Here is a 228729-nt window from a genome sequence, read left to right on the forward strand (position 1 = left end):
GGCCGTTGTATAACTGTATTGCTGTGAGAGAAGTCCGGCTTTGTAAATATACGTATCGAGAATTTCACCCGATTCCAGATTGAGCGGATTCAGGAATACAAACACACGCTCAAAGCCCAGATCGAGGAACTTCCCAATGTGCAGCAGCAGCAGGATCATAATCGTCGGCAGCAAGGATGGCAGGGTAATCGACCATATTTGCTTCAAACGTCCGGCTCCATCCACCTCTGCCGCCTCATACAGATCGGGATTGATGCCGGCAATGGCAGCCAGGAAAATAATCGTCCCGTACCCGGAGTCACGCCAGATCCCGGAACCAATCAGAATGGAACGAATGTACGAGTCTTCTCCAAGAAAGTAGATTGGTTGCATCCCCAGAAACCCAAGTGCCTTGTTCACCACCCCGGCATCCATCGAGAAAATGCCCATGAAGATTCCGCTAATAACGACCCAGGATAGAAAGTGAGGCATGTATACAATCGTTTGCAGCAATCGCTTAAATACAATCATCCGTACTTCATTTAGCAGAATGGCCAGTAAGATCGGTACCGGGAATGCAATCACCAGATCATATAGTCCAAGCAGAAGTGTATTATTGAGAATTCGCAAAAAGTCATAATGGCTGAACATCTTCTGGAAATGCTCCAACCCTACCCAATCACTGCCGGTGATGCCTTTGAAAATGTTGTAATTCTGAAAGGCAATCACTGAACCGAATAAAGGTACATATTTGAAGAGGAAAAAATACAGGATGCCCGGTACGGAGAGCAGATATAGGATCCGATATCGCCACAGATAACGTCCTGTATCTCCGAGCCGGGTGCCCAGACCAGACGAGTGAAGTCTGGTTGTCCCTCGGCTTGGTGGCACGATATCCGCCGGCTTCACGTCTTCTCCCCTCCCTGCTTCTGTGATTGCATGGCTCTCAAATTATCAGGAACGTTCTCGTCCCATGGGATTTCATTGAATTCAACGGAAATATAATCCGGCTCACGGTCGATAATACGCGAGAGCTCGCGTGTGAACACCTCCACTATCTCCTGCTTTTGCTCATCCGTCCTGCCTTCATACAGCCTGATCGTAATTTCTGGCATCCGAGTTAAGCTCCCTTCAATTCATAATGTAAACGCTTTAACAACTTTATCTTAGCGCTCCTGCATAAGGGCAACAATGGACTGTCTTTTCGTTCTCTTGTGTTTTCTTTAGGTCATGGCAAACAAGCCCAAAAGGTCCCCTTCATGAATGGGGAGTCCCGTTTATTTGAAATTAATCATCAATCCAACGTCTTGTTATATCATGTTTTAGTCCTCCTGACCTTGCATTAACAAACGTAATAATAAAGATCGAAAACGAAAAACACGCCCACAGAACCAGTACCTTAGAACCATTTTCGCACGAAAAGCTAATATTAACATGACTTTATAACGATATATTCTACGAAGTAACTTACCTGGGGGTCCTATAAGTGAAGTAGAACTTGTAACAATGCAAGAAGCACACTGCATCATAAGAGAATGTCACGTAACCACAGTAAAACTAGAATTATAGAAGTTGCACGATAACAATTTCCCACTAAATATTCGTTAGATTACATAGCGTATAGCGTCCCATCCAGGTACAGTGCATTTTCATATTTGTAGAAGGAGTGAACCATCTTGTTTAATAAGCTTCGCTGGAGTACCATGCCTTTCTTTATCAAAAATTTGGTAATTTCATTCGGCAGTATCACGTTGATTGGTGTGATCCTGATTACTGCCGCATATCAATTGCAGAAAAACATCCTGGTTGAACAGTTGCACGACCAGGCTACCGTTATCACCCAGAAATGGTATGACGATCTCGACACTGCCAAAGTGGCAGAAGCGGCTAAGGAAAAAAGCTACTCCGGTCCTGTACAGCAGGAAATGAAAGCTTACCTTGATTCCATCCATGTGTTCTATCCAAACATCGCACAGGCGTACATTTTCGGTTCAGAACTTGAAGAAGGAAACGGAACGTCCATCATCGCCATTCCAACGAACCTGTTGGAACCATTCGAGGAAGGTAATCTGCCCGCAGGTGCCATGTATCCGCTACCTCAAAATAACGTCGTGGTGTTGGAACAGATGAAAAAGGACGGGAAGCCTGCTTTCAGTGATTTCTACACGGACGAGTACGGAACTTGGACCACTCTGATCTACCCTATTAATAACGCAGATGGCTCCATGTACGCTGCTCTTTATTTCGATGTTGATGCAAGTGCCGTTCCAAAAGGACTTAAGGAATTGCTTACGTACGGATTGATGTTCCTTGTCGGATTCCTAATCCTGTTCATGGTGTTGCAATTCATATTGCTGAAAAGAACGTTGCTTCCAATCCGCAACCTGATGAAAGGTATCGAAGAAGTCAGCACGGGTAATTTGGACGTAACCATCGACACGGGGCGAGATGATCTGGGTATTATCAACGAGAAGTTTAATGCGATGATCCATCGATTCAATACAACGATCTATAAAGTACAGAATACTTCGCATCACCTCTCGGAATCTTCCAAACAACTACTGGGCATTTCCGAGAAAAATAATGTTAATATTCAATCCATTAGCCACAACATCCGGGAAATATCCACTGGGCTGGTGTCACAGGACAAAGCCACTGTGGAGAATGCACGCGCCATGACAGAGATGTCAACGGTAGTGCAGACCATTGCCAGCAGTTCAGCCGATGTGGCAGATGAAGCACTCAGCATGGAGCAGCGCTCCAGCACGGGTAATGTGGTGATGCAACAAGTCATTGAGCAGATGCGCCTGATTTCTGGTGCAGTGCAAAATACGTCAAACTCCATCCAATCGTTGGAAAACAATTCGAACCAGATTAGCAACATTGTTAATCTGATCACGGAGATTGCCGGACAAACCAACTTGCTGGCGCTTAACGCTTCGATCGAGGCGGCCCGCGCAGGCGAAGAAGGACGAGGTTTTGCCGTGGTTGCAGGCGAGGTGCGTAACCTGGCAGAACAATCCCAGGAATCAGCGAAGCAAATTCGGCAGTTAATTGAAGAAATTCAGAGGGATATCATGCAGTCTTCCGAGGCGATGCAGTTGGGTTCCAAGGAAGTCACCAAAGGCTTGGAAGTTACCCAAGAGACAGGTGTATTCTTCGAAAATATTCTGACTGCTACGAACAAAGTTGCAAACCAGATCCAGGATATCTCCAGTTCTACCGAAGAAATCTCGGCAAGCACACAAGAAATGTCTGCCACGGCCGATGAACTGTCTGCCAATGTCAGCAAGGCAGCAAGCAGCAGTAAACAAATTGAGCAGTCCATTGAAGAGCAGGAAGCCTCCATGGCAGCCATTGTGAGTGCCTCCGATGAGCTCTCGGTTGTATCCGAGCAACTTCAAGAACTGATCTCATTCTTTAAAGTACGCGCAGAATAGAATTAATAGGATACAGAGAACAAGAATACGACACAGTAAAAAACCAAGGCTCATGAGTGACTACACTCAAAGCCTTGGTTTTTTTGTTGTTACCAGGGTAGGCTCTATACCTTCCCGGTATCATTTAACAGACAGTGGTGTCATCAACTGATTGTTGAACCTCCAATCCACTATAATCCTGCAGCTGCTTTAATTTCTTTTCTTTGAGAAACGATTAATGATTGTATCTTTTCTGTTCCAAATGCACCTGCTGAGAAAGCATTCGCTTTCGGATAATAAACCATTCGAAAAGATGTTCCATCTTGAAGGTGCACACGTAAAAAAATCCCTGTCTCATGCTTGGATTTCTTATAAACCTCTTCAAAGCCAACATATCGCAACGGCAAAAGCTCGTTCATGAATTCGGATGCGGCTTCTTGGGGAAAGTCACCGATTGGGCTGCCATCGTTCCCGCTTTCAAGGCTGACTTTTTCCACTTTGTCTTCAATGTCCATCAGGTCTCCCATTGTCTTAGCATTGGGATTTTCTTTTGCTTCGTAAACCTTATTATTCGCTACTATTCGATAATGGGACTTATAACCTTTTAGTTCATGTATAACGGTTCCAATTGGAAGATATGCCGCATCACCATTCTCGGTCACGTGATCCGCACACGCATGCTCGTTCAGCATGTAGCTCACTTCCCCTATCCTATCCCCAATTTGCTCTGCAGGTACCTCTTTGGTCCCTTCGTTGTTTTGAAAGTATGTAACATCATTGAACATCAGAAAATCAATCCATTCAATGGTTCCCGGGCATCTCTTCGTTGATTCCTTTGAAACTTCTTTCGTATCCGTTTCCTGGGGTTTGGATGTTATTTCGCCCTTATTTGGTGTTCCACAGCCAACAATAATGACTAGAATCAAAAGTATACTCAAACGCTGGCTCCAATATTTAAATGGTTTCATTCTCAATCACCTCAACCTATTAGACGGATTCAACGAAGACATAGTTACAAGCTTTTTTTCGCTCAGCTATTCTACTCGTTAAACGCTCCGTCATTGCTTTTTCATATGAGCATCACATTCGCACCTATGGAACCTATCCCAGCACTTTTATGACAAAGATCACATCCACCTTCCCTGTTCAAGTGCTACATTTGTTAACGACCAGTTGACCAAAATAGTAAATCGGTCATTAAATACTTACCTTACCCATTATCATTTCAACCTATAAGGAGGTGTATATGTGATGAAAACGATAGATCGAAGGCAACAGGTGATGGATTCTGCCGAGAAATCCTTTGCCCTGTTTGGCTACAAAGCCACAACGATGGAGCAGGTTGCGAGACTTGCCAATGTGGGCAAGGGAACGATCTATACTTTTTTCGATAATAAAGAAGAACTGTTCAGCGAGATTCTGCGCTCGATTATTGCGGATATGAGACAGATTACAGAGCAGACGGTGAAGGAAGAGAATTCCTTTCTGGATAACGTGCATATGAGCATGGATTCTCTGCTGGAGTACCGGGAGGAACATGAGTTGTTGATCAAGCTCTTTCAGGAGGTTAACGAGTTCGGTACACCGCAAGCCAAGGAAGGTTTGCAGAAAGTGGAGACAGCCATTCTCGAATATCTGGAGCGTCAGGTCAGCCGTGCCATGGAGTTGGAACAGATTCGCAGGGACAATCCCAAGCTGGTTTCTTTTGTCCTGCTGAAGCTGTATGTCACCTTAACCTCGGATTGGAACAAAGCGCACCCTACGCTGCATAAGGATCAGATCAAGGATTTTGTGGGCCTCTTTCTCAAGAATGGCTTATCCCCCACCTAGAGAAAGGCATGCCAATAGTTTCAAAACATAATAGAGATAGAACAAACGGATTAGCGTAAGGATGGGGAGAGAACATGATGAAATCATTCCACGTATTTGGGCAGGATCTGAAGTCCGCCTTCAAGAAACCAAAAGTATTTATTCCAATTCTCGTTGTACTGTTCATTCCGGTGCTGTATAGTGGCCTGTTCCTGAACGCATTCTGGGACCCCTATGGCAAAATGAATGAGTTACCTGTGGCCGTGGTCAACAAGGATCAGGGCGCAGTCTACAATGACAAATCACTCGAGGTCGGTCAGAATCTGGTCGATGAATTGAAAAAAAGTGATGATTTCAACTGGCAATTCGTGACTCGTGAACAAGCAGAACAAGGTATGCAAAACAACACGTATTATATGACGATTGTGATTCCGGAGGACTTTTCCACCAAAGCAACAACCCTGATGGATGAGCACCCCGAGCCGGCAGACCTGATCTACGAACCCAATGAAGGATACAACTTCCTCGCAGGTCAGATTGGCGGCACGGCGGTCAAACAAATTCGCTCCAAAGTCGCCGCCAAAGTCACAGAATCGTATACGGAAACGTTATTGGATCAGGTCGAAAAAATCTCAGGCGGTTTGGCGGATGCCGGGGATGGCGCAGGTCAGATTCATGATGGTGCGACTAAGCTGGATGATGGTGCTGCTACATTAAAAGAGAATCTGTCCAAACTGGCCGCTGGCACCGACAAACTCGAAACGGGCGTAGTTTCGTTAAAAGAAGGTGCGTCCACTCTCGCCCAAGGCACAGGTGATCTTCATACTGGCGCGAGTGCCCTATCCAGTGGGCTGTTCCAACTCGCAGCAGCAGGCACGAAGCTGAGTGATGGAGCAACCCAGGCTCAAACCGGCGGCAAACAGCTACAGGCTGGTATTCAATCTGCTCAGGAAGGCGCAGCTAAGCTGAATGCAGGTCTAGCGGCTTCCGAGGAAGGCAGTGCAAAGCTGACCGCTGGGCTGCAAAGTTCTGTTGAGGGCAGTGGCAAAGTTAGCGAGGGTGCCAAAGCGGTTGCACAAGGGCTCGCCCAATTAGCTGAAGCCAGTCCGGAACTGGCCGCAAGTCCTGCTGTTCAGCAGCTCCTGGCAGCTAGTCAGGCCGTAGCCGCTGGCAGTGAACAAGTGTATCAGGGCGGACAGCAGTTGGTCGCAGGCAGCCAAAACCTGTACGCTGCACAGCAGCAACTGCATCAAGGCAGCAGCCAGTTGGTACAGGGTGAACAACAACTCGTACAAGGTGCCACGCAATTATCCGCCGGACACGAAAAGCTTGCGACGGGACTACAGCAATTCAATTCCAAATTATCCGAAGCAGCGTCTGGAGGAGCCAAACTTGCGGACGGTTCAGGTCAATTGAATGCGGGTGCAGGCAAGTTGGTTGCGGGTGTAAGCCAGCTCACAGACGGCATCTCAACCCTTGCAGATGGCTCACATAAGCTCGATGACGGTGCTGTTCAGTTAAAAGAAGGTACGCTGAAGTTAACGGACGGCTCTGGCGAACTTGCCACCAAGCTGAATGAAGCGGCTGAGCAGACGGGGAGTGTGAAAAAGACCGATGAACTGGTAACGATGTATGCAGAGCCTGTTCAGGTCGATGAGCATAAATATAATGAGGTGCCCAATTATGGTACAGGATTCTCGCCATACTTCCTGTCACTGGGGCTGTTTGTCGGGGCATTGATTGCCACTTTGGTTGTACCAACTCGCGGCAGCACGGTTAGCGAGGCAAGTGGCTGGAATCGTTTTGTGAGCAAAACGCTGGCTTTCACGCTCATGAGTGCTGTGCAATCCCTGCTTGCTTCATGGCTCGTATTGTACGGCTTGGGTCTGGAAGTTCAGAGCGTTCCGTTGTTCCTCTTGTTCAGCTTTGTGACCAGTCTAAGCTTCATGTACATCATTCAGGCACTGGTGACTTGGCTGGAGAACCCGGGACGATTCCTCGCAATTCTGATGCTGATTTTCCAGCTTACGACCAGCGCGGGCACCTTCCCGCTCGAACTGATTCCAAGTTGGTTGAAGGTGTTTAACCCATGGCTGCCTATGACGTATTCCGTAACAGGTTATAAAGCAGTTATCTCAAGTGGACAGTTCCGCGTGGCTTGGGATCAGATCGGTATTCTGTGCATCTTTGCGGTGATTGGTCTAGGAGGAACCTTAACTTACTTCCTGATGCACCGCACCATAGAGAACGAAAACGTCAACAGTGAAGTCGCAATTCACGCGTAGTACGAAAAAATAGGCAAAGGCATATCCCCCTGTCCTGACTCGCTGGATGATCGCAAGTCTGGGCTAAAAGGATATGCCTTTGTCTTTTTGTTAGTTTCGATATTCAGTTTAGCCAAGATCCTTCACAATGTGTTGGTTCAGAGAACTCAAAAAATCACCTTGCATGGAGCCAAGGGTAAGCATTTTCTTGATAATGCTAAATCGCCAATGGGTACCATTGAGCTGGAATGACCATATAGCGGAGAGTCCCATTCCAGATTTTAATTTTTGATTTTTCAGATCATTCAGAGCAAAATCGAGCGTTTCTACAACTTTGGAGGAAAATACATTGAGAAAGAGAACTCTTAATCGGTCTCTATTGATTAGTAAAATCGCTTTGCTCGTCGGTGATGAAATCGTCTGTGAAATGGCATAACAGGCCAGCATATCAGGTCCTCTGTACGGTTCAGCTAAACGGTCTATAGATTTTCTAGTGATCAATAGCATTTATATTCTTCCTATTCCTTTTCCTAGTATGTAGAGTACATATCAGAACTCGAGACAGCGAAAGTAAATAACAGCACGATCGTAATCAGTAATACATATAACGCTACACTGATGATTCCACAGACAAGGCCAGCAATGGCTAATCCTCTGCCCTGTTCCATGCGGTTCTTCATTTCTTTGAGCGATATGGAGGCAATGATGATGGCAACAATACCAATCAGTAATCCCACATATGGAATCACGATGGACAATATGCCCAAGACAAGAGCTGCAATCGATTTGCTATTGGTTTTTGGTATTACATAAGGTGGTGGTGGAAGTGTGTCGTTATAATAACGATTCACATCATTTTCGCGATCGCGATGTTCCAAGGTAGAACCCTCCCTGTTTAATAAGTATGTTCATTATAATGTTTTAGAGGGAATGAGTGTACCACATTTTGTAAATAGCGAGTTGGTATTAATTTTATTTTATCCCTCTGATGATCCAAACCAATCATTCCTCTAACATACAGATATTATTATGATAGTACTTTTCTGGATTACATTGGGGGATTAACTCAGATGAAAATCGATAAGATCATGAATATACTTATGATTTTGATGCTTGTGATCATTGCTCTTTATCGGAATAATTTGGCTGTATTATGTTTTAGCATTGTTTTGTTTGGAATCATGAGTTATACGACATTTAGAATTCGAACTCCTTGGAATGTAGCAACTTATATCTTGTTGACCCTTGTACTGATTATCTGGAATATATACCTGTGGACATAAGCTATTATTTTCAAAAAAAGAACGCAATCCCTTATTACTCATAGGATTGCGTTCTTTAGTTATTTCTTAGATTTGGAATGCCTTCTATCCTTCCACTTCCACCCGCTGCAAAAACGTCCGGGTACGTGCAAGCTTTGGATTGCCAAAGATCTGTTCTGGCGGCCCCGCCTCTGCGATCTCCCCGTTATCCATGAAGAACACACGATCCGCAACATCACGGGCGAAGCCCATCTCATGCGTGACAATCATCATCGTCATATTTTCCTGGGCAAGCTGTTTGATTACGCGAAGCACTTCCCCGGTCAGCTCCGGATCGAGTGCCGATGTCGGCTCATCGAACAGGAGAATGTCGGGCTGCATCATGAGTGCGCGGGCAATAGCTACCCGCTGTTTCTGTCCACCAGACAGATTGGCCGGATAGGCGTCGGCCTTGTCCGACAGTCCGACTTTGCCGAGTAATTCCAGACTGCGATGCCTAATGACGCTTGAGCTTTCTTTTTTCAAAGTCTTCGGTGCGAGTTCCAGATTAGCCTCTACGGTCAGATGTGGAAACAAGTTGAAATGCTGGAATACCATACCCATGCGATCCGTTATCTTGCGAATATCTGAGGCACCCGCATAACGACCATTATCAACCAATGTCTGATCCTGAATGCGAATTGTTCCACCCGAAATATCCTCCAGATGAATCAGGCTGCGCAGCATCGTACTTTTCCCCGAACCCGAAGGCCCAATCACGGCAATTACTTCGCCTGGTTCCACGTTGAAGGATACCTGCCTCAGTACATCAAGTGTACCGAATGATTTTCTCAACTGATTTACTTCTATTATATGTGTCATATGCAGACAGTCCTTTGATTAATCAGATTTAATTTATTCAAATGAAAACCGCTTCTCGAGTGCCTTGAACAATACTGTGAGCACTAGTGTCATGAGTAGATACATAACCGCTGCCACGAAGAAAGGGATTAACTGCAAGTCGCGATTCACCGCCGCTTGGGCGTAATATAACAGCTCAGGTACAGCTACGGCGTAGAGCAGTGCCGTATCCTTGATGAGCGTAATGGACTCATTGGCTGTTGCAGGCAACACTACACGAATCATCTGAGGAATGATGACTTTGGTCATTGTCTGCCATTTCGTTAATCCAAGTACCTTTGCTGCTTCATGTTGCCCTTTATCAATGGACAGCAGTCCGCCCCTGAAGATTTCAGCGAAATACGCCGCATAGTTCAGGATGAACGCAATCCCTGCTGCAACAAAGCGATCAAACACCAGATACTCCCCAATCACCGGAAGCAACGGTAAACCGAAGCAAAAGAATAAAATTTGAAGCAGTAGCGGTGTTCCCCGCATCACATATACATACGTATGAGCAATCCATGCCAGTGGTTTAATCTGGCTTCTCATGGCGAGCGTGACCGCAAATCCCAGCGGTACAGATAATACGATCGCGAGCAAGAACATGAAAATGGTGGTCTGCGCGCCCTCTAGCATCGGTTTTAAAATGGTCGATAGATAATCCCAACTCATTATTTTGTCTCCTCTAATCTGTTAACCCCGCATTCCTCCGAAGCATAAATCGCTCCAGCGTGGAATACGGGGTCCGTTTTGTTTCGAACTATATATCAGGTGTGTAACCTGCCTATTTCAGAACCTTGTCTTCACCCAACCATTGGGTGGAGATTTTAGCTGCTGTTCCATCTGCATTGAGCTCATCCAGTGCTTTTTGCAGCTGATTCAGAAGCTCTTCATTGCCTTTTTTGATACCTATTCCGTATTGTTCCGGTGCAAGAGATTCATCCAGCAGTTTGAATGTTCCCTCTTCCTTGGACATGTAGTATCTCGCGACCACTTCATCAATGATGACCGCATCCAGACGTTTTGTCTTCAAATCCGTCAGTGCAAGCACGTTATCCTTGAACTCGGAAGCTTTCACTTTATCCTTCAGGGGACTTGCTGCAAGTGCATCTGCCGCGGAGGACAGTGCCTGCAATCCCACATTTTTACCATCGAGTTCATCCAGCTTCGTAATTGGTGAGTCTGCCAAGGTAATGGCTACCTGACTATTTTCCAAATACGGCTTCGTGAAAAGCACTTTCTCTTTGCGCTCATCCGTAATGGTGTACCCGTTCCAGATCATGTCGATCCGGCCACTGTTCAGCTCTGACTCTTTGGAAGACCAGTCGATCGGCTGGAATGTGATTTCTTTACCCATTTTCTCCGCTGCAGCTCTTGCGTAATCAATATCGAAACCAACAATTTCATTCTGCTCGTCCCGGAAGCCCATTGGAGCAAACTTATCGTCAATTCCTACAACAATCGTGTTATCGTCTTTGCTTGCGGAACTGGAACAACCAGCCACAATCAATACACATATACTAATGAATAATAGTAGAATCGCTTTTTTTCTCATCTCTCGAACCCCTCCATGTCTATAACCAAAACCCAAACGCTTTAGTTCGTTACCACGTTATCAGAGATTTATAATAACATAGCATGGAAGAAGAGTCGAGTCTCTTACCTATTTCCTTCTATTTCATGCAGCTTAATTGTCAACAATCTGTGAAAAAGCCTCTTTCACTTGTACCGGTTCTACCAGCTTCTCGCGTACAGTCGAATTCCATAGCTCCGGGTTCTGAAGCTCCTTTAATTCCGTACCTGTCCATTGTTGGGCAGATTCACGACGTAAGGTATGGCTGGTATTCTCAAACTGGTAGACGATCTGCTCCAGATTATCGATCATAACAAAGTTCGCAACCGCATTATATACGAGTATCCGCTCAAGTTCCTCTGCATCCATCTCACGCGTATCCAAGCTATAATTCACTTGAGCCGTGAACGTCTCCGGGTACAGTTGGTAACCATTCAATCTTTCTCGTAAAGGTAAAGCCTGATTCAGATGACTAAGGTTTGAATTATCACCCATGTAGGGACTGCGATATTTGGCTAAAGCGGCAAAATCATGTGTCAGCGGATTTTGCTGCTCTGCTTCATATCGATTCTGTTTTGCCTCGTTCCTCGGATTAACGAAACCCTCAACGAACACAAGGCCAACCACACCGAGAACAACGAGTGCAATAATCCATATATTTTTCCCTCTCATGACACATCACTCACTTCATATTTGCTAATGATCCGATACGCACGATGTACTACCAAAGGAATAATAACGCTCAGTAACGGGATAGCAAAGGCAATGACGATCACAGCAAACTGATAGGGTCCATCCACCTGAATGGGTCGATTAAACCAGATGTTGCTTCCGAATCGCAACGCTGCCTGCGTTCCCCATAGTACGAGTATTAATGCCGCCCACAACCACCATATTCTGCGATTCCACTGCACTAAGGCAGGGATTCGAATAACCGTTGTTTTCACGGAAGTTGCAGGATCGTTCGACTTGTTGATCAACAGATATAATACATATGTGCCACCAACAATGAGGCTCACGATCATAAGCACATTGTTTATGGCGGAGCCTTGCATCAGCACTCTCATTGGAATGGTAATGATCCAGGCTATGAGGCTATAAATCAGAGCAGACTGCAACAACGCTGTCCAGTAAGGAACACGTTGTACCCTTCGATGGTCACTCATCACTTCATCCATACCAGCGATATACTGAATGGCGGTCTGGAACGCCTTCTCTTCACTCATCCCCTGCGAGATATAATCGTCAATCCGCGCAACGAGATTGCTGTGAATCTCTTCTTTTAATTCTCGATTGTCTAATGTATCTTGTGCGTGAGCGAACAAACGATTCACATGACGGGTGATGCGAGCATCCAATCTCATAGGTCTTCATCTCCTTTTTCTCCAGTGACAATCATGCAATCAATCAGTCCCTTGGCTGCTTGCCAAGCATGAACCTGATCTCTGTAGGCTTCGAGGCCTTGCGTTGTAATCCGGTAATATTTGCGTCGTCCTCCCTGCGTCTCTTCCCCCCAGTAGGACTCCACATATCCACTCTTCTCCAGCCTCTTCAAACTGGAATAAAGCGTAGGTTCCTTCAATTCAAACTGCTCTCCGCTCTTACGATAGATCTCCTTAATAATGCTGTAACCATAGTTATCAGAAGGTATAAGTACACTCAGAATGATGGGGTCAATATTGCCCCGAATCAGATCACTGTTAATCACTTGCACATCCATCTACGAGTTTCACCGACTTTCTTCAATCCTGTGTCTACTATAAGACACATTACTATGTCTGTAAAGGTAATATGTATCACATGGTAAATATGTATCGCAAGAGCAACACTAGCAACAATCCTCACTTGCTTTTCGTCTGGAAGATATCAGGGAGGTGGATAAAATAAAATTCTTCAATACGATAAGAACATTGACCACATTGGTATTTCTTTCAACTATGCTTATATTATCCGGCTGTAACCCTACTCCAAGTAACCCTAGAAATATTACCGCAACACCACCAGAAACTAATGTAAAGGAAGCCAAAATGGGATTACAACAGGTTCAGGAACCGGAGCCAACCTTACCTCAGAAGCTACCTACGCCAGCTATTCAGAGCGAAAGCGGCATCTCTATTCCTGCTATACAGGGCAGTTATTGCTGGGGAATGTGTGCTGACTATGCAGGGGATATGGAACTGCTGGAAGGTAAAGTACCTGTCTCCGTGTTGGTAGGTGAGAATATATCTATTCATCTGGATACGAATGTACCCCCTGACGAGTTCACTCTGGTTGAATATGTGAATGGGAAGGCACGTCCCATCTCTTTGCGAGAAGGTTCATTCCAGTTGTCACAGGAAAAAGGAACTCATTATTATGGAGCCTTTGCCCGGTGGACATCCCCTCAAAATTCGCAGGTTTCCTTGGGTGATACCTCTTTTGCCTTTGTGATCCGTGGTGTCGAAAAAAAATAAAAACAAACAGGGCCCCTCCAATTTCGGAGAGGCCCTTACGCCTTTTTATCTATTGCTGCACTTTCTCTCTATCTTTCCCTTTATCGGATTCACCCGCGTTTTTGTTGGCAGCATCGCGATCCTGTTTCATTTCTTCCACCGTTTTCACCTTAAGACGTGCTGCACCTTCATATTCCTTCGTTGGAATCAAGTCACCAGCAGCGAGTCTCGCTTCTGCGGCAGTGATAGCATCACCATACTGTGGCAACCACTTGGCCTGTGCAACCAGCATCTCGTCGACCATCTGCCAGATCTCCTTCGGATTACATACGGCACCCACGAGCGGGTCCATCATGAACGCCTGACGAAGTAATTTGTCGTCTCCGTTCACCGCGGCTTCAACCGCAAGACGTTGCACGGAAATACTCACATTACATACCGCCGCCGGGCCAAGGGGCAGATCCCCTACATGCGGCATGGAGATACCGTTGCGATCCACATATCCCGGTGCCTCAATAATCGCATCATCTGGCAGGTTCGAGATTACTCCATTATTAACGGTATTGAAATGTCCGCGATAGACACGTCCCGTCTCCAGCCCTTCAATAATGTACGAACCGTGCTCCTCACCCCGTTTTTCCGGAATGAATTGCATCGGTTCATCCTTCATCCAGTTAGGAAAATCAGTCTCGAACCAGTTGCGTCCCTCGGTACATACCCGCAGATAGCCACCTGTCTCTCCATTGATCCAGTTGCCCAGGTCGATCCATTCATTGATCTCTTCCGGACGTTTGCGGTACCACGGCACATATTCACTCAGGTGACCATTCGATTCCGTACTGTAGTATCCGAAGCGGCGCAGCATATCGATCCGTACTTTTTCGGTACGGCTGTACTCTGGATGTTTCTCAAAAGCTTCGAGCAGATCACCTGTAAGATCTTTACCTTCATGAGAAGCCTGAATATACCAAGTCTGATGGTTGATGCCGGCACAGACAATATCCACTTCACTCTTTTTCAAACCAAAAGCTTCCGCAATCTGATGATGACCATGCTGTACCCCATGACACAGTCCGATCGTCCGCACACCGCCATACTTATTGCAGGCCCATGTGAGCATCGCCATCGGATTGGAATAGTTCAAGAGCAGCACGTCAGGTGCGCTATGTGCACGAATATCTTTACAGATATCCAACATCTCAGCGATTCCGCGTTGTCCATACATAATGCCACCTGCACACAGCGTGTCGCCGACACATTGATCAACCCCATATTTCAGTGGAATATCCACATCGGTTGCAAATGCTTCCAGTCCCCCGACACGAATCGTACACAGTACATACTTCGCATCTTTCAACGCTTCTTTCCGATCCGTTGTCGGCTGAATCTGAATATTCAATCCATTCTCACGGATATCCCGCTGACACAGCTCAGTCACCATGTCCAGATTGTGTTGGTTAATATCGCAGAACGCAATTTCGATGTTGTTAAACTCCGGTACCGTCAGCAAATCCCGCAGCAATCCCCGTGTGAATCCGATACTTCCTGCCCCGATAAACGCCACTTTAAACGACATGTTTATATCCTCCCCTAATCCAAATCTTTTGCTTCGGTTAATGACTTCTTCATGAAATCATTGTACCAACGGCAAATAGGGAAGCGTTATCAAAATCATGACCTGTTCAAGATCTTGTTGTCAAAAATCCTAACTTATTCATTCGGCGGGTACTGACTGACATGTCGTTCCATAGAGGAGCGAAATTCAACTGGCGTACAGCCTGTATATTTTTTGAACAACATATGAAAATACTGACGACTGCCTACCCCGACATAATCGGATATCTCTGAAATCGGGATATTGGTCTGCTGAAGCAGCATCTTGGCCTTCTCCATGCGAAGCATCGTCAGGTAGTCGGTTGGTGTACGCTGCGTGTGCTGACGGAAAATGCGATGCAAATAACCCGGATGCAGATTGACGGCTGCGGCAATGTCCTTCATCTGAATATTGCGATCCATATTATGATGCATGAATTCAATCGTTCGTTTGACATACAACTCCGCCTGATCTGGCGCACTCCGGTTCATTTCCCCACGCAGACGTGCCACACGGACGATCAACTGGATGAACAACGTACGCACCAACATTCCCTGTTCCGGGGACGAGAGATTCCGGGCTTCGCGGTGATGTGACCTTTCCTCTGGTGGAATGATCTTCATCGGCACAGTTGATCTTCCTTGCTCCAGTAGACCACGCTGATCGAGTTCCAACACTAGACTTTTCATAATGTGGTACACCTCTTCCGGATCAGGTAATACCAGATATGGCGAAGCATTAGTCAGTAAAGCTTGGACTTCTTCCTCTTCCAGCGCAAGCTGGCGGATGGATAGCTGTCCAGGAGACGAGGTGGAGAAACCAAACTCCACATTGAGCATCCGGCAAGGCACGCCATCTTCCACCAGCAAACGGTGCGGGACACCTGCGTCGAGCATAATGAACTGTCCTTTTTTCAAAACGGCCTGCTCCGAGCCCCCATCCGGCATCTGAACATCCACCCGGCACATTCCCGAAATAATATACATGATCTCCGTGGAATCATGATTGTGATAGGACATACGGTAGTTGTCCCATTGCTTGTAATAATACGCGTAAAAACGCGGCCCGCAGTCCTCTGTTCGCAATGCCTCCTGATATAGGCTTCCTGTCCAGCGTTTTGTGATACTCACATCCACACCTCCATTCATACAACGATCAATCCTCACTTTTCTCCATTGTAACAATTCTGTCGGGTGGATATAAACTGTATGTAAAAGAAAGACGTAACACGGATGGCTGAGAAACCGCCAAGCTTTATCCGCAGATCCTTATGTGAAAAAAGCTCTGAAACCTCCATGTGCGGGACACATTGGGATTCCAGAGCTTCCAAGCTTCGATGCCAACTCTTAAAACTAACGACGCTGCGTTACGTTACAGGCTGATCATGAACACATGTTATGTTGCTATTGCTAGCTATTATTACTCCGGCCTGCTTACTTTCCGCCCTTACCTGGCGTGTAGAACTTGGGCAGCGTTACTTTGGACCAGTCTATATCCGATGCCATGTAGAAGGACGGATAGGAAGGCTGGTTGTATCCACTGTTCTGTCCGGCAATGCCCACGCGATACATCGCATCATGCATCAGCGTGTACAGCTTGCGGTCTGTCTTCTCGGTACTCAGATAGATACGGATCGCCGAGCTGTCGGTGGTTCTCACCAGCATCTCTTCCCGCCAATCTCCGAAAATATCAGCTACAAGAGAAGGTGTACCTTTGGTATGATTGTTAGTCAATGTACCTGTTGCCGTCAGCAACGTGCCACGATTCCAGTCTTTGATGGTTGGTGTAACATCAATCGCACCATCAACGATCTGTGTCGTCATATCACCAGACCAACGGATATTCATATTCGTTCCCGGTGCTTGATCACTGATTTTCTGCCCCTGTGCTGTCCACATGCCTACAGCCCAGGTCTCCAACCCACGACGAGTCGGATCAACATCACCCACCATGCCGCGTCCGGTATCTTTCCCTGTGTATCCGCCATAGATCACTTCTCCGGTCTTCGCATCACGCAGGGAATAGCCGTACGGAGCCCAAGGACCACCCTCGTGAACCATGAAAATCTCAAGTCCCGGACGATCAGGGTCAATATCTGCCACATGAAGTGCGTCCCCATGACCCAGACGGGCAATGGTTCCCGGTGCAGCACTTTCAGCAGGCATCAGATCTGTGGAGCTGTACAGCACGCTGCCGTCATGATCAATTGTAGCGGAGCCATAGATAATCTCCTGTTTGCCATCTCCATCCACATCCGCCACGCTGAAATAGTGCGCTCCCTGGGTTGTTATGGAGCCGTACTCTGGATCTGTACCATCTACGCCGTGTGGCCCGTCATTGAATGGGTTCTTCATCGGTGTCCAGCCGCTGTCCACTTTCCATTCCTTTTTCAACTTCTTGCCATCCCAGTTGTAAGCAACCATCGTCGAACGTGTGTAGTATCCGCGTGCAAAGATTGCAGATGGTTTCTTGCCATCCAGATACGCCACGCCCGCCAGGAAACGGTCCACCCGATTGCCAGGTTCAATCCGTGCCATGGCATAATCGCCCCACATCAGACCATCATCATGACGCTCGGGTTCATATGGAATGGTCTCCAGCTCTTTACCTGATTTGCCTTCAAATACCGTAACATACTCAGGCCCATCCACGATGAAACCTTCGAACTTGCGCAGCTCATTGCGGTTGCTGCGTTCTACTGCATACACATCAATGAAGTAGTCGGCCAGACTCTCGGCATCCTGTTGTGATAATGGATAGTTATATTTTTTCTCTATTCCAAAAGCCTCTTCCAACGTTGCAGGCCAATTCCCCTTCACAACTTCATCGTGTTTATGCCAATTCCTGAACATATCCACCACGTGATCGTAGTACCCATCAGCACTTAAACGATAATCATCCTCGTTCGAGTACCCTGCCTTGCGATCCTGCTTCGGAAGCGTAATGTACTTCTCGGAGGTCACTTTTCCTTTTTTATTATATTTGATAATCTTCGTGCCCGGAGCAGTCTTAAACATCATCTCGGCTTTGCCATCCCCGTCAAAATCATAAACGAGCATCTGTGTATAGTGAGCACCTGCACGGATGTTGACCCCAAGATCGATTCGGTACAGCAACTGTCCGTCCAGGGTATAAGCATCAATGTAGGTTTTACCAGTGTACCCTTTTTGCGATACGTCCTTGGCGTTGGAAGGGTCCCATTTGACGAAAAACTCATATTGGCCATCCCCGTCCACATCACCTAAGCTCATGTCATTGGCAGAATACGTATAAGCTTCTCCCGCAGGTGTCACACCATCGGCCGGTTTTTGTAATGGAATATCCACGTAACCGTTCGCCCAAGGTTTGACGGAGGCGCTGCGTTTGCTTTCCTTGCCCTTCTTGTTCACCGCTGCCACTTCATAACGGGAAGACGATTTGCCCGCGGCATCTACATAGTTGGTGCTGTCGGTGACAGTAGCGATCTTTTTGCCATCACGATAGACGTTAAAGTCCGTACCTGTCAGCCCTTTGTCGCTATACCCTGTTGCTTCGTCACCAAGCAATCTCCAACTAAGAAAAACACCTTCAGATGTCGAAGCAGCCACCAGACCCCGATCCAGATATTCCAGTTGAATCTCTTTCACGTGACTGCCCCCCTTATGTGATTGCAGGCTGGCCTCCGTCGCCCCATTACCGTTGGAAGCTTCCGCTCCCGTAACGCCAGCTGTTCCTCCAATGAGCAAAGCTACGCTAAGTGCCGAAGAGAGCACCTTGGCTGCAAGTGGCATACGAGCCTTCCTGCGACCGGATTGCCGACCTGACACCGATCCCTTATGTACCGGCGCTGTTGTTTCTAAGTTCATCCACCTTCACGCTCCTTGAGACAGAATGGGTAACGCATATACACATCGATGATAATTATACGTTGGATAATCCATACAGGCCTTCTTCAACGAAAGATCCCAATCCATAATGATTACGCTTACAAATATAAAAAAGAGAAATCAGCTTGCCCGACTACCAGAGTGCGGTCCCCCTTCCATTCTCTTTCCAATCCGAGCGAGGCGATCTCGCCCATCGGGTCTATTATAGACATCCTGCCTGCCAGACCCTAGGCAAATATCCGTCCAAAACGATCAATAATCAGTGTTTTTAGGAGTCTCATTTAGGAAATAAGTACTTGCAACTCTGAGGGTTATCCGTTCCGGTTACGAATCGTTCTTATGATCAAGAACTTCAATCTAGAATGACTCTTGTAATGAATAGCAAAAAACCGCGATCCTCTAACACACTGAGGATCACGGTTAAGACAGTTACAAATAAAGTTTAAGGCTCAATGCCCCATACCAGGTTTCCACCTTGATAGAGTGTTACCTTGTTCCAATCCTGGTAGGATGTTTTGGTTGGATCGAAAGAGTAGTCATTCGTCTCGTCAAAGTTGGACCAGTCTGTTTTGTACATGCGAAGCTGGATGTCTCCAGTCTGTCCACCAGCCTGAATGTTGCCAGCGCCAGATGTGAAGCTCAGTTCCACATACGAGTCTGTGAAGGTCCGCTGGATATTGGCTCCACCAACTTGAGCGTAATCGATGGCAGAATCCATCGCAGCCGAGCCTTCTTTGGAAAAGTAGTATCTGATCTTCAGATCACTCAGATTCACAGCAGTACTACCCAGATTTTTGATGTTGAAATACGGTTTGATCTGGCTATCTTGAGCATTGGTATCTCCAGCACGATATTGCACGACAAGATCACTCGTTGGAACAACGACACTTTGAGGTGTCGCGGAAGCTACAGCGGAATTGGCACTTTGCCCTGCTGCATTCACTGCACTTACCACATAATGATACGTTGTGCCGTTCGTCAGGGAAGTGTTGGTGTAGGACGTACCACTCACATTCGCCGCGATTGTTGTGAATGGACCTGTTGCACTCAGTGCGCGTTTCACATCATAACTTGTTGCACCTGTAGAAGCGGTCCACGTCAGGCTCACCTGCGCATTGCCTGCAGTTGCTGTGAGAGCAGTCGGTGCAGCTGGCGCCGTTACACCTGCAACCGGTGTAGCTGTTGCTGTTGCAGAGTTAACACTTTCACCTACTGCATTTGTTGCCGTTACCACATAATAATAGGTTGTACCATTGATCAGGCCGGTGTTGCTGTAAGATGTTCCACTTACATTAGCTGCAATCGTTGTGAATGGACCTGAAGCACTCAGTGCCCGCTTCACGCTATAACTTGTAGCCCCTGTAGAAGCAGTCCACGTCAAGGAGACTTGAGCGTTACCGGCAGAAGCCGTCAATGCTGCTGGTGCTGCCGGAGCTGTTGTTCCCCCCGGAGGATTGCCTCCACCGTTACTTGCAGGAAGTACAGGGAATGCGTTTTTCACCAGTGCCACGAATTGATCATGGAACCAGTGACCCGATACCGGAGCATTAGGCAACGCACCTGTTAATACACCATCCCGAGTTGTGAAGGTTGGATCACACATCCGGTCGAAACCTTTGCCTTCGTTATTCGGAATTTCGGAGCTGGAGCCATCGGATTCACCCGGAGGTTTCACCCATACATAAGCATCCAGATGCGCTGGTCCTGGTGCAGCCTTAGGTGCTTCACCAATACCTGCACCACTAGCATTACACCAGTTCCCCCGATGCTCCCGGCGATCTACACGTCCGGAATTCACATAGTCATTGATGTTGCTGCCCGTAGCAGATACTGGACGGTCTACCCCGCCCCACCCATTACGGCTAGTATCAATTAGGAAACCTGTGCTGCTTGGCCAGCCAGCTTGTACGAAATCGGCATACAGCGCAGCGGTGAAATCGGTTTCGTCAAAATAAGGATTCCACTCATAAAACTTGGCAGATTTAATCGGTTGTCCACCGATATTGAGATCAGGGTTAGACAGGTTCGGCTCCCCCAGCGGTGTAGTGTTTGCTGTATTTGTAATGAAGCCATCTGCACTGCTCAGACCTGCGGCTGTCCCTTGCACAACACTTGTATACAGCGCGACTGCTGCAGAACGGTTGTTATCCCATCCAAGCCAGCCGGAGTGGCCGATATCCAGATAGTTGTACACATTCGGAATGGCATGCAGCTTGTCCAATGCATACTTCACACCCGCCTCATAGATACCTGTTGAGCTGGCTTGACCACAAGCTGGTGTACTCAGGTTGGTCACAAGGTTAGGCAGACTGTCCGGTTCAATGACAGCAATAATGCGAATGTCCTGATACTTCGGATCTGCGAAGATATCTGCGAGCACATCAATATAATCCGTTTTATAGGTCTGCAGTGCCGCCTGTGTTAGTGGAAGTTCACCATTCGATGCGAGTGCATGACAATCCCGTCCGGGCAGATTGTAAATAACAAATGAAGCGGTGATCGGTGTACCCGGTTTCTTTTGAGCGAGAACGGCATCAAGATGCTGCTCTACACTTTTGCGACCAGCGTTGTCCGTGCCGCCATAGATTGCAGCAATCCGGTCAACCCATACTGCGGTTGGATACGATTTGACGGTCTCCATCTTGGCCTTCAACGACGCATCGTTGGTCAGTGCAATGGACGTATCCACGAGAGCTGAATAGTCCTGATTCAGATAGGCCGTTGCCCCTACAAATGGATTATCCACATGTGCTTCAGCCGCCTGAGTCAAGCCTGGAGACAATCCAGGGAAAATCCCCGCAGCGAGCAGCGTTGCTGCCAGCATTTGTTTTACACCTTTGCGCAGGATCTTCTTACCTCTCGATTTGGTTTTCAATTTAGTCTTCATAGTTCCACCTTTCCTTTAGTTAGATTGGGTTGTACTCATGTCTGATCCTCTGTGTCATTATGATGCTTAGCACGAAGAGAACGTTCGGATGAGTTGGTTGTATCACCTCCAAAAGAAATGGTTGTATCACTGGAATCTTGAGCAAACAAATGGTGTGTGAGGGCGAATCATGTGAATGAGTATAATATGGTGGGTGTGGTTGAACGTGTGTTAGACATGAAGAAGTGTGAAAAATGACTTACGGGATGTCTGAATCCTAAATTTGGTAAGCGCTTTCTTTAAACTGTTAAAAAAAGGTCTTCGCCTATCCATCTACAAACATGATGTTCGGTTTCACCTCCTTATGTTCTGATTATACGACATGTAAATATTACTGTAAATTGAATTATATAAATTTAATTATATTTTTTTCCATAATTCAGGCAGGAATCTGGACATTCCTTGCTCCAAACGACACAAAAGGTTCATCCTGGCAATCTGCCACAATGAACCTCGTGTTTTACAATGCCGAATTTACCCGCTCGTCTAGCTAGTCATTACATATAATGCCTTATTCTTAAATTCCTACATCTAAGGCAAAACGACAATGTCTCCCGGTTTCAAGCCACTAACCACTTCCGTCTTGTCCCCCGATTCCATTCCAGCCTGGATCGTCAGCGGCTCTGTCTGTCCATTGCCCTTGTCTAACAGTACGTAAGGCTCGGTCTGATCCCGCATGATCGCCAGGCTGGACACAACCGTCACTTTATCCTTCCGCATCGTCTCGATATCGCCTTCCAGACTCACGCCTCCATACATTCTGGCGTCAGACTTCAGATCAATGACCACGTCAAACTGGGATGCTTGCTTGAGGTCCGTATCCGTACTCTTGCGGGCGAATTTGGATACCTTGCTCACCTTCCCGGTGAATTGCAGGTCTTTCTGTGCTGTCATTCGCACCTTAACTGGCATTCCCACCTTGAGCCTGAACATTTCCTCCTCACCAACAATCGTCATAAATTTCAGTTTGCTGATATTGGTAATGGACCCGATCAGCTGCCCTTCCGTCACCGCACGTGTCTTGCTGTCCTCTTCATTCATCTGAAATATACCGGAAGCGGAAGCATACACAACAGACTTACTTATTACTGCCTGCTTTTTCTGTATCTCCTTCTCCTTGAGGACCAGCGCTTTTTGATTCAATTCATTCGTCAGGCGTTTACCTTCCCGATCTGCAAATGCCTTCTTGCGCTCCTCTTCCGTCACGCCAAGCGTCTCACTCATATTCGCCTGATCCAGGCTAACCTGATTCATCTTATTTTCCAGTTGGGCTTTCTCCAGATCACTCTGCAACTGTTCTACTTCCGTTTGTAACGTGGAAGTATCGAGGGTAAAAAGGATATCGCCTTTGCTCACCTGCTCACCACTTTTCACGTGCCACTGCTTGATGTTGGAAGCATACGGAGCGAAAATATCCGTCTGATCGGTGTATACGGATTTCCCCTTCACCTGTATCGTTTGCGTCATCGTTTCCTGTGTAACATCAAACGTAATTGGCGGCGGGATCTCAACAGGTGCCTCCGGTTTTGGTTTGTACTTTTCATACAGCCAGTACCCCACACCTGCCAAAAGTACAACCGTGATGATGATTTTAATCCATTTCTTCATGTGCCCAATTTCCCTTTCGCTGATAAAATTACATCGATTTGATCACAGTTAATGCATTGGTTCGGGATGCGCTGATTGCCGGATATATACCAGATACAATGCCAACCAGAACAGCAAAAACGATGCCCAGTGGCAGAGCTGACTGCTGAATAACGACGGTCATCGGACCATTCATCTGATCTGCCATCTGACTCGCCAGCAGACTATTCACCCCGCCGAGGGCAGCAAAGGCAATCCCCACACCAGCCACGCCGCCCATTAATCCAAGCATCGCTGCTTCCGTAATAAACATCTGTCGGATCTGCCACAGATTTGCGCCCAGTACCTTCATGACACCAATCTGTTTACGACGCTGATGCGTAGACATAATCATTGCTACAATAATGGATAATGAGGCCAGCAGCATGATAAAACCACCGATCCCCAATGCCGCTTTTTGGTACATCGCCAATTGGCCTGCCATCGCTTCCTCCTGGAAAAGATTACTCTGTGTGTTTAACGTCAGCTTTTTAATCTGTTCTTCCACCTGGGATACATAACGTTTGTCCTCAACCTTGACCAGAGCCGAGTTAAGATGCTTGGCTGCACTGCTGTCGGCCTGCTGTAATCCAAGCTCATCCTGCAATGCACGAGCTGTATCGAGCGGCAGATATACTTTTTTATCGTTTTGAGCGCTCATCTCATCCATGTTGGAAGGCTTCGTCAACTCTCCAGACACGCGTATAGAGCCACTCATTTTGGTTTTGCTCGCATTCGCATAATCTTCATATCGAAACTGAACCAGCTGCTGAACCAGCTGATCCTGCTTCGCTGACATTTCCGTAAACTGCTCCAAAAGCTCATTGTTATATGGATCAGCATTCAACTGCTCAAATAACTTCTGAGTTACTTTGGGGTCCACGAGTCCGAAAGCAGCCCCATAACTGGTTACCGCCATACGACCATCCTCTGCCCCACGTCCCTCAGCATACTTGTATCCAAACCCGCCCAGGGTCTCCAGCTGGGTACCAATGACCTCAACATACGTACTGCGACCATCCGGAAGCACCATTTCCAGCGAATCCAGCTTTAACATGGGAGCCACAGCAACAACATGGGGAAGTCTTTGGATAATCTGAATCTTTTCCAACGTCAAAGCTCCCCGTTCAAACTTCGATGTCTGACCATCCCCCTTGCCGTTCCCCGTACGTATGCCTTCATTGGGTGTAATCGTGATTTCATCCATCTTGTAATTGTCGTTCAATGTTTTCTCGCTATAGGTCTGTACGGACTGCCCTACGCTAAGTGCAATAATCATGGCGGCAGAGCCGATGGACAGCCCCATCATGCACAGCAGTGTGACCATTTTTCTGCGAATGATCTGTCCCCAGGCCATACGTGCTACATCCCGTATTCTCACATTTCCTCTCCTTTTGCCTCAAACTTCCCTTACAGCCTCTTCGACCAGTATTCCATGTTGCAGGGTAAGCACAACTTGCATCTGCTCCGCGACCTCTGCTTCATGTGTCACAATGACAAAGGTTGTATTCATATCCCGGTTAAGCTGCTGCAAAATCGCAATAATCTCTTCCTCCGTCTCGGTATCCAGATTCCCGGTAGGCTCATCTGCAAAGATCACCGAGGGTTCGGTAATGAGCGAACGTGCAATACTGACACGTTGTTGTTGACCGCCCGACAACTGGGACGGGAACAAGCTTGCTTTTTCACCCAGTCCAACCTGTTCCAACAGCTTCAATGCTTTTGCTTTGCGTTTCGATGGGCTTATCCCCATGAACACCAAGGGTAATTCTACATTTTCCCGGATCGTAAGATTGGACAGCAGTTCATAGGATTGAAAAATAAACCCGATATGACTGCGCCTGAACTCAGCCAGGCGATTTTCACTGAAACGTACAATATCTTGTCCCGCAATGAGAATCTTTCCCTGATCCGGTTTCATCAGCCCAGCCATCAGATTCAGCAGTGTGGATTTACCCGAACCAGAACTGCCCAGCAGGGCTACCATCTTGCCTTCTCCAATCGTCAGGTTGATATCCTGAAGCACCGGCACGGTTCCCTGGCCATTGCGAAACGAGTGGGATAATTGTTCAACTTGAAGCATTACTGCATTTCTTCCTTTCTACTTGCTAAATATGTACAGAGGTTGTTACGTAAAGATTCGCGTAGCACATTCCCTTTTATTATAGGGTGGAGATGTATCCTGGCTGGCCGGAGTTGTATCCAACTTGTAAAATATCACAACAAAAAGACCTTGTCCGCATAGGAGCTGTCGCCAGCCTCATCCAGACCAAGGTCCTATCTTCATATATCTTCCATAGCTTACCAGGCTCTGAAACTAAAGCGGTACACTTCACTTTTATCCATGGTGCTCCCTACTGCAAATAGTTCATCATCATTCCATTTGAGTTTGATGAAGCTATCAATATTACGGTAGATCACCGTATCTGACGAAAGCTTGCTGTCATTCAGATAGGCAATATGCAATTCATTCTTCTGATTCTGATTATCCATTGGCAAAAAATAAGCAATTCGCGATTGATCTGCATCCAGTTCGAAGCTCCAGATGGACCCTTTCAAGACCAGATCATATTGCTTCTGTTCTGCGCGATACCGATATAACCCCTGCACCTTATTCCTCGTTCCCTGGATGAGCATGTCACCGTTCTTCAGTAACTTGTACTGTTGAATCTCTTCCATTGCCGCATATGCCTTCACTTCATGCGCGTCCTCAAGCGACACACGATAAATGGCATAGTTTTCTTTCAGCATCACCAGTATATAAAGCTGCTTCAGATCTTCACTGACCTCAAAGACATCCATAACGATAAACGTATCACTCGAACCTTTTCCTTGTCTGGATCCTGTGAACATGCCCATCAGATCTTCATACGTGTAGATGGTCTTACTCTTTCCCTGGCTCAGATCAACTTGTTTGAATAAGAGATCATCCTGACCGATGTAGGATTCATTCCCTGCAAATACTCTGTAATACGAGTTATCGTTCGGAAGTTTACGACGTTCCCCGCTCTGAATCATATACTCATGCGTTATCTTCTGCGCTTGACCCGCCCGATACTGGGAGTATATCAACTTTTTGTGATCCGGGCTGATGACTACACCGTATTCCGTATTTGTTGCAATATTCTTCACTTCATTATCATCCAGATGCAGGAGAGATAGTCGCAGTCCTGAATAGGAAGGTTCCGGTTGATTTAATATAATTGTATTCCGGTCTACCACTTCAAAATCATAGATTGCGAAGTCATTCGGAATCTTGGTTGCCGACTCGACTTGAATCGTACTGCTGGGCGGTGGTGCCAGACTACTGTTGAATTGCTCACTTGGCAAAATCACCATTCTTGGTTTGAGATTCCCTATACTGAACAGGCTGCCGATTCCAAAAATTCCACTGACAAATACGATTAACAGCCCCGACAGCATCAATATGTCACGGTGTTTTCGCCAAAATCCGGGATGTCTCATGCATTCATTTCCCCCGGAAGACTGATATTTACTTGTGTCCCTTGCCGCATGATGCTCTTCATCTCCACTGTTCCTCCATGACGCTCCACGATGTTTTTCACAATAGACAAGCCCAGTCCGGCGCTGCCCTTCTCGGCCCTGTTGATTCCTTTATCCTGGTAAAAGGGCTCAAATACATGCTGGAGTGCTTCAGCACCAATCCCCTCTCCCTGATCACGGATCACAATAGCGATGGTGTCACCTAACCGGAAGGAATGTACTTCAATGATTGAATTGACATCACTGTATTTGACCGAATTATCCAGAACGTTGAGGAATACCTCCTTCAGCTTGTCCCGATCTCCCTGTAGATACTGATGTTCCTCCAGCTCATAGTGAATGCCTATGTTGTACTTGCCCGCCTTAATCGACATGTCTTCACAAGCTTCACGAATAATATCCGATACATCGATACGTTCGAATCGGTACGCCTGAATGACCGCAGAGGAGACTGAGACTTCCAGAATATCCGCAACAATCGTGTTGAGACGCTGGCTTTCCTTGATAATATAATTCATGCCTTTGTCAAAAAAATCCTGATCGGTAAATCCGTTATCCCGCAAAATTTGGGCGTATCCCAGGATGGTCGTTAGTGGTGTCTTCAATTCATGTGTCACATTGTCAAAAAAGACTTTGCTTCGCGCCTGTACTTGATTCACTTCGTCCCGCTCTCGCTCGATCACATCAATCTGCTCCCGCACACGATTAATCATGATGGTGAAGCTTGAAGCCAGTTCACCAATCTCATCCTTGGTGGTTATCTGAATGTCTGCATTCAGACTCCCCTGAGCCACTTCCGCAGAACGTTTCGTGAGTACACGGATAGGTTGGGTGATTTTCCGGGAAATAAAGATGGATGCGATAAATACAAACACGAAAATCACCGCTGCGAACAGTTTGATCGTACTTTGAAAACGCAGGTTGCGTTTAAACAAATCCGTGTAATCCTTCTCCATCTGCACAATCCCAATCAATTGTTGATTCATCTGAAGCGGAAAGGACAGACTGGAGGTGACCCGACCTTTATCCACAACTGTGGTATACGCGATCTTGGATTGTAAGGCCGCCTTCACATCAGGATGGTCAGACCGCTTAGCGACATTAACTTCGCTGCCAGCAGATCCGTATGGCGAAGCATCGGGGCGATATACGGTAATCTTCCCGCCAACGGCTGAACCAATCTGCTCCGCAAGCTCGCGGCTTCCTGCTTCGAGCGAGTCTCTGCTCATGCGTTTGTTATAAATCAGGAAGTACTGATTCAGCGCGATATCCAGATTTTTCTTCGATTGCACCATGTCCTCATGCACTTCCCGGTACATATTCTCCTGTGCCACCTTATTGGACAGAATCAGCAGAACGGAGAATCCGATAAAGACGATGACCGAGAAGAGCACCACCATTTTGAACTGGATTGTCCACTTCATGTCTGCACCTGAATATTCAGCTTATACCCTACACCAAATACAGTCTCGATCATCGAAATGCCCTGCACACCACTATCCAATTTCTTGCGAATCCGTTGTATATGAATATCCACCGTTCGGGTATCTCCTGCAAAATCAAATCCCCATACCTTGTCCAGCAGTTCAGAACGTGTATGAACCTTACGATGATGGGTCACGAGAAATAACAACAGATCATATTCTTTATTCGTGAGCCCTGCCCGTTCCCCGTCTTTCCACACTTCCCGTTCATCCTTGCGGATCTCAATATGCTTGCCTAGCCTTACCACCTCATAGGACTGATTCTCCAGTGTCTCGCTGATCAGATCAATCCGGCGAAAAATCGCCCGAATGCGCGCAACCACCTCACGGATATCAAAAGGCTTCGTGATATAATCATCCGCCCCAAGCTCCATGCCAAGTACCTTGTCCAGCATGTCCGACTTTGCAGTGATCATGATGACGGGGATCTTGGAGTTTACAGATAGTTGCCTGCACACATCAAAACCGCTCATATCCGGCAGCATCAGATCCAGCAGGATCAGATCCGGCTTCGAATCCCGAAGCAGATCCAGGCCCTCTTTTCCCGTAGCTGCTTCCTTGATCTCAAATCCTTCCTTGCGTAACGAATAGGACAAAATATCGCGAATGGACTCCTCGTCCTCAATAATTAAAATCTCTTTTTGTCTCATGATACTTTCGTAATCTCCCTGCTCTATGAATTTCCTTCATCTGCCTATATTTTGTATCCCAAGCCGTATGCTTGAATAGAGGGAAGCACGAAATGTTACAACTCCGATACAACTCTGAACCTTTTGGAAACAACCTCCCGATATACTTGGATCATAAGAGACTCATACCAGACCGGACCCAAGCCTGATCTGTATCCAAGGGGGATTCACATCATATGAACACTACACAAATCAACGATGCTTATGTCAACTATAAATCAGAAATCACACGGTATCTATCCCATATCGTCAAACAGCCGCAAGACGCAGAAGATCTGGCTCAGGATTGTTTCATTCGACTGATGAATGTGACCGTAGATATCCCTGAAGATCGACTACTCTATTATCTCAAACGGATTGCTCGAAACCTTGCCATGGACAGTTTCCGCAGGCGAACCCGTACACTTAAACGTGACAGCCGTCTGGAAGCACCTACCCATCACCTCGATACACCCCAACTTGAAATTAATGAAGGCGTTCATGATCTTGTCTCCCATATCAACAACACGGAACACCGTAAAATATTAGAACTTCGCCTCATCCACGGCTACTCCATTAAGGAAACGGCAGAGCTGGTGAATCGCAGTGAAGGCATGATTAAATCCTCTGTCTTCCATGCCGTCAATCGAATTCGGGCCAAAGTCATCTCATAGAGATGGCTTTTTATTTATGCAAAGTCAACAGTGACGGCGGATGGAAGTGTTAAGACAGGATCGAAATACCTATCGATATGTCAAAAGACCCAATTTTACAAATATCGAGTTAATTTTTACAAATTGTTATGACTATGTGAGATTTTCATGTGGTAGAATATGGACGAACTCATGAATCAACTAATATTTGGGGGGGATTTGGTTGGGTAAATTAACAGGTATGCGAGGAGTATTTCTAAAATCACTCCTGGCATTGTCCATGGCTTTGCCGCTTCAGATCGGATTATGGAACGGAGATTCATCGGTTCATGCGGAAGGACCGACAGACCCGGCACCAATCATCCAAGCGAAGGTTGTGAACCAAAATGCAGGTAAGAAAGTATTATTCGACAACTCTCACGGCCAAACGGCTGGAGCTGCAGACTGGGTCATTGATGGAGGTTTCTCCGACTTCGGGAATGCACTCGCGAATGATGGTTATTATGTCAAAGAACTTCGCAAGACAACTCCATTTACCTATGATGATCTGAAAGAGTATAACGTATTCGTTATTGCAGAGCCTCAAATTCCTTTCAAAACATCCGAACAAGCAGCACTGAAACAATATGTTGAAACGGGTGGCAGCATCTTCTTTGTTGGAGATCACTATAATGCAGACCGTAACAAAAACCGCTGGGATGGCTCTGAAGTCATCAACGGCTATCGTCGGGGAGCATTCGAAGATCCGGCCAAAGGCATGAGCACAGATGAGCGTAATTCTGAAGCAATGCAAAATATAACCAGTTCGGACTGGTTGTCCGATAACTTCGGCGTACGATTCCGCTATAACGCACTTGGCGATATCAATGCCAATATCGTTGTACCGGCAGATCAAGCCTTCGGCATCACAGAAGGGGTGTCGGGTGTAGCCATGCACGCAGGTTCAACACTTGCAATCACTGATCCGGAAAAGGCAAAAGGTATTGTGTACTTGCCAAAAACCAACGCAAAATGGAATAACGCGGTAGACCAAGGTGTCTACAACGGTGGCGGGATCGAAGAAGGTCCTTATGTGGCTGTATCCAAGCTGGGCGCAGGTAAAGCTGCCTTCATCGGTGACTCCTCTCCAGTAGAAGATGCATCACCAAAATACTTGCGTGAAGAGACAGGCACACGCAAAACGACTTATGATGGTTTTAAAGAAGCCGATGATGCCGTGTTGCTCGTGAACACCGTGAACTGGCTTGCTACACAAGAGAACTACACAAATCTAACTCAAGTAAACGGACTTGAACTGGACACAGCTACAGCGCTGTTGCCATTCGAAGAGCCGGCTGCTTCCACTGAACCACAGGCTGAACCTTGGTCTGCACCAGCTGCCGGATACAAGTGGTACGATCGTTCCACCTTCAAGGCTGGTTCTTACGGCGGTCCAGCATCCAGTGCGAATGCTGCCTACAGCTTCGTGAAACAGGATACACTTCCGAATGCAGAAGACTTCCAGATTCGTGTAGTTGTGGAGAACATGCCACCAAACACAACCGTATCCGGTTATAGTGCAGGTATCTATCTGACTGGTGGAACACAAGTTGCCATGATCCAGAATGATAGTGGTACTTGGCCAACTTCGTACGGTTACAGTTCCACATTCAGTGTAACTTCGGACAGCCAAGGTCGCGGGACCAAAGATCTGAACGTCCGTATCAAACCGGGTACAACTGGCGCTGCGAGCTTGCGTCTGCGTCTGAACGGCAGTAACCTGATCACCAATGCCGTGACTGTTGGCAATGTGCCAGCAGAACAGCTTCCGGAAGAAGAAGGACCGATTCCAGCAGCTATCACAGTTGCTGAAGCACGTACCAAAGCCGTTGGTACGACCGTAACTATCGAAGGTGTTGTGACGACAGAACCGGGTGCATTTGGTGGACAAGCCTTCTATCTTCAAGATGAAACTGCCGGAATCTACGTATTCCAGCATACTAGCGGCTTCCATGCAGGTGACAAGGTGAAAGTAACGGCAGCAACAACCATCTATAACAGCGAGTTCGAGCTTACCGATATCGTTGCGATTGAGAAAACAGGTACGGCTTCCGTGCCTGCTCCAATCGAGGTTACTGCAATTACAGATGCGAACCAAGGTCAACTGGTTCAATTGAAAAATGTAACGATCGAGAATATCATCAGTGCTACACCAGTTGGATCTTTTGAATTCGACGCCGTAGCAGCAGATGGAACAAGCACACATATCCGTGTAGACACCCGTACAGGTGTGACGGAGACTTCCTTTCCTTATGCTGCTGGTGACAAAATCGATATCACAGGCGTTTCCGCTATTTTCAAAGATGTATATCAATTGAAACCTAGAAGCTTGAATGATTTTGTACCTGCTGAAGAGCAAGGTGGCGGCGAAGTGCCTTCCACTCCAGCTGCAGGAGCACCGGGTAAACCGGTGCTTTCTTCTGATAATGGATATACCACTGGCCTGTTCGAAGGATCGTACAACGTAAGCATGAACCTCTGGTGGGGCGAAAACGGTTCTGAGTACAAACTGTATGAGAACGGCGTTCTGATCGATACACAGAAGTTGACTGCAGCTTCACCATCGGCTCAGTCCTCCAAAACGGCTATTACAGGTAAAGCCAACGGCACGTATACCTACGTAGCCGAGTTGACCAATGACAAAGGCACAACACGCAGTGACGTGCTGACGGTACAAGTAACCAATGCTGCTCCAGGCAAAGCTACGTTGTCCCAAAACAACTGGGATGGTGATGGCAACTATAACGTATCCATGAACCTCTGGTGGGGTACAAACGCAACCGAATACCGTCTCTATGAGAATGATGTGTTGATTGATACACAAGCGTTGAACGCAGCAACACCAGCTTCTCAAAGTGCTACAACTGAATTGTCCGGTCGCGCTAACGGAACGTATGCGTACCGTGCTGAGCTGATCAACGCCGCAGGCGTAACAAGCACCGAGACGATTACAGTCCAAGTTACCAAAGCATTGCCTTTGGCTAGCTAAGTCTCAATAAAGAAGCCTGACGTTTAACCAAGCAACTAAAAAACCGAAACCAACATTGCCTGATTCACAGGGCAAATCGGTTTCGGTTTTTTGGTAATAGTATAAGCTCATTTCAATCGTTCCGGCTCATATCCATTTCTAACAAATAGAATGCTGTTCCATACAGCACAATAAGCGGCCACGGCGATGACACTAATGACAAGAATTAAGTTCATGTGTGTAAAAGTATAACTGCTTCCTGTGAAAATAATCAGAATTGCACTGAGCCCAATATTTTCTCTGTTATGTTTTTTAAACTTCTGAAAGATCATTCTGTACAGTAATAGGAGTACCATAAACCCAATCCATATAAAATAAAATGTTTCCATAGGTCACTTTCCTTTAAAAAACTCATTTTTTGTATGGGTATCTAAGAGGAGTATTAATTAATATCCTTAATTCCCTTTATATAGAAACCTATTAATATTACATGGATTTGGAAAACAATTCAATCATTGTAATGCATATTAATTTGAATACTCTTATTCCTCGACGGTTAGCTGAGCAACAAGAATGCACCGTTGTTTTTTTGCAGACACAAAAAAAGACTATCCCTGCCAATATTCTGGCACCGAATAGCCCTCTCTTCTTCCTCTATCAACTTATCTTAATTTATCATCTAATATATTCGTAGCTCGACATTAACCCTTACACCAGCTTCTTACGAATATACCCCGAGATCAAGTCAATAATCGTGATCATCACGATTATACCAAGCAGGATTATACCTACTCGCGGCCAGTTCCGGGTGCTGAGTGCAAAGATCAGTGGTGTACCAATCCCCCCTGCACCGATTACACCCAGTATGGTCGCGGAACGTACATTAATCTCGAACCGATACAACGTATAGTTCAAGAATCCAGGCATGACCTGCGGCAGGATCGCGAACCACAACTGCTGCATACGATTGGCTCCGGAGGCAAGCAGCGCCTCAGATGGGCCATAGTCGATATTCTCAACTTCATCCGCGTACAATTTGCCCAACATGCCGATGGAGTGTAATCCAAGGGCGAGTACGCCTGCGAACGATCCGGGACCTACTGCCTTAATGAACAACAAGGCCATGATAATCTCAGGGAACGTGCGGATAAAGCTCAGTACCATTTTACCTGCGCCCGAGATGGAACGATGTCCACTCATGTTACGGGCAGACCAGAAGGCAAATGGAATACAGAGCACAGCCGAGATTACGGTACCCAGCACGGAAATCGCCAGCGTATCCAACAATCCCCGTAGCAGGTCTTCTCCCTCAGGCAAATATACAAACTCCCAGTCCGGTGAGAAAATCCCGGCTACAATGGCCTTCATAATCTGAGCAGCGGTTTCCTTGAAACCAGTAAAAGGTACACCAGCAAGGGCCCAGACATACACAAGGATCAGCAGTAACACAATGACCCAGCGAAGCGGGTTCTTCCGTGGTTTAGGCCGGATGCGGCTTGTTTCATTTTTCATCATAGCAATTTCTCCCGCAGCTTAGTACTTACATAATCAATGATCAGGACAATAACGAGGGTAAACAGAATAATTACGCTAGTCTTGTCATACTCCAGGAATCCAAGTGTGGCCTCATAGTAGAGTCCAATTCCGCCGGCTCCGACCAGTCCCAAAATGGCAGCAGCACGTATATTAATTTCGAAGGCATACAGCACATAGGATGTGAACTGGGCAGCCAGTTGCGGCACCACGCCATATACAATGAGCTGAATCCGATTCATACCAACAGCCGTCATCGCTTCCAGTGGCCCCTGATCAATGGTTTCCAGCGTCTCATAGGTCAACTTTGCAATCAGACCTATCGAGAACACAGCCAGTGCCAAGATTCCGGGGATTGGCCCCAAACCAAACACAGCAACGAACAAAGCAGCAAGCAACAGATCTGGCACGGTCCGAATCAGGTTCAGCAGAAAACGTGCCGGATAGTAGATCCAGCGACTTGGCATCAGGTTACCGGCACAGATGATCGAGACCGGAATCGCAATAATCGCACCAATGGTTGTCCCAATCAGGGCCATTCGGATCGTTTCCAGCATGCCTTGCACGATATTATCAAAGTAACTCCACCGGGGTGGGAACATCTCCTTCAGCAGATCCAACATGTTGGGAAAACCTTCAAACAACTCCGTAAAACTGGCATCCGTCTGTTTCGCACTTGCCCACAATAAGAGCAGAATGATAACTAAGGTGAGCAGATGTTTCGTACGCCCAGGCGGTTTTGGGCGATTTACAACCTGAGCCGGGCTGGAACCAGGTTCCTTCCCCACTCCGCCTGAATTCTGAAATGGAACGTTGGACTGCCCCTTCATACCACAACTTCTCCCTGCTCATGCACAGCCTGCTTGTCCAACAATTCGTCAGCCAGAATCGGTCTGCCGTATATTTCTGCAAAGCGCTCATCCGTTGCCTCTTCCACCGGACCGTCGAATACGACCTCGCCTGCTCTCAATCCAACAATACGGGTCGCATACTCTCTCGCCAGATCAATAAAGTGAAGGTTGACGATGGTCGTGATCCCAAGGTCTTGATTGATGCGTTTCAGGTCATCCATGACCTGTTTTGTTGTAAGCGGGTCAAGTGAAGCAACCGGTTCGTCGGCCAAAATGATTTTTGCTTCCTGTGCCAGTACACGGGCAATAGCCACACGCTGTTGTTGTCCACCAGACAACTGATCTGCACGGGAGTAAGCTTTCTCGGAGATATTCACACGATCCAGCGCAGTGAAAGCCAGTTCAATATCCTCTTTTGGAAAACGACCCAGAATGGTTCGCATGGTGGAATGATATCCAACCCGCCCAGCGAGTACGTTACGTAGTACACTGGACCGTTTCACCAGATTGAAACTCTGGAAGATCATGCCGATGTCACGTCTGATCATGCGTAGCCGTTTGCCTTGCGCCTTCGTGATGGAACTTCCATTAATCAGAATCTCGCCCTCACTAATGTCGTGCAGCCGATTAATGGATCGCAGGAGAGTTGATTTACCCGCACCCGACAGACCCACTACAGCAATGAATTCCCCCTGCTCAAATTTCAGATTAATATTATCCAGGCCTTTGGTGCCGTTAGCGTAAGTTTTGGTAACGTTATGAAGCTCAATCATGGCAATAATCCTTCTTTCATTCATAATGATCAACCATACCTAAGTGCTTGCTACAATGGCACAAGCCAGCGCAGCGTAGATCACGCTGAACTGGCCTGTCCATTGCTACGATTAAGCTGTTCCCATCCAAGAAAGCTACTACAAAGTGAACAGATCCCGAACTACTTTTGGATCAGAATTATTCACCTTTCACTTTTTCGCCATACTGACGAACGATCTCAAACTTGCTATCATCGGACTCTACATAACCTTCATGCGTATAGATTTCTTTGATGATCTGGTGACCTTCCGTATCTTTACCGATATCGATGAAGGCTTGTTTGATCTTCGCAGTCCAATCTGCATTCATGTCTGTACGAACGGCAATGGTATCGTTAGGAATAGGCTCAGTGAACGCCAGTACACGTGTATCTTCAAATACAGTCGGATAGTCTTTGGCTACCGTGTTGCGGGCATCTTGGAAAATGGCTGCTGCATCAACGTCACCGTTCAATACAGCGATAACACCTTGGTCATGACCTTTCAACGTTACAGGTGTTACATCTTTTAATGGATCAATCCCTCTGTCCAGCAACAGACCTGCTGGCCATACATAACCTGCGGAAGACGTTACGTTTTGGTAAGCGACTTTTTTACCTTTAAGGTCCTCGATGGATTGAATCGGCGAATCTTTTTTCACAATGAACATGGATTTATATGAATCTGCCAGTTGCTCTGTTGGAGCTCCAGTCTCATCATTTACACCAAAACGTTGTGCTTGCAAAATAACCTGCGCAGCGCCTTTTTCTTTAGCCAGTACATAAGCTGTCGGAGGCAAGAAACCTACGTCTACTTTGTTGGAAGCCATTGCTTCAATAATTGTGTTGTAGTCGGTGGATACGCTGACTTTTACCGGAATGCCCAGTTTGTCACCAAGCAGCTTCTCCAGCGGTTTCGCTTTGGCTTCAAGCGTATCTGCATTCTGGGAAGGAACAAATTGAACCGTCAATTCAGTTGGCACATAACCTTCGACAGCTTTCTCTGTCTCTGCCGTAGACGTACCGGATGCATTCGGACTCGCATTATCCCCGTTAGCCGAACCTGTTGTACTACTGCTAGACCCACAAGCACTCAGAAACAGAACCAAAATCAACAATGGTAAAAATAAAGCAGACTTCTTCAAACGAACACCCTCCAAAGAGTTTCTATTTTTCAGTACTTGTCTACTATAATTGCCAAATATTTGCGCGATGTGAAACGAAATTTGGAGTTTTGTAAAGTTTCCTGTCAGGCTGTCAGCGGGACTTGTATCTGTTAGAATAGGCTCATTATGGTTGAAGATATAGGAAGAACATCGGAGATAACGGCATATACTTCGGTTCTTCAGCCTATTCTGTCTTCTCCGTTTTATGGTAATTCCATATATCTGAACTTATATATTAGAGGAGATTGTAAAATGACATCCATACACCATACGGCAAGCTTCGACATTCTGTTCACCAGTGATCTGCACGGGGCCATCCGTCCCATTCATTACAATACCAATGCGTACCGCCCGGCTGGGCTTGCCCTGCTGGCTTCCCTGATTCGTAAGGAACGCGAACGTTCACCTGAACTGATGCTGGTGGATAACGGGGATCTGCTGCAAGGATCACCCTTGGCCTCTTATGCAGCTTCGAAAGGAACTGCTGAGGGCCCCCATCCTTTTATTACTGTACTGAATGAACTCGGTTATGATGCTGCGGTAATGGGTAACCACGAGTTTAACTATGGTCAGAATCTCTTGCACGGAGCGGTTGGCGCTTCCAATTTCCCATGGCTGTCTGCCAATATTGTTCATGGTGAGCACGACAGAGCCAACGGATCAGAATCTCGGACAGATCTTCCACCAGGTGCAGGTCTACCTGCCTTCGGTCCTCCCTATCTAATCAAAACTTTGACTACGGGTGTCAAAATTGCCCTGTTGGGCGCAACTACGCACTACATCCCAAACTGGGAGCATCCGAAAAATATTGAGGGGTTACAGTTCCTTGATGCCTTGGAGACGATTCGTGCATGGGTTAGCTATATCCATGAGTATGAACAACCAGATGTAATGGTTGTCAGCTATCACGGCGGATTTGAGAGTGATCTGGAGACAGGCGAGCCCGCCGAACGGTTAACTGGAGAAAATCAAGGTTATGCCATCTGCCGGGAAATCGAAGGGATCGATGTGCTGCTTACCGGACACCAGCATCGTCAGCTTACCGCTAATATTCATGGTGTAACCGTCATTCAGCCGGGCTTCAGCGGAAATGGTGCGGGGCATGTATCCGTTCAGTTGGAACAATCATCGGGCGGGAAATGGCAGATTACAGATAAGAAGGCTCGATTGTTACTTCTGGAGGAACATAATGAGATTGAACCTGATGCAACCGTCATGAAACTGACAGATGATCTGGAAACTGAGGCACAAGCATGGCTTGATCAACCCATTGGCCAGGTGGCTGGGGATTTATCCATCACCAATGCTACGGCCCTGCGACTCAAGGCACATCCATTCATTGCTTTTGTACATCAAGTGCAGATGGAAGCGACTGGGGCTGAGCTATCCAATACCGCCATGCTGAGTGAAGAAGCTCGCGGTTTCGGGAGTCACATCACCGTTCGGGACGTGTTATCCAACTTCATCTATCCTAATACTCTGACGGTGCTGGAGCTGAGTGGTCAGGATATCCGGGAGGCACTGGAACAAACGGCTCGTTACTTTGAAGTGAATGCTTCTGGTGAGGTGGCAGTCAATCCGGCTTATATGGAACCCAAACCCCAACATTATAATTACGATATGTGGGCTGGCATGGAATACGAGCTGGATATCTCCCAACCTGTAGGCAGTCGAGTTATGAAGTTGGAACGTGAAGGCAAGCCAATGGACATGAATGGCACGTACTCTGTGGTGATGAACAGCTACCGCGCTGCTGGCGGCGGGGATTATGCAATGTATCCGGGCAAAAAGGTACTGCACGAAGGTGCTACGGATATGGCTGCATTAGTGGAGGATTACATCCGCAGACACCAGCCGTTAACGGTGGAGCAGGCGAAAAACTGGAAAGTTATTGGAAGTTAAATGAGAAAGAGCAGGTCCTGTGATCAGGATCTGCTCTTTTGTTTTCAACCTATTGCTTACTTGTTCTTATTGAACTATTCTGTCCCATCCCGTTATCCGATATATTGAAGAATTAACTGATATAAGGCTATGGAAAACCCTAGAATACTCGCTTTCATTTTAGATGGATGATTTCTTTCACTGCGAATCAAATATAAGAAAACCACAATAAATCCTGCAGGGATCCATAGCTCAAAGACACCTTTTGTTGTACTTTGAGAATAAATTGGAGTAATGAACGTACTAATCAAAAAGTAAAAGAAAACCGTAAAACGCCTTGTTTCTAATTGCTTGCTCCACCTTACCAGAAAGAAAAGAATAATGATTGCGATAATCGTAATGTGTAAAGGGGGAAGAAGAAGAGCAGCATTCCCAAATTTGAATTCCATTCCGCATTGCCCTCCTCTCTTTTAAGGCATCACTTCATTAGTATGAAGCATATCTTTCCCCTAAGAATCATTTTACTTTATTGCTACTTCACTACCCTGTCCACTGAACAAAAAGAAAGCCATAATATAGTCAGAAATAAGGATAACGATTAGAAAAGCAACTAACCAGACCAGAAATAAATTGGCAGTTGCCACAGCCCATTTGTATTTGCCGGAATGATAGAACGCCCAACAAATAAACGAGACTAACACACCAATTGGATACGTAGCCATGAGGCCTGATGTTATAATGTCCAACAATGGGTAATTACTCGACTGACTGTAGACATATGTGTATAGACCCATTATCAATATAAAAGGATACGGCAAAAGCGTAATAGCATAGATGATATTGAAGAAAATAAGCCTGTGCGCGACTTTTTCATTTTTCAATTCACTATTGACCTCCCTTAAAAACGAACTTATTCCATTATATCCATCTGCTTACATATCGTCATGGCTCCATTATCCATTTATGCTTCAAACCAATATGCAAAAAAGAGCAGGTAAGGAGCTTCGTGCCCCCAGCCCTGCTCTTTTTTTGTAAAATGAAACCTTCTCACATATTATCCAAAATGACTATTGCGCCTTTTTACGCAACTGACTGTAATACAACTCGCTGTAGAAACCGCCTTGTTCCAGCAGCGCATCATGCGAGCCTTGCTCCAGTAGATGCCCATCCTTCAGCACCAGAATCCGATCTGCCTGACGGATCGTGTTCAGCCTGTGAGCAATGACAAAGCTGGTGCGGCCTTGCATCAGACGTTGCAGCCCTTCCTGAATTTTGATCTCTGTGACGGTATCAATACTGCTCGTCGCTTCGTCCAGTACGAGTATGGATGGATCGGCCAGAATTGCCCGGGCAATGGCGAGTAATTGCTTTTGTCCCTGACTAATGCCGCTTCCGTCGGCATGGAGCACTTTGTCGTACCCGTCTTTCATTCGCACTATGAAAGAATGGGCATTCGCCAGCCGGGAGGCTGCTTCCACCTCTTCATCCGTCGCATCGAGACGGCCAAACCGAATATTTTCTCGAATCGTACCCTGAAACAGAAATGAATCTTGTAGTACAAATGCCATATGTGACCGTAGATTCTCACGCCGAATGGTGGTCATATCGCGACCATCTACCGTTAATGTGCCACCTGTCGGATCATAGAAACGGGATAACAGCTGAATCAATGTTGTTTTCCCCGCTCCGGTCGGACCTACAAGGGCAATCATCTCACCCGGTTTGGCTTCAAAGCTGATGTCATGCAAAATGTTACGTCCTTCATCGTATCCAAAGGATACTTTGTCGAAACGAACCGCTCCCTCTACCTTGTCCAGAGATACCGCTGCCCCTTCATCCTTCGCTTCCTCATCTTCGTCCAGCACCTCGAATACACGCTCAGCCCCCGCAATCGCGGACAATAACGTATTCCACTGGTTCGCCAGATCATTCAACGGACGGGTGAATTGACGAGCATATTCCACAAAGATAATAATCACCCCGACTGTAACCGAACCTTGAATCGCCAGAATACCACCGATGCCCGCCACAATCGCAAAGCTCAGGTTATTCAATCCATTCATCAGTTTCGGGATAAAACCGGAGATCGTCTGTGCCCAGAAACCGGAAATCCGGATGCGGGTATTTCGTTCCTCAAAACCGCGAATCACACGCTCCTCTTGGGAGAATGCCTTAATGATTCGCTGCCCGGATAAAGTCTCTTCGATATAACCGTTGAGTTCACCCAGATTACGTTGCCGTTCCTTGAAGAGCGGTCCCGTTCTGCGCGTAATCCAACGCATGCCGATGGCCATCAAAGGCACAACGATAAAGGTAAGCAGGGTCAGCAGCGGACTGAGCCAGAGCATAACCCCAAACGTTCCGAGCAGCGTTAATACACTCGAGAAAATCTGGATCGCTGAGCTGTTCAACGTACCGCTGACATTCTCGATATCATTGGTCACCCGGCTCATAATCTCCCCCTGCTGGCGTTTACCGAAGAATGGAATCGGCAGCTTGTGCAGATGGGAGAACAGATCATACCGCATGCGGAACACGGTTTCCTGTGCAATTTCGATCATCCATATATTTTGTAACCAGGATGTAAGAGAGAACAAGACATACACTGCGGTTAATCCAATCAGAAACCGAGTCCAGCTTGAGCCGGCTTCACCCGCGATGAAATCATCCACGGCCACTCCTACCATGTAGGGGCCTAGCAAAGCGAGTGCGGAACTGGCAAACACCATCAACAGTACCATGGACAGCTTAACCTTGCGACGTGCCAGATAGGTCCAGATACGACCTAGCGTACCTGACCAGTTCTTCGCCCGTGCCTTGGGTTTGCGACTACCGCCTGATCGTAACGTCTCCGGATCAATCGGCGGTGGCGGCTGACGGAAAGGCTCAATGAATGCTTTGAACATGCTGTGCACCCTCCCCGTATTGTGATTCATGGATTCGACGATACAGCTCTGACGACTCCATCAGGTCTTCATGTTTTCCTTGCCCAATGAGTTGTCCATCATCAAGCAGCAGAATCAGGTCCGCCGAAGTGGTTGAACTGATCTTCTGGGTGATGATAAATGTGGTACACGACAATTCCTCCAGCGCATCGAGCAGTCTGCCTTCTGTAGCTACATCCAGCGCACTTGTGCTGTCGTCCAGAATCAGAATTCTTGGTCTACGTACCAGTGCTCGTGCAATGGAAAGTCGCTGCTTCTGTCCACCGGAGAGATTAACTCCCCGTTGACCCAGCAATGTATCATAACCGTTTGGTAACTTCTCAATCGTTTCATGGATCTGCGCGCGCTTTGCGGCTTCCACGATCTCCTTCAAGGTAGCATCTTCCTGGCCCCAGGCAATATTCTCCCGTATGGAACCGGTAAACAGGACAACCTCCTGAGGCACATAACCAATCGCACCACGCAGCATGGACAGATCCAGCTCTGATGCATCAGCACCATCAATCCGTACCTTTCCTTGATCCTCTGTGTATAACCGCGGAATGAGCTGTACGAGCGAAGATTTGCCTGAGCCAGTTGCTCCCATAATGGCAATACGCTCCCCCGCTTTTGCCGTGAATGTGATGTTATCCAGCACTGTAATTTCACTATTCGGATAACTGAAGCCCACACTGCGGAATTCAACCGCTCCCTGCACAGCCCGCTGTTTCTTCGCTGGGTATACAGATTGCGGAAGATGCGAAGATGTCATAGATCCAGCAGATGGTGCACACGTTGATAACGACTTCGTCTGTTCAGTCTCCGATGTATCCTCCGTATTAAACACTTCATTCAGTCGTTGCGCCGAAGCGCTTGCTCTCGAGAAGGTTACCAGAATCCATGACAACGCAGACATGGCACCAATTGTGCGAAGCAGGTAGTTAATGACGGCGACCACTTCACCCACGGTTGCATTACCAGAGGCAATGTCAACTCGTCCAAACCATAACACGGCGATGATACAAACGTTCATCATCAGCAGCATGAACGGCATCGTGGTCTCCGTCAGGCGCAGCGCGGAGATTGTGCCTTTCATCAGCTTGTCGCTGAATCCGGCAAAGCGTTCAATCTCATGGCCCATCCGTACGAAAACACGGATCAGCCGGATGCCTGTCAGATTCTCCTGGATGACTCCATTGACGGCATCCAGTCTGCGCTGCACATTGCGGAACAGCAGCGCTGCCTTTTTGATCATCCACACCACAACAATGAGCAGTACAGGCACCATGACAACCAGCAGCAGACCCAACCTCGGGTTCACGATCACTGCCATAATCATGCTACCAATCACCACCAGCGGTACACGCGTCATGAAGCGCAGACTCATGAAGACGGTGTCCTGTACCTGGGTCACATCCCCCGTTAATCGCGTAATCAGAGACGACGTTGCAAAACGATTGAATACGGCATAAGAGAACGTTTGCACTTTCTCATATAACTTCTCGCGCAGATCGTATCCGAACCCCAAACTCGCATGGGATGCAAAGAACGAACTTGCAATTCCGGCAGCAAAAGCCACAACAGCACTGCCCACGAGCACGCCGCCCCACAACCAGACGACTGACAGGTCTCCCTGCTGAATCCCGTTATCAATGATCTTGGAGATCAAGTAAGGCTGAGCCAACTCAACCGTCAGCTCAATTAACATCATGACCAGGGCTGCAATTGCGGCAACTCGGTACTTCTTCAGGTGGTACAACAGCTTGATCATAAGCATTCCTCCGGCTCGGAGGGCTTGTTACCGTGACTCATTTTTTGGTGTCCACGCAGCCAGCTCCGTTAATCTCTTTTGGTTAAATTTATGTAAAACTTCACGCACCCAATACGATTATTATATCGCATTTTGCACCACCAAATCGTTAATATCTTCTACCTTCTCATTATTAACCTGAAATGGGCTACCAGGGAACATCGATCTGCAACAAACATACGGAGCCGGATGCCCAGGCTTCGAATGGCTCACATGAAAATCCGCAAAGTTGCGCGACAGTCCATACATTATTTAGATATCTCTGGTAATGATATAAACAAAATGGTTGTTTTGGAAATGGAGGCCTCAATATGTGGAAATTCATTCTGAACCACATACCCGAATGGAGTACGATCGCTGAAGCCCTTTTTCTCACTGTTACACCTTTACTCATTTTGCTTGTCATACGACGAATTAAGCTATTTGACGGGCGGTACAGTCAAAGAAGGCAAAAATTAGAGGAGATGGTAGCCGAAGAAGAACTCGGATTAAACCTGGGTCAGACCCGGCAGCAATCGGATGAAGGGGGGCTGCATTATACCAGCGACTATGAGCTGAATCTCGACAAATTCAAAAGAGTGGCTCTGGATATGGATGATATCAAAGAAAGGTCCATTTATCTCGAAAACGTGAAGGCCCGAGCCGTGCTTTTTTTTGTGGACGGCCTGACCGACAAACCTGGACTGGATCAGAATGTATTAAAGCCCCTATTGGACTGGGCGAACGAACCCTTAAAGGATGAGCATTGGAAGAATAAAAAGGTGCAGGATTACCTCGTGAAGCAGGTCTTGCTGATCTCGGAAACCGATTGGGTCGTCGATGTCCATCAAGCGTTACGCAAAGTCTTATTCGGCTCCATCATGCTGTTGATGGAGGGCATGCCAGGCGCCCTGCTGTTGGGAAGCCCTCGTGGACAAACTCGCTCTGTAGAAGAACCTGTCTCGGAAGCCGTTCTTCGCGGACCCAGGATCGGCTTTACGGAAACCTTAAGCGACAATACGGCCATGCTGCGCAGACACGGGGAAAGCCATCGGCTTGCCATGGTGTCTTACCAAGTCGGTAAACGGGTTCAGAAACAGCTGATGGTCACGTATTTTAAGGATATTGCCAATGAAGACCTTGTGGCAGAGGTGAAACGCCGCGTAAAAACGATTGAGGTAGATGAAGTACTGGAGAACGGGTATGTGGAACAGCTGATCGAGGATAATTTTTTGAGTCCATTTGCACAGATTCAAAATACTGAACGCCCTGACCGGGTTATGGGTGCCTTGCTGGAAGGCCGAGTAGCCATTTTGCTGGACGGATCTTCCTATGCGCTGTTAATGCCGGTGACCTATGCCATGATGTTACAGTCCCCAGAGGATTATTATGAACGATGGCTCCCCAGCTCCCTGATTCGTATCCTACGTTTTGTAGCCACGTTAATTTCCCTTTTTGCCCCAGCAGTGTACATTTCGTTTATATCGTTTCATCCTGGCCTAATCCCAACCAAGCTGGTTGTATCCATTATCGGGACAAGGCAAGGCGTCCCCTTCTCGACATTAATCGAGGCGTTCATCATGGAAGGCGCCATCGAAGTATTGCGTGAAGCGGGACTTCGTCTTCCTAAACCTATTGGTCCTGCCATGGGAATTGTGGGCGGACTTATCATTGGACAGGCCGCGGTGGATGCGGGTATTGTCAGCCCCATTCTGGTCATCGTCGTTTCCGTGACGGCCATTTGTTCGTTTGCGGTGCCGATGTACAGCGCAGGGCTATCCATGCGTCTGCTGCGCTTTCCGATCATGTTCAGCGCTGCCATGTTCGGATTGTACGGCGTAATCATGTCTTTTTTATTTTTGGTCGTTCATATGCTCAAGCTGAAAAGCTTCGGTATCTCTTATGTGAATCTGGCTGTACCCCAATCCTTGAGAGACTGGAAAGACTACATGATTCGTGTGCCTTTGCAATTTATGAAATATCGTCCCGGGGTGCTTAAGCCCAAGGACCCCAAGCGCAGCAATTAATGGAGAGGAGCATCTCATTATGACAGCCGGAATGCCCGAATCGAATCAGCTAACCACATTACAGACGCTGGGGCTAATTCTTTGTTTTATGATCGGTGCGGAGTTGTTTACTCTTCCAAGGGAAGTTGTTAATAAAGTCGGCACTGTTGATGCCTGGGCATCGGTCGTTCTGGGAGGAGTATTCAACTTCGGTACAGCTTGCATTATGATCCTGCTCAGCCAGCGATTCCAAAACCTCAACTTCTACGAATATGTGCAGCAGATTACAGGCACAATCATCGGAAAATGCATTGGGCTTGTTGTCGTGCTGTATTACATTCATCTGGCCAGCTATGAGATGAGGTCCATGGAAGAAGTAGCCTCCTTCTTTCTGCTGGAGGGTACGCCAGGCTGGGCCATTTTGGCTTGGTTTGTGTGGATATCCCTGTATCTGTGCATGGAAGGCATCAGCACAATCGGAAAACTGTGCCAGATTATTATCCCTATATCAGTGACTGTGCTTATTCTTATCTATTTCCTAGGATTTTCTGTTTTCGACTTGAACAACCTCCGTCCCGTTGGTGCAAAAGGATGGATGCCGATCATGAAAGGTATGCCATCCACCACACTCGCCTTCAGTGGGAGCGAATGTTTCCTGTTTATATTGTGCCGAATGCAAGCACCCAAGAAAGCTTATCAAACCATGGCATGGGGAATCGGACTTGCCATCATCTTCTATACGGCTGCAGTGATAATCTGTATTGGCGTTTTCTCTCTGGAAGGCGTGCCTACACGTACCTGGCCTTTCTTTGATCTCGCCCGCAGCGTGGAAGTCGAAGACCTCCTGCTGGAACGTTTCGAATCCCTGCTGCTCGCGATTTGGATCATACAGATTTTTTCCATTTTTACGATTGTCTTTTATTGCGCTGCGTTAGGCATATCCCACATTTTCAAAGTTCCCTATAAGAAAAGTTTGTTTCTTATTCTTCCCGTTATCTGCATCCTGTCCCAATTGCCCAAGAACATAAATGAAGTTTTCGCTCTGGGGCAATTCATTGGGAGGGCCAATATGATCCTGTTCTCGTCCATGCCTCTTCTTCTGCTCCTCATTGCCCGTTGGCGGGTGAACTCGCCATGAAGACGTGGAGCCATCGCCTGTTGTCCACTTTCATGATCGTTGGCTGCGTACTGCTTGCAGGCTGCTGGAGCAGTTCACCCATTGAAGAACGGAATCTGGAAGCCGGTATTGCATTGGATGCGGTATCGCAGCAAACGGAGACATCGGCCGAGGAAACAGACCAGCCGCCTCCGAAAAAACAGATCCGGAGAACTGTTCAGTTCATCCTTCCGGAAGCGGAAAGCAGTTTGGGCTCTTCTTCACAGGGAAACAAGTTTTATAATGAAGAAGAGCTGGGCGTTTCAATCATGGAAATGACAAGGAAATCCTATCTCAGCAATCAGTCTCCTGCGGGCTTTCACCTTAAAACCATTGTCATTAGCTCGGAATTGCTTCAGGAGGTTCCCATGCAAGAACTGCTGGATTTTTATTTAGCCGATAACGACATTCGGCTGAGCATTCTGCTCGTTATAAGTACCGGTACAGCAAGCGATGTGTTCAAGGAAATGGTATCGGGAAAAACTCCTGCCTTCATGCTGAAAGATCTTTTTGACAACCGCAGTCACAACAGCAGCATTGTTAAGCCGGTTTCTCTGGCCAAAGTGATTGGCCCGCTGAAATCGAAGTCCAGCTTCGTATTGCCTAATGTCATCACAATCAAACAAGGCATCAAACTTTCCGGTGCGGGTGTAATCAGAGGGAAGACGCAAAAATACGCGGGATACTTGAATGAAACCGATGTTGAGGGATTGCAATGGATTAAGGGAGATTTGACAGGCGGTGTTGTAAAAGGTACAGACTCCCGCTCCCATCGTGATTTCGTTTATGAGATCAAATCGGCAAAAAGCGATATCAAGGCTCGCGTTCATAACAACGAGGTTTCGTTTCACGTCACTATATCGTCGGTCGGTCGTCTTTCCGAAAGCTTCGGATTGGATAAAAAGAAAATGGACCGTCAGGTACTGGTCGGAGAAGCAGCTATTATCGAAGACAGAATAAAGGATCTGGCACAGCACACGATATCTAAAATGAAGAAAATGCAAGTAGAGGTGGCCAATTTTGGCCAGGCGTTGCGAATTCAGCATCCCGGTCTGTGGGAACAGTTGAAAGACAATTGGGATCAGGCTTTTACTTCCGTGCCTGTAACCTTTGAGGTCAAGGTACACATTGAAGATTCCGGGGCCTCTACGATGACCGTAAATTAGTGAAGACCACTGCAAGGTATACTACAAAGAAAAAGCTCTGATCTCAGGATCAGAGCTTGGATGTTCAGCATCTTCCGGTCCAAGTCCCTCCATAAACGCCAACATGACATGAAAATCTTTGTTACGGAGCAGCTCTGATACAATCAGACTGCACATTTCACGGTTTTGGATCAGTATGCCGTCAAATGGATGCAGCGTCCAATCCCCTCAGATTTCACCTTCATTTTATCAAATAAATGAAACAAAGAGACGCACTCGGCGTCCCTCGTAGAAAGATATACATCTAGCAATCTCCTGGCTTATGCAGCGAGTCTCGCCCTATTACCCTAATCCAGGAAAGATCCTAATGCACTGGAATCCGGTTTATTTTTCTCCGGAAGGGCAGCAGCTTTCGGCCCTTCCAGACCCAGTCGATCACTCATTTTGGCGTTAAGTGTTGTCATCTTGTTGGTATAGTCATTACAGCTCTCGATGATCCGGCGATTAGACTGCTCGGACAGATCCAGTGCAGACATCAGATCACCCATCGCCTGATTGACCGCTTCAAGGGACATGGCCGGTTTGGACAACAGTTCATTCGTTTTCTCAGTAGTTGTCTTCAACAATCTGGCGTTCTCCTTGAACTGATCCTCAATCGTCTTATTCGTAGCTTCCACAGCGGAAATAACCTTCTCCTGATCATTAAGAGCCATTGCAATCATGGCCGAAACGGTGATCAGATTCGCTGTTTTATCAATGGCGTTATTCACTGAATCAATCAGCTTGTCATTGTTATCATTAATGATGTCGGTAGCTGCGATCGCCTGATTGTACAGCATGATCATCTCTGTCATGGATTGGGTACGTGTTACCACTTTGCGCAACCCACGCTCCAGATGTGCTTTACGATTCTCGTTTTCCGGCTTGGCGATCTCGGTTTCAAACAATGCTTTCAATTGATTACCAAAAGAGATTTTGGTCTGCAGATTGTAGATCTCCTGAATCGAAGAACGTTTCAATTGACGCATGTTCACGATGCTTTCTTCCAGGTTGTCCTTGCCATCCCGCAACCCGTTAATGATGGCATCAATGTTCGTGCGAACGGATTGATAACGGTATACATAGTTTTTCAGCGGGCTTTTACGTAACAACTTCCCGACAAAACTCACATTTTTACTCTGCTGCAAACTCTCACATTCATCACGGAGCTTCAGGATCATGTTGGATACCTCTGCCCGATTCCCGGACATCAGTTCATTGACTGGACGATCAAGCAGCTTGAGAGTCTGTCCTGCTCTCTCTTGTGTTTTCACGCCCAACTTGCCGATATCATCCATTAAGGTATCCAGATGAGCCGGATCACTTTGGGACACTTTCTGAATAAGCTGCGTTGCTTCCTGGTTAATCCGTTGCTCATCTTCCTGCTTCAACTGAGCCCATTCCGTTGCCATGCCAATCCCTCCTATAATTCAGAGCTGTTATACCGTTGATGTATTAGTTCCGCTTTGTTCTGGAGCTCCATTAAGTCTTTATGTTCAATCGTTGATACAATATCCGATATCTTGGAATCTACGTCTCGAAGACCATTCAGAAGCATACGCCGATTATTGCGTTTGGCTTCTCCACTTAAACGTAGAAATGGATTAATAAACCCGTTCAGGTCTTTCAAAATCAGTCTGCGCACCGTATGGTTGATATCCCCGTTGTTCAGCTCCTGAAGGGAAGGAATCACACGCTGCAAACGGGCAAACAAAGCCAGTGATTTCTCCACGATCTCATTATCCAGCTCGTTCTTCTGACCTTCGGAGATGATCATGTCCTCCAGAACCTCAAGGTATTCAATCACCGGATCAAATACAGGATCTGGTTCGGTGCGGGAAGGCTTCGCTTGTTCTGAGCCCGCATGTTGAGCGGGAGTGGAGCTCGAATGGGGCTGTGCCTGAGAAGCTTCTCTTGCCCCTGTTGGCACTGCGCTTGGCGCTTGTCCACCATTCAAGCGGGATGGTTCATTTCCGATATCTGTAATGGGTACAGGGGCTGATGACGAACCCTGAACCTGTGTACGTGACGTGGATCGTGAAGGAATCAGTCCCCCGACCACAGTTGCCAGTGCCGGAATTGCCCACGTGATGACATCCGGTAGAAAGGGACTCGAGATGGCCGCGAGACCATAACCGACCAATGCGCCTATACCTATCTTCGTTTTCCGTAACATTACTTGTCCTCCTGCCCTAACAACACATAAAGTGCATATTCAAAAAGTCTTGTTTTCAGTACCGAGAAGATGGAATGAAGATAGAAATGGAGTAGCGGAGCGTAGGAAAACTACGTGAGCAACCACAATGTTTCCAAAGGAAACATACTTCGTAAGCCTCCCGCTTATTTCGGCTGAATCTCATATTCGATGCTGATGATGCCGTAAGGCATTATTCGTAATCAAAAGTGGACTTTTTGAATAACCTCTCATCCGTATTGTAAAAAAACCATCCAGAAGGTGTCAATGTTGAGGGAAATTCTCAGCTAGACGTGGTGTACTCCGCTTACCTTCTGAACGTCGATTATAAATGGCTGTTCGATATGACTTCCCAGTATGCCAAACTTCGGATGAAGTGGTCCAATATCATGGCCAAGTGCAGACTTGACCGCCAGATAAGGGAAGTTCACGCCCGACAGGCAAGACATATGCAACCCACCCGACATACGCGGATTGATCTCCAGCAGCTTCGGTGTATCCTTGCGATATTTCATCTGTATATTAAAATTATAAGGAATCCGATATACCTCTGCCACATTGCGGGCAATCGCCAGCAATTCCTCGTTTTCTTCGAGCAAACGCAAACGTCCTCTTTCTTTTCTACGCGGAATAGCCGTTAATAGTTTCCCATTGCGATCCGAAAGACAATCAATGCTGTATTCATATCCTTCCAGTACCTCCATCACCATGACATTGGGAAAGGACGGAGCAGAAGAGAACGCACGCAGGGCATCTTCATATGAAATCGAGTTAAGCGCATACCCGAACAACTCCTGCAACGGATCACGTTCATTGTTAATCACTCGGAATCCCATACCACCCTCACCATTACATGGTTTGAAGCATACATCATGTCCACGTGCACGCAGCGCCTCATAGGCTTGCTGGAATTGTGCAGCATTACTGACCGTGAAATAATCCGGAATCTCCATGATGCCTTTCTCACGCACCGATTCATAGAACCGGTCTTTCTCCATCAATTGTTCCAGCAATTCCGTGTCCGAGCATACGATAACCCGTGTACCGATCTCTTCGAACAGGGAGATATGTCTGCTGATGTCCAGCATGTTCCAGCGTGGAATAAATACATCAATCTGATGACGGCGGCAAAAGTCGAGGCAAAAATCAACATATTCCCGGCCCGTTACACGCGGTTCAACTTCTGCAACATCACAGCCCTGTAATGCCATGTGTCCCGGATCAGGATGAGTACCGTAGATCTCAAATTCCATGCCGTCCTCATTGTCCCGAATCGCATTCATATAATGATACGTTACAGAGAACCAACGGTTGAAGTAAATCTTCATTTTTTTCATTTATACGGTCTCCCTTATCTCGGCATGGTCTATCTGGGTCTGTTGATCGATATAAATACGGTGAACGTAATCGAGAATCTCATCTGCTGCAAAAGCACCGAATTGTTTCGTAAATTGATACGGTACCTGCTCAGGTACACGCTGTCTCTCCACATGTAACTCTCCGTGAGACGGAGCAATGGCATGGTGCGCAAAGTCCAGCAAACAGCGATCCAGCAAGGAATCACCCGAAGCAATCACAGGCACATCGCCAATGCGCTGCCTAATATGCTCCACTGCAGCTCGTTTGTTCACGGCCGAAGGCACCAGATAGAGCTTCCGCCCCTGAATCGAACTCTCCCATCCAAGCGTCTCTAACACCCGAATCTTGTCGGCAATGCGCTCCATAGGAAGCTTGTCACGTTCGATCAGCAATGCGTAGAACAACTCATCACATAATCGCTGATTAATCACCCATTCCGGGCTCAGTACATCGTCAAATAAATCCAGAATTTCTTCAGGAGTCGCTGCCTGCTGACGAAGCAATGAACGAATATGCAGATTCCATTCATCGTCTACCTGACCGTCAACAATAATGTTGCCACCATTGCTCGTCACCGCATATTTTGGAATACATTCCGTCTGAAAAATATGAATGCGTCGGTACTGCTCCACAGTACGTGTCGTCACGGGCATAAATACAATGTCTTGAGGCAAAGACTGCAACCGCTCCAGTGCATATGCTGACATAAAAGCAGACAACTTGCCGTTGATCCACTCTGCGGGAACAAGTCCCGGTGTATCTTCGGGAATACGGAGCGCACGACGGGAGTACACCAGCGTCTGGTCCAGATCACTTGCGTAGATCATCATTCTCCTCCACCTCCCAGGGATTGAATAATGCCGCAACAGGAATAGGTTAGTCCCGGATATACCTCAACCGGAACCTCTCTGTCCTTGGCGAGCATCATAATATGTTGTAAATCCGGATTGTCCAGTCGATCAACGAGAATTTTCCAGGGGACCCGGCGTAATAACACTCGGGTTGTTTCTCCGATTCCAGGTTTGATCAGATTAATGTTCGTAATGCCAAAGGATTGCTGGATGGACTCAATATCCTGCCAGCCTTTCCAGGTAATTTCCGAAGTACCAGTAGCATTGTCCTCCGTTTGAATTTCCGCCAGGTCCATCACCATTGGAAAATGCTGAGCGATGGTATCCACGTATTGGGTCGACACATCCGCAGAGGACCATTCACGATACCATTTGGCCCCGTGAAAATCTTCCGGCCCAATCAGATCATCGCGAAGTACTGTACGGCTCACCAGTCCAGAGACAGTGGAATTCAGACAAGCACTAGGAATGAGATAATCTTCCCTCGTCCCAAAGGTGCCTGAGCATTGCCCCGGATCGGCCAACACGGCAAGATCATCATCGAGACTTATGCCATAAGTCCGTTCCATTTGGTCACAGGACTCTTTCAGCACTTTACGAATAGCCCCTTTGCCTGTCCAACCGTCTACAAATTGAATGGCTGTTTCCAGACCATGCTGCTGTAAAATATATAAAATTGCGTTCTCGTCCATACCCTTGCCACGAATAATCGAAATGCTATAATGCGGAATCGTCACTTTGTATTTCAATTCAATATAACGCTTGATCAGTATGCCTACAGGCGTTCCGGCTCGAGCCAGAGATACCAGCACGAGATTCAGTCCCTTGCGCTCTACAATCTTCTCAGCCACAATAGCGGTATGACGTGCGATTCTTGCAGCGGATTGTTCCAGCGTCTGATGAAACAGCTCGATGTATTCTGCTGTGGGCTGATATTCCACGGGCAACATCTCCGAATAATGAACCCCGGATTGGATCGCCTGCTCCCGTTCACCCGTTCCCTTTTCCAGATCCACATGGCTGATATCCTTCAGTAGGAAAACAACATCCGATGCAGCATAACTACCCATTGGCTGGGGAGACGGAATCTCACGTTGTCTGATTAGCTCCAGTGTAGTTAAGTTCATTGCTCGTTGTCTCCTGTCTTCTCTGGCAAGCCGCAGTATACGATATGAATGTGTCCACATCCCAACTGCCCCAGTACCTTCAACATCGGTTCCATTCGTTCTTCGGACATCTGTCTCTCCAGCAGCACAAAAATCTCGTCATATTGTCCTGGAGCGATGTTATAGATAAAGTTACGAACGGATGCGTCTTCCGGTGAGGCATATCCGGCACCACTAACAACAGCATATCCTGGAGCCGGATGTGTATGGATTGGACTGCGGGTAGTGGATTGATACAACACGCCATCTCCCATCTCGGCAGCAATACGCATCGGAATGTACATGAACTCCCCTGTTCCCATCACCAAAGTCCGTTCTCCTGTACGCTGCGACCGAAGTCGTTCTGCAATCCCGCTAATCTCCTGACGTAATACGCCATTATGACGGGATTGCATACCAAACCTGCCCGTATGCTGGACGTAGCTCGCTGTGCTACGTTTACCTTCACCATCCTCCGAAGTAGCATGAAGCTGATCGAAGGCATCTGCAACGGTAGAGGTATGAAGCGTTACGGCAGGATGAGATAGCTGCTCATCTTGCTGTGTTGGTTCCAACTGTGGAGTACCCACCACTTCAATGCGGCCCTTCAACAGGCTTAACGGTGTAATGGTAATCCCCAATTCAGCTTCCAGCTCGGCAAACCGAAGTTCGTCCGCTTCCGTACGCCAGTCCAACAGCGAAGCAATCACATATTGCTTCCGGGGGTATCTGGCCTGAATATCCCGAATGATATTCAATGTTGTTTTGCCCGTCGTAATCTCGTCGTCCACCAGAACAATCGGGCCCTCTCCTGCAAAAGCTTCATGATCCAGCGCATAACAACGATGAGCCATCGCGTGGGAGTGTTCTTCTTCAAATTGAATATCTGGATGCATCGCTGGAACATATTCACGAGTGGTGTGAATGTAGGAAGCTTGATCAGCAAACATCTCGTACATGCTGTGACCCAACGCTGTAGCTGTCTCGGCAAAACCAACAAAACGAATCGTTTCCGGCAAACTCAAGCTTTCTTGCAACAGCATGTTGTACACTTGCCGGGCTTGCTGGGGATCAATCAATCCTTTGACCATTTCCCGTTTCCACTCGGTGATTTGAACTTTCGTTTCTTCCGTCTTTTCAGTCAGGTGCTCATATAACAGAACAGCCAATGCTGCGCCGCTCAGAAGCGAGGTATACGGGTTAACCGGGATGTGCTTGCCCAGCAGTCTGCTTACAAACAGAAATGAACGTTTCTTATTGATGCGCGCAGCCATGGAAAATAGAGATTCTAGTGGAAGTTGCAGCGGGTTATGTGTAACCTGAACGTTCAGACTGAATTGATCAAGAATTGGGAACGTAGTTATGTTGTTGTTCGTGCTTGGGCAAGAGCCCGACAAAATGCTGCTGTTCATGTAACACCCCATATATTTGTGATCGGATTAGAATTCGATTCGCCCAGCTCAAGTGTGGTTTAATCTCATTCATTTTGTTATAGTAATTACTTTTGAACACACCCAGGCTACCGTCATTACGGGCGATGATGTCTTGGGCATCAGAATATTCCTCATGTGTAACAACGTACATGGCTTGTACGGGCTTAATATGAGAAGGATGAATGATCGTTTTGCCTACAATTCCATTTTCCTTGTCCATCATGACTTCACGCATCAATCCATCCATTGTGTTCGTAATATATTTCATTCTCAGATGCAGCCCTGATTTGCCCAGGGTCTCTTCGAATGGAGTCTGTCGTAATTGAGGTTTGAACACACGCTCCCGCTGACTGAAATATTCCCAGACAGGACCTGAGATCACATACGGCTTGTCCATCCGTCCGAACAGATTGATAATATCCGAGATACAGTCACGGATCGTGGCGATATCGTATATGGTCAGTTCCGGGCTGCGGCGTAGTCCAAACAGGCTGGAGAAATCGGTCGCACCAATGCGTACATTGAGCACATATTCAACATTTTCATCGAGGATGTTCCGAAGGCCCAGTAAGGTCTCCCAACGTGTCTCGCGATATATAATTGAAGCCGTTTCCAATATAGGCATTCCATAGAGAACGGGATAATGATCCGGTTTCTGTTGATTATACTTGCGGATCTGGTCAAAATAGGCTCTTCCATTGCCCACACAAAACTTGGGCAATGCCACGCCTGTCAGCATGCACACCAATTCTCCCAACGTATCAATGAGACGTTCCAACTGTTGTGGTGAACGTACACGTGCAAACAGAAGAGGCATTTGATCCTGACTCAGCATGCCTGTCTCCATATAAGTCATCAGTTGAGTTAGATGCTGTACCAGACACTGCTCGGCAAACTCCACTTGGTCGTCACCCACAGCATCCTCCAGATCAATAATAATGGTCGTCAGACCTTCATGTTTACCATTCATAATGTCGTCCGCGATATGTGTGCGCGTCGCGGGCATATATAAAGCAGCCCCAACAGCATATGCCAGTAGATCTTTGGAAGTCCGGTGATTGAACGAGACGGGTGAAGAGAAAAATAAAGTATCTTCTTCTTCCAGACTCAAAAAGTTAAAATATTTCAGGATTGTCTCCTCCTCGCACCTTTGGCAAAAGCCAATCTGCAATAGTTGATTCCAGCTGTCGGGGCATAAAAACCAATCCCTCCTTAGTCTGGAGGGATTGATGGTCTATTATCGAGGATAACGTTGGTCAACAGTATCCTTGCAATGGTGCTGACCGATACAGCGTTTATATATTGAATAAATACAAATGATTACTTTCTTCCCGCAACCCACTGCATTCCCCAATCATGAGCCTCGTCCAACGCCTGATGCCCATTATAGAACTGCACAATTCGTTCAATACTGAATGTCTCATTGTTCACATTGCGTAACATCGCGATGCCACACATGCCAAGTGGGCTCCCGTATTCATTCATTCGAACAATGATATCGGGACCGTCCTTCTGCTGAATGGTTACCACACCGTCTACTTGAGACCAGTTGGCCACACCACCATAAATATAGGTAAATACCAAGATGCGCTCAATTTCCGAGATACGGGCACCATTAATCCGCAGATTCTCTCCGGTCTTAACCGATCCCGTCCGGTCATCCCCATCCAGTGCAATATAAGGGAAACGGTTGAGTGAACCAAACGTCTGTCCCAATGCCTGAATCACATCTCGTGTACCATCCTTCATCTCGAACAGGCAGCCCAAGTCCAGATCCACACTCTTGCTGCGACCAAATAACCCTTTGCTACCCTGTTGATTCCAGTTGAGGTTAATCAGGATTTCACCAAGTCCCCCCGCATTTTTCTTGAGGTTAATGGTGTCGCCCTTCTTCTTCAATTCAATTTTGCTGAAATTGATCGAATTCACAGGAGCTGGCGTCGGTTCTGGTGCGGGTGCCGGGGGTGGTAGAGTCGGTGCAGCTGTCGTGGGAACGGTTGATGTGGTTGGCGCAGCGTCTGATCCACCATCCACATCCACACCAAAGTTAGCACAGAGTGCATTCAAACCTCCTGCAAAACCCGATCCTATTGCATTGAACTTCCATTCTCCGTTATGGCGATACAATTCACCAATGACAATCGCGGTCTCCACTGTAAAACCGCTTCCCAGATCATATCTCATCACTTCCTGACCTGTAGCTGCATTGGCAAACCGTAGAAAACCATGCTGAACCTGTCCAAAATGATGGCGTCGTGCTTCACCGTCATGAATCGTCAGGCTGAAGGCGATTTTCTCAATTCGGGCAGGAATTTTGCCAAGTTCAATGGCGAACTGTTTCTTCTCACCGCTAACCTGCCCACCATCCATATACGTGATAAACGCGGTAGAGGGCTGGTTATAGAAGATAAAATCCTCATCTCCAGCCACTTTATTGTCTGAACCCAGAAGGAATGCGGATGTGTCCAGCTCCACACCCGAGGCTGCCTCCCAACCAATGCCTACCGATAGACGGGACAAGCCTGGATTGGTTTTGGTCAGATCACTCTTCTGGCCTTTCACGACAGAAATCGCCATAGCAGAATCACCTTTCTATGCCAAGTTATTGTGCATCCAGTCCGTAATTTTTGCATAAAGCAGATAGTCCACCTGTGAAGCCGCTGCCTACCGCCTGGAATTTCCAGTCCGCACCTGCACGGTAGAACTCACAGAACACCACAGCTGTTTCTGTAGAGTAGTCTTCTCCGAGATCGAACCGAAGCACTTCCCGATCACTTGCAGCATCTACAACACGAACAAAAGCATTGGAGACTTGTCCAAAATTCTGCCCTCGTCCATCTCCATCATAGATGGTTACCGTAATACCGATCCGGTGAATGTGCTCAGGGATTTTGCTGAAGTCAACGACAACTTGCTCATCATCGCCGTCACCCTCACCCGTACGATTGTCACCGGTATGTGTCACTGAACCCGCACCGCCGCTTGGATTGTTGTAAAAAACAAAGTCATCCGTACCTCTGGCTTTTCCATCTTCGTACAACAAAAAAGCCGAAGCGTCCAGGTCAAAATCGACTCCACCACTATATTTGTTCGTGTCCCAACCTAAACCAACTACCACACGGGTAAGGCCCGGATTCGTCTTAGTCAGGTCAATACGTTGTCCTTTGGCAAGACTGATCGTCATTTGTTTTTCCACCTTTCCAAGATATGTGATTAAATGAAAAGGAGAACCGCCCAGGAGACGGTTCTTCCCATCCTGTAAGTCGTTCTGTACGTCCTATTGCAAACCGTAATCGCGTGTCAATCCAACCAATCCATCCTGGTAACCACTACCGATGGCACTGAATTTCCACTCGCCGTTATGACGATACAATTCACCAACAACTACACCCGTTTCGATGGAGAAGTCTTCTCCCAGGTCGAAACGAATCAGTTCTTCGTTGTTTGCTTCGTTAACGATTCGCACATAAGCACGGGAGACTTGTCCGAAGTTCTGGCTACGTTCTGTAGCTTCGTAGATCGTAATAGAGAATGCAATCTTCTCTACATTGGCGGGTACGTTAGGCAGGTCGATATTGATCTGCTCATCATCACCATCGCCATCTCCTGTACGGTTGTCACCAGTGTGAACAACAGAACCATTTTCATTTTGTGGATTGTTGAAGAAGATGAAGTTTTTCTCGCCTTCTACTTTACCGTTTGCATTGGCACAGAATACCGATACATCCAGGTCAAAGTCTTTTCCACCATCATACTTATTGGTATCCCAGCCCAAGCCTACTGTGATTTTTGTCAAACCTGGGTTCGTTTTAGTCAGATCGATTTTTTGACCTTTAGAGAGATTAATTGCCATCGTATGATCATCCTCGCTTATTTAAGTGTATTGTAGTTATCGTGACATATGAATATCAGGATTATTGTCGATTTAGGTTAAATCTTGTACTTAGGAGTACCTGCGAGCGAGTTCATTGATATGTACCGCATGGGAACCCTCTCCAATTGCCGAGAATTTCCATTCGCCTCCATGACGATACAATTCCCCACAGATCAACGCTGTTGAACCTGTGTAGTTATCGGATAGATTGAACTTCACGAGCTCACTGGAGTTTTTACCATCCAGAATACGAATATAAGCCTTCTCTATCATGCCAAAATCTTGCTTGCGATTGACACAATCGTAGATATTAACAACGATTAATACTTTATGAACATCAGCAGGAATACGGGACAGATCCATTTTGATCTGTTCATCGTCACCGTCTCCCTGTCCTGTTAAATTGTCACCTGAGTGGATAACCGAACCACATGCACTTTGCTTGTTGTGGAAACAAACCAGGTTGGAGTCCTTAACCAACTTGCCTTCTTCATTCAACATGATCGCCGATGCATCACAATCGATATCCGCTTGTTTTTTTCTTCCAAAGAACCCTTTGGCAGTTACCGGGTCCCAACCGAGACCAGCAATCACCTGCGTAAGTCCTGCATTGCCTTTGGTTAAATCAATCTTCTGTCCTTTGACCAAATTAATGCTTGCCACTGATTTTCACCTCCCTTCACATGTAAAATATCGACTCTACTTAGAGATTGAATTCACCCGGGTTCAGTCCAAGTACATTGCAGATCTCGGCAACAACTCTTTTCTCCTGATCATCAAAGTTCCCGTCCGCTGAACCAATTGCACTGCATACGCCCACAATAACGCGTCCTACATCTGGCTTACCTTTGAATTTCCCAATGGCCTTCAGTGCTTCCTGCTTCCCGATCTCTGGAGAGAACTCAAAGTTCGCGACATAATGATTGAAGCGTGTAATCACTTCAGCCATATCGAATACTTTCAATTCCTGACTCAGGTTGATATAACCGGCCATCTTGTTCTTTTCCGCTTCGTCAATGGAACCATCTGCAAAAGCAACCAGTGCACAACCTGCAACCACAGCATCCATAAAATCTTTATTTTTAAACTTTTTGACTTGCTCCTCAAGTCCTTGTTTTGTTGAATTTAACCAGCTTTTAAATGAACTCATACTCAACCTCCAATAGTTTCATACATGGTGTTATTCACACTTTTTCATTATTTTCAGTAAATTTTCATTCCTACATCATGATTGAATATAAGTTAAATTATTCCTTAACTATACTCTGAAATACGGCAATATTCTACATTAAAAAACAATTAATACCTTATGATACGCATCGTTCTGGATATGGTTTCAAGCGAGATGTGAGAACTTTCTATTCACTTCATTTTTCAGTCAAATATTCCCCTATTTGAAGCCCAAACATAAAAAGGCTCTGATCAGGGGATCAGAGCGCTTATTTCTACCAACACCAAAATTATAAATCTAATGAATGATTTGAATCCTTGAATTCATTTCGATTTCTCAAAATCAGCCTGTTGTTGTTCATAGATTTCATAGAAGTCGTCCCAGACGAGTACATTATCCTTTTCCTTGCTCCACCAGTCTTTGTACCATGCTTCAATCTCCGGGCCCCCGCCTTGCTCCCACTTCTGCTGTGCTTCCGTTGCAGCCTGTTCGACTGTATATTTGCTTCCGCCAATGATGGAACGGGTAAAAATATCGTTGATCGCTGTTGTCACATTGGTTAACTTCACCTGAAGCTCCTTGGGTAGCTGCGGCATATGTTCTGAATGGGTAACACCCTCTCCTACCGGAAGATCCGTCATGTATACCTCACGCGCTTCCTTGAAAAGTCGAAGTCCTTCCTTCTGCGACGGGATCTCTTCGCTGAACAGCATTTCTGTGTACCCGCATTTGCCTTCCTCCAGACGGCTGTACAACATGGCGTAATCGCCTGCCCAGCTGATCTCTTGCTTGTATTTCTCCTGATCCGAGATACGCGGACAGCCTTGATCGTTCAACGTATAATGCGTGTTTTCAAATCCATTTTTGAAGGTCCTGCCTGACTCTGTTTTGGTCAGAAAATCGATATATTGCATAACCGCTTCCGGATTTTTGGCTCGCGCATTCACAGCTGCCGTCATCTGAACGGGGTTATTCCACACCATCGTGTGCTGTCCTACGGACGTGGTTGGCAGAGCGATGACCTTTAATTTGGCCTCAGGAACATTCTGCATCAGTGTATCCAGTTCCTTCGCTGCAAACCCGGTATAATCCGAAGTCATGGCCGCGTACATACCGATTTTGCCATTCAGGAAATCCTGCTTCGCCTTGGCCCCATCCTTGTCGGTAAGCAGATCCTTATCCACCACACCTGCTTCATATAATGCACGTTTGAATGCCGTGGCTTCTTTCATGTTGTTGGGACCAACCACCATCTCCCCGTCCTCCACATTCACCCAGTTGGCGTTGTACATATAGCGAAACAGACCCGCTGTATCGCCGAACTGAAATCCACCGATGCCGTATGTATCATTCGCTCCGTTTCCATCGGGATCATTCTCCGTGAAGGCCTTGGCTACCGCCAGCATCTCTTCCTCATTGGTCGGTACCTCCAGATTCAACTTTTCCAGCCAATCTTCCCGTATGAAAAAGCTCGTTAGTGGAAACACCTCGTTCATACGTCCCACTTCATAGAGCTTACCATCGCTTTTGATGCCGGCCTTCTTGAGCTGGGGATATTTCTCCATCAAGGCTTTGTATTCCACACTCGAGTTCTCGATCAACTCATCCAGCGGCATCAGCTGTTTCTGATTAAACAGTGTGTTACGGATCGGCGTACCGAATTCAAAAATGATATCCGGTGCGCTGCCAGAAGCGAATAATACGTTAAGTTTGGACTGGGATTCCCAGCGGGGAACTGCTGTATATTTTACATTAGCCGGGCCATTCTCGTTAATCCACTTGGACCACATATTATCTTCGATCGTACCCATGCCGCTTGGGACCGCGCCCCGATCATAGATCGTTGACGTGATGTTCCCCCTGTTGCCTTCGCCTTCCGCCTGTTCGCTACCGTTACCTCCTGTACATCCCGCCAGCAAACCACCGATCAAGCCCAGAACGAGACCCGACTTCATCCATGCCTTCATCGTTAACGCCATAGATAAGACCCTCTTTCTCTCCTGTAATATGAACCCATGCGGGTTAACCAAAGCCTGCTTTACCCTTTAATTGATCCAAGCATGACCCCTTTAACGAAGTACTTCTGCAAGAACGGATACACTGCCAAAATGGGTATAACCATCACAATGACAGCTGCTGCCCGAATGCCTTCCGGGGTCAGATTCGATATCATCGTTGGATCGGTAAAATCCTGTACATTCAGATTGGACATAATCATATTTTGGACGAGCACGGTCATATTGTATTTGGATGTATCATTGATATAAATCATCACACTCATGAACGAATTCCAGTAACCCACGCCGTAAAAGAGAGCAATAGTCGCCAGCAAAGGTTTGGATAATGGCAACACGATGCGGAACAAAAGCCCCAGTTCACCACAACCATCGATGCGCGCAGCCTCGTCCACTTCCCCCGGCAGATTTTCAAAATAAGATCGCATAATCAGCATGTTGTACGTGCTCACCAGACCCGGTAGCCAAAGCGCGCCGTAACTGTTCACAAGACCGAGATTTTGCACGACCAAATAAGTCGGGATGAGTCCACCGTTAAAAATCATCGTGAACACCATCGCCATCGTAAAGAAGCGCCGATGATAAAAATGTCTACGTGACAGCGGATATGCCGCCATAATCGTCACCGCCATGCTGAGCCCTGTACCGATCAATGTGATCTCCACACTATTCCAGAATGCATTCAGAATCGGCGTTCCGGTAATTAGGCTGTGATAGGAGAACCAGGTGAAATCGACGGGCCATAACCCCACTTGACCAGAAACAACCGCTCTCGCATCACTAAATGACAAGGCAACAATGTTCAGTAAGGGCAGGATACAGCTGACGGCAACCAATGACAACAATACATAATTGATTAGATAAAAGACTTTTTCTCCTTTGGTTTTTCTCATGCTGTTCTCCCTCCCTACCACAAACCTTCGTTAAATCGACGCGCGATATAATTTGCACTAAAAATGAGGATAAATGCAACCAGTGATTCGAACAATCCCATCGCTGTTGTCAGGCTGAACTGTGCTCCCTGAAGACCGGTGCGGTAGATATAGGTACTGATTACATCCGCTATCTCATTGACATTGGAATTCTGAAGCATATACACCTGGTCGAATCCGACCTCCATCACCCGCCCCATCGATAGAATCAGCAGGAGAATAATGGTGGAGCGTATACCCGGAAGGGTTACATGCCAGATCTGGCGCATTTTGCTGGCCCCATCCATCTGTGCAGCCTCGTATTGGCTCGGATCAATGGTCGTTAGTGCCGCGAGAAAAATGATGGCATTAAAGCCCATGTCCTTCCAGATCCCTGAGCCAACAAACACCGCAACCCACGAACCCTTGTTGTACATGAACGGATAAGGTGCTCCCGTCCAGGCCTCGACCCAGCGATTTACGATCCCATTTTCCAAAGAGAAAACCGTCATGATCATCATCGCAATGATGACCCAGGAAAAGAAGTGTGGCATATAGACCACCGTCTGCACCGTTCGCTTAAAGGCCATGTTTCGCACTTCATTCAGCATAATGGCCAGAATAATTGGAATGGGAAACCCGATAATGATGCTTAACAAACTGAGGAACAAGGTGTTGCGAATAATCTCCACCGTGCGCGGATCACTGAACAGCGTCTGAAAATGCTGAAAGCCCACCCATGGACTGTTCCACAGCCCATCATAGAAGTTGTAATCCTTAAAGGCCATGACCAGCCCTCCGATGGGTGCATAACGAAAGGTAAGGTAGAACATAATCACCGGAACAAACATCAAGATTAACGGTATATTCATCTTGAATCGTCGAAGCCGCTGCTGCCGAATCCGATGCTTCATTTCACTATCCGGCGGTTGTAATCCAGACGGCGGACCTGCGGTCAGTTCCCCCTTCACATCCATCACTCCTCTCTGCTGTTGATGTACTATAGTTGTATTTTAGATAAAAATGTAAGCGTAAACATTTGTTATTTAACGATCCTTTTATAATTTTCTACGCAAAAATAACCCCACATGGTGGGGTTGAACTTGGAAACGAACAGATATTAAGAGGAGGCTTCTCTTTAATTGTGACCCTACAGCAGTTCAAGAGGGATTGCTACCAGCACTTCACTTGGCTACTTGCTTGCGATATTCTCGGGGCGATACCCCCGTCATCTGTTTGAATACGGTTGTAAAATAACTGGAGTTATCGAACCCGGTCAGTTCCGCGATATCTGCCATACTCTGCCGAGTACTGTGCAGCAGCAGCTTCGCCTTATCAATTCGGCGCTTGCTGACATATTGGCTGAAGCCTTGTCCTGTCTCTTTTTTGAACAAATGGCTCAAGTAGTTGGGTGTCACATGAACATGGGCAGCCACGGCCTGCAACGTGCATGTGCTGGAATAGTTCATTTCGATATACTGTATAACTCGTGTAACGACATGATCCTGCTGTTCCTGAGTTAGCCGCATCAGCATATCCACCCACTCTTCGCTCTTGCATCTGGCCCAAGCGATGACTTCAGGTATGGTATGAATCCAGAGCAGTGGATCTGGGGCAGTTAAGTCCATACCAGCGGATTCCTGAGGCTGAAGCTGTTGAACCAGTAAGTCCGTCATGACCTTCATAAGCATATGAATCTCTGCTTTGCCTTGTGACAAGCTCATCCCGGATGCTTCTTCCAGCAACATCTCGATCCGATTCATTATCGATCCAAATTGATGGTGGAGCAGCAACGAAGTCAGTTCCTCTCGCAGTCTCTCGGTACGGTCCACCTGGCTGTATTGTTCCCTGATCCGAATGTCGGACTGTTTTCGGCGATATCGTTCATGTGCCTTTTGTAACACCTGACATGCTTCATCAAGCGAGAACGGCTTTAACAAAAATTCAATTGCTCCATACCGGATGGCACGCTGTGCATATTCGAACTCACGATAACCTGTCAAAATGATAATCATAATGTCCAGTCCACTCTCGTGTATGCGTTCGGCCAAATCTAGACCATCCATCACAGGCATGTTGATATCCGTAATGATCAGATCGGGTGTGCAGCTGTGTACAGCCTGTATCGCTTCTTCTCCATCAGCCGCTTCCCCGACGACCTCCCACCCGAGGGGGTTATTGCGAACCAGATGAATCAGACCCTGACGAAATAATGCTTCATCATCCACTACAAGCATACGTCCATTCAACAGAACCTACTCCTCTCAGTCATCTGAATTTCCCGGCATGAGTCCTCACCGATCTGATAAGGCAAACGAAGACGTACTAGCGTACCCTCTCCCACAGTCGACTCGATCTGTACACCGTAGGGTTCACCGTGAATCAACTCAATTCTTCGAAGTACACTCCGCATGCCAATGTGCTGACGTTCCTCATCCGCATGTGCCACTGGCGTCATAATGTGTTCAATGACCGATGCGTGCATGCCGCAGCCGTTATCTGAAATTTCAATGATGAGCAGATCCAGCTCTCCTTCATGCCCGTTTTGCCGCGAGCCACGAATCTCCAGATGGCGGTTGTTCCTTTTGTCCGAGAAGGCATGAACAAAAACATTCTCCACGATGGGCTGAAGCAACAGTCGGATCACCTGACAGCGAAGCAATTCAGCAGGAACGGCAATTTCAATCGACAAGGCTTCCTGATACCGGGCCTGCTGAATCTGCAGGTAGTGATCTATTTGCTTCATCTCATCCTGCACGGTCGTCAGTTGCTGCACGGGTTCCAGCGTATACTGCAGCATCTCGGACAAGGCAGTGACCAGGCGAGCCGATTTCTCATCACCAAGCATATAGAACTTCCAGAAAAACATGCTCAGCGTGTTATAGAGAAAATGGGGATTCAGCTGGGCCTGAATAGCTTTGAGTTCAGCTTCTTTTTCACTGAGTTCGCGCTCGTACACTTCATGTATAAGCGTATCAATCCGTGAAGCCATTGCATTGAATCGTTCACCGATGAAACCGAGCTCATCCCGTGTCTCGATCCGTACCCGTGTATCGAACTGTCCATCACGCACTCTTTTCATCGCGTTGACCAGACTCGCAAGTGGACGCAACAGTCTGCCGCTAATTACGGTAATGATGAACCAGGAGCATAATATGCTGGCTAACGCAGAGAACACAGCAACTTTTACAATGATTTTCCCCTTGTTCTGAATCTGAGCGAGTGAGACCTTGCTGACCAGGGTGAAGCCCGCTTTGTCTGACGTTTGTTTCGTATACAATTGGGTTGTTCCCTGCTCGTCCCTAATCTCAGTCGCCCCTAGGCTTAGCTCGGTAAGTGGTGGTGGATCCGCATCCTGATTATGAAAGGCATAAAGAAGCTCACCATCTGCGTCAAACAAGTAGACAGCCACTTCCTCGTTCAGTCGCAGATCTTTGAGATACGATTCGAACAACGAGGTGTTAAACAGAATTAGCATTACGCCATAGGTCTCCAGATCAACAGACCGCATTAATCGTCCCGCCAGAATCCAATTGGATTGTTCCTCCTGCAAGAAAGCATCCGGCCCCAAACGATTCCAACCATATTCGCCGCCCGTTCCTTCCAGTCTATGAACCATCTCTGCCAGATAGGAAGGATCCATCTGTTGAAATGAGCCGGCAAAGGCACCGAGATTAAATATGTTTTCCTTCAGGTCATATATGCGGAGCCCCATGATCTCCGGTGCATCCAGCCTTACCTGATACAACTGATCATCCAGTTCATCTTCCAGCTTCATCTGATCATAGGAAGAGATGCCAGAGGTCTGTGCTTTGATGGCATTTTTTACGGAGGGATTCAGTGTGATATAATCGGTGACTTTATACATGTCGTGTACCCTGGAATCCAGACGTGCAAGAATCTGCTCTGCGGTAAGACTATACTGGCGACTGACCTCTTCATTGAACAGGTCGATATGGATGCGATAGGTGATCAACCCTGTGATTCCGGAGATTAAGACCGTGGCGGTAGATAAAAACAAGATTAGCTTCGTTTTAAATTTAAAGCGTTTACAAAAGTTCATCCACCACATCTTTCACACACCTCACCTATATTCCGGACATGTCTTACTCCTAAAAACATATCATACACCTATTGGGAAAAACCAGAAAAACCCTGACCCCGCTTCAATCGGTAGTCAGAGTTTGAAGGCATGTGATCCAGACATGTTACCGGGATGATCCAGATTAACTCTGGATCACGGCATTTTTATTCCCCGTAAATCTCTTTGATCCGTTCATCCTCATTGGTAGACAATAGAACATTAAGCAACCCCATGGCATTATTGGCATCGGTTCTCGTCGTCTTGTACATCTCGGCAAACGCCGCTTCATCCTGCTCCGGGTCCATCGCAGCAAGCTTGCCCCATGACGTGCGGGCTTTATCGTATAACGTACTCAACGTAATGTCACGCGGATGCTGTGCAACAGGTGCCATGGATTCAAATTTCGCTGTGACCCTGAAGAAATCCTTGGAATCCTGGAACGATGTACTGCTATAATCCTTATTTTTCATCGCATCTTCGGTAATCAGCAGACCTTCACGGGCGATAAACAGCGTTTTCACCATGGCACGCTCCAGATTGGTTGCTTCTTCCCAAGTTATATAAGATTCGTCAGGTGCTTGTACGGTTGTAAAAAAAGGAAAGGCATCATCAATCAACCGCTGCGAATCGGAGTGAATTGGCACCCCTGCATTCATGTCCACAACGGCATCGCTGTAGTTGGCTACATTAATATTTTTGGAACCTTCCTCACTGACCCGACGCACCGGATGATCCGTAAGCGGGATACGGATATAACCGAGTTTATCGGCATACTGCTGCTTCAATTCTTCCAGTGTGGAGTCCTTTCCAATCTTGCCGTCGTCGGCTGAAGAAGATTCTTTTGCGGCTGAACCTGTCTCCTCACTCCCATTCGAACCGGTTGCTGCGGTTTCTGTTACGGCAGCATTCGAGCTGCTTGTTTCTGATGAAGCAACTTCTGTACCGGAAGCAGACTCCGGCGATGACGTCTCCTTCGCTCCGCCACCACAAGCTGTCAGAATCGCTGCCAAACCAAGCATAACTGTGAACGTCTTTATCGTATAATTCCATTTCATCGTATAATCTTCCCCTATCCTATGTATATTCCTGAGAACCATTAACCTCTGCTCCAAGACTTGAACACTCACTTACAAAAATATCCTTTCATATAACATGCGCGATACACAATTAGACATGGTTTACATTTTATCATAAGTTAAAAATCGGTTGTATACGACGATATACCTGTGTCTAAAGCCTTTTACTACTCGCACATTAACTACCACCGCAACACAAAAACACTGCCGCCCGTATGGACAACAGTGTTCGTGAAGCGTAATTATTTGATCCCTTTAGCCTTCTCCATATGCTCTGACCGAATCTGAGGATCGGTGGAATTGACCGATGATAACAGAGCGTAGATCGCCTGGATATCCTTCTCTTGAAATACGGTTTCGGGAACCTCTGTCTCAAGTCGTTCTGTCTTGCGCTGAATCGTTTCCACCAATTCATGATCGTAGATGATCAGTTCATCCGAATTCACATACCTCACAGCAGGATCAACACTAATGCGGCAACGGTTGGTGAAGGTCACCATGGAGACAAGACGTACTCTTTTGTAGTCTCCGAGGTGTGCATGGATGGCTTCCACATGTGCACGATGCTGCATGAGTGGATTGTACATTTTGACCCGGCTGCTGCTCACTGACCAATTGGCCTCTCTTCTTCCGCCGCGAATCTCACCTGTCGTCAGATTTCGGGTTTCGATCACGAAGATTGCCCGCGGACCGATCACGACATGATCAATCTGCGAATAACCGGAGCGTGACTTCGGATTGGTAACGAGCAGGTCGTTCAGCACTTTATATTGACTTGGAAGACCGATCAGCTGATCTGCTGTACTAGGTTCCTCCGGCTGGCGTGTCCAATCCCCTTCCGCCTTTTTCTTGCGCTTACTACGGACCATACGCGGGGGAATGGTTGTCGTCGATGGTAACGCTGAAGCGGAGGCTGTAATCTGGTTCGCAAGCTCTGGTTGTGTCTTGAACAGAGACAGGATTTTCTTGAACATGGGCAAGCTCCGTTCTATTATAGTGTGGGTTACGGGTGACCATTACAGGAGGAATAACATCCTTTGACACATTCATTATGTAAACTTCTATTACTTATGTCGGATAAAGCGGGGTAAAAATAAAGGGAAAACGATCAAAATCTCTCCAATACGCAAAGTACATATGAACATTTAACCAATTCCGTGACTTTAGACGCATAAACAAACCGCAAATTTGAAAAAAACAGCGCAACCCTTTCCTGAATAGAAAAAGAATACGCTGCTGTTCTCTTGGATGTTAAGCCTGAAGATAATAGGTGTAGAGCACCTGAGTACCCTTCTCTTCCAGACCATTATTCGCTATTTCCTGATACAGGGATTCGGCCAGAGCCAAACCAGGCGTTTTCATGCCCATCGCTTTTGCAGACTCCAGTGCAATTCCCATGTCTTTGATAAAATGTTTCACATAGAATCCAGGCTCATAATCGCCTGCGATCATGCGCGGACCGAGATTGCTGAGCGACCAGCTTCCGGCTGCACCGGTAGCAATACTCTTCAGCACGGTCTCCGCGTCCAGACCAGACGTCTTGGCATAGGCAAGTGCTTCGCATACGCCCATCATGCCAGAGGCAATGGCAATCTGGTTGCACATTTTGGTATGCTGCCCGGCTCCCGCCTTGCCTTGCAGCACAATGTTGCTACCCATCTGCTCAAACAGCGGACGCACGGCTTCAAAGGCCTCCGAACTGCCACCAACCATAATGGACAGCTTGGCATTCTGCGCTCCGATATCGCCGCCCGACACAGGCGCATCCAGTGCATGCAATCCTTTGACTTCCGCAGCTTCAAAGATTCGTGCAGCCAGTAGCGGACTGGATGTTGTCATATCAATCAGATATGAACCCGGTTTGGCATTGGCCACGAGACCATCCTCACCGAGATAAATCTCCTCGACATCCTTCGGATACCCCACCATTGTAATGATGACATCACACGCGGCAGCCAGTTTGCCTGGTGTATCATGCCATACGGCACCTTCCTTCACCAACGCTTCTGCTTTGGCAGCAGTTCGCGTGTACACATGCAGCGGATATCCCGCTTGCTGAATGTGCCCAGCCATGCTTTTCCCCATCACGCCTGTACCAATAAAGCCAACTTTTGTCTCTCCAGGTGCCTTAGTCGTTATTGTCATCGTAGGTTTCCTCCCTATTTTCCCTATTTCTCTAGGCTTCGCTCAGTGCTTGTCTTCGACATTGCTATATCTGTATGTTAAAGCTTTCTGCTTAGTCCGTCCATATCGCTTGCAGCTTTCTGTGAAAAAATCTGAAAAAGGAATCAACTTCCTGTATGCTGTACAACCTAACGGAAACTTCCTTCATTGGAAAGGAGGATTTCCATGAGTCGTGAAAAAGGTCAAATTACCATTTGGTTGTCCTTTTCCATCCTTTTATTAAGTGCAGGGCTCGTTTGCCATGTCTTGTCTGTTCCAGCGATACTCGAAGCTGGCGGCAGAGACGGCTGGTTGTCTGTCGTAGCCGCCGCTCCACTGTTCATGTTGTTTCTGTGTATGATGTATATCATCATTCGACGTGTACGTGGACAGCGGCTAACAGATTGGATTACGCGAGAATTCGGTGCTGTTCCTTCCTGGATCTTCCGGATCTCTGCTTCCATTCTGCTGTTCACACTTGGCACACATACGTTGTACGAGACAACTAACTGGACCGTATCCACATATCTTCAATTCACGCCACCCTATGTTCTGGCTGGTGGCGGAGCACTGGTTGCTGCGTGGGCAGCGGCTAAAGGTATACGCTCCATTGCCATGACTTCCAGCCTGCTGCTACCCTTTGTAATTTTGCTTGGTTATTTTGTAATGTCCGCCAATATGAAATATAAGGACTACAGCCTATTGTTCCCGATCATGGAGAACGGCATGGGCCCCGTGTGGCGGGGCATGATCTACTCCCTTGCCGGGCTTATGGAAATCTGGATTCTCATGCTGTTCCAACATGAAGTCAAAGGCAAAATTCGGTGGTGGTATGTTCTGATCCTCGGCTTGTTCATGCTTAGTATGGCGATTGGACCAACCATCGGAGCCATCGTGGAATTCGGCCCAGAAGAAGCAGCAAAACAACGGAACAGTCCCTATGAGCAATGGAAACTTGTAAATATCGGCAAGTTGCTGCAACACGTTGATTTTCTGTCCATCTATCAGTGGCTTAGTGGTTCTTTCGCAAGAGTGGCCATATCTTTGTATCTCATCGTCGATCTGCTGAATTTCCGCAGGCCGAAGAAACGATATATCGCCATTCTTACCATCACCGTCATCATGAGCTTCATGGCGATGCAATGGTGGCGCATTGATTACGTGGATTATTATGTCGACCATATTCAGTTCCCGGTCATGCTCGCCTATGTCTCTGTCGTTACCGTGATATTAACAATAGCCGCATTAATCCACAAAAAGGACAAGGAGGCTCCCGAACATGCCGATCTCAACCCAGCCCAAGAATAACCGCGAAGTTGAACCGTTCCGAATGAACGAGCACAACCTGAATACCTTTTTTGCCGGATCTGATGATGTCATCATCAATAGTCATATGTTCGGAGAACCTCCGATGCAACTCCTTATGACCTATTGCAGCGGTATGGTAGATAGTGAAGCCATCTACGATATTATTCTCCCGGAACTCAAACGAACATATGAAAATACACACTTTATCCGTACATCAGACATTGAAAAGTGCATCAGCCTGGATTGGACCCGAATGGATCTGCAAGATCCGGCATTTGGAACTGAACTGATATCTCTCCGTGTATTTGAAGGCCATATGTTGATCTGTATCCCTTCCCTTCAAGCCATGTGGAGTATTGATATTTCCAACATCCCCACTCGAACGCCGGAGGAATCGACCACCGAGGTTTCGATTCGCGGAGCGAGAGACGGATTCATTGAACCCCTTGCCGTCAATGTTGCTCTGATACGTACACGTCTGCGTACGAACCAGCTGGCCTGTAATATCGAAATGATCGGTTCACGTTCTGCAACCAAGGTAGCCCTGATGTATATCAAGAATATCGCGAACCCGGAGCTAATCGAAGACGTCCAGGATCGGTTGCGTAAGATTGAGACCGAACGCATCTTAACCGCCAATGAACTGGAAGAATTGCTGTCACCTTCGAAAATCACTTTGTTTCCCGTCACCCATTATACGGGCAGGCCTGACTTTGCTGCAGAATGTCTCCTGAATGGACGCTTTATCCTCATTGTAGACGGCAATCCCAGCGCCATTATTGGGCCAGTCAATCTGTTTCTTTTGCTCAAATCACCGGAAGATGCCAGCTTTCCCTTCTTAGCTGTCAACGTAGGGCGGATGCTGCGCTTTCTTGGCCTGATGGTCACCGTGTTCCTGCCTGGCTTTTATATTGCGCTGACCTCATTTCATATGGATCAGATTCCTTTCCCACTGGTTGCCACGATATCGGTAGGCCGTATGGGACTGCCGATGGAATCGGGAGTGGAGATGTTTCTCATTATGCTGCTTATGGAGCTGTTCCGTGAGGCGGGGGTACGTTTACCGAGTGCCATCGGCCAGACATTAACTGTCGTTGGCGGTTTGATCATCGGAGATTCCGCCATTCGTGCCGGGATGGTCTCTCCCCTCATGATTGTCATCATCGCAGTCACTGTTGTAGCGGGAGCAACCATTGTGAACCAGGTTATGACCAGTTCTGTGCTGATCCTGCGCTTCCTTTGTTTTGTCCTGGGAGCTTCCCTCGGCATCTTTGGGTTCATCCTGTCGTTGATTCTGTTCCTCATCTACCTGACCGATCTCAAATCATTTGGCATTCCGTATCTCACGCCGTTAACACCGCTTCATTTCAAACAAGCGATAGCTTCATTATTCAAACTGCCAAAAGGCCTGGGTAAACGCAGACCCGTCTATCTCGAAACCCAAGAACCCCGCAAGAAAGGAAACGGAAGATGAAACGTTTGTTGCGGAGATGTACGTTGGGTCTGTTAAGCCTATCGATGTGTGTGATGACAAGTGGATGCTGGAGTGCCTTTGAGATTCAACAGGTGGACTACGCCAAAGCCTTTGGGATTGATTACAAAGACGGGATGTATCACCTTTATGTACAAACGCTGGATTTTGCCAGTGTCGCCAAAAGTGAAAGTTCAACCAAAAGTGCAGATATCCCACCAGTATGGGTCGGCCATGCCGAAGGGAAAACGATGAGTCTGGCGCTGAACGAACTGTTCCGCACAGCTCAATTGCACATGGCTTGGGGGCATGTGACAGCCATCGTCATGGCAGAAGGGGTGCTTACCAGCAAACATATCAAAGAAGTGTTCGATATGCTGGGACGGTTCCCAGAATCCCGTTATACGACCTGGGTCTACGGAACCCGGGAACCACTGGAGAAAATTCTCAGTGCAACGTCCATCTATAATATGTCGCCGCTGGATAGCATTCTTCATAATCCGCTCCCGACTTATCTGGAAGAATCATTGTATCCGCCCGTGCTTAGCTTCAAGCTCATTGCAACGCATAATGATCCGGCTACCACGACGTATCTGCCCAGTATTGCATTGAACAATTCCCAATGGGCCGAGAACGAGAAGAAAAAGGATTTATTTCTAATCGAGGGGGCCTTTTTCGAAAAGACAGGCGTTGACTTTGAATACCTTCCACGCAGTCAGCTTCCCGGTTATCACTGGCTGATCAAGGACATGCGGCGTGCTCCCTTGCTTGTGCAGAAGGATGGAACGATCTATGGGGCACTCAGTGTAGGTTTACCGAAGATCAAAATCAAGCCTGTCATTCAGGGTGAAGAGGTCAAGTTTAATATTGACGCCCAATACCTAACTGCCCTGTATGAATATCTGGTGCCCACCTCTTATGAGGAGATGATCCAGATTAGTGAAGTGAAGTTGCGGGAGCAGATTATGCAGACCTATCGTCACGGCCTTGAGCGTGGTGTAGATATTTACGGCCTTCAGGAGAAGCTGTATCGCAAAAATCCGAAGCTCTGGCGTAAGTTATCCAATAATGGCAGCAAGATGATGCTTACCGAAGACTCGATCCAGGATCTGAAAATCCATCTCACCATCCCGTATACAGGGAAATATAAAAGGAAAGTCTAGCAAGAACGTGAACACCCCTTTGCCCGTATGAAACGACGGATAAGGGGTATTTGTCTTGATGAAGGATATATTTCGTTTGCAGTTCGGATTAGGCGGACCTAGGACTGCGAAGTTTCCATTCCATCAGCCAGCCTGTCAATATGGAGAAAGACAGGCCGAACAGCAGGATCGGCACGTTATAAAACAAGGTGTTCGTGTACTGGTTCAGCCAACCAAAACGATACACGGCCGAATCCGGATCATTCGTAAATCCGTTGAGCTGGAGGCGTAGTTCATTGATGGTGTGTAGCTCCCAAGCGACAGACAACACACACAGCAAGAGAGCCGCGAAGGGTATACAGGCATGTATCTTCCCTCCCCAGTGCTGACGCTGATCATATAACCACCATTTGGAAAGTGTTGTCGTCCAGATACAGAGAATGAGAAAGGTCAGAAGAGACGGAGCTAACACCAGAAGTCCCAGGTTACCGTTACCAGACACCCCTCTACCCGGCTCATGCTGGAAGGTTAATCCACGTACAGCACCGATCATGAGTACGTTCCAGATGAGGAAGATGAAGTATGGCTTGTTGATTCTTTTTAAGCGACTCATATTTGTTTCCCCCTAATATAATCCATTACCCGCAACCGAGTAGTCAGGATTAAGGTCTGAGGAATAAGCACGAAGACAATGTACATAAGTACAATTAACCATAGATGCGCGGCAAAATTCTCCGCACCGAATGATGGTTCCGGGCGCTCAATCCAATACCACCAGCACGGGATGGCAATAAACCATGTTAGTCCTGTCGAAACGAACATGTCTTTTACATCGCTCCACAGAAAGCAGAACACCGCGACGAACAAAATAGGACCTGTCCAAGAATCCAATATTGGTCCCCAGCTCTGAAAGACAAAGATGATGGCAGGATAAAGAAGGTTGATGGTCCAGCGCCATGTGTTATTAGTATAAAGATTCATAAAGCTTCTCACCTCGTTACATTCCGTTGCAATTGTACTAGCAGAAAAATTAGAATAAAAGTGTCGTTAGAGTTTATCACCAAAAAGGAGAATGAAAGCTTGATCAAAACAAAACTTATGGCTCTATACTTACTTGTTTTTACACTTGCAATCGGAGGATGTTCTAGCCTGTCCACATCAGATAAGCAAAACATTCTTGAAAAAGCTACACCCGTCAGCATCCAATACATTAAGGAGTATTATGACGCAGACTTTGTCATCACGAGTCATGATATTGACGCCCCTTCAGTCCATTCCCGCTTGTACCTATATGGTCATGTAACAGGTCACGAAGATGAGCATATTACCGTTTCATATAACTATGACACACGTGAAGTCATCAGTGTGACAGGACCGGGTTGGTTCATCGATAGCCGCAATCCCAAAAAATAAGATCCGGCTACACTGCAATGATACATACAGTTAGCTCGTTCTTTGCCTTTGTTAATTATGGGAAAGAAATGAACAGATGAAGCATGATTTTGGATAATATAGCTCATACTACCTTCAGGAAATTATTGAAGGAGTGACAGCATGAGGTTAAAAAGTATCATCGCCGTTGGAGCCGTGTTAACCTGCTCATCTCTGTTATGGGGCTGTGGCAATGGCACTGCGAATAATACTTCCCAGCAACAGAATGACACCGTTCGCTCGGAGAGTTGGAGCGATCCCAAACGACTGGAAGCTTCCCATCTTGAGGCGCTTGAGCGTATGGAGAAAGATCATATCCACCGGATGGTTTCGCTTAGTGCAAGTACAGACGGGGACAAAGTGATGACCACACTTGAACGATCGAGCCAAAAGTTGGAGGAGATGAGACCCCTCGCTGAGATGCTCCAGTACGAAGGCCATCCTGCATTATTACAGCGAATTCAGGAGATGTCTGGTGATATCCAAGGTTCCAAATCGGTCATTGCTGAGATGAAAAAATTGCCTCAGGACGGTAAAATTAAGATCCAGTCTGAAAATTCCGATTCTTTACATCACATCAGCAGCTTTCACGATTACCACCAGTATATCCAAGAGAAAATTCAAACTTTGAACAAGAATAATACTGATTTACACTAATTAGTAATAGCTGCTTGCGCAAGTGACTTCAATCGATACAATTGTATGAACGAAGCAACAATAGTTAGGTGGGAAGATTACTTCCTATCTGACTATTTACGTGTGAGCAGATATAGACAATCACTGTATCCTGCTGCGATTTCTTTGATCCTCTCTGTCCGCTTCCTCCATCTTGCGAATGTATTGCTTCAATTCCTCCTTATGAGTTTCAAGTTCAGTCAGTTTCACAGATGCTCCCTCTACAAAAGACTGCATCTTATAAGTTAACTCCTCTGCCGATCTTCCTACCCAGTCCTGCCGCAACCTCCCATGAATCGAACGCATCTTCTGTTCCTGTTGTACAAGTCGTTGCTGCAATTGTTCGCATTGTTGAACGGCTCTTCGTAAATCCGACAGGGATACGGATATTCTGCCCATGTCCACTTTCCTCCTGTTAATCTATCTATATAAATTCCATTATTATTTTTGCTGATCGGCGATTACGAAATCTTCTCTCTTTCGTTCAATATAATCTGCAATCTCACTTATGGATTCTTGGTACCAACGGTTAATTTGTTGCAAAGTAGCTGTTGCATTATAAGCAATAGGTGTAAAAGACTGACTTTCGCTCGTTGCTATATGGGTCTGGAACATCTGAATAGAAGCTTGTGCATCGTTGGAAAACCCGCTCAAACTCAGTCTCATTTCTCGAGCAGACTGCGCTAATTCTTCCGGTGTTAATTGAATCTTACCGCCACCAGAACTACCTACTCCAGATATAAACGAAGCTACTGCACCAGACATCACATTAGAGAACACAGCCATTGCTTTCTGATGTGCAGTCCATCTTGGAGAAATATCAAGCGTCTCTCCCGTACTCCGATCGATTAACGGGCCAATTAAGTTGCCCTCCTTATCAAACTCATATTGCTTCATGGAGTGGTACCCCTTGCCTTCGTCCTTGGAGAAGGAATCCAATAATCTAACGATATTTCCAATGTACAGCTTATCTAAATCTACATCTATTCCAACGTCATGAACCAACATCGGGGAGCCTGCACCGAGAGGTTGAAAAGGGACCTTTAACTGTAATTGAAACTTCCAGTTCTGATACATTGCATTAGCGGTATCAAAATCCTGTCCCTTGTACACCGTAAGTCCAACGTGTCTGTCATATTCACTTACTCCGCCAGCTCCTACAGAATCACTCGGATGAACCACATTAACCATTTTGTTGTCAAAGTGACCTTCATTCACCTTAGCCAAACTTATATCATCCAGCAGATTCATTACACTTGGAGCACTATACGTCATACCAGATACATCATGACGAGCAGCTACATATTGAGCTAAACCACCGCCAAGAGAATGGCCTGTTAGCGAAATATCTGAATCAGGATAAGCCTTCTGTACAGCCTCATACAATTCTTCAGCTTGATGAAACTGATTGTTTTCCCAACTTGAATTATCCATCATGAGTTTGAATGGACTATTTTTGAAGATATTATGACGCTCTGGGTCGGTTATGGAATCTTCAAGCTTTCTCGTTCTTCCTCCTACCACATCAAAAGCATCTGTCTCCCAATCCGCGAATATATCTGTCAACTTCCCTTCTGGTTCAGTTCCTCGATAACCGATAATCACTTGGTTGGTTTTGGGATTCTCAAGTACTACTGCATCAAATCCAGAATATTTTCTGTGCAGTTTTGCTCCGTCAGGTTCAACTGTTCTCCAATCTTTATACTCTTCCTTGTCCAGAATATTACTTCTCCCTACGGGAACATCAGTATAAGCAAGTTCAGAAATTTTCATATATAATTCATCTGTTTTGTAGGCGTTCATAGGGACACCCTTTCTTCTATTTAGCAAAAGTTGTATAATGCACAATATCTAAACGACAACATTAGGAATATGAGGTGATAAATTGAAAAAACCAGCTATACTTTTTATACTAATGATCTGCGCGATCACACTCACTTTAGGAGGTTGTATGTCGAACGAGCAAAAAGAAATTGTACAAAAAGCCGAGATCGCAAGCCTAACTTATTTTAAAGAAACCTATGGAATTGATGTTGAGTTTACAGGCCACAAGTTCATTCCGTCTGACTTGTCTCATACGGTGTCACTGACAGGGTATGTAAAAGGAAATAAGACCCAAGAAATATTCTCAATGGTGGATTATGATACTTATGAAGTCAAAACAGGCTCAGTGCCCGAAGACATCAAACCTCTTAAGTAGTTTATAAGAAATATTAACTTTTAAAACTATAGGGCCTTGTACAGATACATGGCTCTTTCATATGTAATAATAGGAATTTCATAGCCTAATCTCATCCTCTTTTTTCCAAAGAAGTAGAATCATTATAGTCCATCTTCTGTTAATCGTGTATACGACATATAAGAAATGAGCACAAAGTCTTTATAAATTTCAGGCATTAAATCTTACACATTATTAGTTATAGGACGTTGTTACCAGAATAATTTCAGCAATTTGCATAAATATGTGAAAGTAATGGTTTATAACTTTGTCAGGCAGCGACGCTTCATATACATCTTTACACTCGGCACCGCCTCTACACTCCTAATGCTAGCTCCTCACTCGAACCAGATACGTGAAATACGAAGCCCTCCTGTTTCATCGATTGGATTACGAGTAGCAGACACAGTAATTCACTGTACACCACCGCAGTCAGCGATCTTTCCTTCACACTTTTCCCTCTTCTCTACAGCTTCATTCCACCCACAACGACACCCAGATGAACATGCTAAATAACAAAACCGGCGCAAGTGCTCCTGTAGCTAATATGATCCAAAGTGTCGCGGGCTTTATTCTTTGACAGTATGCATCGATCTTACGCATTCGATCTTTGCGCCAATTGGCGAACCTGAGCTGTTTGATCATCCGATTGAGAATGATTTGCCGCTGCTCTCCCTCTTCGAATTCTTCGATCGCACGCCGTAACTCCTCGTATAATTGAGCTTCTTCACGCCCAGTCACTGTAGGTGTAGCCATCTGATCCTTCCTCCCATGAGAACATTATTGAGATACAACCACTACTTAAATAACACATTACGCCCCTTCAAAGTTTGAAGTTTTTTCAAAAATGGAATAACCCAAAAAGCCCGGGCTTCGCCCGGACTTCCTTGAATTATAACTATAACTATTTATCTGAGTACTGTTTAGCCAGCATTAGGCGATCAATGCATTCAGACATACCGCACCCTGTGCACGCACATTAACGACGATAATCGGCGTTTCCAGCATGTCGTGCATCCAGGACATATACTCTTCCACTTTTTCGTTTGGAAGGATTGTCAGAATAACCCCTGCGAATCCACCGCCATGAATACGACAAGCGCCGTCACCCAGGTTTTGCAGATAATTCTCGGTCAGTGCCAGCGCGATGCCAATCTCTTGCTCTTTCACAGCACCACTCTGATATACATTCTGCAGCCACTTCCATGACGAGTTACCGGACGCCGTAATCAGTTTCAGGAAATCAGCAAAGCGTCCATCACGCAACGCCTGAACCTCACCATCGACACGATTGTTTTCTTCCAGGAAATGAAGCGCACGCAGCACGGCACGATCCCCAGCCGCTTCACGAACCTTCTTGAGATTGGCGTAGATTGCGTCTGCCGTAATTTCCCGAACATACTCACTGCCCAGCGCCTGAGCAACCGCTCTCATCTCATTGGGCACAGCCGCGTAATCTTCCGTCAGATCGGCGTGGTTGCCACCTGTATTCACAATGACCAATGAGTACCCATTCTGCTGGAAATCCCACTGAACTGGCTCGATAACTGGCTGTGCAGGATTTTCAAAATCAATGGCAATGAGTCCGCCGTACGCACAAGCCATCTGATCCAGCAGACCGGAAGGTTTGTTCCAATATTGGTTCTCCGCATACTGACCGATTTTGGCCAAGGTCACAACATCCATTGTTCCATCATTATAGAAGTGATTCAAAATCGTACAGATCAACATCTCGAATGACGCCGAGGAACTCACCCCAGATGCCGAGAACACGTTACTGGAGAGGTACGCCTGGAAACCGCCTACCTTATGTCCGAATTCTCCAAATCCCGCAGCCATACCGCGAATCAATGCTGTTGTGCCATCGTCTTCCGTATTTGGCTTGAGGTCCGTGAGATCGATTACATATTTCTTGTCATAGCCCTCTGAGTAAAAGGTAATAACCGACTCCGCAGTTGGTGCTGCCACTGCAATCGTATCCAGCGTAATGCTGCCCGCCAGCACTTTACCATGGTTATGATCGGTGTGATTGCCGCCAATCTCACTGCGTCCTGACGCGCTGAACAGCTTGCTTCCTTCTTGTGCGCCAAAGTACTCTTCGAACGTGGCGTTCAACTTCGTGTAACGTGCAGTCTGTTCCGCTACTTGTGATTGTCCATACATCTGGGCTAGCAACGCTTGGCCCTCCGTGGATTGGATCAGATTCAATGGTTGTGTGGTCATTAATAATCCTCCTATGGATGTGCAGCTTTTATTTTTGGGCTGTTGGTGAACATCGTTGTCGCATCTGTTTCATGCCTTATTCCTCTCCCATTATCTCAGCTTCACAGCGGAAAAGGTAGGGTAGAATTGAAAGTTTGTAAGCGTTTTGTGAAGTTATTTATTGTAAAAATAGGATTGAAAACCATTTTGCAATAACTTACATTGTTATTAAGTGAAAACACATTATTTCCCAATCTTATTATAGCTATGCTTTACATCTTATTGGTGGAGGGAACGATGAAAATTAAGTCGAACTATAACAAGCTATTCGGTGCATTTTCGCTTACATTTTTGGGTGATGGACTTACGCTAGCTGCGGTTCCTTGGCTCATATCCACACTTACAAGCGATACGCTGTATGCCTCTGTCACCATGACGGCACTTCGTTTACCATGGCTTCTCTTCAGTCTGCCCGTGGGTGTTCTCATCGACCGGTACTCACGCAAACATATGCTGATTGGGGCTGGTTTCACACGAATGATTCTTCTGCTTGCTCTGACGTTATGTATCTGGGGAGGATGGGTGAGCATTCCGATTCTGGCTCTGTTCATGTTCGGGATTGGGCTTAGCCGGGTCGTATTCGACAGTACGGTGCAGACGGTCATCCCTCAACTGGTAGATGAGAGTAAGTTGGAGAAAGCGAATGGGCAGTTCACCGCCGGACAGTTAATCACAAGTGATATTCTGGGCGTTGCGCTGGGAGGGTTCATCATCACCCTGCATATTGTTTTTCCTTTTGCCATAGACGCGGTAACGGCTGTTATTGCTCTGCTCTTTTTAATCAGTATGAAGGGGAACTTCTACCCAGGGGATACCGAAACAACCAAGAAGCAAGTTCGCCCTATGAAGAATTGGAAACGCGAGATGTGGTCCGGTATTCAATATGTCTATCATGATCGTTTTCTCCGCGGATTAGCCATTCTGTCAGTCACCATTACGCTGATGTATTCCGTCATCCTGGCTACTCAGATCTTCTTTGTACGAGATGTGCTTCAGTTGGATGCTTTTGCATTCGGTATGCTCATCTCCATCGCAACGATCGGCAGCATTGTGGGGAGCCAAGCTGTTGCATATATGCGCAAGAAATGGAGTACAAAACAATTGATTATTTCCTCCATTCTGTGCATGGGAATCATATACGGTGTCGTGGGTCTAACCACAAATGCATATATGGTAGGTGGCCTGTATTTCTGTGCTGCATTTTTCATTATTGTCTACAATGTTACCCGCTCCTCCATCCTGCAACGTTCCGTTCCTAATGAGATGCTTGGACGGGTTGGAAGCGTGTTTCGCTTTCTGTCCTTTGGCATTAGTGCCGTTGGTACACTTCTCGGCGGATTATTGGTGCGGGTTAGTGAAACGACGTTCGATCGCGTATTCTCGCTGCAACTCCCTTATCTCTTGCTAAGCTTGATCTATATCCTGTCTGGTCTGGTATTTACCATGAAGATGAAGAATCATGCAGAGAGCCAGCAGCCTAACATCAACGCTTGACTGTTACGTTAGGTCATACTTGATAATGATCTCAAGCGAATAAGAAGGAGAGATCAAGAATGAAGATTACCGCGTTACGTTCAGATCTAATCTATGAAGAGATCATCCAGGCTGCACCCGATAAGAAATTGGAGTTATACCGCGAGCGTATGATGGGTCCCTTTATGAACAAATGGAACATACAACAGATTCCGTTTCGATCTCAGGAGCCTAACGGCTTCGATGTGATCATGATGAATAACTTTATGAATATCGCTCCCGCAGATATTACGATTGAGATTACCGAATCGTTAGCAGCGATTTCGTCTGAAACATTTTGGCAACAGTGTCATGAAGCTGTTCGTATGAGTCTATCGACCTTTACAGATCATGGGATTGAGCTATCCGTTTCCGAATATCTGTACACCATTTTGTTAGGGGATAAGAACAGTCCGACGTTACAGATGAGTGAAGGCATATGTGGAGATGGCGGCATTCCTGGTTATATTATTGCGAACCTAAGCCCGGATGCTTATACTCTACCTCGTATGCAATCCGTGTTAGCCCATGAATGCAATCATAACGTGAGATATCAATATATTCAGTGGAACCCACAGATTACGCTTGGCGAGATGGTTGTTAGCGAGGGGTTGGCTGAGAGCTTTGCGACATCCCTGTATGGAGAAGAGTTGCTAGGCCCCTGGGTAGCCAAAACGGATATGGAGACTTTGAACAACGTAATCAAGCCGCAAATGAAAGATCAGTTGCATGTCACTGGTTTTGACCAGATTAATCCGTATCTATACGGCGATGAACTTGCCATCATGCAAAACTTTACGCCTGTAGGTATGCCCTATGCGGCTGGCTATGCCTGCGGTTATCACTTAATTCAATACTACTTGAACAAAACAGGTACACCGATCACCGAAGCAACTATTACTCCGGCAAGTGTTATCCTTGCTGAAACAAAGGACTTTTGGAATGAAGACACCCTATTTCACCGTTAAAGATATTATTCAGATCACAGGCATCACCAAACGCGCATTACATTATTACGATAAAACGGATCTCTTGAAACCGAGCAAAGTCGAGGACAATGGCTATCGGTATTACGATCAAGAGGCACTCGGGAATCTGCAAATGATTCTGTTGTTCAAAGAAATGAATTTCTCCTTGAAAGACATTGCAGCCATGATGCAACTTTCGAAAGGTGAACAAAAAGATATCCTGAGAGAGCACCGGAGTACACTCGTTCAACGAAAACAAAAACTCGAAACCATCATCGGCCAGTTGGACGAATATGTAGATGGGACGGACATCTCTCATCTTCATCTGTTTGAAGACTCTTCCATCCTGTCCATTCAAGAGCAATATGAATCCGAGGCAAAGTTCATCTACGGAGATACCGAGAAATATCGGGAATTCGAAGCTAATGTGAACCAACTGTCTGCGGAAGAGCAAGAACAAGCCTACCAGCAGTTCTCGGTCAATATGGAGCAGGTATTTCATGCGTTGGCGAGACATCAGGATCTGTCCCCTGCTTCTGGAGAGGTGCAATCGTTAGTGCGTGAATGGAAGAGTTGTCTGGAACAGTTTATGGTCTGTGATGCTGAGATTTTGAGGTGTATTGCGGAGGCCTATACGACGGATCGTCGCTATGCGGGTTATTTTAATCAGTTTGGCAATGAGGATTTTTTGAGATTTTTGTATCAAGGTATTATGGTTTATGTGAGGGGTAAGGTAATATCAGGGTATGAAAGATGTTAGATGACCTCCGAGAGAACCCACAGAAAAAAAATGAACAATGGTACTATCAATTAAACGCTCCATTATGTAAATGTTCTATCTAATAAACCCATGGCTAGAGGACCTTAGCCATGGGTTTGTGATGGATAATTTAATTTTTAGAAATGTTTTTATCTGAACTCACCAGCTAAATCAACTCCGTCAAATGTAGCCTTTGGATAATAATAAACAAACATCGGTAGGCCTGTGAATGAATCAGACTTATTTAAGGTAAGGGAATCCACTTTTCCAGACGATGTCTGGCTTACTGTATTATTATAGATTTTACCTATTGCTCCAGTTTCAAAATTTACAATACCCACACAATCAATTTTAACTTCTGCTCGGATGTTTCTTTTTATGCCAGCTGTGTCCCATGCATCCATATAGAAATTCCAACTATTTTTACCGAATCCGTTATCATATTCTACATAACCAGTTAAGGCTAATGTTTTATTGTTACCTGTGAAAAATTTCTTTGAGACCGAAAAGGCTGATACGTCCCCTTTATTTTGAATATATGTTATATTATTGTTTAAAGATGAGTTTTCTTTTAAATATTGTGTATCTTCGTCAGAAAACGGTTCGTTCACTTCATACTTATCTAGTATATTTTGTATTTTTAAGGCTGTATCTTCCTCACCTGTACTTGCGTGGGCTGAATTAGTAAAAAGAACGGAAATAGATATTGAAACCAAGAATAATGTCAATAACATACTGATCTTCTTCACTTTAAATACCTCCTAAAAATTATTATGAAAGGGGTTTCGACAATGCACATTGTGTGGAATAATATACTTATTCTCGTTGTTAGCCTTCTTATCTTAGCTGGACTAGTTTCTGGCACAATATACTTTTTAATAAAAAATAGGTCTAAATAGTTCACCTCCTTATGACGATACCACTTCCATATATTATATATTATTCAATAAATTATAATAAAACCCTCTTCTAAAAATTAATAATATCTAATTTTTTTTTAAGTTGATATATTTGTTGTTCGATCTCTCTGCAATTATTAGACAGTTCCCCTATTCGAATAATAAGTGAACTTCAAAAAGTTAATTTCAAGTAAGCAAAAAGCGTACCGCTATTTCACTGGTACGCTTTTTGCTTTTTTCTTCTTGGTAAATTTTTGTTTACCAAGTAAAATTTCAGATTGACTGACTGTATAAGAACTTGTCCTCTACTTCCCTCTCCCCCGCTCAAAATACACATGCAACCGATACAGACAAATCTCCTTCGTCCAGCGATACAGCAGCGCCCGTTCCTCCGCATCCTGCACCTGCACATTCAGCGAAAACAGGCCCTCCCCAAAACGCGTCATACTACCCTTCGCCCCGCTCCACATCGACATTGGCATATCAATAATCAGTTTCTCAATCCGTGTTGCCGTCTTCTCGTTCCATTCCCAGAGCGCTAGCTTGTCCTTGTCCGAAAAGTCTTTCCGTTTCCGGTACTCCTTCTCCGTCAGGTACATATGGAAAAATATCCCCATCTCCCCTGGTGTGATCGGGTCCATCCAGTGGGCTCCGCCTCGCTCCAGCATGTATAGCAGCACGATCATCTTGTAGCTTTTGTTCATAACCGTCTTCTCTACATCGCGCAGCCATGCCTCATGCCGGACGTACATCTCCCCCTCATATGGGGTCAGCAGTTCTGCCCAATACAGAAACCCAACATAGGAACGGAATTCGCTCCGATACCCGATACTCTTCGAACGCCCCATCAGGTGCAGCTCCAGATACGTCGGGATACGTCCCAGCTCTCGCTTCACACTCAGAAAATCCTGATGCAGCTTCTCGCGGTGCGGCAACCGTTTGCGGCTCAGCTCCTGAAGCAGGTCCACTACCCGGGTCTCCAGATGAATCCCACAGTTAGCCGGAACCTCAGGCACAGCCGAATCCATCGTTTTTCCGCTTCGTTCCTCGTCTCCGCGCACATCCAGAAGGCTCAGCTTCACATCCGCATTCCGGTAGTTTCCGATCAGGTCGATGATGACACAATGCGATTTGCCCTCCGCCAGTCGTAGACCACGCCCCACCTGTTGGGTGAACACGGTGAGTGACTCCGTTGGACGCACGAACAGTAGCGTATCCACACGCGGGATATCTGTTCCCTCATTGAACAGATCCACCGTCACCACAACCTCCAGCACACCCGCATCAAGCTGTCGAATGGCTGTCTCCCGCGACATCTCCGATGTGCGCGAATGCAAACTAAGTACCTTAACGCCCTGACTTCGGAAATACGCAGCTAAATAATCCGCCTGCCGGATCGACGAGCAAAAGCCAATCGTTCTCGTCTGTTTGTGCCGGGCCCAGGCTGCATAGATCGTCTCTACATGCTCCTCTTGCAATTGAACGGCCATGAGCTGTTCTTCATCATACTTTGTCCCGATCCAGCGAATCTGCGAATAGTCTGTATCGTCGAATATCCCGTAATATTGAAATGGCGCCAACCAACCTCGCCGGATCGCTTCAATAAAATGCATCTGGTACGCCACATTCCCATCACAGAGCGCATACACATCTTTGCCATCAAGTCGATCCGGAGTTGCCGTAATGCCCAACAGAAACTTGGGTTGAAAATGCTCAATCACCGACATGTACGTCTTCGCCGCCGCATGATGGAACTCATCCACCACGATCAGATCAAATGCATCGACGGAAAACATATCCCGGTGCTTCTGCATACTCAGCGTAAAGATCGAAGCATACACACAATCCGCCGTCCCATCTTTATACTGCCCGTTATAGATCCCATGACTGCGCTCCGGCATGATCCGTTGAAATGACTTCTTCGCCTGGAACAGAATCTCTTCACGATGCGCCACAAACAACACCCGCTGGAACCGCTGGGCGAAGAAACCCGCCAGATACGTTTTGCCAAGCCCGGTCGCCATAACGACCATCGCCTTGTCGTACTGCTCCTCCATCGTGCCATGAAGTGCTTCGAGGGCGTCCAACTGCGCAAAGCGCGGTTGAATCGGCACCAGCGACAGCTCGGCGGTTTCTTCCTCTTTGTCCTCTGGTAGACCTGTGCCAAATTCCGCTTCTTCCATCTCCGTGATGCGCTGGATCATCTCCGGGTTCTTCTGGTGATATTTGCGGTACTCTTCCTCATACAGTTCAATCGAATCCGGGTTCACCGGCAGGGTTGTCTCGTGGTAGAAGCTCTGCATGAACTTGTCCAAAGCCATCTGGAACGTATATGGCTCCGCCTCCGCATTCATCGCCAGATTCCATTCATACCCCGTCTTCAGTGCTGTGAAGGAAAAGTTCGAAGAGCCGACGATTAGTAGTCCTTCGCCGTTGTCATGATCGAACAAATACGCTTTCGGGTGAAAAGAAGTCCCCATACTTCGCCACAGCCGTGCTTCAATTCGTGGATGGACCTCACAGAGCGCCCGAAGTCCTTCCGGCTGCGTGATATACAGATAGTCTCCCGCGAGCATTCGTACTTCTGCCCCACGCTCCGCCGCCCGCTTTAAATGCGGCGCAAGCAGCTTCACACCAGACTGCATGATAAAGGACGTCATAATATAAATCCCGGACGCATGCTGCATCCGGGAAATGAGTTCGTCTGCCAAGTTATCTGTAATGAGTTTAACGTTAAGCTTCGTCGACATCGATCAGATACACTCTCTCCTGGAATCCACCGCGTGCCTCAGCCTTGTCCGCCCGTAGCTTATCCAGCTGCGCCGCATTCGCACCATGCACCTCCGCCAGCGCCCGGATCACTTCGAGCATGTCGGCCAGTTCTTCCAGCGCTTCCTGATCGCTTCCTGCACTCATGTATTCTTCCGATTCTTCGCTAAGCTTCGTTCTTAATTCTTGTTTATACTCCTCCGGGTCCAGAATGCTTGTGCGACATTCCTTACCGCTGGATGTAATAATATGCGGAATCTTGTCCCGCACCAATTTGTTGTATGTAGGCATGTGGTATAACATCCTTTCTGCTGTGAGAGCCTTCAAGCCTCGTGCCAGAATCTCCCTTTTTGCCATTATACCATTTGCTAGGAAGAGGGATAGGTTGATTCTGTAAAGTGGTGGGTGGGAGCGATTGAAAGTAAAAAAAGTATATAGCTACTTGGTCATAGTCCATTAGCCCAACCCAGTTCCCGATATTTGTCAATACATTCTAGTGAAATATTACGTATCAGAATAATGGATCAAATACAGTCTTTAAACGTCTATGGACTACTGGAGCAAAAGAATGGAATGATTCCACAGTAGTTAACCTTTCGTCTGGAACCAATTCTAATTTTACAGCAGGAAATAAGACGGTTGCTAATGCTACATGGGATGGAATTATGGAACCTGTCTATAATGCTAACAAGACTTTTAAATCTGTTAAAGTTTGGGTGAATGATTTCTATACTTCACAGTTCGAGTACATCAGTACAGATAATGCAATTCAAAGTATTGCAACGCATGAATTAGGTCATGCTTTAGGTTTGGCACATGCACCAGAAAGAACATTATCCGTAATGGTTCCAGCAACTTTTTTATCAGATGGGACGTTTGCTCGTCTTCAATATTTCCCTGGAATTGGAGATGAAAACTCCGTAAACAGTATTTACAACAACAATAGTTTAACGTCAGAACAATCCATTTTGAACGAAAATGACTTTGTAGAAGGCAAAGAACTAGTTAATCTTGATGTATCGTGGAGCAAGTGGTATCTCAATCTAAAAGATCTTACAAGGGATGCTGATCTGGTTGTTAAGGCAAAAGTAACAGCCCAAAACGGTACAGTTGTAACGGGTGAGAATTTTTATGATTATAAGCAAAAGTCCGAAATAAACATCCAAAAAGTTCTAAAGGGTGATTCTGCTTTACTCAACCAAAAAGTCACACTCTATCAAATGGGTGGTGAAGATAAAAATGTTGTAGTCAAATATCATGGAACAACTCCTCTTGTTGAAAATGATAGTGTAATTCTCTATTTAAAGAAAATTGGCGACAATGAGTATATTCCAATCAATGAGGATGTGAGCATCTATAAAGTGGGAACTAATGAGCAACTTACAAATTTACAAAGTCTTAAGATCATCTCTGAATCGTCACTAGTAGAAGAATCTACACATTAAAATGATGGAATGAATACAGCGGCCTTAATTGGCCGCTGTATTCATTCCATCCATCTTTACTGCTTTATAGTAGGTCTCATTATCTTTTACTGCGATATAATCATCTGTCTCTACATTTTTTACTTTAAATAATTTTGTCCCTTTTTTATACTTATTGGAGAACAGGTTCGGTAATTTGTCACTTTCATTTGTAGAGTATTTTTTAATTGTTCCAATTTGGGTTTCCACATCGGTTGTAGTAACAGTTTCATTTGTCATCTTATAAACCCCATTCTCCCAGGTTACAACATCAAATGCCCAACTTTGAAGTTCATTATGACCTGAGTTTGAGCATGCCACAAGTAACAACATTGAAGTCAGAATGAATACAAAAGTCCTTCTCATAAAAAAAAACCTCCCACTACAGAATGTTGTTATCTCATAATCCGGAAAATTCGAACAGCAAGAATTTAAAGCGCTAATATATACATAATATTACCAATAATGTTTTTTATTGTCCATACTAAGCTGTGTAATTCATCATGAAATTCTGTAAATTATCATTTATGTCAGAAGTATGGTCGTAGGTAAGTTAAAAAAACTTGGAAGAAGCGCCTGCGAAGCGGCGGTAGCCCGTAACCAGATGACATACACTTTACCTAAATCCATCTAAAAAACGTTCTGTCTTTGATTACGATAAGCTCTACATGTAAAAAGTATTTGCTGAATTCATCAGAATACTTTGATTATGCTGAAATGCGATAGAATAAATAAAGATCTGCAACTTCAGGAACAAAATTATAAATTTCACGGCTTGGATACTTTCAACTGAGGGGATGGGTTGATTTTGTACAGTAGTCGATTGGATTGAGGGGATCGGAAAAATAACCCATGACTACTCCGTATAGGAGTTGAAATAGGCTTATTTTTTTATTATTCCTCAATGGATTGAATCGCATATTCTATATCCTGCTCCATATCCAGATCAGGATACTTCTTTTGTAATTGAAGAAGACAATCTATAAATGCTCGACTTTGAAATTCAGAAGATAGATCTTCAAATATCTCACTCAGCCAATATATATCTTTTTCTCCACATTGATTTAGAAATGATATGGCACTTTGCTCATTTTCTTTTAGAATATCTACCATCTCATTCCATATTGTTTGAATAGCAGGATCGTCGGGGTGTAAATCTTTTCTCTTCTTTATTAATGAGATAACTTTTTCACTGTAGTCTACCATGTTTTACTCTCCTCACGGTTGTCTTGAATTATCTGGAGTAATCGTTCCGATCTGTCCATCGTTTTTGATTACGCCTACTCTAACGTTATTATAGTTTCCAAACATCCATTCACCGTCACCCTTAACTCTATTCTCAGGCAGATTTGCTACATGCTCACCTGACTTTTTGATATCTTCCGATGTCCACTCCTTAGGGAACCATGCTTGGCCCTCTCCACTTCGCTTTGCTTTATTTTTGTGATTAGGTATATTACCAACTCGTACACCGTTTTCATATTCTTTAGTAATGTTAAATGGGATCTTATTTTTAAGTAGGTAATTAATATTATCTTGACCGTGACCACCATTGATCAATCTATTTTTAGAATTAAAATCTCCAAGTGAAGCATGGTGAATTCTTTCATTACTTACTGTAATTCTTCCACCGATCATACCTTTCGGGAATCCTAATCCTTCTTTTGGAACCTTATAACCCCTATTATACGTTCCTGTAAAAGCCAACACGAGCTTAGCAGTCTGTAAACCTCCAATAGAAACTGCTGCTTGCCATGCAGGTATGGATTCTCCAGTTACGGGATGATGACCTTCCTTAAATGCGCTGATCTGTTCATCATATACATCCCCACCACTAGACACCGGTTGCTTCGGCCCAGCTCTCATTTCCTCATAGGTGCCACCATTTTCCCAATACTTAACAAACTCTTTTTGCCCTGGCATCCCATCCTCTGCTTCACTGGCAGGCATGTTAACTCCAAACAAAGGATTATATACCATTCGTCGTTGCTCTTCTGGGTTACCTGTATTATGGTTGATCATTGTATGGGCAGCAATCTGTCCAGCAACGGCTCCCAAGCTCACCTGTTCCTGATCTGCTTGTTCGAATCTCTCGGCAATCGCGAACAGATCTTGGGATGACTTAACCATACTTTCCAGTGCTCGATCAAGTACTGAACGTGACTGCTGAAAATCATAGAAAAACCGTTCCTGCGTTGCTCCCGCCCACTGAGACTGGATGAATCCGATCCGTGCGGTCAGGTCATTACGTATACCCTCCAACTGTTGCCTATCCTGCTCGATCTGTCTGGATACATGCAGCAGCTGCTCTGGTGTTACTTTAATTGTACTCATATCATTCTCCGCCGTTAAAATTAGGATTTTACCATGTTAGCGGAAGCTTGGTGTATATACATCCTTCTAACATCCTGATTTTACCTTTCTCACCCTAACAATATCTCCAACAACGTACTTCATAGGTCCTAATTTAAAGGAACTCTTCTTAATCTCTTGATTTAATAGAAAACAATCCATAAACACACCAACGGGCACGCCGTCAACAATGCCGCTGTAAAACTGATCTGTGCCGCGACTCGTCCTCCGGTAAACTCTTGCCGTGAAAAGAACATCCAGATCGAGAGGTACGTAGCACCTAGTGGAAATGAAATTATCCCTTTAAACGTACTCGGTTCCATATACCCATGCATCATGCTTTTGCCGATTAGGATTAAAGTAACCAATTCCAATATAGATAATATAAAAAACGCGATAGCAATCACTCTTTTCAAAATGTACACCTACTTTCCAGACGCAAAGCAAAGAGCATCCTCTATATTCTCTGCATCATATATCCTTAGGAAAAAGCACCTCTACTTTTGGTTTGGTAGAAGTGCTTTTCTATGAATACGATTTTGCGAAATATTAACCTAATGATCTACAGATTATTAAATATCAATCGGATCTTTCTCAACAAATTTTTCATACCAATTGTTTAATGGAAAATGTGAGACTTGTATAATTTCTAGAGAGAGTGGTTTGATGGTAAAAGAGCCCCCCCCGTTCAAAAAGTATAATTAACGGTTCATATATGTCTAGATACTGGCTGATACTCGGAGTATTTTCTGCGTACTTCGCCAACTGTAGATAATATTCAAATATTCTTTTCACATATGAGTTTTGATACAAATACGCAACAGCCTCCGAACTGCAATAAGCTGAAATATCTAATTCCTCTTCTTGATCTCCTAGCAGTTTCGCCACATTTGTAAATGCAGGTGGCATAGGCTTCAGCTGCTCCGCTTTATAAAATTGAGCCATTCTTCTGAGAAATTCATATCCGAGTTTAGTATCCTCCTCAGAGATAACAGTACCTACTAAGGCCCAATTTATATTATTTAGTTTGGCTACTGCATTTTCCAATAACATTCTATTCCACCTCAACATTTAGTAATCAATCTTATCATCGTAGCTAGTATCCTTATTTCATAAAAATGCACTTCTACTTTTGGTCCGGTAGAAGTGCATTTAACATTATTTATCTGTAATTCAGTTGTGAGGTTTCATAAAAACCGAATACTCGATATTCTCAAGGAGTTCTCCATAATGCGTCTGGAGCAGTTCAAGGTATGTTCCGTTGAACGTATACTTTCCGTTTTTAAAGAGAAATATCTCCTCTCCAGAAGTGTGATAGAATACGCCCTCTACTCTAAGTGATTTTAATATAGCGAAAGAAATTTCATACATTGTTTTATACCATAATTCATATTGCTGGTTATTCTCCAATTCATAAGAAATCGTTTGTTGATAAATAAAATCCTCTTCTTGGAACATCGTTTCATAAGATGCTGCTGGATGATCAGCCGGAAAATTATTATCATAAACAGTAATTTTTAAACCACCGCTTAGATCAAACTCATGAATGAACAATGCATTGTGTTGTCGGTTCATATAATTCACTTCAAAATTCTTACTTTCAATTAATCCTTTCCACCATAAAGGATCTTGTTTTCCATTCAACTTCAGTGAATATTCCATAAACTTGTCTCCTCTACTTTAAGGGAATACCGATATGATCTTACCGTCCTTTTTGACTGCGATAACTTCTTCTAAACCTTGGATTTCCCATTCTTTAAATTGCTTAAGCAACGCAGAATCATCTCCAGACCACTTTGTTAAATTAATCACCACATTCTTGGTTTGTTGTTTAATAACAACCTTTTCTTGAACCTCACTCCAAATACCTCTAATACCTTTATTTTCAGTTGGTGCATAACAGTCAAATATACGTCCTTCAATTCTAAAATCAGGATCTCTTTTGGAATCAATTCCATCACTATCTAAAACTTTAGGGTTCTGTTCAATCCGATATCCACTTCTCGCCAATTGATCAGCAGCATCATTTTCTAGTTCTAAAGACTGTTTAGTCGCCTTATCCGCATTATTCGGAATTTTTGTTCTCGCTCCACTTGGTAAGGCTTCTGGATTAGGTGATCCACTTGGCTTTATTAGATCTCTGGGACTGTCCATTCCCTTTTGAGGCTCCTTCTTACCTCCGCCCGATCCACCCAGATCGGTATGCTTATCATCCATCGTACGAAATGCTTTGCCAAACAAAACATACGCCAGGGCCTGTCCTGTCATCGCCCCACCGTAATATCCTGCTCCACTCTCATCAATCTGCTTCTTCTGCTCTTCTACAAATTGCTCTATGTCAGACCTCGCCGTTCCCGTACCCCAGGCCGCATCCCATGCAAATCCAATGCCACGCCCAACGTCCACAATTTTGCCCACTGTCATCGCATATGCCACACTGCCTATTGTACTGAATGGGTTAGCGAAGAATGCTTCTGCCGTCTGGCCCATTCCCGTTATTGTGTCTCCTATGGATTTATCAAGCAGCCCTACCGCGAAATTCCGCTGTAGTTCTTCTGGAATGTACAGCGCAACCTCGCCTGAGCCGTCTGTTGTTCTGAAATTCCTCGCGATAAACGTAAACTCATTCTGGATTTTATCCAACAGCCCGATTGTGTTCGGGAACACTTCTTTCACCTGCATAAAATCCCAGAAGAAACGTTCTCCTGTCACACCCGACCAATCGGATTGCAACATATAGATGGATTTCTCCAGTTCCCGGACCATTCGCTCCAGTTCCAATTTCTTCTGCTGGACCAATCGAGCTTTCTCGTCCAACACATCGGGGTGTACCTGAATACGTTGCATGCTATCCTCACCGCCAACCTGACTGTAGTAGTTATACCTAAATTTTAACAAGTGAAGAGTTTGATTGGAATCAAACGGAGGATTCATTTTCTCGTTAAAGACGCAGTAGGCGGGAAACATTCATTAGCCAGATTTTTTGCGTGTTCGTGCATTTATTTTATTGAAATTTTTACTTTTGTTTAAAATACTGAACGATCTCTTCCGGTTCCTGCGTCTCCAATGTGATCTGGCCTTTCTCGAACAGGATCATGTACGGATATGATTTTAGACCAAAAATCTTCTCATAATTAAACTTGTTTTCCTCCTGCACATTATAAAAGGTTACGTTAGTAATTGGGCCTTCTGCCCTCAAATTCTCGTTATTCACTTCATTTAATTTCTCCTGTAAATCCACAATAAATGGCCGCTCAGCAGTACGGTCAGTAAATACAATCAAAGAAGCATCGTTCCTCTGAAACTGAGTTAATTGTTCAATGGCCTTTTCTCTATTATTTTGACCGCAGCCTGCCAATACGAATATCAATATACATAACAACCAGAACCTCTTCAATGTGCTCCTCCTCCAAAACATAATAATTGTTACTACTTATTATTAGTTGCGTAACACGATATCGTCATTCCATTTGAGTTGGAACTACAAAGAGTTCATTCATGAGCACCATGAATAAACTCTTCTGTGTTAATCCCCACCGCCACCTGAGTCACCTCCACCAGAATCCCCAGAATCTCCATGATCCGATCCATGATGGTGTCCACCAGAACTGTCGTGATGGTGATGATGATGTGAATGCCCGCTGTCATGCCCTGTTGAGCTACCGCTGTATCCCGTGCTGCTACCGGATGACCCCGTTTCCAACGTTCCAGTCACATAATTCAAACGCTCATAAGGATACTCCGCAGCTAACATGGGACGAAATACTCCACGTAGATGCAATGCTAGCGCTAATAATGGAGCGTGTGTAAGCGTGGAAGAAACAGGCACACTGTCGACTTGTTCCGCTTTTAGCTGCACCAAACGTCTGATTTCCGGATCGACATGATTCTGGAGCGGACTCCAATCGGTCTTACGTGCACAACGTGATCCAATCCCGAGCACCAGTGCCGTCTGTAAAATGCGTTCCATGCTCTCCGCGGATTCATGCAGACGATCTACTGGAATTCCTTTCTTATAGCGTCTACGCCAGCGGCGCATAGAGATAGCCCAGTCCCGTGCAGAGGAACCCACTACGCGAATAGGCAAGATTAGACGCAGTAACAGCGACAAAATAATTACGCCAATGAACATACTGTTCTCGGCTGATTCCCCCGTAGCGGACAGTGTTATTGTGACCAGCAATCCTACACTAGCCAGCTGATAAGGCCAGCGCACTCGAATTCGTTTTACAGCCACCAACCAGAGCACCAACGTAATAGCAAGAGCGATACCCTCCTGAATCCCAGCCCCATTGGTGAAGCACAATGCGCAGGTCAGGATAAACAAAACAGGAAATACGAGCATAACAAGCAGTCGGAGCAGAAGCGGCGTTCGGATCAGCCTGTTCCAATCCTGCCGTGTCTCGAGAACGCTAATCTTCCATGCCTCCAATCCCTGCCCTATTACTTTTTCCTTACGACGATAATGCTGCATCTCTTCGGACTGTGAACTTTGCTGCGAGCTTGGTCCTGCCAGCGCATCCAGCCTGAATCGCTGTTGACCGAAGCTATACTCTTTCAGCATCCATTGCAACAGTAGGCGTTCGTCTGCATTTATCGCAGCATCAGGCTGCTCACTTCGATACTCCAGTGTGGTATTTGGCCCATATTTGTCGTCCCGATATCTCTTTTTGGCTTGCACGATGCGCAGGGATAACACCCGAGAACGGGTTAACTGAAACAGCAACGCCTGTGTATCCCTTAACTTCAATCGTCCCTTACTACGTAAATAAGCCAGAAACAGAGGGTCCGCCTGCTCCACTTCTTCGTCCGAATATGTACCTTTGCTTAAGTAATTCCGAATCCAGATTAGACATTGCAGAATGAACATGGCGAGCAGCACCCACATCAATGACTCACTAATGCGAAGAATCCAACCATCCTGCAATACCACTGCTTGTCCCTGTGCGAGGGCTGGAACTTGATTGTTTGTTGAAGCGATAGATGTTGATAACACGTAATTCACCTCATTGATCTCCTTCCATAATATGACAATTCAATCTACTTTCTATAAACCTATTTATATGAGGAAAGAATCGAAGATTACTTCGGAATAGAGAAGATATTTTCCTTTTCACATTCGGTTAACACATGGAACGTACGCCCCTGTTCACTTTTGATCGTACCGATGCCTTTACACGTATTCGTGGTTTCACCCTGCCCTGAGCCATACATATCTCTTGAATCATCATATGTGGTTTGAATCACCTTGCCGTCATATACCAGTTCGTGGATCACAGGCCCACCTTCAATCGTGTACTTGGTTACCCGGACTTGACCCGGTTGCTCTTTGCTCACGTGCTTCATGAATGTCCTCCACTTGTCGCCGTTTCGCATGCCGTTCATGAGTACAACCACATCTCCACTCTGCTCTGCCTGTTCAGGGTAATGCGGTTCGATAATGTCAGGAAAAGAAGTCATGACTTCTTCAGAATCGATGGTCTGCTGATGAACTGGATTACAACCTGTTAACAGCCCAATCAATATACATAGAGTGAGTATGCACTTTCTCATTTGATCACCTCATATGTACAACGTTAATAGCATTGTATTGGTTATGTTCTCTCTTTATGTTCTGTCTGTTCTGTCTCTAAAATAGCATGAGTGCCCTGCCTTCTTCATTCTGGCTCGTAATGACTATAAAAAAAAAAACCCATGCAAGTAGCTCAATGTTCTGACTGAACATCGGTTACTTGCATGGGATTGATCGGTTACTCTACTTCTCGAAACGGAACCAGTTGAAGTCAAACTGACTTCCCGGCAAGAAGATAAAGATTACCTTCTGCACACCTGTCACCCGTTCAAGCTCAAATACACGTTCTTCATATCCTTCGGATTGTGTGAACTCAACCAGCTGGTTACTCTGTCCATCCTCACCTGCGAAGCGGATATGAATCGTATTCTTATCAATCGGTGAATGGCCATGAATGACGAGCTTCGACGTGCCTTCTGCCGTAAAGTCCATGTTTTCAAACTCCAACGACACATTGTTCCCGATGCCTTCAACACGGTCACCCTCAATTTTGAACGTATCTCCATAGAGTTGGTCACAGGATGCCGCCGCATTTTGTTCAAAGGCCCGACTCTGACGCTCGAAGGAGAACCCTTTAATATGAATCTTCTGCTTCAATACAAAGCAGATCGACGTAATCCCACTCAGGCGTTTGGACAGATGATACGTCTCTTCCTGGTACACATTCCATTTGGATTCCTTGTCATATACCACATCCGCAATCATCGTGCTGCCCTCTTCATCAGGCATGCCTTCCCAGATCTGAATAAAGTACTCTTCGCTCGACAATGCAAAGATCGGAATGGTGATCGTATCGGAACCATAGGGTCCAAAGTCGATATTGCGGAAGCCCACATGGGTCTCCCCGTCCCGACTTGTTGCTACGCCGCGCTCGTTGCCGTTACCAACCTCACCTTTGGTGTAATCATACAATCCGCCTGTGATGAAGCCGTATGGATCTTTGTAAGCTGTTCCGAGACCGTCCGCCTTGAATTCCAGCTGTGAGATGAGTTTCGTTTTATTCGTACCATTCGTACTGGTAGCGCGAAGTCGGAACGCCCCGTCACCAATCGCGGATACTTTCACCATATGTTGATTCTCTCCATTGCCATTCGTTCCCGCAGGAATGACTTCCACCTTGGCAATGTTGGATTCGATGCCCCCATCATTTACAGCAGCCCACTCGATGTCCTGATAGGACGTGTTCTCCGGATACAGCTTCACGGTTACGACCAGCTCCGGGTTGGACGGATCGAGAAGCTGTCCTGATTCGCTGATGATCTCGATTTTCCGCAAAGGAATCTCCTGAGCGTTACCTGTCAGCACTGGACGTTCTTCATTGACCATGAAGACTGGTTGCACATGTTTCTGACCATCCACATCCGTCGCACCCACAACCTGCACTTCATACTCAGCTGCGGCACCTTCCAATCCTTCCGAAGATACTTCGATCCGTACCGTTCCAGCCTCATCCGTTGCTCCGATAATGGCCATCAGTTTACCGCTAAACAACCTTCTGCTGACTCCTTTATATGGATCATAGTCCGTGCTGTCTCCGTTATCCAGACCCAGTAATCGCCCGGCACCGGACACCTGAACCAGCACGCGGTTGTTTGCATTGTGCACCGGATTACCCGATTCGTCTTCCACCGTAATTTCCACGAAAATGAGATCAGTACCGCTCGCCTGTAGCTGCTCCCGATCCGCCTGCAGACGAATCTTCTTCGCATCCGTAAAGGAGCGTTGTACATCGGTTGCAATCACAACACCGTTCTCATCATAAGCGATCGCCTTCAGCTCACCCTCTTCATAAGGGACTTTCCACCAGCCGGATAGCTGTGTTCCATGGACGTGATCGATGTCGTAGGTGCCGATCGTCAACCCGTTGAGTTGCAGCTCAATCTTCGGCGCGTTGCTGCACACACGTACATCAATGATCTGACCCGGGTTGAAATCCCAATAAGGGAACAGGTGAACCATCGGATTTTTCTTATAATCCGTCCATGCCGCCTGGTAGATATAATAAGCGTCTTTCGGGAACGTTGCCGTGTCCAGCTGTCCAAAATACGAATTCTTCGTATGATACGGTGTCGGTTCGCCAATATAGTCGAATCCGGTCCACAGGAACTGCCCCAATGAATACGGACGATCCCGCTCAGCCAGAATGCAATATTCAGCCGACTTTGCGCCCCAGCTTGTCGTACTGTTCCCGAGTGCCGAGCACTGCTCATCATCATCAGCCAGAATAGGCTGTTCGAACGGGAAGTGATAGATGCCACGACTTTGCACCACTGATGAGGTCTCACTGCCATAGATAATCCAGTCCGGATGTTCTGCATGATGCTGATCATAGTATTTTTCCGCGTAGTTGTAACCTGCCAGCTTCACGATATCCGCACATTTCTGTGCATTTTCCCACGGCATGTAGTTCGAACCGATGGTCACGCCCGCATTGCCTTTTGGATCAAATTCCAGTACATAATCCATCAGCATCCGGGTTACTTCCTGTCCACGCTCATCCGCATGGGTATCATAGATTTCGTTCCCGATACTCCACATGATCAGACTGACATGGTTACGGTCACGCTTCACCCAGCTCTTCACGTCCGTATGCGCCCACTCCGGGAAGAACCTCGCATAGTCATATGGTGTTTTCGCTCGCTCCCACATGTCGAACGCTTCAGATACCACGAGCATCCCCATCTCGTCCGCAAGTTCCATGAACTCTTTGGCTGGCATATTATGTGCAGTTCGAATGGCGTTGACACCCATCTCTTTCAGCAAAACGAATCTTCTACGCAGTGCCGTCAGGTTAAAAGCAGCTCCCAACGCCCCGAGATCATGGTGTTCACACACACCGTTCATCTTCGTATGGACCCCATTGAGATAGAAACCTTCACTCGGATCCAGCTTAACGTCCTTGAATCCAATACGTTGGGATACTGTCTCAATGATCTCTTCGCTCTGATCTTCCGAGATCAGTTTCAGTTCGGTGACCAGCTCATACAGATGTGGTGCATCTGGGCTCCACAGGTTTGGATTCTCCACAATGATCTGTTGGCTATCTGTCGATACAACCGCGTTCTCACCCACCGAAGCCGTAACATTCGCTTGGCTGGATGCCACCACCTGACCTTCATACCGGATCGTATGCACCAACTCTGCCTGCTGATTCTGTTCCAGGTTCAGTTCCGTATCCACTTCCACCTGCCAGCCATCTGGCTGTTGCTTGATAGATACATACGTTCCATCCGTAACAATATGGTTGCGGTCTCTTGTCTTCAGCCACACGTTGCGATAGATTCCAGCCCCGGAATACCATCTGCTGTTCGGACTCTGATGTACCACTTTGACCACAATCTCATTCTCGCCTTCCACCAGTGCATTTGTGATCTCATGTTCAAAAGCAGAATATCCATACTTCCACTCCCCAACCAGCAACCCGTTCACATACACCGAAGAATCCATATATACGCCATCAAAACAAAGCAAAATCTGCTGCTCATCCTTCGTGTAACGGAACGTCTTGCGATACCATCCAATGCTATCCTCGTACAGTTCCAACGTGTTGTAGATCAGCCAATCGTGGGGGAGTTCAACCGGTTCGAACAACAGACCCGCAGATTCCGTGACATCCAGCTTACTTTTCGCAAATTGCCATCCATCATTAAAAAGCCTCTTCTGATTCATGGTAGATTCTCACTTTCTTGAAGTAAATTATGATTACGGTTACAACAATAAATATCGATTTTTACGAAAACCTTTTCGGTAATACACAACTATGACTATAACACATAACCCGATTATACCATCAGTCTCTTTCCTGTACCCCCATTTCATAAGTTTTTTTAGCCAGATTGTTGAACGTTTTCCCCCTCCAAGCATTTCAACTCCCAATGACAATAAGCCAAAAAGGCAACCCGTCAAACGGGTCACCCTCTCTGTTCCAGATCTATCCCTTGTAAAAAGGGTTCCACCCTATGCCTTTGCCCGATGGCATCGCGCCAGGCACACCGTCCGCTTCAAGCAGCGGACGGACAACTAACTTCACGGGCCACGCCTTGCTCTCGAATATCGCATGAGCAAGTGCGGCCCGGTCGAATTCAGGAAGGTGCACCTGTGCCAGCGCTTCCTTCCAGGCCTGCTCCGTGATCTCCCATAACTTCGTTTCCGGGATGTGATACACCTCGCTCAGTGCCTCCATGATCGCAGCCAGATTCACCTGCGTCCCGAGCGACTGAACATAAAAGATCAGCTTCTGGATCGTCTCGTTATACAGACTGTTCGAGTAGCCAGGTCGAATATGATAGGCAGGGTCTGCAATACCATGCTGATCCAGATAAGGCTGATGCAGACGCACGGAATCATGATCGCGGAACAATAGACCTTTTACCTGATTCTCCCGTAACACCAGACAGCAGTTCTGACCATGAATCTCAGGTACAACACCCACCTTGAACAGACGCATCACGATATCATAGAACGTCGTAGCTATACTCGTATAGAATTCCACCACGTCCGTACTGCTAAGGTCATCTCCCAGAATCTCCGTTAATATATGATGTCCATCCAGATTCACACCGAGTGCTGCCATGGGGATGACTTTGTAGGATTCATCCAACAATTCAGGAGGATACACACGAATCTGTGCAGCCAGATGCCGGGGATGATCATCGAACAGTCCCATGGATTTTGGCATGAAGCCCCACCAGTTCTGCTCTTCGCACATATACACCTTGTCCTTCAACGTCTCGTCACAGGCAACGGCCTGTCTTAACATCCGTTCTCCCACAAGACCATTTAGCAATTTGACTACTGGAAGATAGCGAGTAGCCCCCAGGGACAGCACACTAACGGGTAGCTTGAGCATCAAATTAGATTCGGTTGACGGAGCCATCGAGCGTAGAGAGGATGTGGCCTGTACTTCGCCCACTTCTATATCCAATACAACAATGCTGCCCTCTTTAATCTCTCTAGTGAAACGAGGCAGGATCACATGCTCCAATTGCCACGGATGAACAGGCAGTGGCAGATATTCGTAGAGCGTGATCCCTTTTCGGGCAAACTCGGCCTCCACCATTCCACGCTGAACATGGTCTAACACGTCCAAAATGGACACCCCACCTTCGCAACCTTGCTGCACGAGATCCATACGGATAGCGACCCAGCACAGCGCAATCGCCTTCCCGAATTCCGCTGCATACTGTGTTACATCCTCTGTATTGAATCCCACCTTGGCTTTGGACGATGGGTGGAATGGACGATCCCACAATGCAGCAACACGTTCACCTTTGATAAACCACTCATAGGCAGATGCCGGAACGTTGGCGGACAGATACTGGACTTGTTCCCAGCCCAGAGCCAACTGCTCGATAGCAATATCCAGACTAGACCGGAATTCTGCCACTCCGGGCTGTGCATAGGCTTCATCCGACAAAGCCTTCTGTAACACGGCACGTGCAACCTCTGCCGGAGAATCAAGAAGAACCCAGCTTCCATCTGGTTTCTCCTCATAAATTGCTGATCCCTGAACCCACTGAATCGCTTGTCTCACTCCTGTTTCAATCAGGCACAGTACACCTTGCGTATGCAATCTGATGTCAGAAGCACCATTCTGTCTATGCTCTTCGCCGTCATATTCCTTATACAATCGTCTGAACGGTGCAGGTGCTGCGGCAAAATCAATGAATGGGTGATCCTCCAGTGGGAGTAATTGCTCCGCCAAAAATGAATTCATCAGATCCGCCATAATCCGGCGTTCAGCGGCTTGCAGACTGGAACGCTTCATCAGTGTTGACATGATTATTGTCCTCCGTTAGATAATGGAATGCCGGGTGCGGATGCCCCAGAAAATCATGATGCGAGATGGTCCAGCAATAAGCTCCAGACTTTTCAAACAAAACAATGTCTCCCACGCGCAATAGTGCTATCGCCGCATCGGAATGCATGCGATCCTTGGGTGTGCATAACTCCCCTACGATATGGACTCGATGATCCCTTACCTCTGGCCTCGCAAATGAATGCTTCCAACGCTCCGTCGCCATAATCTGAAACGGGTGGTTATGACCCCATGAAGCAGGTAAACGATTGTGGTGCGTACCTCCTCTTAACACGGCAAAATGCTGATCATGAGAAGTTTTGAGATCCGTAACCTCTGCGGCATAATACCCGTGGTCTGCCACAAGCAGTCGGCCCGATTCAAAATACAACTCACCTCCACTTGTGGCAAGGCGTTGTCTGGCTTCACTTTGTTCAAGGAGGGAAGTAAACAGCGACCAATCGAATCCGGGACTTCCATCATACGTCACCCCGAATCCTCCTCCTGCATTCACCACTTCCACAGGAAGATCATACTGGTGCTGCCACTGCTCTACCTTTTGCAAATACAGCTCAATCATCTCGGCGTGCAGTCTGGCGTCCATATTGTTGGACAAAGAGTGAAAATGGAACCCGCTCAACCGAACCACACCCGCGCCTTCCACACGAATAAGTTCGATCGCTTCTTCCACTGCCTCTTCGTCGATTCCAAAAGGACTTGGTCCGCCGCCCATGACAATCTTCGTCCGGGGTAACGTGCTGTTTCGCAGATTAATTCGGAGCAGAATGCGAACCTCCTGAGCTTGACCGTCGTAATGCTCATGGTTATGCTCATGCTTGTCCTCCCGTACCTGCTTCTGCCCTCGCATGTGCTTGCCTTCGTACACCTGCTCCCATTCTTGCTTCTGCCTGCTCCCCTGCACATGCGCTTGCTCTTGATCCATCGCTCGCTCCTTCGCAATTGCAATGATGCGCCGCAGCTCCAGCAGACTCTCCACATGGATATAACTCACGCCTTGCTCAATTGCCAGTTTCAGCTCGCTCTCCTTTTTCCCCGGACCGCCGAACAGAATCGGAACCTCCCGACTTACAGCCCTTACCTTGAGCAACTCTCCAATGGAAGCCACTTCAAAGCCCTTCACGAAAGGAAGCAACGCCTCAATGATTCGCGGATCAGGATTCGCCTTGATCGCATAGAACAACTGTGTGTTTCCAGGCATGCTGCCCAACATCTGACGTACCTGTTCCTGCATGCCAGCCAGATCATAGACATACGCACATACCGGTTCTTCCATTCCGCGTTGCAGTTCATTTAACGCATGCCATACACTCGGTTTCATATCTGCCCACCCGCATTCCTGTAGTCATTCCGTTTTTGGGCATACGCCCGAAACGCCGTATTCCGATCATCACCCAGCACGTAAATATGTACTCCCCGCTCAGCCCAGAGCGTCATGTCTTCTACACCTCTAGCGACCGTTGCATAAGGTACTTCGCACTGCTTCGTAGTATTGTACAATTCATCCAGCGCCTGTCTCACATCCGGGTGCTCCGTCTGCCATGGCACGCCGAGGGATTGCGACAGATCCGCCGCCCCTTCCAATACAAAACTCACCCGAGGGTGAGACAGAATCTGTGCACTTTGCCGAACGCCCTCCACACTTTCGATCATGGGTACGACCATCACCTGTTGGTTGGCTTCCTCAATGTATCCAGTGAGCGGATATTTCCCGAATACACCAGGACGGCCGCTGTTCAAGCTCCGCATACCGACCGGATGATAGTAGGCATGACGAACTGCTTCCTCCACCTGCTCCAGTCGCTCCACATGTGGAATGACGATGCCTTGTGCCCCACAATCCAGCACTTTCAGAATCTCCGCTCGCTCCACTTTCGAAATCCGAACCAGCGGGGTTAACCCTGCCAGTTCCGCCGCCCGGATCAACTCTTCTACCGACTCCAGCGATGTTGCGGCATGTTCCAGATCAATGATGACAAAGTCATATTCAGCATGCCCGATCATCTCGATGATCACCGGGTGTGGTATGGATACAAAAAGACCATACACAGGTTGTTTGCGTGCAATCTTTTCCTTCAGCGTGTTAACTCTCATTCGACGATTCCCTTTAATACAGGCGTTCCCAGTGATTCCAGTGCATCCTTCGATACCTTGAGCGGATTGCTTGCCTTACGGAAATACAACTCCCCATCCCCATACAGACGGCGCTTGGTCATCTCTTCGATCAATGCATCCTCGGCAAAAAGGTCAAATGCAACAAACCGCTCTGCGTATTCCGGGTGCTGCTTCTGATAATTCACAATTACACCTGCGCACAGCTGCCAGAATGACTGCTCTGACAATCCAAACTTCTCAAATGCCAATGCAATATCCGTCATGCAGATAAAAAAGAATGCGTCATACGTATAGTCACGGACTTCCGACACATCTCCCGCATAGATGAAAGAATACCGATTGAACTTGCGATGAGTTTCCGGCTCGGGGTTCAGCTTCGGTGCCCTTTCCGGATGTAACAGTTGATCCGGTACGTAGCGAACACCATCATGCAGATCCTTGATAATAATCCGTTTCGGTAGATCGTCTTCCAGTACCAAAATGATATTCTGAGCATGGGATTCCAGTGCAATCCCGTGTGCATAGAGCAGATGAATAATCGGCAGTGTAACCGTGCGAACGAGAGCCTCGCTCCACTTTTCCACACCATGTCGTTCTACAGCATTCTGGATAAATGGAACACCATCCGGTTGTACCAACATCAGCGCATTCAGCGGCCACGCCGTTTCACCTTGCTTTAGGTGAGCCGATACATTCTCCCGCCAGATGGCTCCGAGTGTACCGTAGGCCCGCCCATACTGCGTTGCAGGCAACTGCTCATAACGGAACGACAGTCCCATGATTTCTTTTAAAATGCCAAACTGCGCCCGCTGCAACAGCTCATCTTCACGAACGAGATTATCCAGCCAATCGCTGATCAACGGTGCGTTCTGGGTTGTATGCTGTGCCAGAATACGTGTGCTCGACGTGTTGGTAATGCTGAGAGCCAGCTTAATGTAAGGGGCTTCCGAGTTCACCCGGTTCGATAGTGAACGGATTGACTGCTGTGCACGATAGGGCGAAGACGATGGACCGAGATACACGATGTCTCCATCCATCAGTTGACGGGCATATACCGATTCCAACTGATGCTCCCACTGCCATGGATGAACCGGAATGAACACATATCGATCACCCGCGTCAGAACCTCCTATTTCCCCATCAACTTTGCTGCCTTCTCTGCCAACGTTAGAGCCTGTTATGCTATCTTGAGCAATAGTTATATCACTAACCTCGGCACTGCTCCCAAGCTGACCTTCACTCACCGCATATGTGTGTACCGCTTCGACCGTATCCGTTAGATCTTCTTGTTGCAGAATCTGTTGAAATCGCTCTACGTCCTCCGCAGTCAGATGCTGCCCCACCAGTTCTTCCGAGCTATAGCCCGCGGATATAGCGGTCTGAGCAAATTCTTTTTTCACAGCAACCCAGACTAATGCAACCTCAGAGTTAAATTCAGGGCCATAGGCCAGATTGTCTTTCAAAGAAAACCCCAACCTCGACTTATAACTCGGGTGATACAGATGACCGTCGGTCATGTGACTTTCAAGCGCATCATAATGACGATCTTCACGCGGAATGTTCAAGGGCAATATCGCCCGGCACTGGCTGTCTTTTGCCATCGTTTCGAGCAGTTCCTGAATAAAAGCCGTCACATTGGCACCTTTCAATGAGTTCAGCACGATTTCCTCCAAAAACAGATCCAGATCGGTGCAAGGTACGCCTTCCCTTTGAATCGAACCCTTCTTCACCTTCACCCGGCCAAATGAAAACTTCCGCTCCGCTTCACACGTGTACGTCACAGAATCGCCGTAAGATGTAAGGCCGCTGGTTCGCCATTCGCTTCCACTCACATCACTGTCCAGTATGCCTTCGAACCACATCGCCTCCAACGTCTGCCGCATGATCCGTTCCTGTACATCCACGTAGACTGCTTCTGTCCCACCGCCTGCTTCAGCCCTGTATCCCACAACTCCCACGCACTTCACTCCCTATTCGTTTCATTGGATTGCTCACCGGCACATAAACCGGAGTCTGGCTGATACCCCTTAGACAACTCACCAAATTTTGCTTGGCCAGGAATGCTTCCGTTGTCAGCAGATGCCGTACATACGCATTGTCCGTTCGTTCCAGTTCATCCTCAAGTACCTTACGTACCTGCTTCCAATAATGCTCCTCCGGAACGTTCACATCTCGCGCCAGGACATGAATCAGAGAACCCAGATGATTGACGATAAAGTAGTACGATGTCCGCGACCAGGCATTCTCTCGCGAATAAAATAATAAATCGGACGCAGCACGATCCTGCTCACGGATAAGTTCCTCATCCACACTGACCCCTTCCAGATCGCGGACGATAAAATCCACAGGCAACCCATCCTCCAATGTCACAAGGGTATTCTGCAAATGGGCTTCAAAGTGAATGCCTTTCTCTCCCGCCGCCCGTACAACCGGCAGCAGAGAACATTGTAGATAGCGATCAAGCCAACGCTCAGCTATATCACGTCCACCACCCAGCATCGTCATCAGTCGCGACCGCATCCCGGGAATCGGTGCTTCAACCAGACTGGATAAGACATACGTATTCTCGACGTCAAACTCAACGGGCCGATAAGCTATCGTAAACAGACTGGTTAACTCTTCATCATCAAAGTTACATGTCGCTACGCCTGTCTCATACGCAATATGGGTGTGCGGTTCAGCACCGAAACAGTCATGCTGGCTGACGTATTTGGAGGCATCCAATGTTCTGCGCATCTGCTCAGCACTATTGGTGCGAATCATGTTGGTGATCTGCATGTTCAGTGACAGCTTGATATTGCAGTTCCATTCGGGAACATATACCGTACGGACCGAAGAAGTCGGATAGACGATTGGCCCCGCACTGCCAAGCAGAATTAATTTTTCATCTCGAATATAGTGCTGTACCTCTGACAACCGTGATATGTATGCGTATTGCCATGGATGGACGGGAAGCAGCCCATACATTTCACTCTTTCCTTTTAAAATAGGCTCCATATGACTTCGCAGGAGGTCATGCAAATCCATTGCCGCCTCGTCATCGACCCATTCCTGCATATAGACATCCTGCCTCACGGCGATATAACAGAGTTGAAATGATGTCCGTAACTCCGGGCTGTACTTCTGAACATCCTGCTCACTGAAGCCTTTGGAGTTCTTCGGGAACGGGTGAAACGGATGACCAACCAACAAAGACTGTTCCGATGTGCGATAGTCGTGGATGTCGAGACCCGCTGCTTGTTCGATATACAAGGTAAGGTTACGCACACTGTTATCTACCTTTTGTGCAAAATCTCTGGCATACGTCCCCTCGACACGGTTCGTATTTTCACCCAATGGATGTATATTCTCCAGCCCAAGTGAACTCTTCATTTCCACCGCACTCTTCAACATTCCACGTTGATCCAAACTCGCTCCCTGTTCCCCATTCCCGCTTAGCTCAGATGTGATCCAACGAACCAGGTCGCCATAATGCACCGCTTCCCCGCCAGATTCCATGCTGAGGTATTCATGCTCCCCTATGGCAGAGTAGTAAGACAAGCGTCCTGTCACCTTCACCCTACTAGCTTGAAAAGTAACAGTGTACGACAGCGTATTTGGATTGATCCGAATATCGCTTTCTTTCTCTAGCGCAAGCTCACGTATGTAACAGTTCAGCAACAGCTTGCACGAATGTTCATGGGCCTGCTGCTCAGCCTCAGACCGGAGCTTGTTTTCCATCTCGAACAATGATGCCAACCTTCTTTCGGGTTATAAGTAAGACCAGGGGAAGTGTAAGCAGTATGGCGCAGCCAAGTCCGATACAGATCTCTTTGAGCGCTCCCCATTTTGCCATCTCCATAGACGTTCCTGCCCCTGCTAGCCATTGCCAGCGCATATCGTAGTACAGGGTCATACCCATCACTGCAAACGAAGAAGCCAGCCGCTCAATCGTGGTCGATAACACCGACCCTTCGTGCATGTCTTCGTCTGGTAATGCTTGCAGACCAATAGCCGAGATACTCATGCCTGACAGGCCAACGCCAATTCCACGGCACGCCATGAGCATACCGATAATCCAGATCGATGCTCCCATGGGCAGAACGGCAAACGACAAGATCGATATCGACACCAGCAACGTGCCCCATGCGATAAAATGCATGGATCGACCGCGATCCAGCAGACTGCCTCCGATCCACATGAACAGACTTGTACAGATCGACAAGGGTATGAACAGCGCACCGGACAAGGCCGGCGACAGGTGGAAGACATCCTGGAACAATAATGGCAATGCAAAGATCACGCCAAACATGACACAATCCTGAATGGTCGAGATCAGCACGGTCAGTGGAAAGACGGCATTACGCCGCAGCAACTGGTAACGTATCAGTGGTTCCTTGCGACCGTTCTCGGTCTGGACAAAACGAATAAGTAACACCACACCGAGCGCAATCAGCAGCCAAGGTACCCATACCTCTGCGACAGGACTCGCATACAACTGTACGCCCAGACTAAGGGCACCTACCGAACAGATCAGCAGCATGATACTGGTTGGATGCCATCGTTTCCTACGGGCGGGAATATAAGTCTGAATGACTCGACCGCACCCGATGAACGAGAATACAGCCAACGGCACATTCAGCCAGAACAGCATTTCAAGCCGTCCATACTGAATGATGAAGCCGCCCAGCGTTGGTCCAGCCGCAGGAGCCAGCATAAGCAGCAACCCCCACGCTCCTGTAATTCGTCCCCTTACCTCCGGTCCATATACATCAAACAGCAACACAAGCGATAACGGAATCATCAGCCCCGCGGCAACGCCATGCATGAAACGAACCAGCAACAGTGCTTCGATGGAGTGATAAAACAACGCACCTGCCACCGAGAACAGTCCATAGATACTGATGCCCAACATATACGTCTGCTTACGCCCCAGTCGGTCCACAATTAGGGAAGCCAGCGGCATTGTTAATGTCATGGCGAGCATGTAGAGGGCGATGATCCATCCTCCTGCTGTCGTAGAGATCTGATAATATTGCACAAAATAAGGCAGCAGCAGGTTAAATGCACTGTTGGTCAGCACCAGCGAAAACGCACCAAGCAGAATCGCGAGTAATACGGCATGCCTCTTCATCAGGGACAGCTTCAGCATGCAGCCGTTGCTATGGCAATCGCTTCAGCTACCGATTTCTCAAAGATCGCAAGGATCGCGCCCGATTCCTGTTCCGTAATATTCAGCGGCGGCAGGAAACGAACAACCGCTGAATGACGCCCGCCCAGTTCCACAATTAATCCATTCTTGAAACATTCACGCTGAATAGACTCAGCCAGCGCACCATTAGGCTGATAATGTCCCAGACGATCCTTCCGTCCCATTGGATCAACCACCTCAACGCCAATCATCAATCCTCTGCCTCGCACATCACCAATCTCTGCATACCGCTCTTTCAAAGCATTCAGTTGATTCATGAACTGCTCACTGCGCAGATGCACGTTGTGTAAAACATCCTGTTCCCGAATATAACGAAGTGTCGCAAGTCCCGCTGCCATGGCTAGTTGATTGCCACGGAACGTACCTGTGTGTGCACCAGGTTGCCATTGGTCCAGTTCTTCCCGGTAGATGACAACAGACATGGGCAGACTTCCTCCAACTGCTTTGGAGCAGATGATTACATCGGGAATGATTCCGGCATGATCGAATGAAAACATGCGTCCTGTCCGTCCAATGCCGGTCTGCACTTCGTCAATAATTAGTGGAATGCTTCGCTCTGCCGTGATTCTGCGTAGCTCCTTTAGCCATTCGAGATCCGCCGGAATTGCCCCGCCTTCGCCCTGCACTGTCTCCACAATGACTCCGCATGGTGCGGCAATACCGCTCTCGCAATCATCGAGCAAGTTCTCGATATACTGTGCGCTTAACCGGGCCGTCATGCCCTCACCAACACCAAATGGGCAACGGTATTCATAAGGAAACGGCAGGAAATGAACATCCGGCAGCAGGCTTTGCAAATGTTGTTTCTTGCTCAGGTTGCCACTCATCGACATCGTCGCTTGGGTCGAACCGTGATAACCTCCCTGAAAGGCAAGAATAGACTTGCCGCCTGTAGCATGTTTGACCAGCTTAATGGCTGCTTCTACTGCATCCGCTCCGGTTGGACCACAGAACTGGATTTTGGCTTTGTCTCGCATCTCTGCCGGAAGAATGGAAAACAGTTCTTGCATATATGAAAGCTTCAGCGGCGTTGCTAAATCCAGTGTATGAAGCGGAATCTGCTGATCCAGAACATCGCGAATGGCGTTGACCACCGTGTCATGGTTGTGCCCCAGCGCCAATGTCCCTGCACCAGCTAGGCAATCGTAGAATACGCGGCCTTCCGTATCCGTAATCTTCACCCCATGGGCCTTGCTAATGACAAGCGGGAAATGTCTGGGGTACGATCTTGCATTGGACTCCTTCTCATTTTGCATCTTCAGATATTCCGTCTGCACCTCTACTGACATAGCCCTAACGCTCCTTATAATCGATTCAGGCCGAAACTGCTGCCTGTGATTCTTGTTTTGCATTTTGCATATGACATAGTATTGGTTCAAAATCATGGTAAGGTCCGAATTATACATGATGGTATTCGTCATCTGTTATCCGTTATATCTTGTCATCTGTACGTTGTTATATGCTATATATCCTATATTCAAATTGCTCCTGACACAGGTATTCCAGGTATAACCTAACCACATCACGAGTTGTTCCACCATGGGGAAAGACGTGGTGTGTCAGATCTGGCAAGGCGTTCACTTCCAGGATGCCTCCCTGATCTCTGGAGATCGGGATGCGGATATCACAACAACGAACATCGACCCCTGCTACATCGATCTGAAGAGTCTTTGCCGCCTGAATGATCATTTGGGCATTTTCGGGATGAATGATTTCGGTACAATCCTTGTAGAATTCACTGATTTTTCCGGCGGCAGAATTGCGGAGATCGTATAGCTCGATTTCTTTTCCGGCGGCAGGAACTTCATCCAGAGTTGTCCCTTGTGCATGTAATACCTTCAGCACTCGTTCCGTTTCTGCATCAACCTGAGGATAAGCCTCATACTCGCCAATGTTCGTCATCTCGATTCGATCCTGATTCAACTGCTCAATTAACGCCCGAACGGTTGAAGTTCCGTCTCCTTCGACATAGACAGGTCGATACTGGTTCACAGCCACCACTTCACCGTTGATAATCAGCACTCTGTAATCGATCCCGGTCACATATTGCTGTAACATAATGCTGCTGCCGTGGACACTCGCAAGACGAATGGCTGCCTCCAGTTCATCTGCGGTACGCACATCCAACGTCACGCCCATGCTGCTGCTCGCATCCAGTGGTTTCACTACAATGGAGCCGTATTTATTCAGAAAAGCTACTGCTTCGCTCCCCATCTCCGGGATCACGATAAATGATGGTACAGGCATCCCCTGTTCATGCAGCAACATATTACATGCCTGCTTGTTCTTCGCGAGCAGTCCAGCGATTAACGGTAGACGATGAGATCTGGTCTTGTTAATGATGATCTCTTTGTCCCCTACAGACAGCTTCAAGAAATCTTCGCATCCCTCAAGAAGTGGCTCACAGGTGATGCCCATTTCTCTCGCTTTGCTTATAATGAGTCGGTTTTGCAGATTATGAATCCCTTTCGGAAACACTGAAAATCCTCCTCGATCGAATGAAGGTACTCGCTCCTATATAAGTTGAATTAAAGATTATTTTCACCGACACTACAATGACAGAACAACCTTCCAATCGCTGTCATCCCTAGATTTTTTGATTCTCTTTTCTCAAGGGAAAAATCCGGGGATAAAGGCGAAGCTTATGCTTAAGAAGCAGCTTTCTTTCAGAAAACTTTAGGCGAAGTGTATGCTTTCGAAGCAGTGTTCTTGCAGAAAGCTTGTAGCTACGCTTCCCCAGATCTGTTCTGTCCTCTCCGTTACATGTAGATGATTAATTCAACTTTTAATGCTCATACGTTCATCCATATTTATTGTCATTAATATTGATAATGATTATCAATATCATATAAAATCTATTTTATGGCAATTCGTTCTTTGTTGTCAATAATAAACTTTTAAAGGAAAATAAGATTGATTTTAACATGAGTTTATGTCGGCGTGGTTTTGTTACATCGAATAATAGGTACAACAAACGCGGCAAGCTCTGGATCGAATGAAAGCAAGAGCATGACTGTTCCTGTTATCTGCATTGAACGCAGAAGCGTTGACGAGGAGGGTTAAAAAAATTGATCGAATCATTATTGAAGTAACCATGGAACACGTAGTGAAAGACTTAATGGTTTGAATTGAGAAGGTCGGACAGTAATTCTCGGGATCTTCGTCAGTGCTGTGAACAGCCACAATGTGATGTAACCCGTCTCCGTTTTTCCTATAAATGATATTGAATCTCATTATCAACTGAATTGTAATGGAGATGAAATCATTATACAAGCATTTTATTTGGAAAAAATTATCACTCTATCTCGACCCCTATCACTTCAGAAAACAACAATAAATAGAGAAAAATTAGTTATATATATAATATATATCGATACATTCCAATTTCCGCATAAACCATATATGTAATTTCTTTCTTACCTGCTAAATATACAAATCTCTCTTCTTACTTTTACTTCATCTAATATATGTTCTAATATATGTTCTTTTTGCTGGTGAATCATTATTCATTCATATGCGTTTGACTGATGAATTTACTGTAAAACAATTCCTGTAATTTCTTGTCGCACTATGTTAGATTATCCATTGGAATAAAATCACATCTATAGATAGGGGATATTAACACGTGAAGAAATCATGGGTACTATCAATCATTATGAGTTTTGTCTTGCTTGGCGGGGTATTCGCACCTGCGGGGTCCTACGCCTCAGCTGCGGATGACTCAACCACTACATATTCGGAAGACGAATACTATCAAGAAGTTGACACGTCCGAACAAGAACCGATCCCTACAGTCGAAGAAGAAGATTTCCTCAACTACCTGGATCAGTTGGATACCGCGTCGGTATATGAGGAGAAAGCCTTTAATGCTTTGGGAGGTGGATTTTACATTACATCATCCAATCGCAAGTCCGTTTACCTGAAACTGACCAACACAGCAGTTCCTAACTACACCAAATATGTATCCAAGCTGAAACTGATTAAACCGCAAAATGCGGAATTGCAAAAAATCCATGCCAACCTGATCAAAGGTAGCTATACACAGCTGGAAGGATTCCAGCTCGCTAAAAAAGCGGTCTCCAAAAAAACGGTAAACAGTGCTCTCCTGAAACAATCCAATGCCAAAATTGCTGCTGGCAAGAAAAATATCGAGAAGTTTCACAAAGAATTCTCTGCATACGCCAATAAACTTGGATTTGATTTATAAAAAACAGTAATTGCAGATATGCATCCTACATTTCGAATAAAACAATTTGAAATTTAAGGAAGAAAAGTGTTTTCTTTTGCTGAGTTAATTCGTATAATAACACTATAATCAAAAGGCTATGCTGCCGAAAGGTACAACCTCGTGAACAATTGAGGTTGTGCCTTTTTTTGCGTTCATGGCCGCATTGATCTGAAATTCATCATCTAACTAGGAGTGATTCACATGATTCTTGAAGCCATTTATCATCGCCCCAAACTCAATTGGTCCTACGCTTATGATCGCTCGACCATGCATTTGCGACTTCGTTCCAAACGTGATGATCTGGATGCGGTGATTGCCATTACCGGGGACAAATATGCCTGGGATCGAACGATTACACACATCCCCATGCGCATCTTTGCCCGGGATGAAATGTTCGATTATTGGGAAGCCGAGACTTCACCTCCCTATCGCAGATTACGGTATGGCTTCCAATTGATTCAGGGAGAGGAATCGGTCTGGATGACGGAGCGCGGATTCGAGCAGGCGCTGCCTGATCATCCACTGGAGTTTTTTGATTTTCCATTTATGAATCCGGTCGACATTTTTGAACCGCCTGCCTGGGTTAAAGACGCCGTATTTTATCAGATCTTCCCTGAACGTTATGCCAATGGTGATCCATCAATCAGTCCCAACAATGCTGAACCCTGGGGAGGGGAACCCACACCGGTGAATTTCTTCGGCGGGGACCTGCAAGGTGTGCTTGATCATCTGGATCATATAAGTCAGCTCGGCATCAATGCCATCTATTTCTGTCCGCTGTTCGAGGCCACCACGAATCATAAATATAATACAGGCGATTATATGAAGGTTGATCCTCATTTTGGAACCAATGAACAGTTCAAGACCTTTGTGGGTGCATGTCATGAACGCGGCATACGTGTTGTTCTGGATGCGGTATTCAATCATTCCGGCAGAGAGTTCCCTCCTTTTATTGATGTCATGAAGAATGGAGCTGCTTCCCCCTATGCAGACTGGTTCTATATCAAAGACTGGCCGCCGCGTGTGGAAGATGGCATTCCAACTTATGATACCTTTGCCTTTGAACCGCTTATGCCAAAGCTGAATACGGAACACCCTGAAGTGAAGGCATACCTGCTGGAGGTAGGACGTTTCTGGATCGAGGAGATGGACATTGACGGATGGAGGCTCGATGTAGCCAACGAAGTGGATCATCAGTTCTGGCGCGAATTCCGTCAGACGGTAAAAGCCATCAAACCTGATGCTTATCTGCTCGGTGAGATCTGGCATGATTCGCTCATGTGGCTTCAGGGAGACCAATTCGATGCCGTGATGAATTATCCGTTTACCAATTCGGTATTGGACTACACCGTGAACGGAAAGCTCGATGGACTCGGATTTGCCAATGAGATCGGCAAACTGCTTGCAGCCTATTCACAAACGGTTACTGAAGCTGCCTTCAATCTGCTCGGAAGTCATGATACACCCAGACTGCTGACCTTATGTGATGGAGACGAGCGCAAGATGAAACTTGCCGTTACGTTGCTGCTTACGTATCCAGGTGTGCCATGTATTTATTATGGAGACGAAGTGGGGCTTGACGGGGGATATGATCCAGGTTGCCGCAAGTGTATGGAATGGGATGAGGCCAAGCAGAACCGTGAACTTCTGGAATTCTTCACCCATACGATCGCCCTTCGCAAACAGCACCCTGCACTGCGCAGCACGGAACTGAAGATTGTATATGCAAAAGCCGGAGACCCTTGTCTTGCCATTGAACGATCGGATTCGCATACAGGTGAGCGCATGCTTCTTGTGCTGAATGCGGGAGATGAGCCGTGTACTCTTGAACTCCCTTTGGCAGATCGTAACGTTTGGCGGAATCTGTACACATCAAATGCCGTGGAATCCCGGCAAAATAAACTGACCCTCGATCTGGAAGCATACGGCTTCTCCTTACTGCAAATGGAGGTCAAACAACCTGCGGAAGCCTGATATAAATACAGCTAACAAGGGAATATAACTCCAAAAAGGCTGTCTCCTAGGTCATATTGTCGACCAGAGACAGCCTCTCCTACATTTTATACGTCGTATTCTAACGATCCCACCACACGTTATTCGCTTCGTTATAAGCGGACTCAATGGCTAACGAATCAGAGAATCGTTATTTCGTTTAGGATATCGACATCATCGGTTTACGGATTTTTTTCATTCTCGAACTTACGAGTTCTCCCTGTGTAATTACGATTTTCTGCGGAATCTTGTATGAAGGCAGCTTGTCCCGACAATATTCCCAGATGGACCGCCGCAGATCGGTAAGAGTACATTCTGTAGCCAGCCGGATAGTCACTTTCACTCTCTGACCCGTGATACCACTGGGTTCTCCCGAAACTACCGCCGCTTCAATACATTCCATCTCTTCCAGAACACCCTCAACCTCAGCAGGATATACCTTCCGTCCCCCTATGTTAATAATCTCCGAACGGCGGCCCAAAATTCGAATGTACCCCTGCTCCAATACGGCTTCATCTCCGGTACGCAGCCATCCATCCTCCGTAAAGGGTGATGGTGCATTCAGATATCCGATCATCGCTGTTGCTGTACGAATCTGCAATTCTCCTTCCACCACCCGGTACTTGACCTCTTCATCTTGAATAGAGAACAGCAGAGAACCTGGTTCTTTGGAGCGGGTTGGCAGAATACCAAGTTCAGACATGCCATAGGCCTGTATCGTTCTGATCTGTGGAAATCTCCGGTTCCAGGCTGCCAGTACGGACTCAGGCATCACTTCCGATCCGTATGATACAACCTCGAGACTGGACAAGTCATACCCTTCATCGTTTCTGCCCAACAGCAACAGATTCATGAATGTTGGGGAGACGGGCAGCGCCTGCACACGAAACTTCTCAATCGTCCGGCACACTTCTTCGGGAGATCGATCCGCAATGATACACAGACATCCCCCACTGGACAGGGATTGCAGCATTGTATTCACACCACCGATATGATCAAACATCATGAATGGAATCGTTCGCAAGGGCCGAACCTGCCGCCGAAAACGATGTAACAGCCGATCTGCACGATGCACAGTCGCTTTACTCACCCCGGTTGAACCGGATGAAAAGAGTACCAGTCCTCCTACACCCTCCTGTGCCAGCGTAGATAACAACACAGGAACCTCTCCAGAAGTTTCACACGTTTGCCGAATGCACAACTTGCCTTCTTCAATGCCCAACCGCCATTTCACCTGTGCCAGTTCGATGTATTCCTGTCGTTTGGCTTCAACAAGGTACCGATCCATGGGGAGCACGATACACCCTTGTCCGAGCAAAGCAACCAATGCCGCCGCTGCATATGGGGAATAGTCATTCTCCAGTGTTACAAGTTGCCCAGTCAGCCCTTCTGCTATAATCCACTCACACATGATGCCAACCTGTTCCAGCAGCCACTGATAGCTGTACTCCTGATCCTTCCAGATCAGTGCAGGATACTGTCCCTGTTCCGCGAATCGTTCAAGCAAGAATTGGTTCAACATTTTGCTTCCTCCTCACCAGCAGGCGAATATTGTTGTGCGAGATAATCAACAAGTGAGCCTACCGTCTGATAGGGACTTTCCGGCATGGAAGCAGCAGCTATCTCCGCCAGAGCAGCTCCCATTCCCGTACCCCATCGATCTTCGATTCCCTGCTCCACCACAGCAAGCAACGACACGAGCTCCAGCGAATCCAGTTGTCCATTTCGTCCGTATAGCGGAGCGTTACCACCCTCACCAAGCGGAATCGATGTATTATGGTATGCATTTAACTCCCGGCAACTGTCCAGCACGATACGAAGCAAAGCCTCCCTGTGTTCTTGTTCAATCATTGGCACGGTCTGACGTTGAAAGCCATCTGCCTGAGGCATGGACTGTCGAAGCGACTCATACCAGTGCCATTCATCCGTGACCAACATTTTAATAACACCTGTCAGCTGTACTTTCCAGTGCTCGCGGTTCTTCATCCGGCTGACCTGCAGCATATTGTATGCCTTCTCCCACCGTACAATGATGTCGCTGAATTTTCTTGCATATTGATCAAGTGGTGAACCTAGCCATAAGGCAGACTCCTGAAGAAGATCTCGAAGAAAATACCGGCTCCATCGCATATCGAAGAGCAGACCCGAAATTAACATTTCATTGGCTTGATCCCCTTCTTTCGTCCCATGCAACGTATCCAGGAGCTGCAGAGACACCGCATGCCCAAAATAATAATTCCGCTCTCCTTGTGTAATCGTCCGGCCTGTCAGAAATTCATCAATCTGCGTTATTAAAGCCTGGGTCAACATGTCTCGGTACCCGGCAGAGTCAAGCTTCACAGTTGCCCGAATGTCCATGGTGCCAAACGTTCGGAGTTCTTCTTTGCGCTTCGCCTGAGCAAGCTCGGGTATGCATTGGTTCCCTTTCCAGAAATCATGAAAGGCTCTTTGAGCAACCTTCCCCTTGTACTTGGAGGGTACGGGATCATAGACGTGCACATGCTCATCTTCCAGACCATACACGGCAATCCAATGATCTACCAGATGCAGTCGGGAGCCTTGTTTCACGTGTTTGCGAATGTATTCGGGATTCTGATAATCCTCACAATAAGGCAGATGATAACTGGTTCCTGTAGCCAAAAAAAGTCCACCATCGTTGATATGCTGCCTGATCTGCGCCTTGCCTTCCTCGAAGCTGTCCAGCTCCCGCTGACCATACATCTCCCAGATCGGCTCTACATAATCCAGTTTGTGAAAATAAGGCTTCACCAGTCCGTTATCCCCGCACGATGGAAGGCTGTACAACCGGCTTGCCGCCAGCAGTGCAAGACTTGTGATGGACCCTTGTCGATGGAGCACTTCATGAATCAGAGGGAAATTGCAGGGATAATAATAGGGAATGTCCAGCACTGGAGCGAATGAAGGAATGATCACTTTTGGCCTCCTGTTCCCGTTTTGGCGGACGTACTGCCCCAGGATTGGATTAGATAATGCACAGACATATCATCTGTCGCTCGAAATACCCGATTGGAAACAGGTTTGCCATCCACATCGGTCTCGAAACGACGGAAACCGCGAGTAAACCGGAAGGAGAATCCACTATCACGCGGAACTCGGTAACAACCTTCATATCGACCTATACCGGAACGGACAAGTTTCATGCCCATCCCACCATATATCGTTTCCTCCGGCCCTTCCTCTGAGGCTACCTCTGCATGAATGCAGACCTCCACATGAGTGGACAATTCAGGAACCACAGTATAGATGCATGTAGCAGACAGTTCCCCCATAGTCAGCGTAATGGATGCACTTCCAATACCAACAGGCACCAGTTCTCCACTCGAACGAACCTGGATTACATCCGGGTCACTTGAAGAATAATTCCCATGCAGCAGACTCTGAACCCATCCACTCTCATAGTGCATTTGTGCATTGATACACACGCTCATTCCACCCTGTAGTCCGATGACATCCCTGCCAAGCAGTTTGAGCGAGGTGGGTTTACCAACGTGGCCGAACATGTATAGTAACGGGAGATGAACGCGTGCTCCCCAGTCACCTTCCTGATGACAAGCACCCTGCTGTTCCAGAAATGCCAAGTCCTCATCCGATCTGACTCCGCGTTCAAGTAATTGATGAGCTACCCTTCTGACCTGGGAAGGCAGAAACAGACCTTCCGTGTCTCCAATATCCATCCAGATCCGAACGTCGGGTACCTCTTCTGGCAAGCGATACATGTTTTCTTCCAACAGCCCGCTTTCCGATGTTTCGTCCAGCTGCACATCCACATAGAATGGCGACATCATGATCAGTTTTCCGAAAACATCCGGATTTCGCATCCCCATGTGCAATGTACAAAGTGCCGCTGCAGATGAACCCAATAACCCGGTATTCTTCTTGTCCGGCAACGTCCGGTACCGATGGTCAATGATCGGCTTGAGTTCATGAATGATAAAATGCTCATAGGCGATGCCTGAGCACCCCACACTCACGGCCTCTCTCTCCGGAGCGATGAAGTGATAGAATTCGTTGTGCGTGACTGGACGGACATGCGTAATGCCGACAATAATCAGTGATTCAATCTGCCCGGAAGAAATAAGACCGTCTGCTGCCTGATCCATATTCCATGTTTCATTGCCTGGCCCAGATGGACCAAAAGCCCGCTGCCCTGCATGAACATACAGAACCGGATAATGCCGAGCTGTCTGCTCATGGTAACCGGGCGGGAGATACACATAAATGTTGCGGATATTGCCCAGCCGTGACGCCTGAATGCCTTCCAAACATTCGATGACAGAATGGGTACTCAACGATCATCAACCGCCTCTCTTCTCCCGATTCGACTGCATAATACAAATAACCCCGCCTCAGAAGAGACGGGGTTGTCCCAAAACACACGTACGTGTCCCGGGATACATAGCCCTTATATTGTGAATCTGCGAATAGTTTAATGCGCAGACGTACTTTTGTAAACATAAAAATAGAAAATAAATGCTTCCAAAAAAGTTATTGACATAAGATCCAATATTTCTTACGATAACGTTGTGATCATAACTCGAGGGCCATGCTTTTAAACCAGAGCGGTTTAGGACAACCCCGGTAACTCCCGAAGGAGATGCCGGGGTTGTTGGCGTGTCAAAAGGAGGGAAGTCTTCAATCCACTGCGTATCATTCCGTTGTATTGAAAGCGCTATTATTCAAGAGCCAGGTTAGTTGTTTATTTAAACTACTACATTCACGAGAAGGGTGGATTACTATGTTTCAAATGGCCAAACGCGTACTCCTCAGCACAACACTGACACTCAGTTTACTTGCAGGAGGCGCACTTCCCTATCTACCTGCTTCCGCGATCTATGCCGATGCGGATACCGCAGTTACCAACAAGCAGAACTTTAGTACAGACGTCATCTATCAGATCTTTACGGACCGCTTCCTGGACGGCAATCCTTCCAACAACCCCACCGGAGCTGCCTACGATGCTACATGTAGCAACCTGAAGTTGTATTGCGGAGGCGACTGGCAGGGTCTGATCAACAAAATCAACGATAACTATTTCAGCGATCTGGGCGTTACGGCATTGTGGATATCCCAGCCGGTTGAGAATATCTTCGCCACGATCAACTATGGCGGCGTAATCAACACAGCTTATCATGGCTACTGGGCACGTGATTTCAAAAAGACCAATCCGTATTTCGGAACGATGGCTGACTTTCAAAATCTGATTACAACCGCTCATGCCAAAGGCATCAAGATCGTAATTGACTTTGCACCGAACCATACGTCTCCTGCCATGGAAACCGATACGTCCTTTGCTGAGAATGGCAAGTTGTACGATAATGGTAATCTTGTTGGCGGATACACAAATGATACAAATGGATATTTCCATCACAACGGCGGCTCCGATTTTTCCTCCCTGGAGAATGGTATCTACAAAAACCTCTATGACCTGGCTGATCTGAATCACAATAACAGCACCATCGACCAATATTTCAAAGATGCAATCAAGCTCTGGCTTGATATGGGCGTGGACGGTATTCGTGTTGATGCGGTGAAACATATGCCTCTCGGCTGGCAAAAGAGCTGGATGTCCTCCATCTATGCACATAAACCTGTATTCACCTTCGGTGAATGGTTCTTGGGATCTGCTGCATCCGATGCGGATAACACGGAATTTGCCAATGAATCCGGGATGAGCCTGCTTGATTTCCGCTTTAACTCTGCCGTACGTAACGTCTTCCGGGATAACACATCCAATATGTATGCCCTCGATTCGATGATTACAGGCACAGCGGCAGATTACAATCAAGTGAATGATCAAGTTACGTTCATTGATAACCATGATATGGATCGCTTCAAAACAAGTGCCGTGAATAACCGTCGTCTGGAACAGGCGCTGGCCTTCACGCTGACTTCACGCGGCGTACCTGCCATCTATTATGGTACCGAACAGTATCTGACAGGTAACGGGGACCCTGACAATCGGGCCAAAATGCCTTCTTTCTCCAAAACAACAACGGCCTTCAACGTAATCAGCAAGCTGGCCCCTCTTCGCAAATCCAATCCGGCCATTGCCTACGGCTCCACGCAGCAACGCTGGATCAATAATGATGTGTACATCTATGAGCGCAAATTCGGTAAAAGTGTAGCTGTTGTTGCGGTGAACCGTAATCTCTCCACACCAGCGAGCATTGCGAATCTAAGCACTTCACTGCCAACAGGCAACTACACCGATGTACTGGGCGGCGCACTGAACGGTAATAACATCACTTCCACCAATGGTACCATCTCTTCATTCACTCTGGCAGCCGGAGCAACCGCGGTCTGGCAGTATACAACAAGTGAAACAACACCAACGATCGGACATGTAGGTCCGGTGATGGGTAAACCGGGTAATGTTGTTACCATTAGCGGACGTGGATTTGGCTCCACCAAAGGGACCGTATACTTCGGTACAACAGCCGTTACTGGTGCAGCCATTACATCCTGGGAAGATACACAGATCAAAGTGACGATCCCAGCTGTTGCCGCAGGCAATTATGCTGTGAAAGTAGCTGCGAATGGCGTCAACAGCAATGCGTATAACAACTTCACCATCCTTACGGGTGATCAGGTCACTGTACGATTCGTCATTAACAATGCTTCCACCACACTGGGTCAGAACATCTATCTGACAGGTAATGTGGCAGAACTCGGCAACTGGAGTACGGGCACCACCGCTATTGGACCTGCTTTCAATCAAGTTATCCATGCCTACCCAACTTGGTACTATGATGTGAGCGTGCCCGCTGGAAAACAACTGGAGTTCAAATTCTTCAAGAAAAATGGAGCAACCATTACGTGGGAAGGTGGTTCCAACCACACGTTCACCACACCAACCAGCGGAACAGCGACTGTAAATGTAAACTGGCAATAGAATATTCTGTCCACAAGCTAACCCGGAGTAGTTACGCTAACGCAGCGTGTGCTCCGGGTTTTGTTCTGTTTTGTTTTGCTTAGCCAGAATGCTTAGGTTCTTCATAAGCTGCTAAGATTACCTCTATCTCACTCTCTGCTGATGTGTACATGTGGTTCAATCCATATCATTGATAATCCTAATACGTTTTATTGATAGGTTCGGATCGACTTCAAGGTTGTAGCGGCCAGAATACCTGTCGCCAGCAGCAGTATGCCCACGCCTTGCAGCACAGAAGCTGCCCCCCACTGATCTGCCAATACGGAGACAACAGTCAATCCCAGAATAGGCGCTGTACTGGTGATTGTTCCAACGACACCATAGACCCTTCCTTGCAGCTCGTCTGGAACGGCTGTCCTCAGCATAATCTGGGTGAGCATCGTACAGCAGGCGAACATCGCACCTCCGCCCACGATTAACGGCAACGCCATGATTGGTGAGGATACATTCGCCAAAAAAATATAGAGTGGGCCTAGTACAATCAGACCGATAAATACCCATCTCCCTCTTCGTTTCAATCGTTTTCCCGAAGCAATCAGCAGTGCAGAGCCCATCATATATCCAAGTGGAATACAGGTTTCAATTAACCCAAATTGTACCGGATTCGCCTCCCACACCTTGACTGCCATCACTTGAACCAGCATCATGGCTGACATGAAAAACAAGATTAGCACCGGATTGAGTAATACGATGGATCGAATTAGACGATTCCGATAGATATAGCCAAACGAACTGCGCCATTCCTGAACAAACGTGGTCTGCTGACTAACGGATCGCTGTACCTCAGGAAAGCGGCCCGCCATCAGCACACAGACTGCGGACAACAGAAAGGTTGCCCCTGTAATTAATATGGCGACGAATCCTCCAAATGCAGACACAGCAATTCCCGCCGCGGCCAGACCGCTGATTCGGGCAAGATTATCCACCATATGAATGGTTCCGGTTGCTTGTTGAATATGCTCCCTGCCTACCATACTTGCTACAGAGGCGTGGAATGCAGGTGCCTGAAACAGACTTGAAAACATGGAGAGTGAGAGCAACAGAAGTACCACTGGGAACGGCGCATGCCAACCAAATAAGCTAATCGCAATCAGCACAGCCATTAAGCCGCGGAATACATCCGAGGCCAGCATCAACTTCCTCCGATCCAATCGGTCTGCAACCGTACCCGCTACCGATCCAAATAAAAAACTGACGGCCATATTGCAGATCTGTACGGCCGCCATGCTCTTCGCACTCCCTGTGGTCTGTAACACCCACAGACTGATCGCAATCCCATTGAAGCAATCTCCAAAGACCGAGATGCCGTAGCCGTACAATATCCTGCGGAAGGTGACATTATGCCGTAGTGTTTGCGGAGTTTTGATATTATTCAATGCAGCTTGTCCATCCTGGTACCCCACAATCTCCGGCTCGCTGGACGAGTTCATACCCATGAATCACGTTCCTCCCTAATCATCATTCGAGCTCATACGGAACCAGGCACTTCCGCAGTACTGTCAGTCAACAAAGACATGACATTACGGAAGTGCCTGGTTGGGATGTGCCGCAGCTATCGCGGCTAACTATGTTGTTATGGCACAGGGACTAACCTTTGGAAGCTCCTGCCGTCAGCCCTTGAACAAGGAATCGCTGGAGGAACACAAACAGCAGGGTAATTGGAATGGCAATCAGAACCGCACCCGCAGCAAACATCGTAAAGTTACTGTCCTGATACCGGTTGACCAGATCCCACATACCCACCGCCAGCGTCCAGTTTTCCTTCGTCCGCAGCACCAGCCGGGCGAAGATAAAGTCCATCCACGCACCAGTAAAACTGGTTAGTGCCACATAGGTCAGCATTGGCTTGGATAAGGGCAGGATGATGCTGGTAAATACACGCAGATGACTTGCACCATCCATGCGGGCAGCTTCGTCCAGACTGCGGGGAATCGTATCAAAGAAACCTTTGACGATAAATCCACCCAGTACTGCTCCGGATGAATAGACCAGAATGAGCGCAGCGTGGGTGTCGAGCAATTTAACTTGCAGCAAAATAATATAGATCGCAATCATGCTCATAAAGCTTGGGAACATGCCAAGGATCAGCATGGTGGAGAGAATCGTTTTACGTCCACGGAAGCGGAAGCGGGACAGTGCGTACATCCCGAGTGTCACCATCAACGTGGAGAAGATCATTGTGAAAAAGGCAATTTTCAGTGTATTCATATACCATCTTCCGTACATAAAGGACGGATTATTAAATAACTCGCCGTAATGAGTCAGCGTGAATGCTTCGGGCCACAACCGTTCACTGAACAATGCCGCACCCGGTCTCAGGGAAGAGAGAAAGATCCAGAGTACCGGGTAGATGGAGACAATAGCGATAATCACCAATAACACATAACTCAGGGCCAGACGCAGCGGATTATTACGTGTCTTCATTGAATCATGTCCTCCTCCTTGAATGATTTGGAGCGGCGGAAGTTCCAGATGGAGAATGAAGCGATGATGAGGAAGATAATAATCCCTACCGCTGAAGCCATATTGAACTTGTTATTATCGAGAGTGAGCTTGTAGAGCCAGGTTACCAACAGGTCCGTCGCCCCCGCGTACTGATAATCTCCGCGTAGCGGATTTCCGTTCGTCAGCAGGAAGATGACATTGAAGTTGTTGAAGTTTCCAGCGAACTGCATGATGAGTACCGGAGTTGTAGCAAAAAGAATGAACGGCATCGTAATAATTCGGAATTTCTGAAATGCGGATGCTCCATCCACTTCCGCAGCCTCGTAGAGATCACGAGGGATGGCTGTCAATACACCCAGAATCAGTACCATACTGACGGGAATACCAATCCACATGTTGACAACAATGACGGTGACTTTGGCCCAGAACGGATCTGTCAGCCAGGGCAACCCCTCCAGCCCAAACGCACGCATGTACGTATTGATTGGTCCAAACTGGCCATTAAACAGATTACGCATGAGCAGCAAAGAAATGATCTGCGGGATCGCATAAGGCAGGATAAAAATCGTACGCCATAGCTTCTTGAAGCGTATGCCCCGCTGTTCAATCAACAGTGCCACAAGCACACCGCCAAAATAGGTGGTGACTGTTGCCAGAATCGCCCAGATAACCGTCCAGGTCAGCACACCGTAGAATGTCTGACTCCAGGATTTCAACTGAATCAGATCACTGAATGTCTTGAAGCCCACCCAGTCCACGAGTTTGGCTGGCGGAATGTGGTCCGGCGCTGAGTAGTTGGTAAATGCAATGGTGATCGTAAACAGAATCGGCATAACGGTGAAGAAAAGAATGCCCAGTGCCGGGATGGACAGAAACAGGTAGGGAAAGTTTTTGTCCATCATGTTCCGAAGCGAAGCCGCTGCGCCCAGAGTCTTCTTCCCTTCCTCCCTTGCGAGTCCCGTGACATACGCATCCCGGATATTCAAGATGTAGATCAGGATAAACACAAAAAACACAAGCAATACGATAATGCCATCCAACAGTAAAAAGATGGAATGGTCTCCCCTTTGAAGTACGGTGGACCCATTCACTTTGACAAAACGCTGTGTATTCTCCCCCAGTGTCCATATGCCCCATACGGCCTGTGACAGGCGAGGAAGCAGGTACGCAAGCCCTGCCCCCTCCAGTAACAGTAGACAAATTCCCTTAATCCATTGTCGATTGTACAGCTGTCCAAGACCTTGCAGTATGATGGAACATATAGCCGCTGTCATCCGGTGTTGCCTTTCCCTGTTCGGTCCAACGGGCACCGGGACATGCTGCTGTTGCATTTGCTCTCTCCTCCCCGCCTCTTGCTAACCTGTATACATTGAACAAAAGTGTACTTACACTGACCACTCCGATGACAGAACAAGCTTCCGATCGCTGTTATCCCCAGATTTTTTTCGATCCCTTTTCCAAAGGGGAAAATCCGGTGATAAAGGCGAGCGTATGCTTCCGAAGTAGCTTTCTTTCAGAAAGCTTGTAGTTTCACTTCTTCAGCTTCCTTCTGCCCTCTCCGTTTTTGTGTAAATATTAAGTTCAATCTATACAATTCTTATGCATATCTTCGCATTCGTCGTTCGTCCCTATTGGACGGTAGCAAGGCTTTCCTGAATCTGTTTCACGGCATTGTCCAGCGATGCCTTCACGTCCTTATCGGTATCCCATATATCCGTAATGGCAGACGTGATCGGTCCCCATACGCTGTCCATGGCAGGAAGGGAAGGCATTGGTGTAGAGTTGTTGAACTGTTCCAAGAACGCCTTATTGATTGGGTCCTCCTGCACCTTCGAATCAGCAGCCACGTTTTTGTTCGCAGGGAGTGTACCGTTTAGATCAAAGTTCTCCATCTGAGCCTCTTCATTGGAAAGGAACGCTGCCAAAAGCTTCGACGCATTTGGGTATTGTGTAAATGCATTTACATAATAGGCTTTAACACCTGAGAAGGAGGTCATCGGTTTGCCATCAATTGCCGGAAGCGGAGCAACGCCAAAATCAATACCGGCATTGCGATAATCGGCAATGGTCCACGGACCGTTAATATCCATAGCCAGCTTGCCGCTGGAGAATAATCCTTTTTTGATATCATAGTTCACGTCACCCATCTTGAGCGGCAGTACTTCCGACTTCAGCTTCTGCAAGAACTGTCCACCCTTCTGGGCTCCTTCGTTATTCAGACCGAGATCCGCGCTATCCATCCCGTTGTCCCCAAAAATATAACCGCCCTGTGAAGCCAGGAATGCATAGTTATAGTAAAATTGCTGCAACTCCCACATCAGCGCATATTGATTGGATTTCACGTTATTGAACGTCTTGGCGAAGCTGATAATCTCCTCGAAATTTTTCGGAGCTTCTGGATACAATGCTTTGTTGTAAAAGAGAGCATAGGTCTCCACGCTGTACGGATAGCCGTACAGAATATCCTTGAACGTTACCGCCTTCAGTGCGTTGTCGCTGGTGTTCTCTACGGTCTCTGCTTCGAATATGTCATTGGGCAGAATAAGTCCCGCCTCTGAAGCGCTACCAATCTTATCATGTGGGAAAACGACGACATCTGCCGCGAGACCCGCCGGGCCATCCGTCGTTAGTTTGGTTACCTGATCGGTTGGAGGTAATTCCTCCATTTTGACCGTTACCCCATATTTCTCTTCGAATTTCTTGGCTCTTTGCTCAATAAAACTGCTTTGATTTTTGTCCTCCCAGATCACCAGGGTAGCCCCTTCTTCCGGTTGAAGGTTCTCGGCTGTCAGCTCTACCACTTCCTCCGGGTTCTCACCTGCCGTAGTTGGAGATGGACTTCCGCCTCCAGCCCCGCACGCAGCCAGTGTAAAAGCCATCATGACGGACAATGTTGCCCCTTGCCATTTTCTCATGTAAAATGTCCCCTTCCCTCTGCTTGGTCCAACAATGTTCGCGCTTTTCACCCTTTTGTCTGCGTATGTTGTCAGGTTTTGTATTCCATGTTCACCTTTGTACAAACGTTTGCTCAAATGGAAAACAAGATGACTCCTCCGTTCAATATGTAGGGGGAAACTAGTCAAGAAGTATATAAATCCACAGATGTAAGCGCTACAATAACAATCACATCATACAATACTGCACTTTCTTTGCACAAACGTTTGCACAAGCCATATTTGCTCAATTTCAACCAATTTACCTCTTCTACCTACAGTAATTTCCTGTTTCCTTGTTCAGACTCTTTCTTCCTTTATTTTACTTCCTGTGCATCTCATACTTGGCAGTTAGCAATTGATTTATCGTATCCTTTGGATTACCATAGGAGAATATTTATACGATTGTTCAGAAGGGATTTTTTACATGATTACGATCAAGGATATTGCCAAATTGGCGGGTGTTTCCCCTTCTACAGTGTCACGGGTGATTTCCAACCATCCCAGAATCAGCACCAAGACGTCTCTCAAAGTGAAGCAAATCATGAAAGAATTAAACTACCATCCCAACATCATGGCGAAGAGCCTGGTTTCCAAAACGACACATACCCTTGGCATTATGCTTCCACGTCCTGCTGAAGAGTTGTTTCAAAATTACTTTTTCGGGGAACTGCTGCGGGGTATTATCACACATGCCACCCGTATGAATTATGAATTGCTGCTAACCACTGAAACTTCATCAGACAATGAACTGCACGCGATCTCCCGTCTTGTTCATGGTCGCAGAGTGGATGGCATTCTGTTGCTTGGGTCCAAACGAGACGATCCCATTATTTCATTTTTGGAAGCGGAAAAGTTTCCTTTTGTGTTAATCGGTCGTAGTGAAGCTCATCCCAATGCCCCCATGGTGGATAACGATAATGTACAGACTGCTTATGATGCAACACATCATCTGATCGCTCAAGGGCATACGCGAATCGGATTTGTCAGCGGCCCACCGGACATTACGTTATCGCATGATCGCATGTTAGGATACCAAAAGGCGCTTGCCAAATCCGGGCTGGATGCCGATAGTGACTGGATTGTGGAAGGCGAATTTCTACAGGAAAGTGGCTTCAGGGCGATGTCGCTGTTCATGTCCTTGCCGAACAGACCCACCGCAATCGTTGTCATTGATGACAATGTGGCCTTTGGGGTACTGAGAGCTCTTGCCGAGCTTCATTATCTGGTGCCTGAGGATATCAGCGTGGTCAGTTTTAACAATATTGCTCTATCGGAGCTGGCTTCACCACCATTAAGTTCTATAGACATTGGAACCTATCAGCTGGGCTATACAGCCGTTCAGGTCTTGTTGAAAATTCTAAGCGGGGAACCACAGCCTCATAATCCGGTCATTATTCCCCATCGTCTAATCGTGCGCGAATCCTCACTCTTTTCCAAACCAAAGCCACCCTCAAATTGATCCATTTCGAGCATCCGTGTAGTAGTGCAAACGTTTGTCCTAATACGGGATATGACACTGTGGTCCACCGTTTTCGGAGTAGCACAAAAAAGAAGCCGCATATGGTTATGCGGCTTCCTGACTGTTCGCACTATTTCAGTGCTCCATGCTCGACTGCGCTTGAACGGATTAATAAGAGCTCCAGCCTGCATCAGCTGTAACAACGGTTCCGTTCACGAAGCTGGACTCGTCCGACCCAAGGAACAAGGCCACCTTAGCGATCTCTTCGCTCGTCCCAATGCGTGGGTTGATTGCCATGCCCAGCTGTTGCCGCCCTGCACCGTATGGGCTAATACCAGCCATGGATGCGCTGATGTTGGTTGCCACGGCACCTGGAGCGATCGCATTACAACGAATGCCTTGCTCAGCATACATATACCCTGTATTTTTGGTGAAGCCCACGACCGCATGTTTGGAAGCCGTGTAGGCTGCTCCTGCACGTCCGCCGTGCAATCCACCTGCCGAAGCAATGTTCACGATGACGCCTTTTTGTTTTTCCAGGAAGATCGGCAATACTTTCCGTGTTGTCCGCATCACACTGGTTGTGTTCACAGCGAACAATCTCTCCCACTTCTCATCCGTTATATCCGCTGCAGGCTCCATACCATCCATAATGCCCGCATTGTTAATCAGAATATCTACTGTACCGTATGTGCTCACCGTTGTATCAATCAGATTCTGCACATCTTCTTCTTTGGCTACATTGGCCAGAACCACAATCGCTTCGCCGCCCTGTGCTTTAATATCATGAACTACCGCCTGTGCGGATTCCTCGTTAATATCCGATACAACTACTTTTGCACCCTCTTGGGCGTACAACGTAGCGATCGCTTTCCCCATACCTGAACCAGCACCTGTAACAACTGCCACTTTATCTTGAAGTTTCATTACATGTATCCTCCTTTGTGTATTCGTTTACAATAAGTTAACAAACAAATGTTCATTAACTCTTATCCTTAGTATAATAAGTCATAGCGTTTCACTTCAATCAGTAAAAGCTTGTCCAGTTGTACGTTAAACAACACTACTAAGCCCAAATGTTCTTTAACTATTAAAGTGAACTAGTGAGGAGGAAAACAGATGTCTGAAACTCCGAATTCGATGGACCGAAGAATCAAGAAATCAAAAGCTGCGCTGAAGGATGCTCTCATCCATTTGATGCAAATACATCCCTTTAAGGAAATATCGATTACGGATATTGTCCAGCGCGCCGACCTGAATCGAGGTACTTTCTACCGACATTATCAGTACAAGGAAGACCTGTTCAACGAGATTATCGATGATGTGATTCAGGATCTGGTGACTTCTTTTCGCAAACCCTATCAAGGGTTGAAAGAGTTCGAGGTTGGTCTGATGCCCTCTTCGGCCATCACCATATTTGAACATGTGCACCAGCATGCACAATTCTACACACTGGTTGTGAAATCGGAGGCCTCCTCCAATTTTCAGCGTATGATCTGCGATGTTCTTCGGGATCTTTCCTTACAGGATCTGAACCACATCTTCCCGCAGCACATTAACCCTGAACTGCTGGCAAGTTACCAGTCTCATGCGATATTTGGCATGATCATGGAGTGGATCAGACAGGATTTCAAGCATAGCCCCGCCTACATGGCTGAGGAATTGTTCAAGATCATTCATTACAGGCCTGACAATGTCGTATTGAAAGGCTGAATGGTTCCATCGGATATGGGTAAACATAGTAGATAACCTATTAAACTATTTACACATGTATATCCATCTCGTAGTAGGAGGAATGATCATGACATCTTTCAAATATCGACTTGAGCAAAAAGAACCCCGTATAGGTCCCGGCGGCATAACACGCGGTGCTTCTGTTCGGGATTTCCCCGCTTCCATTGGCATTGCGGGTGTATCCATGCGCCTCGAACCAGGCGGTATGCGTGAATTACACTGGCATGCCAATGCAGCAGAGTGGGCTTATGTTATTAGCGGTTCCTGTCGCACAACGGTCATCCATCCAGATGGACATGCCTACACCGATACATTCGAACCGGGTGATGTTTGGTATTTCCCACGCGGGTACGGTCACTCCATTCAGGGCTTAGGCCCGGAGGAATGTCATTTCATTCTGATTTTTGATAATGGTGATTTCTCGGAAGATCACACGTTCAGCATCACGGATTTCCTGACGCAGACACCGAATAACATCGTTGCCCAGAACCTAGGCATAACCGAAGAACAGGCAGCGAAGCTGAACCAGGGCGAAGCCTATTTTGCCAAAGGGCCTGCACCGAATGACACTTCCTCTTCAGGAACATATCGCCGCAATTCCGAGCTGACTACGACACATCGTTATCCTTTGGCTGCCAAGCAACCCCGACGTGCTCCCGGAGGCGGAACACAGCGGACGGTGACGGTAGAAGATTTCCCGATCTCCACCACAATGGCCGGATCAGTGATTGAGCTGCAACCCGGTGCATTGCGGGAAATGCATTGGCATCCCAATGCTGACGAATGGCAATATTATATTAGCGGTCGTGCCGAGATGACTGTATTTCTTGCGGAGGGACATGCGGTAACTGAACATTTCGAGGCAGGCGATGTGGGATATGCTCCTATGGGTGCGGGTCATTATATCAAGAATACGGGAGATAAAGTCTGCAAAGTGTTAATCGGGTTCAACAGCGGGCATTACGAGGCGATTGATCTGAGTGAATGGATCGCGGGTAATCCGGCTGATCTATTGTCCACGAATCTGGGCATGACAAAAGAGGAAGCTGAACATCTTCCCGATGATACTCTATTTATTGCCCCGGATACCGATCTACGTTAGGTCTGGGAATTGAATGCCATACATCTTCTGATTCCTATGCAGATGCTGATATATCAAAGAACGGTTGAACCTGTACACGCTTAGGATCAACCGTTCTTTGGTATTTAATTTATCTATGACGTAATCGTTAATGAGTTGGTATAAGATCGATATATTATGACACGATTTTCAAATTACAGCCCCAGCTTCTGCCCTTTCTCCAACCGCTGAATCTGCTGCTCCCCGGTATCCGCAAGTTCACGGAACTGGTTAATCGTCTCGCGCATTCTAGGGAGGGCTTCCTGCTTATAAAGACTGATTGAATCGAGTGCTGACAACACATCGGTGAACGCCTGTTTCATCGTATCCACAGAAATGCTGGCTTCATACGCCTGCTTCTGAATGGCAATCCCCTGATCCTTGAGCATTTTGGATGTACCCGCGATCAGATCGTTGGTCGTCTGGTTCAGCAACTCAATTTTCTGCAATACAATCTTCTGATTATACAAAGCACTTGCCACAGTAACGGCAATTTTCAATGCCGAGATCGTTACATTCTTCGCACGGTCTACGCCTCGGATCAGTTCCTTGTTGTTGCGAATTACCACTTCAATCGCCATGATGCCCTGCTGGTTCACGACCAACATCTGCTGCAGATCCATCACCCGCTGACGAAGCGGGAATAATACTTCTTCCGTAATAAACCGGACTTTCTCGGGGTCCTCATTGCGGACCTTGGCGGCTTCAATCTGCGCGTCGATGGACTCATCCATGAGCACGCCAAGCTGAATCTCCTTTTGTAGTCGTTTGGTGAGTTCCCGCAGGTTCTGCTGTTCAATCTCCAGCGTTGTATTATCGTTACGCAGGGTGGATCTGCCTTTATCCAAAGAGGTTACGATGTCAGCAATGACTGCGTCAGCCTTCTGGTATTTCAGGAAATAGGCTCGCAGCGGATTGAACAATTTCCCGAGGAAGCCGGTCTTGGCAAAGTCGACCACGCTCGGGTCGAGATCCTTCAGTTGCATATGCAGCTCGGTCAAACCTTTGGCGACCTGACCGCCCTCGTCTCCCGTCTTGGACAGATGTCCAACGGAGACTTGAAGCAAGGCGTTTTTCTCGGAAGAGGATCTCATCGTGTTCATGCCAAAGCCGTCAATGGATTGCAGAATCTCTTTACGTTTCTCCAGGGATTCCAGATCCAGTGTCATGATCATCTCTACGTTGGCATTGGCCACTTGTTGAAGCTCCGCGACCTCGGCGGGCACGGGTTTCACCTCTTCTTCAATCACCTTTTGAATTTCCTTCTGGCTCGGTATTTCCATTGAAAATGACATCTACAGTTCCCCCTTTAGATTACATCTGTACGTTAAACAGGTTACCAATCTTGTACACGACATCGTCGGTATCGGCATTGATGCTTGCCGCTTCGTTAATGCTGGAAATGCTCTCCAAAGCCTTGATATCTGCGTTGTACCCAATCGTATAGATAGGCACTTTGTACGTCTCAACCAAATCCCGAATATCCTTAAGGGTATGACCTTCATTGGTCTCGCCATCACTCAGGACAAAGATCAATGGCTTCACGTTTGGATTAGCAGCCATGTAATCTTCGAGCATCTTCATCGCTACCACGATTCCGTCAAAGGTCGCCGTCCCTCCGCCAGCTTGCAGACTATCCACTGTTCCGACAAACATGGACTGCTGGTTCGTATCATACTTGGCAATGGGCAGATTCACGGTAACCCCGCTGGAGTAAGAAACCAAGCCAATACTGTTGTCTGTACCCAGGTACTTCTGACCTTTGCGCAGGGACTCCTTCAGTCGGTTAAGCGGTTCGCCATCCATGCTTCCGGATACATCCGTCACGAACACAGCGGCAATCGGTTTGCTGCCGTTTTTCTTTTCTTTCCATACTTTCTGTGCAGACAACAACGTGCCGCCATCCACGGTGGCCAGTTCGGATTTGTAATCCTGCAACCCGTTGAAACCAAACTCTTCCGCTGATTGTTGGTACTTCGCCTGAGTTACGAATTCCGCAAACTTCTGGATAATCTCCTGTTTGTTCTGCGGCAATTGTCCCAATGCATACAGCGGACTGTCATGTCTCACGCCAAAAGGTGTAAAAACGTAACCACTCTTCAGATCGGCGGTATTCACATACGTCTGATATTCGAGTACAAAGGCATCCAGTCTGCCTGACTTGGCAGCTTCCCGCATCTGAATGGTTGTCGAGGCCGTAAACGGAACATTCGTCTGGAATTTCTCAAATCCCTCAATCGCCTTCTCTCCCAGCGGATTGGCGCTATCATACGTATTCAGTGCAGTCACCAGAAAGTTCAGTCCGGTGGAGCTGGCAAATGGATCGGTATATCCCATCGCGAGTTCATTGTTGGCAATCGCTTCGGTTACGGTTTTTACATTAACGGAGCCATAGGTATCAACCAGTGCATCATACTTGGCTTTAGAAATGACAATACCGGGAACATTCCCAACCAATCGCTTGGAGACCATCTCTGTCTCCACCCCACTGGCCTCAACCATCTCGCCCCACAGTTCATTGGAAGGTGTGAATGCATCCGGTATATACTTGCCCGACTTGATATAATCGGTAGCTGTTCCGGAGGCAATGTTGCGGATTTTGACCGATACCGGTTTTCCACCAACGGTGATATTCGCTTTGTTGAATTCCTCGCCCACCTCGGTTAACCAGCCGTCTACCCCGCTGCCCGACTTCTCCGTGGAAGAGAAAATTTCGACGTAATCATTCGTTGTATTCTCTACGGCAATTGCGAATTTGGAGATATCCGGCAGCGATTCCGCTACGTCGACCGGATCGAGATCAATCTGTCCTTTGACCGGTTCCGCCGTTGCTGGTGCAATGTCCGCGTACAGCTTGCCCAGTTCCTTACCTGCATTCTCTGTGCTCACCTGTGTGGTCGACTTGCCAAAGTTCGATGTTAGTGTAATTCCTGCATAGACCAGACCAAATACAAGTACCAGCATTACAATGGATATGAAAAAAAACTTTCCCTTCTTGGCCATACGAGCAACCCCTCACTGTCTGTATAATTTGGTGTGCTTGATTAACTGATCAATCTCCTGCATACAAGGCATCTGTTCAATATCTCCGGCTTCAAAGCTGTCGAGGCGCGAAATCTCAAGTAACAACTGATCCAGCTTGAGCAAAATTTCCTCATTGGTGTGTAATGCATTCTTCACATAAGACAGATAATCGTTGTATACCTTGGTTTTTTCCTGAAAAAGTTTCTGGGGAAGGTTTGAGGATTTGGATTTCATCATGTTGGCATAGTCGGCTTCATCGAATACATTCAACCGGTTCAGCACACTGCGGATATTCAGGTACAACAGCTTCTCCACTTCCAGCGTGACCGAAGCGAATTTTTTGTAGCTCAGTTCCCCCGGATCAAACCGCTGATGAAGCACATTCAGGAGTGTTTCTTTCTTCTTTTTCATCCGGCTAAGTTGGGACAGCCCCAGCGTAATATCTTCTTCGAGGACTTTGATGCGTCTATAAAAAGATAAAGCGTCCACATAATCGTCATGCGTTTCGATATGCCTCACGGGCAGGACTATCGGCTGTCTCAACAACAAGGTATAACTGCCATATAAAAGTGCCATTGCACTACCGAACAACAGGGTAACGGATAGCGCAGTTGTGAATGCACCCTCCCCGAAATTCAGCCCGATAAAGCCGGGTGAGAATGCCAGAACATTCACAGCCACAATACCGAAGATTAACCCCATCAATTTTATGTACTTGATCATGTTCAATCATCCGACCTCCTTTCATGTTATATATTGGTGCTTCATGTCGTTATTTCCCTGTTAAGCTTATTCTTATTGTACATGATGTTAACGCTCTCAGGTGGATATCATTGGATATTTGGATACTCATAATATACGTGGGTTGGGCTTATCCCATTTCATATTTTCAGGGACAACGTGGAACTTGGCATGAAATTTGGTGGTCAATCCGTAAAAAGTGAGTTTTACGAGACAGCAGATTGTGGAGAAGAAATGTTATCAGGTAATACGTGGAAAATAGCTATGCGTGTCATTTTTTATATAAGACTTGTCTGAAAAATAGTAATGCAAAAAGGACGAATCGGAGATCATCCGGTTTCGTCCCTTATGCGTTGGTTCACTTTTTTTATTTCCTCTACCTGAGCTTGAACAACGAATCCAGCGGAATGTGCAAGTCAGGATATACGACGGAAATAATCGTTTCCTGCTCTGTATATAGATGACGAGTCTGGTAACTGCCATCCTCCAGCGTGTACACATGGACGGTTTGATTGCCGGGATCAACAATCCAGTATTCGTTCACACCATATTTCTGATACAAGTTAAATTTTTCGTTAAAATCCTTTAACGCAGTCGAAGGCGATAACACCTCGATAATTAAAGAAGGTGCGCCGTGGCAGCCACTTTTGGATATCTGGTCTTTGGAGCACACCACTGATAAATCAGGCTGTACAACTTGATCTGGCAGGTCATATTGTTCATTTTCGCTAAAATACACATCAATAGGGGCAACAAACACGAAACATTTCCGATTCTGAAAAAAAGTCCGCAAAGAGAAGTGCAGCTCACCCACAATAAACTGGTGCAATGAAGTAGGTACTGGAGACATATTAAAAGCTTTGCCGTTAATTAATTCCCATGCCCCCTCCCAAGTTAACCAATCCTGAAAGTTATAAGTACCTTTATTATCGGGTTTTGCCACACTTCCAACCTCCTCTTTCACCTAACCGTAATTTATTTTCATTATAACATTGTGTTTGCGCCTTTTCACACTATGCCTCTTATTACGAAAAGATGGATTCCGGTTTGCTTCGTGTAGTACGTACCTCTACGACTTTCCCGGCACAGCCATTGTCGCCCTTCGCCTGGAACATTACCGTAACGCTGTCTTTTCCTGATGTAACCGCCTCAGGAATATCATATGTCATATAGAACACTTCGCCGATTTTGTTCATATGAATTCGCTGCTCGCCAATGATTGCCCCATCCACGGTAATGGTGAATTGTCTCTCATATAACGTACCTTCCCGCTCAAACGGGGAATGATCTCCACCCCAATAGGCCACACATAAATAATTGGTTGCGGCGTGGTCCACTGCCAGTTGATAACTGAAATAAGCTCCACTGATGCCAAAAGCCTCTCGCCACATATGCAACTTCTTACGGCCATCTGTGGTTGAACCGTTGTGATGCTCCCCACGGCAGTTGCTATCCAGTTGATGTCCAATCTCATCCTGCTGACCGTCAGCCTGAACCCTGTCGATGGTGATATCGTTCAACTCTTTCTCCAGCGCATCACCTTCATCGTTAAACGGCCAATATACGGTATAAAATTCATGATGCACATCATAGAACGGAATGAGTTTCACGGCTTCGCCTGTGGAAGTGACATCCTTGCTAAGTTCGAATGTTAACGTGTCTGCATCTACAACCTTGATCCACTCTTGTACATCCTCCTGCTCCGTCCAGATCACAGGTACGGGTGCAGTCTTGGGATTCAGTGCTGTTTCATCCACAATCGTGTCCTCTGGAAGACCCTCGCTTCCCAGTGCACCAGCGAGTACAATCGGGCCGTACAAGAATGCCACTTTGTGGGCATCATCCCGGGAGGTATACTGGCGGAGTGACATCGGCAGGGTGATTGTGATGACATCGCCCGCAGACCATGTGCGGTCGATGGACAGATAGCCGGGTTCCATTCGTGTATACGGATGTTCCGTATCCCCGTTAACCGTTGCCGTCATTGGCTCTTGCAGCCATGAGGGTACGCGTAGTCTTAGATGGGCCGAGGCGCTGCCTTCGGTGATCGTCAGGGTCACCTTTTCCGAATAAGGAAAGTCGGTTTCAAGCTTCAGGGATATTCCCTGAGCGGTCCAGTCCAGCTGGGAAGCGATATACAGGTTGACGTACAGGTCTTGCTCATCCTCAAAATAGATGGCCTCGGCATATTTGCCCGGGTTCTCCATGCCTGATCCTGTGCAGCACCACCAGGCGGTATCGTGAGTACCATAGATTTTGTAGTGGCCTTGCAGTGTTGATGCAAAATATGTTTTGTTTCCCGTATCGGGGTCCTGCGTGCCGAGGATATGATTATAGATGGCGTTTTCATAATAGTCCATGTAGGCACTATCGTGATTCCAGGCGAAGAGTTGCTTCGTTAGATGCAACATGTTGTGAGTACAACAGCTCTCTCCTGTTTTGATCCCGAGACTCTCCATGCTCTTTGCTTCGTAATGCTCCGAAATGCTCGTCGCGCCAAATACGTAAGAACGATGATGCACCGTAGTGTTCCAGAAAAACTCTGCCGCTGTCTTATAACTCTCATGGGTATGGTCCTGATTGTAGATTTCGGCAGCACCGATCACTTTGGGAATCTGAGTATTGGCGTGTCTGCCTTGAAGATCGTCCTGCTTGTGTTCCAAGGGTCTCAGGATCAATTGATGGGTAAACTTATTGGCGATCTCAAGGTATAAGGCTTTGCCCGTGATCCCATACAAGTGTGCAAACACTTCATTCATGCCCCCGTGTTCACTTTGAAGCATCGTCTGCATCTGTTCTTCTGTCATCGGGAGCAAACCTTCTACCGCCCAGTCTGCAAATCGAGTAACTACATCAAGTGCCTGTCCGTTACCAGTGAGTTTGTACGCATCAATCAGGCCGCGATAGATTTTGTGCACACTGTACCAGGGAACCCAGTATTCACCGATGTTGAACCCACCGATATTCTCTGCTCGAAAAGCCATGTGGAAAGGTTCTTCGGACAAACCACCGATATACCCGCTCCCCGTGGTCTGTTGGATTCTCGCCAGTTCGGTGACAGCATAATCCAGTCTTTCTTTTAACGTGATATTCCCGGTTGCCTGATACGTCACAGCCAGGGCAGACAGATAATGTCCGAGGGAATGTCCGCTGATGGTACGTGCCTCCCAACCCGCGTATCGTTCTTTTCGGGCAGGTAAACCATGAGCTTCGAAGCAAGGAGCCAGGAATCGATCAATATCCAGCGATAACAGGTAACGCTCCCCCACCTCTTGTGATGTTTGAAACACTCCATTTAACAGATCTACATGTTCCGGTCCCAGAAATCCTTTTTTCGTATCAATCATGACACTCACTCCTTCTCGGGATGTAATAGATATCCATTCATTCTTAAGGGGTAAAATCCGTGTTATGTTCCACATGTCCAATACTCAATAATCCACTTCAGAGCTTGAATATCCCCATATTATCAAATAAAATATAATTACATCAGACTCATAATCCAAGAAAAGGTGGATAAATCCGTCCTATGCAAAAGCCACTGAAACATTACCTGTGCGGCAAGTTCATATCCGACGGCAACTGGAGCCACATGAGACGCAGCATGCCTGTTCACGAGATCATTTTGATGCTGGAAGGTGAGATGTACATTGCGGAAGAAGAGGAACAATATGTAGTTCGTGCCAACGATCTGTTGTTTCTGCGCGCGGGTCGCACCCACTATGGCTACCAAATCAGCGACGCCCCCGTCAGCTTCTACTGGGTTCACTATGATGCCATGCAGCCAGAATTCAACCAGTTTAGGACACATGCCACCATTCAGGTACCTTCCATGGCCAATCAGTTATTCAAGCAGCTGCTGCATGTGTCATCCTTCTCACCGGAGGAAGCCGACGCTGCTTTGTTATTGCTGTTCAGAGAACTGGAGCGGAATATAGAGGCCGATTATCGCCCGCACAATGCAATTGTGGACCATATCTGCAAGTGGGTCGATATTCATCTGCATACAAACATCACGGTGAGTCAGATTGCGGAAAATTTTAATTTTAACAAAGACTATATTTCCAAAATGGTGAAGCGCGAGAAAGGTACTGGACTCAAAACCTATATCCTCACAGAACGAATTCGCCGGGCGAAACAATTGCTGCTGAACACCAATGCCAGTGTAAAAGAAATTGCCGGACAGTGCGGCTTCTCCGACTACAAGCTGTTCCTGCGCATGTTCAAGCAATACGAAGGCAATACGCCAACCGAATATCGCAATCATCTGTATTCCACACAGCTCAATCGCTGATGCACTATGATCTATAGAAATGACTGAGTTACCTATAGAAAATTTGAATCAATCGGATTGAATCCGCTATGGTAAAATGCAAGAAAACGATATTCCATACTTAACCCATAAGAGAAGGGGAGCTATAAGATGACAACGGCTGCCGTTACGATTCATCCTGCCACAGAAGCAGACCATCCAGAGATTGTAGATATCCTTATTGCAAGTTATGCCGAGTATCGGGAGACTTTTGAGCAAAATGAACGATGGGAAGCCTACCTGAAAGACATTAGAGAGTCTGTGGTTAATCCGTACCTGACACAATTATGGATCGCGAAGATTGATGATCAGATTGTCGGTACAGTCCAATTATTCGAAACAGCACGCAAGGCTTATCCAGACTTTGAATTACCAATCGATTATCCGTTTATTCGGTTGCTGGGTGTTGATCCAAAATGGAGAGGTCACGGGATTGCCAGAGTATTGCTCCAGCAATGCGTAGATTCTGCCAAAGGAATGGGCAAAAATACGGTGTATTTATATACAGGTGGTCAGATGGTCAATGCCATCCGTTTATATGAGCGTTTCGGATTCTATGAGGATGAGGAATTCAGCTCCGAGAGTAGCGGGGGTAAGGCGATCTGCTACCGATATGACTCCTAGTGGACGGTAAAAGTAATCTGCGAGCCGCGAGCCGCGATCAGCGGAATATGATTGATGAAGAGTAGCTAGTGAAAGATGCGTGTTCTACTTGATAACGCGAAAAAGACCATTCATACGGATGAACGGTCTTTTTCGCGATCTAAAACTTATACTTCAATTACGTTGATATGAAAATCTATCTTCGTTAGCGAACGGTTTTTAGCCGCCAATCTCCACCAAAATCTTCGCATGGCTCTTGTCGCTCATCAACAGCTCAAGTCCTTCCTGCACGATGTCGTCCAGTTTGATTTTCTTGGTGATGACCTGTTTCACATCGAGCGATCCTTCCGCAATCAATGAAATCACTTCAGGGAAAATGTGGCGATATGCCAGCGTTGCCGTTAGATTCGCTTCCTTGACAAGAAGATCGAAGAAATTCACTTGAAGCGGATTCGGAATTGCTGCGATGACAACAACTTCTCCACCTTTTTTGACAACCGCAATGGCACTATCCATCGTGGGTTGCACACCCGCTGCTTCATAGGCTACATCAATGCCGCCCGATTGCTGCAAAATCACTTCGGTTGCATTGACTTTGGCACTGTTTACCGGAATGGCTCCCAGCTTGGTTGCCAAGTCCAAACGTTCCTCAAATACATCGACTGCATAGATTTCAGAGGCTCCTGCTGCTTTGGCAGACAGAATCGTCAATAATCCAATTGGACCGGCTCCGTATACGGCTACCTTATTCCCCACTTTCAGCTTGCTATGACGAACCGCGTGAAAGGCTACTGCCGTAGGCTCAACGAGCGCGCCTTCTTCAAAAGTTACGTTATCCGGTATGGGATGAACCATGTAGGATTCAACAACAACATATTCCGCAAAACCACCATCACCATTCAGTCCAACGAATCCAAATTGAGTACACTGGTTATAACGCCCCTGGATACAATACTCACATGTTCCACAATGGTACAACGGCTCTACCACGACTCGATCCCCTACATTGATACCGCTTACATCACTCCCCAATTCACTCACGGTTCCTGCAAATTCATGACCCAATGTCAGCGGTGCTTTCTGTCCTGAGAGCGGATGATTCTCGCCTTCTTGAATGCCCACACCATGGTGATAAGCATGCAAGTCACTGCCGCAGATCCCCGCATATTCCACTTTGATTTTGACTTGTCCTGCTTGAGCAACCGGAACCTCGCGATCTTCAACACGCACGTCTTTATGGGCATACCATACTGCTGCTTTCATGAAGTTCATCCCCTTTATATGATTGTCTATATAAGTTGAACTAGAAATGTTACACCTAATTACGCTGATTGCAGTACCATCTTTCGATCGCTCTTATCCCCAGATTTTCTTCATTCCCTTGATCCAAGGGAAAAATCCGGTGATAAAGGCGCACGCTCTGCTTCTTCAGATTGGTTCTGCACTCTGCGTTTCTGGTGTAAAAGTAAGGTTCTACTTATATAGTAAAGAACTATAAAGCTTGTCTATATATTATATCGCTGTTCATGTATTATTCATATTTATAGATACTAATGTTAACATTAGTTGTATTAATGCTAAACGGAGATGAACTCATGAATCTGGAACAGCTCGAATATGTCGTTGAAATTGCAAAAACGCAATCATTCTCCGCCGCCTCGGAGCAACTGCATGTCACACAATCGGCGATCAGCCAATCGGTTCATCGTCTGGAGAAAGAATTGGGTATCATCCTGTTCGAACGCTCGCGGCAGGGAACTCACCCCACTCCCGAAGGCAAACAATTCATTGCCAAGGCACTGGACATTTTGCAGCGGATTGATGAATTGAAATCCCTGAACGCAGAAACCTCCTCTCTTAGCGGTGAGCTTCATGTCGCTACTTTTCCAAGTGTCATGCCCTATCTTGTCCAGTCCGCTGCAGATATGAAGCGTGAGCACCCGCAACTTAACATCTCCATTGAAGAGAAAGGCTCCATGGAAATTATAGAGGATATTCGCAATAACAAAACCCATCTGGGCTTTATCGCGATCTATGCCAAACAATTGCGGGAATTCGATGGACTTCACTTCAGTCCCATGTACTCGGGCAAGCTGGTAGTTGGTACACATCACCTGTCTGAACTTGCCAAGCACAGCCGTGTTTCACCTGATCAATTAAAAGAACACAAGCTGGCACTCTATCGAGATGGTTTCATCGAAGACTTCATCAAGGAATTCACCTATGATCATGGTTCTCTGTCCATTCTGTTTAAAACAAATAATTCAGAAGCCATCAACATGGTGTTACGAAACGATATTGCCGCCACGATTGGTCACGACTTTTCCTTTTACCAAAATCCATTATGGAAGGAAGGTCTGGTGAAGATGGTAGAGATCGCTGGAATTGATCAACCGAAAATGCAAATTGGCTTCGTGCAGACGGAATCCAAGGAGGCCGCCGTAGCCGCAGAACGATTCGCCCGACGCTTCAGACAGGCGATAGAGCTGGATCATCTATAAAAGTGATATGAAAAGCAAAAAGTGCTCCACACCTCTGAAGGAAGTTTGAGATACACACCAACTTCTCCAGGAACGGAGCACTTTTTTTACTTTTCACAGTCACATAATAATCTATATTTTACACTCGTGTCTAACTACCTCTTGCGTTACTATTACTACATCTTACTCAAACTATACTTTCACTTTTCGCACAGCTTCGCTCATCTCGTTGGTCTGCTGCTCCAGCATGGTGGAAGTCTGCGCCACCCTGTTGAACATAGCCGACTGTTCACGCATCAAACGATAGATTTCATCCGAATGATCCGACACTCCGGCTGAGATCTGCGAGATCGTATTGACGGAGGCTGCCGCCTCTTCCGATCCTGCCGAGATTTCCTCTGCCGCAGCGGAGACTTCTTGAATGCGACGAGTCACCAGTTGGAACGCATCAACCACATGGGCGAAAGCTTGCTCCGCTTCTACGGTAATCGTAACACCTTGTCCAATCTCCTGTGCGGTAACCCCCATCTGTGATCCAATCTGCTGTGATTCTTGTTGAATGCGAAGCAGCAAGTCGGAGATCCGTTCCATAGATGTGCTGGAGGCCTCAGCAAGCTTGCGAACTTCATCCGCCACAACCGCAAAGCCTTTGCCATGTTCTCCTGCATGAGCTGCCTCAATGGATGCATTAAGCGCAAGCAGCTTCGTCTGACTCGCAAAATCACGAACCGTGTGCAGGGCACCACCAATCTCCTGGGAATAGTTGTTCAGCACCTGAACCATCGCTACAACTTCACCTGAGACATGTGAGATGCTCTCCATCTGTGTTTTCATCATTGTCATGCTCTGTTTACCAGACTCTGCTGTAGCAAGCGCACTTGTTGCCGCATCCGATACAATCATGGAGGATTCGGAAATGTCCGTTATGCCTTTTGCAATCTCCTCCATCGCATTCGCACTATCGCTCGCACCCTGCTTCTGCGTATGCGCCCCTTGTCTAATCTGTTCGACTGACTGATCAACCGTCTTGCTCATCTCAAGCATCTCTTCGGTACTGCGATTAAATTGTTTGGTTGAGTCTGATAAAATATTGGTGGTTACTGCCACGCCTTCAACCATGTTACTGACGATCTTATTCAAGTTGCCGGACATATGTATCATCGCTTGATATGTGGTTCCAATCTCATCTTTGCTTTTCAAACGATACGACGTCAAAATTTGGTTGGCTTCTGCAAGCTCACCCTGCGCCATTTTTTCCACACTCGCCTTCAGCGGTTGAAGTGGTCGCAGTCCCCTTACGATAAACCACATGACAACGGCAATACCTATAAGGGTAATTAGTAGCAATAAGGCATAAAAGGGAATACTCGATTTCATAATATCCGATTCAATGCTTCCGATAACCGATACCGCCGTATCGATACCAATTACACCTGTTACAGCGCCATTATTATCGAGCATCGGAGCGTAAGAGGAAATATAGTTGCCATACTCCTCATTGTTAATGATTGAAGAACTGGCTGGTTGCCCCAGCAATAGCTTCTGCACAGCCTTCTGAGGGATATCCGTTACTTCATTAATCGGTGAGGCTTTATCCGCATCCTTCATACCGTCCACCATAATAAGCGGGGTACCTTTGTCATCTATTTTGACGAAGTACACATACATTGCACCGATACTTACGCGAAAATCATCCAGTTCATCACGAATCTTCAAGAACGCGTCATTCTCTTTGGGATCCTTGGCAAACTCGGTATAAGATGCTGTATCCAGCTGATTCACATAACTCTGAGCAATTTGGATATTGTAACTCGAAATGGCCTCCTGCGCAGCCAGTTTCATATTGGCCACCTGTAACAGCATGCTGCCAACAGCTATAATCGTCATGGCCAGTGTAACGACTGCAACGATGCGTACAACCAAACGTTTTCTAAAAAAACCGATCATCCGCTCTCTTCCTCTCCCGTGAACCCAAGCCTTTTTGACTAGGCGCTACCCAAAAAACGCATGCTTGAAGCACTAAGTATGGGAAAATAGTAAACGAATATGTCGAATTAGGCAAGAAAATATTGGATTAATATAAAAACGCTATCATGGCTGTGATAGATTGGTTAGCAGAAACTACATCTAGGCATAATTTTAGTTTTTTTCCCAACAGAACCTGCAATATATACATTTGTCTTGTAACCACTTCTAGTTAAAATCCTTTCAGCAAATGAATGGACAACTTACTATTGCCATAAGGAATTAATTCAGATATATTATTAATTAATTGATCAGTTAATTAATTAATTGTAATGATGAGAGGAGAATTCATTTGGCCAGACCGGTTAATGAGGAAAAGAGACTCGAGCGGCGTAAACGAATCCTAAAAGAAGCCGTGATCCTGTTTGCCGAAAGCGGATATTCCAATACCACAACGGCTATTATTGCAAAAACTGCAGGAGTAACTTCCGGAACCATCTTTCAATACTTCCCAAGCAAAGAAGCTCTGTTCCATGCCGCAGTACTTGAACCGCTTGATGATATTCAGAAGAAATCACTTGCTTCTCTACAACAAAAAGGAACACCAGGTACGCTGATTAAAAACATGGTAGAAGAACAATTCAGTCATATTTACTTCTACACGAATGAGTTGCGACTCGTTCAATCTGTGTTGGGGCAACGAACCAGATTCCCCGAACTTACACAGAAGGTCCTTGAAAGCATAAAAATAATGACCGATACGATTGAAGCTGTCTATACAAAGGGGCAATCCATGGGGGAGTTCAACAAAAGTTTCTCTCCAGCAATGATCTCTCGGAGCTATATCTCTTTTTTGAATGGAGTAGCCTTGACTCTCGGGGAAGACATTCTGCATCATCCTGAGTGGGAGAATCTGAAGGGACATGCCTTTTATCTGTTTGCACCAATACAACATGATGAAACACTGGAGGAATCTGAATGAGTCAACCATCTTTACCACCCGTTCTGACATTTAAAGGTCGCATGAAGAAACGCAAGAAACTGTTATGGGGCCTCGGGATTGCACTTGCGCTTCTTGTGGCTCTTGTATTCTTTGTATCCTACAAAGTAGTAGACACGTTATTACACCATCCACGAGATACCAATGTCAGCTACGAGTTGAATATGGAGAAAACACCTTACGAAGAAGTCGAATTCAAGAGTATGAAAAATGATAATACGATTCGAGGAACTTTCTTCCCAGCGAGTATATCTTCAGGCACAGCAAGTAACAAAACAATTATTGTTGTGCATGGGTATACGAGTAATCGTTTAGTCAAAGGTCGTACTCCCAAGTTGGTAGAGCATTTCGTTCCAAAGGGGTATAACGTACTGGCCTTTGATCTCAGCTCACAGGGTAAGTCCGATGGGGATTTGATTACGCTGGGTCTACATGAGAAATACGATTTACTTGGGGCTGTAGACTATCTAAAATCCAGAGATCATGCGGGAGACCATATTGGAGTTATCGGCTTCTCTATGGGGGCTGCTACTTCTCTACTGGCCACAAGTGAAAGTGATGATATCCAGGCTGTAATTGCAGATAGTCCATTTCGTAATGCCGGTTTATTTCTGAGAGAGGGCCTGCCATTCTTCTCAGGTTTACCTGCATTCCCTTTCAGTTATACATCGACATGGATGGCGGATTGGGTCTTTAACGTTGATCTCGATTCCGTATCACCTATGGACGCGGTTAAAAAGATGCAAGACAAGCCCGTTATGCTCATTCACGGTACTGGGGATCAGCAAATAAGTTATAAAAATACAGAAAAGATCTATGAGTCCTTGAAAAATAATCCCAATGCAGAAGTATGGTATCCTCAAAATACGGAGCACATTGATGCGATTAATCATTATCCGACTGATTATTTCCAAAGAGTAGATCACTTTATGGATAAGTATGTAGGACAATAAATTGAATACCAAAAGACTATTAACACAAAGAACATCCCGGCTCGAATACCACCGCCGGGATGTTCTTTGTTTCGTATTATCGCACATTTATATATTACAAATACTAAACTGTCCGTCCATTCATCTTTCTGAATCGAATCAGGGACCAGATGATCAGCACCGCAAGTACGGCAAGACAGATGCTAATGCTGAACCGATTACCTTCATCAAACACAAACATCACCGCAATCACACTGAGACATAGTACCACGACTCCGGTTATATAAGGGAATCCCCAAACTTTGAAGGTCGGTTGAACCGGATATTTCTTCCTCAGTTTCAACTGGGATGAGGCAATACAGATCCACACAAGGATCACGACAAACCCCGGAACTGCGAGCAATACACGGAACAGTTGATCCTGCGCGAACAGACCAAGCAAGGAACCTCCGAGCAAAACTACTGAGCACACCAGAAGTGTGTTAACAGGGCTACCGTTGCGATTCGTCTTTGACAATGCCTTCGGAGCTTCCCCGCCCACTGCCATGGAGTGCATCATCCGGGATGCACCATAGATCCCTGAATTTGCAGCAGACAGAACTGCCGTCACCAAAATGAAGTTCATTATGTGTGCTGCTCCCGGCAGTCCCGTGGAGGCGAGCACCTGTACAAACGGACTGCTCTCCGGCCCAATCTCATTCCATGGGATCAGACCACAGATGATGAGAATTGGCAAGGTGAAGAACAGAATAATTCTGAGCATGAAATTGCCCACGATTTTGGGCATCACTTTTTCTGCATTTTCCGTCTCGGTCAGGGTCAGACCAATCAGCTCCGATCCCCCATAAGAGAACATGACCACAAGCAGTGCCGAGAAGATCGATGACCATCCGTTCGGGAAGAACCCGCCTGCTTGCGTATAATTTTGCAGATATGGAGTGTTATCACTTGGGATAATGCCAAATATCAAACCTGCACCCAGGAAGATAAAAATAATGATCATGGCAATTTTGATTCCGGCCAGCCAAAACTCAAATTCCCCGAACACACCTACACTTAACAGATTAACGAGTATAATGAACGCCGCACAAGCCAGACTCAGTATCCACAGCGGTACTTCACTGAACCAATACTGCAAAAAGCTCCCGGCAGCAATCACCTCAATGACACATACCGATAACCACAGAAAACAGTACATCCATCCCATAACAAAGGAGACTCGGCTACCAAATGCCTCCTGCACGAAGTCTTTCATATTTTTGTTCTTGTACACCGTAGCCATCTCCGCCATCGCGGCCATAACAACCAGCAGCAATAATCCAGCAAAAATGTACGTGACAATAACGCCCGGACCTGCGAGTCCGATCGTCTCTGCGCTGCCTTTGAAAATCCCTGTACCAATGACACCACCCATAGCCATAAAACTGATGTGTCTTGGTTTAAGCTTCTTCTGTAGTGTTCCTTCTGTCTGAGCCAATTCAAAGTCCTCCTGATGTAAAAAACGTCTGTAATGCTGTCTTGTTTCATAGACATAATGTCCAGTATACCCTATTGTCCATCAATCAGCCCAGAAGTTCCTTATGGCCAATTCATCCCAAACATATGTGGACATAACCTATGTTTTATACCCCACAATGGCACGGAGCAATCTGTGTACAATCCAGCTGAGCACTACAGCAATGATGGGACATAACACCAAGACAGCAAACAGCGGATTCATATGATCAAACCACCAGTAAATCATGTACAACTCCCTCCTTATTCTTCGTCACAAGGCCAAGTTGCTTTAATACTGTATTATTGAGTTTATTCTACTCTTTTTCCAAATTTTAAGATGTACGATATGTTGCAAAGTAAATAAAAAAAACAGCACCCTGTAAAAAACAGAATGCTGGTTTCTCATGCGAATCCCATTTAGATTGTTTTCGTCATAAATGCGCTGTTCGGGTCCAATGTATAATCCGCGAATGGTTCGCAATATTCGAATCCGAAGTCTTCGTACAACTTCCGTGCCGGGATAAATGAATCCATTGAACCCGTCTCCAGACTGACTCGCTTATAACCCCGTTCTACAGCAACATCCATAATGTGGGCCAAAATTTTTCTTGCTACGCCTTTTCTCAAGTGGGCCGAAGCCGTACGCATCGATTTCAATTCGGCATGTTCCGGATTAAGTTCTTTGATAGCCCCGCAGCCGAGCAAGTCTTCCCCTTCCCACGCACACCAGAATGTAATTTCAGGTTTCTTAAGCCCATCCAGATTCAACGCATGAATACTCTCCGGAGGCGAATCCGCTGCCATCCCTTGCAAGTGCTCCGCGATCAATGCCTTAACTTGTACTCCACTCAAATCATCCACTTTGATCTCCAAAACGTACCACTCCCGCCGACATTATTATTGGTTCTATCACTAAATGTATATCGATGATTTCATCTTACTACCGTGTTAGGTTTCATGACAAGATCATACTTACATGCACTGAAATGTTCTATTGTGATCCACCTATAATTTCCAGTATGATGAGGCTATCAGATGCCAAAAGGAGAACCCTATGACACTCACTACGGACAACCTGTTTTATAGCAAACGATTAAAGATGACACCCCCACGTCCTGAAGACGTGGAGACCATGCTGCAATGGAATGAAGACCCGGAGTACCTTCGAAATGTGGATACTGATCTGGCCATTCCCTATTCAGAGAAACAGTTGGAAGATGAGGGCGAAACAAAGAACAAGGAAGTGTACTTCAGATTGCGCACGCATGAAGAGGATATGCTGATTGGTTTTGTCGTTATCCACAGCATTGAATGGAATAACCGCTGCGGACAGCTTGCCATTGGCATCGGACTTGCCAAACATCGCAACAAGGGATATGGCACGGAAGCGTTGAATCTTATTTTACGATATGCGTTCCACGAGATGAATCTGGACCGGGTTGGTCTCGATGTCATCGCCTACAACGCCAAAGCGATTCGTTCCTATGAGAAGGCTGGTTTTCAGTTGGAAGGACGGGCACGTTCAGCTGTATATCGTGATGGTAAACGTTACGACCGCTTAATGATGGGAATCCTAAGACCAGAGTGGGAAATACACAATCAGATCCATACGGAGGGTGAACATGCATGACCAAGAATGTAGAAGTTACTGCGTTTATTGAACAGATTCAGATCCCCTGGCAAGTACAGGTTGCTGAACAATTGCGCCAGTTAGTGCATGACACCATCCCTGACGTGCAGGAACGTGTGCAATACAAGAAACCTCATTTTTTGAAAAATGGAAAGTACGCTGCGGTCATCTCTCCATCCAAACAAGCCGTTTCCTTCACCATCTTTCATGCAACCGGACTTGATCTACCCGATGGGATATTTGAAGGCCCGGAAGAACGCAAAACGATCAAACTCAAGGAAAAAGATACACCGGATTATGAGTGGCTGGCTGGACTGCTGAAGCAGGCATCTGCGGAATTGTAGGAAAATCTGACGTACATTAAAAAGGCATCCCCTGAAGTTCAAGAACTTACGGGATGCCTCTTTATGTCATAGTCTGTATGCTACTGTCTGTCATTACAACCTAAACAGCCCTGTAATATTATAGATAAGTTAATGGCTTATAATTGCTTCCACCATCAAGATTGCTGGTACGATACGGCGGTCATCTGACACGGCTCACATATGAACATGTAATACATACCCTCACCGTATTCCTCAACCTCGCCCCAATCCAGTTGTGCGACAGCCTTCATTCTCGCGGAACAGCTTGGACATGTTGGATACTCTGCATCCTGAACCCATCCTGGATGGCCGCCGACCTGAGATAACGATGGCTCCATCGCCCACTCACTGGCATGGAATGCATGACGCGATGCATTCGCAATCCGAAACTGCTGACCAACATCCGGTGCAAGTTTACCATAGTCGTTCAGGTCAATCTCGTCCATTCCCGCAGGCATGACATTATGTGAACTCCATAACGGTTCCCCTGATGCGTCGAGCTCCATGTAAACTACACCATAACTGCTGCATATCACGCAAGTCTGGATCTGAAGTCGCTCGGCATGCCAAGACACGTCCCGCAGTGCCGGATGCTTAACATCCAGATTAATTAAGGTCGTTAACGTACCACCACACCATGGGCAGCAATTGATGCTCGGAGTTAGCATCGAGAGCGAATCGCTGGTTATTGCCACGTTAGTTGCTTCACTCTCTTTTACTTTATAGAGTGAATAACTTGGGGTGATGAATAATTCCCTGCGCTGCCCGACTTTTGTAAGCTCCCAACCAGCTTCAGTGGTATAATGCTCTGGCGCCACGTACAATTCACTCGCCCAAGATGGCGGAGACTGTCTCCATTGCCGGAACTGCTGCACGACAACATCGTCCCCGATATGGGCCAGCATGAGCAATATGTGGTTCCGATTCTCATCATCGGTGTTCACCTGCTGCAAGAGTCGATCTCGCACTTCTACCGGAGCACTCTTATACAAAATCGCAGGATAATAGATCTCCTGTTCGAGCAGCTCAGGGATTTCGGCGCTCAACGATATATCATGGTAGCAAACGAGGTATATCAGGATGTCTTTGCCGATATCTTCTTCACCTGCATGAATCCGTTGCATCGCATAATCCTTCATCTGATCTTGTTGCTCTACAGACAGGGAAAGATATACCTGTTCCTCGGATTGCTCATAGGGTACATAACGAATTAGAGGATCGCGTACCTGAGGTTCATGCATGATTTTCAAAACTTCGACCGGGTCTGTGATATCTGCATACAAGTTCACATCACGTCGATTCGCTTCAATGTACCTCTGGCGCTCCTCGCGCTCCATCTCTTGCTTGCAAGGCATGCAATATCCACTTGTTCTGGCAGCCGTTGCTGGCAAAATGGTATTTGGACACCCTTCACGTATACACGGCATTCGTTCTGTCATGTTCCAACCTCCTTAACTATTGGCAATGGAAAACACGCCACAATGTGACGTGCTTGTCCCCTACTTATATTTCAATACCTGCATGTCTCATAAAGGAAAATGCGAATCAGTGATGTCCCAGCTGATCCTTGGTGAATTCGTAAAAGGCTAGCGCGTCTTCACTGCTGGCAAAGCCTGCCTGAGCCATTTTTTCACTGCCTCCACCTTTACCCTGGTAGGCTCCAAGATTACCTTTGAAGAAAGGTCCACAAGCCCATTCAGGCGGCTGTCCGTTCTGTGCCAGAACAACTTTGGCCTCTAAGATACTGGCAAAGAGTACAAGGCCTTCATGGTCTGCCGTCAGCTTGGTGGCCAGGCTCTGCATATCCTTGAGCGATTTGTCTTCAAAGACCTGCGCAATCACCAGCCCTTCGCGAGCAGCCAGAAGTTCCTCCGCATAATAGGCATCATTGGTTGTTTTCACTGCATTCAGCTCGGTTTGCAGCTGCTTTTGCTCCAGTTCCATTTTCTCAATACGCTCCAGTAATTCGTCCTTGCTGGTCTTTAATTTAACCGTAATGTTATTGAGCACATGTTGTGTGGATGTGAATTCATTCAGCGCCCTTGTTCCACATTTGAAATAAATGCGAGTGCCGCCTTTCACTTTTTCGGTTTTCAACAGTTTGATGATGCCGATCTCACCTGTCGCCGACACATGCGTTCCGCCGCAGGCGTTATACTCCACACCCTCGATCTCGACGATGCGAATGTCCTCCGTCACCGTAGGCTGCTTCACCAACGGCAATTGTGCAGCCTCTTCTGCTGTAACCCAGGACGTGTTGATGCGAGCGTTACGATAGATCTGGCGATTCACTTCTTGTTCAATGGCGGTCAATTGATTCGCTCCCAGTTCAGGCACAGCCACATCAATCGTGTCATACTCCGTACCGAGATGGAAACTGAGCGTCATCGCTTCTGTCAGCTTTAGCATGATTGCCGATAACAAATGCTGACCGGTATGCTGCTGCATATGATCGAATCTTCTCTCCCAGTCAATCTCACAATGTACTTCAGTTTGTTCAGGGGCGCGCTCCAGCTTATGCCACACCTTGCCATCTTCAATGTTCACATCCAGAACAGCGATGCCGCCAATTTGTCCCAGATCACAAGGTTGTCCGCCCCCATGCGGGTAAAAAGCAGTCTCCGCCAGTGTGACATATATACCATCTTCCTTGTCCACTCTGCCTGTAACCGTTGTATGCCACTCTCTTGTATAAGCAGAGTCATAATAGATTTTTTGCGTCATTGAATCATCCCGATCCCTTCTCGTTCAAATGGGTATTCATAATCTCCAGATTACACTATCTGGAACCGTCAAGCCAATTTATGGCATACAAAATCGCTTTCCATACCCATAAAATCGCTGTGTGAGCGAAAATACCCTTTTGATCAAGAAAGAAACGTTTGCAGGTGAGATGCTCGGCATTAATCAAAAAAAGTAGAGTGATTAAACACTCTACTTTCTGAAAACCGTTTAATAACCAAGTTTTTATTCAATCTTGTAGCTAATAGATCGCTATCGGTCCATATGGGCCATCAATAATTTCAATTTTCGTTTCAAAAATATCTGTTAAAATTTCGGGGTCCATCACTTTTTTTACGGTTCCAAAAGCGGCGATTTGACCGTCTTTCATCGCACATATTCGATCCGAGTATTTGGCTGCAAAATTGATATCATGCATAACCGTCAGAATGGTTCTTCCGAATTCATTAGCAGCATATCTCAAATGTTCCATCATCCGCACAGAACGGGCAACATCCAGATTATTCAGAGGCTCGTCCAAAAGTACATATTCCGTCTCCTGACACAAAACCATTGCGACATAAGCTCTTTGCCTTTGACCACCAGAAAGCTCATCCAAATATCTATTTTCCAGATCAGTTAAGTCTAAAAAATCAATATATTTAGAAATAATAGCTTCATCCTTATCCGTTAATCTTCCCTTGGAATATGGAAACCTTCCGAACCCGGCAAGTTGTCTAACGGTAAGCCTTGTAACAAAATGATTCTCTTGTCGTAAAACCGTTACAATCTTGGCCAGGTCCTTTGATTTAGATGTGGAAACATCCATATTGGCAACCTTAATCTGACCTTCGTCCAAATCCAAAAGTCTTCCGATCATCAGCAGTGTCGTCGACTTCCCGGCACCGTTTGGTCCGATTAAAGAAGTAAGACCGGCTTTGGGTATATGAATATTCAAAGGGCCGATCTCTACCTCGGCTGCATAGGACTTTTTGACATTATTGATCTGTATCATAAAGAACCCTTCCTTAAAATCACAATTAAAAATGTTAGTCCGCCAACCAATTCTATAATGATGGAGACAACACCTTGAGCATTGAACACATGATTCATAATAAAGTATGCACCGGTTAAGATCACAAAACCTATCGCAAGAGCCATTGGGAAAACATATCTGTGATCATAGGTTTGCGCAGCCTGATAACTCAAAATCGCTACTAAAAATCCATAGAATGTAAGTGGTCCAACCAAAGCCGTCGAAATGGCCATCAAAATGGAAACCAGAACCAGCGTATAAATCACACCACTTTGGTGTTTAGTTCCCAAGGAAGTCGCGACATCCTTACCCAGCGACAATACATTTAACCTCTTGGCATTCGCAAGCAGCAGGATCGCTGCAATGATGACGATAGGAATCGCAATCGGGAAATAGGCAGAATCCGCATTATTCACGGAAGCAAACATTCTTGCCTGCAAAATATCAAACTCGGACGGTGCAAGAAGTCTTCTCATAAATGAAGATACGGATCTCAGCCCGGTCCCAATGATAATACCGACCAGAAGCAAAAGTTGTAAATTGCCGTATTTTCCGGAAAGCAGCCATCCATATAGGATTAGACACATGATGACCATTGCAGCAACCTGATATAAAAAGGAATCAACACCGCTAAAATTCACAAATACAGTCGCACCAAGGAAAAATATAGTACTTGTATGGATGGTTGAATAAATTGCATCAAACCCTAAAAGGGACGGAGTTATAATTCTGTTATTCGTAATCGATTGAAAAGCAACCGTGGATAAACTTTGGCAAATTGCAGCGATTAGCATGGAAACCACAGCAACTACCCTTCTTGTAACAACTGGTATAAAAGAAGGTGAGGACACCGGGACGGGATTGTTATAAACCAGTAGTCCAACCGATGCAAAAACGCCCAGAACAATCAATGTTATCAGCAAAATCCAATAACGCTTTTCTTCTTTCTTGGTACGGAAGGCTCTAGCTGATCTTTTTTTAGGACGACGGCTAGAATCGATTTCGATATTTAGTGGATTTCTACTTGCTAAGTCGCTCATCTTATCCTCCTTGTTGACCGCCTTTGTCTTAACAAAATGACAATGAATACGACGGCTCCCACTGTTCCAAGGATCATCGAGACAGGTATTTCAAACGGCATGATAATGACACGAGACAGGATATCACACACAATGATGCTGCCCATCCCTAATAAGCACACCCAAGGCAGATTACTCCTGAGATCGTCACCCCTAAACATGGAAACAATATTCGGGACAATTAACCCTAGAAAAGGCAAGTTCCCTATGACAGCTGCAACGATTCCAACGGCTAGTGAAATAAGCGCAGTACCCAAAAGAATGATCCTGTCATAATTTACGCCAAGACTGGTAGCGACATCCTCCCCTAGTCCGGCTAATGTTAGCCGATCAGCAAAAACAAAAATAAGAATAGTCACCAATACAATAAGCCATAAATATTCATACCTGCCAATTTGCACAGATGAAAAGGAGCCCGCAAACCAGCTTTCAATATTTTGAGTCATTTGGAACACAAGCCCCACAAAAGTTGAAAATGCAGAAATGACTGCTCCGAGCATCATTCCAATAATGGGGACAACCAGAGAGGAACGGAGTTTAACTTTCTTCAGAAACATAAAAAAAATCATCGTTCCTATAAAAGAAAAAATGATTGCGCCAGTCATTCTTAGCGTTAAACTCGGGGCAGGAAAGACCAAATAAATAAACATGATCCCCAGACCTGACCATTCCATTGTTCCCGTTGTCGTAGGTTCTACCAAGCGATTCTGTGTAATAAGCTGCATGACCAGTCCTGCCATTGCCATGGCGGCACCGGTAAGCATTAATGCAACAGTTCTTGGGACACGAGTAATGAAGAACATCTCCATTCCATCTGCTTGTCCTCGTATGTCATAGACTCCAATAAGCAGTGATGTAATGCCTAAAATTATAGTGGCTATAATCGCAATGATAAAAGGTATGGTGCATAGCTTTTTGGGATTATGACGCTGGGGTTGAGAATTCTCAACCCCAGCTATTTTTGGTATTAAATTTTTCTGCACTGCAGCATACTCCTTTTTACTGTTTAGCTAAAGCTTTCGTAAGGTTGTTAATCAACTCCAGGAAAGTTTCGATGGATTCATTGGTGTACGTATCGTTTGGAGCATAAACGATTTGCTTTTGAGTAATAGCAGTGGTGTTTTTCAGAGCAGGTGAGTTATCAATAACGTCCTGAGCTGGAACGGCACCTTCTTCAGCAGATACAGCTGCATCCCGATCCAGTACGAAAATCCAATCCGGATTGCTTTGGGCGATCGCTTCAACAGAAATATCATCACCTTGATGATCAGAAGAAGATTTGTCCACTTCTAGAGCCGGAACCCAGCCGAAAATATCATACAATGGTCCCCATACACGTCCAGTAAGAGGAGCCGAGAAACCAATGTTTCCACCAGAAACGACAACACTCATAATCTTATCTTCTCCGTTATAAGCGGCCTTGGCTTCTTCAATAGCTTTATCAAAATCAGCAATCAGTTGGCTAGCTTCTTCTTGCTTCTCGAAAATTTTCCCCAAATTGGTTGTTGCATCTTTAAGGCCATTAACAAAGTTCTCTCCAGGCGATGCCGTTTCTTCAAGCTCAATATTAAGATCAATCACTGCTGCATTAGGCACCAATTTTTTGATGTCTTCATAGTAGCCAGCAAATCGTTGACCAACAATGACAAGGTCAGGCTGAATAGATGCCAACAGTTCAAGATTTGGTTCGCGATGATTCCCAATATTTTGTACCGATTCATCCGCCACATATGGTGAATCCGCAGGCATTACATCCTTCGGCGCCGCTTCCAGTTTGACGCCCCAAGTGGACAGCGTCTCAAATGTTCTGTTATCCAGAGCAACGACCTTCGTTGGATTTACAGGCACAGTTACCGTTCCATGGGCATCTGTAATTTCAACTGTTGTTGCTGTAGCTGTAGTAGCAGCATCGGAAGTTGCAGCCTCTGTATTCGCAGTATCCGTCGTAGCAGGTTCATTACTTGAACAAGCTGCCAACACCACAGTTAAAGCTGCAACCATGATAAACATTAATTTTGAAGAAATAGACTTTCTCATTTAATTGATATCCCCCTAGTTTTAGAAAATTTGGATTCCCACACAATCTATTGTGTTGAATAAACTCAGTATCATTTACCTCCTCAAGCGTAATTTAGAGAATCATTTTAACCCCTTTTCACTGTAGTGATGAGTGACAAAAACAATAAATGATAGTGATTATCAATATCAATAGGTTATATTATAGCAAGTTAGCAGGCATTTTCAACAACCTATTTGTTTTAATTCATGGCGAAATGATGAACCAAATATTCTATTGTATGTATTTATATGCATAAAACGATGTTTAATAATGATGTACATGGAACAATACGCATCCATTTGAAATCCATTTATTAAGTGACGGCTTGATACCTGGTAATTTGGTATTTTGGGTTTCCGTATTTGGTGCAGTTCTTTCACAATCTTATAATTCTTCTAACTCAGGAAGCTTTGCCATTGCTGCATTTGGAGTGATGAGTGGTATTTTAATTCATGATTTAGGTCTGCTGTCCATTGTTTCAGTAACAAGAAAAGTAATGAGTCGCCAAATGATTCTTTGGGTTTCGGTCATTGCTGGTATCATGTTGCTTGGATTCTCTCTATATTTTGTGTATGAATTCGTAGTTGGCCCTCAAATAATAGCGTTAGATCAATAATTACTCATTTTCAAAGAGATTAGTTACTTCATAAAATAATATTTACATTCTTTCTTATGAATAAGATTAATCCAGCTTTCGTTTATGAAGCATGTAAAGAAATAACGTAGCACTAATTACACCATATAGTAATGATGCTCCAATTACAGTTAGTTTGCTATAAAGCGTTGCAGCATCATAATCCACCAGCACGTATACAGTGCTATTTAACGGAGGCAACAAAATCATCGTGTTTTCTAAGCCTTCAGGCAAAATATTTTCAATTCCTTGTACGGAAAGAGTAACGACAACGACAACACTTAACAATAAGAAAGACATGACTCGGGATCGGATAAATTTTGAACTAAACGAACAAGCTAGTGCGACACCTAACCAGATGAAGAGACATGATAAATCAGGGACATGCATAGCTCTTCAAAGCTAGGATTTCTATCATTTTTTTGAAATAATGCAGGAAACAACACCGCATATAACGCCAATGGGACAGAAAATAGCCAGCTATATACCAATTTATAAATATACAGTTTAAGTAAACTTCCACTGTGCAACATAGTTACAGATTCCTGATTCGAAGTTTCAATATCTATGAACGTATAACAAATAACCGCAGAAATAATAAATAAAAATGTAGTTGAGAACGCATAGCTTGCCATCACTGGATTTGGAACTACACTCTACACAAATATGATTCCCAGAAAAAAGACAAATGTAGGCGGGCCATACCGATAAGAACGCATGTAGCACGTATGTAAGAAGGACACCAGTGAAGTCATTCATTCAGTTCCTTTCTTGACATGCTGTTAATCTCTCCTTCGTTATGTATAAATTCAATTAAAAAGTCACGATAATCTTTCTTCATGAAGGTGAACAGGAGATATCCATTATCGTATGTTTTCAAGTAACATCAGAAAATAAACCTGAAAGACGATCTAAAGTCTCCTGTCCACTGAACCTTCCAATTAAAAAAAGGCAATCGGATGTTCTGAAGAATTATCTACATTATCCATCAATATTCGCCCTGTCTAATCCAGTATGTTCTACTCTCCAATTGACCTGCTAGTAATGGATCATGAACAGCAGCAACTATTGAAGTTCCTTGCGATTTTATTCTCTTCAATGAGCTAAGTAAGTGCCTTGTAGAATTCTTTATCTAATCCTGAAAAAGGCTCATCCAGTACAAAGACATCTGGCGTTTTGCAACATTCCTTTAGAAAAATGAGTCATTTTCAACGTATTATTCTGTTCAAGAATAAAAAAAATGTGCAATTTTCTAATGCGATTTTTTAGATCTTTTTTGGAAATATCAGATATTCTCCCATGTGTGTCAGGTACTCGGTAGACGTCATCCTTAGTTTTGAGAGTCGGTCAGGTGTGTAGCCAATAACTAAATCAGAATGCTTCAGTAACCTTTCACCCGAACTTATTGGAATTAGCCCACTTACAATTCGGAGGATCGTACTTTTTCCTTAACCATTGTTTCCCTTAAAATTAAACAATCTCCTTTGTTAATCGTAAGAGAGACATCTGTTAACACATCTCTATTTCCATATTTTTTTGAAACTTCTTTAAGTGTTACTAGTGCCTCCGTTGTCATTTGCCCACCACCTTAAACTATCACTACCGTTATATGTTTGAATTGATAAAACCTAAACTCAGGCATCTCGTTTACGGTACAATACAATAGCTACTGTAATAAGAATCAGTGTCCATATCATTATAATCCCTGTCCCTTGCATTGATGTAAGGACATTTATTTCATCAGAGGAAGGCGGAATATACATATAATATCCTGCCATATCGGGAGAAAAATTTTTAATACCAGGTAAAAAATCTCTTAACAATGGACTGACAATGAAATAATAGCCAAGCAGTACGACTAAAGCAGGAGTGGTTCGTCTTAATAGAGCACCTATAGCTGCACTCAGAAGAGTGGTTAACGTTAGATAGCCTGTTGCACCTGCTAATGCTTGTTTCATTGTGTCTATATCAATCGCTACTGCTGTGTCTCTCATCATCATAAAAGTATATAGTACACCGGATGAAGCAATAATAAAGGCCGCGGGAACGGTTATGATTGCCAATGCCAAATGCTTCATGGATAATTGAATCCCACGCCAAGGTATCGTAGCTAACGTAGTTCGAATCTGTCCACCGGTATACTCTGAACAAAAAGCTATGATCCCAAGAATAATGAATCCTGCTTGAAGATAATCCATTGAAGCAAACACTATATTCAGTATTCTTTGCGTCCCTAATGCCCCTTGTAGAGCAATAGAAGTAAAAGCTGCGGCTAATCCTAAATTAAGAATGAATGTACCCACAAGAGTGAGCCATATCAATGGTAATGTAGCTAATTTATCCAGTTCAGCACGAAGGATTTGTGTTATCTTTCTAATAGAAGGGACACTCATGCTGCGACGTCCCTCCTATGGATTACAATAGCTGCAGCAATGAAAAGAACGGCTACCCAGGCAGACATGACTAAGCCACCTGTGAACGGGGTGAGAAATCTGTCGCTCATAAACATAAACATTTCAAGGCCAGCCCTATCCGGTAAGTATAACGCTAACTTTGTAATTTTAGAAAGCAGGAAACTAAATGAAACAACGGATGTATTTATGATGAGCACAGCAAGCGAAATAGTGCCATTCTTAGTTAGAACAGTAATCCCAAATGCTAATAGAGCAGTGAATGTCCAGTAACAAACTACACCGAGCAATTTCGAGTATTCTAATGCGGGCGCGTACTCACCAAGAACAAGGTACGTGGATGACACAGTTGTCATTATAGCAACAATACAAAGCAGTATACTAATGACTGTCACAGCGCCTGCTTTTGCTAGCAAAAAATGAAGTCTTGACGAAACAACCGTTAAACTTGTTGTCAGCTGTTGTCCTCCGCCAGATTCACTGCTCTCTGTCAAATACTCGCTACTGACAGCTAGCACACCAAGGATGATGACACCTTGTACACCAAGAGCTAACCCAATATAGCCAACTTCCAATAGCCGTGTGCTAACTCCAGCTATAATCTCCTCTTTTTGTGCTTTACTGTCTAAGGCAGCTATGACCGCAGGAGAAAATGCTCCAACAAGAAAGGCAAGCCAAATGCCTGGCAGGGAGAACAATTTAGATAATTCCGCGTTGAATGCTCTCATACAATACCACCTGCATGTTCAGATGTCCGGGCAAAATAGGCTTTCTCCAGCGTGGAATGGTTACCTATTACTTCATCCAATGTTCCATCTGCAACGATTGTTCCTTGCTTAATAATGACCACATCATCAACAGTCTCTGCAAGTTCTCCTATTAGATGACTGGATAGTAACACCGTGTTACCAGACTCAGCCCGTTTACGTAAAAATGTCCGGATCCAACGAATTCCTTCCGGGTCGAGCCCATTTACGGGTTCATCTAGAACCAATATTGGGGGATCACCCAGTAGTGCAGCGGCCATTCCAAGTCTTCTCCCCATACCAAGTGAATAATTTCCAACTCTTTTGTCAGCTGCATTAGTAAGACCTACGATTTCCAGAACTTCCTCGACTCGTGAATTAGGCAATCCTGCGGCACGAGCAATCCAGCGCAAGTGCGCTCGTCCTGTTCGCATACGATGGGCCCCAGATCCATCAAGTGCTGCACCTACTGTTGCTAAAGGATTATGTAATTCTGCGAATGGCTTTCCATTAATGAGTGCACTCCCTGATGTGGCACGATCTAATCCAAGCAGGATGCGAAGTGTAGAACTTTTACCTGCCCCATTTGGACCTAGAAAACCAGTCACTCTGCCAGATCTCGCTTTAAAACTGATACCTGTTAAAATTTCTTGAGTTCCACGATGTTTGACTAAGTTATTAATGGTAAGCAACCATAACACTCCCTTTCTGTTATGGCTTTCATTATAAAGAAGCAAAGTTACATCACGGTGATCATGGTGTTTACTTCTGGGTTACCTTTAGGTTACGCTCTACCAATAACTACACTTGTGCCATTTTCATTTGATGTAAAGTCGGCTTTCAGCTTCATTTTTTTCAACATATAACTTGAAGTCGATAAACCAATCCCTGCTCCATGCTCATAGGAAGAGTTATCCAAACCCGGGCCTCTGTCCGCAATAATGATCTGTTCTTTTTCTACATTAACCACAATGTTTGCATATTTCCCTTCTGCTGCATGGCGAAGAATATTTTGAAATAAATTATCCAAAACCCGTGTCATCCAATTTGGATCTGCTTCCCAATAAAAAGTCTCCTCTCCCGGTAAATCAACATCGAGCCGAATTTCTTTTTCTTCAAATACAGGATACCACGCAGCAACAGATGCTCTTACTAGACGTCCAATATCTGTTGAAACGGGCACAAAAGGATGTTTTCCGGAGGTAAGCAATGTATAGGACAGTAAATCATCCATTAGATCTCCGACTCTTGTAATCGTATGGTTGATCTCGGTTATCGAGTTTTGTCCTTCTTGACTCATGGGCTCTTTATTTAAACGAGTGACATGTCCTCTCAAAATGGTAAGCGGTGTTCGTAAGTCGTGTGATAAATTCGCAATCAGTCGATGTCGTAATAACTCCTCTTCATATTCTCGCTTGCGACTGTCTTCAAGCTGCTGAATCATCCAATTAAAAGAACTGCCTAACTGGTCTATCTCATCCTTACGATCCGATTGAACAGATATAGTTTTAGGAAATGAGTTGTTTTTAGCAGAAAATGACATGACTTCTTGTAAGCGGGCGAGACGTTTTTGAAGTACCAAGAAGTACCGCCAAGATAAGATCACAAATGCGACAATAATAAAACCAAACACTAGTAAGGTAACGTAAAATACATTTAACGTATTTACATTTTTATCATGGATTTCTGAAACTCCAAAAAACGCACTGATGAAAATAATCATAATCGGTGGAAAAAAGATAAATAGAAAATGTACTTTTAAAAAACGACGAAATAGTGATCTCTTTTGCTTCATAATTTCACCCGATAGCCTATTCCCTTCAACGTTTCAATAATCTCCCGGGAATCCGGATGACGTTCCAGCTTTTGACGCAGTCGGTGAATATGCACCATTAGTGTTTTATCGCCTGTTATATAGGCTTCTTCCCAAATAGCTTCATAAATTTGTTCTTTTGTTAAAACTTGATTAGGGTTGCGTATGAAGTACATTAGGATTTGATGCTGTTTTCCTGTTAATATAATTTCTTCTCCTGTGTGTTTGTCAAATATCATTTGACCTTTTGGATCTACTTCAATCTGATTTCCTAATGAAATGCGACCGGATTTTATTCCACCACTACGACGGATTAATACTTCTATTCTTGCAACTAATTCATCAGCATGGAATGGTTTCGTTAAGTAGTCATCAGCAAATTGCAAACCATCTACTTTATCATCTATCGATGTTCGAGCGGTTAACAGCAAAATAGGCACAGCAGGAGCTGTCTTCTTTAATCGTCTTCCCACAGTAAATCCGTCTAAACCGGGTAACATGATATCCAAAATAACGATTTCATGCTGATTGACTTCTCTTTCGGCTCCTTCACCAGTTAGCAGCCACTGAACTAAAAACCCTCGCTGTTCCAACTCTTCCTTTACCCAACTGCCTATTTTCTCATTATCTTCAATATATAATACACTTCTTTTCAAGTAACATCCCTCTCTCTAAATGGAGTCCACTACAGATTAACACAATATAAAGGAATAGTTCCCAGTTAATACAATTTTATTGTTCGTTAATAGAGTTTTATAATGTTCTTATTCCCCGACAGAAGCTCTAGCTTCTTTTGATGCCGCTTCAGCTGAAGGCGAATATGAGCAGGCAACTTAGGATTACAAGAGCTCACTGGTCAAAGTTCGATGTGCATCAACAGTTTTTAGCAGCACACTAGAATGGCTAAGGACATTACCTTTCATAAAAAAGACGAGGGCAGAAACTGCTCTCGTCTTTTTTACAATCATATCTTCACTTGGCTTTGATTTGTAATTCGTTTGCATTCGTATTAGTCTTTGCTTCCAAGTTTAGCAGTTGATCAAGATCTTCCAATCCCAAAGAATATGAACTTGTTTCCCTTCTATCGCAATTACCTAAGTAACCTCTTGTCTTGACCCTTTTGGAAAACAATGAGGTACCCTTAGCTTCATTGATTTTAAGTGGAATGTAGCAAGTATCCCTTTTTTTGATAATGGCCTTTTGAGCTTGATTCCAACTGACGTCAAATTGTCACTAGGTACTACATAACACTTAAATCCTTGAATTTAAATACGTATTTTTCCTTTATAGGAGGATTAATATTACCAGAAAGACTTTCGACATTGATGAAAACATGGCATTAGTTTCATATATTTCGCATTATAAATCCCAAAATAAAAAACGACATTATACCACAAAGTGCAGCATTACTAAGTAACGCTGCACTTTGTGGAGAAAACACTTTATAATTTTATATTTTTCATTGAATAATTAGAGTTTTTACGAGTTTGCCGACACCATTAATAAAACTAACGACAATATAATATAAAGTTAACACAACCATTCATCTAGAACGATAAGATTCCTTACTTCATAGACTCGGACAGCTCTGTGAAAATAACACCCAGCGCATACGCGCCTGCATCCGGGTAGCCCAGACTACGATCGCCGACGGCACCTGCACGTCCCATACGTGCCACGATGTCTTCGGTTTTCTTCGCACCTTCAACGGCTGCTGCCGCACCTTTGGCAAATGCTGTTTTGAAGTCATCGCCTGCCTCCGCACTTTGTGTCCAGGAATCGGCACACGGAACAAGTGCATCGATCAAGGTTTTATCACCTACAACGGCGCCGCGTCCGAAGGAACGCTCTCCAGTAGACTGAATTCCTTGCACGGCTGCATGAATCATCTCAGCGAATTCAGCAACGTTTAATTGCTGTTTATCCCCTACCGCTTTGCCAGCCGCACGGAATGCCGAACCCCAGATCGGGCCGGATGCGCCGCCGCAATATTCCATGATGACCAGGGAACATGCATCCAGGAACGACCCGATGTCTTTTTTATCTTCGTTAATGATGTGGTTCCATTCGCGTTTTAACTGGCGGAAGCCTTTTGCCACACTCATACCGAAATCGCCATCACCGGCATGGGAATCCAGTTCACAGAATGGCACCTCGTTCTTGATGATGATCTCACCCATTTTATCAATCAGATAGACGACATTATCCAGGGAAAATTGATTGTTGCTGATCACCGCAGCTGATGCATCCGTCTCCACTTCGTAAGATACCGGAGCGTCTTCACCCACAACGGCTTCCAGAGCCTCGGAATACGCCACTTGTGCTACTGGAGGACCGGATACTTTAAACGCAGGAGTATCACTTTCCTTGAACAACAGCGTTTTCAGTTCATCATCCAGTTTCAGAATCGTAACCGATGCCCCTGCCATATCGATACTTGTCATGTAGTTGCCTACAAACGTAGTAGCGACCTTCAGACCTGCATGTCCAGCAAGCTCACGCTGAACAGAATTGTTGAGCAGGTACAGTTCTTGCAGTGGCGTTGCACCAAAACCATTCACGAGCACCGCAATCTCAGCGGATGTATCCTTATCCAGCTTCATATCTGCGAGCAATGCTTCGACCATACGTCCTGCCAATTCATCAGCCGATACGATTTTCTCCCGGCGAATCCCTGGCTCACCATGAATCCCTACGCCGAATTCCATCTCGTCTTCAGCAATTTCGAATGTAGGCGTGCCTTTGGCTGGCACGGTACAGGATGTGAATCCAAAACCAATACTGCGCACGTTCTGAGCTGCTTTCTCGGCAACGGATTTCACATCTGCCAGACTGCGGCCTTCTTCCGCTGCTGCTCCGGCAATCTTGTGAACCAGTACAGTGCCGGCAACGCCACGACGTCCAACGGTATACAAGCTGTCTTGTACAGCGATGTCATCCTCAACACGCACATATTGTACGTCGATGCCATCTTCTTCAGCCAGGTGCGCTGCATTCTTGAAGTTCATCATGTCGCCGCTGTAGTTCTTGATGATCAGAAGTGTTCCCTTATTGCTGGCTGTTGCCTTGATCGCTTGGTATACCTGGATTTGGGAAGGAGATGCGAACACATCTCCACATACGGCTGCATCCAGCATCCCTTTACCCACATAACCTGCGTGAGCCGGTTCATGTCCACTGCCGCCGCCACTGATCAGGCTGACTTTATCAGCCTGGATCTCTCTGCGTTTGATGACTTTATATTTTTTCAGAAATTCAAGCTCCGGGTGTGCAAGCGCAATCCCGTTGCACATTTCCATAACAACATGTTCGGCCTGGTTAATAATTTTCTTCATTATTTTACCTCCCGGCGAGCTGCTTTGTACTCACGACCCATGCGGTCAGCCGCTGCTATGGCAGCAGCCACTTCAGGAACAGTGATTGGGAACGGCATGGCGTGAATGGATTCTTCCGGAATACAAGCGATCTCGGCTACTTTCAACAACTCTTCCTGACTAATCGTGTCTACACCGATATCCGCCAAGCTGATCGGCAGTCCCACTTCGAGACAGAAGTCCATGACTTCATGCAGCTCTTCGGTTGGTGCATTTTCGAGTACAAGTTGTGCAATCGTACCGAAGGATACTTTTTCACCGTGGAAGAAATGATGTGTGCCTTCCAGAACAGTCAAACCGTTGTGGATCGCATGTGCTGCGGCCAGACCGCCACTTTCGAATCCAAGACCAGACAACAGAATGTTGGTCTCAACGATGTTTTCCAGCGCTTGTGTCACAACGTTGCTGTCGCTCGCTACTTTTGCTTTTGCACCGTCAGTCAGCAGCATTTCATAACACAGTTTTGCCAGTGCAAGTGCAGCATTGGTACCTACTGCAGATGGTGTGTATCCTTCGCGGGAACCCATTGGCAGACTTGCGTTTACACGGGAATAGGATTTCGCTGTTGCTCTTGCTTCGAAGTATGTAGAGAGCGCATCTCCCATACCGGATACGAGGAAACGTGTTGGTGCATTAGCAATTACCGTTGTGTCAACGAGTACCACACTTGGGCTTTGTTTGAAGTAAGCATAGTCATCGAACGAACCATCCGGTGTGTACAATACAGCGGAGTGACTTGTCGGTGCGTCTGTTGCCGCAATCGTTGGGCAGATGATCAGTGCTTCGCCTTCAGCTACACATTTCGCAGCATCGATCGCTTTACCGCCACCAAGACCGATGGTAGAGTCACATCCTTTTTCCTTCGCGATCGCTTGCAGACGAGCAACTTCCTCACGGGAACATTCCCCTTTAAAACCGCTTTCAACAAAAGTAATATTGAATTTCTCTGCTGTTGCATCAAGCTTTGCTTTGACACGCTGTACATCATCCGGATGTGCAATCAGCAAAGCAGATTCTCCGAAGGATTTAACAAAGTACCCCAGGTTCAACAACTCGTCTTCGCCTTGTACATATTTGGTTGGGCTGATAAATGCTTTTCTCATAATAATATATGCCTCCTAAGGATATGAAATAGTGTAGTGATTACATTAAATTTTAATTTCTTACAATTGACCTTAATATAACGCATGAGCAGCAGGTTTACAGTGGACTTTGATAACAAATTATTATAATTTACAATCGTAATTTTTTGCTTTTTAGTGCAATCATGGTATCTTATTGTCATGAGATGGTTGAATTTTGATCTCCAATTATACATTACCCGTCATCATTACATCTTAATATGTACAACTTGCTAACTTTTAACGGCCTAAATTATGAATCAGGTTAGCCTATGGAGGTTGCACCAATGATCAAAGAATATCTGCATATCAATAAAATTCTCGACCTTAATAAATGGAAACGTCTACAAGATTCACTCGCAACAGTAACCAAACTGGCGATTCTCACCGTTGATTATAAAGGCATTCCCGTAACCAGTCACAGCAGCTGTCAGGCTTTCTGCCAGAACGTACGCAAAGACCCCGAGCTGCTTCCCTACTGCCAAAAATGTGATTCACGCGGTGGTCTGGAAGCCGTTCGATTGAACGAGCCTTATGTGTATTTATGCCATTTCAATATTATAGATATCGCGATTCCAATCACGATTGATGGCAAATATATCGGCGCTGTCATGGCAGGACAAGTGAAACTTGCCGACCCCGAAAAGGGTAGCGACTTGGAGCAAATTGTCACGTCCAAAAACGTACCCATGCATGCAGCCAAGCTGGAGGAATTAAAGGACGATTATGCCCAGCTACCTGTGATGACCTATGAAGAGATTGTGAAAATCTCCAACATGTTATCCCTGCTCTGCAACTATATTGTAGAAGAAGCGCTCAACAAAAATTTATTAGTTGAAATGTTCGAGAAAGCTTCAGGCAATCAGGAGTCTCTGAACCTCTCCACCATCCTGCCCGGGTACTCCATTCGTAATATCGAATCGATCAAAAAAGAGATGACCAATGCGATTGCGGATGCCTATCTCAAGAACAGCCCAAGTGATGCAGAAAGCTCCAGCCCGGTGCTTCAGCCTGCTTTTGAATACATTCATAGTCACAAAAGCGAACAGGTTTCGCTCAAACAAATGGCTGATCTATGCCACCTGAGTCCAAGTTATTTCAGCAGACTGTTTGCCAAGGAAACGGGTGAGAACTTCACCACCTACCTGGCAAAACTCAAGATAAAGTGGGCCAAGCAATTATTGGAGGTCACCGACATGCCTGTCTCACAGATCAGTGATGAACTGGGATTTAATGAATCGGGATATTTTATCAAAATATTTAAAAAGTTCGAGGAAATTACGCCTGCTCTCTATCGCAAATACCTCCAGGAAAAAATGTAGGTTCACTGATACTTTTTTCGTATCAAAGATGAGGTTAAAAGATATTTCACCTATTAATCTGCCATTGTTACAATGGAGTCCAGATGACTTAGGGAGGCGACATGAATGGAATATCGTAAATTAGGAAACAGTGGATTAACTGTCAGTGAGATTTCACTCGGCAACTGGATTACGCATGGAGCGCAAGTCGAGGATGGAATAGCAGAAGCTTGTGTGCGAACCGCATTGGAGGAAGGTATTACCACATTTGATACCGCAGACGTGTACTCCAATACCAAGGCAGAAACCGTACTGGGACAGGCTCTTAAGGATGTAAGAAGAGAAAGTATTGAACTGTGCACCAAAGTCTGTCACCCAACCGGCACAGGTCATAATGACCGCGGACTTTCACGTAAACACATCATGGAAGCCTGCAATGGTTCATTACGGCGGCTACAGACTGATTATATCGATGTCTATTACGCACACCGTTATGACTACAACACTCCACTGGAAGAGACGTTTCTGGCATTCTCCGATCTGGTGCGTCAGGGCAAAGTCCATTACATTGGCGTAAGCGAATGGAACGCGGATCAGATAACAAGAGGAGCGGCTTTGGCGCGGGAACTTCATGTCCCCTTCATTGCAAGTCAGCCGCAATATTCAATGTTATGGCGTGTGATTGAGCAAGAAGTGGTGCCTGCAAGCGACCAAGCAGGACTTGGACAGATTACATGGTCTCCTCTGGCTCAGGGTATACTATCAGGCAAATATGCGCCTAACGCAGCATTACCCACCGGATCACGTGCAGCTGGGGAGGCAGGCGCACCCTTTTTCAATAAACTGGCTGGTCAGTGGTTACGCGAAGATGTTCTTACCGCTGTGCAACAGCTTATTCCGCTCGCTAAAGAGATTGGTCTAACTCTTCCTCAACTCGCTGTGGCGTGGGTTCTTCAGCATTCGTATGTCGGTTCCGTCATTATCGGTGCATCCCGACCGGAGCAGGTATTGGAAAATGTAAAAGCCTCCGGTGTGAAACTGAACTCTGCGATCATGACTCGTATTGATGAAATACTGAATCCTTGGATTGAGCGTGATCCAGCCAAGACGGGTTAAACACATTCATCAACAAAGTTCATAAAACGGGATACCACTTCCTGATTCATATCCGTCCGGCATGCCGTATACAACGGTACGGAGGGCGGATTTTCTTGTAATGGCAGAAAGACCACACCCTTTCGCTGGAACACATCCACCGAGGAGGGAACAATGGAAATACCCATGCCCGCTGCAACGAGATTCACAATCGTATACATTTGGATCGCTTCCTGCGTAATTCGAGGGTCTACACCATGCTCCCTGCAATAATCCAGAACGAGACGATGGAACGGAGAACCCAGATGCCTTGGGAATAAAATAAAATCTTCATCCGTCAGTTCTCGAATTGAAACTTGAGTCTGAGAAGCCATCGGGTGATGATCTGGCAATACGGCAATCAACGTTTCCATCTGACAGGGACGGAACGAGACATGACGATTATCTTCCTGATATCTCAAAAATCCAACATGGATCTGTCCGTCTTCCAATGCCTGTAATTGTTGGGACGAAGTCATCTCACGTAATGTCAATTCAATCTGAGGATACGCAGCGCGAAATTTCCTGAGCACATCCACCATAATGCTCCCCGAAGCCGAATCCACAAAAGCTACAGTTAAATGCCCGATGATGCCCTGATCTGCCTTTTGCGTAAGCTGAATGGATCGTTCGAGTTGGGCCATGATGAGTCTGGCCTGTTCCAGAAAGACGGCACCCGCTGGTGTCAAACGAACCATTTTTCTCGTGCGCTCCAATAACTTTACGCCAAGCTCTTCCTCCAGATTTTGAATCTGCTGGCTCAGGGGTGGCTGCGTCATGTTTAATTTTTCCGCTGCACGGTGAAAATGAAGTTCCTCCGCCACGGTGATAAAATATCTTAACTTACGAATATCCATAGGTCTGTTGCGCTTCCTTCCGTCTCCCTGTTAATTCATCTGTTCCTGTACCCAGATCGCGGACTCCGTCAGCTGCGTCATTAAATCAATAAAGTCTACTGCAATCTCTCGAATTGGCGTATCTCCTGCATCATGGATCAACATCAGGATCTTGCCCGAAGTCTGATCCAACATAGCCATACTTCCTTCGCCAAATCCACCAATCGGGAACAGATTGAGATCATCCGACAGCTGGTACTCTTTCTTAACTTCACGGTAGACTTCCAGAAACTCGGGATATGCCCAATCCAGTTCTTTTGCTGAATACAAGGCAGGATCGCCGAAATTACATGCCCCGAATTCAAGCAAAAGTGCACGGTACGCTGCGGGTAGTTGCACGTTATACTTTTGCTCAAAATCTTCAATGCTCTGTTGCGTTTCGGGCGTGCAGCCTTCTCCCATAGTCGTATCGTAAGCTTTCACCAAAAGATCACGAATTGGTTCTAATTCCATCGACTTCACTTGAACTCCCCCTTTACATTAGAATCCGCTTGTTATCTCACCTGTGTACGCAATTCTTGATCCAGCCATTCCAGTGCTGCACGCACCTGATCCTGGGGAAGTTTCTCATAACGATCACCCGTAGACAATTCAAAGGCACAGCTGTTCCCACTCGTCTTGTTCAGATATGCAGTCATGCCTATGCCATGCTGCTGAGCCATTTGCACAAGAATCGGTTCAACTTCGTCAGCAGGGAGCGCAAAGTGCACATGGAACATATTCGATACGGGCACCTCTGGCAACGTATGTATCCCATGACAGGCATTCAAGAGGGAGGCGAGTTCTTGAGCCTGTTCGTAATAACGCTCCATTTTGCCAATCCGCTCATTAAAATAATACTGGGAACTCAGAATATACGGATACAGGCCGATCAGATCGCCCCCATGCCGACGTTTCCATACTTTCGATTCCTGCATCACATCCGCATCACCCGCCAATATAGCCCCCGCAATGCCTCCAATTCCTTTGTAAAAGGAAACATACACGCTATCAAAAAGACTACAGATCTCCGCAGGTGTCTTCTTATAATAGGGAGTAATCTCGAACAGGCGTGCCCCGTCCAGATGCAGCTTAATCCCGCGCTCACGGCAATAGACCGAGATCGCTTCCAGTTCTTCATATGCTGGCAATTGCCCGCCAATCTCGCGTTGTGGCAGTTCCAACAGCAGGCAGGCAATGTCCTGATCAAGCGTTTGTACATCTTCCAAACGAATCAACCGATCCTTGTCCGCCAGCAAAATTGATTCAATCTGGTGTAACTCTTTCAATCCGTCTTCCTCATGGATTTCCAGATGACACAGAGGGTGGTAAGCTACTCGCTTTACTCCTATGCGGTCACACCAGATCCGTAATGCAATCTGCTGCGCCATCGTTCCGCTTGGGAAAAACACTGCCGATTCCTTGCCGAGAACGTCCGCCATCTGTTGCTGAAATTCTTCGATGATGGGGCCGTTGCCGTAGTGGTCACTGAAGGTCTCCCCATCGATCTGCTCCAGTACGTTCTGAAGCACCTTGACTTTGCGACTGCCATGACCACCAATAATAAAGTCTGCCTGATTAAATGCATCGGCCAATGTTAACGTAGTATCCTCCAAGATCAATCACTCCTTTATAGTACATGTTCTAAAGTCAACTTTTGAACAACCTCTTATAGTTCCGGTTCTTTCATGACCTCCACCAAAGCGCTTAGCGCATTAGATATATGTTCACCACGGGCATACACAAATCCTACTTCCAACCGGCAATAGGGATCTGGCAAAGACATCACCGCGATCTCACCTCTTAATTCTGCTTTGGTAACTGAAGAGCGCGGCAGCAATGATACACCGAGCCCGGCAGATACTCCATTCAGAATCGTGTCCAGTGTTCCATATTCCATAATGCGCAGTGAGCGGATACCCTGATCTTTCAAAAAGGATTCCGCCTGAGTGCGATGTGTGCATCCGATCTCAAAAAACAACATCGGCCTGGACAATAACTCGTGTATCTCATGCACTCCAGGTTCGGCGATCAACACCAATTCCTCGTCATACATCTTCATATAGTTCAGATCAGGATGATCGATTGGGCCATATATTAACGCCCCATGCAATTCATGTTGAATTACCTTCTGATTCAGCTCATGGGTCCCACCCGTGACAAGCGAGTGTTGTACCTCCGGGTAACATGAACTGTATTCAGCCAGGAGCGGCGTGAGGAAAGTGGAAGCTGCTGTCTCAATGGCACCAAGACGAAGCATGCCGGAAGGCGGATTCCCCACTTGCGTGGCCTGCTCTGCTTCATACAATAATTGCAAAATTCTATCCGCATACACAAGCAGATTCTCGCCCGCTGGTGTAAGAGACATCCCCCGATTGGAACGATGAAACAGCGGTACTTGTAGCTGTGTCTCCAACTGTTTGATTCGCGTGGTTACATTGGATTGTACATAATTGAGTGCGAGTGCAGCTTTACTGATACTACCTTCGCGGGCAACCGCCTGAAATATTTTCAAATCACCTGCATCCATACACTGATCACCTGCTCGTCGTTATATCGGCATTCTGCATCATCTAATTCGTGCAAAGTGCTTATCTATTATTTTCAATGATACTGACAATCATTTTTGTTCATTTTACGTGAATCTGCTCCGTCTGTACAATGAGGCTCAGTAGTGAAATCTGGCTACACAGACAGGAGGAATATTGAACATGAGAGCTATTGTCCATTCGGGCCAGAGCGGCCTTGCAGGTCTTCAATATACAGAGTCAACATCTCGGGTACCCGAAGCCGGGGAAGTGCAGATCCAATTGAAATCCGCTGGAATCAACCATCGGGATCTTTTCATTATGGCAGGACGTGGAAGCGAGGACACCCCGCTTATTCCCGGTTCCGATGGGGCAGGTATCATTGTTGCGATTGGCGAAGGTGTTAGAGGGTTCGCGATAGGTGATGAAGTCATTATCCATCCTACGCTCGGTTGGGAGTTTGCAAGTAACGTACCCATCGTGCCCGATATTGTTGGTGGTCCTACGGATGGGACACTCGCGCAATATATAACATTGCCTGCTGAAAATGCCCTGCCTAAGCCAGCCCACCTATCCTGGGAGGAAGCAGGTGTGCTGCCCCTTTCAGCGCTGACGGCCTATCGCGCCTTATTCACTCGCGGTGAACTGAAACAAGGTGAACATATCCTCATTCCCGGTATTGGTGGTGGTGTAGCGACCTATGCCCTGCTCATGGCGGTTGCGGCTGGTGCCAAAGTGACTGTCACCTCCAGAAGTGAAGGCAAAAGAAATGAGGCACTGCGCTTGGGTGCTACCCATGCATTGGATAGTCATGCCGATTGGTGTATGCAGAACGATATGGAACCTGTAGACATCATCTTGGATAGCATCGGACAAGCCATGTTCCCAAAATATTTTGATATAATCAGACCAGGTGGACGTATCGTGATGTATGGCGCGAGCTCAGGGGATGATCTAACTGTTCCTATTCGCTCTATTTTCTTCCCGCAGGTCAGTCTGATCGGTACCTCTATGGGCAGCCGTGAGGAGTTCGTCCAGATGCTACAATGGGTGGAGCAACATGATATACATCCTGTAATTGATGGCGTATATCCATTGCAAGACGTAGCAAAAGCATTCGAACGTATGGAAAAAGGCGAGCAATTTGGTAATCTGGCTATCCTTATGGAGTGACATCCATTTTGAGATGGGCCTTCATGAATTGTTGAAAATTGATTTACAATAATGGGGTGAATCCATCTGACCCGTCTCGCTAAACGTATACTAATTGTTCTTATTGCTATTATCATCGTGGCCCAAATTCCTATGTTAAAAGAAACCTTAGCCCGAGGAGTTACTACGTTATATGTGAAGATAAAGTATCCCGAACATTCCTTTCAATTCCAAAACTTCAACTACGAGTCTCATTTCGGGAACTATATCATTTCATATACTGATCAAGACGAACAACTCATTAGTCTGATGCTTGAGCCCAAATTTTTTCCGGTGCTCATTATATATGATCCTTTGAATTAGCCCATGAAAGAATAGTTGGTTCACGATATTAATTATTCAGGAGGTGTAAATACATATGAACAATCGTTCGCATCTGATAGAATTGGTTCGCAAACTAATGGACGCCGAAGGAAGCGAAGCCGAGTTGGATGACATGTTGACGGAGCTACAACAACAGGTGCCTCACGCTGAGATCAGTAACCTGATTTACTGGGATGATCGAGACCTGACGCCAGAACAGATTGTAGAGGAGGCGTTGGCGGCTCGTCCGATCATTCTTCCGCCCCCATCTTCATATTCTTCAGGAGGTGAATGATGCAGATGTCTGATATGAATCATTTCAATCATAACAACAATGAACACCCTGATTTTAACGAAATCAGTGGTGAAGAGAAAATCCAGGCACTTCGTGATCTGATCGAACTAACCGATAGCCAACTTACACATCAAGTTCTATCTATCGGTATGGATACACATGAAGAGGATCTCATCCGTATCGAAGCATGGCGAGCTTTGGGCATGGCAGAGTCTTCCTCACTTTTGGATGAAATTCGTCATGCTGCCGCACAACTTGTTCGTGACACTGAAGAAGATGAGGATGTACAGATCTATGCGTTACAGACTCTAGCCTTGTTACCTGCTACGGAAGCTGAGATTACGTTGGCCCAGGATGTATTGTCGGGGAATGCCTACATTTTACTTCAAGGTGCAGCTTTTGCTATTCTTACTGCTCACAAACATGTTGCGGGCACAGTCCTTGCGTTAAAATCTCTTCAATCTCATCCGCATTTCGGCGCTTCCGCAAAGCGAGAACTGCATTCCATATCAGGAAGTGATGATCTATGAATCAGGACCATGAACCATTTACACCGGGAACATCAGAAGCATCAGAAGAAGCAGAAGCATCAGGAGAGCATGCTACGAAGGCTGTTTACCTCACCCAAGGTGAAATCAACGCCCTACAGAAAGCTATTCTGTTCCTCAAGTTTGAATCTGAAGAGACGGCCTCCTTGCTCTATGCAGGCAGTCCGCTACTGAACAGTGTGTTGGAAAAGGTACGGGATGTCAGCTCATTTGGTGAGTACGCCAAAGAACTCCACTCTCGTCCAAACGAATATGCGGAGCGTTTTATGCGCGCCAAGGTGGAGCGTTCCTATGCAGAAGAATTGGCACCGCGTGAACGAACAGAGGAACAAAAGATTGAGATCCTAAGATCCTGTATGTATCCGTATCCAGTTAAATAATCAGTAATCCAAGTTTCCCCTCCCCAATTTCCATAATTTCGTTATAATGGTAAGCAAGACACCATGCTATTGGAGGAGAATTATGGAAACGGAAGCTTTACGCAACGTGGAACAACTAGCTCTGAAGAAACACAAGATTTACAAACAAAGTTTAATCAGGTACCTCGCACGCTCCATGCTGGCCAGTATGTTTATCGGATTCGGCGTCATCGTGGCGTTTAAGACAGGTAACTTCTTTTATATGGAGCAGTCCCCGTTTACCTATCCGATGGCGGCAATTACGTTTGGCGCGGCCATCATTCTGATCGCCTATGGCGGGGGTGACCTGTTCACGGGCAATACGTTTTATTACACGTATGCGGCGCTGCGCAAAAAACTGCGCTGGTTCGAAGTTATCAAGCTGTGGATTGCGAGTTATAGCGGTAACCTGATGGGCGCAGCCGTGTTTGCCTTGTTAATCTACCTGACCGGATTGTTCGACTCATCTCAGGTGAACGGTTTTCTGTTAAGCGTGGTGGAGCACAAAATGGAAGTTCCGACCATGCAGCTCTTTTTCCGGGGAATTTTGTGTAACTGGCTTGTGTGTATGGCGTTCTTTGTCCCGATGTTCATGAAGGAGAATGGAGCCAAAATGTTTGCCATGATGCTCTTTGTATTCTGCTTCTTCATCTCTGGATACGAGCACAGCATCGCCAATATGTGTACGTTCGCGATTGCACTTGTGCTGAACCACCCGGGGACGATCTCATTTGAAGGTGTGCTTCACAACCTGGTTCCCGTGACCTTGGGTAATCTGGTGGGTGGTGTGTTGCTGATGGGCTTCATGTATTATGCGGTGAACAAACCCTTTCTGGATGAAGAGACGCATTAATCTCTGGCAAAAAAAGATCTCCTTACAGCCCGGTCCGTTGACCGTGGCTAATCGGTAAGGAGAATCCAAAACACCCCGGCAACCTTCCCATCTCAGGAGAAGGTTGCCGGGGTGTTTCTCTATGGGTAGGCTCACGGATAAGCCGCCTGCCCCTTGCTTTTAGCCATGTGTCACATGAACACACATGGCCCCCATCTCGCGGGTCGGCAAGCTGGCCGCAATCAGGTAGCCCTGCGTTGCCCGCCTGCGAATTCCATCCGTGGCTTAGAAGTAATCCCGCCACGGAGTATATTCAATATCGTTGTCGCCACGCGTGACCACGATCATATTTTCCATTTTGCCCGTTTCCTTATTGGTACGGTAGATCATCGTACGTGTCTCGCCTTCCTCCGGCACGGAGAACAGGAATTTGTCCGCGACGAAGGATGAACCTAGTCCTGTCGCATGTTCCGTGAAGGCAGAGCCCGTCTTGCTTGTGAGCAGCAGACCAATGCCGTAGGCTGTAGCCGTTTGTGCCACTTTGCCAAAGAGATGCTCGCCTTGACTGGTCGTGTGCGTTTGCTCCGAATACTTATACTTTTCCGTATCTTTGCTATAGTCCACCACATTACCCTGTTTATCCAGACTGATGGTGGTCGTTTCGCCCTTGTCGCTTTTCACCTGATACGTACCTACGATGGAATCCTCGGTAATTTTCACCGTCTTGCCCGTATTGGGGTCAGTCTGATAGATTACATCTTCATACTGAAGCCGAATGATGTTCATGCTGGCCTGAATCTGCTGCGCCAGTTCTTCGTCACCCATCTCTTTGGCTTTCTTCAGCATTTCCTCATAGTTCTGGTATTTCTCGGCATCCTTCTCATCCCATTCATCCATGTTCTTTGGTGGACCTGGCGTTTTGTCCAGATCATCGCCTTTATTTTTGCCCATGGTTGATAGCGCCCGCGCTGCGGTCAGCGCCGTCATAATTGCCTGGCTCACCGCCTCCTCATCTGTCGTGCGGAAACGCTCGGCAATTTTCTTAAGCTCCGACTGAATGGACAGAACCAGTTCCAGAACAGATTTCATCGTGCCTTGAGCCGTTGAATAATCGTTATAAAAACGCTCACGCTCCATGCCATCCCAGTTGCTGCGCATGACACTCATCTTGCCGTCCAATGTGGACATGAAGCCCGATAATTGCTGATGTGCCTGAGCGAACTGCCCACTGACCGTCTCCAGTTGTTCCGGTGTCACCTTGATCTGTGTCATCCTGCACACTCCTCATCCTGGTCATTTATAACACATGGTCTATCCATTACGGCAATCTCTCGGCCTCTTCCTGTTTGATCTCCAGATGCAAGAGTGGAAACGGATTACCGGAACTATCCAATTCAGACCGCCCCATCTGTACAAATCCCATCTTTTCATAGAATCGGGCTGCCCCAGTATTCTGCTCATTAACATCCACCTTGAGGTGACGGCCTTTGATTTTAAAGGCATGGTCTATTAGAAGACGTCCTAGACCCTGTCCGTGTTGGCTCGGATCTACAAATAACATCTCGATAAAGTTATCATTCACACCAATAAAACCCACGGGTTGTTGCTTCGTATTGAGCACTTCCCAAATCTCAACTTGTTTTTGTTGCAACACATCACTCACCACTTTTTTGTAGAACTGAATGTGATGCTCTTCCAAAAACGTATGGGTTGCCCGCACAGCACTCTCCCAGATTCCAACCAACTTGTCATGATCCTGTTCCCGAAATGCAACGACTAACATGTCCAACGTATTCTCCTTTTCTATTAAAAGTAAAAGGTTATGTAAAAGCCCGATCCTGGGACCGGACTTGTTTAATACATCATATTTGGAATAACTCTACGTTTATTTTACCATGTCCATCATTCAATCTGTACCGATAATTTCCAATCTTGAGTCAACGTTCTACCCCCGTTTTTGGCTTCCAACGGAAGGTTGCTGCCGACTGGGAAGGCAGTATATATCGAAACGAATCTCCATCCATAACTACATCAAAGGAAACTTCTGCCTCACCCGTGTTAGCCGCAACCAGCACCATCGTTCCATCCGGATTGCGGAAGGTTACGTTCTCGATCTGACCCTGTTCTTGCGTGGAATCCACTCTTACAGCTCCCGGGCGCACATAACGGCTGATGTGGCCTAACGCATAATACTCGACATTTCTGTTGATTTCATTATTCTCCGGGTCAATCGTCACAACCCCACGGCAGTTCTCGCAGCCGCCGTTCGTGGGTCCACCTTGCGGATCGAGTGCGATGTTCCAGAGCAGCACATTCTTCGCCCAGTTGCGAGGTGCACCAATGATGAGATTGGACATCTGCCAGCTCAGATTCTCGCCAAAATCAGGACTCCACTCCCCACCACTACATTCGGTGAAATAGATATTTTTGTCCGGGAAGCGCTCATGCACTTCCGACATGGCAGATGGATCACCTGCATAACAGTGGAAAGCAGATGCATCGATATAGGCAGCAGCCTGCTCATCACCGAGCACCTTGCTGGTATATTCGACCGCCTGATCCCAGTTATGGTCATACGCGATGATTCGCGTATCCAGTCCCGCATCCTGTAGCGCCGGACCGAGATAATCCCGTATGAACATCGCTTGTTCTTCGGGGCCCATACTCATACTCGGATATTTATCCGAGGTGAACTCCGGTTCATTTTGCAACGTGATCCCGTAGATGGGAATGCCCTTTGCCTGATAAGCTATGATATATTTCACAAAATATCTCGCGTACGCTTCATACACCTGGGGATCGTTGTAATCCAGATACCAACCGTTGGTGGTCTTCTCCCCATACTTCATCCAGGCCGGGGCCGTCCACGGTGTGCCCAGCACTTTAAGATCCGGTTTCAAATCAGCTACACGTTTCAGCATATTCACAACTTCCTGATCCTTTTCGATCGAAAAGTGTTCCATCTCATAGTCCGTGCCGGACTCGATATCATCATAGGTATAGCTTGAAGCCTTGCCTAATTCATCCACTGAATAATCGGAGGCACCAATCGTATGACGCACCATATCCAAGTTCAGCCCTTCCGTTGTAAACAGTTCCTTCAGCATTTGCTCTTGCTTCTCATCTTGAAGCTGATTAATCAGATGTGCCGACGAACCTGTCATCGCTGCGCCAAATCCATCCATAGTCTGATACGTCTTGTCCGGGTCGATCCTTATGGTGAACGCTGACGAAGAAATGGCTGACTCCTGCGTTGTAGAATCTGAAGAGCTTGTGTCTGCATCATGGTGATCGGTAATTGGAATGGGCTTCTGTGGTGTAAGCAGATTTTGCTGATCTCCCGTGGTTATCCAGACTTCGGCCGTTCTCTGTTTGTCCACAACCGGTGGCGGAGCAGGTTGTTCACTTCGGTTGAAGATAAGCCAGATTCCTATACCGACAAAACAAACAGCAGCGATTAACAGAATCATCCATCGTTTGGGATGCTCTCGCCAGCCTATGTTCATCACGCTTCACTCTCCTTCCATTGTGGAAAAAGCCGCGGCCACTAGGCCACGACTCATTTTCCTAATCTATATGAATTAGAACAAACTGCATTTGACACAAATAACTAACTTCACTGGGAGAACACCTTCCAATCTCCCTAATTGAACTTTATTTACCGGACTTGCTTCCGATATTCACACTGCCTGTTAGACGGATATCATCCGATGCACTGCCAACATACACTTGGACTTTACCCTTAGGCATTACCCATTCATGGGATGTTTCATCCCAGTAGGACAATGCGCTGCGATCCAGTTGAATGTTGACCCGCTGCTGCTTGCCTGCCTTCAGATCTACCTTCGCCCAACCAGCAAGCTGCTTCTCTGGCGTTTCAACTTTAGTTGGCAGATTGCCAACATAGACCTGTACAACTTCTGCACCGGAAACTTTACCTGTATTGCGCAGGTTCAGAGATACTTCTACGGTTGCTTTGTCGCCTTTGCCTGTGTTCTTCACATGCAGATTGCGATAATTAAAATCGGTATAAGACAGCCCGTGTCCAAAAGCAAACGCCGGTGTCATGCCTTCTTTGTCATATCCTTTGTACCCTACAAAGATACCCTCGGAATAGTTGCCCACCCCGTTAACACCCGGGAATTGTTCCGCAGTGGATACCGGGGTCTGGGAATCATCTGATGGGAACGTCACCGGCAACTTACCGGATGGATTCACATCACCAAACAGCACACGTGCCACTGCATTACCTTGTTCCTGACCTGCATACCAAGCCTGAACGATGGATGGCACTTCTTTTTGCCAGGAATCCATTTCAACAGCGCGACCACTCATTTGCACCACAATCGTTTTTGGATTGGCTGCAGCTACCTTGCGGATCAACTGCTCCTGGTTATTCGGCAGTTCCAGGTCGGAACGGTCTACATAACCTTCACTGTCATACGTGCGAGTTACCACGACAGCTACATCGGATTTTTTCGCCAGCTCAACTGCTTTTTGCATTTTGATATCCACAGCGTCTTCTGGAGCTTCCCAGCCAAAACGAACCTGTGCACCCATATCATGATTGGTCTGTACAGGGAAATCCGTACGATACTCAATTCGAATATTGTGGGACTCGCCTTCTTTAAACGTGATTTCTTTCTTCGTTGTACTCAATGTTTCACCTTGATTGTCTACGAGTAACTCGTCATCCACATACAGTTTCGCAGAACCTAGACTCGTCAGGGACAGTTTATATTCACCCGATTGAGGCGCTGTGATTGCCCCTGTCCAACGAGCAGACATTTTGGCATTGAACTTCGTTGGTGTCACCGGAAGCTTGGAAGATTGTGCGTTAAAACCTTCATAGTTGTAGAATCCAAGATTCATATTAACCTGATTATCTGTACGAACCAAAGAAGGATTACCCTCCATATCTTTATTCGTCCAGTATTCAGCACGCAGGCCGTATTCCGCGCGATCTGTACCATAGTCTCTTTCACTTTCCTGAGCATCCGCTGGTGATAAAAGAGTAGAAGGTACGGCGGATGGTCCATTAAATGCATCTCCTGCCGAGATAGGATCCGTTCCGGCAGCATATTTTACATCCACACCGTTACCGGCACGGTTACGAATTCCTTGAAGCGGACTTACAGTATACGTCGGATTAACCAGACTGCTACCTCCACCAGCAGCAGATGCGTTATCTGCATCCGGACCGATGACAGCGATGGATTTCACGTTTTTCTTGGACAGCGGCAGCACATTATCGTTGTTTTGCAAAAGAACCATGCTCTCTTCTGCAATTTCACGTGCCTGTTTGCCGTCTTTCTTGGCATTGATTTGTGTATTCGTTACAGGGTTATCGAACAGCCCTTTATCGAACATTTGAAGCAAAATACGTCTAACCTTCTCATCAATGGTTTGCTCGCTGACTTCACCTTTGTTCACGGCTTCCAGTAATTTGTCTCCCCATTTGCCATACGGCTCTCCAGGTGTCTCCAGATCCAGACCCGCATTGGCGGATTTGGCTGTGCTGAAGTTTGCACCGTAGTCACTCATGACAAACCCTTCGAAGCCAAACTGATCCCGAAGGACACTGGTCAGCATCTCCTTGTTCTCACAAGCGTATGTACCGTTCACTTGGTTAAATGAACACATTGCCGAACCGAGATCCGCTTTTTCAACCATCGCCTGGAACGGACGTGCATAGACTTCCTGAATCGCACGTTCGCTGGCTGTTGCATTGGTCGTGAAACGTTCCGTCTCCTGGTTGTTCAGGATGTAGTGCTTCGCTGTAGCGATAACCGGATTACTTTGAATCCCGTTCACATACGCTGCACCCATGCCGGAAGCCAGTAGAGGATCTTCCCCGAGAGATTCGAAGTTCCGGGAACCCCATGGTGTACGTGCAATATCCAGCCCAGGGCCGAGCACTACATTATGTGTTGTATCATGTGCTTCCTGACCGATCAGATCGCCATATTTCTTGGCCAGATTGGTATCCCAGGAAGCGGCAAGCGCGATGGGTGCAGGCAATGCCGTGGACTTTTTGTCCTGTACATCCGGGTTTGCCACACGTACTCCTGCGGGTCCATCTGCCATCTGTAATGCCGGAATGCCGAGGCGCTCCAGTCCATCATTATAGAAACCATAATAGTTATTTACTTTACCGGTTACGAATCCAACTTTCTCCTCCAGCGTCATCTCCTTGAGCAGCAGCTCGGTACGTTCCTCCGCTGATAGAGATGTGTTCATCCAAGGCCGATTGGCCCCAGAATCCGCCTCCGCGGCAAAGGCGTGCAGCGGCATAGCCGCAACCGCCACGATGATTAATAACATAAACCATCGTTTGAGGAAAATCAGATTGAGTCTTCTGTTCATGTTGTAAGTTCTCCTTCTCTCTTGATCATTTTTCTTGTGCACATATTGAATACATGTATACAAGGGAATGCAAACTGGCTTGATCCCAGTCCTCAAGCATTCAGGTCGTCCTGCACATGGCTTCTGAAACTGCAGCCTGCAAGCAAGTCAGCAGATTTCGCTTCCTAACGATAGCCGACATGAACATGAATTACATCCCCTTAAATTTGGTAAATGACCGATTAGAACAAGCCTAGTTCTTTGGAATCACCATATTAATAATTCAGATAACAAAAAAAGAAAACGAATTATTTACATTTCCGTAACTACTTTCGAACAAATTCTTTACTTTTAAAAACAGTCAGTTCGACCCACTCCCATTCAACCAATTAATTCAATTAATTATCAGATTAAGGAATATGCCGACACACTCTGGGTCCAAAGTCTATTTGAAAACGGAACCAACCCGGTCCATTGAAAAATCCAAAAATATAAAAGCAACTGAGGTCCCTTTTAACAGGTTCTTCAGCTGCCTTTATGTTGGAATTGCTCCATATTGTCCACTTTCCATCCATGATTCTTGTTCTACACTCGTTATATTGAGTTTCGAAGTTACATTGAAAATCGGAGTAACCAATAAAAAAACCGCCCCACGGGGCGGTTCAATTCTAGTTCGTTCACTTCTAATTCTTTAACTGCGCAAGAATCTGCGGGTCCTTGATCTTTTTATCTTCGGCGAGCAACATCACCTTGGACAGAATCTCAGCTGTTCTCGGATCTTCATCGAGGAATGGCAGGAAGATTCGACCCCGATGCTGACTGTGCACCGGTACGATATGAAGTGCACCTGTGGCTTGTTTGAACACATTACCACTCCCCAGATGAACAGCATACTCACCCAATTCACCATCAATTCTTGCGTAATTCCCGTCCAAACGTACATTGTCGATCTTCAGCAGACGCAAAGACTCGTTCACAATGACGTGACGCATCTCGATTGTTGTCAGGCTGGCTTCCGGATCTACGCCTCCCACATGTGCAACGCTGACCACCAGATCGATATCACGCATAACTTCCGAGAAGAACGTCAGCGGTACATCTTGCAGCGCTACAGGTTTGTAGCTCTTACGATCGTAGAACTGCACCGTCTCCAAGGTAGGTGCCTCGGTATCTGCTGGTGAGAACCAATCTGCCATGGCATAGAGATTCGCAATCAGATTGTGCTCGTAACTTACCTTCTGCAGACCTTCCTCATAACTGACAGTCCATTGGCGTCCTTTAAGCAGAGCCACTGCTTTTTTCGGTTGAATCTGATACCCGGCGTATCGACGAGACACCGTACCATTAGCCAATTCGTCCTCGTTAGGAAGATACAGCTCACGGAATACCTGCTTGAAGGGCTGACGCTCCTGACGGGTGAACAGATCCCGCTGGAATTCACTCCAGCTTCCGCTCTGATACAGATGAAGCGGATGAGCAATCAACAGTTGATCCTGTTCCGCTAGTGTATGGTTCGTACCCTCCGGCCCTGGAGCAACCAAACCATTGGATGCTACATCGAATCGTCCCGTCTTGTCACCTGACTGGAATACAAGTGTTCTTACCAGCGGATGTATAACCGGATTTTGCATCAGACTGGCAATTTCCTCACGTGTAAAGGACGTTCCAGCAGTCATCGAACGTTCCAGCTCCTGCCGTGCCCGGCGATACTGATCCACCAGATCCGATTTGAGCTCTTTCAGTTCAGCGATATATCCATCTTTTTTGAACCGAGCTGGTACAGATTTGAGTGTCTTGCCTTTGCTAACAATAACCATCTCGGGTTGGCCTTCCTCATCGATGACCAATTGCGCTGTCGTGTCAGCATCCAATGCATGAGGTTCAAAGAAGGACTTCATCTCATCCAACTTACGTGCTTCCATGTCCCACATCAGCCGCGTAACATCGGCATAACCTGCATTACGAGCAAGATTGCCCAGTGCAATCTGTGATGCCACACCTTCACTGGCACGGCGCTGTGCACCGAATTGTTTGCTCTGCATGAGGAACTTCTGAATGAAGTCGTATCGCTCACGCAGATCCTGTTCGCGATTTACAGCGAATGGAATCAAACTGTAGGTTAACAAATGATCTTTGTTTCGCTTGTCTGACACGGACTCACGCATATCGTCCAGTCGAAGCTTACCCAGTGCAGCATCTGCGAACAATTGGGATCTGCGGTGATTAGCTCCCCCGGAAATGTACTTGGCACAATCGTATAACAGATTGAACCGTTCCTCCCCGACAGCAGCATAGGCTTCTTCAAACCAAGCGATATCAAACGCACCTTCATTGAAGTCCTGTGGTGAGATTGGAGAATAGTGGGCCACGATGGTTTCTTTCTCCGCAGTAAAGCGTTCATTGATATGAGCATGGAAGTACCAAGCTGCACTGCGAAGACCTTCCCATCCCAGATGTTTCGCAACAATCTCCATCCACTGTGGGGCGTACATGGCTGCTTCCAGCAATTTTTTCTCATTCACCGGATACTTCTGGAGCAATTCTCCAAGACGCTTCTCATCTTCTCCATCCCGTGGATGACAATTCTGGATTAGATAGCTAAACGTCTCTTTACGTGTTGTGTTGTCTCCATAGCTATAGATATATCCACGGACAAATGTATCCTGATCCATCGCAGAAACCAGATGTACCCAGTGTTCCATGCCTTCAATTCGATCCAGTTTCATGGCAAGTGTGCTTACTTCTGTAGAGAGTTCTCCCCGGGTCAGCTCAATCTCCAGAATGCGATCGACCACCGCATCTCGCAATTGAACAAGCTTCGGATCACTCGCGATCATTTCTGTACGAGTGGATGTTAAGTCCCGAATAAACAACAGACGATTCCCACCGATCAGCACCTGTCGATATATCTCTTGATCATCAATCAGGTTCAACTGGTACGCACGCAGGAAATCTTCAAGTGACAGTAAAGACAGCGGTTGACTACTCTCTACAAGACTGGTGAACTGGTAAGCTGTCTGGAAGAAACGTTTGAAGCTGTTGTCGTCATGGATTTTGCCACGAACTACATAATTCCAAGGTCCAGTCAGAATATGAAGCATGCCTGACTCTTTCTCGAGTCGATCAGCAGGCATACTCGCGATGATGGAGGCCCAGGTTTTCTCAGCTATCTCAAACGTGTCGATCGGATCGCTATCCAGAAATGCCGCCGATATCAGTGCCACTACCTGATCCTTATACGTTAACGAATCCAGCATCTGCTGCAGCTTTTCGATGTCATCCAGAGGGTAGGCCTGATCAGCAAACGTCTTGCGCCAGCCTTCCAGTAACGGAATCTTTTGCAGTTCTTCATAGTCATACTGATCATGGAAGTAACTGTAATGGTCGCTCAATTTGCCATTGAAATCCCGGAGCTGTATACCCATATACAACTGCATTAGTTCCACACTGTTAAATCCGGCATGTTGAATATAGTTCTCCCATACGTCATGAAGCGGAAACTGTTCCATTTGCTTCATTTCATTCCGCTCTCCATATGGAACCTTGGAGCGAAGACTCGCTCCGACTAACAATGTGTCTTTGTAGCCAGCGTAGTATTCCACCTGGTACTCATAATCTCTGTGTTCATGCACTAATTCACTAAGTCCCTCCAGAAATGGTCTGGTCTTATCCAGAGAGAGTGTAAAGATGTCCTTCGGATTATGTCCCTTGAGATCACGCTTCTCATCCAGCAATGGCTCACGTCGCTTCGGATCAAATAAACCAAATCCATTAGAGGCTGTGTAACGACTCCCCTGATCGGTCAGCTTATCCAGCAGTTTCTGTTCCTTGGCAGTGGGTGTCTCAATCAGCTGCGCCAATGGCTGCAATTGCTCCTGCTGATCTATCCGCTCTGGATCTGCCGCAATCTCGGTCAATAATTCGAGCGCACCCAAGCGCTGCAGTTCACTCTTGGCCTGCAAAAGTCGCTTCAGCGAGACCGCCAATTGGTCCACGGGTTGCAGTAACAATACATGGATGACCTTCTGACGAAGTGAGCCTGTTTTGAGCTTCATCAACGCCTCCATCTGTTTCATCTCATCAACCGTCAACGTGAGCAGCTTCGCCTTGGCGAGGGCACTCTCCCGGTTACTGATGCTTTTATCAGACAAACTCTCAAACACAAACTGTCTTTGTACCTCATTATCAGGATGCTGAACAAACTGGGACAGCAGTTCTCCGCGCAGTTCCGGGCTCAATCGGTCCTTGATTGCGATGACCTCCCCGATCCATTCCGGGTCCATATCATATGCAGCCAAATATAACATTTTCTTGACTACATCATCCGTATCGATCTGGTAGTGAACATACTCAAGTACACCCGATGGTCCACCTGTCCCGCCTTTTGGAATCGCAGCCAGCATCTGTTTGAACCGATCAAAGTCCTTACGCCGCAAGGCCTTATCTCCCAGAGCAGGTAATGGCCACACGTAGACGCTACGCTGATTCTCTCCATTCTCGAAACTCCAGTTGTACATATACATCGCATCATAGTTGGTCACAATCCAGTGCATCAACTCGGTATCCTGCGCCTCCAGATAACGACGTGCAATGTCCAAACGAAGCTCCCTATTCTGGCTGTTAGCCAGTACGTATTGGGCAACAATCTTCTGATATAACTGACCTTGATCCATAATCTCGATTATCTTGCTCTTCAATTCATTCTCTTCAATGACCGCTGTCGCCCACAGACTGATAAAGAGTTTGTTAGCATTTGCTTCCTGCTGCCAGGCCTCACGTACTTCTGGTTGCACAAGCGCCTGATAGGCCTGTTCAATCAACTGTGCGGCAACACGCTGGTTGGCTGCTTCTATGCCGATCCCCGTCCATACGGCGAGCGCTCTTACCACGGAACTGAAACGAATCAGGTTGTTGTCGATAATGATTTTTAATATGTAAATATAGGCTTCCAGTGTCCCTTCATCCATCCGCTCCACAATGCTTTGGCGCAGTCCTTCCTGCAACCTTGCTGCAACGAGCAGCTCACCCACCATCTGATAGGCATCCGCCTGATCGCTCATGAATATGCCTTTGATCATTTCATGGGTTAACAACGCCGTCTGATTGTCACCATAGATAATATCATGCAGCGCCTGCTTCATATCTCCGCCCTGATGATCCAGTTCATAAGCGATACAATCCGCCAGAACCCAGCGGATCTCATGCAGATAATCCAGCTTGTACTCACGAAGTGACACATATTCTTCCAGGGAGAAATTCTTCATTTCCATACGGAACAATCCCATCAGTTTGCGAATGACCTGTGCTACATGCTGTTCAGGATCGGATGTGCGAAAAGGCCGGCGTTCATAGTTGTTACTGTATGGGAAACGAGTCGCACGCTCTGCGATATAATGGAATCGTGCAACCAATGACTCGCCCGCCAGATGCTGGAGCACATCCAATAGTGGCTCGAATAATGGTTTCTGCGTTTCTGCAGCCAACCTTCCAAGCAACTTATCAGTATTCAAAAACATCTTTTCGTCTCCACGCAAATACGTAGACCCGGCGATCTCCACAACATAGCCTGCCAGCTCAAGCTGTACCCCTGTTAACGACTTGGCTTTTTCCTGCAATCCATCGATATACACCTGTACTTGCTCTTCCTGATTCATCCTGTTCTCCTCCTTCTCGCTCTCTACCACAGACGTCCGGCAAGCATTGTAAAACGAATAAACACCACGTTATCTCCGTCTTTTACAACAAGTGACTCATCCAGTTCCTGCAATTCTTCATCGTTGAGAAATACTTTATACAATCCATCCTCATAGGCGGTTATAGCTGTCTCCATCGCAACATTCAGATCAGGAACACCCTCATTGTATACTGCGCCAAACCCGACTTTTCCCGCCGCTCCCTGCGCCTCAATATCATTCGGCATCAGGTAAGCGAGCAATTCAGCCTGTTGTTTCTTGTCCTGAAGCGCTTTTACTTGCAGAGCCACCATGTTCTCAATGAGCTGCCTTACCGTATGAGTTGTTTCCGGAAGTTCGGCAGCTTGCTTGACAAGTACCGGCTTGCGCTTGCCCAGACTTTTTACCGTTATCCATACGTTCACCGCATTCCCTCCCTTGTCCTGCTCTATTTGAAGAAGCTTCCATAAGCCCCGATATCTATACCACGATGCGGAATAACCTTAACTCGAAATGACGATCTGTCTCAAAACAAAATCAAAAACACGTACATATGTACCCCTAATGAACATCATAACTAAAATTCAATCTATATTCATGAGCCAATCCTCATGTTTACGTGGAACCACGGAACTACGACCTACTTGCGTACATATACGCAAAAAAAACCGCACAGTCTCATATAAATATGACTGCGCAGCCGCTAAGCTACTATTAGAACAGCTTATGACACCTGAGAACCTTTAAAAACTGAAACCTGCATGAATCATCTGACCAATCGCAAAGGTCGAATGGTTACAGCTGCTGTCTTGAACCCAGGCATCCGGCAGAACGGATCTAGCTCTGGTCTGGTGGCCCGATTCACATTCTGAATGCCCCCCCAATGCATCGGCACGAACAAGGTATCCTGCCGAATCGAATCTTTGATGCGCGAACGAACCGTGAAGCTTCCGTACGTCGATTGAATCTCTACCCACTCTCCATCGTGAATACGATAACGGGCAGCGGTAGCCGGGTGAAGTTCAACAAAGTTCTCCAATTCACGAGCTGCCAGTGCCGGACTTCGATGTGTCTGCACCCCTGTAAGATAATGAGGTAACACACGCCCATTGGTGAGAATTAAGGGGAACTCCGAAGATATATCATTCCAGCCCGGGCTGGATTCAAATGTGAACGCCGCTTTGCCGTCCGGGTGAGCGAATCGTACACCGAACAGCAGTCCTTCTCCCTGATCCTCCAGGGCAGAACACGGCCAGTATACCCCTTTCTCGTTACGCAAACGCTCATAGGTAATGCCATAGTAATCAGCCACCCCGCCACGACTCGCCACCCGAAGCTCATTAAAGATATCCTCAGCAGTGTCATATTCAAAATAAGAAGCTTTACCCAATTGCGCGGCAATCCGGCATAATATATCCCAATCATCGAGCGTTTCTCCCGGCGCAGGCCGCCCCTGTTCACGGAGCAGAACACGCCCCTCCAGATTGGTCAGTGTACCTTCATTCTCCATATAAGATGTAACCGGGAGAACCAGATCAGCCATGCGTGCTGTCTCCGACAGGAACATATCTGCCACGATCAGAAAGTCCAGCTTGCGCAGACCTTCTTCCACCAAACGCACATTGGGGTTGGACACAACTGGGTTGGAGCCCATTACAAGCAACGCCCGAATCTCCTGATCATGGACCTTCTCCATCATCTCGTAGGCCGAGACCCCTTTACCAGGCAGACTTGCAGGGTCCACACCCCAGACGGATGCCACATAGGCACGATCGGCTTCATTTTCAATCGATCGATAGCCCGGCAGCTGGTCAGCCTTCTGCCCATGCTCCCGTCCGCCCTGCCCATTTCCTTGACCTGTGATGGCACCATATCCGCATCCTTCTCGGCCAATTTTGCCAGTCGCGAGCACCAAGTTCAGAAAGTGCCTGACAGCCATATGCCCATCCGTCTGCTGCTCCACACCACGTGCTGTCATGATCATGCCTGTCTCTGCCTCACCGTATGCCATTGCCGCCTGACGAATCAACGCCAGATCAACCCCGCATGCTTGTGCCGCCTGTTCGGGTTGCAGATCAGCCAACCCTTGTATCAATTGCTCGTAGCCATACGTTCGTTCGCCTATAAAATGAGGGTCCACCAATCCGGCATCCATAATCACCTTCAACATACTATCTGCCAGCAGAGCATCCATGCCAGGCTTCACCTGCAAATGAAGGTCGGCAATGGCAGCGGTTGCCGTCTTGCGGGGATCAATAACGATGAGAAAGGCCCCATTCTCCTTCGCCTGATTAAAGTATGGCAAGAGTGTAGGTTGGCATTCTGCGATATTGGTTCCGGCAAGTATAATACAGCCCGCTTTCGGTATATCGGACAGGCGGAACGTCAGTCCTCGGTCCATCCCAAATACTTTACTTCCGGCCGAAGCGGCAGCTGACATACAGAATCGTCCATTATAGTCGATATATTTCGTCCCCAAAGCAACCCTGGCGAACTTGCCAAGCAGGTAGGCTGTCTCATTCGTTAAAGATCCGCCTCCGTATACTCCGACCGTATCTGCTCCGTATGATTCTTTCAAGTTCTGAAACCGCTCTGCGATGGTCTGAACAGCCTCCTCCCAGGAACAGGGTTCAAGCTCACCATTGCGACGAATCAGCGGATGCATTAATCGTTGACCACTGAGCGCATGCTGATGAGCATTCATACCCTTCACACACAGCCTGCCCTGAGAAGCTTCATTCGGAACGCCTTGGACCGTATATTCCGCTCGGCTCTGGCCAGCAACAGGTGCAACCAACTCTTCAACTGTCATCTTGCATTGCACACTGCAATATGGACACTGTGTTTCTTTTACATACAGCTTGGATACCGCCATTTCCGAAGTTATCGATAATTCCATTTTCCCATCCCTGCCTTTCAGCTGTAATACTGATTCGTTTCAGACGGTGCCCTGCACCGCGGGAGATTCAAGAAATTGCTTCATCGGGGATGCTGAAGCCACATCCCGCTCATGATGATGAATCGCAACAAGTTCCTTCTGTAGTTGGTCATCCAGCAGCGTTTCCCGAATCGACATGAATCCCAATCGTTCCGTCCATGCCCATAAAGGCTCATCATACCAAGCGGTTTGGCGATACCATTGAAGGCAGGCTGATGCGAGTGTGGCCGCTTGCACCTCTGTTTCAGCCACCCCGAGCAAGCCACCTTGTTTGACCGGATGCTCTGCATGACCGCCTGCATAGATCTCCCACCCAGCTGGTGAAGCCAGCAATCCGATATCTTGCACTAGTGCGCTCACCAACGAACCTTGCCCTGGTGCGACGCCCATATTCACCGGCGACGGCATCGCAGCGCCGATCCAACTCGCACGAAGCTGTGCAGCCAACCCCCTACCATCTCTTGCATAGGATGAAACCGGGATCTGATCATCCCAGCGTACCTGGACCTCTGAGTGCCCTTCGATCTCTCGTGCAACTATCGTTCCACCGGATAACTGCAAGTAATAGTGGATCACTGGACGACATACCGCGCAGCCATGCTCCGACCTCCATCCCAGTTGTTTCAAGATAGAGGTTAGGTCTGTCTCCTGATCAACAAAGTCAGCCAGCATTCCCTTCAGTTCTGCATGCCCAAGCGCCGTACAACTGCACACAGACATTGGAGCAGGTTTATCTGGTGTGGCTTCCACTTCAGTACCCCCGTTATTTTTCAGGTTATGCGTATGTTTCAACAGTGCAGCCACCATCGGGCGACAGCCACCACATGAACCAGAAGCCTTCGTCTGTTCCTTCACCTGATCTGCCGTCTCGAGGCCCTGTTCCTGAATCGCCTTCATAATGGCAGCCTTGGTCACATTGTTACAGGCACATACGGTCTCCTGAACTGGTAATGCCGCAGCAGCCATCTCAGCCGGGTCTGGGGCCCCTTCACGCGGAGCCAATTCCGCTACATCCGCACCTCGTTGCACCAGTCCAAGCAAAGCCGTTCCTTCCGCTGTATCTCCAAATAAAATGGCGCCACGCACTTTGCCAGCCTGCATCAGCACTTTTTTATATGTGCCTTGAATGCCATCCAGATGTTGAATTGCAGTCTGCATGCCTTCCCCACTGATCTCGCCGGCCGAGAAAACATCAACCCCTGATACCTTCAACTGTGAGTAGGGAATAGATCCTTTGTATTCAGGCGTTTCCTGTCCACAGAGCGTACGTGCGAGCACCTTCCCCTGTTCGTATAAAGGAGCCACCAGACCATAACTGATTCCCCGATGTTCGGCACATTCCCCAACTGCATATATATCCGGTACACTGGTGCGCATATAGTCATCTACCATGATTGCCCGATTCGTAGCGATTCCACTTCGTCTGGCGAGATCCACATTTGGCCGAATTCCTACAGCGACAATGACAACCTGAGCTTCAAGCTTGGAACCATCTGTGAACAGCAGTCCCTGCGCCTGCGATCGTCCGGTAATTTTCTGCGTATTTTTGGACAAAAGAAAGGACATGCCCTGGTCTTCAAGCTCCTGTTGAAGCATCGCGGCAGCCTTCTCATCCAACTGTCGGTTCATAATGTAATGTGCGTTATGGACCACCACAGCTTCCATGCCCAGATGCAGCAACCCGCGCGCAGCCTCCAGCCCAAGCAATCCGCCACCAATGACTGCGGCCTTGCGATATGTTTTGGAATAATCAGACATGCGGTTACAATCATCAATCGTTCGGAAGGACATGACCCTCTCTTTATCAATCCCCGGAATCGGTGGGATAAAAGGTGAAGACCCTGTCGCCAGAATCAGGAAATCATAGGTTTCTTTTAATCCGGATTCAGTCTCTATATATTTTCCACGGGTATCAATGCGGTGCACCGTTTCACCTGCGCATAGCCGGATTTGATGCTCGGCATACCAGCTCCAATCATTGATAATGATATCCTGTAACGAATGCTCACCCTGCAATACTTTCGATAACATGATCCGATTGTAGTTGGGACGGGGTTCATTACCGTAGATTACAATCTCATACGTATCAGGCTCCAGTGCGATAATCTCTTCGACACACTTCATTCCAGCCATGCCATTCCCGATAATCACCAGTTTGCTTCTACTCATGGGCTGCCCCCTATCTATCTCACCTGAAAATAAACAGAAAAATCCCTTCTCCATGATTCGGAAAAGGGCACCGTTGCCTCCGGAATCTACACGCCTTTGTGTAGATTCATATTAGATTCAGATTAAGGGAATCCGAATCTAATGTCAACTAAATTAACATTAAAAATGCGAATAACGATTAAAAATTGAATTATTTAAAATCACATGTGATTTTTGTTGACATACTTATTTTCTCTTGATTATAATTTGAATCAAAATCACAGTGCTGTGATCAACTCAGATGCGGAACACAATGACGTGTACCGCCTGTCGGCAACGGGGCCGCAAATCGTTCAGATCTGGACGAATTGCGGCCTTTTTCTGCCTCAACACGCACATAGACAAATCACGAAGATCTCAATTGGATGAGGAGCGATGATGAATGATGGAGAGCAAAAGTTTTTGGAAAAGCGGGCATAAGCCCACCCTTTTCGGGGCGTTTATGTATTTTGACATCAGTTTTATGATATGGGGGATGCTGGGTCCACTCGCAGTTGTCATTGCATTGGATTATCCGATGACTCCGCTGGAAAAGGCCAATCTGGTCGCATTGCCTATTCTCGGCGGCTCCATCCTGCGCCTAGTGCTTGGCTTCATGTCTGATTATATAGGTCCGAAACTAACCGCACAGATCGGGATGCTTGTCACCTTAGTTCCTTTATTACTCGGCTGGTTATGGGTCGACTCTTTAAGCCAACTGTACGTGGTGGCACTCTTGCTCGGTGTCGCAGGCGCCTCCTTTGCTGCTGCGCTACCTTTGGCAGGCCAATGGTATGGCAAGGAGCATCAGGGTCTGGCGATGGGTATCGCCGGGGCGGGTAACAGCGGAACCGTACTCGCAACGTTGTTTGCCAATCGCTTGGCTACGCATTTTGGCAGCTGGGAAGTTGTGTTCGGACTTGCTATTATACCGATCGCTATTGTATTCATCCTCTTTTCTCTCTTTGCCAAGAATAGCCCTAACCGGCCTGAACCCAAGAAATTGTCCCAATACGGAAGTCTGCTTAAACAAAAAGATGCCTGGGTATTCTGTGCCTTCTATTGTGTAACCTTTGGCGGTTTCGTTGGATTATGTAACTACCTCACCATCTTCTTCAACACCCAGTATGGACTTTCACCTGTTCGAGCCGCAGACATTACCACCTTCTGTGTAATCGCAGGCAGTTTCTTCCGGCCTGTTGGGGGTTACCTGGCGGACAAAATTGGTGGAACCCGCATGCTAACATTCCTGTACACAGGGGCTTGTGTCATGTTAATCGGAGTATCCTTCATGCCACCGCTTCCTGTTGTAGTAGTCATGTTGTTCCTCGGTATGATGTGTCTGGGAGCCGGAAATGGCTCCGTGTTCCAACTGGTTCCCCAACGTTTCGGCAATGAGATTGGCCTGATGACAGGTATTGTAGGTGCCGCTGGCGGATTGGGCGGGTATGCACTGCCGCTGATTCTCGGTCAACTGTATAGCAGCTATCAATCCTATACACCAGGCTTTGTCATTCTTAGCCTGATTGCAGCAGCTTCCCTGTTCCTTGTTCTCTTCATGCAATCCCGCTGGCGTGTAAGCTGGCTGAGCCGAGGTAACAAAGGCATGGCCGATTCGACATCCCTCTCTTCCTAAGGCGTACAACCACTCGGCCGTTAACCAAGGTACAGTGTTTACGAGTGATCCATAAGTAACCAAAGAAACAGCGTTGCCCCATCAGGCAGCGCTGTTCCTTTGATTACGGCTGTCTTTCTACTTAAGATGAATATTTTTGAAGAACAATAACCGCATTATGACCGCCAAAACCAAAGGAATTAGACATCCCAATCCGCAACTCCGCTTTTCTTGCTTCGTTTGGTACATAATCCAGGTCACATTCAGGGTCCCTCTGCTCCTGATTAATGGTTGGAGGAATGATGCCATGCCTCAGACTTTGAATAAGTGAGATCGCCTCCGCACCGCCTGCTGCACCAAGCATATGTCCCGTCATGGACTTATTCGCTGTGACCGGAATATCATAGGCACCTGACCCGAAAAGTTGCTTAATTGCTCTTGTCTCAGACAGATCACCTGCCTCCGTACTGGTGGCATGAGCGTTAATCACATCAATGTCCTCAGGTCCAATCTGAGCCTCTTTCAGTGATGCTTTCATCGCCAGATATGCACCCCGTCCTTCCGGGTGGGTAGCTACCATATGATACGCATCTGAACTGGCACCATATCCAATCACTTCGGCAAGAATATTTGCCCCTCTCCCCAGTGCATGAGACAGTGATTCCACAACCAGAATTCCAGCACCCTCCGCCATGACAAAACCGTCTCTCCCTGCGTCAAATGGACGACTTGCTGTTTGAAAGGTTTCATTTCTTGTTGATAATGCTGTCGCATTACCAAAGCTTGCCAGCGACACCTCGGTTACAGCCGCTTCTGTTCCGCCAGCAATAATGACATCGGCTCCGCCATGACGAATTAACCGGAAAGCCTCTCCAATGGCTGTATTTCCAATGGAACAAGCTGTTACTGGTGATAATGTCGGTCCCCAGCAACCAAACCTCATACTGACCATAGCTGCCGCCATATTGGATATCATCATAGGTACCAGTGTTGGGCTGACTCGCGCAGGTCCCCGATCTGACAGGACCTTGCCTTGTTCCATTAATGTCTGGATTCCGCCTATGCCTGAACCAATATATACACCTACCCGTTCACGGTCCAGTTCATCCATCACAAGCCCCGATTGCGATACAGCCTGATCCGCAGCAGCAACAGCAAATTGAACGAATCGATCCATACGCCTTGCTTCCTTGCGTCCAAAACGCTCTTCACCATCAAAATCACGGACCACACCAGCGATTCTGGTTTTGTACGAAGCTGTATCAAAATGTTCTATAGGTGATACACCTGATCTCCCCTCAATTAATCCATTCCAGAATGTATGTACATCATTTCCCAAAGGAGAGATGACTCCCATACCTGTAATCACGACTCGTTCCATGTCCATCCTCCTTCAGCGCTGTTGTCTACCTTACTCTTATGTTCTGCCACTAATAGTGCACTTTTGAATATCCTATTACAAGTTGTCAATTATAATAGTATAATGACTACCATGATAACGAGGATTGAAGGTGATGGATTGAACTACGATGTCAGGTTACAGGCATTGTCCACTTTTCTGAAAACACAGCGTTCCAAAATTTCTCCCGAATCGGTCGGTTTACCCACTGGAAGTCGGAGAAGAACACCTGGGCTGAGGAGAGAAGAGGTTTCCCAACTGGCAGGAGTGAGTACAACATGGTATACCTGGCTTGAACAAGGTCGGGATATTCAGGTATCCCATTCCGTGTTGGATAACATTGCTTCAGCACTAAGGCTTACTGCAGATGAACGAAAGTATCTGTTTTCGCTCGCCATGGAGCATCACTCAGAGCTGCCCATGCTGGAAGAAGAACCGGTTCAACTTCACCCTTCCTTGCAGAAAATTCTGCAAGAACTTCATCACTGTCCTACCGTGATCTCGGATCGGCGTTGTTACATTGTCGGCTGGAATGATGCAGCCCGGCATGTTTTTATGGATTTTGAACAGATTGCCCCCGAACAGCGGAATATGATCAGTCTGTTATTTGATCGAAAGGAGTTTCGCAGGCTCGCGGTGAACTGGGAGGATTTTGTTAGCGGATTTCTGGCGATTTTTCGTGCTTACTATGGCCAGTACGTTGATGATGAATGGTATAATTTATTTCTGGATGACATGATGAACAGACATCCCGATTTTCATACCCTTTGGAAACAAAGCAGCGTCAGCAGTGCCCCGGACGTTTTAATCGAATTCAGGCATTCCAAAGCAGGCAAAATGTTGTTTGATCTGACTTCGTTGCAGGTTCAGGGTAGTTCCGATCTGCGTTGCAGTGTCTACACCCCTGCGCCAGAGAGCGCTACCGAGCGCAAACTGATGCGCCTGATCGAGCGTGAAGCTGATCCACATCTTGGCAAGCATTGAATCGGAGTCGCTCACCTTCTTGGAGTCTTGTTAGAGTCTTGACATCCTCATGTTGCATGTTTTAAATATCAGGTATATGAAGTAATTCATGGATCTTAGTCCTTCTACAAGAAGGGGGTTCAGAAAGGAATATCATGACGAAAGTGCTTATCATAGAGGACGACAACATGTTAGGCGATACGTTATCCTTGTATTTGCAAGGTGAAGGGTATGATGTTATCCGTGTTGATAACGCAAGAGATGGTCTCCTACAGCTTCAAGCGCGGCCTGATATCCTGCTTCTTGACTTGATGCTCCCTGATTCGGGTAATAAGAATCCTTGTTCTCTCATGCGCCAGCATACAGCAATCCCCATCATTGTCATCTCTTCGTTAACCGAGGTTTCTGAGCGGATTCGATCATTAACAGATGGGGCTGATGACTATGTATGTAAGCCTTTCAGCATGCAGGAGCTGAAGGCACGTATTGAGGCCGTATTGCGCCGCTACTCCATATTGAACAGCTCTGTTGTCACTGAACAGGAATCCGGAATCTCTCTCGATCTGGCCCGAAGAACTGTTCTGTTGAATAACCAGCGCGTGGAGATGACATTTTCCGAATTTGAGATCATGAAGCTGTTTATCCTCAATCCTGGCAAGGTCTACAGTCGGTATGCCCTGATTGAAGCCATTCGTGGTATTGATGCCTACATTAATGATCGCACCATCGATGTGCACATTACCAAGCTTCGCAAAAAAATTGAGGACAATCCAAAAAACCCCCAATACATTCAAACCATCTGGGGGGTAGGATATAAGTTCACACCTTAAATCAACACAGCTTCATTCCGATCACCATGGCAGGGACTCGGTAATTTTATCAATTTCCTGTTGTACCTTCTCCAATACCGAACGCAGTTCCTCATCTTTGAATAACGGACCGGACAGGAGCGATTCCAATTGGAGAACCGCACACATCAGGTCCACCGCATGCAGATTCGCAGCTACGCCTCGAAGAGAATGAACACTACGAATGACATCAGCAATCTGCTGTTGTTGAAGTTGAATCGCCAGTTTTTGCTGAAACGAGCCATACTCCATTCTGAATTTCGTGAGCGCATATTGCAGAATATGTGGCTTGCCGTCCATCTGTCTGATCGCCTTATCTGCATCAATTCCATTGATCTCCCTTATGCCTTTTAGATCAATCCATAACTCCAAAATGTCAGCGAGCTGTTGTTCATGTATGGGCTTAGTCAGTATGGCATTCATGCCTGCTTCAAGATATAATTCACGGTCGCTTTTTAAACTATTCGCTGTAAGCGCAATAATGGGTGTACGATCATATTTCCTCACCTTGCGAATGTGTCGCGCTGCATCAATTCCATTCATATCTGGCATATAGAGATCCATCAAAATCAGTTCCCATGTTTGTTCATCCAGTTTCTTCAAAACCTCTGTGCCACTATCTGCCAGCGTCACCTTGAATCCGGTATGTTCCAGCATGGCCCGAATGACCAGTTGATTGATTTCATGATCTTCAGCGATCAGAATGTGCCCTTTGGATTTAAGCAAGTAGGATTCATCGTATTCTATCAACCGCTTTTTCTCCAATGGCCCTTCACCCTGAAGTGCAAGTAAGACTTCGAACAATCCCAGACGTGTAATCGGTTTGATCATCATGAGATTCGGGCGAAAGGATCTCTCCTCACTCCACAGGGCATTTTCACTAAAAGCATGGGTATAACCCACCATTTGAAATTTGGTTCGATTCATTCGCTTCATGAAACTGTCCCATGACGATCCGTTGACGGTCTCCTCTACATCCATATCCAACATGATCAACATCGAACTTGCCCCTTCGGCTTCAGGAGTATACCAATCACTCTCCATCATATGGTTCAAAGAAGTATACAGCGTCGGATTCATCCCGAATGAATAGAGCAGCTGCTTCAGATTTGCGCCCATCCGTTCATCATCTTCAATGATAACCACATCATTCGCACCATATAGGAGAGGGTGTGTCTGCAGGGAAAAACTCTCTTCTTCTTCCGAATCTGCAAGTTCAAATATCAAGTCGAATGAAAACAGACTGTACTCTCCCAGCACACTATCCACCCGCAAGCTTCCTCCCAAAGAGGTGACCAGAAGGTAACAGATGACCAGCCCAAGACCAGAGCCACCATATGTTCGATACGTCGAGGGTTCCGCTTGAGTAAACGGGACAAAGAGTCGTTCCAATTGTTCGGGTGACATTCCGATTCCCGTGTCCTCTACCTCAAAACGGACATGAACTCGCTCCGCCTCCAATGAAAGAACCTCTGCCTGCAGCGTTACATATCCATGCTCCGTAAATTTAATCGCATTACTGAGCAGATTCAATAACACCTGTTCAAGTCGGAACGGATCACCAATTACCGTTAATGGCAGATCGGGATCGGTTGTAAAGATCACTTCGATATCTTTGTGCCCAATAGCCACACCAATCTGATCTGCCACACGTTTGATCACTTCCTCTGGTGAAAAAGAGACCTTCTCCAACATCAGCTTGCCTGCCTCAATTTTCGAAAAATCAAGAATATCATTCACGAGGGCAAGCAAAGTTTGAGAGGATGCGTTGATTTTACTCAAATAATCCTTTTGTTGTGGAGATAGATCTGTTCGTTGAAGCAATAACGAAAAGTTGATAATGCCGCTCAGTGGGGTACGAATCTCGTGGCTCATGAATGCGAGAAACTCACTCTTCGCCTGGCTTGCTTTGTCAGCCTTAACACGTCTATAGTGATCCGAAATGTCATGAATTACTGCCTTAATTTTCTCACTCGAGTTTAATACTTTAACAGGGTATAGGTGAACCCGAACATGCTGCTCATGACCTTCTCCAATAATGAAACTCAGTTCCGTATCCTGTGCTATATTATGATGTAAGGCTTTTTGGAAAACGAATAACCAGTTCTCCAGCTGCTCAATGAACAACAATTCTTCAAGCTGACGCCCAATCACCTCCTGCCTGCCGAGACCGAGCACATCCAGAAATTTCTGATTAACCGACACAATACATCTGTTGTTATCCAAACCGACAAACCAGTCTGCCGACACTCGCTCAAGTGTTCGATATCGCTCTTCACTTTCTTGAATCCTTCGCTTAACTGCTCTGTGTTCCGTGATATCGAGTCCATATCCCACGACATATTTCACCACACCCTCTTCTCGAAGAGGGCGAACTTTCACCAGCGAATAGTAACCTTCATGCTCAATCTCATAAAAAAAAGATTCCCCTTCCCATGCCCGGTTAAACTGCTTTCGCAGAAACTCTACCTTCTCCTGAGGTAAAATATCCAATGTGCCCAGTTTATAATCTTGCTTCAGACTACTCATATCCAAGCCCAGTTGGGAGAGCATCTCTCCCTCAAGCACAAGATACTCGAATTTTCCGTTCTGTTTTCGGATTTTAAAAGTAAAACCCGGCTGCATACGAAGCATCTCCAGCATTTCCTGATCCCTCTGAATGACCAATCTCCTATATCGATGATTTTGGTTCAGATAATACAGGAATAATATAACGGACAGCAAGCAGATACATTGAAAAAAGAGAATCTGCCCCATCATTAGCAGAGAAGGAGAATAGGTCTTTAGTACAGAAAGTTCATACACAGTAATCAGCAGCAACGCTCCGGACAACCACTTCTGCATAAATCCCCTGATATACTTAAAGATCAGACATATGGCTACAACAAATAACAACTCTGTCAACGCATACTGCCAGTTCTCCAACAAGGGATTACGCCCCATATTAATCCGAAAAATCCACATGAATGCAAAAGTAACGAAAGCAGATCCACTCCCACCAAAATAAGCAGCAAGCAGATAAACACTGGCCCGGAAATTCAACAATGTACCATCCTCAAGCACAATAGAGAAATAATAGAGCGCCGTGCCCAACATGCTCAGCGTAATACCAATAATGATCCGAGTCGTGATGGATGTTGAACGGGTAGCATTTGTATGGTTCAGATAGTGATGAATTAGGAAAACAAAGATCAAAATTAGCGTGAAATTTAATACAAGATCGCGTAGCAAATGGTCACCGTCCACATTACGACTTCAGGATTTCATGCATTCAATGAATGTTTTCAGATTCATGGTCGCAGTTCCCCAGTACACAAATCATAGTATGCCGGACTCCCTTATTCAATTGACGATATTGACCATTTTTTTGAAAATAATTACTACTTTCAGCTAACATAACCTTATCACCAAACAACGATTTTTTTTCATGAAAATTCATCATTAAATATGCTGATATAAAAAAGAGAATCATCCAAATGAACCGATGTAATCGTAACTTGGGCTTCCCACACTTCCTGATCGGCCTTCATCAGTTTGGCTACGCCGGACCAGGTCTGATTTCCTCTCCAGTGGGTATCCATTAGCAATCGGGCAGGCTGACCTATGGTGCTCTCCCGTGAGAATCCTGTTTTGGTTACATAAACGGAATTCACATCCAGAATCACACCCTCCTCATCTGTAATCATGACCGCATCCGTTAGCAGTAAGAAGGCTTTGAGTTCCAGTTGCATGGTTGTCCACTCCCTCTAATGAAACATGATGTGATGCTGTCCCTGTGTGTTACTCTCTTCTACGATCCCGTTTAATACTTAAACTGTCTAATCAGGCGCTGCAGCTCTTCAGCCAGGGTAGACAAGCCACGAGCCGATGAAGAAATCTGCTCCATCGCTGCCAGTTGCTCCTCTGAGGAAGCGGCCACTTCTTCGGAAGTTGCGGCGTTGCCTGACGCAATGCCTGCCAACTCATTGGATACAGCAGATACTTCCTGTACACCTGCTGTGATCTCTTGCGACGTGGCAGCAATCTCTTCAATCTGAGGTGTCGTTTCCCGCATGCTATCCAGAATACGTTCAAACTTCCGAATCGCTTCTGTAGAGATGTCCATGCCCTCTCCAACCTCTGAAGTCACCTTCTCCATCATGCGAACGGAAGCAGCCATATCTTCCTGTACCGCCGTAGTCAGCACGGTGATTTCATTGACGGACTGCCCGGATTGCTCTGCCAACTTGCGAACCTCTGCTGCTACAACAGCGAATCCATTGCCATGTGTACCTGCACGAGCAGCTTCAATGGATGCGTTCAGCGCGAGCAGGTTTGTCTGTTTGGCTATATTTCCGATTAACTCCGTGATCGCTGAAATTTGGTGTGATCGTTCATATAACGCCTGAATCAATTGGTTTGTCTGTTCTACCGTCTCTTGAATCGATTGCATCTGACTCACCGTCTGTTTGACGGTGTTGCCGCCTTCTTCTGCTTGTACGGTTGTATGTTTCGCCAAATCAGCGACGTGTATGGAACGTTCGGCGATTCTTGTAATACCAATCGTAATTTCATTCATGGCCTGATGGTTATGTTCAATACCCTGGGTCTGTTTCTCCGCACCACTCGCAATTTCCTGAATGGCTCGCGCTACCTGCTCACTGGCTGCACTGGTTGATTCCGCACTCTGAGTCATTTCATCCGATGAGATGACTACCTGACTGGCGCTGTTCTCCACATTTTGTATCAACACACGCAGATTGCTCTGCATTTTGCCAAAAGCCTCACTCAGTTCACCTATTTCATCATTACTTGTGCTTGTAATGTTCTGGGTTAGATCCCCTTCGCTCACCTGAATCGCCTGAACCTTCAACTGACGAATCGGTTTAACAATTGATCGCATCACCAGCCAGATGATCAAAATCCCGATGACAAGAAAAGAAACGATGACCATAATCGTTCGATTCAGAATAGGCGCAGCGGCATCCTCTACTTCAGAAGAAAACATGGTGCCTGCGACCTTCCATCCCGTGGATGCATTCGTGGCGTAATACATGACCTTATCAACCTGATCAAAGGTATAGTTGAAGTTACCGGATTCATTCGTATACACTTGTGTCCAAAAATCTTCTTTTGCATCTGTTCCAGGTTGCATCGTCGGATGATAGATATACTTTTCGCTGGCATCCAGCAGAATCAGATGCCCCTTTTCTCCTACTTTAATTCCGCTAACCAATTGACTAATGTCCGCCAGATTGAGATCCAATTGGACCACACCCGATTGGTCTTCCAATGCCTTGGCAATCGTAATGGTTATCTCTTTTGTCTCGGCAGAAATATAAGGGTCTGTAACAATGACCTGCTCTGGATTTCCCATTGCTTCGGTATACCATGGTCTTACTCGGGGATCGTAATCCTTGGGCATCTCTGCATCAGAGGACATCAGATACACACCGGCTTCTGTGCCCACACCTATGGTGATGATGTCTTTGTTCTGTGCAGCGTACCCCTTCAATTCGTTCACAACCCGAACCTCTGCATCATCTTGACGTAATTGCTCTGCAAGTGTATTCGCATAATATTCAATGTGATTCCGCTTGGCATTGACTGAAAGATCTATCGTTGCACTGGCAAGGTTCACATTTTCCATCGCACTATGTAAAATTTGCTTCTCCACTTCATCTTTTGCACTGTTATACGATAAAACTCCAATACTTAACGAAGGAATGGCCAGGAAAGCAATAAAGGACACCACCAGCTTGGTCTTAAAGTTCTTATGCATCTTGTTGAACCAGGTCGATTTGCTATTTTTTCGGGACAAATTTCTCTACCTCTTCCAGATAAATTTTAGTTTTACTTGATCTACTTATAAGTTGAACTAGTGATTATTTACACTTGCCACTCCGGTGACAGAACAACCTGCCAATCGCTGAATGATTCATACAACTTATATAGCTCTTGTAAAGCTCTCACAGATTGTAAACCATCTTTTCAAAAAACTAGGTCTCACTTCTTGTGAAAAACACTCATTACACCAAAAAACTCGAACAAATCTCTTCATTTATAATCCTAAAGAACTATTTTCAAACAAATTATACGAAAAAACTATTAAATAAAGTGTTCCGGGGATATGACCAAATTGTTAACTTTCTAAATACTTATTAATAAGCATGCAGATGACAAAAAAAAAGATCCAAGCGTTATCGCTCAGATCTAAAGGTTATTTACATTGGACCAACGTATTCTCTATTCAAATGCCGGGATCGCAATATCTGCATATTTCTCTTCGAAGAAGGCTTTGACCTCTGGACCCGCCATACGTTTAGCCAGCTTCTGGATCGCTTCGGAGTCCTTATTATCCTCACGGGCAACCATGGTGATGGCAAAATGGGAATCATCCTTCTCGGTTAACAATGCATCTTTCTTCGGTGTAAGACCGAGAGGACTGGCATATGCCGGTGTCATGGCTACCAAATCAGCATCATCCATCATGCGAGCCAGCATCAACAAATCCACTTCCTCAAACTTGAAATTCTTTGTATTCTCGGTAATGTCTGCCTGTGTGGCGTTAAAACCTGCGCCCTCTTTCAGCTTAATCAAACCGTTCTGCTCCAGCATCACAAGAGAGCGACCAATGTTGGAAGGATCGTTTGCAATTGCAATCGTTGCACCTTCTGGCAATTCCTCAATCGTTTTATACTTCTTGGAGTAGCCGCCATAGATGGCATTATAGATAGGCTGTACAGCCACCAGATTGGCATTGTTCGCTTCATTATACTGGGTCATGTAAGGTACGTGTTGGAAGAAATTCGCATCCACTTCCTTATTCGCGAGTGCTGTATTTGGTTGAACGTTATCTGATAAAACAACAACTTCCAAGTTGACGCCATCTTCCTTCAAAAGCGGTTTAACAATATCCAGAACATCTGTCATCGGTGGAATCAACGTAGCTACTTTCAACGTAACTTCTTGTGCAGCTTGTGTGTCTTCCTTTGTTCCTTCAGCCGCAGGTGTTTCTTCTTTTTTGCCACAAGCAGCTACAACCAGCATTACTGCAAGCAACATGAGCATCATTTTTACTTTCATTTCATGTCTACCCCTCATCGTATAATCTGTATTGGTTATTCGTAATAATGCACGGTCCAACCGTTCAGGATCTGCGATCCAGCCAGCGGGACAGTCTGCTACCTGTGAATTGGATCATCTGTACCAGGATAATCATAATGATGATCGTAAATACCATAATCTCCGTTTCGAAGCGCTGATAACCGTAGCGAATGGCAAAATCACCAACCCCGCCGCCACCTACAATACCCATCACCGTCGAGTAAGAGATGAAGCTAATCGTAGCTGTCGTGAGTCCCAGTACAAGACCAGATCGTGCCTCCACGTACAAGAATTTCACCACGAGTTGCATCGTCGATGCCCCCATGGAAGCAGCAGCTTCAACCACTCCCCTCGGTACATCCAGCAACGCTTGTTCCACCAGTCTGGCGTAGTAGGCAATCGCAATGACCGAGAGTGGCACGGTTGCCGCCAGCGTACCGATGGACGTTCCCACAACAATCCGTGTGAATGGAATCATGAATACAACCAGCAGTAAGAATGGAAACGAACGAATGATGTTGACGACACTACCGAGTACAAAGGACAGCGTTTGATTCTGATATCGTTGTCCTCTCCGGAATAAGTATAGCAAAGTACCCAGAGGTAACCCGATCAGAACAGCTGCCGCAATGGAGATGCCCACCATGACAAAAGTCTCTCCGATCGCCTGCCATATCTCATGCTGATACTTCAGCACAGACTCAGGTAACCTCATGACTTGTCCTCCTGTTCTGCCTGACGGAACAGAGACGAACCTGTCATCCCGTATTCGTCACCCGCAAGCAAGGAGGTCAGCAGATCAGGCTGCGGAGCAGGGATACTGCTCACTTCCGCTTTAGACAACGTACGAACAAGTTGCCCATCCTTCATGACGGATATCCTGTGACATAGTCTGCGAGCCACTTCCATCTCATGCGTTACTACAACAATGGTCACGCCCAGCGTTTCATTGATATGTCGCAGCACATCCAGGATACCGTTCGTGGTCTGTGGATCGAGCGAAGAGGTCGGTTCATCACAGAGCAGCACATCCGGACGACTAGCCAGCGCTCGCGCAATCGCCACACGCTGCTTCTGTCCTCCGCTAAGCTGAGCAGGATATTGACCCGCTTTGTCTTCCAGTCCAACAAACCGCAGCACCTCAAGTCCACGTTCAACTCGCTGTGCACGGGGCATACCCGCAAGCTCCAATGGCATGCAGACATTGCCACTCACCGTTCGGTTACTGACAAGATTGAAGTGTTGAAAGATCATGCCAATGGATCTTCGTGCCTGACGCAGACTCTGTTCATTCATCTGGGTCAAGTGCTGCCCATTCACAACAACCTCACCATCATCCGGCTTTTCCAATCCGTTGAGCATCCGCAGAAGTGTGGATTTGCCTGCACCACTCGATCCGATGATGCCATGTATTTCTCCTTGTCCCACTTCGAGGGAAACCGAGCTTAATGCTTCGAATCCCTGATCTGCACGGGAACCGCGCTCGATATAACGTTTGCTTACACCATATAATGAGATCATGGAGAGTCCTCCCGTGAATGATCATGCATGGTTCTTCAAGAACACATGAAGAAAGCCCGCACAGCCGATAACCGGAGCGCGAGCAAGCCTGTTCATTTATAATAAATCAACATCCCTTACGAGACAAGCTTTTAAGGTGAGATTGCCTCCTGCAGGCGGCTGGCTTCATATACACGAAAACGTCCGTTGGACGAACCCACATACACTTCATTACCGATCCGGTTAATCATTCCATTCTTCGCATCCCGGTCCCGGTGCTCCGGGCTTCCCATCACAACGTCATGTACACGACCTAACAATGCTCCATTATTTTTATTCATTACGAGAAGATTTTCGTCCATGGGCAACAGCAACTGATCATCAATGACCAGATAACTTCCCTGATTCGTCGGATGCCTTAGTGTTGCAATCGTATCTTTGGCATTCCAACGTGTCTCCCCCGTTTTATAATCCACAGCCGCCGGATAGCCATTCTTAATCACATACAACTGATCCTCTTCCACCAGTCCTCGTTCAATCTTGCCGTTGAGCGTCCAGCGTGTTTTGCCTGTCTTGGCATCATACAGGGTGGTTGTAAAATCTTCATATTCTCCGTAATGATCGCCGTTTTTGTTCTCACGGATCAACAACATGCCATCATTCAGCTCCTCAAATCTCTGTCCTGCCCGAACAGGAAATTGGGCAAGCTTTTTCCCCGTGTTCAGATCAAGCAGAAGCCACTGATTATCTAGTGATAGCCATCTTTCAGCATTCGTGGTTGCAAAGGGATCCCGACGTTCGATTCCATCAAAATATGGATCATTCACAAATTGTTCTATGGTGGATCGTTTGGCCTTCAAGCTCCATACAATTCGGCCCGATTGCGGATCGGCTGCAACCAGCTTATTCTTTTCCCAATACAACACATAGGGGTCATCTGCACTCTTGTTCAACAATTCATAACCCGTAGCCAGTTTTCGCGTCCACAATGTTTTTCCGTTTGCACTGTCCAGAACCGTTAACCAACTGTTGCTTGAACTCTCAACAACCGGGTTATCTACAACCACAACGTTCTTAGCAGCGGTGATGCCATTTAGTCTAAAATTTTGCTTAGGAGTGTACGTCCACGTGACCTTTCCGTTCTTCAAGTTCAGATGACGAATACGATCCACGTATTTTTTCTTATCAGGGTCATAATCGGTGTAGATTGTAACGTATTTGCGCTCTGCATCCACCTCTGCCTGCTGTCTTCCAAAACCCCCGTTGATCTCCCATAATTGCTGGCCGGAATGTCGGTCAAGAGCATATATGGAGCCTTCGTAGTAATCCCCGCTAAATCCACCGTCATCCCCTTTCATCAGGAGCACATCATCCGTGGCTGCTTGTAAAAAAGTGTAGTTAATATCCCCCTGGTTGGTCCATACCGGTTTCCAAGGGATTGTCGTTGGCAGTGTTGTGCCATAGATTTTTGTTGTAAACCCATATTCATCCGCCCGACTGATGTTCCAATCGGAAACGACAGCATTTTGATTATCCTGTGCTAAATTCCAGCGTGTTCTGACCAGTCTGCCATTCTTGTTGAATGTGACCAGAAATTGCGCATCTTCCCGCTCATATCTCCAGGTCTGTCCAATACTCATTGGATAACCCGTGAAATTTAGATTGCTTGAACGCTCTTTCCAATCCGGCTCGCCTAACCACCCAGCCACTTGTTTGGAGGTGGTTGCCTTGTTCAGCTTAATATCTGTCAGATGGCGTATAACCGAAGTTGGCAGCGATGTATCCTGTTGGAACCAACCATCCTCCACATTCATCCGCTGTTCTATAGCCTGTGCCTTGATCCAGAAGAGTCCTGGCCGATACGTGAAGGATTCTTTATTCCAGACTCGTGGGGCAATGGAGGCCCCATACCAGCCTTTCCACTTTGCAACAATAACAGCCTTATCTGTTAGCGCTTTCTCAAAAGACCAGGTTGTAGAACTATCCGGAGCCAGATACAGCTTACTGCCTGATCGGAGCGTGAAGTTTTGGGGAGCTGTTTCCGTCATGCTTCTGCTCTCCTTCAGGGCATACCAACTTGGCAGCCAAAAGTCTCCATGATCGGTTGACTTAAGCTGCACCCACTCGCCTCGAACCGAGGCTAACGTATACTTTTCGTTTTTTGTTGTATAGTATTCAATTCCCAGCTGGTCAGCAGCCATACTGCCGTCCCTTCTGTTTTTGAACAAAGGTATGTCATTCATGAGCGTAACGGGTTCTCCTTGTTTGTAGGCCAACTGTGTTGATAAGACTTGAGAACTTGCACCCAAGGCTTGTGGTGTTGTAGCCAAAGCTTGTCCTCCAAACACAACCATCTTGGAATCCAGCAGCATCCAGCCCGTCAACAGCACAGCTGATAATCCAGTCATGGTAATCCATTTGTACCCCGTTCTCTGCCAGCCAGGACCCGTCTTCACTCTCGTTCATCCCCATCCATTAGAAGTTTTTTCCAATAGAGACGCAGTGAAAAGGAAAAAGTTACCCTTTACCTCAATATATTTCTATCTATCTCCCAATATTACCTTACATCCACCATCGTAGCATGATAAGGAAAGGTAATCCCGATGTAATAAGCAGCTGTTAAGGTGAGCATATAATAAAATACAAACCACAGATCAGCTCGCGAATAGCCAATCTGAATGTAATACGTTCGGCTCGCGCCATCCGTAAATCCTTTCGCTTCCATCGCTACCGCCATTCGCTGTGCACGGCGAATGCTCTGTGCCAGCAGCGGAATAGCGTAACGCTTGAGTGTACCATACACGTTCCAGCGAGAGCCACGTTGCTGTGTTCCACGAATACGAATAGCGTAACGGAGCGTCTGGAATTCATCCAGCAAAATCGGGATCATGCGCATCGCGGCCAGAAAGCTATAGGCATATTTTGCGGGAAGCTGCCACTGCTGCATCAGGGAATAAAACAGTCTCACAGGCTTGGTCGTAAGACCAAAGAGTAACCCAGCCGCGGCCATAGTCAGCGAGCGAAAACCCAAGTGTAGACCGCGATAGAAACTCTCTTCAGTTATGTGGATCAATCCCCACTTATACCATGTGGTCTCGCCCTTACCAAACATCATCATGCCTGTAGAAGTGGAGATAAAAACCAGAATAAATGGTGATGCATACAGTATCAATCTGTACCACGGATGACCTGTCCAGCACAGTAATAGCATCATCGCCACCGCAACGTTGGCCATTACATTCAGATTGTGAATGAGTATAACGATGACAAACATCATGGTCAGAATGATCATCTTTAATCCCGGATTGACGTTATGAAGCCAAGTTTCACGGTGAGGAAATGACAGTTGCATCAGATAACCTCCCCTCATCCACCGTCCAGATTCGGGTGCAATATCTTTTTACAATTTCACGATCATGGGTAACCATAACAATGGCTGTTCCCTCTCTCCGCAATTGCTCCAGCTGTGCTAACATGGCAAACGTATTTCGGGCATCCTGTCCAAAAGTAGGTTCATCCAACAGCAGTATTCGCTGCTCTCTCACCAGTGCAGAGGCAACGCTTAAGCGTCGTTTCTGCCCCATCGATAATTGGTAGGGATGGCGCTCGGACAGGTCGATTAGTCCAAATTGATTCAACATATGATCAGTCCTGACATGTCTCTCCTCCGTTGTAAGCCTGCCCCCCAGCAATGAGAATTCCACTTCTTCCGCGACCGTGTTGGTCACAAATTGAAACTCCGGGTTCTGAAATACAAACGCAATTCGATCTGCAAGCTGCTCCGTTTTGCCAGAAGGCTGACCTTCCACCTCATAATGACCTGTTGTTTTCAGGATATTCATCAGAGATAACAACAATGAACTCTTGCCTGCTCCATTAACTCCGACAATACCAATCCAGTCTCCATGCCATACCTTGGCCCGCTCCACCTGAATGAAAGGTGTTTTCCCACGCCATCCGGTGAACTGCTGCAAATCCAGTGCAGGCTGATAGGCGGGTGATACAGGTAATATGGATGAGACGTGAGATATGGGGGATATACCCGGTGTATCGGATAAACCAGACGACTGCTGTGCTTCCAAACTTGAGATGCCGTGGTCCACACACAATTGAAGCTCTCCAGAAGCACTTCCCTCTTCTTCCTTAATTGCCTGCTCGTGCTCATCCCACACACCCGGATACCAGACTCCATAAGCCTTCAGCTTGCCCCGTTCATGCGTAAATACCTGCTGTGCTGGCCCATCCGCCACGATCTTTCCTTCAGGTGATAACACAATAATTCGGTCGACCATATCCACAATCTCGTTAATTTTGTGTTCAACGATGATGATCGTTTTGTCACTGGCGATCCGTCTGACGGTATCCCACACCTGGGAAGTCCCCTCATCATCCAACAGTGCAGTGGGTTCATCCAAAAACAATACCTCCGGGTCCATGGCAAGCATCGAAGCAATCGCAAGACGCTGCTTCATCCCCTGAGACATGGACTGGATCAATACACGATTCTGTTCAAAGGATAATCCCACTTGTTTCAGATAATATTTAATCAGAGCAGGCATCTCTTCACGCGGAATATTGCGGTTTTCTAGCACAAATGCGATCTCTTCATCCGTAAAGGACATACAGAACTGGGTATCCGGATCTTGAAAGACCACTCCTGCTTTGGCGGGAACCTGAATATCATCACATTTCATCGGAATCTCAACCGAACGTGGTATCAGACCGCTCAAAATTTGCAATAACGTCGATTTACCGGAGCCACTCGGGCCAAGCAACAGCACTTTCTCTCCTTGACGCACAGAAAGAGACAAGCCTTGAAATACCAAGGCTTTCTCTCCCGGGAACTTGCATCTTAGATTTGTCACACTTACCGCTTGCGAATTCCCCTCTACGCTCATCTAATCCAGCGCCTCATAATCTTGTTTGGATACTGGTCTGAGTGAGCGTGTTACACCGGTCAGTTCCAATGCTTTGGCGAGATAATAAGCAAACACTCCTGCAATCAAGATGCTTCCGATGAAGCGGAATCCGATAAATAACGTATAATTCCAGGCCGAGAGTGAATCAATATACCCGTACTGATAATCCAGCAAAAGCGAAGCCGCTGCGGCTCCTATGGCTGCAAGACAGGTGACAAACAGATTGGTTTTGCGATACAGGAATGCTGCGAAGAATATCTCGGCTCCCAATCCTTGCAACAGACCGTATACAAGTGTGGACATGCCCCATTCACTGCCCAGAAAAGCACTTACCGTTGAAGCCGCAACTTCGGCAAGAATAGCCACGCCTGGTTTACGAATGATAACAAAAGCAAACGTGCCCGCCATAAACCACATGCCGTAGATCATCTGCTCCGCATGAACACCAAATGGTTTCATCAAGTCATATGTAGGTCCCCATATCTTGTAAATTACCCCAAACACTACTGCGATCACGATGGTTACCAGAATATCCGTTAGTTTCAATCGCTTGTTGCCTGCTGTTGTTGCCATGTTCTCTACGTCCTTCCTTTGTTCCCTGTGGGAGTTGTAAAAGTGTGTGTTCAAAAAGACTGGTTTTCAGTACCAAGAAGATGGGATGAAGCTAGAAATGGAGTAGCGGAGCGTAGCGAAAACTACGTGAGCAACGGACATTTCGGCTGAATTCCATATTCGATGCTGATGATGCCGTCAGGCATCCTTCGTAATCAAAAGCAGACTTTTTGAACAACCTCTAAAAATAAACGAAAAAGCCTCCCCGGTTCCGGGCAGGCCTTACGTACAGTGTACAATCCTCACAATGATGTAATGGATGGATGTCAAATACGGAATATCAACCAGCTCCCCTCCCCCCTGGCAGATACACCACCAAAGTTCAAAGAGGTCTGTTGTTCATCCACGTTCATTCCCACAATTCACCCTTACATATTGTAATTCCATGTTCTCTACGCTGGCATTACCCAGATCAGATGTACGGTCAGCGGCACAAGGCCACTCTCTCAGCCCAACTTCATTGAGCTCCCGGTTCACTTATTTCATTGCTTCTAATGTACATCAGTTGGGTATTTGTGGCAATGGTCTCTACAAAAATCAAAATTTGGCATAGGAAAAGGCATCCCCCTGGATGCCTTTTGGACATACTTCACGATGTGAAATAGCTACCTTATCCGTACACGCCTTCAATCCGTATTCCAAGGTATCCCAGTTCTTAATATTGCGTGTTCCCTGACTGGCTCGTTTTCCCTGAAGCAAACCCCTTGAACAACGTTGGTACTTTGGAATAACGGGTATTCGTAATTTTCCCTTGTGATGTACTGCTGTCTGTACGCATAATCGAATCTTTCACATTGGAAATGTTGGAGTTATCCAGCGTCATGTTAACTGCAAAGGAAGTTCCACCATTTTGGCGAACCAGTTTGCCAATATCATCTGCACGGAAATTTTTGATGTTAATTGTTCCAGCTGCATTCATCTGGAACACTTTATCATAAGCCTTATACGCTGCCCCACCGGTAATGTTAACCGTTCCAGCCGACTTCAATGTCAGTGCATCCTCGCCCACGTCCTGCCAGACTACATTCGATATATTACAGTTGCCATAACAGTGAACACCATCAGCAGCTGGTGATCCAATGTTTACGTTTTTGAGCGTGGCCCCTGCCTCCAGACGGAAGACTGGCTTCTGATTTTCTGCTTGAGATCCGTCGCCCAGTGTGGAAGGATTGGCTACAAATGTTTTACCTTGGCCGTCATAGGTCGTGCCCTTTGGAACCACAATGGTTGAATTTACAACGGTAGGTGCAGCCGCAGCCGGAACGGCACCAAATATAGAAGCAACCAAACCAGCGGACAGCAACAACGTCAACATTTTTTTCATTACTTTATTCCTCCCTTATTCTCTCGTTATTTGGTATTGTACAAGCCTGAGCTTGTCCTGGAAGATCGTCAGAGGTGCACCTCTGTCCGACCCACAACCTAATCCTACCAAATAAGGAAGGTGACTAGAATAATCATTAGATCAGATATATTATGACATCGCACAATGCCTGTTATATCCGCATTTTTTGCATGCCAGGTCTATCAAGCAATATGCTCATATCAACCTCTGGTATGCTCATTTGTAACGTATGTACCCCTCACTTGAATACCCGATAACAAAGAAAGACCACTACATTTGTCTCCAAATGTGTGATCTGAATGGCTCCTAGCTTGCTTATATAAGATGTCAGGCTCCAAATCTCTGACGATAACCGCACTTTCGACACAACTCTTCCACAGCTTCCCGCCTGGAGAAGCCATATACCAGATTGTTCGCTCGCTCACCCTCAATAATCTCCGAGAATGACTTCTCGTGCACATTACCCAGGTTAATTACACCCTCGCCATCGAGACAGCATGGAACCACCGTTCCATCCACAAGCACAGCTGCCTGACCACGCAATGCATGGCAGAAGCCTTTGCCGTCATCTTCAGGTGCATCCAGACTTGGCCACTGGAACTCATGGTCCTGATTCAGGTATACATTCGGGGCAATTTTGACCCCGCTGCCTGGAACTACTTTTTCCTCAATGCGGAAGTCCAGATTGAACTCACGTTCCAATACTTCAAGGGTCTCCCGATTTCGATTCATCTGAGCATTTGTGAAGTTATCTTGCGTCAGATTCCACAGTCGGAATGAGATGATGACATTGTGCTTAACGGCCTCGTGTACAAAGGACAAAATGTTGCTCAGGTATCCGTCACGGTCGGTTGAACCTTCATGCCCATCGAAGCTGTGCAGGGAGAAATTCATCTGCCGCAGTGCCGGTTTGCCAAGCAATTTATGCTGAGTCTTGGGCAATAGTGTACCATTCGTTGTAATGTTCACCTTGAGTCCCTTCTCATGTGCGGAATCGAGCAACAGATCTATTTTGGGATGCAACAAGGGTTCACCTTTGACATGTAGATAAATATGATTGGTGTGTGGTTTAACTTGTTCCAGTATATTGTTGAAGACTTCAGGGTCAATGAATCCTTTGGCACGCTGCGTCTGTGGACAGAAGCTGCAAGCCAGATTGCAGATACTCGTGATCTCAATATATACTTTTTTGAACGTTTTCAACTTGGGTCCCCATTCTGCCTAGGAGGGAGAACAATCCCACCTGCATTTTGTGATCCGGCCTATACGGGCCATCCCTATTATATCGGGTTCATGAGCCGAGGTAAATCAGAGAACTGGTTTATCTGGTTGTGTCAAAATGATTTGGCTAGTGCCAAATTTACAGATTCAATCGCATGAATACGTGTTGTATCAAATAATGGAACTTCTGAATCCTCTACTTTTACTAATAATCCAATTTCGGTGCAACCTAATATGATCCCCTCAGCTCCATCATCAACTAGCCTTTGGATCACCTTTTTATAATAATCCCTTGATAAGGGCTCAATTTTCCCTAAACATAATTCCTCATATATTATTTTATTGATAACTTTTCTATCCTCTTCATTCGGTATCAAAACCTTAATACCATTAAATTCAATTCGTTTTTTATAAAAGTCTTGTTCCATCGTATATTTTGTGCCGAGTAAACCAACCATACTTATTTTGGACTTATGAATTTGATTTGCTGTTGAATCAGCAATATGTACAATGGGTAAACGCACTTTTTCTTCAATATGTTTAATCACTTTATGCATCGTATTTGTACAAATTACAATCATTTCTGCTCCTGCCTTTTCCAAAGACTGAGCAGCATTCCCTAATAATTCACCAGCACTTTCCCAATCACCTTCAGCTTGATAACGCTCGATTTCTTCAAAATCCACGCTATATAAAATGCATTTGGCTGAATGAAGTCCTCCCAATTTATTTTTCACTTCTTCATTAATAATTCGATAATATTCTAACGATGACTCCCAGCTCATTCCACCAATAAGACCAATCGTTTTCATATACACTCCCCCTTCCATTTAATACATTCCGAAAGCAGCATATAGAAATTTAATAGATATTGTACCGTATCTATCTGATTAAATAAACCTGCCCCAGTAAGAGGAATAGAGGGACCTGGAGCAATTCCGGCAACGGCTTATTGCTTCTACCCGAATGATCTGGCTGTACAATCCGAATAATCTGACCGGACCATTTTCACGACTGCTTGGTTTACTCAATCATATTCCCTCCCATGTCGTAATTGTCTTGGACGAAGCGTATTATGAATCCGCAGAAAGCCAAGATCAGTACTCACATTCTTTCCGAGCGCCCCCTTTACATTCCACTTGCATGTGATATATGCTGAACACACAACTGCATATCTTGAACATTGCACTAGGGGAGCCTTACGGCTGAGACGAATCGAATGATTCGGACCCTTTGAACCTGATCTGGATCATACCAGCGGAGGGAAGTGGAGCGGCCTTTCAGTAAGCGGATTTTTTCATGTTGATAATGAAATTTAATGTGAATTGAACTTACAGACCCACTCATTTCTCCGGAAATGGGTGGGTCTTTTTCGCGTTCTGCGGGCAGATCAGAAGGTGTAATTAAAGATCCCGCAGTTTGAAGTTGAATTTGGAATAACAAGGGGGGACAAAACGAGATGGATAATAACATAACCATTCACAACATGAGCTACGCTTTCCCGGGAAAAAGGGATTCCCCCGTGCTCTCCAATGTGTCGATGCGTGTAGCCAACGGCGAATTCGTCTCGCTTATCGGCTCCAGCGGCTCCGGTAAAAGCACCCTTTTCAAGCTGCTGGCAGGCCTGCTTGAGCCAACCCATGGAACCATTGAAATTCCTTGGGTCCCTGAAGGAAAGCGACTGGGGCAGGTGGCCTACATGCCACAAAAGGACCTCCTGTTATCCTGGCGAACCGTCATGGAGAATTGCATGCTCCCCGCTGAACTTGCTCCAGAACGGCAGGATAAGGGAAGAATTCGCGCGGACATTCTGGCTGGGCTCGACAGATTTGGCCTATCCGGCTACGCGAATGCTTACCCAGACGAGCTGTCGGGTGGCATGCGCCAGCGTGTCGCGCTGCTTCGTACTTTGCTGACAGGTGGCCAACTCATGCTGCTGGATGAACCATTCGGCGCACTCGATGCCTTAACCAAACGGGAGATGCATCGCTGGTTGTTGGAACTGTGGGAAGGCCTGGGCAAGACCGTGTTGTTCATTACGCATGACATTGAAGAGGCGCTGCTGCTCAGTGATCGGATTATCCTGTTAACCCCGGGGCGCCAGGGCCAACAGCTACAGGATTTGACGGTACCTTTGCCACGTCCAAGACATTCGGACATGATCTACGAACCGGCGCTCGTTCAGATGAGACGACGACTGGAGGAACAATTGCATGCGAGAAGGTAACTTGGGAGACTGCATGAAGGATAGCGTAAGGCGTTGGCTTGCCCGTTATGGTCTGTTTCTTTGGCTCCTGCTCTTGCTGCTTGCCTTCTGGGAATGGATTGTGCGTATGGGATGGGTGCCCTCCTTCATCATTCCAGCCCCAACGGCGATTGCCAGCTCCCTGTATGAGCATCGCTACCTCCTGCTGGCTACACATCTGCCTGCTACCTTGATGGAGGTTGTCGTTGGTTTTGGCTTGTCCATAGTGACTGGAATTACGCTAGCGACAGGCATGCATATGAACCGATCGATTGAAAAGGCCTTGTATCCCTTCATCGTAATCAGTCAGACGATCCCGCTGATTGCCCTGTCCCCCGTCTTCATCCTATGGTTTGGCTACACGCTGTGGAGCAAAGTCGCCGTGGTGTTCCTGATCGCCTTCTTCCCCATTGTGGTCAGTACCTACGATGGACTTCGCCAAGGCGATCCAGAGCAGCGTGAACTGCTGCTCACCATGGGTGCCAGCAAGTGGGATATTTTTTGCAAACTCCAGATTCCACTTGCACTTCCCTCTTTTTTCTCGGGGCTAAAGATGTCTGTGGTGTACTGCGTGGTTGGGGCAACGATTGGCGAATGGCTCGGTGGCAGCAAAGGTCTCGGATACTTCAGCCGCCGCATGTCCAGCAACATGAACACGGATGCGATGTTTGCAGCTATTGTGCTGTTATCCCTGCTCGGGATCGTTTTGTTTGTACTGATTGCCTGGCTGGAGAAACGGTTTAGCATCCAGCGTCATCGTCAATGGAGGCAAAAGAAAAGTTGAATGATCTTCGAGAGAAACTTGATTTAAGTATAGGAATTACGGTTTCCAAAACATACTTATGTACAATTTCAGCAGCAAACTTCAATCAGTACATTGTCACATTGTCGTTAACATGCTGTTGCCCATTTTCTACAAATCAAAACGATGAAATGAGGAACTTCATTTATGAATAACAAAGGTATATACTCCCTGCTTCCCATCATGCTCATTAGCCTTTTGCTGATAGTCAGTGGGTGCAGCACCACGAATACCAGCAATAACACGCCAACAACAGACTCTGCAACCAATGCACAACAAACAGACAAGTCTGCAACCGAACCAGCATCAGACGCCAAAGATAAACTGTCCATCATGCTCGACTGGTACCCGAATGCAGTACACTCCTTCATCTATGTGGCTCAGGAAAAAGGGTACTTCGCAGACCAAGGTCTGGATGTCGAAATTCAGATGCCTGCGGATACCAATGATTCACTCAAACTTGTTGCTGCCGGTAAAATTGATCTGGCTCTAAGTTACCAGCCCCAAATCTTGCTCGCACGTGGCGAGAACATTCCTGTACGATCTATTGCTGCTGTTGTTCGGCATCCACTTATGCATCTGTTGACCGAAGCAAATGGTAACGTGAGCTCACCCAAAGATCTTGACGGAAAAACTGTCGGTTATTCGTCGATTCCGCTGTATGAAGCGATGCTTCGTACGATGATTAGCAAGGATGGTGGCAATCCCGACAACATGAATCTGGTTGACGTTGGGTTCGATCTAATTCCTTCGCTGGCTTCTGGACAGGCGGATGCGATTATGGGTGGTTTTATTAACCATGAACAATTGATTTTGGAGAAAGAAGGACATGCCATGAAATCGATTGACCCTGTCGACTATGGTGTGCCTGATTATTATGAATTGGTTCTGACCGCGAGTGAAGCTGGTATTGAAGCAAAAAAAGACCAACTTACCCGGTTCGTCAAAGCGATTCAGGAAGGACAAAAATATGTGACTGAGCATCCAGAAGAAGCCTTGAATATTCTGCTCGCTCATGAGAATCAAACGTCTCCGCTTGACCCGGAGATCGAAACCAAAAGCCTGGCTATTCTACTGCCACTCATGAATGAAGAAGGCCAACCGTTTGGCCGGCAGGAAATGGCGTCCTGGGAGAATGTACGTGCATGGCTCGTTGAACAGGATTTGATTCCTGAATCGGTGAAAGCCGAGGATGCTTTTATTAATCTGCAAGGAGAGTAAATAAAGGAGAGCAACGTGAATAAAGGAAAAGTGACTGAACGCAAGGGAATGAAAGCAATGTGATCAAAAGCAAAGTTAGCAAGAAACGTAAGGATCGGATGCAAGAAGTTTTGCGAAATGGAATTGGCCTGAAGCAAGCATCTGAGGATCAGAATTTATAACAAGCCTAAGTGGCTTGATGTGCATCAGAGCAGCTTGATATGCGTTTTGGTGGCTTGATATGCGTTTGGGGGGCTTATTGGTATGAATTTGGTATGAACATTAGCGCATATCTTCAAACCTGCTGGGAGCTGAATTGCGCGCCCTAATATGTTCAGAGTAGAACATGGAGAGAGTGCTAACGAATCTGAGGCGTCCTATTCAGGAATTTGGAGCGGTTGCAGAAATCTAAGAAATCTGAGACACGCTATATCAGAATAAACAGCTATTTAAAGCGTTTTTGTTAGGAATTCTGGGAAATAACGTGTCTGATGTTCCTTACATTTCAAAAGGAGGATCTGACAGCCACATAAGACGTCCTGTGTTCTTTAGAAAGTGGTACCCCATTAATTCGCAAGCAATTCGTCAGATGAGCTGCCAGAATGATCATGGTCTTAGCATTGGTATTGGCTTCAAGACACTCGTTGGACGCTAACGTCCGTCACCATATCGCTTGCCTGAGTTTGGAAATACCCTGGGTTCACTTTCTGTATTTTGTATTGTTGCGTTTTTGTACTGCGGCGGTTCTGTCAATTTACTTTTTATATGAATCCAACCTTTAGCTGTTCCAATCAAGGCTGGATATAAATCAAAATGATTCAATTCATCTATATTCAGGTACAAAAATCCATTTTTAGTGAGTTATGAAATTGATTTATATCTTACGTTTCTGCTTTTATGCTTAATGCCTCTCGTTGTCATTACACTCTGCGCCCCTACTCAACAAGAAGACTCATATCCTATTATTCTGCTGAGTGACCCTTCATATCGGTCTTCTACCGATGGGGTTACTTCATAACAAGGAGGAAATTATATGTCTTATCTGGAACGTGTTCGTACGCAAAATCCGCTGGTACACAATATCACCAACCTTGTCGTGGCTCCCTTCACAGCCAATGGTCTGCTTGCACTAGGTGCGTCCCCTTTTATGGCCTATGCTCATGAAGAGGTCGCTGATGTCGCCAAGATGTCAGGAGCCGTGGTACTCAACATCGGTACACTCGATGACAAAGTCGTTCAGGCGATCCGTCTGGCAGGCCAATCGGCTAATGCGTATCACGTGCCTGTGGTGCTTGATCCGGTTGGAGCTGGTGCGACCACCTATCGTACAGAAACCGTGCAGATGCTCGTTCGTGAGCTTCGCCTCACGGTGCTGCGCGGCAATGTGGCGGAAGTCGCCAATGTCATCGGTGAGAGCTGGAGTATTAAAGGTGTGGACGCAGGATCAGGTGAAGGTGACCGGATTGGAATTGCGGAGCGGGCAGCTCATAAACTTGGCTGTGTTGTGGTCATTACCGGAAAAGAAGATATCATTACTGATGGACAATCCACATTCCTCACGAGTAATGGTCATGCCCTGCTCACTCAGGTCACAGGTGCTGGCTGTCTGCTCAGTTCGGTGATTGGTGCTTTTGCAGCCATAGCGGAATCAGGAGCCGATCTTCTAGGCAGTGTTGTTGAAGCGCTCGCGTTTTATGGTGTAGCAGCTGAACTGGCGGCAGAGCGGACAGCTCATCAGGGGCCGGGCAGCTTCCAGATTGAATTGTTGAATCAACTGGCACAAGTAACACCAGACCTCTTGGCAGAACGCGCACAAATCCGTCAGATCCGTGGAGGTGCAATATGAGCATTGCTCAAGCGCTAACCATTGCAGGCTCCGATAATGGGGGCGGCGCAGGAATTCAGGCTGATTTGAAAACATTCCAGGAGCTTGGCGTATACGGCATGACCGTTATCACCGCTATTGCTGCCCAAAATACCACAGGTGTGCAGGGCGTTTTCCCCATCCCTTACGATGGCATTGCCCAGCAATTGGACTCGACCGGCGAAGACTTTCAACCAATCGCAACGAAGACCGGCATGTTATATAGTGCTGAGATTATTCAGCTAGTTGCTGAGAAATGGCAGCATTACCGTTGGTCTAATCTGGTCATCGACCCCGTGATGGTCGCCAAAGGCGGTGCCCCTCTGCTCCAGCAGGAAGCTGTACAAGCGCTGGTTACGGAGCTGTTGCCCCATGCCCTGATCACAACACCTAATATTCCGGAAGCGGAATTGCTTACCGAGATGTCTATCACGAATCTGAGTCAGCGGGAAGAAGCCGCAAGACGGATTGTACAGATGGGCTCAACGTATGCTATGGTCAAAGGTGGTCATGATGAAGGAAGTGGCATGATCGTGGATGTGCTCTACGATGGGCAGTCTTTTCATTACCTGGAGAATGTTCGTGTGGTAACACGTCATACACACGGAACAGGATGCACGTACTCTGCGGCCATTACCGCAGAGTTAGCCAAGGGTTCACCTGTTCTGGCTGCCGTTACGACCGCGCGAGCATTCATTCAGGCAGCTATCGAAGATGAGCTGGGGATTGGGGCCGGGCACGGGCCGACAAATCATTTTGCGTATCAGCGCAGACAGCGGGGTGAGCAGTGATGCGCCCTTGGGATGTAGAAGCGGTACGCCGCGCGATGCAGGTGTATTTGGTGATGGGCAGCGTCAATACAACGCAAGACCCTGTAGAAGTGCTACGCCAGGCCATTGCTGGCGGCATCACGCTGTTCCAGTTCCGCGAAAAGGGAACTGGCGCCCTGGTTGGCGAAGCTAGCATCACGCTTGCGATGCACCTTCGCGAGGTGTGCAGCCAGCACGGGGTCCCGTTCATCGTGAACGATGATGTGGAGCTGGCTGTAGCGGTGGAGGCCGACGGCGTGCATGTCGGCCAGGAAGATGCGGACGCGGCGCTAGTACGCGCCCGCATTGGAGATGGGCGGATGCTTGGCGTATCCGCCCACTCTGTGGATGAGGCGCGCCGTGCCGTGCAGGCGGGCGCCGACTACCTTGGCGTCGGGCCCATGTACCCGACGCGCTCCAAAGCGGATGCCCACGCTGTGCTGGGCCCCGCAGGGATGGCGGAACTGCGCGCCGCAGGCATCGCTGTTCCGATTGTGGGTATCGGCGGCATTACGCCCGATACCACGGCCGCCGTGATGGCGGCTGGAGCCGACGGCGTAGCCGTCATCTCCGCCATCGCGGGCGCGGCCGATGTGCGCGCAGCGGCTGCGCAGTTCGCTGCGGCAGTGCGCAGGATGCAGGCGTAGCCCTGCTCTCCCTGCACTGCCAGCCCCGGGAGCTGCATCGAATACATGGTGCAGCACACAACTGCTCACGCTCCTCTCCATAACAGAGGAGCCTCCCCCTGCGGCGCGGCAGCAACCCATGTCTTCGACATCAAAACGCAGCCGCCATTCTACAGTGACTGAATAATACAATTATTTCGTCCACCTATTCACATCTAGTCATATCTATTCACATTCCAATCGGCTCCAGTCACATCCAGTCATATCTAGCCACATACCAATCAGCCCTAGTCACATCCAGTAACCAATCCATGATCAAGATGCAGCTTCCATGCTCGCATCTTGTTTTTTCATTTTCAACGGTTGACTCTCACGTAACGTGACACTGTAGAATCGATGTTGTAAGGAGGTTTCACACATGGCCATGAAGGTAAAAGAAGTTGCCGAACTTGCCTCGATCAGTGTGCGCACACTGCATCATTATGATGAGATCGGACTATTAACCCCGGACGAAGTGACTTCTGCCGGATATCGATTATATTCAGATGCCAACCTGGAACGGTTGCAGCAGATACTGTTTTTCAAGGAACTCGACTTCTCTCTGAAGGAGATCAAAAACATTATAACCAACCCCTCCTTCAATCCGGAAGAAGCACTTAAAATGCATCGACTTATACTGCTGGAGAAGCGCCAACGCTTGGACCAGATGATTGCTACCATTGATAGAACGGTTTTACACGTGAGAGGAGAAATTAAAATGACAGCCAAAGAACAATTCGAAGGATTTGATTTTAGCCAGAATCCGTATGAACAAGAAGCGCGAGAACGTTGGGGAGACCATGCCGTCGATCACGCCAATCAGACGCTGCACAGTAAATCAACCACAGATCAAAAGGCTCTATCCAATCAAATGAACGAAATTTACAAACATCTGGCTTCACTTCGTCACACAGAACCAGCATCTGCGGAGGCACAGTCCGGCATCAAAGAGTGGTACACTTGGCTAAACCAAATGGGAAGCTACTCGCCTGAAGCCTTCAGAGGACTTGGTCAGATGTACGTGGACGATGAACGCTTCACGCGTAATATTGATCAGTTTGGCGATGGTTTGGCAGTATTTATGAGAGATGCTATGGCTGTATTTGCTGACCAAAACAAATAATATAGCCCTGTCTTCGACCACATTCACTATTATTCAATTCTCATTGCTGTCAGATGTGCACTGTAAACGATAGTCTGGAAGTTACCCCCCTGTCCTGAAAAGGTAAAATATTCTCGTCATCAGCTTTATTCGCAGTAAATGACCCTTGGGATATTTGAACCTCCCTCCTGGGGTGACCACATCTTTCTTGTAATTAACCTTATGAACATGTTGGATATATACTAGGGTTATGTGGTAAGTAATTTAAATCGATCCGAGTTGTTGCAAAAGTTATGAGCCGTATCCCACTTACTACCCAGTGGATATACAAAAGGGACATACGCCCTAAGGCGTATCGTCCCTTTGTATATGCAAGTAACTCAGCCGCAATGTGAACAAGCCTAACTGCTGCTCACTCTGAGTACTTTATGAATATCTTTTAAAGTAGATTGCTCTTTACTACATTTTTCTTTTTCTGCTCCCAGTCCTTCGATATAACCGTTTCATCAGATGCTTGGGAAGATGATATTAAGTTTCTTCTGTCAAACGTTCTTCATTTTGCTACCAGCGTCCACCGTCTATTTGATTAAGCTCTTGGTGCGTGATCCGATGAAGATGCATCCGTAGCTAGACTGGTTCTCGCCATCCGGCCAGGAATCTGCCATGCAGATACAATCGCAAGGACGATGAATAACAAATCAATCGGTTGACTGAAATAGTCCTGGAAGGTTTCCACAAACGCACTAATCATCTCGCTATCAAACACAAGTTCCATCACGCTTACATCACCAAACAGTTCGGAAGTAAAATAAACCACCGTCAGATATTTCCCCAACAAAATGCCTACGAGCGCAAACAGCACGGCAATAATCTTATGTACTGTCGCAATTCGTTTATTGGAGAACAACACAACCGCGTAGCCTGTGAGTGCTCCAATCAAAATCGCAATTAATCCTACCTCATACTCGGTCATTGCAGCAATAGCTGCCCATACGATGCCTCCCAGAATGGCTGCAATTAAACCACCAATGATCGGCATACCGATTTTAACTCCTTGTTTCTCTTCCATGTTGTCTTTCCCTCCTGAGTCATGCATATGCTTCTCTTCCAGAATTCACCTTTCCTATGAAACCACAAAAAGACCTATTATTCAACATTTTTCTACTTTTAGTGACCATGTATTTATATAATAGAAAAGATATATTAAGCATCCATTTCCTTATTCACTCGAATATATCATTTTAGTTTTATCCACAAACACCTCATAATCATTCCCATGGCACATAAAAAAACATCCCTCCAACAGCATAATTGCCGTAGAAGGGATGTTGTCCATATCTGTATCATAGATATAACCAATGTAACCGAGAAAACTACATTGAAAAGCTCTATCTATCTTACCTTTGTACTTCCTTGGAAGGCTGAATGACAGCTGCAATCTGTGCCAAAATGGCATCCACCGATGCCGGATCATGCACATCATACTCATCAATGTTCAGACGTAGCACAGGGCAAGCCGTAAACTGATCAATCCACACGGAATAGCGCTCGTGCATGTGCTCCCAGTACGAACGATCCGTCTGAATCTCCATCTCGCGTCCGCGTTCCGTGATTCGGTTTAAAATCGAAGGCAGACTGCCTTCCAGATAGATCAGCACGTCTGGATGTGGGAAATACGGTGTCATTACCATCGCTTCAAACAAACTGCTGTATGTCTCGAAATCCGTAGCAGACATGGTTCCTTGATCTGCATGCATTTGTGCAAAAATGCCCGTATCTTCATAGATGGAACGATCCTGAACGAATCCCCCACCTAGTTCAAAAATCTTCCTCTGTTCCTTGAAGCGCTCTGCCAGGAAATAAATCTGCAGATGGAAGCTCCAGCGCTCAAAGTCATGGTAGAACTTCTCCAAGTATGGATTATGATCCACTTGCTCCAGAGAAGTCTTGAAATTCAAACGCTGTGCAAGCGCAGCCGTTAACGTGGATTTACCCACTCCAACCGTACCTGCTACAGTAATTAATGCATTCGTTGGAATGCCATAGTTATTCATATGATATACTCCTTTACCTGATTAACAATTTGCCTGAAGTGTTCAGGATGTTCCACAAAGTCGAGTTGCTCTGCATTGACCTTAATGATTACTGGTGGATTTGAGCTATTCGCCAGATAGTCCATGCCTGTTTTGTAATCGGCGATCAGTTGTTCCATATATGCCGGGTCCATGTCCTGCTCAAATGAGCGTCCACGCTTGTTAATGCGGTACATCAACGTATCGAGTTCAGCTTCAATATAGAGCACCAGATTGGGCTTTGGCAGATCATCTGTTAACAGATGATAGATTTGACGATACTTATCCCGTTTCGTTCCCTTTAAGGTACGATCCGCAAAAATCATATTTTTATAGATATGATAGTCTGAAATGACTGGGGTATTCTGCTCTACATAATGAGCGCCCGTGTCTTCCAGTTGTTTAAACCGATTACACAGAAAAAACATTTCCAATTGGAAACTCCACTCGTCGATATCCTGATAAAAGGAAGCCAGAAATGGATTCTCTTCTACGATTTCTTTAACTAACGGAAGATTCAATTCATGGGAAAGCATCGTTGCCAGCGTTGTTTTCCCCGCTCCGATCGGACCTTCCACGGCAATAAACGGGGCTGATTTCATCGTGTTCACTTTTCCTCCTCGTACTTATGCGTGTTTCCGTTTTCTATATAGACCTCACCTATTGTATCACAGCTTTAAGGATTGGAACGCCAGTATTTTATGTATATAACAAGTCAAAGCGGAAATTATGAATTACATTAAAACACAAAAAAAGACACACTCGAAATCATTCAAGTGTGTCTTCCTATTGCTTGGCGGCGTCCTACTCTCCCAGGACCCTGCGGTCCAAGTACCATCGGCGCTAGAGGGCTTAACGGTCGTGTTCGGGATGGGTACGTGTGGAACCCCTCCGCCATCGCCACCAAACGCGTAGCTTACATTTCAGAGATCGTTCTCTGAAAACTAGATTCGAAACGAAACACGCGAATTACAACTTGCAATTGGATAAGCCCTCGACCGATTAGTACTGGTCAGCTCCATGCATTGCTGCACTTCCACCCCCAGCCTATCTACCTC

At 46.4% G+C, this 228729-nt stretch carries 192 protein-coding genes, 1 rRNA gene and 1 riboswitch (1 of these 194 running past the window's edge); of the genes, 51 read left to right on the forward strand and 142 right to left on the reverse strand.

The features are described 5' to 3' along the window. Nucleotides 1-828, reverse strand: partial view of an ABC transporter permease gene (locus FE296_RS21080; RefSeq protein WP_223868986.1) — the 5' portion only. It extends 90 nt beyond the left edge of the window; only the first 828 of its 918 coding nucleotides appear in the window; the start codon lies at nt 826-828; its stop codon lies off the left edge, out of view. Nucleotides 829-884: 56 nt separating this feature from the next. Further along, entirely contained in the window at nt 885-1094 is a 210-nt protein-coding gene (locus tag FE296_RS21085) for a tautomerase family protein (protein ID WP_124117213.1), read from the reverse strand. A 588-nt stretch (nt 1095-1682) separates the two neighbouring features. Between FE296_RS21085 and FE296_RS21090 the strand changes: the two genes are divergently transcribed. Continuing rightward, entirely contained in the window at nt 1683-3419 is a 1737-nt protein-coding gene (locus FE296_RS21090) for a methyl-accepting chemotaxis protein (protein ID WP_150366324.1), read from the forward strand. Nucleotides 3420-3589: 170 nt separating this feature from the next. Here FE296_RS21090 and FE296_RS21095 read toward each other — a convergent pair whose 3' ends face one another. Next, nucleotides 3590-4366, reverse strand: a complete 777-nt coding sequence (locus FE296_RS21095) for a hypothetical protein (protein ID WP_190945408.1) — start codon at nt 4364-4366, stop codon at nt 3590-3592. 283 nt (nt 4367-4649) lie between these two features. Here FE296_RS21095 and FE296_RS21100 point away from each other — a divergent pair, with 283 nt between their 5' ends. After that, nucleotides 4650-5228 carry a TetR/AcrR family transcriptional regulator gene (locus tag FE296_RS21100; protein ID WP_150366325.1) on the forward strand — a complete coding sequence of 193 codons (579 nt, stop codon included), beginning with the start codon at nt 4650-4652 and terminating at the stop codon, nt 5226-5228. A gap of 77 nt (nt 5229-5305) precedes the next feature. Beyond that, nucleotides 5306-7492 (forward strand): YhgE/Pip domain-containing protein, encoded by a 2187-nt coding sequence (locus FE296_RS21105; RefSeq protein WP_150366326.1) that lies wholly within the window; start codon nt 5306-5308, stop codon nt 7490-7492. A 108-nt stretch (nt 7493-7600) separates the two neighbouring features. On the opposite strand, the gene FE296_RS21110 is transcribed toward FE296_RS21105, so the two are convergent. From FE296_RS21110 to FE296_RS21145, 8 genes are all read right to left on the reverse strand, one after another. Continuing rightward, nucleotides 7601-7978 carry a hypothetical protein gene (locus FE296_RS21110; protein WP_124117216.1) on the reverse strand — a complete coding sequence of 126 codons (378 nt, stop codon included), beginning with the start codon at nt 7976-7978 and terminating at the stop codon, nt 7601-7603. A gap of 23 nt (nt 7979-8001) precedes the next feature. Further along, a complete protein-coding gene (locus FE296_RS21115; RefSeq protein WP_150366207.1) occupies nt 8002-8349 on the reverse strand; it encodes a DUF4190 domain-containing protein in 348 nt (115 codons plus the stop codon). A 489-nt stretch (nt 8350-8838) separates the two neighbouring features. After that, nucleotides 8839-9594 (reverse strand): amino acid ABC transporter ATP-binding protein, encoded by a 756-nt coding sequence (locus FE296_RS21120; protein WP_124117218.1) that lies wholly within the window; start codon nt 9592-9594, stop codon nt 8839-8841. A gap of 33 nt (nt 9595-9627) precedes the next feature. Further along, complete coding sequence (locus tag FE296_RS21125; protein ID WP_105600918.1) at nt 9628-10287, reverse strand: amino acid ABC transporter permease; 660 nt, start codon at nt 10285-10287, stop codon at nt 9628-9630. A gap of 112 nt (nt 10288-10399) precedes the next feature. Beyond that, entirely contained in the window at nt 10400-11170 is a 771-nt protein-coding gene (locus FE296_RS21130) for an amino acid ABC transporter substrate-binding protein (protein WP_036672520.1), read from the reverse strand. A 132-nt stretch (nt 11171-11302) separates the two neighbouring features. Next, the gene (locus tag FE296_RS21135; protein ID WP_124117220.1) at nt 11303-11860 is read right to left on the reverse strand and encodes a DUF4825 domain-containing protein; all 558 of its coding nucleotides are present in this window, start codon (nt 11858-11860) and stop codon (nt 11303-11305) included. Then, complete coding sequence (locus tag FE296_RS21140) at nt 11857-12552, reverse strand: permease prefix domain 1-containing protein (protein ID WP_124117221.1); 696 nt, start codon at nt 12550-12552, stop codon at nt 11857-11859. Before FE296_RS21140 ends, FE296_RS21135 begins: the two co-directional genes overlap by 4 nt. Next, nucleotides 12549-12908 carry a PadR family transcriptional regulator gene (locus FE296_RS21145; protein WP_150366208.1) on the reverse strand — a complete coding sequence of 120 codons (360 nt, stop codon included), beginning with the start codon at nt 12906-12908 and terminating at the stop codon, nt 12549-12551. Before FE296_RS21145 ends, FE296_RS21140 begins: the two co-directional genes overlap by 4 nt. Nucleotides 12909-13215: 307 nt before the next feature. Between FE296_RS21145 and FE296_RS21150 the strand changes: the two genes are divergently transcribed. After that, on the forward strand, nt 13216-13641 hold the full coding sequence (locus FE296_RS21150; protein ID WP_150366209.1) for a hypothetical protein: 426 nt from the start codon (nt 13216-13218) through the stop codon (nt 13639-13641). Between the two features lie 49 nt (nt 13642-13690). Here FE296_RS21150 and melA read toward each other — a convergent pair whose 3' ends face one another. The 10 genes from melA to FE296_RS21200 all read right to left on the reverse strand — a co-directional run bounded on the left by melA (nt 13691) and on the right by FE296_RS21200 (nt 29270). Next, nucleotides 13691-15196 (reverse strand): alpha-glucosidase/alpha-galactosidase, encoded by a 1506-nt coding sequence (gene melA, locus FE296_RS21155; RefSeq protein WP_150366210.1) that lies wholly within the window; start codon nt 15194-15196, stop codon nt 13691-13693. A gap of 134 nt (nt 15197-15330) precedes the next feature. Then, nucleotides 15331-16344, reverse strand: coding sequence for an AraC family transcriptional regulator (locus FE296_RS21160; protein WP_223868971.1), 1014 nt, complete (start codon nt 16342-16344; stop codon nt 15331-15333). Nucleotides 16345-16647: 303 nt separating this feature from the next. Further along, entirely contained in the window at nt 16648-18984 is a 2337-nt protein-coding gene (locus tag FE296_RS21165; RefSeq protein WP_150366327.1) for a rhamnogalacturonan lyase, read from the reverse strand. 538 nt (nt 18985-19522) lie between these two features. Further along, nucleotides 19523-21967 carry a glycoside hydrolase family 6 protein gene (locus FE296_RS21170; protein WP_190945410.1) on the reverse strand — a complete coding sequence of 815 codons (2445 nt, stop codon included), beginning with the start codon at nt 21965-21967 and terminating at the stop codon, nt 19523-19525. 570 nt (nt 21968-22537) lie between these two features. Next, the gene (locus FE296_RS21175) at nt 22538-23614 is read right to left on the reverse strand and encodes an efflux RND transporter periplasmic adaptor subunit (RefSeq protein WP_150366212.1); all 1077 of its coding nucleotides are present in this window, start codon (nt 23612-23614) and stop codon (nt 22538-22540) included. Between the two features lie 28 nt (nt 23615-23642). After that, entirely contained in the window at nt 23643-25013 is a 1371-nt protein-coding gene (locus tag FE296_RS21180) for an ABC transporter permease (protein ID WP_150366213.1), read from the reverse strand. A gap of 18 nt (nt 25014-25031) precedes the next feature. Continuing rightward, a complete protein-coding gene (locus FE296_RS21185) occupies nt 25032-25715 on the reverse strand; it encodes an ABC transporter ATP-binding protein (RefSeq protein ID WP_047841819.1) in 684 nt (227 codons plus the stop codon). A 218-nt stretch (nt 25716-25933) separates the two neighbouring features. Then, nucleotides 25934-27097 carry a hypothetical protein gene (locus tag FE296_RS21190; RefSeq protein ID WP_150366214.1) on the reverse strand — a complete coding sequence of 388 codons (1164 nt, stop codon included), beginning with the start codon at nt 27095-27097 and terminating at the stop codon, nt 25934-25936. Next, on the reverse strand, nt 27094-28560 hold the full coding sequence (locus FE296_RS21195; protein WP_150366215.1) for a sensor histidine kinase: 1467 nt from the start codon (nt 28558-28560) through the stop codon (nt 27094-27096). Before FE296_RS21195 ends, FE296_RS21190 begins: the two co-directional genes overlap by 4 nt. Next, nucleotides 28557-29270, reverse strand: coding sequence for a response regulator transcription factor (locus FE296_RS21200; protein WP_124117237.1), 714 nt, complete (start codon nt 29268-29270; stop codon nt 28557-28559). Before FE296_RS21200 ends, FE296_RS21195 begins: the two co-directional genes overlap by 4 nt. A gap of 215 nt (nt 29271-29485) precedes the next feature. Between FE296_RS21200 and FE296_RS21205 the strand changes: the two genes are divergently transcribed. Together FE296_RS21205 and FE296_RS21210 are read left to right on the forward strand one after the other, a co-directional pair. After that, nucleotides 29486-29962: an RNA polymerase sigma factor gene (locus FE296_RS21205; RefSeq protein WP_124117238.1), complete on the forward strand. Its 477-nt coding sequence runs from the start codon at nt 29486-29488 to the stop codon at nt 29960-29962. A 220-nt stretch (nt 29963-30182) separates the two neighbouring features. Further along, complete coding sequence (locus FE296_RS21210; protein WP_411860597.1) at nt 30183-32969, forward strand: DUF5689 domain-containing protein; 2787 nt, start codon at nt 30183-30185, stop codon at nt 32967-32969. Nucleotides 32970-33656: 687 nt separating this feature from the next. Here FE296_RS21210 and phnE (FE296_RS21215) read toward each other — a convergent pair. The 4 genes from phnE (FE296_RS21215) to FE296_RS21230 all read right to left on the reverse strand — a co-directional run bounded on the left by phnE (FE296_RS21215) (nt 33657) and on the right by FE296_RS21230 (nt 37282). Further along, a complete protein-coding gene (gene phnE, locus FE296_RS21215) occupies nt 33657-34463 on the reverse strand; it encodes a phosphonate ABC transporter, permease protein PhnE (RefSeq protein WP_100526573.1) in 807 nt (268 codons plus the stop codon). After that, nucleotides 34460-35311 (reverse strand): phosphonate ABC transporter, permease protein PhnE, encoded by an 852-nt coding sequence (gene phnE, locus FE296_RS21220; RefSeq protein ID WP_124117240.1) that lies wholly within the window; start codon nt 35309-35311, stop codon nt 34460-34462. The genes phnE (FE296_RS21215) and phnE (FE296_RS21220) overlap by 4 nt, the downstream gene beginning before the upstream one ends. After that, nucleotides 35308-36105 (reverse strand): phosphonate ABC transporter ATP-binding protein, encoded by a 798-nt coding sequence (gene phnC, locus FE296_RS21225; protein WP_062837418.1) that lies wholly within the window; start codon nt 36103-36105, stop codon nt 35308-35310. Before phnC ends, phnE (FE296_RS21220) begins: the two co-directional genes overlap by 4 nt. A gap of 178 nt (nt 36106-36283) precedes the next feature. Then, a complete protein-coding gene (locus FE296_RS21230; protein WP_411860593.1) occupies nt 36284-37282 on the reverse strand; it encodes a phosphate/phosphite/phosphonate ABC transporter substrate-binding protein in 999 nt (332 codons plus the stop codon). Nucleotides 37283-37540: 258 nt separating this feature from the next. Between FE296_RS21230 and FE296_RS21235 the strand changes: the two genes are divergently transcribed. Further along, nucleotides 37541-39190, forward strand: coding sequence for a bifunctional metallophosphatase/5'-nucleotidase (locus FE296_RS21235; protein ID WP_150366217.1), 1650 nt, complete (start codon nt 37541-37543; stop codon nt 39188-39190). 92 nt (nt 39191-39282) lie between these two features. Here FE296_RS21235 and FE296_RS21240 read toward each other — a convergent pair whose 3' ends face one another. The 4 genes from FE296_RS21240 to FE296_RS21250 all read right to left on the reverse strand — a co-directional run bounded on the left by FE296_RS21240 (nt 39283) and on the right by FE296_RS21250 (nt 43864). After that, nucleotides 39283-39618 carry a hypothetical protein gene (locus FE296_RS21240; protein WP_150366218.1) on the reverse strand — a complete coding sequence of 112 codons (336 nt, stop codon included), beginning with the start codon at nt 39616-39618 and terminating at the stop codon, nt 39283-39285. Nucleotides 39619-39690: 72 nt separating this feature from the next. Continuing rightward, nucleotides 39691-39891 carry a hypothetical protein gene (locus FE296_RS32905; protein ID WP_190945412.1) on the reverse strand — a complete coding sequence of 67 codons (201 nt, stop codon included), beginning with the start codon at nt 39889-39891 and terminating at the stop codon, nt 39691-39693. Nucleotides 39892-40236: 345 nt separating this feature from the next. Next, complete coding sequence (locus FE296_RS21245; protein ID WP_150366219.1) at nt 40237-42075, reverse strand: ABC transporter ATP-binding protein; 1839 nt, start codon at nt 42073-42075, stop codon at nt 40237-40239. Further along, a complete protein-coding gene (locus FE296_RS21250; protein ID WP_150366220.1) occupies nt 42056-43864 on the reverse strand; it encodes an ABC transporter ATP-binding protein in 1809 nt (602 codons plus the stop codon). Before FE296_RS21250 ends, FE296_RS21245 begins: the two co-directional genes overlap by 20 nt. A gap of 350 nt (nt 43865-44214) precedes the next feature. Between FE296_RS21250 and FE296_RS21255 the strand changes: the two genes are divergently transcribed. The 3 genes from FE296_RS21255 to FE296_RS21265 are packed head-to-tail and all read left to right on the forward strand — an operon-like array spanning nt 44215 to nt 48210. Further along, nucleotides 44215-45909 carry a spore germination protein gene (locus tag FE296_RS21255; RefSeq protein ID WP_150366221.1) on the forward strand — a complete coding sequence of 565 codons (1695 nt, stop codon included), beginning with the start codon at nt 44215-44217 and terminating at the stop codon, nt 45907-45909. A gap of 19 nt (nt 45910-45928) precedes the next feature. Then, a complete protein-coding gene (locus FE296_RS21260; RefSeq protein ID WP_150366222.1) occupies nt 45929-47026 on the forward strand; it encodes a GerAB/ArcD/ProY family transporter in 1098 nt (365 codons plus the stop codon). Beyond that, nucleotides 47023-48210 (forward strand): Ger(x)C family spore germination protein, encoded by a 1188-nt coding sequence (locus FE296_RS21265; protein ID WP_150366223.1) that lies wholly within the window; start codon nt 47023-47025, stop codon nt 48208-48210. The genes FE296_RS21260 and FE296_RS21265 overlap by 4 nt, the downstream gene beginning before the upstream one ends. 21 nt (nt 48211-48231) lie before the next feature. Here the strand turns inward: FE296_RS21265 and FE296_RS33820 are convergent, their stop codons facing one another. The 21 genes from FE296_RS33820 to FE296_RS21365 form a co-directional block, all read right to left on the reverse strand. Continuing rightward, the gene (locus FE296_RS33820) at nt 48232-48366 is read right to left on the reverse strand and encodes a hypothetical protein (RefSeq protein WP_263364252.1); all 135 of its coding nucleotides are present in this window, start codon (nt 48364-48366) and stop codon (nt 48232-48234) included. Between the two features lie 170 nt (nt 48367-48536). Then, nucleotides 48537-49640: a toxic anion resistance protein gene (locus FE296_RS21270; RefSeq protein WP_124117248.1), complete on the reverse strand. Its 1104-nt coding sequence runs from the start codon at nt 49638-49640 to the stop codon at nt 48537-48539. 11 nt (nt 49641-49651) lie between these two features. Further along, nucleotides 49652-50404, reverse strand: coding sequence for a hypothetical protein (locus tag FE296_RS21275; RefSeq protein ID WP_124117249.1), 753 nt, complete (start codon nt 50402-50404; stop codon nt 49652-49654). A 305-nt stretch (nt 50405-50709) separates the two neighbouring features. Then, nucleotides 50710-51759, reverse strand: coding sequence for an ATP-grasp domain-containing protein (locus tag FE296_RS21280; RefSeq protein WP_124117250.1), 1050 nt, complete (start codon nt 51757-51759; stop codon nt 50710-50712). Further along, on the reverse strand, nt 51760-52608 hold the full coding sequence (locus FE296_RS21285; RefSeq protein ID WP_150366328.1) for an HAD family hydrolase: 849 nt from the start codon (nt 52606-52608) through the stop codon (nt 51760-51762). After that, a complete protein-coding gene (locus tag FE296_RS21290) occupies nt 52608-53759 on the reverse strand; it encodes a cysteine protease StiP family protein (RefSeq protein WP_150366224.1) in 1152 nt (383 codons plus the stop codon). Before FE296_RS21290 ends, FE296_RS21285 begins: the two co-directional genes overlap by 1 nt. Beyond that, entirely contained in the window at nt 53756-55189 is a 1434-nt protein-coding gene (locus FE296_RS21295) for a phosphoribosyltransferase family protein (RefSeq protein ID WP_150366225.1), read from the reverse strand. The genes FE296_RS21290 and FE296_RS21295 overlap by 4 nt, the downstream gene beginning before the upstream one ends. After that, complete coding sequence (locus tag FE296_RS21300) at nt 55119-56321, reverse strand: HpcH/HpaI aldolase/citrate lyase family protein (protein WP_223868972.1); 1203 nt, start codon at nt 56319-56321, stop codon at nt 55119-55121. The genes FE296_RS21295 and FE296_RS21300 overlap by 71 nt, the downstream gene beginning before the upstream one ends. A 209-nt stretch (nt 56322-56530) precedes the next feature. Further along, on the reverse strand, nt 56531-57787 hold the full coding sequence (locus tag FE296_RS21305) for a TerD family protein (RefSeq protein WP_150366226.1): 1257 nt from the start codon (nt 57785-57787) through the stop codon (nt 56531-56533). A gap of 25 nt (nt 57788-57812) precedes the next feature. Beyond that, nucleotides 57813-58394 (reverse strand): TerD family protein, encoded by a 582-nt coding sequence (locus FE296_RS21310; protein ID WP_150366227.1) that lies wholly within the window; start codon nt 58392-58394, stop codon nt 57813-57815. A gap of 93 nt (nt 58395-58487) precedes the next feature. After that, nucleotides 58488-59063, reverse strand: coding sequence for a TerD family protein (locus FE296_RS21315; RefSeq protein ID WP_091015801.1), 576 nt, complete (start codon nt 59061-59063; stop codon nt 58488-58490). A 90-nt stretch (nt 59064-59153) separates the two neighbouring features. Further along, nucleotides 59154-59747 carry a TerD family protein gene (locus FE296_RS21320; protein WP_091015803.1) on the reverse strand — a complete coding sequence of 198 codons (594 nt, stop codon included), beginning with the start codon at nt 59745-59747 and terminating at the stop codon, nt 59154-59156. 40 nt (nt 59748-59787) lie between these two features. Then, on the reverse strand, nt 59788-60234 hold the full coding sequence (locus FE296_RS21325) for a tellurite resistance TerB family protein (protein ID WP_091015805.1): 447 nt from the start codon (nt 60232-60234) through the stop codon (nt 59788-59790). Between the two features lie 344 nt (nt 60235-60578). Beyond that, entirely contained in the window at nt 60579-62234 is a 1656-nt protein-coding gene (locus tag FE296_RS21330; protein ID WP_150366228.1) for an extracellular solute-binding protein, read from the reverse strand. A 59-nt stretch (nt 62235-62293) separates the two neighbouring features. Beyond that, complete coding sequence (locus tag FE296_RS21335; RefSeq protein ID WP_036606256.1) at nt 62294-63163, reverse strand: carbohydrate ABC transporter permease; 870 nt, start codon at nt 63161-63163, stop codon at nt 62294-62296. A 14-nt stretch (nt 63164-63177) separates the two neighbouring features. After that, nucleotides 63178-64095: an ABC transporter permease gene (locus FE296_RS21340; protein ID WP_047844113.1), complete on the reverse strand. Its 918-nt coding sequence runs from the start codon at nt 64093-64095 to the stop codon at nt 63178-63180. Nucleotides 64096-64365: 270 nt separating this feature from the next. Then, nucleotides 64366-65430, reverse strand: a complete 1065-nt coding sequence (locus tag FE296_RS21345; protein ID WP_150366229.1) for a response regulator — start codon at nt 65428-65430, stop codon at nt 64366-64368. Next, on the reverse strand, nt 65427-67202 hold the full coding sequence (locus tag FE296_RS21350) for a cache domain-containing sensor histidine kinase (RefSeq protein ID WP_190945414.1): 1776 nt from the start codon (nt 67200-67202) through the stop codon (nt 65427-65429). Before FE296_RS21350 ends, FE296_RS21345 begins: the two co-directional genes overlap by 4 nt. A 227-nt stretch (nt 67203-67429) precedes the next feature. Further along, nucleotides 67430-68320: a hypothetical protein gene (locus FE296_RS21355; RefSeq protein ID WP_150366231.1), complete on the reverse strand. Its 891-nt coding sequence runs from the start codon at nt 68318-68320 to the stop codon at nt 67430-67432. Between the two features lie 263 nt (nt 68321-68583). Next, a complete protein-coding gene (locus FE296_RS21360; protein ID WP_017690394.1) occupies nt 68584-69315 on the reverse strand; it encodes a nuclease-related domain-containing protein in 732 nt (243 codons plus the stop codon). Nucleotides 69316-69592: 277 nt separating this feature from the next. Beyond that, the gene (locus FE296_RS21365) at nt 69593-70486 is read right to left on the reverse strand and encodes an NAD(P)-dependent oxidoreductase (protein WP_124117258.1); all 894 of its coding nucleotides are present in this window, start codon (nt 70484-70486) and stop codon (nt 69593-69595) included. A 204-nt stretch (nt 70487-70690) separates the two neighbouring features. Here FE296_RS21365 and FE296_RS21370 point away from each other — a divergent pair, with 204 nt between their 5' ends. The 3 genes from FE296_RS21370 to FE296_RS21380 are packed head-to-tail and all read left to right on the forward strand — an operon-like array spanning nt 70691 to nt 74446. Beyond that, on the forward strand, nt 70691-71812 hold the full coding sequence (locus FE296_RS21370) for a GerAB/ArcD/ProY family transporter (protein ID WP_124117259.1): 1122 nt from the start codon (nt 70691-70693) through the stop codon (nt 71810-71812). Then, nucleotides 71784-73286 (forward strand): spore germination protein, encoded by a 1503-nt coding sequence (locus FE296_RS21375; RefSeq protein ID WP_124117260.1) that lies wholly within the window; start codon nt 71784-71786, stop codon nt 73284-73286. Before FE296_RS21370 ends, FE296_RS21375 begins: the two co-directional genes overlap by 29 nt. Further along, nucleotides 73283-74446, forward strand: a complete 1164-nt coding sequence (locus tag FE296_RS21380; RefSeq protein ID WP_150366232.1) for a Ger(x)C family spore germination protein — start codon at nt 73283-73285, stop codon at nt 74444-74446. The genes FE296_RS21375 and FE296_RS21380 overlap by 4 nt, the downstream gene beginning before the upstream one ends. An 88-nt stretch (nt 74447-74534) precedes the next feature. Here the strand turns inward: FE296_RS21380 and FE296_RS21385 are convergent, their stop codons facing one another. Further along, entirely contained in the window at nt 74535-75038 is a 504-nt protein-coding gene (locus FE296_RS21385) for a hypothetical protein (protein WP_150366233.1), read from the reverse strand. Beyond that, the gene (locus tag FE296_RS21390) at nt 75035-75406 is read right to left on the reverse strand and encodes a hypothetical protein (RefSeq protein WP_150366234.1); all 372 of its coding nucleotides are present in this window, start codon (nt 75404-75406) and stop codon (nt 75035-75037) included. Before FE296_RS21390 ends, FE296_RS21385 begins: the two co-directional genes overlap by 4 nt. A gap of 99 nt (nt 75407-75505) precedes the next feature. Between FE296_RS21390 and FE296_RS21395 the strand changes: the two genes are divergently transcribed. Together FE296_RS21395 and FE296_RS21400 are read left to right on the forward strand one after the other, a co-directional pair. After that, nucleotides 75506-75838, forward strand: coding sequence for a hypothetical protein (locus tag FE296_RS21395; RefSeq protein WP_223868973.1), 333 nt, complete (start codon nt 75506-75508; stop codon nt 75836-75838). Between the two features lie 141 nt (nt 75839-75979). Then, a complete protein-coding gene (locus FE296_RS21400) occupies nt 75980-76513 on the forward strand; it encodes a hypothetical protein (RefSeq protein ID WP_150366235.1) in 534 nt (177 codons plus the stop codon). 120 nt (nt 76514-76633) lie between these two features. Here the strand turns inward: FE296_RS21400 and FE296_RS21405 are convergent, their stop codons facing one another. Both FE296_RS21405 and FE296_RS21410 read right to left on the reverse strand, forming a co-directional pair. Continuing rightward, nucleotides 76634-76930, reverse strand: coding sequence for a WXG100 family type VII secretion target (locus tag FE296_RS21405; RefSeq protein ID WP_150366236.1), 297 nt, complete (start codon nt 76928-76930; stop codon nt 76634-76636). A 42-nt stretch (nt 76931-76972) separates the two neighbouring features. Continuing rightward, the gene (locus FE296_RS21410) at nt 76973-78334 is read right to left on the reverse strand and encodes a lipase family protein (RefSeq protein WP_150366237.1); all 1362 of its coding nucleotides are present in this window, start codon (nt 78332-78334) and stop codon (nt 76973-76975) included. Between the two features lie 148 nt (nt 78335-78482). Between FE296_RS21410 and FE296_RS21415 the strand changes: the two genes are divergently transcribed. Continuing rightward, a complete protein-coding gene (locus tag FE296_RS21415) occupies nt 78483-78731 on the forward strand; it encodes a hypothetical protein (RefSeq protein ID WP_150366238.1) in 249 nt (82 codons plus the stop codon). Between the two features lie 334 nt (nt 78732-79065). On the opposite strand, the gene FE296_RS33825 is transcribed toward FE296_RS21415, so the two are convergent. From FE296_RS33825 to FE296_RS21425, 3 genes are all read right to left on the reverse strand, one after another. Then, the gene (locus FE296_RS33825) at nt 79066-79200 is read right to left on the reverse strand and encodes a hypothetical protein (protein WP_263364253.1); all 135 of its coding nucleotides are present in this window, start codon (nt 79198-79200) and stop codon (nt 79066-79068) included. A gap of 23 nt (nt 79201-79223) precedes the next feature. After that, a complete protein-coding gene (locus tag FE296_RS21420; RefSeq protein ID WP_150366239.1) occupies nt 79224-79505 on the reverse strand; it encodes an OTU domain-containing protein in 282 nt (93 codons plus the stop codon). A gap of 177 nt (nt 79506-79682) precedes the next feature. Beyond that, nucleotides 79683-80972 carry a galactokinase gene (locus FE296_RS21425; protein ID WP_150366240.1) on the reverse strand — a complete coding sequence of 430 codons (1290 nt, stop codon included), beginning with the start codon at nt 80970-80972 and terminating at the stop codon, nt 79683-79685. A 276-nt stretch (nt 80973-81248) separates the two neighbouring features. Here FE296_RS21425 and FE296_RS21430 point away from each other — a divergent pair, with 276 nt between their 5' ends. From FE296_RS21430 to FE296_RS21440, 3 genes are read left to right on the forward strand one after another with little or no spacing between them, the layout of a single operon-like run. Continuing rightward, nucleotides 81249-82505: an MFS transporter gene (locus FE296_RS21430; protein WP_190945416.1), complete on the forward strand. Its 1257-nt coding sequence runs from the start codon at nt 81249-81251 to the stop codon at nt 82503-82505. 59 nt (nt 82506-82564) lie between these two features. After that, the gene (locus FE296_RS21435) at nt 82565-83491 is read left to right on the forward strand and encodes a DUF2268 domain-containing putative Zn-dependent protease (protein ID WP_150366242.1); all 927 of its coding nucleotides are present in this window, start codon (nt 82565-82567) and stop codon (nt 83489-83491) included. After that, nucleotides 83466-84251: a MerR family transcriptional regulator gene (locus FE296_RS21440; RefSeq protein WP_150366243.1), complete on the forward strand. Its 786-nt coding sequence runs from the start codon at nt 83466-83468 to the stop codon at nt 84249-84251. Before FE296_RS21435 ends, FE296_RS21440 begins: the two co-directional genes overlap by 26 nt. A gap of 149 nt (nt 84252-84400) precedes the next feature. Here FE296_RS21440 and FE296_RS21445 read toward each other — a convergent pair whose 3' ends face one another. From FE296_RS21445 to FE296_RS21455, 3 genes are all read right to left on the reverse strand, one after another. Continuing rightward, a complete protein-coding gene (locus FE296_RS21445; RefSeq protein ID WP_150366244.1) occupies nt 84401-85000 on the reverse strand; it encodes a hypothetical protein in 600 nt (199 codons plus the stop codon). Nucleotides 85001-85455: 455 nt separating this feature from the next. Then, nucleotides 85456-87900 carry a DEAD/DEAH box helicase family protein gene (locus FE296_RS21450; protein ID WP_150366245.1) on the reverse strand — a complete coding sequence of 815 codons (2445 nt, stop codon included), beginning with the start codon at nt 87898-87900 and terminating at the stop codon, nt 85456-85458. Continuing rightward, the gene (locus FE296_RS21455; protein WP_124117278.1) at nt 87884-88210 is read right to left on the reverse strand and encodes a nucleoside triphosphate pyrophosphohydrolase; all 327 of its coding nucleotides are present in this window, start codon (nt 88208-88210) and stop codon (nt 87884-87886) included. The genes FE296_RS21450 and FE296_RS21455 overlap by 17 nt, the downstream gene beginning before the upstream one ends. A gap of 374 nt (nt 88211-88584) precedes the next feature. Here FE296_RS21455 and FE296_RS21460 point away from each other — a divergent pair, with 374 nt between their 5' ends. Next, a complete protein-coding gene (locus FE296_RS21460) occupies nt 88585-89364 on the forward strand; it encodes a matrixin family metalloprotease (RefSeq protein WP_150366246.1) in 780 nt (259 codons plus the stop codon). A gap of 24 nt (nt 89365-89388) precedes the next feature. Here the strand turns inward: FE296_RS21460 and FE296_RS21465 are convergent, their stop codons facing one another. The 18 genes from FE296_RS21465 to FE296_RS21550 form a co-directional block, all read right to left on the reverse strand. Next, nucleotides 89389-89748, reverse strand: coding sequence for a hypothetical protein (locus FE296_RS21465; RefSeq protein ID WP_124117280.1), 360 nt, complete (start codon nt 89746-89748; stop codon nt 89389-89391). Between the two features lie 528 nt (nt 89749-90276). Then, entirely contained in the window at nt 90277-90588 is a 312-nt protein-coding gene (locus FE296_RS21470) for a hypothetical protein (RefSeq protein WP_150366247.1), read from the reverse strand. A 12-nt stretch (nt 90589-90600) separates the two neighbouring features. Further along, entirely contained in the window at nt 90601-91716 is a 1116-nt protein-coding gene (locus FE296_RS21475) for a WXG100 family type VII secretion target (protein WP_150366248.1), read from the reverse strand. A 624-nt stretch (nt 91717-92340) separates the two neighbouring features. After that, nucleotides 92341-92787, reverse strand: coding sequence for a hypothetical protein (locus FE296_RS21480; RefSeq protein WP_223868974.1), 447 nt, complete (start codon nt 92785-92787; stop codon nt 92341-92343). Between the two features lie 120 nt (nt 92788-92907). After that, a complete protein-coding gene (locus FE296_RS21485) occupies nt 92908-93396 on the reverse strand; it encodes a hypothetical protein (RefSeq protein WP_150366249.1) in 489 nt (162 codons plus the stop codon). A gap of 18 nt (nt 93397-93414) precedes the next feature. Continuing rightward, on the reverse strand, nt 93415-94632 hold the full coding sequence (locus FE296_RS21490; RefSeq protein ID WP_190945418.1) for a WXG100 family type VII secretion target: 1218 nt from the start codon (nt 94630-94632) through the stop codon (nt 93415-93417). A 118-nt stretch (nt 94633-94750) separates the two neighbouring features. Then, nucleotides 94751-95104, reverse strand: coding sequence for a hypothetical protein (locus tag FE296_RS21495; protein WP_190945420.1), 354 nt, complete (start codon nt 95102-95104; stop codon nt 94751-94753). Nucleotides 95105-95260: 156 nt separating this feature from the next. Beyond that, entirely contained in the window at nt 95261-96739 is a 1479-nt protein-coding gene (locus FE296_RS21500) for a DUF2207 domain-containing protein (RefSeq protein ID WP_190945422.1), read from the reverse strand. Nucleotides 96740-96816: 77 nt separating this feature from the next. After that, a complete protein-coding gene (locus FE296_RS21505) occupies nt 96817-97257 on the reverse strand; it encodes a DUF4362 domain-containing protein (RefSeq protein WP_190945424.1) in 441 nt (146 codons plus the stop codon). Between the two features lie 232 nt (nt 97258-97489). Continuing rightward, nucleotides 97490-100975: a glycoside hydrolase family 2 TIM barrel-domain containing protein gene (locus FE296_RS21510; RefSeq protein ID WP_150366251.1), complete on the reverse strand. Its 3486-nt coding sequence runs from the start codon at nt 100973-100975 to the stop codon at nt 97490-97492. Nucleotides 100976-101237: 262 nt separating this feature from the next. Continuing rightward, on the reverse strand, nt 101238-103085 hold the full coding sequence (locus FE296_RS21515; RefSeq protein ID WP_150366252.1) for an IucA/IucC family protein: 1848 nt from the start codon (nt 103083-103085) through the stop codon (nt 101238-101240). Then, nucleotides 103045-104442, reverse strand: a complete 1398-nt coding sequence (locus FE296_RS21520) for a type III PLP-dependent enzyme (RefSeq protein ID WP_150366253.1) — start codon at nt 104440-104442, stop codon at nt 103045-103047. Before FE296_RS21520 ends, FE296_RS21515 begins: the two co-directional genes overlap by 41 nt. Next, a complete protein-coding gene (locus tag FE296_RS21525) occupies nt 104439-105215 on the reverse strand; it encodes an HpcH/HpaI aldolase family protein (protein ID WP_150366254.1) in 777 nt (258 codons plus the stop codon). Before FE296_RS21525 ends, FE296_RS21520 begins: the two co-directional genes overlap by 4 nt. Beyond that, on the reverse strand, nt 105212-107194 hold the full coding sequence (locus tag FE296_RS21530) for an IucA/IucC family protein (RefSeq protein ID WP_150366255.1): 1983 nt from the start codon (nt 107192-107194) through the stop codon (nt 105212-105214). Before FE296_RS21530 ends, FE296_RS21525 begins: the two co-directional genes overlap by 4 nt. Next, nucleotides 107169-108956 carry an IucA/IucC family protein gene (locus FE296_RS21535; protein WP_223868975.1) on the reverse strand — a complete coding sequence of 596 codons (1788 nt, stop codon included), beginning with the start codon at nt 108954-108956 and terminating at the stop codon, nt 107169-107171. The genes FE296_RS21530 and FE296_RS21535 overlap by 26 nt, the downstream gene beginning before the upstream one ends. Continuing rightward, entirely contained in the window at nt 108934-110367 is a 1434-nt protein-coding gene (locus FE296_RS21540; RefSeq protein WP_223868976.1) for an MFS transporter, read from the reverse strand. The genes FE296_RS21535 and FE296_RS21540 overlap by 23 nt, the downstream gene beginning before the upstream one ends. Then, nucleotides 110361-111779 carry a diaminobutyrate--2-oxoglutarate transaminase gene (locus FE296_RS21545; RefSeq protein ID WP_263364258.1) on the reverse strand — a complete coding sequence of 473 codons (1419 nt, stop codon included), beginning with the start codon at nt 111777-111779 and terminating at the stop codon, nt 110361-110363. Before FE296_RS21545 ends, FE296_RS21540 begins: the two co-directional genes overlap by 7 nt. 103 nt (nt 111780-111882) lie before the next feature. Beyond that, on the reverse strand, nt 111883-112905 hold the full coding sequence (locus tag FE296_RS21550) for an ATP-grasp domain-containing protein (RefSeq protein WP_150366258.1): 1023 nt from the start codon (nt 112903-112905) through the stop codon (nt 111883-111885). A gap of 1147 nt (nt 112906-114052) precedes the next feature. Between FE296_RS21550 and FE296_RS21555 the strand changes: the two genes are divergently transcribed. Both FE296_RS21555 and FE296_RS21560 read left to right on the forward strand, forming a co-directional pair. Beyond that, complete coding sequence (locus FE296_RS21555) at nt 114053-114634, forward strand: hypothetical protein (RefSeq protein ID WP_150366259.1); 582 nt, start codon at nt 114053-114055, stop codon at nt 114632-114634. 222 nt (nt 114635-114856) lie between these two features. Then, nucleotides 114857-116629 carry an alpha-glycosidase gene (locus tag FE296_RS21560; protein WP_150366260.1) on the forward strand — a complete coding sequence of 591 codons (1773 nt, stop codon included), beginning with the start codon at nt 114857-114859 and terminating at the stop codon, nt 116627-116629. A 178-nt stretch (nt 116630-116807) separates the two neighbouring features. Here FE296_RS21560 and FE296_RS21565 read toward each other — a convergent pair whose 3' ends face one another. From FE296_RS21565 to FE296_RS21575, 3 genes are read right to left on the reverse strand one after another with little or no spacing between them, the layout of a single operon-like run. Beyond that, nucleotides 116808-118169, reverse strand: a complete 1362-nt coding sequence (locus FE296_RS21565) for an ANL family adenylate-forming protein (protein WP_150366261.1) — start codon at nt 118167-118169, stop codon at nt 116808-116810. Next, nucleotides 118163-119581, reverse strand: coding sequence for a cysteine peptidase family C39 domain-containing protein (locus FE296_RS21570; protein WP_150366262.1), 1419 nt, complete (start codon nt 119579-119581; stop codon nt 118163-118165). Before FE296_RS21570 ends, FE296_RS21565 begins: the two co-directional genes overlap by 7 nt. Beyond that, nucleotides 119578-120957: an alpha/beta hydrolase-fold protein gene (locus FE296_RS21575; RefSeq protein ID WP_150366263.1), complete on the reverse strand. Its 1380-nt coding sequence runs from the start codon at nt 120955-120957 to the stop codon at nt 119578-119580. Before FE296_RS21575 ends, FE296_RS21570 begins: the two co-directional genes overlap by 4 nt. Nucleotides 120958-121403: 446 nt before the next feature. On the opposite strand from FE296_RS21575, the gene FE296_RS21580 reads away from it, so the two are divergent. Then, nucleotides 121404-123560 carry an alpha-amylase family glycosyl hydrolase gene (locus tag FE296_RS21580; RefSeq protein ID WP_150366264.1) on the forward strand — a complete coding sequence of 719 codons (2157 nt, stop codon included), beginning with the start codon at nt 121404-121406 and terminating at the stop codon, nt 123558-123560. 188 nt (nt 123561-123748) lie between these two features. Here the strand turns inward: FE296_RS21580 and FE296_RS21585 are convergent, their stop codons facing one another. The 4 genes from FE296_RS21585 to FE296_RS21600 all read right to left on the reverse strand — a co-directional run bounded on the left by FE296_RS21585 (nt 123749) and on the right by FE296_RS21600 (nt 128959). Further along, complete coding sequence (locus FE296_RS21585; protein WP_124117306.1) at nt 123749-125035, reverse strand: MFS transporter; 1287 nt, start codon at nt 125033-125035, stop codon at nt 123749-123751. 151 nt (nt 125036-125186) lie between these two features. Next, nucleotides 125187-126023, reverse strand: coding sequence for a sugar ABC transporter permease (locus FE296_RS21590; RefSeq protein ID WP_091015889.1), 837 nt, complete (start codon nt 126021-126023; stop codon nt 125187-125189). Continuing rightward, complete coding sequence (locus FE296_RS21595; protein WP_105601002.1) at nt 126020-127375, reverse strand: sugar ABC transporter permease; 1356 nt, start codon at nt 127373-127375, stop codon at nt 126020-126022. The genes FE296_RS21590 and FE296_RS21595 overlap by 4 nt, the downstream gene beginning before the upstream one ends. A gap of 297 nt (nt 127376-127672) precedes the next feature. Then, complete coding sequence (locus FE296_RS21600; protein WP_150366265.1) at nt 127673-128959, reverse strand: sugar ABC transporter substrate-binding protein; 1287 nt, start codon at nt 128957-128959, stop codon at nt 127673-127675. A gap of 445 nt (nt 128960-129404) precedes the next feature. Between FE296_RS21600 and FE296_RS21605 the strand changes: the two genes are divergently transcribed. Then, entirely contained in the window at nt 129405-130439 is a 1035-nt protein-coding gene (locus FE296_RS21605; protein ID WP_124117308.1) for a LacI family DNA-binding transcriptional regulator, read from the forward strand. A gap of 168 nt (nt 130440-130607) precedes the next feature. Here FE296_RS21605 and FE296_RS21610 read toward each other — a convergent pair whose 3' ends face one another. Further along, complete coding sequence (locus tag FE296_RS21610) at nt 130608-131366, reverse strand: SDR family oxidoreductase (protein WP_124117309.1); 759 nt, start codon at nt 131364-131366, stop codon at nt 130608-130610. Between the two features lie 192 nt (nt 131367-131558). Between FE296_RS21610 and FE296_RS21615 the strand changes: the two genes are divergently transcribed. Next, the gene (locus FE296_RS21615; RefSeq protein ID WP_150366266.1) at nt 131559-132152 is read left to right on the forward strand and encodes a TetR/AcrR family transcriptional regulator; all 594 of its coding nucleotides are present in this window, start codon (nt 131559-131561) and stop codon (nt 132150-132152) included. 88 nt (nt 132153-132240) lie between these two features. Further along, complete coding sequence (locus tag FE296_RS21620) at nt 132241-133275, forward strand: cupin domain-containing protein (protein WP_150366267.1); 1035 nt, start codon at nt 132241-132243, stop codon at nt 133273-133275. A 173-nt stretch (nt 133276-133448) separates the two neighbouring features. Here the strand turns inward: FE296_RS21620 and FE296_RS21625 are convergent, their stop codons facing one another. The 5 genes from FE296_RS21625 to FE296_RS21645 all read right to left on the reverse strand — a co-directional run bounded on the left by FE296_RS21625 (nt 133449) and on the right by FE296_RS21645 (nt 140405). After that, nucleotides 133449-134588: a toxic anion resistance protein gene (locus FE296_RS21625; protein WP_017690481.1), complete on the reverse strand. Its 1140-nt coding sequence runs from the start codon at nt 134586-134588 to the stop codon at nt 133449-133451. A 19-nt stretch (nt 134589-134607) separates the two neighbouring features. Further along, the gene (locus FE296_RS21630; RefSeq protein WP_150366268.1) at nt 134608-136296 is read right to left on the reverse strand and encodes a vWA domain-containing protein; all 1689 of its coding nucleotides are present in this window, start codon (nt 136294-136296) and stop codon (nt 134608-134610) included. A gap of 12 nt (nt 136297-136308) precedes the next feature. After that, the gene (locus FE296_RS21635; RefSeq protein ID WP_317889422.1) at nt 136309-137040 is read right to left on the reverse strand and encodes a hypothetical protein; all 732 of its coding nucleotides are present in this window, start codon (nt 137038-137040) and stop codon (nt 136309-136311) included. A 394-nt stretch (nt 137041-137434) separates the two neighbouring features. After that, nucleotides 137435-138001: a Uma2 family endonuclease gene (locus FE296_RS21640; RefSeq protein ID WP_150366270.1), complete on the reverse strand. Its 567-nt coding sequence runs from the start codon at nt 137999-138001 to the stop codon at nt 137435-137437. 82 nt (nt 138002-138083) lie between these two features. Then, nucleotides 138084-140405, reverse strand: coding sequence for a beta-L-arabinofuranosidase domain-containing protein (locus tag FE296_RS21645; RefSeq protein WP_150366271.1), 2322 nt, complete (start codon nt 140403-140405; stop codon nt 138084-138086). Between the two features lie 182 nt (nt 140406-140587). Here FE296_RS21645 and FE296_RS21650 point away from each other — a divergent pair, with 182 nt between their 5' ends. After that, nucleotides 140588-141352 carry a helix-turn-helix transcriptional regulator gene (locus FE296_RS21650; protein ID WP_124117316.1) on the forward strand — a complete coding sequence of 255 codons (765 nt, stop codon included), beginning with the start codon at nt 140588-140590 and terminating at the stop codon, nt 141350-141352. 129 nt (nt 141353-141481) lie between these two features. After that, on the forward strand, nt 141482-141994 hold the full coding sequence (locus FE296_RS21655; RefSeq protein ID WP_150366272.1) for a GNAT family N-acetyltransferase: 513 nt from the start codon (nt 141482-141484) through the stop codon (nt 141992-141994). A gap of 198 nt (nt 141995-142192) precedes the next feature. Here FE296_RS21655 and FE296_RS21660 read toward each other — a convergent pair whose 3' ends face one another. After that, nucleotides 142193-143236, reverse strand: a complete 1044-nt coding sequence (locus tag FE296_RS21660) for a 2,3-butanediol dehydrogenase (RefSeq protein ID WP_150366273.1) — start codon at nt 143234-143236, stop codon at nt 142193-142195. A gap of 332 nt (nt 143237-143568) precedes the next feature. Between FE296_RS21660 and FE296_RS21665 the strand changes: the two genes are divergently transcribed. Continuing rightward, on the forward strand, nt 143569-144474 hold the full coding sequence (locus tag FE296_RS21665) for a LysR family transcriptional regulator (protein ID WP_150366274.1): 906 nt from the start codon (nt 143569-143571) through the stop codon (nt 144472-144474). 171 nt (nt 144475-144645) lie between these two features. On the opposite strand, the gene FE296_RS21670 is transcribed toward FE296_RS21665, so the two are convergent. After that, nucleotides 144646-146400, reverse strand: coding sequence for a methyl-accepting chemotaxis protein (locus tag FE296_RS21670; RefSeq protein ID WP_150366275.1), 1755 nt, complete (start codon nt 146398-146400; stop codon nt 144646-144648). 370 nt (nt 146401-146770) lie between these two features. On the opposite strand from FE296_RS21670, the gene FE296_RS21675 reads away from it, so the two are divergent. Together FE296_RS21675 and FE296_RS21680 are read left to right on the forward strand one after the other, a co-directional pair. Beyond that, complete coding sequence (locus FE296_RS21675; protein ID WP_124117321.1) at nt 146771-147400, forward strand: TetR/AcrR family transcriptional regulator; 630 nt, start codon at nt 146771-146773, stop codon at nt 147398-147400. Next, on the forward strand, nt 147397-148371 hold the full coding sequence (locus FE296_RS21680; RefSeq protein ID WP_124117322.1) for an alpha/beta hydrolase: 975 nt from the start codon (nt 147397-147399) through the stop codon (nt 148369-148371). The genes FE296_RS21675 and FE296_RS21680 overlap by 4 nt, the downstream gene beginning before the upstream one ends. Nucleotides 148372-148474: 103 nt before the next feature. Here the strand turns inward: FE296_RS21680 and FE296_RS21685 are convergent, their stop codons facing one another. From FE296_RS21685 to FE296_RS21690, 3 genes are all read right to left on the reverse strand, one after another. Further along, nucleotides 148475-149827, reverse strand: coding sequence for an amino acid permease (locus FE296_RS21685; RefSeq protein WP_124117323.1), 1353 nt, complete (start codon nt 149825-149827; stop codon nt 148475-148477). A 138-nt stretch (nt 149828-149965) separates the two neighbouring features. Continuing rightward, complete coding sequence (locus tag FE296_RS33830) at nt 149966-150094, reverse strand: hypothetical protein (RefSeq protein WP_263364255.1); 129 nt, start codon at nt 150092-150094, stop codon at nt 149966-149968. Between the two features lie 170 nt (nt 150095-150264). Next, complete coding sequence (locus FE296_RS21690; RefSeq protein WP_150366276.1) at nt 150265-150720, reverse strand: GNAT family N-acetyltransferase; 456 nt, start codon at nt 150718-150720, stop codon at nt 150265-150267. A 181-nt stretch (nt 150721-150901) separates the two neighbouring features. On the opposite strand from FE296_RS21690, the gene FE296_RS21695 reads away from it, so the two are divergent. Together FE296_RS21695 and FE296_RS21700 are read left to right on the forward strand one after the other, a co-directional pair. Continuing rightward, nucleotides 150902-151477 carry a GNAT family N-acetyltransferase gene (locus tag FE296_RS21695; protein ID WP_190945426.1) on the forward strand — a complete coding sequence of 192 codons (576 nt, stop codon included), beginning with the start codon at nt 150902-150904 and terminating at the stop codon, nt 151475-151477. Then, nucleotides 151474-151821 (forward strand): DUF1801 domain-containing protein, encoded by a 348-nt coding sequence (locus FE296_RS21700; protein WP_124117325.1) that lies wholly within the window; start codon nt 151474-151476, stop codon nt 151819-151821. The genes FE296_RS21695 and FE296_RS21700 overlap by 4 nt, the downstream gene beginning before the upstream one ends. 155 nt (nt 151822-151976) lie before the next feature. On the opposite strand, the gene FE296_RS21705 is transcribed toward FE296_RS21700, so the two are convergent. The 6 genes from FE296_RS21705 to FE296_RS21730 all read right to left on the reverse strand — a co-directional run bounded on the left by FE296_RS21705 (nt 151977) and on the right by FE296_RS21730 (nt 158715). Further along, on the reverse strand, nt 151977-153281 hold the full coding sequence (locus tag FE296_RS21705; RefSeq protein WP_150366277.1) for a DUF1963 domain-containing protein: 1305 nt from the start codon (nt 153279-153281) through the stop codon (nt 151977-151979). Between the two features lie 106 nt (nt 153282-153387). Further along, a complete protein-coding gene (locus FE296_RS21710) occupies nt 153388-154566 on the reverse strand; it encodes an alanyl-tRNA editing protein (RefSeq protein WP_150366278.1) in 1179 nt (392 codons plus the stop codon). A 259-nt stretch (nt 154567-154825) separates the two neighbouring features. After that, nucleotides 154826-155578 carry an iron ABC transporter ATP-binding protein gene (locus tag FE296_RS21715; protein ID WP_150366279.1) on the reverse strand — a complete coding sequence of 251 codons (753 nt, stop codon included), beginning with the start codon at nt 155576-155578 and terminating at the stop codon, nt 154826-154828. Then, complete coding sequence (locus tag FE296_RS21720; protein ID WP_150366280.1) at nt 155575-156639, reverse strand: iron chelate uptake ABC transporter family permease subunit; 1065 nt, start codon at nt 156637-156639, stop codon at nt 155575-155577. The genes FE296_RS21715 and FE296_RS21720 overlap by 4 nt, the downstream gene beginning before the upstream one ends. Continuing rightward, nucleotides 156636-157646 (reverse strand): ABC transporter permease, encoded by a 1011-nt coding sequence (locus tag FE296_RS21725; protein ID WP_411860598.1) that lies wholly within the window; start codon nt 157644-157646, stop codon nt 156636-156638. Before FE296_RS21725 ends, FE296_RS21720 begins: the two co-directional genes overlap by 4 nt. Before the next feature lie 31 nt (nt 157647-157677). Then, nucleotides 157678-158715 carry a siderophore ABC transporter substrate-binding protein gene (locus tag FE296_RS21730; protein ID WP_124117330.1) on the reverse strand — a complete coding sequence of 346 codons (1038 nt, stop codon included), beginning with the start codon at nt 158713-158715 and terminating at the stop codon, nt 157678-157680. A 347-nt stretch (nt 158716-159062) separates the two neighbouring features. Here FE296_RS21730 and FE296_RS21735 point away from each other — a divergent pair, with 347 nt between their 5' ends. Next, nucleotides 159063-159353 carry a LysE family transporter gene (locus tag FE296_RS21735; RefSeq protein ID WP_223868977.1) on the forward strand — a complete coding sequence of 97 codons (291 nt, stop codon included), beginning with the start codon at nt 159063-159065 and terminating at the stop codon, nt 159351-159353. Between the two features lie 66 nt (nt 159354-159419). Here the strand turns inward: FE296_RS21735 and FE296_RS33505 are convergent, their stop codons facing one another. From FE296_RS33505 to FE296_RS21780, 9 genes are all read right to left on the reverse strand, one after another. Then, complete coding sequence (locus FE296_RS33505; protein ID WP_223868978.1) at nt 159420-159671, reverse strand: hypothetical protein; 252 nt, start codon at nt 159669-159671, stop codon at nt 159420-159422. A 1120-nt stretch (nt 159672-160791) separates the two neighbouring features. Next, a complete protein-coding gene (locus FE296_RS33510; protein ID WP_223868979.1) occupies nt 160792-160947 on the reverse strand; it encodes a hypothetical protein in 156 nt (51 codons plus the stop codon). Nucleotides 160948-161005: 58 nt separating this feature from the next. Beyond that, the gene (locus FE296_RS21750; protein ID WP_124117332.1) at nt 161006-161764 is read right to left on the reverse strand and encodes an ABC transporter permease; all 759 of its coding nucleotides are present in this window, start codon (nt 161762-161764) and stop codon (nt 161006-161008) included. Continuing rightward, nucleotides 161761-162510 (reverse strand): ABC transporter permease, encoded by a 750-nt coding sequence (locus FE296_RS21755; RefSeq protein ID WP_124117333.1) that lies wholly within the window; start codon nt 162508-162510, stop codon nt 161761-161763. The genes FE296_RS21750 and FE296_RS21755 overlap by 4 nt, the downstream gene beginning before the upstream one ends. Continuing rightward, nucleotides 162507-163220 (reverse strand): ABC transporter ATP-binding protein, encoded by a 714-nt coding sequence (locus FE296_RS21760; RefSeq protein ID WP_124117334.1) that lies wholly within the window; start codon nt 163218-163220, stop codon nt 162507-162509. Before FE296_RS21760 ends, FE296_RS21755 begins: the two co-directional genes overlap by 4 nt. A gap of 92 nt (nt 163221-163312) precedes the next feature. Next, nucleotides 163313-164323, reverse strand: a complete 1011-nt coding sequence (locus FE296_RS21765) for a HAMP domain-containing sensor histidine kinase (RefSeq protein ID WP_150366283.1) — start codon at nt 164321-164323, stop codon at nt 163313-163315. Continuing rightward, nucleotides 164320-164997, reverse strand: a complete 678-nt coding sequence (locus FE296_RS21770) for a response regulator transcription factor (protein WP_124117336.1) — start codon at nt 164995-164997, stop codon at nt 164320-164322. The genes FE296_RS21765 and FE296_RS21770 overlap by 4 nt, the downstream gene beginning before the upstream one ends. Before the next feature lie 909 nt (nt 164998-165906). Next, nucleotides 165907-167676, reverse strand: coding sequence for a dihydroxyacetone kinase subunit DhaK (gene dhaK / locus FE296_RS21775; RefSeq protein ID WP_150366284.1), 1770 nt, complete (start codon nt 167674-167676; stop codon nt 165907-165909). Continuing rightward, nucleotides 167676-168818, reverse strand: coding sequence for a glycerol dehydrogenase (locus FE296_RS21780; RefSeq protein ID WP_017690500.1), 1143 nt, complete (start codon nt 168816-168818; stop codon nt 167676-167678). Before FE296_RS21780 ends, dhaK begins: the two co-directional genes overlap by 1 nt. Nucleotides 168819-169123: 305 nt before the next feature. Here FE296_RS21780 and FE296_RS21785 point away from each other — a divergent pair, with 305 nt between their 5' ends. Beyond that, nucleotides 169124-170158: a PocR ligand-binding domain-containing protein gene (locus FE296_RS21785; protein ID WP_124117337.1), complete on the forward strand. Its 1035-nt coding sequence runs from the start codon at nt 169124-169126 to the stop codon at nt 170156-170158. 105 nt (nt 170159-170263) lie between these two features. Next, nucleotides 170264-171253 (forward strand): aldo/keto reductase family protein, encoded by a 990-nt coding sequence (locus FE296_RS21790; RefSeq protein WP_150366285.1) that lies wholly within the window; start codon nt 170264-170266, stop codon nt 171251-171253. Here FE296_RS21790 and FE296_RS21795 read toward each other — a convergent pair. From FE296_RS21795 to FE296_RS21810, 4 genes are read right to left on the reverse strand one after another with little or no spacing between them, the layout of a single operon-like run. Continuing rightward, nucleotides 171250-172128: a LysR substrate-binding domain-containing protein gene (locus tag FE296_RS21795; protein WP_150366286.1), complete on the reverse strand. Its 879-nt coding sequence runs from the start codon at nt 172126-172128 to the stop codon at nt 171250-171252. The two genes, FE296_RS21790 and FE296_RS21795, sit on opposite strands and share 4 nt — an antisense overlap. Before the next feature lie 30 nt (nt 172129-172158). Continuing rightward, entirely contained in the window at nt 172159-172620 is a 462-nt protein-coding gene (locus tag FE296_RS21800) for an SMI1/KNR4 family protein (RefSeq protein WP_223868980.1), read from the reverse strand. A 41-nt stretch (nt 172621-172661) separates the two neighbouring features. Beyond that, complete coding sequence (locus FE296_RS21805; protein ID WP_150366288.1) at nt 172662-173762, reverse strand: threonine aldolase family protein; 1101 nt, start codon at nt 173760-173762, stop codon at nt 172662-172664. A gap of 53 nt (nt 173763-173815) precedes the next feature. Beyond that, the gene (locus FE296_RS21810) at nt 173816-174676 is read right to left on the reverse strand and encodes a LysR family transcriptional regulator (RefSeq protein ID WP_150366289.1); all 861 of its coding nucleotides are present in this window, start codon (nt 174674-174676) and stop codon (nt 173816-173818) included. 181 nt (nt 174677-174857) lie between these two features. Here FE296_RS21810 and FE296_RS21815 point away from each other — a divergent pair, with 181 nt between their 5' ends. From FE296_RS21815 to FE296_RS21835, 5 genes are all read left to right on the forward strand, one after another. Continuing rightward, the gene (locus FE296_RS21815) at nt 174858-175847 is read left to right on the forward strand and encodes a quinone oxidoreductase family protein (protein WP_150366290.1); all 990 of its coding nucleotides are present in this window, start codon (nt 174858-174860) and stop codon (nt 175845-175847) included. Nucleotides 175848-176244: 397 nt separating this feature from the next. After that, nucleotides 176245-176484 (forward strand): bacteriocin immunity protein, encoded by a 240-nt coding sequence (locus FE296_RS21820; RefSeq protein WP_124117344.1) that lies wholly within the window; start codon nt 176245-176247, stop codon nt 176482-176484. Further along, nucleotides 176484-177014, forward strand: coding sequence for a hypothetical protein (locus FE296_RS21825; RefSeq protein WP_190945427.1), 531 nt, complete (start codon nt 176484-176486; stop codon nt 177012-177014). The genes FE296_RS21820 and FE296_RS21825 overlap by 1 nt, the downstream gene beginning before the upstream one ends. After that, nucleotides 177011-177412 carry a hypothetical protein gene (locus FE296_RS21830; RefSeq protein WP_150366292.1) on the forward strand — a complete coding sequence of 134 codons (402 nt, stop codon included), beginning with the start codon at nt 177011-177013 and terminating at the stop codon, nt 177410-177412. The genes FE296_RS21825 and FE296_RS21830 overlap by 4 nt, the downstream gene beginning before the upstream one ends. 82 nt (nt 177413-177494) lie before the next feature. Next, nucleotides 177495-178283 (forward strand): formate/nitrite transporter family protein, encoded by a 789-nt coding sequence (locus FE296_RS21835; protein ID WP_017690511.1) that lies wholly within the window; start codon nt 177495-177497, stop codon nt 178281-178283. 264 nt (nt 178284-178547) lie between these two features. Here the strand turns inward: FE296_RS21835 and FE296_RS21840 are convergent, their stop codons facing one another. From FE296_RS21840 to nirB, 8 genes are all read right to left on the reverse strand, one after another. Next, a complete protein-coding gene (locus tag FE296_RS21840) occupies nt 178548-179534 on the reverse strand; it encodes a WXG100 family type VII secretion target (RefSeq protein ID WP_150366293.1) in 987 nt (328 codons plus the stop codon). Between the two features lie 46 nt (nt 179535-179580). Beyond that, nucleotides 179581-180045 (reverse strand): acetyltransferase, encoded by a 465-nt coding sequence (locus tag FE296_RS21845; protein WP_411860594.1) that lies wholly within the window; start codon nt 180043-180045, stop codon nt 179581-179583. Nucleotides 180046-180199: 154 nt separating this feature from the next. Further along, complete coding sequence (locus FE296_RS21850) at nt 180200-181768, reverse strand: glycoside hydrolase family 30 protein (protein WP_150366333.1); 1569 nt, start codon at nt 181766-181768, stop codon at nt 180200-180202. 148 nt (nt 181769-181916) lie between these two features. After that, nucleotides 181917-184628 carry a beta-glucosidase gene (locus FE296_RS21855; protein ID WP_150366294.1) on the reverse strand — a complete coding sequence of 904 codons (2712 nt, stop codon included), beginning with the start codon at nt 184626-184628 and terminating at the stop codon, nt 181917-181919. A gap of 662 nt (nt 184629-185290) precedes the next feature. After that, entirely contained in the window at nt 185291-190261 is a 4971-nt protein-coding gene (locus tag FE296_RS21860; protein WP_150366295.1) for a DUF4132 domain-containing protein, read from the reverse strand. Nucleotides 190262-190284: 23 nt separating this feature from the next. Further along, complete coding sequence (locus tag FE296_RS21865; RefSeq protein WP_150366296.1) at nt 190285-190704, reverse strand: hypothetical protein; 420 nt, start codon at nt 190702-190704, stop codon at nt 190285-190287. Between the two features lie 341 nt (nt 190705-191045). Then, the gene (nasC, locus tag FE296_RS21870; protein ID WP_150366297.1) at nt 191046-193178 is read right to left on the reverse strand and encodes an assimilatory nitrate reductase catalytic subunit NasC; all 2133 of its coding nucleotides are present in this window, start codon (nt 193176-193178) and stop codon (nt 191046-191048) included. Nucleotides 193179-193217: 39 nt separating this feature from the next. Next, nucleotides 193218-195386, reverse strand: coding sequence for a nitrite reductase large subunit NirB (gene nirB, locus FE296_RS21875; RefSeq protein WP_150366298.1), 2169 nt, complete (start codon nt 195384-195386; stop codon nt 193218-193220). 424 nt (nt 195387-195810) lie between these two features. Between nirB and FE296_RS21880 the strand changes: the two genes are divergently transcribed. Beyond that, nucleotides 195811-197040 (forward strand): nitrate/nitrite transporter, encoded by a 1230-nt coding sequence (locus tag FE296_RS21880; protein WP_150366334.1) that lies wholly within the window; start codon nt 195811-195813, stop codon nt 197038-197040. A 121-nt stretch (nt 197041-197161) separates the two neighbouring features. On the opposite strand, the gene fabF is transcribed toward FE296_RS21880, so the two are convergent. Next, nucleotides 197162-198400, reverse strand: a complete 1239-nt coding sequence (gene fabF, locus FE296_RS21885) for a beta-ketoacyl-ACP synthase II (protein ID WP_150366299.1) — start codon at nt 198398-198400, stop codon at nt 197162-197164. A gap of 138 nt (nt 198401-198538) precedes the next feature. Between fabF and FE296_RS21890 the strand changes: the two genes are divergently transcribed. Next, entirely contained in the window at nt 198539-199402 is an 864-nt protein-coding gene (locus FE296_RS21890; RefSeq protein ID WP_150366300.1) for a helix-turn-helix transcriptional regulator, read from the forward strand. A gap of 134 nt (nt 199403-199536) precedes the next feature. Beyond that, the gene (locus FE296_RS21895) at nt 199537-200211 is read left to right on the forward strand and encodes a response regulator transcription factor (protein WP_091034665.1); all 675 of its coding nucleotides are present in this window, start codon (nt 199537-199539) and stop codon (nt 200209-200211) included. Between the two features lie 21 nt (nt 200212-200232). On the opposite strand, the gene FE296_RS21900 is transcribed toward FE296_RS21895, so the two are convergent. The 14 genes from FE296_RS21900 to FE296_RS32910 form a co-directional block, all read right to left on the reverse strand. Next, nucleotides 200233-203424 (reverse strand): hybrid sensor histidine kinase/response regulator, encoded by a 3192-nt coding sequence (locus FE296_RS21900; protein ID WP_190945429.1) that lies wholly within the window; start codon nt 203422-203424, stop codon nt 200233-200235. Nucleotides 203425-203654: 230 nt separating this feature from the next. Next, nucleotides 203655-203960 carry a PAS domain-containing protein gene (locus tag FE296_RS21905; protein ID WP_036672654.1) on the reverse strand — a complete coding sequence of 102 codons (306 nt, stop codon included), beginning with the start codon at nt 203958-203960 and terminating at the stop codon, nt 203655-203657. A 71-nt stretch (nt 203961-204031) separates the two neighbouring features. Further along, nucleotides 204032-205990, reverse strand: a complete 1959-nt coding sequence (locus FE296_RS21910) for a methyl-accepting chemotaxis protein (RefSeq protein ID WP_167483776.1) — start codon at nt 205988-205990, stop codon at nt 204032-204034. 464 nt (nt 205991-206454) lie between these two features. Further along, a complete protein-coding gene (locus FE296_RS21915) occupies nt 206455-207294 on the reverse strand; it encodes a MetQ/NlpA family ABC transporter substrate-binding protein (protein ID WP_167483766.1) in 840 nt (279 codons plus the stop codon). A 64-nt stretch (nt 207295-207358) separates the two neighbouring features. Next, the gene (locus FE296_RS21920) at nt 207359-208030 is read right to left on the reverse strand and encodes a methionine ABC transporter permease (protein WP_124117359.1); all 672 of its coding nucleotides are present in this window, start codon (nt 208028-208030) and stop codon (nt 207359-207361) included. Further along, nucleotides 208027-208836 carry a methionine ABC transporter ATP-binding protein gene (locus FE296_RS21925; protein ID WP_150366302.1) on the reverse strand — a complete coding sequence of 270 codons (810 nt, stop codon included), beginning with the start codon at nt 208834-208836 and terminating at the stop codon, nt 208027-208029. The genes FE296_RS21920 and FE296_RS21925 overlap by 4 nt, the downstream gene beginning before the upstream one ends. 131 nt (nt 208837-208967) lie before the next feature. Next, nucleotides 208968-211271: an outer membrane protein assembly factor BamB family protein gene (locus FE296_RS21930; protein WP_150366303.1), complete on the reverse strand. Its 2304-nt coding sequence runs from the start codon at nt 211269-211271 to the stop codon at nt 208968-208970. Nucleotides 211272-211372: 101 nt separating this feature from the next. Next, nucleotides 211373-212167, reverse strand: a complete 795-nt coding sequence (locus FE296_RS21935) for an energy-coupling factor transporter transmembrane component T family protein (protein WP_150366304.1) — start codon at nt 212165-212167, stop codon at nt 211373-211375. Then, the gene (locus FE296_RS21940) at nt 212142-213713 is read right to left on the reverse strand and encodes an ABC transporter ATP-binding protein (RefSeq protein WP_150366305.1); all 1572 of its coding nucleotides are present in this window, start codon (nt 213711-213713) and stop codon (nt 212142-212144) included. The genes FE296_RS21935 and FE296_RS21940 overlap by 26 nt, the downstream gene beginning before the upstream one ends. Then, nucleotides 213714-214307, reverse strand: a complete 594-nt coding sequence (locus FE296_RS21945; RefSeq protein WP_036672660.1) for an ECF transporter S component — start codon at nt 214305-214307, stop codon at nt 213714-213716. A 694-nt stretch (nt 214308-215001) separates the two neighbouring features. Continuing rightward, complete coding sequence (locus FE296_RS21950) at nt 215002-215670, reverse strand: pectate lyase (protein ID WP_036606151.1); 669 nt, start codon at nt 215668-215670, stop codon at nt 215002-215004. A gap of 348 nt (nt 215671-216018) precedes the next feature. Continuing rightward, entirely contained in the window at nt 216019-216894 is an 876-nt protein-coding gene (locus FE296_RS21955) for a radical SAM/SPASM domain-containing protein (RefSeq protein WP_105601077.1), read from the reverse strand. 131 nt (nt 216895-217025) lie between these two features. Further along, nucleotides 217026-217724, reverse strand: coding sequence for an aspartate/glutamate racemase family protein (locus FE296_RS21960; protein WP_124117364.1), 699 nt, complete (start codon nt 217722-217724; stop codon nt 217026-217028). A 78-nt stretch (nt 217725-217802) separates the two neighbouring features. Beyond that, the gene (locus tag FE296_RS32910) at nt 217803-217943 is read right to left on the reverse strand and encodes a hypothetical protein (RefSeq protein WP_167483767.1); all 141 of its coding nucleotides are present in this window, start codon (nt 217941-217943) and stop codon (nt 217803-217805) included. A 149-nt stretch (nt 217944-218092) separates the two neighbouring features. After that, nucleotides 218093-218195: riboswitch (TPP riboswitch) on the forward strand. Nucleotides 218196-218371: 176 nt separating this feature from the next. Here FE296_RS32910 and FE296_RS21965 point away from each other — a divergent pair. The 7 genes from FE296_RS21965 (at nt 218372) to FE296_RS21995 (ending at nt 225620) form a co-directional block, all read left to right on the forward strand. Next, nucleotides 218372-219139, forward strand: coding sequence for an ABC transporter ATP-binding protein (locus FE296_RS21965; RefSeq protein ID WP_150366306.1), 768 nt, complete (start codon nt 218372-218374; stop codon nt 219137-219139). Beyond that, the gene (locus FE296_RS21970; protein ID WP_411860595.1) at nt 219126-219941 is read left to right on the forward strand and encodes an ABC transporter permease; all 816 of its coding nucleotides are present in this window, start codon (nt 219126-219128) and stop codon (nt 219939-219941) included. Before FE296_RS21965 ends, FE296_RS21970 begins: the two co-directional genes overlap by 14 nt. A gap of 165 nt (nt 219942-220106) precedes the next feature. Next, a complete protein-coding gene (locus tag FE296_RS21975) occupies nt 220107-221180 on the forward strand; it encodes an ABC transporter substrate-binding protein (protein ID WP_150366307.1) in 1074 nt (357 codons plus the stop codon). A 1012-nt stretch (nt 221181-222192) separates the two neighbouring features. Beyond that, the gene (thiM, locus tag FE296_RS21980; protein ID WP_150366308.1) at nt 222193-223005 is read left to right on the forward strand and encodes a hydroxyethylthiazole kinase; all 813 of its coding nucleotides are present in this window, start codon (nt 222193-222195) and stop codon (nt 223003-223005) included. Then, nucleotides 223002-223814 (forward strand): bifunctional hydroxymethylpyrimidine kinase/phosphomethylpyrimidine kinase, encoded by an 813-nt coding sequence (gene thiD / locus FE296_RS21985; protein WP_150366309.1) that lies wholly within the window; start codon nt 223002-223004, stop codon nt 223812-223814. Before thiM ends, thiD begins: the two co-directional genes overlap by 4 nt. Then, the gene (gene thiE / locus FE296_RS21990; RefSeq protein WP_150366310.1) at nt 223814-224479 is read left to right on the forward strand and encodes a thiamine phosphate synthase; all 666 of its coding nucleotides are present in this window, start codon (nt 223814-223816) and stop codon (nt 224477-224479) included. Before thiD ends, thiE begins: the two co-directional genes overlap by 1 nt. 397 nt (nt 224480-224876) lie before the next feature. Further along, a complete protein-coding gene (locus FE296_RS21995) occupies nt 224877-225620 on the forward strand; it encodes a MerR family transcriptional regulator (protein WP_150366311.1) in 744 nt (247 codons plus the stop codon). Nucleotides 225621-226185: 565 nt separating this feature from the next. On the opposite strand, the gene FE296_RS22000 is transcribed toward FE296_RS21995, so the two are convergent. From FE296_RS22000 to rrf, 4 genes are all read right to left on the reverse strand, one after another. Next, a complete protein-coding gene (locus FE296_RS22000; protein ID WP_150366312.1) occupies nt 226186-226668 on the reverse strand; it encodes a hypothetical protein in 483 nt (160 codons plus the stop codon). A gap of 328 nt (nt 226669-226996) precedes the next feature. Then, the gene (locus FE296_RS22005) at nt 226997-227653 is read right to left on the reverse strand and encodes a deoxynucleoside kinase (RefSeq protein WP_150366313.1); all 657 of its coding nucleotides are present in this window, start codon (nt 227651-227653) and stop codon (nt 226997-226999) included. Further along, the gene (locus tag FE296_RS22010) at nt 227650-228273 is read right to left on the reverse strand and encodes a deoxynucleoside kinase (RefSeq protein ID WP_017690540.1); all 624 of its coding nucleotides are present in this window, start codon (nt 228271-228273) and stop codon (nt 227650-227652) included. Before FE296_RS22010 ends, FE296_RS22005 begins: the two co-directional genes overlap by 4 nt. 189 nt (nt 228274-228462) lie before the next feature. Next, nucleotides 228463-228579, reverse strand: a 5S ribosomal RNA gene (gene rrf / locus FE296_RS22015). Nucleotides 228580-228729: the final 150 nt, after the last annotated feature.

This window comes from Paenibacillus sp. UASWS1643 (assembly GCF_008693195.1).
Classification (GTDB): domain Bacteria; phylum Bacillota; class Bacilli; order Paenibacillales; family Paenibacillaceae; genus Paenibacillus; species Paenibacillus amylolyticus_B.

Coding starts and splice junctions, on each gene's coding strand:
- FE296_RS21145 (WP_150366208.1), bottom strand. CDS start 12,908: ATGGATGTGCAAGTGATTAACAGTGATCTGATTCGGGGCAATATTGAC.
- FE296_RS21485 (WP_150366249.1), bottom strand. CDS start 93,396: ATGGAATATTCACTGAAGTTGAATGGAAAACAAGATCCTTTATGGTGG.
- FE296_RS21475 (WP_150366248.1), bottom strand. CDS start 91,716: ATGAGTACAATTAAAGTAACACCAGAGCAGCTGCTGCATGTATCCAGA.
- FE296_RS33505 (WP_223868978.1), bottom strand. CDS start 159,671: ATGTCTTTCTTATTGTTAAGTGTTGTCGTTGTCGTTACTCTTTCCGTA.
- FE296_RS21100 (WP_150366325.1), top strand. CDS start 4,650: ATGAAAACGATAGATCGAAGGCAACAGGTGATGGATTCTGCCGAGAAA.
- FE296_RS21285 (WP_150366328.1), bottom strand. CDS start 52,608: ATGATCTACGCAAGTGATCTGGACCAGACGCTGGTGTACTCCCGTCGT.
- FE296_RS21940 (WP_150366305.1), bottom strand. CDS start 213,713: ATGAGCGTAGAGGGGAATTCGCAAGCGGTAAGTGTGACAAATCTAAGA.
- FE296_RS21820 (WP_124117344.1), top strand. CDS start 176,245: ATGAACAATCGTTCGCATCTGATAGAATTGGTTCGCAAACTAATGGAC.
- FE296_RS21585 (WP_124117306.1), bottom strand. CDS start 125,035: ATGGGTATGAACTCGTCCAGCGAGCCGGAGATTGTGGGGTACCAGGAT.
- FE296_RS21245 (WP_150366219.1), bottom strand. CDS start 42,075: ATGTTCAAAGCATTCATTGAGCCTTTCCGTCAGCCGCCACCGCCGATT.
- FE296_RS21905 (WP_036672654.1), bottom strand. CDS start 203,960: ATGCAACTGGAACTCAAAGCCTTCTTACTGCTAACGGATGCGGTCATG.
- FE296_RS21110 (WP_124117216.1), bottom strand. CDS start 7,978: ATGCTATTGATCACTAGAAAATCTATAGACCGTTTAGCTGAACCGTAC.
- FE296_RS21125 (WP_105600918.1), bottom strand. CDS start 10,287: ATGAGTTGGGATTATCTATCGACCATTTTAAAACCGATGCTAGAGGGC.
- FE296_RS21880 (WP_150366334.1), top strand. CDS start 195,811: ATGGAGAGCAAAAGTTTTTGGAAAAGCGGGCATAAGCCCACCCTTTTC.
- FE296_RS21925 (WP_150366302.1), bottom strand. CDS start 208,836: ATGATCTCATTATATGGTGTAAGCAAACGTTATATCGAGCGCGGTTCC.
- FE296_RS21325 (WP_091015805.1), bottom strand. CDS start 60,234: ATGAGTTCATTTAAAAGCTGGTTAAATTCAACAAAACAAGGACTTGAG.
- FE296_RS21455 (WP_124117278.1), bottom strand. CDS start 88,210: ATGCCTACATACAACAAATTGGTGCGGGACAAGATTCCGCATATTATT.
- FE296_RS21565 (WP_150366261.1), bottom strand. CDS start 118,169: ATGTTGAACCAATTCTTGCTTGAACGATTCGCGGAACAGGGACAGTAT.
- FE296_RS21340 (WP_047844113.1), bottom strand. CDS start 64,095: ATGAAGCATCGGATTCGGCAGCAGCGGCTTCGACGATTCAAGATGAAT.
- FE296_RS21815 (WP_150366290.1), top strand. CDS start 174,858: ATGAGAGCTATTGTCCATTCGGGCCAGAGCGGCCTTGCAGGTCTTCAA.
- FE296_RS21535 (WP_223868975.1), bottom strand. CDS start 108,956: ATGGAAAACAAGCTCCGGTCTGAGGCTGAGCAGCAGGCCCATGAACAT.
- FE296_RS21615 (WP_150366266.1), top strand. CDS start 131,559: ATGTCTGAAACTCCGAATTCGATGGACCGAAGAATCAAGAAATCAAAA.
- FE296_RS21415 (WP_150366238.1), top strand. CDS start 78,483: ATGTCGAACGAGCAAAAAGAAATTGTACAAAAAGCCGAGATCGCAAGC.
- FE296_RS21850 (WP_150366333.1), bottom strand. CDS start 181,768: ATGAACATAGGCTGGCGAGAGCATCCCAAACGATGGATGATTCTGTTA.
- FE296_RS21810 (WP_150366289.1), bottom strand. CDS start 174,676: ATGGATGCAGGTGATTTGAAAATATTTCAGGCGGTTGCCCGCGAAGGT.
- FE296_RS21630 (WP_150366268.1), bottom strand. CDS start 136,296: ATGGCCAAGAAGGGAAAGTTTTTTTTCATATCCATTGTAATGCTGGTA.
- FE296_RS21440 (WP_150366243.1), top strand. CDS start 83,466: ATGAAGACACCCTATTTCACCGTTAAAGATATTATTCAGATCACAGGC.
- FE296_RS21700 (WP_124117325.1), top strand. CDS start 151,474: ATGACCAAGAATGTAGAAGTTACTGCGTTTATTGAACAGATTCAGATC.
- FE296_RS21460 (WP_150366246.1), top strand. CDS start 88,585: ATGGAACCTGTCTATAATGCTAACAAGACTTTTAAATCTGTTAAAGTT.
- FE296_RS21655 (WP_150366272.1), top strand. CDS start 141,482: ATGACAACGGCTGCCGTTACGATTCATCCTGCCACAGAAGCAGACCAT.
- FE296_RS21970 (WP_411860595.1), top strand. CDS start 219,126: ATGCGAGAAGGTAACTTGGGAGACTGCATGAAGGATAGCGTAAGGCGT.
- FE296_RS21845 (WP_411860594.1), bottom strand. CDS start 180,045: ATGTTAGTCGTTGCATTTCGGGAACAGGATCATGACAAGTTGGTTGGA.
- FE296_RS21260 (WP_150366222.1), top strand. CDS start 45,929: ATGACAGCCGGAATGCCCGAATCGAATCAGCTAACCACATTACAGACG.
- fabF (WP_150366299.1), bottom strand. CDS start 198,400: ATGGAACGAGTCGTGATTACAGGTATGGGAGTCATCTCTCCTTTGGGA.
- FE296_RS21360 (WP_017690394.1), bottom strand. CDS start 69,315: ATGTTCAAGAAAATCCTGTCTCTGTTCAAGACACAACCAGAGCTTGCG.
- phnE (WP_100526573.1), bottom strand. CDS start 34,463: ATGATGAAAAATGAAACAAGCCGCATCCGGCCTAAACCACGGAAGAAC.
- FE296_RS21310 (WP_150366227.1), bottom strand. CDS start 58,394: ATGACGATCAGTCTTGCCAAAGGACAACGTATTGACCTGACTAAGACG.
- FE296_RS21610 (WP_124117309.1), bottom strand. CDS start 131,366: ATGAAACTTCAAGATAAAGTGGCAGTTGTTACAGGTGCTGGTTCAGGT.
- FE296_RS21235 (WP_150366217.1), top strand. CDS start 37,541: ATGACATCCATACACCATACGGCAAGCTTCGACATTCTGTTCACCAGT.
- FE296_RS21450 (WP_150366245.1), bottom strand. CDS start 87,900: ATGTCGACGAAGCTTAACGTTAAACTCATTACAGATAACTTGGCAGAC.
- FE296_RS21560 (WP_150366260.1), top strand. CDS start 114,857: ATGATTCTTGAAGCCATTTATCATCGCCCCAAACTCAATTGGTCCTAC.
- FE296_RS21185 (WP_047841819.1), bottom strand. CDS start 25,715: ATGCTTCAAGTTGAACAATTATCCCACTCGTTTCGCAATGGCCAGGGA.
- FE296_RS33510 (WP_223868979.1), bottom strand. CDS start 160,947: ATGACAACGGAGGCACTAGTAACACTTAAAGAAGTTTCAAAAAAATAT.
- FE296_RS21250 (WP_150366220.1), bottom strand. CDS start 43,864: ATGATCAAGCTGTTGTACCACCTGAAGAAGTACCGAGTTGCCGCAATT.
- FE296_RS21330 (WP_150366228.1), bottom strand. CDS start 62,234: ATGGCGTTAACGATGAAGGCATGGATGAAGTCGGGTCTCGTTCTGGGC.
- FE296_RS21200 (WP_124117237.1), bottom strand. CDS start 29,270: ATGAGACAAAAAGAGATTTTAATTATTGAGGACGAGGAGTCCATTCGC.
- FE296_RS21835 (WP_017690511.1), top strand. CDS start 177,495: ATGGAAACGGAAGCTTTACGCAACGTGGAACAACTAGCTCTGAAGAAA.
- FE296_RS21165 (WP_150366327.1), bottom strand. CDS start 18,984: ATGCCACTTGCAGCCAAGGTGCTCTCTTCGGCACTTAGCGTAGCTTTG.
- FE296_RS21210 (WP_411860597.1), top strand. CDS start 30,183: ATGCGAGGAGTATTTCTAAAATCACTCCTGGCATTGTCCATGGCTTTG.
- phnE (WP_124117240.1), bottom strand. CDS start 35,311: ATGAAGGGGCAGTCCAACGTTCCATTTCAGAATTCAGGCGGAGTGGGG.
- phnC (WP_062837418.1), bottom strand. CDS start 36,105: ATGATTGAGCTTCATAACGTTACCAAAACTTACGCTAACGGCACCAAA.
- FE296_RS21290 (WP_150366224.1), bottom strand. CDS start 53,759: ATGAACTTAACTACACTGGAGCTAATCAGACAACGTGAGATTCCGTCT.
- FE296_RS21855 (WP_150366294.1), bottom strand. CDS start 184,628: ATGAACAGAAGACTCAATCTGATTTTCCTCAAACGATGGTTTATGTTA.
- FE296_RS21755 (WP_124117333.1), bottom strand. CDS start 162,510: ATGAGAGCATTCAACGCGGAATTATCTAAATTGTTCTCCCTGCCAGGC.
- FE296_RS21650 (WP_124117316.1), top strand. CDS start 140,588: ATGCAAAAGCCACTGAAACATTACCTGTGCGGCAAGTTCATATCCGAC.
- FE296_RS21635 (WP_317889422.1), bottom strand. CDS start 137,040: ATGATCAAGTACATAAAATTGATGGGGTTAATCTTCGGTATTGTGGCT.
- FE296_RS21660 (WP_150366273.1), bottom strand. CDS start 143,236: ATGAAAGCAGCAGTATGGTATGCCCATAAAGACGTGCGTGTTGAAGAT.
- FE296_RS21705 (WP_150366277.1), bottom strand. CDS start 153,281: ATGACAGAACGAATGCCGTGTATACGTGAAGGGTGTCCAAATACCATT.
- FE296_RS21715 (WP_150366279.1), bottom strand. CDS start 155,578: ATGATACAGATCAATAATGTCAAAAAGTCCTATGCAGCCGAGGTAGAG.
- FE296_RS21195 (WP_150366215.1), bottom strand. CDS start 28,560: ATGAAGTGGACAATCCAGTTCAAAATGGTGGTGCTCTTCTCGGTCATC.
- FE296_RS33820 (WP_263364252.1), bottom strand. CDS start 48,366: ATGTGCAGTCTGATTGTATCAGAGCTGCTCCGTAACAAAGATTTTCAT.
- FE296_RS21670 (WP_150366275.1), bottom strand. CDS start 146,400: ATGATCGGTTTTTTTAGAAAACGTTTGGTTGTACGCATCGTTGCAGTC.
- FE296_RS21465 (WP_124117280.1), bottom strand. CDS start 89,748: ATGAGAAGGACTTTTGTATTCATTCTGACTTCAATGTTGTTACTTGTG.
- FE296_RS21580 (WP_150366264.1), top strand. CDS start 121,404: ATGTTTCAAATGGCCAAACGCGTACTCCTCAGCACAACACTGACACTC.
- FE296_RS21840 (WP_150366293.1), bottom strand. CDS start 179,534: ATGACACAGATCAAGGTGACACCGGAACAACTGGAGACGGTCAGTGGG.
- FE296_RS22010 (WP_017690540.1), bottom strand. CDS start 228,273: ATGAAATCAGCCCCGTTTATTGCCGTGGAAGGTCCGATCGGAGCGGGG.
- FE296_RS21825 (WP_190945427.1), top strand. CDS start 176,484: ATGCAGATGTCTGATATGAATCATTTCAATCATAACAACAATGAACAC.
- FE296_RS21590 (WP_091015889.1), bottom strand. CDS start 126,023: ATGAAGACACGTAATAATCCGCTGCGTCTGGCCCTGAGTTATGTGTTA.
- FE296_RS21785 (WP_124117337.1), top strand. CDS start 169,124: ATGATCAAAGAATATCTGCATATCAATAAAATTCTCGACCTTAATAAA.
- FE296_RS21935 (WP_150366304.1), bottom strand. CDS start 212,167: ATGCAACTGTCATTTCCTCACCGTGAAACTTGGCTTCATAACGTCAAT.
- FE296_RS21420 (WP_150366239.1), bottom strand. CDS start 79,505: ATGGCTACACCTACAGTGACTGGGCGTGAAGAAGCTCAATTATACGAG.
- dhaK (WP_150366284.1), bottom strand. CDS start 167,676: ATGAAGAAAATTATTAACCAGGCCGAACATGTTGTTATGGAAATGTGC.
- FE296_RS21295 (WP_150366225.1), bottom strand. CDS start 55,189: ATGAACAGCAGCATTTTGTCGGGCTCTTGCCCAAGCACGAACAACAAC.
- FE296_RS21400 (WP_150366235.1), top strand. CDS start 75,980: ATGAGGTTAAAAAGTATCATCGCCGTTGGAGCCGTGTTAACCTGCTCA.
- FE296_RS21095 (WP_190945408.1), bottom strand. CDS start 4,366: ATGAAACCATTTAAATATTGGAGCCAGCGTTTGAGTATACTTTTGATT.
- FE296_RS21945 (WP_036672660.1), bottom strand. CDS start 214,307: ATGGCAACAACAGCAGGCAACAAGCGATTGAAACTAACGGATATTCTG.
- FE296_RS21355 (WP_150366231.1), bottom strand. CDS start 68,320: ATGAAATGGAATTATACGATAAAGACGTTCACAGTTATGCTTGGTTTG.
- FE296_RS21470 (WP_150366247.1), bottom strand. CDS start 90,588: ATGGTAGACTACAGTGAAAAAGTTATCTCATTAATAAAGAAGAGAAAA.
- FE296_RS21695 (WP_190945426.1), top strand. CDS start 150,902: ATGACACTCACTACGGACAACCTGTTTTATAGCAAACGATTAAAGATG.
- FE296_RS21265 (WP_150366223.1), top strand. CDS start 47,023: ATGAAGACGTGGAGCCATCGCCTGTTGTCCACTTTCATGATCGTTGGC.
- FE296_RS21135 (WP_124117220.1), bottom strand. CDS start 11,860: ATGAGAGGGAAAAATATATGGATTATTGCACTCGTTGTTCTCGGTGTG.
- FE296_RS21595 (WP_105601002.1), bottom strand. CDS start 127,375: ATGCAACAGCAGCATGTCCCGGTGCCCGTTGGACCGAACAGGGAAAGG.
- FE296_RS21730 (WP_124117330.1), bottom strand. CDS start 158,715: ATGAGAAAGTCTATTTCTTCAAAATTAATGTTTATCATGGTTGCAGCT.
- FE296_RS21515 (WP_150366252.1), bottom strand. CDS start 103,085: ATGTCAACACTGATGAAGCGTTCCAGTCTGCAAGCCGCTGAACGCCGG.
- FE296_RS21365 (WP_124117258.1), bottom strand. CDS start 70,486: ATGACAATAACGACTAAGGCACCTGGAGAGACAAAAGTTGGCTTTATT.
- FE296_RS21665 (WP_150366274.1), top strand. CDS start 143,569: ATGAATCTGGAACAGCTCGAATATGTCGTTGAAATTGCAAAAACGCAA.
- FE296_RS21255 (WP_150366221.1), top strand. CDS start 44,215: ATGTGGAAATTCATTCTGAACCACATACCCGAATGGAGTACGATCGCT.
- FE296_RS21280 (WP_124117250.1), bottom strand. CDS start 51,759: ATGAAAAAAATGAAGATTTACTTCAACCGTTGGTTCTCTGTAACGTAT.
- FE296_RS21830 (WP_150366292.1), top strand. CDS start 177,011: ATGAATCAGGACCATGAACCATTTACACCGGGAACATCAGAAGCATCA.
- FE296_RS21410 (WP_150366237.1), bottom strand. CDS start 78,334: ATGAACGCCTACAAAACAGATGAATTATATATGAAAATTTCTGAACTT.
- FE296_RS21545 (WP_263364258.1), bottom strand. CDS start 111,779: ATGCAAAACAAGAATCACAGGCAGCAGTTTCGGCCTGAATCGATTATA.
- FE296_RS21995 (WP_150366311.1), top strand. CDS start 224,877: ATGGCCATGAAGGTAAAAGAAGTTGCCGAACTTGCCTCGATCAGTGTG.
- FE296_RS21405 (WP_150366236.1), bottom strand. CDS start 76,930: ATGGGCAGAATATCCGTATCCCTGTCGGATTTACGAAGAGCCGTTCAA.
- FE296_RS21710 (WP_150366278.1), bottom strand. CDS start 154,566: ATGACGCAAAAAATCTATTATGACTCTGCTTATACAAGAGAGTGGCAT.
- FE296_RS21950 (WP_036606151.1), bottom strand. CDS start 215,670: ATGAAAAAAATGTTGACGTTGTTGCTGTCCGCTGGTTTGGTTGCTTCT.
- FE296_RS21910 (WP_167483776.1), bottom strand. CDS start 205,990: ATGCATAAGAACTTTAAGACCAAGCTGGTGGTGTCCTTTATTGCTTTC.
- FE296_RS21895 (WP_091034665.1), top strand. CDS start 199,537: ATGACGAAAGTGCTTATCATAGAGGACGACAACATGTTAGGCGATACG.
- FE296_RS21920 (WP_124117359.1), bottom strand. CDS start 208,030: ATGAGGTTACCTGAGTCTGTGCTGAAGTATCAGCATGAGATATGGCAG.
- nasC (WP_150366297.1), bottom strand. CDS start 193,178: ATGGAATTATCGATAACTTCGGAAATGGCGGTATCCAAGCTGTATGTA.
- FE296_RS21150 (WP_150366209.1), top strand. CDS start 13,216: ATGGGATTACAACAGGTTCAGGAACCGGAGCCAACCTTACCTCAGAAG.
- FE296_RS21375 (WP_124117260.1), top strand. CDS start 71,784: ATGCCGATCTCAACCCAGCCCAAGAATAACCGCGAAGTTGAACCGTTC.
- FE296_RS21390 (WP_150366234.1), bottom strand. CDS start 75,406: ATGAATCTTTATACTAATAACACATGGCGCTGGACCATCAACCTTCTT.
- thiE (WP_150366310.1), top strand. CDS start 223,814: ATGCGCCCTTGGGATGTAGAAGCGGTACGCCGCGCGATGCAGGTGTAT.
- FE296_RS21090 (WP_150366324.1), top strand. CDS start 1,683: ATGCCTTTCTTTATCAAAAATTTGGTAATTTCATTCGGCAGTATCACG.
- FE296_RS21625 (WP_017690481.1), bottom strand. CDS start 134,588: ATGTCATTTTCAATGGAAATACCGAGCCAGAAGGAAATTCAAAAGGTG.
- FE296_RS21270 (WP_124117248.1), bottom strand. CDS start 49,640: ATGGCAACGGAATGGGCTCAGTTGAAGCAGGAAGATGAGCAACGGATT.
- FE296_RS21645 (WP_150366271.1), bottom strand. CDS start 140,405: ATGATTGATACGAAAAAAGGATTTCTGGGACCGGAACATGTAGATCTG.
- FE296_RS22000 (WP_150366312.1), bottom strand. CDS start 226,668: ATGGAAGAGAAACAAGGAGTTAAAATCGGTATGCCGATCATTGGTGGT.
- FE296_RS21240 (WP_150366218.1), bottom strand. CDS start 39,618: ATGGAATTCAAATTTGGGAATGCTGCTCTTCTTCTTCCCCCTTTACAC.
- FE296_RS21480 (WP_223868974.1), bottom strand. CDS start 92,787: ATGTTATTGGAAAATGCAGTAGCCAAACTAAATAATATAAATTGGGCC.
- FE296_RS21620 (WP_150366267.1), top strand. CDS start 132,241: ATGACATCTTTCAAATATCGACTTGAGCAAAAAGAACCCCGTATAGGT.
- FE296_RS22005 (WP_150366313.1), bottom strand. CDS start 227,653: ATGAATAACTATGGCATTCCAACGAATGCATTAATTACTGTAGCAGGT.
- FE296_RS21975 (WP_150366307.1), top strand. CDS start 220,107: ATGAATAACAAAGGTATATACTCCCTGCTTCCCATCATGCTCATTAGC.
- FE296_RS21085 (WP_124117213.1), bottom strand. CDS start 1,094: ATGCCAGAAATTACGATCAGGCTGTATGAAGGCAGGACGGATGAGCAA.
- FE296_RS21140 (WP_124117221.1), bottom strand. CDS start 12,552: ATGAGATTGGATGCTCGCATCACCCGTCATGTGAATCGTTTGTTCGCT.
- nirB (WP_150366298.1), bottom strand. CDS start 195,386: ATGAGTAGAAGCAAACTGGTGATTATCGGGAATGGCATGGCTGGAATG.
- FE296_RS21800 (WP_223868980.1), bottom strand. CDS start 172,620: ATGGAATTAGAACCAATTCGTGATCTTTTGGTGAAAGCTTACGATACG.
- FE296_RS21860 (WP_150366295.1), bottom strand. CDS start 190,261: ATGAATCAGGAAGAGCAAGTACAGGTGTATATCGATGGATTGCAGGAA.
- FE296_RS21370 (WP_124117259.1), top strand. CDS start 70,691: ATGAGTCGTGAAAAAGGTCAAATTACCATTTGGTTGTCCTTTTCCATC.
- FE296_RS21525 (WP_150366254.1), bottom strand. CDS start 105,215: ATGAGAGTTAACACGCTGAAGGAAAAGATTGCACGCAAACAACCTGTG.
- FE296_RS21130 (WP_036672520.1), bottom strand. CDS start 11,170: ATGAGAAAAAAAGCGATTCTACTATTATTCATTAGTATATGTGTATTG.
- FE296_RS21795 (WP_150366286.1), bottom strand. CDS start 172,128: ATGGATATTCGTAAGTTAAGATATTTTATCACCGTGGCGGAGGAACTT.
- FE296_RS21385 (WP_150366233.1), bottom strand. CDS start 75,038: ATGAGTCGCTTAAAAAGAATCAACAAGCCATACTTCATCTTCCTCATC.
- FE296_RS33830 (WP_263364255.1), bottom strand. CDS start 150,094: ATGATTTACTGGTGGTTTGATCATATGAATCCGCTGTTTGCTGTCTTG.
- FE296_RS21315 (WP_091015801.1), bottom strand. CDS start 59,063: ATGGCAATTAATCTCTCTAAAGGTCAAAAAATCGATCTGACTAAAACG.
- FE296_RS21960 (WP_124117364.1), bottom strand. CDS start 217,724: ATGAAAACGATTGGTCTTATTGGTGGAATGAGCTGGGAGTCATCGTTA.
- FE296_RS21790 (WP_150366285.1), top strand. CDS start 170,264: ATGGAATATCGTAAATTAGGAAACAGTGGATTAACTGTCAGTGAGATT.
- FE296_RS21750 (WP_124117332.1), bottom strand. CDS start 161,764: ATGAGTGTCCCTTCTATTAGAAAGATAACACAAATCCTTCGTGCTGAA.
- FE296_RS21720 (WP_150366280.1), bottom strand. CDS start 156,639: ATGAGCGACTTAGCAAGTAGAAATCCACTAAATATCGAAATCGATTCT.
- FE296_RS21780 (WP_017690500.1), bottom strand. CDS start 168,818: ATGAGAAAAGCATTTATCAGCCCAACCAAATATGTACAAGGCGAAGAC.
- FE296_RS21915 (WP_167483766.1), bottom strand. CDS start 207,294: ATGAAAGTAAAAATGATGCTCATGTTGCTTGCAGTAATGCTGGTTGTA.
- FE296_RS21425 (WP_150366240.1), bottom strand. CDS start 80,972: ATGACCACACAACCATTGAATCTGATCCAATCCACGGAGGGCCAAGCG.
- FE296_RS21305 (WP_150366226.1), bottom strand. CDS start 57,787: ATGGCGATTTCTGTCGTGAAAGGCCAGAAGAGTGATCTGACCAAAACC.
- FE296_RS21335 (WP_036606256.1), bottom strand. CDS start 63,163: ATGAGAAAAACCAAAGGAGAAAAAGTCTTTTATCTAATCAATTATGTA.
- FE296_RS21765 (WP_150366283.1), bottom strand. CDS start 164,323: ATGAAGCAAAAGAGATCACTATTTCGTCGTTTTTTAAAAGTACATTTT.
- FE296_RS21275 (WP_124117249.1), bottom strand. CDS start 50,404: ATGTTACGGAAAACGAAGATAGGTATAGGCGCATTGGTCGGTTATGGT.
- thiD (WP_150366309.1), top strand. CDS start 223,002: ATGAGCATTGCTCAAGCGCTAACCATTGCAGGCTCCGATAATGGGGGC.
- FE296_RS21430 (WP_190945416.1), top strand. CDS start 81,249: ATGAAAATTAAGTCGAACTATAACAAGCTATTCGGTGCATTTTCGCTT.
- FE296_RS21965 (WP_150366306.1), top strand. CDS start 218,372: ATGGATAATAACATAACCATTCACAACATGAGCTACGCTTTCCCGGGA.
- FE296_RS21205 (WP_124117238.1), top strand. CDS start 29,486: ATGAACACTACACAAATCAACGATGCTTATGTCAACTATAAATCAGAA.
- FE296_RS21605 (WP_124117308.1), top strand. CDS start 129,405: ATGATTACGATCAAGGATATTGCCAAATTGGCGGGTGTTTCCCCTTCT.
- FE296_RS21520 (WP_150366253.1), bottom strand. CDS start 104,442: ATGAAACCGAGTGTATGGCATGCGTTAAATGAACTGCAACGCGGAATG.
- FE296_RS21435 (WP_150366242.1), top strand. CDS start 82,565: ATGAAGATTACCGCGTTACGTTCAGATCTAATCTATGAAGAGATCATC.
- FE296_RS21600 (WP_150366265.1), bottom strand. CDS start 128,959: ATGAGAAAATGGCAAGGGGCAACATTGTCCGTCATGATGGCTTTTACA.
- FE296_RS21510 (WP_150366251.1), bottom strand. CDS start 100,975: ATGAATCAGAAGAGGCTTTTTAATGATGGATGGCAATTTGCGAAAAGT.
- FE296_RS21105 (WP_150366326.1), top strand. CDS start 5,306: ATGAAATCATTCCACGTATTTGGGCAGGATCTGAAGTCCGCCTTCAAG.
- FE296_RS32905 (WP_190945412.1), bottom strand. CDS start 39,891: ATGGCTACGTATCCAATTGGTGTGTTAGTCTCGTTTATTTGTTGGGCG.
- melA (WP_150366210.1), bottom strand. CDS start 15,196: ATGTCGTTTAAAGTGGCGTTTATCGGGGCAGGAAGTATCGGATTCACA.
- FE296_RS21190 (WP_150366214.1), bottom strand. CDS start 27,097: ATGAGACATCCCGGATTTTGGCGAAAACACCGTGACATATTGATGCTG.
- FE296_RS21680 (WP_124117322.1), top strand. CDS start 147,397: ATGAGTCAACCATCTTTACCACCCGTTCTGACATTTAAAGGTCGCATG.
- FE296_RS21175 (WP_150366212.1), bottom strand. CDS start 23,614: ATGAAGAAATGGATTAAAATCATCATCACGGTTGTACTTTTGGCAGGT.
- FE296_RS21540 (WP_223868976.1), bottom strand. CDS start 110,367: ATGCTGAAGCTGTCCCTGATGAAGAGGCATGCCGTATTACTCGCGATT.
- FE296_RS21170 (WP_190945410.1), bottom strand. CDS start 21,967: ATGAAGACTAAATTGAAAACCAAATCGAGAGGTAAGAAGATCCTGCGC.
- FE296_RS21120 (WP_124117218.1), bottom strand. CDS start 9,594: ATGACACATATAATAGAAGTAAATCAGTTGAGAAAATCATTCGGTACA.
- FE296_RS21380 (WP_150366232.1), top strand. CDS start 73,283: ATGAAACGTTTGTTGCGGAGATGTACGTTGGGTCTGTTAAGCCTATCG.
- thiM (WP_150366308.1), top strand. CDS start 222,193: ATGTCTTATCTGGAACGTGTTCGTACGCAAAATCCGCTGGTACACAAT.